The sequence below is a fragment of the Alloalcanivorax balearicus MACL04 genome (assembly GCF_025532145.1).
Taxonomy (GTDB): Bacteria; Pseudomonadota; Gammaproteobacteria; order Pseudomonadales; family Alcanivoracaceae; genus Alloalcanivorax; species Alloalcanivorax balearicus.
In genome coordinates, this window is sequence record NZ_ARXS01000001.1 from 57119 (window position 1) to 287804 (window position 230686).

Annotated in this window: 217 protein-coding genes (1 of these 217 only partly in view); 83 read left to right on the plus strand and 134 right to left on the minus strand. The window is 61.5% G+C overall.

Features of this window, described 5'->3' with window-relative positions; genetic code table 11:
• Positions 1-67: 67 nt before the first annotated feature.
• The 11 genes from MA04_RS00270 to MA04_RS00320 form a co-directional block, all read right to left on the minus strand.
• A complete protein-coding gene (locus MA04_RS00270; protein WP_316252560.1) occupies positions 68-1354 on the minus strand; it encodes a glycerate kinase type-2 family protein in 1287 nt (428 codons plus the stop codon).
• A 35-nt stretch (positions 1355-1389) separates the two neighbouring features.
• A complete protein-coding gene (locus MA04_RS00275; RefSeq protein WP_163126666.1) occupies positions 1390-2217 on the minus strand; it encodes a crotonase/enoyl-CoA hydratase family protein in 828 nt (275 codons plus the stop codon).
• Positions 2218-2245: 28 nt separating this feature from the next.
• Positions 2246-3130: an SDR family oxidoreductase gene (locus MA04_RS00280; protein ID WP_262459050.1), complete on the minus strand. Its 885-nt coding sequence runs from the start codon at positions 3128-3130 to the stop codon at positions 2246-2248.
• A 16-nt stretch (positions 3131-3146) separates the two neighbouring features.
• Positions 3147-3935, minus strand: coding sequence for an enoyl-CoA hydratase/isomerase family protein (locus MA04_RS00285; protein WP_262459051.1), 789 nt, complete (start codon positions 3933-3935; stop codon positions 3147-3149).
• A gap of 11 nt (positions 3936-3946) precedes the next feature.
• Entirely contained in the window at positions 3947-5080 is a 1134-nt protein-coding gene (locus tag MA04_RS00290) for a CaiB/BaiF CoA transferase family protein (RefSeq protein WP_163126668.1), read from the minus strand.
• A gap of 136 nt (positions 5081-5216) precedes the next feature.
• On the minus strand, positions 5217-6092 hold the full coding sequence (locus MA04_RS00295; RefSeq protein ID WP_262459052.1) for a hypothetical protein: 876 nt from the start codon (positions 6090-6092) through the stop codon (positions 5217-5219).
• A gap of 73 nt (positions 6093-6165) precedes the next feature.
• Positions 6166-6957: an enoyl-CoA hydratase-related protein gene (locus MA04_RS00300; protein WP_262459053.1), complete on the minus strand. Its 792-nt coding sequence runs from the start codon at positions 6955-6957 to the stop codon at positions 6166-6168.
• 10 nt (positions 6958-6967) lie between these two features.
• The gene (locus MA04_RS00305; RefSeq protein ID WP_262459054.1) at positions 6968-8254 is read right to left on the minus strand and encodes an acyl-CoA dehydrogenase family protein; all 1287 of its coding nucleotides are present in this window, start codon (positions 8252-8254) and stop codon (positions 6968-6970) included.
• 64 nt (positions 8255-8318) lie between these two features.
• Positions 8319-8690: a DUF6285 domain-containing protein gene (locus tag MA04_RS00310; RefSeq protein WP_163126671.1), complete on the minus strand. Its 372-nt coding sequence runs from the start codon at positions 8688-8690 to the stop codon at positions 8319-8321.
• 22 nt (positions 8691-8712) lie between these two features.
• The gene (locus MA04_RS00315; protein WP_163126672.1) at positions 8713-9705 is read right to left on the minus strand and encodes a phosphotransferase family protein; all 993 of its coding nucleotides are present in this window, start codon (positions 9703-9705) and stop codon (positions 8713-8715) included.
• A 145-nt stretch (positions 9706-9850) separates the two neighbouring features.
• Positions 9851-10618, minus strand: a complete 768-nt coding sequence (locus MA04_RS00320) for an enoyl-CoA hydratase/isomerase family protein (protein ID WP_163126673.1) — start codon at positions 10616-10618, stop codon at positions 9851-9853.
• Between the two features lie 163 nt (positions 10619-10781).
• On the opposite strand from MA04_RS00320, the gene MA04_RS00325 reads away from it, so the two are divergent.
• Genes MA04_RS00325 through MA04_RS00335 form a run of 3 tightly spaced genes read left to right on the plus strand, consistent with a single transcriptional unit; the run spans position 10782 to position 13217 of the window.
• Complete coding sequence (locus MA04_RS00325; protein WP_233917333.1) at positions 10782-11585, plus strand: SDR family oxidoreductase; 804 nt, start codon at positions 10782-10784, stop codon at positions 11583-11585.
• Between the two features lie 50 nt (positions 11586-11635).
• Positions 11636-12517 carry a crotonase/enoyl-CoA hydratase family protein gene (locus tag MA04_RS00330; protein ID WP_055100387.1) on the plus strand — a complete coding sequence of 294 codons (882 nt, stop codon included), beginning with the start codon at positions 11636-11638 and terminating at the stop codon, positions 12515-12517.
• Between the two features lie 13 nt (positions 12518-12530).
• Positions 12531-13217, plus strand: a complete 687-nt coding sequence (locus tag MA04_RS00335; protein ID WP_163126676.1) for a nitroreductase — start codon at positions 12531-12533, stop codon at positions 13215-13217.
• Positions 13218-13246: 29 nt separating this feature from the next.
• On the opposite strand, the gene MA04_RS00340 is transcribed toward MA04_RS00335, so the two are convergent.
• On the minus strand, positions 13247-13738 hold the full coding sequence (locus MA04_RS00340; protein ID WP_097057670.1) for an Lrp/AsnC family transcriptional regulator: 492 nt from the start codon (positions 13736-13738) through the stop codon (positions 13247-13249).
• Positions 13739-13872: 134 nt separating this feature from the next.
• On the opposite strand from MA04_RS00340, the gene MA04_RS00345 reads away from it, so the two are divergent.
• The gene (locus MA04_RS00345) at positions 13873-14505 is read left to right on the plus strand and encodes a LysE family translocator (RefSeq protein WP_262459055.1); all 633 of its coding nucleotides are present in this window, start codon (positions 13873-13875) and stop codon (positions 14503-14505) included.
• Between the two features lie 45 nt (positions 14506-14550).
• Here the strand turns inward: MA04_RS00345 and MA04_RS00350 are convergent, their stop codons facing one another.
• The 4 genes from MA04_RS00350 to MA04_RS00365 all read right to left on the minus strand — a co-directional run bounded on the left by MA04_RS00350 (position 14551) and on the right by MA04_RS00365 (position 19214).
• Positions 14551-15075, minus strand: a complete 525-nt coding sequence (locus MA04_RS00350; protein ID WP_262459056.1) for a TRAP transporter small permease — start codon at positions 15073-15075, stop codon at positions 14551-14553.
• Between the two features lie 19 nt (positions 15076-15094).
• A complete protein-coding gene (locus MA04_RS00355; RefSeq protein ID WP_055100383.1) occupies positions 15095-16405 on the minus strand; it encodes a TRAP transporter large permease in 1311 nt (436 codons plus the stop codon).
• 9 nt (positions 16406-16414) lie between these two features.
• Complete coding sequence (gene dctP, locus MA04_RS00360) at positions 16415-17494, minus strand: TRAP transporter substrate-binding protein DctP (protein WP_262459057.1); 1080 nt, start codon at positions 17492-17494, stop codon at positions 16415-16417.
• 94 nt (positions 17495-17588) lie between these two features.
• On the minus strand, positions 17589-19214 hold the full coding sequence (locus MA04_RS00365) for a class I adenylate-forming enzyme family protein (RefSeq protein ID WP_262459058.1): 1626 nt from the start codon (positions 19212-19214) through the stop codon (positions 17589-17591).
• An 820-nt stretch (positions 19215-20034) separates the two neighbouring features.
• Here MA04_RS00365 and MA04_RS00370 point away from each other — a divergent pair.
• The 3 genes from MA04_RS00370 to MA04_RS00380 all read left to right on the plus strand — a co-directional run bounded on the left by MA04_RS00370 (position 20035) and on the right by MA04_RS00380 (position 24684).
• On the plus strand, positions 20035-21414 hold the full coding sequence (locus MA04_RS00370; protein ID WP_262459059.1) for a hypothetical protein: 1380 nt from the start codon (positions 20035-20037) through the stop codon (positions 21412-21414).
• Positions 21415-22150: 736 nt separating this feature from the next.
• Positions 22151-23536: a hypothetical protein gene (locus MA04_RS00375; protein ID WP_262459060.1), complete on the plus strand. Its 1386-nt coding sequence runs from the start codon at positions 22151-22153 to the stop codon at positions 23534-23536.
• Between the two features lie 287 nt (positions 23537-23823).
• On the plus strand, positions 23824-24684 hold the full coding sequence (locus tag MA04_RS00380; RefSeq protein WP_262459061.1) for a hypothetical protein: 861 nt from the start codon (positions 23824-23826) through the stop codon (positions 24682-24684).
• Positions 24685-24931: 247 nt separating this feature from the next.
• Here the strand turns inward: MA04_RS00380 and MA04_RS00385 are convergent, their stop codons facing one another.
• The 10 genes from MA04_RS00385 to MA04_RS00430 form a co-directional block, all read right to left on the minus strand.
• Positions 24932-26560: an SMP-30/gluconolactonase/LRE family protein gene (locus MA04_RS00385; RefSeq protein WP_262459062.1), complete on the minus strand. Its 1629-nt coding sequence runs from the start codon at positions 26558-26560 to the stop codon at positions 24932-24934.
• Positions 26561-26630: 70 nt separating this feature from the next.
• Positions 26631-27314 (minus strand): deoxyribonuclease V, encoded by a 684-nt coding sequence (nfi, locus tag MA04_RS00390; protein ID WP_063141189.1) that lies wholly within the window; start codon positions 27312-27314, stop codon positions 26631-26633.
• Between the two features lie 79 nt (positions 27315-27393).
• The gene (locus tag MA04_RS00395) at positions 27394-28950 is read right to left on the minus strand and encodes a PepSY-associated TM helix domain-containing protein (RefSeq protein WP_262459063.1); all 1557 of its coding nucleotides are present in this window, start codon (positions 28948-28950) and stop codon (positions 27394-27396) included.
• The gene (locus MA04_RS00400; protein WP_163126687.1) at positions 28947-29204 is read right to left on the minus strand and encodes a hypothetical protein; all 258 of its coding nucleotides are present in this window, start codon (positions 29202-29204) and stop codon (positions 28947-28949) included. The genes MA04_RS00395 and MA04_RS00400 overlap by 4 nt, the downstream gene beginning before the upstream one ends.
• A complete protein-coding gene (locus MA04_RS00405) occupies positions 29201-29479 on the minus strand; it encodes a hypothetical protein (protein WP_163126688.1) in 279 nt (92 codons plus the stop codon). The genes MA04_RS00400 and MA04_RS00405 overlap by 4 nt, the downstream gene beginning before the upstream one ends.
• Before the next feature lie 99 nt (positions 29480-29578).
• Entirely contained in the window at positions 29579-30127 is a 549-nt protein-coding gene (locus tag MA04_RS00410) for a hypothetical protein (protein WP_262459064.1), read from the minus strand.
• Positions 30124-30720 carry a hypothetical protein gene (locus tag MA04_RS00415; protein ID WP_262459065.1) on the minus strand — a complete coding sequence of 199 codons (597 nt, stop codon included), beginning with the start codon at positions 30718-30720 and terminating at the stop codon, positions 30124-30126. The genes MA04_RS00410 and MA04_RS00415 overlap by 4 nt, the downstream gene beginning before the upstream one ends.
• Before the next feature lie 262 nt (positions 30721-30982).
• Positions 30983-31291 (minus strand): hypothetical protein, encoded by a 309-nt coding sequence (locus MA04_RS00420; protein ID WP_163126691.1) that lies wholly within the window; start codon positions 31289-31291, stop codon positions 30983-30985.
• Between the two features lie 113 nt (positions 31292-31404).
• Positions 31405-32436, minus strand: a complete 1032-nt coding sequence (locus MA04_RS00425; protein ID WP_262459066.1) for a DUF2955 domain-containing protein — start codon at positions 32434-32436, stop codon at positions 31405-31407.
• Between the two features lie 11 nt (positions 32437-32447).
• Positions 32448-33521 (minus strand): HlyD family secretion protein, encoded by a 1074-nt coding sequence (locus MA04_RS00430; protein WP_262459067.1) that lies wholly within the window; start codon positions 33519-33521, stop codon positions 32448-32450.
• Between the two features lie 130 nt (positions 33522-33651).
• On the opposite strand from MA04_RS00430, the gene MA04_RS00435 reads away from it, so the two are divergent.
• Together MA04_RS00435 and MA04_RS00440 are read left to right on the plus strand one after the other, a co-directional pair.
• Positions 33652-34743 (plus strand): GPI inositol-deacylase, encoded by a 1092-nt coding sequence (locus tag MA04_RS00435; RefSeq protein WP_262459068.1) that lies wholly within the window; start codon positions 33652-33654, stop codon positions 34741-34743.
• Positions 34740-35378, plus strand: a complete 639-nt coding sequence (locus tag MA04_RS00440; protein WP_262459069.1) for a class I SAM-dependent methyltransferase — start codon at positions 34740-34742, stop codon at positions 35376-35378. Before MA04_RS00435 ends, MA04_RS00440 begins: the two co-directional genes overlap by 4 nt.
• A gap of 253 nt (positions 35379-35631) precedes the next feature.
• On the opposite strand, the gene MA04_RS00445 is transcribed toward MA04_RS00440, so the two are convergent.
• The 7 genes from MA04_RS00445 to MA04_RS00475 all read right to left on the minus strand — a co-directional run bounded on the left by MA04_RS00445 (position 35632) and on the right by MA04_RS00475 (position 41844).
• On the minus strand, positions 35632-36228 hold the full coding sequence (locus MA04_RS00445) for a YceI family protein (RefSeq protein WP_262459070.1): 597 nt from the start codon (positions 36226-36228) through the stop codon (positions 35632-35634).
• A 17-nt stretch (positions 36229-36245) separates the two neighbouring features.
• Complete coding sequence (locus MA04_RS00450; protein WP_163126695.1) at positions 36246-36818, minus strand: cytochrome b; 573 nt, start codon at positions 36816-36818, stop codon at positions 36246-36248.
• 390 nt (positions 36819-37208) lie between these two features.
• Positions 37209-37805 (minus strand): GNAT family N-acetyltransferase, encoded by a 597-nt coding sequence (locus MA04_RS00455; RefSeq protein ID WP_163126696.1) that lies wholly within the window; start codon positions 37803-37805, stop codon positions 37209-37211.
• A gap of 84 nt (positions 37806-37889) precedes the next feature.
• Positions 37890-38696, minus strand: a complete 807-nt coding sequence (locus MA04_RS00460; protein WP_262459071.1) for an SDR family NAD(P)-dependent oxidoreductase — start codon at positions 38694-38696, stop codon at positions 37890-37892.
• Positions 38693-39628: an SDR family oxidoreductase gene (locus MA04_RS00465; RefSeq protein ID WP_262459072.1), complete on the minus strand. Its 936-nt coding sequence runs from the start codon at positions 39626-39628 to the stop codon at positions 38693-38695. Before MA04_RS00465 ends, MA04_RS00460 begins: the two co-directional genes overlap by 4 nt.
• A complete protein-coding gene (locus MA04_RS00470) occupies positions 39625-40542 on the minus strand; it encodes a bile acid:sodium symporter family protein (RefSeq protein WP_262459073.1) in 918 nt (305 codons plus the stop codon). Before MA04_RS00470 ends, MA04_RS00465 begins: the two co-directional genes overlap by 4 nt.
• Before the next feature lie 21 nt (positions 40543-40563).
• On the minus strand, positions 40564-41844 hold the full coding sequence (locus tag MA04_RS00475; protein WP_163126700.1) for a flavin-containing monooxygenase: 1281 nt from the start codon (positions 41842-41844) through the stop codon (positions 40564-40566).
• Positions 41845-41945: 101 nt separating this feature from the next.
• Between MA04_RS00475 and MA04_RS00480 the strand changes: the two genes are divergently transcribed.
• Positions 41946-42920: an AraC family transcriptional regulator gene (locus MA04_RS00480; protein ID WP_163126701.1), complete on the plus strand. Its 975-nt coding sequence runs from the start codon at positions 41946-41948 to the stop codon at positions 42918-42920.
• Here MA04_RS00480 and MA04_RS00485 read toward each other — a convergent pair.
• From MA04_RS00485 to MA04_RS00505, 5 genes are all read right to left on the minus strand, one after another.
• Positions 42917-44188, minus strand: a complete 1272-nt coding sequence (locus tag MA04_RS00485) for an O-acetylhomoserine aminocarboxypropyltransferase/cysteine synthase family protein (protein WP_163126702.1) — start codon at positions 44186-44188, stop codon at positions 42917-42919. The genes MA04_RS00480 and MA04_RS00485 overlap by 4 nt on opposite strands.
• Before the next feature lie 48 nt (positions 44189-44236).
• Positions 44237-45106, minus strand: coding sequence for a crotonase/enoyl-CoA hydratase family protein (locus tag MA04_RS00490; RefSeq protein WP_163126703.1), 870 nt, complete (start codon positions 45104-45106; stop codon positions 44237-44239).
• 62 nt (positions 45107-45168) lie between these two features.
• Positions 45169-45855, minus strand: a complete 687-nt coding sequence (locus MA04_RS00495; protein ID WP_163126704.1) for a helix-turn-helix domain-containing protein — start codon at positions 45853-45855, stop codon at positions 45169-45171.
• Between the two features lie 62 nt (positions 45856-45917).
• Complete coding sequence (locus MA04_RS00500) at positions 45918-46418, minus strand: Mpo1 family 2-hydroxy fatty acid dioxygenase (RefSeq protein WP_163126705.1); 501 nt, start codon at positions 46416-46418, stop codon at positions 45918-45920.
• Positions 46419-46520: 102 nt separating this feature from the next.
• On the minus strand, positions 46521-46925 hold the full coding sequence (locus MA04_RS00505; protein ID WP_022994702.1) for a CBS domain-containing protein: 405 nt from the start codon (positions 46923-46925) through the stop codon (positions 46521-46523).
• Positions 46926-47167: 242 nt separating this feature from the next.
• On the opposite strand from MA04_RS00505, the gene MA04_RS00510 reads away from it, so the two are divergent.
• The 4 genes from MA04_RS00510 (at position 47168) to MA04_RS00525 (ending at position 53112) form a co-directional block, all read left to right on the plus strand.
• Positions 47168-49867: an AAA family ATPase gene (locus MA04_RS00510; RefSeq protein WP_262459074.1), complete on the plus strand. Its 2700-nt coding sequence runs from the start codon at positions 47168-47170 to the stop codon at positions 49865-49867.
• Complete coding sequence (locus MA04_RS00515; RefSeq protein WP_262459075.1) at positions 49860-50693, plus strand: mechanosensitive ion channel family protein; 834 nt, start codon at positions 49860-49862, stop codon at positions 50691-50693. Before MA04_RS00510 ends, MA04_RS00515 begins: the two co-directional genes overlap by 8 nt.
• Before the next feature lie 73 nt (positions 50694-50766).
• Entirely contained in the window at positions 50767-51759 is a 993-nt protein-coding gene (locus MA04_RS00520; protein WP_262459076.1) for a helix-turn-helix transcriptional regulator, read from the plus strand.
• Positions 51760-51813: 54 nt separating this feature from the next.
• Entirely contained in the window at positions 51814-53112 is a 1299-nt protein-coding gene (locus MA04_RS00525) for a serine hydrolase domain-containing protein (protein WP_262459077.1), read from the plus strand.
• 39 nt (positions 53113-53151) lie between these two features.
• Here the strand turns inward: MA04_RS00525 and MA04_RS00530 are convergent, their stop codons facing one another.
• The 7 genes from MA04_RS00530 to MA04_RS00560 all read right to left on the minus strand — a co-directional run bounded on the left by MA04_RS00530 (position 53152) and on the right by MA04_RS00560 (position 65923).
• Positions 53152-54015 carry a metal-dependent hydrolase gene (locus MA04_RS00530; protein ID WP_163126710.1) on the minus strand — a complete coding sequence of 288 codons (864 nt, stop codon included), beginning with the start codon at positions 54013-54015 and terminating at the stop codon, positions 53152-53154.
• 493 nt (positions 54016-54508) lie between these two features.
• A complete protein-coding gene (locus MA04_RS00535) occupies positions 54509-55252 on the minus strand; it encodes a glutathione peroxidase (RefSeq protein WP_262459078.1) in 744 nt (247 codons plus the stop codon).
• A 104-nt stretch (positions 55253-55356) separates the two neighbouring features.
• Positions 55357-56799 (minus strand): efflux transporter outer membrane subunit, encoded by a 1443-nt coding sequence (locus tag MA04_RS00540; RefSeq protein WP_262459079.1) that lies wholly within the window; start codon positions 56797-56799, stop codon positions 55357-55359.
• Positions 56800-56815: 16 nt separating this feature from the next.
• Entirely contained in the window at positions 56816-59905 is a 3090-nt protein-coding gene (locus MA04_RS00545; RefSeq protein ID WP_262459080.1) for an efflux RND transporter permease subunit, read from the minus strand.
• Positions 59902-62982 carry a multidrug efflux RND transporter permease subunit gene (locus MA04_RS00550; RefSeq protein WP_262459081.1) on the minus strand — a complete coding sequence of 1027 codons (3081 nt, stop codon included), beginning with the start codon at positions 62980-62982 and terminating at the stop codon, positions 59902-59904. Before MA04_RS00550 ends, MA04_RS00545 begins: the two co-directional genes overlap by 4 nt.
• Positions 62979-64211, minus strand: coding sequence for an efflux RND transporter periplasmic adaptor subunit (locus MA04_RS00555; RefSeq protein WP_262459082.1), 1233 nt, complete (start codon positions 64209-64211; stop codon positions 62979-62981). Before MA04_RS00555 ends, MA04_RS00550 begins: the two co-directional genes overlap by 4 nt.
• 269 nt (positions 64212-64480) lie before the next feature.
• Complete coding sequence (locus tag MA04_RS00560; RefSeq protein ID WP_163126715.1) at positions 64481-65923, minus strand: catalase; 1443 nt, start codon at positions 65921-65923, stop codon at positions 64481-64483.
• Positions 65924-66151: 228 nt separating this feature from the next.
• On the opposite strand from MA04_RS00560, the gene trhA reads away from it, so the two are divergent.
• Positions 66152-66808 carry a PAQR family membrane homeostasis protein TrhA gene (gene trhA / locus MA04_RS00565; RefSeq protein WP_014996583.1) on the plus strand — a complete coding sequence of 219 codons (657 nt, stop codon included), beginning with the start codon at positions 66152-66154 and terminating at the stop codon, positions 66806-66808.
• Positions 66809-66979: 171 nt separating this feature from the next.
• Positions 66980-69010, plus strand: a complete 2031-nt coding sequence (locus MA04_RS00570; RefSeq protein WP_262459083.1) for a TonB-dependent receptor family protein — start codon at positions 66980-66982, stop codon at positions 69008-69010.
• Between the two features lie 200 nt (positions 69011-69210).
• Here MA04_RS00570 and MA04_RS00575 read toward each other — a convergent pair whose 3' ends face one another.
• Together MA04_RS00575 and MA04_RS00580 are read right to left on the minus strand one after the other, a co-directional pair.
• A complete protein-coding gene (locus MA04_RS00575) occupies positions 69211-69702 on the minus strand; it encodes a glutathione peroxidase (protein WP_063141214.1) in 492 nt (163 codons plus the stop codon).
• Between the two features lie 53 nt (positions 69703-69755).
• Positions 69756-70430: a type 1 glutamine amidotransferase domain-containing protein gene (locus MA04_RS00580; protein WP_262459084.1), complete on the minus strand. Its 675-nt coding sequence runs from the start codon at positions 70428-70430 to the stop codon at positions 69756-69758.
• A 178-nt stretch (positions 70431-70608) separates the two neighbouring features.
• On the opposite strand from MA04_RS00580, the gene MA04_RS00585 reads away from it, so the two are divergent.
• A complete protein-coding gene (locus tag MA04_RS00585; RefSeq protein WP_163126718.1) occupies positions 70609-71961 on the plus strand; it encodes a deoxyguanosinetriphosphate triphosphohydrolase in 1353 nt (450 codons plus the stop codon).
• Positions 71962-72076: 115 nt separating this feature from the next.
• The gene (locus tag MA04_RS00590; RefSeq protein ID WP_063141221.1) at positions 72077-72394 is read left to right on the plus strand and encodes a c-type cytochrome; all 318 of its coding nucleotides are present in this window, start codon (positions 72077-72079) and stop codon (positions 72392-72394) included.
• A gap of 207 nt (positions 72395-72601) precedes the next feature.
• Here MA04_RS00590 and MA04_RS00595 read toward each other — a convergent pair whose 3' ends face one another.
• The 10 genes from MA04_RS00595 to MA04_RS00640 form a co-directional block, all read right to left on the minus strand.
• Positions 72602-73105: a nitrous oxide reductase accessory protein NosL gene (locus MA04_RS00595; protein ID WP_262459086.1), complete on the minus strand. Its 504-nt coding sequence runs from the start codon at positions 73103-73105 to the stop codon at positions 72602-72604.
• 8 nt (positions 73106-73113) lie between these two features.
• The gene (locus MA04_RS00600; protein ID WP_262459087.1) at positions 73114-73941 is read right to left on the minus strand and encodes an ABC transporter permease; all 828 of its coding nucleotides are present in this window, start codon (positions 73939-73941) and stop codon (positions 73114-73116) included.
• Positions 73938-74807, minus strand: coding sequence for an ABC transporter ATP-binding protein (locus MA04_RS00605; RefSeq protein WP_262459088.1), 870 nt, complete (start codon positions 74805-74807; stop codon positions 73938-73940). Before MA04_RS00605 ends, MA04_RS00600 begins: the two co-directional genes overlap by 4 nt.
• Positions 74794-76095, minus strand: a complete 1302-nt coding sequence (locus MA04_RS00610; RefSeq protein ID WP_163126721.1) for a nitrous oxide reductase family maturation protein NosD — start codon at positions 76093-76095, stop codon at positions 74794-74796. The genes MA04_RS00605 and MA04_RS00610 overlap by 14 nt, the downstream gene beginning before the upstream one ends.
• A 32-nt stretch (positions 76096-76127) precedes the next feature.
• Positions 76128-78035, minus strand: coding sequence for a TAT-dependent nitrous-oxide reductase (nosZ, locus tag MA04_RS00615; protein ID WP_262459089.1), 1908 nt, complete (start codon positions 78033-78035; stop codon positions 76128-76130).
• 38 nt (positions 78036-78073) lie between these two features.
• Entirely contained in the window at positions 78074-80212 is a 2139-nt protein-coding gene (gene nosR / locus MA04_RS00620) for a transcriptional regulator NosR (RefSeq protein WP_240342781.1), read from the minus strand.
• A 240-nt stretch (positions 80213-80452) separates the two neighbouring features.
• The gene (locus MA04_RS00625) at positions 80453-81352 is read right to left on the minus strand and encodes an endonuclease/exonuclease/phosphatase family protein (RefSeq protein WP_163126723.1); all 900 of its coding nucleotides are present in this window, start codon (positions 81350-81352) and stop codon (positions 80453-80455) included.
• Positions 81353-81360: 8 nt separating this feature from the next.
• Positions 81361-82002: a thiol:disulfide interchange protein DsbA/DsbL gene (locus MA04_RS00630; RefSeq protein ID WP_163126724.1), complete on the minus strand. Its 642-nt coding sequence runs from the start codon at positions 82000-82002 to the stop codon at positions 81361-81363.
• A 212-nt stretch (positions 82003-82214) separates the two neighbouring features.
• Complete coding sequence (locus tag MA04_RS00635; protein ID WP_163126725.1) at positions 82215-82856, minus strand: c-type cytochrome; 642 nt, start codon at positions 82854-82856, stop codon at positions 82215-82217.
• Positions 82857-82879: 23 nt separating this feature from the next.
• Positions 82880-83167: a c-type cytochrome gene (locus tag MA04_RS00640; protein ID WP_163126726.1), complete on the minus strand. Its 288-nt coding sequence runs from the start codon at positions 83165-83167 to the stop codon at positions 82880-82882.
• Positions 83168-83382: 215 nt separating this feature from the next.
• On the opposite strand from MA04_RS00640, the gene yihA reads away from it, so the two are divergent.
• Complete coding sequence (yihA, locus tag MA04_RS00645) at positions 83383-84018, plus strand: ribosome biogenesis GTP-binding protein YihA/YsxC (protein WP_163126762.1); 636 nt, start codon at positions 83383-83385, stop codon at positions 84016-84018.
• Between the two features lie 747 nt (positions 84019-84765).
• On the opposite strand, the gene MA04_RS00650 is transcribed toward yihA, so the two are convergent.
• The 6 genes from MA04_RS00650 to MA04_RS00675 are packed head-to-tail and all read right to left on the minus strand — an operon-like array spanning position 84766 to position 90523.
• Positions 84766-85098, minus strand: a complete 333-nt coding sequence (locus MA04_RS00650; RefSeq protein WP_014996601.1) for a Na+/H+ antiporter subunit G — start codon at positions 85096-85098, stop codon at positions 84766-84768.
• A gap of 17 nt (positions 85099-85115) precedes the next feature.
• Entirely contained in the window at positions 85116-85385 is a 270-nt protein-coding gene (locus tag MA04_RS00655; RefSeq protein ID WP_022994671.1) for a K+/H+ antiporter subunit F, read from the minus strand.
• On the minus strand, positions 85379-85867 hold the full coding sequence (locus MA04_RS00660) for a Na+/H+ antiporter subunit E (RefSeq protein ID WP_262459090.1): 489 nt from the start codon (positions 85865-85867) through the stop codon (positions 85379-85381). Before MA04_RS00660 ends, MA04_RS00655 begins: the two co-directional genes overlap by 7 nt.
• The gene (locus MA04_RS00665) at positions 85864-87354 is read right to left on the minus strand and encodes a monovalent cation/H+ antiporter subunit D (RefSeq protein WP_163126728.1); all 1491 of its coding nucleotides are present in this window, start codon (positions 87352-87354) and stop codon (positions 85864-85866) included. The genes MA04_RS00660 and MA04_RS00665 overlap by 4 nt, the downstream gene beginning before the upstream one ends.
• Positions 87354-87725, minus strand: coding sequence for a Na+/H+ antiporter subunit C (locus tag MA04_RS00670; RefSeq protein ID WP_163126729.1), 372 nt, complete (start codon positions 87723-87725; stop codon positions 87354-87356). Before MA04_RS00670 ends, MA04_RS00665 begins: the two co-directional genes overlap by 1 nt.
• The gene (locus MA04_RS00675) at positions 87725-90523 is read right to left on the minus strand and encodes a monovalent cation/H+ antiporter subunit A (protein ID WP_262459091.1); all 2799 of its coding nucleotides are present in this window, start codon (positions 90521-90523) and stop codon (positions 87725-87727) included. Before MA04_RS00675 ends, MA04_RS00670 begins: the two co-directional genes overlap by 1 nt.
• A gap of 315 nt (positions 90524-90838) precedes the next feature.
• Between MA04_RS00675 and MA04_RS00680 the strand changes: the two genes are divergently transcribed.
• From MA04_RS00680 to MA04_RS00695, 4 genes are all read left to right on the plus strand, one after another.
• Positions 90839-91543, plus strand: a complete 705-nt coding sequence (locus MA04_RS00680; RefSeq protein ID WP_163126731.1) for a HEAT repeat domain-containing protein — start codon at positions 90839-90841, stop codon at positions 91541-91543.
• 174 nt (positions 91544-91717) lie between these two features.
• Positions 91718-91963: a hypothetical protein gene (locus MA04_RS00685; RefSeq protein ID WP_163126732.1), complete on the plus strand. Its 246-nt coding sequence runs from the start codon at positions 91718-91720 to the stop codon at positions 91961-91963.
• 46 nt (positions 91964-92009) lie between these two features.
• Positions 92010-93368 carry a DUF2868 domain-containing protein gene (locus tag MA04_RS00690; protein ID WP_262459093.1) on the plus strand — a complete coding sequence of 453 codons (1359 nt, stop codon included), beginning with the start codon at positions 92010-92012 and terminating at the stop codon, positions 93366-93368.
• A complete protein-coding gene (locus MA04_RS00695) occupies positions 93365-94765 on the plus strand; it encodes a GTPase/DUF3482 domain-containing protein (RefSeq protein ID WP_262459094.1) in 1401 nt (466 codons plus the stop codon). The genes MA04_RS00690 and MA04_RS00695 overlap by 4 nt, the downstream gene beginning before the upstream one ends.
• 108 nt (positions 94766-94873) lie before the next feature.
• Here the strand turns inward: MA04_RS00695 and MA04_RS00700 are convergent, their stop codons facing one another.
• Positions 94874-95776, minus strand: coding sequence for an AraC family transcriptional regulator (locus MA04_RS00700; RefSeq protein WP_163126735.1), 903 nt, complete (start codon positions 95774-95776; stop codon positions 94874-94876).
• A gap of 189 nt (positions 95777-95965) precedes the next feature.
• Here MA04_RS00700 and MA04_RS00705 point away from each other — a divergent pair, with 189 nt between their 5' ends.
• The 4 genes from MA04_RS00705 (at position 95966) to mmsB (ending at position 100812) form a co-directional block, all read left to right on the plus strand.
• Positions 95966-97471, plus strand: a complete 1506-nt coding sequence (locus MA04_RS00705; RefSeq protein ID WP_262459095.1) for a CoA-acylating methylmalonate-semialdehyde dehydrogenase — start codon at positions 95966-95968, stop codon at positions 97469-97471.
• A gap of 78 nt (positions 97472-97549) precedes the next feature.
• On the plus strand, positions 97550-98701 hold the full coding sequence (locus tag MA04_RS00710) for an acyl-CoA dehydrogenase family protein (protein ID WP_262459096.1): 1152 nt from the start codon (positions 97550-97552) through the stop codon (positions 98699-98701).
• 51 nt (positions 98702-98752) lie between these two features.
• On the plus strand, positions 98753-99868 hold the full coding sequence (locus tag MA04_RS00715) for an enoyl-CoA hydratase/isomerase family protein (protein ID WP_262459097.1): 1116 nt from the start codon (positions 98753-98755) through the stop codon (positions 99866-99868).
• Between the two features lie 53 nt (positions 99869-99921).
• On the plus strand, positions 99922-100812 hold the full coding sequence (gene mmsB / locus MA04_RS00720) for a 3-hydroxyisobutyrate dehydrogenase (protein WP_014996614.1): 891 nt from the start codon (positions 99922-99924) through the stop codon (positions 100810-100812).
• Positions 100813-100831: 19 nt separating this feature from the next.
• Here the strand turns inward: mmsB and thpD are convergent, their stop codons facing one another.
• Positions 100832-101776 (minus strand): ectoine hydroxylase, encoded by a 945-nt coding sequence (gene thpD / locus MA04_RS00725; RefSeq protein ID WP_262459098.1) that lies wholly within the window; start codon positions 101774-101776, stop codon positions 100832-100834.
• Positions 101777-102072: 296 nt separating this feature from the next.
• On the opposite strand from thpD, the gene MA04_RS00730 reads away from it, so the two are divergent.
• On the plus strand, positions 102073-102825 hold the full coding sequence (locus tag MA04_RS00730) for an SDR family NAD(P)-dependent oxidoreductase (protein ID WP_163126741.1): 753 nt from the start codon (positions 102073-102075) through the stop codon (positions 102823-102825).
• Position 102826: 1 nt separating this feature from the next.
• On the plus strand, positions 102827-103747 hold the full coding sequence (locus MA04_RS00735; RefSeq protein WP_163126742.1) for a LysR substrate-binding domain-containing protein: 921 nt from the start codon (positions 102827-102829) through the stop codon (positions 103745-103747).
• 40 nt (positions 103748-103787) lie between these two features.
• Here MA04_RS00735 and MA04_RS00740 read toward each other — a convergent pair whose 3' ends face one another.
• The 4 genes from MA04_RS00740 to MA04_RS00755 all read right to left on the minus strand — a co-directional run bounded on the left by MA04_RS00740 (position 103788) and on the right by MA04_RS00755 (position 108149).
• Positions 103788-105095, minus strand: coding sequence for a TRAP transporter large permease (locus MA04_RS00740; RefSeq protein WP_163126743.1), 1308 nt, complete (start codon positions 105093-105095; stop codon positions 103788-103790).
• Between the two features lie 10 nt (positions 105096-105105).
• Positions 105106-105663 (minus strand): TRAP transporter small permease subunit, encoded by a 558-nt coding sequence (locus MA04_RS00745; RefSeq protein ID WP_163126744.1) that lies wholly within the window; start codon positions 105661-105663, stop codon positions 105106-105108.
• Positions 105664-105756: 93 nt separating this feature from the next.
• The gene (locus tag MA04_RS00750) at positions 105757-106866 is read right to left on the minus strand and encodes a C4-dicarboxylate TRAP transporter substrate-binding protein (RefSeq protein ID WP_163126745.1); all 1110 of its coding nucleotides are present in this window, start codon (positions 106864-106866) and stop codon (positions 105757-105759) included.
• Positions 106867-107279: 413 nt separating this feature from the next.
• On the minus strand, positions 107280-108149 hold the full coding sequence (locus MA04_RS00755) for an HAD family hydrolase (RefSeq protein ID WP_163126746.1): 870 nt from the start codon (positions 108147-108149) through the stop codon (positions 107280-107282).
• Positions 108150-108337: 188 nt separating this feature from the next.
• Here MA04_RS00755 and MA04_RS00760 point away from each other — a divergent pair, with 188 nt between their 5' ends.
• Positions 108338-110071 (plus strand): hypothetical protein, encoded by a 1734-nt coding sequence (locus MA04_RS00760; protein ID WP_262459099.1) that lies wholly within the window; start codon positions 108338-108340, stop codon positions 110069-110071.
• Complete coding sequence (locus tag MA04_RS00765) at positions 110061-110672, plus strand: hypothetical protein (RefSeq protein ID WP_163126748.1); 612 nt, start codon at positions 110061-110063, stop codon at positions 110670-110672. Before MA04_RS00760 ends, MA04_RS00765 begins: the two co-directional genes overlap by 11 nt.
• A gap of 7 nt (positions 110673-110679) precedes the next feature.
• On the opposite strand, the gene soxR is transcribed toward MA04_RS00765, so the two are convergent.
• Positions 110680-111141, minus strand: a complete 462-nt coding sequence (gene soxR / locus MA04_RS00770) for a redox-sensitive transcriptional activator SoxR (protein WP_014996624.1) — start codon at positions 111139-111141, stop codon at positions 110680-110682.
• Positions 111142-111302: 161 nt separating this feature from the next.
• On the opposite strand from soxR, the gene MA04_RS00775 reads away from it, so the two are divergent.
• Together MA04_RS00775 and MA04_RS00780 are read left to right on the plus strand one after the other, a co-directional pair.
• On the plus strand, positions 111303-112262 hold the full coding sequence (locus MA04_RS00775; protein ID WP_163126749.1) for an ABC transporter ATP-binding protein: 960 nt from the start codon (positions 111303-111305) through the stop codon (positions 112260-112262).
• Positions 112259-113020, plus strand: a complete 762-nt coding sequence (locus MA04_RS00780) for an ABC transporter permease (protein WP_163126750.1) — start codon at positions 112259-112261, stop codon at positions 113018-113020. The genes MA04_RS00775 and MA04_RS00780 overlap by 4 nt, the downstream gene beginning before the upstream one ends.
• 5 nt (positions 113021-113025) lie before the next feature.
• Here the strand turns inward: MA04_RS00780 and MA04_RS00785 are convergent, their stop codons facing one another.
• Complete coding sequence (locus tag MA04_RS00785; RefSeq protein WP_262459101.1) at positions 113026-113250, minus strand: hypothetical protein; 225 nt, start codon at positions 113248-113250, stop codon at positions 113026-113028.
• Between the two features lie 88 nt (positions 113251-113338).
• Between MA04_RS00785 and MA04_RS00790 the strand changes: the two genes are divergently transcribed.
• Complete coding sequence (locus MA04_RS00790) at positions 113339-113680, plus strand: DUF3301 domain-containing protein (protein ID WP_262459103.1); 342 nt, start codon at positions 113339-113341, stop codon at positions 113678-113680.
• Between the two features lie 224 nt (positions 113681-113904).
• Here the strand turns inward: MA04_RS00790 and MA04_RS00795 are convergent, their stop codons facing one another.
• From MA04_RS00795 to MA04_RS00825, 7 genes are all read right to left on the minus strand, one after another.
• Positions 113905-115791 carry a hypothetical protein gene (locus tag MA04_RS00795; RefSeq protein ID WP_240342783.1) on the minus strand — a complete coding sequence of 629 codons (1887 nt, stop codon included), beginning with the start codon at positions 115789-115791 and terminating at the stop codon, positions 113905-113907.
• Between the two features lie 376 nt (positions 115792-116167).
• Positions 116168-116785 carry a glutathione S-transferase family protein gene (locus tag MA04_RS00800; RefSeq protein ID WP_163126752.1) on the minus strand — a complete coding sequence of 206 codons (618 nt, stop codon included), beginning with the start codon at positions 116783-116785 and terminating at the stop codon, positions 116168-116170.
• Between the two features lie 52 nt (positions 116786-116837).
• The gene (locus MA04_RS00805; protein WP_262459104.1) at positions 116838-117647 is read right to left on the minus strand and encodes a mechanosensitive ion channel family protein; all 810 of its coding nucleotides are present in this window, start codon (positions 117645-117647) and stop codon (positions 116838-116840) included.
• Positions 117648-117798: 151 nt separating this feature from the next.
• Entirely contained in the window at positions 117799-118275 is a 477-nt protein-coding gene (locus MA04_RS00810; protein WP_262459105.1) for a peroxiredoxin, read from the minus strand.
• A 196-nt stretch (positions 118276-118471) separates the two neighbouring features.
• Positions 118472-120544, minus strand: coding sequence for a VIT and vWA domain-containing protein (locus MA04_RS00815; protein ID WP_262459106.1), 2073 nt, complete (start codon positions 120542-120544; stop codon positions 118472-118474).
• Positions 120545-120812: 268 nt separating this feature from the next.
• Positions 120813-121343 carry a hypothetical protein gene (locus tag MA04_RS00820; RefSeq protein ID WP_262459108.1) on the minus strand — a complete coding sequence of 177 codons (531 nt, stop codon included), beginning with the start codon at positions 121341-121343 and terminating at the stop codon, positions 120813-120815.
• A 30-nt stretch (positions 121344-121373) separates the two neighbouring features.
• A complete protein-coding gene (locus tag MA04_RS00825) occupies positions 121374-121859 on the minus strand; it encodes a YajQ family cyclic di-GMP-binding protein (RefSeq protein WP_014996635.1) in 486 nt (161 codons plus the stop codon).
• Positions 121860-122027: 168 nt separating this feature from the next.
• Between MA04_RS00825 and trmY the strand changes: the two genes are divergently transcribed.
• Positions 122028-122627, plus strand: coding sequence for a tRNA (pseudouridine(54)-N(1))-methyltransferase TrmY (trmY, locus tag MA04_RS00830; protein ID WP_163125044.1), 600 nt, complete (start codon positions 122028-122030; stop codon positions 122625-122627).
• 18 nt (positions 122628-122645) lie between these two features.
• Here trmY and tmpT read toward each other — a convergent pair whose 3' ends face one another.
• From tmpT to MA04_RS00845, 3 genes are all read right to left on the minus strand, one after another.
• Positions 122646-123311 carry a thiopurine S-methyltransferase gene (tmpT, locus tag MA04_RS00835; protein WP_262459109.1) on the minus strand — a complete coding sequence of 222 codons (666 nt, stop codon included), beginning with the start codon at positions 123309-123311 and terminating at the stop codon, positions 122646-122648.
• 68 nt (positions 123312-123379) lie between these two features.
• A complete protein-coding gene (polA, locus tag MA04_RS00840; RefSeq protein WP_262459110.1) occupies positions 123380-126145 on the minus strand; it encodes a DNA polymerase I in 2766 nt (921 codons plus the stop codon).
• A 255-nt stretch (positions 126146-126400) separates the two neighbouring features.
• Entirely contained in the window at positions 126401-127432 is a 1032-nt protein-coding gene (locus MA04_RS00845) for an alpha/beta hydrolase (RefSeq protein ID WP_262459111.1), read from the minus strand.
• 163 nt (positions 127433-127595) lie between these two features.
• Here MA04_RS00845 and MA04_RS00850 point away from each other — a divergent pair, with 163 nt between their 5' ends.
• The gene (locus tag MA04_RS00850) at positions 127596-128513 is read left to right on the plus strand and encodes a homoserine kinase (protein ID WP_262459112.1); all 918 of its coding nucleotides are present in this window, start codon (positions 127596-127598) and stop codon (positions 128511-128513) included.
• Between the two features lie 53 nt (positions 128514-128566).
• Here the strand turns inward: MA04_RS00850 and MA04_RS00855 are convergent, their stop codons facing one another.
• Both MA04_RS00855 and MA04_RS00860 read right to left on the minus strand, forming a co-directional pair.
• Entirely contained in the window at positions 128567-129694 is a 1128-nt protein-coding gene (locus tag MA04_RS00855; protein WP_262459113.1) for a cellulase-like family protein, read from the minus strand.
• Positions 129695-129772: 78 nt separating this feature from the next.
• Positions 129773-130654, minus strand: coding sequence for a metal ABC transporter substrate-binding protein (locus tag MA04_RS00860; protein WP_262459114.1), 882 nt, complete (start codon positions 130652-130654; stop codon positions 129773-129775).
• Between the two features lie 97 nt (positions 130655-130751).
• On the opposite strand from MA04_RS00860, the gene znuC reads away from it, so the two are divergent.
• From znuC to MA04_RS00925, 13 genes are all read left to right on the plus strand, one after another.
• A complete protein-coding gene (gene znuC, locus MA04_RS00865) occupies positions 130752-131531 on the plus strand; it encodes a zinc ABC transporter ATP-binding protein ZnuC (protein ID WP_163125031.1) in 780 nt (259 codons plus the stop codon).
• Entirely contained in the window at positions 131524-132309 is a 786-nt protein-coding gene (gene znuB, locus MA04_RS00870; RefSeq protein WP_163125029.1) for a zinc ABC transporter permease subunit ZnuB, read from the plus strand. The genes znuC and znuB overlap by 8 nt, the downstream gene beginning before the upstream one ends.
• Position 132310: 1 nt before the next feature.
• Positions 132311-133612 carry an MATE family efflux transporter gene (locus tag MA04_RS00875; RefSeq protein WP_262459116.1) on the plus strand — a complete coding sequence of 434 codons (1302 nt, stop codon included), beginning with the start codon at positions 132311-132313 and terminating at the stop codon, positions 133610-133612.
• Positions 133613-133796: 184 nt separating this feature from the next.
• Positions 133797-134024, plus strand: coding sequence for an antitoxin (locus tag MA04_RS00880; protein WP_262459118.1), 228 nt, complete (start codon positions 133797-133799; stop codon positions 134022-134024).
• A gap of 8 nt (positions 134025-134032) precedes the next feature.
• The gene (vapC, locus tag MA04_RS00885) at positions 134033-134422 is read left to right on the plus strand and encodes a type II toxin-antitoxin system tRNA(fMet)-specific endonuclease VapC (protein WP_394356137.1); all 390 of its coding nucleotides are present in this window, start codon (positions 134033-134035) and stop codon (positions 134420-134422) included.
• A 169-nt stretch (positions 134423-134591) separates the two neighbouring features.
• The gene (locus tag MA04_RS00890) at positions 134592-135035 is read left to right on the plus strand and encodes an MOSC domain-containing protein (protein WP_262459121.1); all 444 of its coding nucleotides are present in this window, start codon (positions 134592-134594) and stop codon (positions 135033-135035) included.
• 76 nt (positions 135036-135111) lie between these two features.
• The gene (locus MA04_RS00895; protein ID WP_262459122.1) at positions 135112-135408 is read left to right on the plus strand and encodes a hypothetical protein; all 297 of its coding nucleotides are present in this window, start codon (positions 135112-135114) and stop codon (positions 135406-135408) included.
• A gap of 106 nt (positions 135409-135514) precedes the next feature.
• On the plus strand, positions 135515-136252 hold the full coding sequence (locus MA04_RS00900) for a hypothetical protein (protein ID WP_262459123.1): 738 nt from the start codon (positions 135515-135517) through the stop codon (positions 136250-136252).
• A gap of 497 nt (positions 136253-136749) precedes the next feature.
• The gene (locus tag MA04_RS00905; protein ID WP_163125021.1) at positions 136750-137136 is read left to right on the plus strand and encodes an ester cyclase; all 387 of its coding nucleotides are present in this window, start codon (positions 136750-136752) and stop codon (positions 137134-137136) included.
• Positions 137137-137394: 258 nt separating this feature from the next.
• Entirely contained in the window at positions 137395-138609 is a 1215-nt protein-coding gene (locus tag MA04_RS00910; RefSeq protein ID WP_262459125.1) for a winged helix-turn-helix domain-containing protein, read from the plus strand.
• 27 nt (positions 138610-138636) lie between these two features.
• Complete coding sequence (locus MA04_RS00915; RefSeq protein WP_316252561.1) at positions 138637-138783, plus strand: DUF2200 family protein; 147 nt, start codon at positions 138637-138639, stop codon at positions 138781-138783.
• A gap of 86 nt (positions 138784-138869) precedes the next feature.
• Positions 138870-139568: a DJ-1/PfpI family protein gene (locus MA04_RS00920; protein ID WP_163125017.1), complete on the plus strand. Its 699-nt coding sequence runs from the start codon at positions 138870-138872 to the stop codon at positions 139566-139568.
• Positions 139569-139769: 201 nt separating this feature from the next.
• Positions 139770-140207, plus strand: a complete 438-nt coding sequence (locus tag MA04_RS00925; protein WP_262459128.1) for a VOC family protein — start codon at positions 139770-139772, stop codon at positions 140205-140207.
• 143 nt (positions 140208-140350) lie between these two features.
• Here the strand turns inward: MA04_RS00925 and MA04_RS00930 are convergent, their stop codons facing one another.
• On the minus strand, positions 140351-140950 hold the full coding sequence (locus MA04_RS00930) for a cysteine hydrolase family protein (protein WP_262459130.1): 600 nt from the start codon (positions 140948-140950) through the stop codon (positions 140351-140353).
• A 109-nt stretch (positions 140951-141059) separates the two neighbouring features.
• On the opposite strand from MA04_RS00930, the gene MA04_RS00935 reads away from it, so the two are divergent.
• Positions 141060-141914: a LysR family transcriptional regulator gene (locus MA04_RS00935; protein ID WP_262459132.1), complete on the plus strand. Its 855-nt coding sequence runs from the start codon at positions 141060-141062 to the stop codon at positions 141912-141914.
• Here MA04_RS00935 and MA04_RS00940 read toward each other — a convergent pair.
• From MA04_RS00940 to rd, 5 genes are all read right to left on the minus strand, one after another.
• Positions 141890-142468 (minus strand): DUF7822 domain-containing protein, encoded by a 579-nt coding sequence (locus MA04_RS00940; protein WP_262459134.1) that lies wholly within the window; start codon positions 142466-142468, stop codon positions 141890-141892. The genes MA04_RS00935 and MA04_RS00940 overlap by 25 nt on opposite strands.
• Before the next feature lie 90 nt (positions 142469-142558).
• Positions 142559-142975 (minus strand): VOC family protein, encoded by a 417-nt coding sequence (locus MA04_RS00945; protein WP_014996657.1) that lies wholly within the window; start codon positions 142973-142975, stop codon positions 142559-142561.
• Between the two features lie 116 nt (positions 142976-143091).
• Positions 143092-143472, minus strand: a complete 381-nt coding sequence (locus tag MA04_RS00950) for a hypothetical protein (RefSeq protein ID WP_014996658.1) — start codon at positions 143470-143472, stop codon at positions 143092-143094.
• Between the two features lie 29 nt (positions 143473-143501).
• The gene (locus tag MA04_RS00955) at positions 143502-144650 is read right to left on the minus strand and encodes an NAD(P)/FAD-dependent oxidoreductase (RefSeq protein WP_262459137.1); all 1149 of its coding nucleotides are present in this window, start codon (positions 144648-144650) and stop codon (positions 143502-143504) included.
• 53 nt (positions 144651-144703) lie between these two features.
• Positions 144704-144868 carry a rubredoxin gene (gene rd / locus MA04_RS00960; protein WP_014996660.1) on the minus strand — a complete coding sequence of 55 codons (165 nt, stop codon included), beginning with the start codon at positions 144866-144868 and terminating at the stop codon, positions 144704-144706.
• A 247-nt stretch (positions 144869-145115) separates the two neighbouring features.
• Here rd and MA04_RS00965 point away from each other — a divergent pair, with 247 nt between their 5' ends.
• From MA04_RS00965 to phoR, 4 genes are all read left to right on the plus strand, one after another.
• A complete protein-coding gene (locus MA04_RS00965; protein WP_063141276.1) occupies positions 145116-145652 on the plus strand; it encodes a chorismate--pyruvate lyase family protein in 537 nt (178 codons plus the stop codon).
• An 11-nt stretch (positions 145653-145663) separates the two neighbouring features.
• Entirely contained in the window at positions 145664-146536 is an 873-nt protein-coding gene (gene ubiA, locus MA04_RS00970; RefSeq protein ID WP_262459140.1) for a 4-hydroxybenzoate octaprenyltransferase, read from the plus strand.
• A 136-nt stretch (positions 146537-146672) separates the two neighbouring features.
• Positions 146673-147377 (plus strand): phosphate regulon transcriptional regulator PhoB, encoded by a 705-nt coding sequence (gene phoB, locus MA04_RS00975; RefSeq protein ID WP_163125003.1) that lies wholly within the window; start codon positions 146673-146675, stop codon positions 147375-147377.
• Between the two features lie 76 nt (positions 147378-147453).
• Positions 147454-148764, plus strand: coding sequence for a phosphate regulon sensor histidine kinase PhoR (phoR, locus tag MA04_RS00980; RefSeq protein WP_262459141.1), 1311 nt, complete (start codon positions 147454-147456; stop codon positions 148762-148764).
• Positions 148765-148797: 33 nt separating this feature from the next.
• Here phoR and MA04_RS00985 read toward each other — a convergent pair whose 3' ends face one another.
• Positions 148798-149004, minus strand: coding sequence for a SlyX family protein (locus MA04_RS00985; protein ID WP_262459143.1), 207 nt, complete (start codon positions 149002-149004; stop codon positions 148798-148800).
• 26 nt (positions 149005-149030) lie between these two features.
• Complete coding sequence (locus tag MA04_RS00990) at positions 149031-149618, minus strand: TetR/AcrR family transcriptional regulator (protein WP_240342716.1); 588 nt, start codon at positions 149616-149618, stop codon at positions 149031-149033.
• Between the two features lie 84 nt (positions 149619-149702).
• Between MA04_RS00990 and MA04_RS00995 the strand changes: the two genes are divergently transcribed.
• The 5 genes from MA04_RS00995 (at position 149703) to MA04_RS01015 (ending at position 153351) form a co-directional block, all read left to right on the plus strand.
• A complete protein-coding gene (locus MA04_RS00995) occupies positions 149703-150062 on the plus strand; it encodes a DUF2306 domain-containing protein (protein ID WP_262459144.1) in 360 nt (119 codons plus the stop codon).
• Between the two features lie 329 nt (positions 150063-150391).
• Positions 150392-150940 carry a TMEM165/GDT1 family protein gene (locus MA04_RS01000; RefSeq protein ID WP_262459145.1) on the plus strand — a complete coding sequence of 183 codons (549 nt, stop codon included), beginning with the start codon at positions 150392-150394 and terminating at the stop codon, positions 150938-150940.
• A 19-nt stretch (positions 150941-150959) separates the two neighbouring features.
• Positions 150960-151499, plus strand: a complete 540-nt coding sequence (locus MA04_RS01005; RefSeq protein WP_163124993.1) for a YaeQ family protein — start codon at positions 150960-150962, stop codon at positions 151497-151499.
• A 99-nt stretch (positions 151500-151598) separates the two neighbouring features.
• A complete protein-coding gene (locus MA04_RS01010; RefSeq protein ID WP_262459148.1) occupies positions 151599-152159 on the plus strand; it encodes an HdeD family acid-resistance protein in 561 nt (186 codons plus the stop codon).
• A gap of 40 nt (positions 152160-152199) precedes the next feature.
• Positions 152200-153351 carry a hypothetical protein gene (locus MA04_RS01015; RefSeq protein WP_163124989.1) on the plus strand — a complete coding sequence of 384 codons (1152 nt, stop codon included), beginning with the start codon at positions 152200-152202 and terminating at the stop codon, positions 153349-153351.
• A 114-nt stretch (positions 153352-153465) separates the two neighbouring features.
• On the opposite strand, the gene arsH is transcribed toward MA04_RS01015, so the two are convergent.
• The 9 genes from arsH to MA04_RS01060 all read right to left on the minus strand — a co-directional run bounded on the left by arsH (position 153466) and on the right by MA04_RS01060 (position 162026).
• Positions 153466-154170 carry an arsenical resistance protein ArsH gene (gene arsH, locus MA04_RS01020; RefSeq protein WP_163124987.1) on the minus strand — a complete coding sequence of 235 codons (705 nt, stop codon included), beginning with the start codon at positions 154168-154170 and terminating at the stop codon, positions 153466-153468.
• A gap of 11 nt (positions 154171-154181) precedes the next feature.
• Entirely contained in the window at positions 154182-155471 is a 1290-nt protein-coding gene (locus MA04_RS01025; protein WP_262459153.1) for an arsenic transporter, read from the minus strand.
• A 2-nt stretch (positions 155472-155473) separates the two neighbouring features.
• Positions 155474-155968, minus strand: a complete 495-nt coding sequence (locus MA04_RS01030; protein WP_262459155.1) for an arsenate reductase ArsC — start codon at positions 155966-155968, stop codon at positions 155474-155476.
• A 22-nt stretch (positions 155969-155990) separates the two neighbouring features.
• Complete coding sequence (locus tag MA04_RS01035; RefSeq protein ID WP_262459157.1) at positions 155991-156308, minus strand: ArsR/SmtB family transcription factor; 318 nt, start codon at positions 156306-156308, stop codon at positions 155991-155993.
• A 190-nt stretch (positions 156309-156498) separates the two neighbouring features.
• On the minus strand, positions 156499-157212 hold the full coding sequence (phoU, locus tag MA04_RS01040; protein WP_014996675.1) for a phosphate signaling complex protein PhoU: 714 nt from the start codon (positions 157210-157212) through the stop codon (positions 156499-156501).
• A gap of 25 nt (positions 157213-157237) precedes the next feature.
• Positions 157238-158128: a phosphate ABC transporter ATP-binding protein PstB gene (gene pstB / locus MA04_RS01045; RefSeq protein ID WP_262459160.1), complete on the minus strand. Its 891-nt coding sequence runs from the start codon at positions 158126-158128 to the stop codon at positions 157238-157240.
• 27 nt (positions 158129-158155) lie between these two features.
• Positions 158156-159424, minus strand: coding sequence for a phosphate ABC transporter permease PstA (gene pstA, locus MA04_RS01050; RefSeq protein WP_262459162.1), 1269 nt, complete (start codon positions 159422-159424; stop codon positions 158156-158158).
• A gap of 18 nt (positions 159425-159442) precedes the next feature.
• Entirely contained in the window at positions 159443-160831 is a 1389-nt protein-coding gene (pstC, locus tag MA04_RS01055) for a phosphate ABC transporter permease subunit PstC (protein ID WP_262459164.1), read from the minus strand.
• Positions 160832-160976: 145 nt separating this feature from the next.
• On the minus strand, positions 160977-162026 hold the full coding sequence (locus MA04_RS01060) for a substrate-binding domain-containing protein (protein ID WP_262459270.1): 1050 nt from the start codon (positions 162024-162026) through the stop codon (positions 160977-160979).
• 256 nt (positions 162027-162282) lie between these two features.
• On the opposite strand from MA04_RS01060, the gene MA04_RS01065 reads away from it, so the two are divergent.
• Genes MA04_RS01065 through MA04_RS01075 form a run of 3 tightly spaced genes read left to right on the plus strand, consistent with a single transcriptional unit; the run spans position 162283 to position 164616 of the window.
• Positions 162283-162846 (plus strand): TRAP transporter small permease subunit, encoded by a 564-nt coding sequence (locus MA04_RS01065; protein ID WP_229682908.1) that lies wholly within the window; start codon positions 162283-162285, stop codon positions 162844-162846.
• Entirely contained in the window at positions 162837-164219 is a 1383-nt protein-coding gene (locus MA04_RS01070) for a TRAP transporter large permease (RefSeq protein ID WP_262459168.1), read from the plus strand. Before MA04_RS01065 ends, MA04_RS01070 begins: the two co-directional genes overlap by 10 nt.
• 4 nt (positions 164220-164223) lie before the next feature.
• Positions 164224-164616 (plus strand): acyl-CoA thioesterase, encoded by a 393-nt coding sequence (locus tag MA04_RS01075; RefSeq protein WP_014996682.1) that lies wholly within the window; start codon positions 164224-164226, stop codon positions 164614-164616.
• A gap of 164 nt (positions 164617-164780) precedes the next feature.
• On the opposite strand, the gene MA04_RS01080 is transcribed toward MA04_RS01075, so the two are convergent.
• Together MA04_RS01080 and uvrD are read right to left on the minus strand one after the other, a co-directional pair.
• Complete coding sequence (locus tag MA04_RS01080; protein WP_163124974.1) at positions 164781-165911, minus strand: TRAP transporter substrate-binding protein; 1131 nt, start codon at positions 165909-165911, stop codon at positions 164781-164783.
• A gap of 146 nt (positions 165912-166057) precedes the next feature.
• Positions 166058-168220 (minus strand): DNA helicase II, encoded by a 2163-nt coding sequence (uvrD, locus tag MA04_RS01085; RefSeq protein WP_262459172.1) that lies wholly within the window; start codon positions 168218-168220, stop codon positions 166058-166060.
• A gap of 167 nt (positions 168221-168387) precedes the next feature.
• On the opposite strand from uvrD, the gene MA04_RS01090 reads away from it, so the two are divergent.
• Positions 168388-171258 carry an EAL domain-containing protein gene (locus tag MA04_RS01090; protein WP_262459173.1) on the plus strand — a complete coding sequence of 957 codons (2871 nt, stop codon included), beginning with the start codon at positions 168388-168390 and terminating at the stop codon, positions 171256-171258.
• 30 nt (positions 171259-171288) lie between these two features.
• Here the strand turns inward: MA04_RS01090 and MA04_RS01095 are convergent, their stop codons facing one another.
• On the minus strand, positions 171289-172245 hold the full coding sequence (locus MA04_RS01095) for a hypothetical protein (RefSeq protein ID WP_262459174.1): 957 nt from the start codon (positions 172243-172245) through the stop codon (positions 171289-171291).
• A gap of 136 nt (positions 172246-172381) precedes the next feature.
• Between MA04_RS01095 and MA04_RS01100 the strand changes: the two genes are divergently transcribed.
• Positions 172382-173224, plus strand: coding sequence for a metal-dependent hydrolase (locus MA04_RS01100; RefSeq protein WP_262459175.1), 843 nt, complete (start codon positions 172382-172384; stop codon positions 173222-173224).
• Between the two features lie 510 nt (positions 173225-173734).
• Here the strand turns inward: MA04_RS01100 and MA04_RS01105 are convergent.
• Positions 173735-175621 carry a sigma-54-dependent Fis family transcriptional regulator gene (locus MA04_RS01105; RefSeq protein ID WP_262459176.1) on the minus strand — a complete coding sequence of 629 codons (1887 nt, stop codon included), beginning with the start codon at positions 175619-175621 and terminating at the stop codon, positions 173735-173737.
• A gap of 284 nt (positions 175622-175905) precedes the next feature.
• On the opposite strand from MA04_RS01105, the gene MA04_RS01110 reads away from it, so the two are divergent.
• The 3 genes from MA04_RS01110 to MA04_RS01120 all read left to right on the plus strand — a co-directional run bounded on the left by MA04_RS01110 (position 175906) and on the right by MA04_RS01120 (position 180590).
• Positions 175906-176829, plus strand: coding sequence for a transporter (locus tag MA04_RS01110; protein ID WP_163124966.1), 924 nt, complete (start codon positions 175906-175908; stop codon positions 176827-176829).
• Between the two features lie 75 nt (positions 176830-176904).
• Entirely contained in the window at positions 176905-179001 is a 2097-nt protein-coding gene (locus MA04_RS01115; RefSeq protein WP_163124964.1) for a PQQ-dependent dehydrogenase, methanol/ethanol family, read from the plus strand.
• Positions 179002-179075: 74 nt separating this feature from the next.
• A complete protein-coding gene (locus MA04_RS01120) occupies positions 179076-180590 on the plus strand; it encodes an aldehyde dehydrogenase family protein (protein ID WP_163124962.1) in 1515 nt (504 codons plus the stop codon).
• A 118-nt stretch (positions 180591-180708) separates the two neighbouring features.
• On the opposite strand, the gene MA04_RS01125 is transcribed toward MA04_RS01120, so the two are convergent.
• The 4 genes from MA04_RS01125 to MA04_RS01140 are packed head-to-tail and all read right to left on the minus strand — an operon-like array spanning position 180709 to position 185926.
• Positions 180709-182394 carry a dipeptide ABC transporter ATP-binding protein gene (locus MA04_RS01125; protein WP_262459177.1) on the minus strand — a complete coding sequence of 562 codons (1686 nt, stop codon included), beginning with the start codon at positions 182392-182394 and terminating at the stop codon, positions 180709-180711.
• 9 nt (positions 182395-182403) lie between these two features.
• Positions 182404-183264, minus strand: a complete 861-nt coding sequence (locus MA04_RS01130; RefSeq protein WP_163124958.1) for an ABC transporter permease — start codon at positions 183262-183264, stop codon at positions 182404-182406.
• A gap of 4 nt (positions 183265-183268) precedes the next feature.
• The gene (locus MA04_RS01135; protein WP_163124956.1) at positions 183269-184300 is read right to left on the minus strand and encodes an ABC transporter permease; all 1032 of its coding nucleotides are present in this window, start codon (positions 184298-184300) and stop codon (positions 183269-183271) included.
• A gap of 3 nt (positions 184301-184303) precedes the next feature.
• A complete protein-coding gene (locus MA04_RS01140) occupies positions 184304-185926 on the minus strand; it encodes an ABC transporter substrate-binding protein (RefSeq protein ID WP_262459178.1) in 1623 nt (540 codons plus the stop codon).
• Between the two features lie 424 nt (positions 185927-186350).
• Here MA04_RS01140 and MA04_RS01145 point away from each other — a divergent pair, with 424 nt between their 5' ends.
• Positions 186351-188081 (plus strand): SDR family oxidoreductase, encoded by a 1731-nt coding sequence (locus MA04_RS01145; protein ID WP_163124952.1) that lies wholly within the window; start codon positions 186351-186353, stop codon positions 188079-188081.
• Between the two features lie 52 nt (positions 188082-188133).
• Complete coding sequence (locus tag MA04_RS01150; protein WP_014996702.1) at positions 188134-188979, plus strand: MerR family transcriptional regulator; 846 nt, start codon at positions 188134-188136, stop codon at positions 188977-188979.
• 38 nt (positions 188980-189017) lie between these two features.
• Here MA04_RS01150 and MA04_RS01155 read toward each other — a convergent pair whose 3' ends face one another.
• Positions 189018-190670, minus strand: coding sequence for an acyl-CoA dehydrogenase family protein (locus MA04_RS01155; RefSeq protein ID WP_163124950.1), 1653 nt, complete (start codon positions 190668-190670; stop codon positions 189018-189020).
• A gap of 22 nt (positions 190671-190692) precedes the next feature.
• Positions 190693-191274: a TetR/AcrR family transcriptional regulator gene (locus MA04_RS01160; RefSeq protein ID WP_205475390.1), complete on the minus strand. Its 582-nt coding sequence runs from the start codon at positions 191272-191274 to the stop codon at positions 190693-190695.
• A 147-nt stretch (positions 191275-191421) separates the two neighbouring features.
• Between MA04_RS01160 and MA04_RS01165 the strand changes: the two genes are divergently transcribed.
• Together MA04_RS01165 and MA04_RS01170 are read left to right on the plus strand one after the other, a co-directional pair.
• On the plus strand, positions 191422-192405 hold the full coding sequence (locus MA04_RS01165; RefSeq protein ID WP_262459179.1) for a Rieske (2Fe-2S) protein: 984 nt from the start codon (positions 191422-191424) through the stop codon (positions 192403-192405).
• Entirely contained in the window at positions 192398-193207 is an 810-nt protein-coding gene (locus tag MA04_RS01170) for a thioesterase family protein (RefSeq protein WP_262459180.1), read from the plus strand. The genes MA04_RS01165 and MA04_RS01170 overlap by 8 nt, the downstream gene beginning before the upstream one ends.
• 16 nt (positions 193208-193223) lie before the next feature.
• On the opposite strand, the gene MA04_RS01175 is transcribed toward MA04_RS01170, so the two are convergent.
• Positions 193224-194402: an alkane 1-monooxygenase gene (locus MA04_RS01175; protein WP_163124942.1), complete on the minus strand. Its 1179-nt coding sequence runs from the start codon at positions 194400-194402 to the stop codon at positions 193224-193226.
• A gap of 318 nt (positions 194403-194720) precedes the next feature.
• Between MA04_RS01175 and MA04_RS01180 the strand changes: the two genes are divergently transcribed.
• Positions 194721-195695 (plus strand): NADPH:quinone oxidoreductase family protein, encoded by a 975-nt coding sequence (locus MA04_RS01180; protein ID WP_262459181.1) that lies wholly within the window; start codon positions 194721-194723, stop codon positions 195693-195695.
• A 50-nt stretch (positions 195696-195745) separates the two neighbouring features.
• Here the strand turns inward: MA04_RS01180 and MA04_RS01185 are convergent, their stop codons facing one another.
• On the minus strand, positions 195746-196183 hold the full coding sequence (locus MA04_RS01185) for an acyl-CoA thioesterase (protein ID WP_026948778.1): 438 nt from the start codon (positions 196181-196183) through the stop codon (positions 195746-195748).
• Between the two features lie 229 nt (positions 196184-196412).
• Between MA04_RS01185 and MA04_RS01190 the strand changes: the two genes are divergently transcribed.
• Positions 196413-198023, plus strand: a complete 1611-nt coding sequence (locus MA04_RS01190; RefSeq protein WP_262459182.1) for a class I adenylate-forming enzyme family protein — start codon at positions 196413-196415, stop codon at positions 198021-198023.
• 6 nt (positions 198024-198029) lie between these two features.
• On the opposite strand, the gene MA04_RS01195 is transcribed toward MA04_RS01190, so the two are convergent.
• Positions 198030-199433: a phospholipase D family protein gene (locus tag MA04_RS01195; RefSeq protein ID WP_262459183.1), complete on the minus strand. Its 1404-nt coding sequence runs from the start codon at positions 199431-199433 to the stop codon at positions 198030-198032.
• 28 nt (positions 199434-199461) lie between these two features.
• Complete coding sequence (gene mscL, locus MA04_RS01200; RefSeq protein WP_163124934.1) at positions 199462-199893, minus strand: large conductance mechanosensitive channel protein MscL; 432 nt, start codon at positions 199891-199893, stop codon at positions 199462-199464.
• 224 nt (positions 199894-200117) lie between these two features.
• Between mscL and msrA the strand changes: the two genes are divergently transcribed.
• Positions 200118-201194 carry a peptide-methionine (S)-S-oxide reductase MsrA gene (gene msrA / locus MA04_RS01205; RefSeq protein WP_163124932.1) on the plus strand — a complete coding sequence of 359 codons (1077 nt, stop codon included), beginning with the start codon at positions 200118-200120 and terminating at the stop codon, positions 201192-201194.
• A 180-nt stretch (positions 201195-201374) separates the two neighbouring features.
• A complete protein-coding gene (locus tag MA04_RS01210) occupies positions 201375-203372 on the plus strand; it encodes a bifunctional 2',3'-cyclic-nucleotide 2'-phosphodiesterase/3'-nucleotidase (RefSeq protein WP_163124930.1) in 1998 nt (665 codons plus the stop codon).
• Between the two features lie 10 nt (positions 203373-203382).
• On the opposite strand, the gene MA04_RS01215 is transcribed toward MA04_RS01210, so the two are convergent.
• Positions 203383-204027 carry a glutathione S-transferase family protein gene (locus MA04_RS01215; RefSeq protein WP_163124928.1) on the minus strand — a complete coding sequence of 215 codons (645 nt, stop codon included), beginning with the start codon at positions 204025-204027 and terminating at the stop codon, positions 203383-203385.
• A 100-nt stretch (positions 204028-204127) separates the two neighbouring features.
• Between MA04_RS01215 and MA04_RS01220 the strand changes: the two genes are divergently transcribed.
• Complete coding sequence (locus MA04_RS01220; RefSeq protein ID WP_163124926.1) at positions 204128-205012, plus strand: LysR substrate-binding domain-containing protein; 885 nt, start codon at positions 204128-204130, stop codon at positions 205010-205012.
• Here the strand turns inward: MA04_RS01220 and MA04_RS01225 are convergent.
• From MA04_RS01225 to MA04_RS01235, 3 genes are all read right to left on the minus strand, one after another.
• On the minus strand, positions 205009-206343 hold the full coding sequence (locus MA04_RS01225) for a Na+/H+ antiporter NhaC family protein (protein ID WP_163124924.1): 1335 nt from the start codon (positions 206341-206343) through the stop codon (positions 205009-205011). The genes MA04_RS01220 and MA04_RS01225 overlap by 4 nt on opposite strands.
• 73 nt (positions 206344-206416) lie before the next feature.
• Positions 206417-207574 (minus strand): YlbE family protein, encoded by a 1158-nt coding sequence (locus MA04_RS01230; RefSeq protein ID WP_163125075.1) that lies wholly within the window; start codon positions 207572-207574, stop codon positions 206417-206419.
• 24 nt (positions 207575-207598) lie between these two features.
• Positions 207599-208870 carry an amidohydrolase/deacetylase family metallohydrolase gene (locus tag MA04_RS01235; protein WP_262459184.1) on the minus strand — a complete coding sequence of 424 codons (1272 nt, stop codon included), beginning with the start codon at positions 208868-208870 and terminating at the stop codon, positions 207599-207601.
• Positions 208871-209277: 407 nt separating this feature from the next.
• On the opposite strand from MA04_RS01235, the gene MA04_RS01240 reads away from it, so the two are divergent.
• The 6 genes from MA04_RS01240 (at position 209278) to MA04_RS01265 (ending at position 214545) form a co-directional block, all read left to right on the plus strand.
• A complete protein-coding gene (locus MA04_RS01240; RefSeq protein WP_262459185.1) occupies positions 209278-210546 on the plus strand; it encodes an ABC transporter substrate-binding protein in 1269 nt (422 codons plus the stop codon).
• Between the two features lie 56 nt (positions 210547-210602).
• The gene (locus MA04_RS01245) at positions 210603-211475 is read left to right on the plus strand and encodes a branched-chain amino acid ABC transporter permease (protein ID WP_163124918.1); all 873 of its coding nucleotides are present in this window, start codon (positions 210603-210605) and stop codon (positions 211473-211475) included.
• Between the two features lie 2 nt (positions 211476-211477).
• Positions 211478-212509, plus strand: a complete 1032-nt coding sequence (locus MA04_RS01250; RefSeq protein ID WP_262459186.1) for a branched-chain amino acid ABC transporter permease — start codon at positions 211478-211480, stop codon at positions 212507-212509.
• The gene (locus tag MA04_RS01255) at positions 212506-213309 is read left to right on the plus strand and encodes an ABC transporter ATP-binding protein (RefSeq protein ID WP_262459187.1); all 804 of its coding nucleotides are present in this window, start codon (positions 212506-212508) and stop codon (positions 213307-213309) included. The genes MA04_RS01250 and MA04_RS01255 overlap by 4 nt, the downstream gene beginning before the upstream one ends.
• A complete protein-coding gene (locus tag MA04_RS01260; protein WP_163124911.1) occupies positions 213296-214000 on the plus strand; it encodes an ABC transporter ATP-binding protein in 705 nt (234 codons plus the stop codon). The genes MA04_RS01255 and MA04_RS01260 overlap by 14 nt, the downstream gene beginning before the upstream one ends.
• A 68-nt stretch (positions 214001-214068) precedes the next feature.
• Positions 214069-214545 (plus strand): cysteine hydrolase family protein, encoded by a 477-nt coding sequence (locus MA04_RS01265; RefSeq protein ID WP_262459188.1) that lies wholly within the window; start codon positions 214069-214071, stop codon positions 214543-214545.
• Positions 214546-214575: 30 nt separating this feature from the next.
• Here the strand turns inward: MA04_RS01265 and MA04_RS01270 are convergent, their stop codons facing one another.
• The gene (locus MA04_RS01270) at positions 214576-215556 is read right to left on the minus strand and encodes a PDR/VanB family oxidoreductase (RefSeq protein WP_262459189.1); all 981 of its coding nucleotides are present in this window, start codon (positions 215554-215556) and stop codon (positions 214576-214578) included.
• Positions 215543-216583, minus strand: coding sequence for an aromatic ring-hydroxylating oxygenase subunit alpha (locus MA04_RS01275; protein ID WP_262459190.1), 1041 nt, complete (start codon positions 216581-216583; stop codon positions 215543-215545). The genes MA04_RS01270 and MA04_RS01275 overlap by 14 nt, the downstream gene beginning before the upstream one ends.
• Positions 216584-216949: 366 nt before the next feature.
• Here MA04_RS01275 and MA04_RS01280 point away from each other — a divergent pair, with 366 nt between their 5' ends.
• Entirely contained in the window at positions 216950-217480 is a 531-nt protein-coding gene (locus tag MA04_RS01280; protein WP_240342712.1) for a MarR family winged helix-turn-helix transcriptional regulator, read from the plus strand.
• A gap of 162 nt (positions 217481-217642) precedes the next feature.
• On the opposite strand, the gene glmS is transcribed toward MA04_RS01280, so the two are convergent.
• The 14 genes from glmS to rsmG all read right to left on the minus strand — a co-directional run.
• Entirely contained in the window at positions 217643-219472 is a 1830-nt protein-coding gene (gene glmS, locus MA04_RS01285; RefSeq protein WP_262459191.1) for a glutamine--fructose-6-phosphate transaminase (isomerizing), read from the minus strand.
• A 15-nt stretch (positions 219473-219487) separates the two neighbouring features.
• Complete coding sequence (gene glmU / locus MA04_RS01290) at positions 219488-220855, minus strand: bifunctional UDP-N-acetylglucosamine diphosphorylase/glucosamine-1-phosphate N-acetyltransferase GlmU (protein WP_262459192.1); 1368 nt, start codon at positions 220853-220855, stop codon at positions 219488-219490.
• A gap of 128 nt (positions 220856-220983) precedes the next feature.
• On the minus strand, positions 220984-221409 hold the full coding sequence (locus tag MA04_RS01295) for a F0F1 ATP synthase subunit epsilon (protein ID WP_163124900.1): 426 nt from the start codon (positions 221407-221409) through the stop codon (positions 220984-220986).
• 21 nt (positions 221410-221430) lie between these two features.
• Positions 221431-222816: a F0F1 ATP synthase subunit beta gene (gene atpD / locus MA04_RS01300; protein WP_014996727.1), complete on the minus strand. Its 1386-nt coding sequence runs from the start codon at positions 222814-222816 to the stop codon at positions 221431-221433.
• A gap of 59 nt (positions 222817-222875) precedes the next feature.
• On the minus strand, positions 222876-223736 hold the full coding sequence (gene atpG / locus MA04_RS01305; protein WP_014996728.1) for a F0F1 ATP synthase subunit gamma: 861 nt from the start codon (positions 223734-223736) through the stop codon (positions 222876-222878).
• Positions 223737-223759: 23 nt separating this feature from the next.
• Positions 223760-225304 carry a F0F1 ATP synthase subunit alpha gene (gene atpA, locus MA04_RS01310; RefSeq protein ID WP_262459193.1) on the minus strand — a complete coding sequence of 515 codons (1545 nt, stop codon included), beginning with the start codon at positions 225302-225304 and terminating at the stop codon, positions 223760-223762.
• A 16-nt stretch (positions 225305-225320) separates the two neighbouring features.
• Positions 225321-225857, minus strand: coding sequence for a F0F1 ATP synthase subunit delta (locus tag MA04_RS01315; protein WP_022997366.1), 537 nt, complete (start codon positions 225855-225857; stop codon positions 225321-225323).
• A 15-nt stretch (positions 225858-225872) separates the two neighbouring features.
• Positions 225873-226343 carry a F0F1 ATP synthase subunit B gene (locus MA04_RS01320; RefSeq protein ID WP_163124894.1) on the minus strand — a complete coding sequence of 157 codons (471 nt, stop codon included), beginning with the start codon at positions 226341-226343 and terminating at the stop codon, positions 225873-225875.
• Positions 226344-226378: 35 nt separating this feature from the next.
• A complete protein-coding gene (atpE, locus tag MA04_RS01325; protein ID WP_014996732.1) occupies positions 226379-226606 on the minus strand; it encodes a F0F1 ATP synthase subunit C in 228 nt (75 codons plus the stop codon).
• Positions 226607-226649: 43 nt separating this feature from the next.
• Positions 226650-227558, minus strand: coding sequence for a F0F1 ATP synthase subunit A (gene atpB, locus MA04_RS01330; RefSeq protein ID WP_014996733.1), 909 nt, complete (start codon positions 227556-227558; stop codon positions 226650-226652).
• 24 nt (positions 227559-227582) lie between these two features.
• Positions 227583-228011: an ATP synthase subunit I gene (locus MA04_RS01335; protein ID WP_014996734.1), complete on the minus strand. Its 429-nt coding sequence runs from the start codon at positions 228009-228011 to the stop codon at positions 227583-227585.
• Between the two features lie 250 nt (positions 228012-228261).
• Positions 228262-229185 (minus strand): ParB/RepB/Spo0J family partition protein, encoded by a 924-nt coding sequence (locus tag MA04_RS01340; protein WP_262459194.1) that lies wholly within the window; start codon positions 229183-229185, stop codon positions 228262-228264.
• Between the two features lie 71 nt (positions 229186-229256).
• Positions 229257-230069 carry a ParA family protein gene (locus tag MA04_RS01345; RefSeq protein WP_163124890.1) on the minus strand — a complete coding sequence of 271 codons (813 nt, stop codon included), beginning with the start codon at positions 230067-230069 and terminating at the stop codon, positions 229257-229259.
• Between the two features lie 27 nt (positions 230070-230096).
• Positions 230097-230686, minus strand: the 3' portion of a protein-coding gene (rsmG, locus tag MA04_RS01350; RefSeq protein ID WP_262459195.1) for a 16S rRNA (guanine(527)-N(7))-methyltransferase RsmG. Its footprint extends 28 nt past the window's final position; 590 of the gene's 618 nt are visible here — the last part of the coding sequence; its start codon lies off the right edge, out of view; the stop codon is at positions 230097-230099.

The following is a 230686-nucleotide window of genomic DNA, read 5'->3' on the forward strand; positions in this document are numbered from 1 at the left end:
GAGTTCGAAAGCACAATTCGCTTGCAGGCAAGCTCCTACAGCGGCTACGTGTGCAGGCAAACGCCGGCTACGCCAGGATCAGAAAAGCGCGGAAATCATTCACGTTGGTATGGGTGGGGCCAGTAACCACCAGGCCGTCCAGTGCCCGGAAGAAGCCGTAGGCATCATGGTCAGCCAGCGCCTGCCGGCCATCCACCTGACGCGCCCGGGCCTCGGCCATCAAACCCGGGTGGTAGACCGCGCCGGCGTTATCCTCGGTACCGTCGATGCCGTCGGTGTCACAAGCCAGGGCATGAATACCCGGCACATCATCAAGACTCAACGCCGCCCCGAGCAGAAACTCCGCATTGCGGCCGCCTCGCCCCTTGCCGGTCACCGTCACCGTGGTTTCGCCGCCCGATAACAGCACCAAAGGCAATCGCAAACCGCCAAAACCACCACCTCGCCGGGCCTGATGGGCCAACTCCGCGTGCAAGGCACCAAGGTCCCGGGCCTCGCCTTCGAGACGGTCGGACAGCACCGCCGCCGCCACTCCCTGCTCCCGCGCCCGCCGGGCAGCGGCACGCAGGCTCAGTGCCGGCGTGGCAATGCAGTTGAGACGAGTGGACTGAAAACAGGGTGCTCCGGGTTTCGGAGTTTCCGACGCCGGGTCCTCCAGGTGACAGCGTACCGCCTCCGGGACGTCGATACCGTAGCGTTCCAGCACCGCCAGCGCCTGGGCCGAAGTGGAAGCGTCCGGCACGGTGGGACCGGACGCGATGACGCTGGGGTCATCGCCGGGCACATCGGAAATCACCAGCGTGTGGGATTCAGCGGGCGCCAATGCCTCGGCCAGGCGCCCGCCCTTGATCGCCGACAGGTGCTTGCGCACCGTATTGATCTCATGGATGGCGGCGCCGCAGCGTAACAGTTCACCAGTGAGCGCCTGTTTGCAGGCCAGGGACAGGCCGGCGGCGGGCAGACTCAGCAGTGACGAGCCGCCGCCGGAGATCAGACACAACACCCGGTCTCCCGGTCCCGCCGCCCGGGCCAGTTCCAGAATACGCCGAGCGGCCCGTTCTCCGGCCTCGTCCGGTACCGGATGCGCGGCTTCCACCACTTCGATATGGCGAGTGGGCAGACCATGACCGTAACGGGTCACCACCAGGCCGGTCAGCGGGCCGGACCAATGCGCTTCCACCGCCCGCGCCATGGCCGCCGCCGCTTTACCGGCACCGAGCACCAGCAACGGACCGCCATCGTCTTCCGGCAACCAGGGCGGAACACAGTGTTCCGGTTGCGCGGCGAGGACCGCCGCGTCGAACAGTTCACGCAGAAGGCGCCGGGGCGCCTCCGGATCCTGCAATAGGTCCACCCGTATCACCTCACGGGACAATCACAAAAGAACGCTCAATGCTCCGGATCACGGAACACCGGCGCACGCTTCTCCATTCTGGCATAAACCGCTTCGACCTGGTTGGGCTGGCCGATGATCGCATCCTGTTCCACCGATTCCGCCAGCAGCACCCGGGCGGCCTGCTCCTGCGGCATGGCGGATTGATTGAGCAGGCGCTTCATGGCGCGCACCGCATGGGGGTTGCGGCCGGCGATGTCCCGGGCCATGGCCAGGGCTTCCTCGCGGGGAGACTCGCATACCCGCGTCACCAGTCCCAGGTCCGCCGCCTCTTCACCATCGAAAATACGGCCGGAATAGCACAGTTCGCGCACCCGATCCGGTCGTACCAATTCGCTGATCAGCACCATGCCGGCCATATCCGGCACCAGCCCCCACTGAATCTCCATCACCGACCAGCGGGAATCGGCGCGGGCCAGACGCAGGTCCGCGCCCAGGGCGACTTGCAGGCCACCGCCAAAGGCGACACCGTGGACCGCGGCAATCACCGGAACCGGCACATCGCGCCAGACCATGGCGGCGTACTGGGCCTGATTGCTGTCGCCGTGGGTGCGTTCGGCCAGGGTTTTACGGCCGCCGACACCAGCGCCGCTGCCTTGCGCCATGCGCGAGAAATTTTCCATGTCCAGCCCGGCGCAAAAGCTCTTGCCCTCACCGCTGAGCACCACGGCGCGCAGCCCCTGCCAGGCGGAAAGCCGCTCCGCCATCCCGGCCAGGGCGGCAAACAGCTCGCTGTTCAGTGCGTTGTGCTTGTCCGGCCGGTTGAGGCGAACCTCCACCACCCCGGGCGTCTCGGTTTCGATCACACGGATCACGTCATTCATGGTTTCTCCTCGGGCCAGACAGCCGCGCTCACGAACGCTGCTGCTTGTCCTTTTCGTTCTGGCGGGTAATGGCATCCCGGGCCTGTTGCCACTCATCATCGCCCCAGGCCGCGAGTTCGGCAAAGTTACCACCGTCCGCCTGATAACGCCCGCCGTCGATGGCGATGGTCTGGCCGTTCACATACTCGGAACCCGGCGCCAGCAAATAGGCCGCCAGGTTGGCCAGTTCCGGCATCTTGCCCGGACGCCCCATGGGACACCCCCGCACCTGCATGCCGCCGAGCGGCCCCAGCCGCTTACTCATGCCCTCGGTGGGGAACAGGCCCGGCGCGATGGCATTGAAGCGCAACCCCCGGTTACCCCATTCCACCGCCAGCGACTGAGTCATGGCGTGAAGGCCGGCCTTGGACATGGCGGAAGGCACCACGAACGGGGAACCATTCCATACCCAGGTGGTAAGGATGGACACTACCGACGCACTGACGCCTTCCGCCAGCCAGCGCTTGCCACAGGCCTGGGTGACCAGGAAGCTGCCACGAAACACAATGCTGGAAATGGCATCGAAGCCGCGGCTGGACAGGTCCTCGGTGCGGCTGATGAAGTTGCCGGCGGCATTGTTGAGCAATCCGGTCAGGGCGCCACCGTCCTTCCAGATGGTATCGACCATCGCCTCGATGGCGTCGGCATCACGAATATCACAGGTAACCGGCACCACGGTGCCGCCATGGGTGTCCATCAAGGCTTTCGCGGTCTCTTCCAGGACCGCGCCACGGCGGCCACAGATATACACGCGGGCACCGAGGATCAGCAAAGCCTCGGCCATTTCCCGGCCCAGGCCGGTACCCCCGCCGGTCACCAGAATGCGGTGGTCCTTGAGCAGATCGGGGCGGAACATCAAATCACTGGCTTGCACGGTTATTTCCTCCGGATCAGGCATACCGGGGCGGACGTTTTTCCAGAAACGCCGCCACCCCTTCTGCAAAATTGTCGTCTTTCACGCACAGGACCTGATTGCGATCCTCCAGCGCCACCACCGCTTCCAGGCTGGGCAGATCCACCGCCAGCCCCAGGGCGTCCTTGGTCAAACGCAGGCCCAGCGGCGTGGTGGCGAGCATGTCATCGATCAGTGAACGGGCTTCTTCCTCAAGTGCCGGCAACTCATCCACACGGCTGGCGAGCCCCAACTGGTGGGCGCGCCCGGCGTCCATGAAACGGCCGGTGAGCAGGTATTCGGCGGCCACCGAACTGCCCACCATGCGCGGCAGGAAATAGCTGACGCCGACATCGCAGCCGCCCAGGCCGATGCGAATGAAAGCGGCATTGAAACGGGCGTCCGGAGTGATCAATCGGATGTCACTGGCCAGCGCCAGAGCGAAACCGCCGCCGCTGGCACTGCCCTGAACCAGGGCGATGATCGGCTGTGGACAGCGGCGCATGTTGACCATGATGTCGCGCACTTCGCGCTGCCCGTTGAGCGCCTCCCGCACCTGGCGTTCAGCGGGAGCGTCGTGGCGCTCCTTCAGATCCAGACCGGCGCAAAAGGCACGGCCGGCACCGCGTAATACCACCACGCGAATCTCGTCACGGTGGTACAGCTCGATGAAGTAACGGTTGAGGGAACGGATCAGATCACGGCTGAGCGCATTCAGCCGCTCGGGGCGATTGAGCGTCACCCAGGCGACGCCGTCCCGTTCCTCGATGATCAGGGACTCACTCATAACCCCTCCGCTCAAAGAATGCCGCTTTCCCGCAGGCCGGCCTGACGGGTCTCGTCGATGCCCCAGTCCGACAACACTGCTTCACTGTCCTGTCCACGGGCGGAAGGGGCCCGTGGCGCCGGTGGCGGGGTACGACTGAAACGCGGCGCTGGCGCCGGCTGCACCACGCCGTCCACGGTGATGAAGGTATGGCGGGCGCGGTTGTGCGGATGTTGCGGCGCTTCCTCCCAGTCCAGCACCGGCGCGAAACAGGCATCGCTGCCTTCCAACCGTTCGCACCAGTAATCCCGGGGCTGGCTGGCGAACAGCCGGGTCAGTTTGGCTTTCAGAGTAGGCCAGCGTTCGCGATCGTTTTGCGCTTCGAATTCCGGATCGTCGATTTCCGCGCGCTTCAACAACTCGGCATAGAACTGCGGCTCGATGGCGCCCACCGCCACGAACTTGCCGTCGGCGCACTGATAGGTGTCGTAGTAAGGCGCGGCGCCATCCAGCAGGTTGGCGCTGCGTTCGTTACGCCAGGCGCCGGCGGCTTTCATGCCGTACATCATCGCCGAGAGCAGCGCGGCACCATCGGTCATGGCGGCATCCACCACCTGCCCCTGACCGGAAGCGCGGGATTCGTAGACGGCGGCGAGGATACCGAAGGCGAGCATCATGGCACCGCCACCAAAATCACCGACATAGTTGAGCGGCGGCGGCGGCGGGCCGTCAGCACGACCGATGCCATGCAGCGCACCGGTCAGTGCGATGTAATTCAGGTCGTGGCCGGCGGCGCTGGAGAGCGGACCGAACTGGCCCCACCCGGTCATGCGGCCGAATACCAGGGAAGGCCGCCGGCGCAGGCAGACTTCCGGCCCCAGCCCCATTTTTTCCATCACGCCGGGGCGGAACCCCTCGATCAGCACGTCGGCCTGTTCCACCAGGTCCAGTACCAGATCGGCGGCACCGGGCTTCTTCAGATCCAGCGCCAGGGAGCGCCGCCCCCGGGCCAGCACATCAAACCGGGCGGACCCGGGCTCGCCGCGGCCGGGGCGGTCGATACGGATCACCTCCGCCCCCATGTCCGCGAACATCATCGAGCAAAACGGGCCCGGCCCGATGCCCACCATCTCGATGATCTTCAAACCTTTCAGGGGTCCCGACATGCTGTCCTCCTCACCAACCGCCATCATCAAAGGACATTCATGGTGCGGCCGGTTGAACAGGCGCGCATCGTCGAAAAGGACGACTGATTGGCACGCCGGCACGCCTTATTCGCGAGCAAGTGGAATACCCTGGGCGTCACCCCCTCACGAGCGATGCCGCCATGGCTTCCCGCATGGCGGCATCAATCGGGGTGGGCCGCCGCTGTTCGCGGTTCATCAACACCATCACGCTTTCGCAGAGGCCAACCAGAACATCGTTGACGCGGGCACCGCTGCGCACCCGGAACGAGCTGTTACCGAAACCGGCGATCCCGGTGGCCAGCGAGGCGCTGTGCAGGGGCGCCGGCCAGTCCAGGTAGTGGATATCAATGCGCGCCACCAGCAAGCCCAGGCCCGGCAAGCGCATGGCATCCAGGGAACTGACCCGGGACTGTTCCAGATAACGGGCAATGGTCAGCTCCCCCAGACGGCGGTCAGTATCCTGATCGATAAAGCGCGGCTCCAGCGGTGTCCGGCACGGGTACCCCAGATCCGTCTCGGGACCGGCCTCGAAATCCGGCAAGGGCGCCAGTTCCGGCACGTCCCCGAGCCGGGCGCTCAAGGTGTCGAACATGGAGGCCGGCAAGGATTGCCATTGACCATCACGCCAGGCGCCCATCAGGCAGTCCTGTACGCTGGTGCATTCCCCGTTCTGGAACAGGGCGATGGCGAAACGGCAGGTGGCCTTGTCCACCGCCACCAGCTTCACCGCGCACTGCACGTCGGTGAGGTAGTGGGTTTCCTCGAGAAACTGGGTGACGGTACGGCGCGGACGCAACAGCACCTGATCGGAACACCAGATGTCCTCAGCACCCAGTACCTCCATCAGATAACGCAGGCGGCCCTCGGTATGGAAACTCTGCACCGCCACGTTATTGACGTGCCGCTCCACATCCAGATGGAAAAACAGCGGCGTGATGGTGAATTGAAAATCGTAGGCTTCGGGGTCCCGTTGCCAGGGTTGTGTTTTCACGTGGTGTGACTCCAACCGGAGAAAGGGATAGAGGAACGATGCCGACCGTGCCGGCATCGTCACCGGCGGTGAATCAATCGAAGTTCGGCCTGCGCTTTTCCAGAAAGGCCTGGACGCCTTCCTGGAAGGCATCGCTATCGATCAATCGCTGTTGTCCCTGGGTTTCCAACTCCATTTGCTGATCCAGGGTGTTGTGCTGGGCGGCGTCCAGGGCGCGGCGGGCTTCCAGGGCAGCGCCCCGGGGCAAGGCCGCCAGGCGCGTGGCCAGCTCGCGGCTGGTCTGTTCCAGTGCCTCGTCATCACAGCAGCCCCAGATCATACCCCAGCGCTCCGCCTGCTCCGAAGGGATGCGTTCCCCCAGCAGAGTGGCCCCCATGGCACGGGCGGAGCCGGCCAGACGCGGCAGGTGCCAGGTGGCGCCCAGGTCCGGCAGGATGCCCAGGGTGGGAATAAAAGGGAACAGAAAATAAGCGGAACGCGCCGCCACCACCACGTCTCCGGCCAGCGCCAGGCTGGCCCCCGCCCCCGCCGCCGCGCCATTCACCGCGGACACCACCGGTACCCGGCAGCGGCGCAGTGCCTGAATCAGGGGCACCGAGGTTTCCCGCATCATTCGCGCCACTCGCGTGCCCACCGACTCGTCGCTGGCCGGCGCCATGGTGCCCAGATCAGCGCCGGAGCAGAAGGCCCGGCCGCTACCGGTGACAATCAGGGCGCGCACGCTGTCGTCCTGTTCAATGGCCGCCAGGGCGTGGAGCATTTCCTTTTGCAGTTCCGTCGCCAGCGCATTCATGGTTTTCGGGCGATGCAGACTCAGCACCGCGATGGCGCCGTCCCGTTGCAGTTGGATCGAGTTGTATTCCATGGCTGTTTCCTTATTCGTCCCGCCAGCGGTTCGGTCCCAGATAGCCGAACAGATAAGCGGCGATCTTGCGCATCTGGATTTCCTCCGCCCCTTCGGTGATCCGATAGCGGCGGTGGTGCCGGTAAATATGTTCGAACGGCTTATGCCGGGAATAGCCCATGCCGCCGTGGACCTGCATGGCACGATCCGCCGCCTCGCAACACAGGCGATTGGCCCAGAAATTACACATCGACACTTTGTCGGAGAGTTGCTTCTCCACTTCCACCTTTGGCAACTGGTCCATCTGCCAGGCGGTATGGCGAATCAGCAACCGCAGCATTTCCGTCTGGGTATGCAGTTCCACCATCGGGAATTGAATGCCCTGATTCTTCGCCAGTGCTTCCCCGAACGGTTTGCGGTCGCGAGCATACCGCACACTTTCCTGAATGCAGAACACTGCCGCGCCGAGACTGGAAGCGGCCTGCCGGATGCGATTTTCGTGAACGAAATGCTGGGCCAGCGCCAGGCCGTTGCCCTCTTCGCCAAACAGCGTGTCCGCCGACACCCAGACATCGGTGAAACTGATGCGCGGATGGTCGGTGGGCATGTTGAAGGTCCACAGGTACTCCTCCACCTTCAACCCTGGGGTGTCCGAGGGCACCAGCAGGGCGGTGATGCCTTTGGCGTCGCCGTCCTTGCCACTTGTACGGGCGAACGTCAGGCAGTGAGTGGACGTGTGCATGCCGGTGATCCACATCTTCTCGCCATTGATCAGCCAGCCGTCGACGCCGTCCCGCTGTTGTCTCACCGCCCGGGTTTCCATATGGGTGGCGTCGGAGCCGTGATTGGGTTCGGTAAGACCGAAGGACAGCTTCAATTCCCCGCTGAGCATGCCGTGGATAAAAGTGTCGCTTTGCTCGGCGGTGCCGAAATCCCGGAACATCAGAACGAAGGGGTTGTTGGCGACGATGGAGTGCTCGTTCTGCAGATCGTTGTGCAGACCGAGACCTTTTGCCGCCAGATGCTCGCGAATGACCGTCATCGCCAGATGGGAACCATCCTGGCCGCCGTATTGTTTCGGCAAAGGGAAACGCCAATGGCCGGCTTTGTCCGCACGCCGACGGGCTTCCATCAGCAGCGCTTCCCACTCTTCCCTGGGCAGACCGCCATTGTCAAAGTCGGTGCGCGCCCATTCCCGGCGGTGGTCAAAGAAACGAATGTTGTCGTCCTGATTCTCCAGCGGTTTGATTTCCGCTTCGATGAACGTGTCCAGCTCTTCCAGGTAGGCGGTCAATTCCGCCGGCAGATTGAAATCCATCGCACCCTCCTTATGTGGGGTTTGTGGGGTGGCTCCTGTACGGGCCCGCCGCCATCAGCGCACATCAACTGTCCAGCGCGTTGAGGTAGCCGGAGTAACGGGGCTGGTCCACCGCCACCTTGTGCAAGGTGACGAACCAGAGAAAATCGGCCAGCCCCGGGGTATCCAGAGTAAATTCGCCGTTGGCGATGCCCTCGCAAAGCCGTTCGGTCAACAGCCGGGTATCGCCGTCCTCGCCGAGCAGGTCACGCAGCCGTTGCTGCTCCTCCTCGGCGATGCTCTCCGGCTGCGTCAATTGCCGCTGGACCATATCCACCACATTGGCGGCCACCCGTACCCGGAACGCCAGGCCATTACTGACCGCCGGCATCACTTCACGGCGCAGAAATTCCGACACCACGGCCAGCAGATCGGGGTCCTTGGGCAAATCTTGCATTGATCGCTCCTCGAACAGGCGCTCAGCGCGCCAACAGGGTCAACAGATCTATTTCGGCTTCCGAAGCGCGACGGCCAATGGCGCCCCGCTCCACGGTGCGGTCGGTGCCACTGATAAACGCCTGGGCCATCTTCTGGCAGATCACACCCCATTTAAGAACACCGAACACTTCCCAGAACGCCACCCGACGCGGATCCACCCGGCGGCCACTGGCTTCCTGGTAGCCCTGGAACAGTTCCTCCCGGGTGCCGAAGCCACCCACCGGCAGAGCGCTGTTACCGAAGCGCCAGGAGTTGACGCATATCCAGCCCAGATCCGCCATCGGATCACCGAGATAGGAAAGCTCCCAGTCCAGCACGACACGCAGGCCGTTGCGGTCCACCATCAGATTGCCGTTACGGAAATCACCGTGAACCAGGCAGGGTTCCGCCGGCTCGGCGGGCAGGTTGTCACGCAACCACCGGAACGCCAGCTCGAACACCGGACGCGGTTCGCCGCAGGCCTGGTAGCGCTGGTAGTAGGTGTCGATCAATTGTTCGGCGGTGCGCTGACGCAGGAACGAAACTTTGTCCAACGGCACCTGATGAATACCGGCCATCACTTGTCCGCATTGCCGCGCCAGCACCGAGCGGGCATTGCTATAAGCTTCGTCACGCAGAATCCGTTGCGGCAGGGTTTCCCCATCGACCCGGCGCATGATGTACCCCACGCCGAGGTCATCCTCTTCCCTCAACTCGTAACGCACGATGGGAACCGGCACATCGTGACGCAGCACTTCCCGCAACAGGCGCGCTTCCTGGTCCATGGTCAGCGTGGTGGAATCGGAGCCGTTCATGGGACTGGCGATTCTCAGAATCAGCGGCTCCACATCATCGTCGCTGACCAAATTGAACGACCACATCTGCTGGCTGGCACCGCCGGTCAGACGGGTCAGTTTGTCAATCGCGGCACCGGGTAGCAGACGCGAGGACAACGCCTGCAACGCCTTACCCACGTTTTCTTGGTTTAACTCCATGAGATCCCCATGCTGGCTGCTCATTGGGTCCGCGACCCCGGTTCAGCCGCCACCGGGACTCAGGCTCCGGCGGCGGAAAGCTTAAAAATTCTAGGAACCCGCCAGCCGGATTAACGTCGTCGAATCAGACGATTTGCTGAGTCGCTTATTTCTTCGACTTCGCTTTAAAGGCTTCCACCGCCGCTTTCGATTCCGGGCTGGCAATGCAACGGTGCTGCGCCACCGCTTCCTGCTGATAGGTTTCCGCGTAACTGCTGGTAGCCGCCGCGCGCAGCAATCGCTTGGCTTCGGCGGTGGCCAGCGGGGAGCGTTGCGCCAGTTGGCCGCCCCATTCCAATGCCCGCTCTTCCAGTTGATCCACCGGCAGAACCTGGTTGGCAATACCCAGTGCCAGGCAACGCTGTGAGTCCAGACTGCCGCCCTCGACAATCAGTTGGAAAGCACGCTGATAGCCCAGATGCTGATAGAGGAACCAGGTGGCACCGCCGTCAGGGACCAGCCCGATGTGGCTGAACGCCATGTAAATCCGGGCTTCCTCCGCCATCAACACCAGATCGCAGGCCATCAGCACCGCCGCGCCGACGCCGGCGGCGACACCGGGCGCCATACCGATGACCGGCAGCGGCATGGCGGAGATTTTCTCCAGTAACGGCCGATAACCATCCAGCAGGGTTTCAATCACACTCGGCTTGTTCTCCGGCGACTCCATCAAATCGGCGCCGGCGGAAAAGGCGCGGCCGGTGGAGCCGAGCACCACCACTTTGACGCGGTCGTCCTGTTCCGCCTCGTTGAGGGCGGCCAACAGGGCTTCGCGCAGAGGGATATTGAAGGCGTTAAGGGCGTCCGGGCGGTTCATCTTGACGATCGCCACGGCCCCGTTCACCCGATAATCGACAAGCGCTTCGCTGGTCATGGTGACTCCTTGCAGGCCAATGAGGTGGCTCCGCATGATCGTTGGGAACCCCCTCCGCGGGCGTCGTCCGAAAAGACGATTCGTCCTAACCGACGATTGCCGCTTTTCACCCGGGTCGTGAATCTGTATCTCCCATGCACAGCACAGCAGAGAAGGCCCAGCCATGAGCGAACAGCCCGTACGTACCGTCCAAGCCCTTTTCGATCTCACCGGCAAAACCGCCCTGGTCACCGGCGGCTCGCGCGGTCTCGGTCTGCAGATGGCGGAGGCGCTGGGCGAAGCCGGGGCCCGCGTGGCGATCAGTGCCCGCAAGGTCAAGGAACTGGAAGAAGCCGCCGAGCATCTGCGCCAGCGCGGCGTCGAAGTGCTGCTGTTACCGGCTGATCTTTCCCAAGAGGCGCATGTGCTGAGCCTGGCGGAACAGGCGGTCAAGGAACTCGGCCAGGTGGACATCCTGGTCAACAACGCCGGCGCCACTTGGGGAGCCCCGGCGGAGGACTATCCCATGGACGGCTGGGACAAGGTGATGACCCTCAATGTGCGCAACCTGTTCCTGCTGACCCGGGAGATCGGCCGCCTGAGCATGATCCCGCGCCGTTACGGCCGTATCGTCAATATTGCTTCCAATGCCGCGCTCGGCGGCAACCGCGATCTGATGCAGGCGGTGGGCTACAGCACCAGCAAAGGCGCGGTGGTCACCTTCACCCGGGCGCTGGCGGCGGAATGGGGTGCTTACAATATTACCGTCAATGCCATCGGCCCAGGGGTGTTCCCGAGCAAGATGTCCCGCTACCTTAGTGAGCGGCACGGCGACGAAGGCCTGGCACGGCGGGTTCCCCTCAATCAGATCGGTGACGAGGAAGGGCTCAAAGGCGTGGCGCTTTTGTTTGCTTCGGACGCCGGCAAGCACACTACCGGCCAGTTTTTGCTGGTGGACGGCGGCGCTTCCGCGATGATCGCGGGCTGATCGTCTTTTCTTTATTTCTTACTTTTTTTATTGAGTAATTGGGAGTCACCATGGAAATTCCTTCCTTTCAAACTCTGGAACTGACCGTCGATGACGGTATCGCCACCCTTTACCTCAATCGCCCGGATCGCATGAACGCCTTTACCCGGGAGATGAAGGACGAGCTGATCGCCGCCTTTGACTTCACCGACGCCACTGACGAAGTGCGCGCGGTGATCGTCACCGGCAAGGGCCGCGCCTTCTGCGCCGGCGCGGATCTGGCCTCCGGCGGAGACACCTTCGACTACAAGAAGCGTGGCGGCGAAGGCGCCAACCCGGACGACGCTCACCGTGACGGCGGTGGCCAGGTGGCCCTGCGCATCTACCGCAGTCTGAAGCCGGTGATCGCCGCCGTTAACGGCGCCGCGGTGGGGGTCGGGATTACCATGCAACTGCCCATGGACGTGCGGCTCGCCGCCGAAAACGCCCGTTTTGGCTTTGTCTTCTCCAAACGAGGCATCGTCAACGAGGCGGCGTCTTCCTGGTTCCTGAGCCGGGTGGTGGGTATTTCCTCGGCGCTGGAATGGTGCTTCACCGGCCGGGTTTTCAACGCTCAGGAGGCCAAGGAGCGTGGCCTGGTGCGTTCCGTGCATCCCGCCGACGAGCTGTACGACGAGGCGGTAAAACTGGCTCGCGAGTTCGCCGACCAGACCTCCGCCGTCTCCATCGCCGCCATGCGGCAAATGATCTGGCGCATGGCCGGTGCTTCCCACCCCATGGAAGCCCACCGCCTGGACAGCGCGACGATGAAATCCCGGGGCGGTTCCAACGACGTGCGCGAAGGGGTCAATTCGTTCCTGGAGAAACGCCCGGCGCAGTTCCCCGACCGCGTCTCCACCGACATGCCGGACTGCTTCGAATGGCAGAGCGAACCGCCGTTTAAGGCCATTTAAGGAGGGAGGCCCGATGACCGATGCCGCCAAGACCGTCAGTGAGGCGCTGGAATCCCGGCGCTCGATCCGCGCTTTTCAGGATCGTCCGGTGGACGGCGCCCTGTTGCGCGCCATTCTGGAAAAAGCCAGCCGGGCCCCGTCCGGAGGCAATCTGCAACCCTGGCATCTTTATGTGGTGGGGGGCGAGCGCCTGGACCAGTTCAAGGCGATTATGCGTGAGCGCCTGCAAGACTCGCCCGGCGGGGAAAACAGGGAGTACGACGTCTATCCCCCGAACCTGATCGCCCCCTACCGGGACCGGCGTTTTCAGGTCGGCGAGGACATGTATGGCCTGCTCGGCATTCCCCGCGACGACAAGGCGGCACGGTTACGCTGGTTCGCCAACAACTTCCAGTTCTTCGGCGCGCCGGTGGCTCTGTTTTGCTATGTGCACCGCACCATGGGGCCGCCGCAATGGTCGGATCTGGGCATGTATCTGCAATCGGTGATGCTGCTGCTGCGCGAGGCCGGTCTGGACAGTTGCCCGCAGGAGTGCTGGTCGCTGTACCCGCAAACCCTGGGCGAATTCCTCCAGGCGCCGGACGAGTGGATGCTGTTCACCGGCATGTCCATTGGTTATCGGGAGGAGAACGCGGAAGTGAATCAGCTGCGCGCCAAACGGGCGCCACTGGATGAGATCGCGGAATTCCACGGCCTCTGATCAGGAGGGGCCCACGCCCCTCCTTCCCATCATCCCGCCGCCCCTGGCAGATGCGCCAGCGACAACCCGGTTTCCCGCTTGACCGTGGAGATGGCGAAGTTACTGCGGATATCCGTGATACCGGGAAGTTTCAGTAAAGTGCCACGCAAAAACCGCTCATAGGCGGGCAAGTCCGGCACGACCACTTGCAGCAGAAAGTCCGACTCTCCGGAAAGCAGATAACAGGATACCACCTCCGGCAGATCCGCCACGGCATCGCGGAAGGCGCTGTCCACCTCATCATCGTGCTGCCCTACTTTGATACCGACGAAAACCGTTAACCCCAAACCCACTCCGCCGCGATCAAGCTCGGCGTGATAGCCGCGAATGATCCCGCTTTGCTCCAGCAGACGAACCCGGCGCAGGCAGGGCGACGGCGAAAGTCCCACTTCCTCGGACAACTGAACGTTGCTCAGCCTGCCGTCCCGTTGCAGCGCGGCCAGAATCCGCCGGTCCAGATTGTCCAACTTCACTTCTGGCATAAATGGATCCTTTCAGGCTCATCATTGGCATTATATGCCAACACATAACGCTATCATCCGCCAAAACGCAATCCGACCTGCCGATCCAAGCCGTACTCTTAGCACCATGAAGAGGCAATCGGAACCCCGCTGGCATGGCTCATCTTGAAACTTTCATTGGCGCCCTGGTGGTCGCTTATCTGGTACCCGGTCCGGACCTGGTTCTGGTGCTGGAGACCGCCAGTGTCAGGGGACGCGCCCAGGGCCTGGCGACAGCGGCGGGGCTGGCGATGGCCCGTGGGGCTCATGTGGTCATGGCGGCCGCCGGTCTGGCCGCGTTGCTGAAAACCTCACCTTGGGTATTCGAGCTGGTCCGCTGGATCGGGGTGCTCTATCTGGTCTGGCTCGGCATCAAGATCGGCCGTTCCGCATCCTGGTCACTGGAGGATTCAGCGGCGGCGCTTGGCAGCCCGCCCCGGGCCTATCGCTCGGCGGCCTGGCGCGGCCTGCTGACCAATTTCACCAATCCCAAATCGCTGCTGTTCTGCTCCGTGTTGCTGCCCCAGTTCATCGACATCGGCAACGGCTCGGTGGCCTCTCAGTTTCTATTGCTGGGCATTATTCTGGTAGGCCTGGGCGTACTGTTTGACTTGCTCTACATCGTCGGCGGCCGCGCGCTTGGCCTGTGGATGCAACATCGTCCCTGGGCACAGCGGCTGCAACGGAGCCTGTTCGCTACACTGTTGATCGGATTCGCCCTGCGCCTGGCGATGAGTCGTCCATTCTGAACGCATTGTGGATCGGCGGACCTGCACCAAAGCTGGCGAGACCTTCTATCCGCTTTCCTGCACATCATCGTTTCCGGCTGGGCGGCCGGCCAGCGCTTGCCACCACAGGCGCACCATCTCCAGCAGCATCAGCGCGAACGCCAGCGGCATCATCAACATCACCGGCCATACCGGCCACAGACGGGTACCGATCTGCATCTGCCGGGCGCTTTGCGCGGCATCCCAGGCGAATTGCCACAGATACCAGAGCAATACCGCGAAGATCACGATCTCCACGGTCAGCACCAACACCGCCACCGCTCGCGCCCATCCCGGCGACATCCGGTCGGCCAGAATATCGAAGCGGGGAAAGGTGCCCTGCCGATGCCCCAGCGGCACCGCCCAGAACACCAGCAACGGGAACAGCATGCGCTCGATCATGTTGTACCCGCCGGGAATCAGGTCCATCCCCAGCAGATAACGGCCGAGCACCCCGATCACCGTGATCATCATGATCAGGAACAGGCAGAGTCCCGCGCCCACCGAGGCCAGCCCGCCCTCCAATCGATCAATGGCCTTCCAGAATGCCATGGCTTTCTCCTCTCGCGGCTCAGCGAATTTGCTGTGGCAGCCAGGTAATCAGAGCGGGATAGCTGATCAACAGAACGGTCAGCACCACGCCGGCCACCAGCGCGAACAGACTGGCGGAACGGAACACCCGCGCCACCGGATAGTTGCCGGCGCTGGCGGCGGCGAAAGTGGCCAGCCCCACCGGCGGCGTAAGTAATCCCAATGCGATCATCAGGGAAGCCATCACCCCGAACCACAGCAGGTCGATTCCGGCACTTTGCAGCAGCGGCAGGATGATCGGTACCAGCAACACGATCACCGCCGCCGATTCCAGAAACATGCCACCGAGGAAGAACACCGCCATCAGAATCGCCGCCACCACATTGGGGTGTCCCAGTATTGGTTCCATCAGCGACAGCAGCTCATTGGGCAAACGGGAAAAGGTCAGGAAACGGGCGAAAATCTTGGCGCCGAGTACCAGCATCATGAGCGTGGCGGTGACCTTCACCGACTCCGCCAGCGCCTCGAACAATCCGCGCAGATTGACCCGCCTCATCAGCATCATGCCGGCCATGGCAGTGAAGGCGCCGAGCGCGCCGGCCTCCGCCACCGTGACCACACCACCGTAGATGCCGCCAAACACGATCAACATCAGAGCCACCACGAACAGAAAGGCGGTCATGCTGCGACGGGCCTCCCCGGAGGGCGGGGCTTGTTCCGGCGCCTGACCGTCCACCGCGCCCTCGCGCAATTCACCGAACAGGCGCAGGCAAACGATATAGATCACGATACACAGCAGCCCCGGCCCGATCGCGCCGATGAACAAATGGCCGATGGGCACCGATGCCAGCGAACCATAAATGATCATGATCAGACTCGGCGGAATGATCGCCGACAGGGAGCCGGCCACCGCCGACAGGCTCAACGAGAAGCGCCGGGTGTAACCCAGTTTTTCCAGCTCCGGCGACGCCAGTGATGCCAGGGAGGCGGAGCTGGCGGCGCCGGAGCCCGACACCGCGCCCAGCAACGAGCCGGTGACGATGGTCGCCACCCCCAATGGGAAGCGCCGATAACCGGACAACCGGTGCCCCACGGCGAACAGGTCCCGTATCACGCCGCCACGCAACAACAGCTGCGCCATCAACAGATACAGTGGCACGATGGACAGGGAGTAAATCGACGCGGTGTAGAACGTATCCGAACCAAGAATCCCACCGAGCACGTCCACACCGACCACCAGCACGATGCCCAACATACCGGCGCCAAACAGTACCGTGGCCACGTTCTGGCCGAGCACCAGGAAAGCGGCGAACCAGGCCAGCACTATCCAGATAATCTGCGTATTCGACATGGCACCGGCTCAGTCCTGTTCGAGGTAGTCCGCGGCACTCGGCGGAATGGTCCCGCCCTGCTCCTCAATCAGCTCCGCCCACAGGCGTGCGGTGGCCTTGCCCGGATGCCCGGCCTCCTCCATCTGTTCGATCCAGCGAATCCAGGTACGGCTGGCGGCATCCTGCAAATGCCCGGCCATGTCGTCGGACAGCTCGTTCAGTTCCACGAAGGTGGCGCCCGCCTTCTGGGTCCTGGCCCGCACCGCCTCTTCCTGCTGGTCAATATGAGCGGCGTTATCCAGGGCTACCTGACGGGCCACCCGGTCCCAGGTGGCGCGCTGTTGATCAGTCAACCCGTTCCAGGTCTCATCGGTGACCGCCAGGTAGCTTTCCCAGTGCCCCATGGAAATGCCGGTGATGGAGTACTTGAGCAGGTCCTCGAACGAGTACGATGGCCAATCCGCCACCGACAGGATGGTGCCAATCACCGTCTTGCGGGACAGCGCTTCGTAGGAGTCGGCACTGGTCATGGTCACCGGCGTCGCGCCCAGTTCCTGCAGCAGTATGGTGTGCAGCGCGGAGCCGGCGCGGATCGGCGCGCCTTCCAGGTCGTCCGGAGAATCCAGCACCCTGCCGATGGTGGATAACGAATATGCGGAAGTGGCCCCCAGGGGCCAGCCGCGCAACCCCTTGCTGCCCAATTCATACTGGTAAAAAGTCTTGCCGTCGGCCAGTTCCCGGTCGGAGTCCATCAGTGTCTGAAGCGCCTTGGTGACCATCACCGAAGTGGTATTCAGTGTTGGCAGCTGGGTCACGTCGGACAGCGGGAAACTGCCTTCGTGGTAGGGTGCCAGCAGCGGCGCGGCCACGGAAATGGTGCCGGTCTTCAGCGCATCCCATTCCCGCCCCGGTGTCACCAGGGAGCCGGAGTAGAAACGCACGAAGGAAAGGTCCGTTTCCTTTTCCATGGTGTCCACGAACGGGTCCATATGCTGCCCGACCCAGAAGTGCTGCTGCCCCATGCCGGCGGAAATCCTCAAAGGCGCGGCGGCGGACACCGCCGTCATCGCCGTGAGTGTCATAACCAGAAGCAAACGTACCATGCGCATAAAAATGTCCTCCCCGGCAACGCAACCGGCTTATCCGTGCTGATGTTGGGAGCGCAGGAACCATCCCGCGACGGTTGCGGTAAACCGTCGCGGCCTAGCCGGACGCTGTTTGAGTTTCGCTGATACGGAGCCGTAACTGCGCCTTCAACACCTTGCCATTGGCGTTACGAGGCAGCGGCTCCTCAAGAAAATCGATGAAATCAGGGATTTTGTAATCGGCCAGATGTTCGGCGCAGTAGGCCTTGAGACGGGCGGCGCTGAGCCCAGGGTCGTCGCGGACCACGAACAGTTGGATTTTCTCTCCCAGCACCGGATCAGGCCGGGCCACCGCGGCACACTCGATCACGCCGTCTAGCCCCTGCAGCAAACCTTCCAGTTCGGCGCTGTAAACGTTGTAGCCGGCACGGTTGATCATGTCCTTCTTGCGGTCCAGCACACGCACGTAACCGCTTTCGTCCACCGAGCCGATGTCCCCGGAACGCCAGTAGCCACCGGCGAATTCGGCCCGATCCGCCTCCGCGTTGTTCCAATATCCCGGCGACACCATGGGGCCGGCGATCCACAGCTCACCGGCCTCGCCGGGTGGCCGTTCGCGGCCATTGGAGTCCATCACTTTGATGTCACCGCAGGTGACCACCCGGCCGACACTGTCGGCGTGCCGGGCCGCCTCACCCAACGGCAGGATAGTTGCCGGTGAACAGGTCTCGGTGGCCCCGTAGGCGTTGACCAACTGCAGGTTCGGCAACCGTTCCGCCAATCGCTCGATGGTGGCTTCCGGCATGGGTGCGCCACCGAAGCCACCGAGCCGCCAGGCGGACAGGTCATATTGATCGAAGTCCGCCCGCAGCAGACAAAGGTTATACATGGCGGGCACCATCACCGTATGCGTGATCCGCTCCCGATCGGCCAGAGCCAGGAAACGCTGGGCGTCGAATTCCCGCTGCATCACCACGCAGCCACCCACGTGGAACAGGGTCAGAATCACCGCCACCACACCGGTCACATGACTTGCCGGCACCACCAGCAACGAGCGCTCGTTTTCACCCAGCGCCATGGACTGTTCAAAGTGCAGCAGGCTGTGCAGCAGGTTCAGGTGGGTCAGGCGCACCCCCTTGGGGCGTCCGGTGGTGCCCGAGGTGTACAGCAGGATGGCGGTATCGTCTTCTTGAGGGGTGGGCAGAGGCAGGCGCGGGGCGCCTTCCTTCAGCAGCGCCTCGAACGGTTCGGCGCCGGCGACCTCGCCACCCACCGCGAAGCGGAACGCCAGCGCCGGCAAGGTTTCCCGGCCGCTGACTTTATCGCCCTGAACGTCGTCATGAATCAGCACCTTGGCCTGGCAATGATAAAGGATATAGGCCAGCCCGGATTTCGATTCGCGGATATTGACCGGCACCACGATGGCACCGAGCCGCAGCGCCCCCAGCAGCGCCAGCACGAATTCATTGCTGTTGGCCAGCAGCAAGGCGATCCGGTCACCGGCCACCACACCGCGCCGCGCCAACTGAGCCGCGATATGTTGCATGCGCCGGTTGACCTCCCGGTAGGTCAGCCGCTGGCCATCACAGACCAGACACTCATTGTCCGGCGCCCGGCTCACGGCACGGCGAAAGGAGGCCAACAGATTAGCCGGTCTGGAGGCGTAGCAACGCACCAGGCGATCACCAAAGTGATACTCATGGCGAACGGCGAAGGGGGCCTTACACCCATACAGGTCACCCATATAAATCTCTCCGGAACTGCCGGGTCCATGTTGTTCTTCTCTTTCCATTGTTAGGGGGTGGCCCCGAAAGACTCGTCGTCCGAAGCGACGATTTGCCCATTCGGTAGGGAATCTATCCTCTTCCCGGAGGTCTTCTTAAAGTGTGCGCGCTTACTTACGCATTTCGATGTCTTATTTTGAAATAGTTCTTATCGGTATGGACGATTTTTTCTTTCACTAAATATGATATAGGCACCCATAACCGCTCAGTTTACGATCAATTTCCCGATCAAATGACATATTTGGAAATTATTTTCGTCGCCCCCTCCTCTTCTCATTTCATCTTTTCCGTGATTGCTTCCAGCCAGTGAACACCCACTCGCGCCGAAGACTCGCGTGCCCAGCAAACGAAGCAAAACACTTCAGTTCATGGCAACCCGCATGCAACCTATTGTTTTGGAAGAATTATTCACATGGCCATGCGACTTAAGGAGGGGTTCGCGAATCCCCTGAAAGCCGCTTACCATCGATATATCGCCCTTCTTCACGCGCGGGGGAAAAGCGCGAAGGCAAGGGGCCTCGGGCGCTCCAGGCATTTCGTCGAAACCGACGATTGTTACCATTCGGTCACAGAGACAACCATATCGTCGACAGGGAGTACGCCCGTTCCTCATTAAAGCCTGCGAAATGGGTATACTTGCACGTCTTCTAGGGTGCCTCCGGGATGGAGGTCCTCTCTCGGGAGAAACTGCCTTCGGAAGGGCGAAGGGAGGCACAGGGGCATAATTCAAAACAGCGGCCCCTCTATCAATAAACTTCGAAGAACACAGGACGAATAACAATGGCACTTAAGTGGACCAGCAATCACGAAGGGGGTCAGGCCAGCCCTGCCCGTTCCCAACTCCGCACCAGCATCAAAGCCGCCGCTATCGGCTCGGCCATCGGCCTCGGCACCCTGATGTCGGCACCGGCCATGGCGCTGAAAACCGATTTCGGTATGGAATATCGTGCTACCGCCTTCGCGGCCAGCTCCGATGCCTTCGATACCGGCACCCCCGGCACCTCCGAAACGGATACCGGTTTCGGCCATTTGATCCGCGTCAAAGCCAACTTCCTGGATGAAGACACTGGCATCTCCGTCTACACCAGTGTGGAACTGGCTGGCGACCGCTGGACCGGCGACAACCGCGGCTATAACACCACCAACGCACAAGGCTTCAACACCGCTAGCCGTGGCGACAATGTCCGCCTGGATCTCGGCTATGTACAGATTCCGGTGGGCCACACCATCTTCCGCGTGGGCCGTCAGGCCACCAGTTACAACAACTGTTTCCTGGTGTGTGACGATCGCCGTGACCGGGTGCTGATGATCCAGCCCCTGAGCAAGACCACTACCATGGTTCTGGGCTACGACCGCCGCCAGGATTCCACGCCTTTCGCCAACCAGGATAACGGCGACATGGCATTGCTGGGCGTCACCGGCAAACTGAGCGATAGCTGGAATGCCGGGCTGCTCTACGTGCAGTGGATGAACAACTACGAAGGGGTCACTCCGCATCCGGGCGGTGGCGCAACCCCTTACGCGCTCAACAACGTGACCCTGTTTTCCGGTTATGTGACCGGCGGTCTCGGCGATGCCGTGAAGGGTACCCTGGGCTTTAACTACTTCACTAACGGTAACGTCGAAACCGGTGCGGACGATCAGTACTTCACCGATCAGTCTCCGTCCGGCTATCTGCGCCTTGAAGGCGGCGTCGGCGTCGTTGACTGGGGCGTCCAATACGTCCTGTCCCGCGATGGCGGCCTGATTGCTCCCGGCTTCGACACCTATTCCAGCCTGATCAACAACAATCCGGACGCCACCCAGAGCGCCAACAGCATGTACACCATGGGCCGGACTCTGGGCCTCAAGGACATGGACGAGGATCTGGTGATCGGTAAGCTGACCTGGAACGTCACCGACAAGTTCGCCGTTACCGGCGCCGTGGGCCAACTGTCCGTGGATACCGGCACCATGGACGACGACAGCATGGTCTACGACCTGCAGTTCGCCTATCAGGTCAACAAGGCGCTGCGCACCTGGTTGTCCGTGGGCATGCTGGAAGAAAACAAGGCCGGAACCCTGGCCGGCAATGGCTTGGTTGGCTCTCTGGCGGGAATGAACACCTTCGCCGACGACGACGTGAAAGCCGCCAGCCTGAATATGACCGTGAACTTCTGATTGTTTGCTGAATCAGTAACCCTCCGGAAAGGGGCGGCCCAAGCCGCCCCTTTTCTTTTGTCCGCACCCCACCCACGCTGATATTGTCCCGCCGACGATAACCACAGAGGCTCTCCCGGCTTCCAACCACCTCTATCGCCTCAGGCCCAACCGAGCCCCCTCCGCGCCGATCCCCAGACCTCCCAGCCGCTTTCCGCAGGGGATGTCCCGCTGTCAGTACACGATTCGACCTCACCGGGAAAAACAAACATCCCCATGCCCGGCCGCTCTCGAAACGCTCTTGATTACGCCATTATTATTTAATTCAACCCGGTTTATATATTTGCGCATTTCTCTTTTCATTTTTATATTAATAGAACAATCGTCCCACACTTTAAATAATGGTTTCATTAACCCGTAACTCAGTCTTTTTAATTCGATTTAAGATTAGAAACATTCCCACCAGTATAAATTTCACATCTCGTCGGAAACGACGATTGTTACCGTTTCTCCATGAAGGGAAAGATAAGCTGACCGGGGCGTATTAATACGCTTATGCAGAAATGCACTCCGGCAATTAAGAGCCTTGCAAAATAAGACAGGCTCACTCGGGAGAAACTGCCTTCGGAAGGGCACGAGGGACATCGGGGATTGGCACACGGGTACAAATCAACACCGGGTGCGGTCGCCATGGCGCATCGGCGCCGTCCGAAGTTCCCAAATACCAATAAACTTCGAACAATAAAGGGCAACAACAATGGCATTTAAGTGGACCGATAAACAAAATACACCGCTGACCACCAGCACCCCTTCAAATCAACTCCGCAAAAGTATTAAAGCCGCCGCGATCGGCTCCGCCATCGGCCTCGGCACTCTGATGTCGTCCTCCGCCATGGCTCTGAAAACCGACTTCGGCATGGAATATCGCGCCACCGCGTTCGGCGTCACTTCCGACGCTTTCGACTCCACCGATCCCGGCACCTCCGACACGGATACCGGCTTCGGCCATCTGATCCGGGTAAAAGCCAACTTCCTGGATGAGGATACCGGTATCTCCGTCTACACCAGTGTGGAACTGGCCGGTGATCGCTGGGTGGGTGACAACCACGGCGCCGCCTCGCCCGCCAATGACCAGGCTTTCAACGCCGGCAGCCGCGGCGACAATGTGCGCCTGGATCTGGGTTATGTGCAGATTCCGGTAGGCCACACCATCTTCCGCGTGGGCCGTCAGGCCACCAGTTACAACAACTGCTTCCTGGTGTGTGATGACCGCCGTGACCGGGTATTGATGATTCAACCGCTGAGCAAGAAAACCACGCTGGTGGCACTCTACGATCGCCGCCAGGACGCCGCGCCGTTCGCCAACCAGGACAACGGCGACATGACCACCCTGGGTATCACCAGCAAGATCACGGATAACGTGAATGCCGGCCTGGTCTACGTGCAATGGATGAACAACTACGACGGCAGCATCGCCTATCCCGGCGCGGCCACGCCCTATGTCCTGTCCAATGTCACCCTGTTCTCGGGCTATGTCAGCGGCGGCCTCGGTGACGTCGCCAAAGCCACCGTGGGCTTCAACTACTTCACCAATGGCAACGTGGAAGGCGCCGCCGACGACCAGTACTTCACCGATGACGCCCCCTCGGCGTATCTACGCCTTGAAGGCGACGCCGGTGTCGTGGGCTGGGGACTGCAGTACATCATGTCCAAGGACGGCGGTTTGATCTCCCCCGGCTTCGACACCTACTCCAGCCTGATCAACAACAATCCCGATTCCACCCAAAGCCCCACCAGCATGTATCGCATGGGTGGCACGCTCGGGGTCAAAGGTTACGATGAAGAGGTGATCGCCGGTAAGCTGACCTGGAACCTCACCGACAAGTTCGCCGTTACCGGCGCCGTGGGTCAGCTGTCCGTCGACAACCCGACCATCAACGCCGATGACGACAGCATGTTCTACGACCTGCAGTTCAGCTATCAGGTCAACAAGACCCTGAGAACCTGGCTGTCCGTGGGCATGCTGGAAGAAAACGAAGCCGGCATGTTGTCCAGCAACGGCCTGGTCGGTCCTCTGCCCTCGGCGGCTTTCGCCGATGACGATGTGAAGGCCGCCAGCCTGAATATGACCGTCAACTTCTAAGTTCCCGGTTCCGTGTGGTGAGGGCAGTCCGGGATGGACCGCCCTCCGTGGAATCCGTTTGGATTCACTGCACCATACCGCGCGGCATGAGGGTCCCTTCGCCCTGTTGTCCGCCTCTCGTCGCGTCACCCGCGGATCGTGCCATTTCCGCTGGTACGCGGCGCTTTTTCATGTAGGCCGGAGAGCCTGACACTGGACACTCCCTCTTCAGTTGCGCAAACTCCAAGAGACGTTCGGGCCGGCCTGCTCCGACCCGCCTCCTCAATGCGGTAGAAACGGAAACATCCATGAATAACAGCCCCCGTCGAGCCCTGCTTGGTCTCCTGGCGGCCGCCTTTGTCAGCGGTTGCGCCAGCCAGAACCTGGACACTGAAAACGCACTGGAAATGGTCGACTCTCCGGCCGAGCTCAACACGCCCAAACCGGAATGGAAGACGCCGTTCTGGGAGCGTGGCGCCAGTGACCAGGGTGCCGTCACCGCATTCCAACGTCGCGATGAACCCCTCAATAATGTCGGCGTGCTGGTACAGGGTCAGCTCGGCAATGCCGATGCCTTCTGGAACACGCTCACCGAAGGCGCTCCGGAACACGGCTTCGTGATTGTCCCCACCGGCACCCTGCGTGACGCCCTGAGCAATACCCAGGGGTGCGGCAATGCTCCGCTGCAAAGCGAGAGCTGCCTTGACGGTCTGACCACCTACCCGGGCGTTCGTCTGTTGGTGGAAGTGGTTCCCGCCGGCCAGAATCAATTACAGGTTTCCCTGCGCGATACCACCCGTGAAGGCGTCTCCACGGTGACCCTGGGCACCGACAGCAACGGCGGTGCCAACGCCCTGTTGGATGAACTGGCCGCCCGCGCCGACAGCGCCCGCTGGTCGGTACGCGCTTTCGACGGTGGTGATGGCCATGTTTATATCCCCGCCGGCCGGCGCAACGGGCTGGCACTGGGCACCGAACTGGAAGTACGGCAGCCGGGACAGGCGATCCAGGCGCCGTCCGGTCAGGTGATCGGTTGGCGCCCCGGCGCCGTCGCCGGCACGGTGAAGGTGACTCAGTGGGTTGGCGAGGGCCTGGCAGTGGTCGAGACCACTTCGGGTAGCGCTCCCAGTCCCAATGATTGGCTCACCCTGCCCCGCAAGAAAAACTGATCCGCTTGTTTGAAAAGGAACACCAAGGGTCCGGGGACCACTGGTGTTCCGAAAATCGCTGGCGCGCCACACCCAAAGCCTGCATTTGCCGGCCTTGGAAACATGGATGCAGAGGTTCCTACGAAGCCACTGTGGGAGCTTGCTTGCAAGCGAATTCTTTGGACGCAGTAGATTCGCTTGCAAGCAAGCTCCCACAGCGACTTCGTAGTCGGCTCCATGGAAACGGCCAGGCGATGTATCTTCGCTCTCAGCGCCGCTTCATACGATACAGGCCGCCCTTGCGGTCGGCACTGAAGTAGAGGTCGCCGTTGGCGGCTTCCACCACATCATTGAAGACGCCGGTGGGCGGCAGGCCCTGAAGCTGGGGCAGCCCCACCGGCAGTTCCTCCGCCAGCACTCGCTGGTCGCCCCGGACCGGGTCCACTTCCAGCAGACGGCGCTTGCCCACTTCCATCACCAGCAGCTTGCCTTCCCGGGTCAGATCGATGCCTTCCGGCAAGACCAGGTCGTCGCGGATCAGGCGGCGGGACCAATCCTCGGTATCGAACGCCCACAGATTGCCGCCGGCATCGGCCACATACAGCGCCGAGCCGTCTTTGTTCAGGGACAAGCCGGCCGGTCCTTCCAGGTCCTCAACCACCACATCCCTTTTCTTGCCTTCCTCGCCGGACACCCGCACCAGATCGCCACTGGCCAGCTCCGCCACCAGCAGGCTGCCGTCGTTAAGACGGACCACATCGTGCGGCGCCTTGAACTCATGCAGGGAGCACTTTAATTCACCGCTGTGCCGATCGAATTCCTGCACCACGCCGGCGGCCCAGCTGGCGGTGACCACGGTGTCCTGATCCGCCCAGATGTTCATCGGGTATTCCAGGTCCGAGCCCCATACCCGCGCCAGCTCATGCACCTCGCCTTCGCCCACTGCATAGCGGCGCAAGGCGAACACATCGGCGATGTAGATATCATCGCCAACCACCGAAAGCCCCGCCGGCGCGGCCAGATCCGAACGCACCAGGGTGCGGACCTTGCCGCTTTCCGGGTCCACTTCCTGGATCGAATTGTCCGCCATGTTGGAGACATAGATACGCTTGCGTTTGTGGTCCACGGCCAGGTTATCCAGGGCCGGTTTCAGTGTGGCCACGGTGGTTTTGGCGCCACTGTCCACATCCACCCGCACCAGCTCGCCGGTTTTGGTATCCACCACGTAGAGCCGCCCTTCGGCATCGAAATTCACCGCCGCCGGGACCTGGAAATCCCGCGCCACGGTTTCCATCTTGCCGCTGTCCACGTCCACGCGAACCACTTTGCCCTTGAACCACAACGGCCCGTACAGCTTGCCGTCGGCGCCGAATTCGAAACCATTGAGGCCGCCCATGTCTTCCTTGATCTTGCGTACCGGCGCTTCACCCTGGCGGTCGATTTCGTAGAGCGCATCCCCCATGAACACCTGGGTGGCGAACAACCGGCCTTCCTTGTTGTAAGCCAGGGAATTGATGCCGGGCAGGCCAAGGGCGGCGTCACGCACTTCGCCATCGGCATCGCGAATGCGCAGAATACCGCTGAGGTAAGAGGTCCAGGCCATTTCGCCGTCGGGCCCGAAGGCGACGTCGTCGGCCATGCCCTCATCCGGCCCTTCAAACACCGTCACCTTGCCGCTGTTGATGTCCACGCGATTAAGCGATTGTCCCACCACGCTGCCGGCGTACAAGCGCCCTTCAGCGTCCACACCCAGTCCGTGCACACCCAGATACGGCAGGGGGCCGACCACGGCCCTGGGCGCGTCGTAGCGCGCCTCCTGGGCCTGAACGGCACTCCCGAATGACAAACACAACACCAGCGTCATCCAGCGCCATTGGGTGCGGGGTCGACAATACATACAACTCTCCATTCCGTGTCCTGGTCATACCGGCACTTCGCCGGACAAAGTGGCAGATTAGCAGGCCGGGCTATTTCAGGCGATCCAGCCAACGTTGACCGCGATTGGAGGCCAGCCCATCGGCCCAGCGGGTGGTTTCCGGCAGACGGTAGCGGGTGACACAGGCCATTACCCACTCCAGCGCGGTGGCCAGGGAAAGGCGATGGCCCGGCGAGATGAACAACGGCTTGACCCCTTGCCGGGTTCGCAGCACCGCGCCGATCACCTCATCGCCATCACGTAGAGGCACCCAGGCACCGCGCCGGTCCGGCACCGGGTCATGAGTACCGACCAGCCGGCTTTTCGCCACGCCGATACTGGGCAGGCCGGTCAGCACACCAAGGTGGGAGGCCACCCCCAGACGACGCGGGTGGGCGATACCCTGACCGTCACACAGTAAAAGATCCGGTGTGACCTTCAGCGACGCCAGCGCCCGCAGGACCACGGGGCATTCGCGGAAGGACAACAAACCGGGCACATAAGGGAAAGAAACCGGCAGGCGCGCCAGGGCATGGTCCACTGGCTCCAGGGTAGCGGCGTCCAGTACCACCACCGCGGCACGGGCGGTGTGCTTGTTCTCGAAACCCACATCCACGCCGGCCACGGTACGCACCACGGGAAGCTGGTCCTCGGTGATCACGGCGGTGGCGGTTTTCCGCTGCAAGGCGATGGCATCCCGGGGCGTCAAACCCGCCCACTCCTGTTCCAGACTCATCCGCTTTCGATCCTCGCTCGCCATCGACAGAGGAGGCAGGATGCGCCAGACCCGGCGATGATGCCAGAGCCGGTTTGTATCAGGAGCTGGCCAGCTCCGCCTCACTGGCCGGAGCCGGTGGGGCGGGCACCCACAGCGGATGTGGCCCGGCCCGGCGCAAGCGCCGCACCCGCAGCCACTCCACCGCCGCCAGGCTGGCCGCCACCGCCCACAAGGCGGTGTTGACCAGATGGATGTGGGGCTCACGCCAGGAAGCGAACCCTTCCAGCCCGCCTTGTACCAAAGGAACCAGCAGGTACAGCGCGATACAGCCGCGCAGTCCCCACCGGCACATGGCCAGTGGCGCTGCCCGCAGGGCAAGCAGCAGGGTCAGCAGCAGCACCGCCAGGAAAGCGCCTTTTTCCGACCAGGCCACGGCACCGGCCCATGGTGAATGGCTGACCACCTTGTTGGCGAGACAACTCACCGCGAGCCCCGCCATCACGCCAAAAGTCACCCCCAGCGTCACCCGCAGCATGATGATGGCGGACCGGCTCGGCCCCTGGCGGTCGGTGCGCCGTTCGGCCCACATCACATTGCCGGAAAAGAACAACAGGCACCCCAACAGACCGAGAACGAAGTACAGGCTACGCACCAGCAATCCGCCATAGTCGCCGAAATGCAGGGAGTACACTGGTGACAAAGCGGCATGGTTGAACGGCCGGTTGCCGGGGCTGGTGACGGTCAGGGTGCGGGCGTCATCACCGGCCAGCACCACGTGGGCGTGATGAGCGATCCACCCGGGCACGGACCCGGCCACATCCACCACCGCATTACGGTCCCCGTACTGCTGGAGCTCGATCCAATCCACCCGCAAATCCGGCAACTCGGCACGGGCGGCGGCCACGTAGGCCTCCACGCCAGCCATCGCCGCCGATTCACCACTGGCCCGCGGTGTTGGCCAGGCCTCGGTGGCGTCGGTGATGGCCCCCTGCAATTGCGGCCCGAACACGAGTGTGCCGGCCACCAGCGCCAGCAGCGCGAAACAGCCCATGGCCGCACCGGTAATGGCAAAGATGGCGTGGAACGGAAAGCTGATGACGCCGACCAGATTATGCAGGTTTTTCCAGTAACGCCGCAGGTTGCCTTGATGGCGCAGAGCAAAGAATTCCTTTTTCAGTTTTGGCCAGTGGATCACCAGCCCGCCAATCAGCGCTGCGCCATACAGCACCGAGATAATACCCATCAGATAAAGGCCGACCACTGGCAGCGCCAGTTTGTAATGCAGCTCATTGATGAACTCGGCCAGCTCCGAGCGCGGCTTTTTGACTCGTTCGCCGGCGGCATTGAAATCGCTGGCATGGTCGAATTGCCATTCCTGGTCGGCGTCCTGCCACAGGGCCACCGGGTCGTCCCCCGGCACCAGATACATCAGTTTGGCCGCCTCCGGCGTGACCGCCAGCACCTGGTCCAGCAATGCCTGGAGGTCGCCCTCACCGCCGTCGCTTTCGGCGACATAAGGCTCCTGCCAGTGATGCAGCTCCTCATGGAACATGTTCAGAGCGCCGGCGAAAAACGCCACGAACAGCGCCAGCCCAGCCAGCATGCCCAGCCAGCCGTGCAGGTCAATGTGTTTGCGCAGGGTATTTGCTTTCATGGCGCCGCCCCATAAAGTCCGGTGGTTTGCAGCACTATCCAGGCGGCACCGTTGGCGGCCACCAGCCAGACCGCGGTGCGCCAGTGACTGGCGGGCAGCGCGGCCAATGTGATCAGCGCCGACCACAAGACCACGGACAGCAGCAAATACAGCACCAGCCATTGCCGCCAGTCCACCGGCAGTATCGCCGCCAGCAGGCCGCACAGCATCAAAGCCAGCGGCAGTCCCAGCACGGTTCCAAGCAGCGCTCTCATGAACGGGGCCGCCCCTGGGCCCGGTAACCGTCCACCAGGTGGCCCACTAGCATCGGCAACACCATACTCCCCAGGGCAAACACCCATAAACCGGTAAATAGCCCCACACCAACCCCCCAATGCGCGGCCCAGCCCGCCAGACCACCCAGGGTCATCAGCAGCCCACCTAAGCGCGCCGCCGGCGGTAACGGCAAAGCCAGCAGCCGCTGTTGCCGATCGGAGAAATAAAGCAAGGCGGCACCCAGCAGGGTCACCACCACTAGAAGTAGCGTCATAGAGGAAAGAGGTAATAAGTTATGATAACGATTCGCATTTATAACCCCGCGGGCAGGACAGGGTCAAGGCGGGCGAACCGCAAGCGGGCCTGGTTCAGGTTACCTGGACAGGGAACGCATAATACGCTGGGCCGTGCTGATGGCTTCCGGGTCGAGACGATCCCAATCCACCGAGTCCCGATCGGGCACCCACACGTCGGTGAATGCGGCGGCGTCCGCCACCGCCATCTCCGGCGACAGCAGCGGCACCCGCAACCACTGTCCGCGTAAGCCGCCGGCTAGAGATACTTCCCGGAGCCATTCAACGGGCCGGCGATGCAGGCGCACGGAAGCGAACACGCAGCCGTCGGTCTCTTCGGAGACCGCGCAGTCGAGCCGGGCATCCCGTTCCCGGCTGACCTGATGCCGCCATAATGCCGAGCCGCCGATGATCACCAGGGAGGGAAAGGCCAGCCGCAAGGCAGTGGCCAGATGCTCATCGGCCAGAACCTCGCCAATCGCGCAACGGACAAACACCGGTCTCGGCGGCGCCACCTGCCGCACCCGGCCACTCTCCAGCCAGCGCAACACCAGCGCCATCGCCTCTTCGTCGCTGCTGCCGCTTTGCTTGATGTCGGCCAGAGTAAATACCGGACCCGTTTCGATCATTGGCGCACCGTGAACACGGACTCTTCACGCAATCCCAGCCAGTGGCGGATCCGCAGCGCCGGACTGATCGCCGAGCAAACCAGGGTAACGCCCGCGGGGTGCCGGGCCAGCAGAGCCCTCATGGAGGTCAACAGCTGAACGCGCTGCTCCATTTCGTCAATGACGGCGATACGGTTCGTTAACGGATGGCGGGACTGTGCCAGGCGTAGCGTCAGCAGCCGCCCCTGGTATTCCTCCTGCAGGGCGGCATAAGCACGCTCCACTACACTGAAGGCACTGAGACGTTGCACCCCTCTTACCCCCAGCCCGCTGCGACCGGAACCCGAAGTGCCCGGCTCAAGGGAGCCACGGCGGGCCCCATGGCTCAGCCAGCGCCACCACCAGGGCCGCCGCCGGGATTCACTCAGGTACAGCGCCCAGGCCCGCAACCGCCGAATATCGCGCCGCAGCTCCCTGGCGCGGGCATGCCGCTTGCGCCCCATGGAGCGGGACACCGCGAGATATTCCTGCAAGGCTTGCACACGACCCTGAATCGCGCACAGGGCGAGGTCGACGGGATAACCCCCGGCATCGATCTGTTCCTGGCATCCCATGGGTCCACCTCACACTGGGGAAAACGGAGCGCTGTTTCCGGGCCATCCACAATCACGACAACCGGGTTGTAACTCTAGTCAGTTCGACCGGAATCACCAAAGAGGGAAACAGTGCCGTTTGCGTGAATGGATGTAGCCGATTGTATCGGTTGGACATGACACCCGCGGCGGCGGGAAAAGAAGATCGCCGACGGCGCGGGCGCCGCCGGGAAAACAACACACCGCCGGGGTGGCGGCGTGTTTTCAGACTGCAACGAAAAGATCAGTTTTGGTTTTCACCGGTAACCGCGTCTTTAACGTCTTCACCGGTTTCCTTGGTCTTTTCCCAAGCGTTCTCACCCGCTTCCTTGGTCTTGTTCAGAGCATCCTCACCGGCTTCCTTGGTATCCTGCCAGGTTTCGTCGGCGCTCTCGCCGGCTTTTTCCATGGTCCCTTCATTACTCATATCGTCCACGGCCTGATCCACTTTCTCACCCGCTTCCTCCATCGGACCTTCCTGTTGATCACAGGCAGCCAGCCCCAGCAGGGCACCAAACAACACAACGACAAAACCTTTGCTGAACGTACGCATAATTGCTCCTTGCACGTATCCATGAACGTTGCAGCAAATCTAGGCTTTTCCCCGTTTTATGTCAGCTACATGTCCGGCGTTTTCCGGGGATTTTACGAATATCCATGATGATTTTACGAAACGGTATAACGGGTGCCAGGCAATAAATTGAGCATTTTATGGACTATATATATCACCGTCAGCGCCACCACCACCGCCACGGTAATGGAACTGAACCGGTACAGCGTCTGATAAATGGCGTCCTGCTGTGGCAATAAATACTGCCCGAAAATCACCGCGATAGTGGTTGCGCCGGCGAAACCCACGCCACTGGCACCTTCCTGCACATGCCGTCGGGCAAAAAACATCAGTGCCACCCAATAAAGCGGGCCTACCAATAGCCAGTTTGAATACCAGTCGTATAACAGCAACTGAATCAACAGCGCGGCATTGCAACCCAGCAACACGCCCACCGCCCGTGCACGACCGTACTGCAGCGCGCCGGCATAGGTCATCGGGAACAACATCAACAAAGTGGTGACCTGGGCGGACAACGAATCGCGCAAATCAAAAATCTGGAAGACCAGGAAACTGACGGTGGCGACCGTCGACCCCAACAACACCTGGTGTCGTAACTGCTCCGGGTTCTTTTGCGGTGGCGAGGGCGGCGCGGCGGCCTGCTTCGACGGAAACAGACCGCACAGTAACCAGGCCACCGCCACCGTCAGCAGCGAGGCCGCCACATTGGCCTTGGCCATGCCGCCGAAATCCATGTCCGGATAACTGGCGAAATGGAACAGCACGCTGGAGGAGACCAGGCCATTGGCACCAAACAGGAAGAAGCGCCCGCTGGCCATGCAATAGAAACGAATGGCGAACAGCGACCAGACCAGAGGGGTCATCAATAGCGGCTGGTCTCCGAACATGCCGGCCAGCACGTAGACTTCCACCACGTTGACCAGCGACGCGGCCACGAACTGCAAGCTGGCATGGGCGCTGAATCGCGGCACCATGCCCAGCAGCAGCACCGGGTAAACGCAGAAAAACAGGCCGGTGCTCCACTGGGTCAGGTGGGCAAAGCCGAACCCGATCAGGGAACCCAGGCTGATACGCAGACATTGCCGGAATTGATCCGGAGTCAAACGGTGAGCGTCACGTGCCGCCATACCGGCCCCGCTCAGTACAGGTAGTGCAGCAGGGAGAGAACGCGGATCTGCAGCCAACCGAAGCCGTGACTGAGCCACGATAGTCCATCCCGTGGATAAAGCTGCACGGTGGTACGCGCGCCGACCCGCAACGGCGGTTCTTCCTCACTGTCTTCCAGTACCAACCGCACCCGTACCCTTTGCGCGTCACGCACCCAGCGGTCAGTATTCTCCACCTGAGCCAGTTGGCCGTCCGGCACGCCCTGGCCGTCGCGTACCCCTTTGCCCATGGATTGCACCCGGGCCTCGAATACCCGCCCGGGCCAGGCATCGAAAACGATTTCGGCACGGTCACCGGGGTGTACGTCACGCAAACTCTTTTCACGGAAATCCGCCGCCACCCAGACCGGCGCGTCGGCGATCAGACTGACCAGAGGCTCACGGGCATTGGCGTAGGTCCCCGACTCCAGCTGCAGGTTATCCACCACCCCGGCCACCGGTGCGGTGATGCGGGTTCGCGACCAATCCAGCCGCGCCTTTTCCAACTCGTTCATGGCCTGGGCCAAGGCCAGATTGTGTTCCTTGTCCTCGCCCAGACGGGTTTCCAGGCTGCGGATGGCGGCCCGGGCCGACTCCAGTTCGGACTCGGCGTTATCCACCGCCAGTTCACCCTGTTCCCATTCCTGGCGCGACACCGCCCCGCCCTCGAACAGGTTCTTCAGTCGCTGGCGCTGCCGTCGCGCTTCCTCCAGCGTCGCCCGGGCGCTGACCTCACGGGCACGGGCGCCGGCCAGTTCCGCCAATAATACGGCGTTATCCTGCCCGGCCTCCGCCACCCGCAGTTCCGCGCCATCCATGATCAGCCGGTAATCCTGCTCCGCCACGGTGAACAGCAGGTCCCCCTGATTCACGTGATCGCCGTTGGTCACCGCCACACCGGTCACCTCTCCGGCCACCTGCGGCGCCACCTGCACCACATAACGCTGCACTCGCGACAAAGTGGTCAAAGGCGCGTGCAGGTCCATCCAGACCACATAAGTGAATACCAGGGCGAACACCACCAGGGCACGGCGCACCCAGCGGCTGAACTGCTGTTCAGGGGTCATCGAAGGCTCCGTTGGAGAGGGAGGCCGCGCATTGTATAGCAATAAGGTCGGCCATCGTGACCACACGGTCACATATGTGCGCTGGGAGCCCCGCGGCGCCCTTGCTATGCTTCCTGGCGGAGGACCAGGAATGAAGCGCATTGGACGGCAACTGGGCGGCCTGACCCAGTTGATCACCGCCATGGGGAGTGAAATCACCCAGGTGGTGCAAGACATGCACGGCGCCATCGCCAATCCACTGGGCTGGCGCGGCGCCGACTATGTGCCCGCGCCGCGAATCTACGGGGCGGTGCGCCTGGGCCTGCGCCACGCCGGAGAAGTCGCCGCCCTTGGCGCCCTGGCCGCGGATCCCTATCGCCGGGTCAGTTATCTCGATTTGCAAAGTGTCCTCAATGGCGTCTTCGGCCAGTTGCTCAGCGCCCAGCGCAGCCACTACGCCCTGCCCATGACGCTGCACCCGGCACGGCCAGAGCCGGAGCGCGACACCCTGGTGCTTTATCTGCACGGCCTGTGCATGAATGAAAGCTGCTGGCAGCACACCGCGCAGCAACACTTCAATCAACGTCTCGAAAGTACCTTCAATGCGGATATTGCCTATCTGCGCTACAACACCGGCCGCCACATTTCCGACAATGGCGCCCGCCTGTCCCGGCTGCTTGAACACACGCCTCTGCCACCGCGGCTGATCCTGATCGGGCACAGCATGGGCGGCCTGCTCGCCCGCAGCGCCGTGCATCATGCCCGCCGGCATGGACACCGTTGGGTGGAACGGGTATCGCACCTGGCCTGCCTCGGTTCGCCCCATCAAGGGGCTCTGCTGGAACAGGTAGGTAACCAGGCCAACCGGCTGCTGGCGGTAACCCCTTATTCCCGCCCGCTGATGCGGCTGGGTAATCTGCGCTCCGACGGTATCCGCGACTTGCGCTTCGGCTATGTGGTCGAGGAACAGTGGCAAGGCCTGCCGGAAGACGCACCCCGCCCACGCAGCAAAGTGCCGCTGGACGACCACATCCAGCATCTGTTTCTGGCCGGCACCCTGAGTGAACACCGTACTCCGGAGCCGCTGGGCGACTGGCTGGTGGGTGTCGACAGCGCTCTCGCCCGCCGCCTGTATCCGGACGCGCCGCAACTGACCCGGGTTCAGTTCCACGGCATGGGCCACATGGCCATGCTCGCCGACGCCCGCACCTACCGTGCCCTGAGCGACTGGCTGGCGCTGTGAAGGTAACCTGCCGCCTGTGCCGGGCCAACGATGCCCGGCTCTTCGCCAATGTGGAAGGCCGCGATTATTGGCGCTGTTCCCGTTGCCAACTGACTTTTCTGGAGCAGAGCCAGTTGCCTGATCGTGATCAGGAAAAAGCCCAGTACGATCTGCACCAGAACGATCCCGGAGACACCGGCTACCGCCGCTTTCTGGATCAGGTGGCGACACCACTGGCCGAACGGTTGCCGGCTGGCGCCAAAGGGCTGGATTACGGCTGCGGCCCCGGGCCGGCGCTGGCACACTTGATGAGCGAACGCGGTTTTGCCATGGCTTTGTATGACCCGCTATATCACCCTGAGGCGGGCGTGCTGACACGGCAATATGACTTCATCACTTGCACCGAGGTGATCGAGCATTTGCACTGGCCCCATCGCGAGTGGACCCGCTTCGCCCAATTGGTGCGCCCCGGCGGCTGGCTGGGACTGATGACCCGCTGGCTCACCGACGACGCTCACTTTCCACGCTGGCACTACCGGCGGGACCCGACCCATGTTTGCTTCTGGAAACCCGAGACCTTCGTCTGGCTGGCGCGGAGGGACGGTTGGGAGGTGGTGTACGCGGAAAACCCGGCGGTGATCTTGAGGAAGGTCTGACGCTGGGTCTGTTCCCTGCCACTGTCGTCTCGGAATTCGCCTGCACGCCTGCACGCCTGCACGCCTGCACGCCATGCTTGCTGGCCCTGTAGCGAGACGGAAAGGGCTGATTACTAGGAAAGTCAATCATCGCCGGTACGCAAACACGCTCGCACGCTATTCTCCGCCAACGATCAGACTTCGGGTTTGGCGTGTTGCGTGTAAGCGTGTTGCGTGCAAGCGAATCACTAGGGCCTGTTGAAGCGTCCGGCGGCTATTGCCGCACGCCTTCCACAGAAATAATGATCTCCACCGTTTCCGAGGCCGGTCCCAGGTTTTTGGTGATACCAAAGTCCGCCAGCTTCAGCGTGGTGGAGGCTTCCAGCCCCATACGGTAGCCGCCCCAGGGATCATCGCCATAGCCAATCAGCCTGGCGTCCAGAGTGACCGGCTTGGTAACCCCATGCAGCGTGAAATCACCAGTGATCCGGGCGCTTTCATCGCCGGTTTTTTCGATCCCGGTGCTCTTGAAGGTGGCGGTCGGATACTCGCTCACGTCGAGGAAGTCCGCGCTGCGCAAATGTTTGTCACGCTCGGCATGGTTGCTGTCCAGACTGGCGGTCTTGATGGTGGCTTCCACGGTGCTGTTTTCCGGATTGTCGGCATCCACGGTAAAAGCGCCATCGAAATCGTTGAAGCGGCCATACAACCAGCTGTAACCCAGATGGGAAATCTTGAACATGATGAACTGGTGCTGCCCTTCGGTATCGAAGTGGTAGGTCCCAGCGGGCTTATCGGCGGCCAAAGCCGCGGAGCTCAACATCAACGCCGACATCAGAGCCAGCACGGGAGCGGTGAACAGCTTGTACATGGGTCGTTCTCCTTGGATTAACGATGGGATGAAGGCCGGCGGGGCGCCAGGCCGAAAATACGGCGCAAGGTATCGTCACGATCAATAAAGTGGTGTTTGAGCGCCGCCAGCGCATGCAGCGCGGCCAGCACGATCACCGCCCAGGTAGCCCAGTAATGCACGGCCCCGGCAAGATCCTCGAGACCACTGCGGCGACCGGTCAGCGACGGCACCTCGAACCAATTGAACACCTGGATCGGCGCGCCATCGGCGGTACTGATCAGATAACCGCTGATCATCGCCACCAACAGCAGCAAATAAAGTGCCCAATGAGCCAGTCTGGCACCCGCTTTCTCCCAGGCACGGTGTTGTTCGGGAGCCGCCGGCGGCGGCGACAGCACCCGCCAGATCAAACGCACCAGCACCACCGCCAACAGCAGCAATCCGATACTGCGATGCCAGTGCGGCGCACTGCGATACCAGGGGTGGTAATAACCCAGTTCCACCATGTACAACCCAAGGCCGAACAAGGTGAACACCACCAAGGCCACCAGCCAATGCAGCCCCACGGTGACGACACCGTAACGCTGATCATCGTTGCGCCATTTCATTCTCGATCCCCGGGCCTTTTCACTGATTTCCAATAGCCGAGCCGAAACGCGGACAGACAAATTCCGCTTAACTGCCGGTTATCTTGGCCCAGAAAATGGGCCGACAGGAATCCAATCAATGACGCATTTGCATCAGAAATTTAGATTGGTGTGGCGCTGGCCCGCCGGAACCTGCCCGGCGAGGGCATCGACAGGAGAGAAATCACCCGGCCACCACCATGGCGATGAACAAGGCGATCAGGGCGAGGGAAATAATGATTGCCAGACGTTTGAGAGTTCCGGCTCCCCGGTTAGACCAATCCATAGCGGCTCCTCCGTTGCCACCAGGACTATAGACAGCCACGGGCCACGGGCGCGAGAAGGGTGTCCTACACCTGGGAAGTTTTACATTTATTCCGGCGCATCACGCAACCAGAACTGCATGGTTTTCCGTGTTTCCTGCTGCTCTCCCAGATCACGCCAGCAAAAGCCGGTGGTCAATTCCGCCGCCGGACGGTACCCGCGGCCGCGCCAGAACGGTTCCAGGCCGGTGTAACCCGGCGGCTGGCGTGCGTCATCCGTGGCCCGGACCACGCTGCAGAAAGCAGTGGTGGAGAAACCGAAATCACTGGCGTACAACTCACGCAAATCAAAAAAACGATGGCCGATCCCCTGGCCTCGGTATTCGGGCAACAGCACCGACTCACCGAAATAATAGACCTGCTCCGGCGAGGGCCCCCGTTGCTGGAACGGCACCAGAAATTCCTCGTCCGCGTCTTCCAGCGGCAATGCCGACGCCACGCCCACTACCCGGTTGTACTCCAGCGCCAACACGAACAGGCTGCGGTCGGACCTCGCATAGCGATCCAGATAACGGCGCTCATAGTCCGGGTCCCCATCGTAGAGATAGGGGTAATCGCGAAACACCCGGATGCGCAATCCGGCCAACTCATCCAACCAGGGTTCCACGGCGATCCCGCTCACCGGACGAATTTCCACACTGGACATACTGCTGATCTCCTGACTGCTGCCGTCGATGCTAGATCACCAGAGCCGCTCCGGCCAGTGGCAACCCCCTGAACCGGCGGGCCGTCAGGAATTCAGTTCCACGGCGAAGCGGCGTCGCATCAGCCGATGGTAGAGATCAGGCGCCAGCCGCCACAGCAAACTGGCCATGAAAGTGAAGCGGTCCGGGAACAGGCGTTTTTCACCCCGCTCAAAGGCATCCAGAACGCGCTCCGCCATCCACCCGGCGCTACGCACCCTGCCCACCGAGGAGCGGGCATGAGCGGCGGGTTTGCCGTCGAAATCCAGGGCATTGCTTTCGATCGGCGTGGCCAGGAAGCTGGGGTACACCATCAGCACACCGATGCCCTGATCCGCCACTTCGCCGCGCAACACCTCGAAGAACTGCGCCAGCGCGGCTTTGGCGCTGCAATAACCGGCCCGCCCCAGTACCGGCATCCAGCCGGCCATGGAGCCAATATTGATCACGCAGCCACCACTGTCTCGCAGCAGCGGCAGGCACCCCAGAGTCAGGGCTACCGGTGCCTCCCAGTCCACCGCCATGACCTGGCGAAAGACCTTCAATTCGGTGCGCGCCGCCAGCGAACGATGGGTAATGCCGGCATTGTTGATCAGCACATCCAGGCGCCCCCGGGCCGCGATCTGTTCAATCAGACGGTCGCGCGCCGGGCCGTCGGTGAGGTCCAGGGCGAAATGCGTCACCCGCGACGGATCTATGGCGGCCAGTTGCTCACTCTTGTTGGCGAGCGCTGTGGCGTCGCGGTCCACCAGAATAAGCCGGTGGCCGCGTTGAAAAGCCGCTTGAGCCAGCGCCCAGCCCAGGCCGGAAGCGGCGCCGGTAATCAGTGTGGTGGTCGCGGTGTGGCCGGTCATAGCTGCCCCCGGGCGCGGGCCCGTTCAACGAAAAAGCGGAACGTTTGTTCGGAGGTTTTTTGCGGGTAATAACCAAACTCCTCCTTCAAACGGCGATTGCCGAGCACCGGCCGGTAACGCAGAAAATTGATTTTCTCCGGCGAATGGACAGTAAGCCCCAGCCGGTGCCCCAACCACAGTGCCGCGTGCAAGACACCGGCGGGCAGTACCAACAGCGGCTTGTCCAGTATCGAAGCCACTTGCCGTACCGTAAGGGCACCGTCGCCGGCCAGGTTGTAGATCCCTTCGGCGCCGGTTTCCACGCCGCGGGCAATGGCGCCCACTACATCCTGATCCCAGATGAACACGAACGGCGAATCGCAGCCGGCGATAGCGAGAACCCGCTTGCGCTCGAACAGAGCGGTGATCTGATTGCGGGTGTTTTCCCCCAACACCGTGCCCGGCCGCAGAATCAGTTGCCGTAAATCCGGATGGCGGTGGCGATAATCCGCCAACATTTCTTCCACCAAACGTTTGTGATCAGAGTAAGCGAACTCCGGATTGCCGCGTAGCGGATCTTGCTCGTCCAGCCAGGCCGGATTATCCGGATGATAGCCGTAGGCGGCGCCGGAACTGGTGACGATCAGTTGGGTGACGCCGGCGATCAGACAGGCATCGAGCACGTTGCGGGTGCCGTTGACGTCGATGTCGTGGTCACGCACCCGGTCGCCGGAATCCTCCAGTACCGCCGCCAAGTGCACCACGGTATCGATGCGCCACTCCCGCATCAGCTCCGCCAGGGCCGGATCACGGATATCGCCCTGCCGGCACTCGAATGGCAAATCCGCCGGCACCCGCACATCCAGCCCCAGCACGGTGTGCCCGGCGGTCAGCCGCTGGCCAAGCAGGCGGCCGATGTAACCGCCGGCTCCGGTAATCAGCACCCGACTCATGATGCCTCCCACCCGGATCGCGCGGGTTCGGCACTGCGCGACCAGATCAGCGCCAGGATCAAGCCACTGACCAGGTGCCACACGCCCCAGAAGCCGGCGATCAGAATCATGCCCGCCGCCTGCGGGAAGAAAGTGAACAGGATCGCCAGCCCCAGCCCGGAGTTCTGAATACCCACTTCCAGGGTGACCGCCCGCCGGTCGGCACGATCAAGCCGCATCACCATGCCGGCGAAGGCACCCAAAGCCAGTGCCAGGGCATTCTGGCCGATCACCAGGGCGACGATGCGGTGAGCGTTTTGCAGGAACACATCCAGGTTCTTGGCGAAAGCCAGGCCGACAAAGGCCAGCAACACCAACAAGGTGAACACCCGCATGGGTTTCTGCGCCCTGACCGCGAAGCGCGGAAAATGGCGGCCGGTCAGCATGCCCAGCAGCAGCGGTACCGCCAGGACCAGAACCACCAGCATCAGGATGTTCCAGGGGTTCAAGGCGATCTCGGTGACCCGATCACGGGTATGGGGATTGAGCCAGCCATAGAAGGCGAAATTAAGCGGTGTGAGTACCGTGGCCGCCAGGCTGGACACCGCGGTCATACTCACCGACACCGCCACATTGGCCCGCGCCAGCCAGGTCATGATGTTGGAAAAGGTGCCGCCCGGACAGGACGCCACCAGAATCATGCCCAACGCCAGACCCGGTTCCACATCCAGCAACCAGGTCACCGCACAGGTCAATGCCGGCAACAGAAGGAACTGCGCCAGCAGCCCCGCCGCCGGCGCCTGGGGCATGCGCAGCACACGACGAAAATCCTCCACGCGCAGGGAAAGGGACACACCGAACATCATCAACGCGAGAATCACATTGAGCACGATCAGGTTGCCGGTGCTGAAATCAATCGGGGTATCAGGACCCATGATGCGATCTCCCGGTTATTGTTATTGCAGCGCCTGGCGCCGTTTGGCCAGCTCGGCCCGATAACTGTCCTTGTGCACGTAATACGCCATGCGCGACAGCTTCAGATAGTGATAACCGCCATCCAGGCTCTGCCCGGCGCGCTCGCGCTTCAACCGGGCCAGCTCCCGCGCCGCCGGATGCCCCTCGGCCCGGCGCTTCAAATACAGCGCCACCAGCTCCGCCTGCTCGTTGCGCCCCTCCCAACCCAGGCCGGCGGCCTCGATCATGCCCATCATGAACAGGTTGTCGTAATGTGGATGGAACAGGTTCAGATAAAGGCTCGGCGCGTCGCCACGCCAGTTGAGGAGCGCGCTGTCGATGAACGGATAATCCAGCTTGTAGCCGGTGGCCAGAAGAATCAGGTCGTATTCGGCATGGGTCCCGTCCGTGAACGTGACGGTGCGGCCGTGCATGCCGGCGATGTCGGAACGCGGTGTGATATCGCCATGGCCCAGGTGATGAAGCACCAGGGAGTTGACCACCGGATGGGCCTCGTACAGGCGGTAATCCGGGTCCGGCAGGCCGTAGTCGCTGGGCAGCCCAATGATCATGCGGATCAGCCAGGCATCCAGTCGCTGTTTGAGTCGGCGCGGCAGTTTGAGCTTGCCGCCGATGGCGTCGGACGGACGGCCGCCAATGAATTTGGGCAGGAAGTAATAGCCCCGACGCACCGACAGATCCACGCTCTTTGCCTGGTGCACCGCATCCACCGCCATGTCGCAGGCGGAATTGCCGCAGCCGACGATCAGCACATGTTTGTCCTTGAACAGCACGGGATCGCGGTAATCGCATGCGTGCAGCAATTCCCCTTCGAATTGCCCGGGCAGCGTCGGCCGGTTGGGGGTGTGCAGGGTGCCGCTGGCGATCAGCACGCCGTCGAAATAGCGGCTGCTTTGATTGCCGTCTTTTTCCACCGTTACCCGCCAGCCCTCGCCCTCCGGCGTCACCGAGACCACCCGAGTGCCGAACTGGTAGTGCCGATACAAGTCGAAGTGGCGGGCGTAATCCTGGAAATACTGTTTCAGTTCGGCGTGGTGGGGGTAGGTGGCCACCCGCTCGTCCATGGGAAATTCGCGGAACTCCGTCATCCGCTTGGAAGAAATCAAGTGGGCGGTCTGGTACATGGTGCTGTGCGGGTTGTCGATGTCCCACAAACCGCCCACGTCGTTGTTCAATTCATAGCCGACGAAGGGCAAACCCTGTTTACTGAGGTTTCTGGCCGAGGCCAGGCCCATCGGTCCGGCACCGATCACTGCGTACATGAATACCTGTCCTTTTTGTTATTGTTTTCAGGCTAATCCTACCGAGGCGGCCGGGCATGGCTGATTCGCGACCCGGACCCGGTTAATTCAGGACTTCGCTCATGAACCACAGTCCCACGGTGACGGTGCACTTCTCCCAAGCCATCCTGCAGGCGGCACAACGCCTGGGGCTGCGTCTGCCCAATGATCTGGTGGCGGAGATGGAAGCCCGGGAGCGGGTGGATCTGGAGAGCCAGGACCGGCTCTGGGAAGCGTTCTGTCAGGCCGCCGCCGACCCGCTGGTGGGCGTGGACCTGGGGCTGGCACTACAGGTGGGGCATCTGGATACCGCCGGCATGATCCTGATGAGTTGCGAAACCCTGGGCGAGGCGGTGGAGTCGCTGCTCGACTACCACCCCATTGTCGGAGAGGGCGGCACCTTTCATTTTCAGGCGGTCACGGCCCACCGCTGCGAGCTGCGCTACCAGCCGCTTTATCATACCCGCCAGGCCACCCGGGTGGAGGCGGTGATGGCGAGCATGCTGAATCTGACCCGCTGGAGCACCGGCGATGCCTTTCGTCCGGCCTGTCTGACGGTATGCCACGCCCCCCAGACCGACACCTCACGCTACCATGACAGGCTGGGTTTGCCGGTGCGCTTCAACGCCGACCATAATGCTCTGGTATTCGACGCCGAGCAGCTGCGGCTGCCACTGATTCACGCCAACCCGGCCCTGTGCCGCCACCTGCGCGGTCTGGCCGATGACCTGCTGGCCCGCCTGGAGAACCCGTCCCTGGGTGCCCGGGTCAGCGCTCTGATCCGCGATCACCCACACTGGGGCAAAGAACGTATCGCCGGGCAACTGGGTATGAGCGGGCGCCATCTGATTCGCAAGCTGGCCGATGAAGGCACCGGTTTCAAGCTGTTGCGCGACACCCTGCTGCGGGAACGGGCGGAGCAGGCACTGGCCGACGGCGAGCGCGCCGGCCAGATCGCCGAGGAACTGGGGTTCTCCGACGAAAGTGCCTTCGTCAAGGCGTTCAAACGCTGGACCGGCAGCACGCCGGCCCGGTTCCGCGCGGAACGCGGTGACTAAACGGCGTCCAGGGCCTGCTCGATATCGGCGAGAATATCGTCCACGTGCTCGATACCAATGGACAGACGCACCAGATCAGCGCTCACACCAGCGGTCTTCAGTTCCTCGTCATTAAGCTGCCGGTGGGTGGTGGTGGCGGGATGGCAGGCCAGGCTCTTGGCGTCACCGATATTCACCAGACGCTTGATCATCTGCAGAGCGTCAATGAAGCGCGCGCCGGCTTCGCGGCCGCCCTTGATACCAAAACTGAGAATCGCCGACGGCAAGCCGCCATCCATGTAACGCTTGGCCAGCTCCGCGTCACGGTCACCTTCCAGCCCGGCATAGTTGACCCACTCCACTTTGTCGTGGGCTTTCAGGTAACGGGCCACCTTGATGGCATTCTCGCAATGACGCTCCATGCGCAGATTCAGCGTCTCGATACCCTGCAGAATCAGGAAGGCGTTCATCGGCGACAGCGCCGCGCCCATGTTACGCAACGGCACCACTCGGGCGCGGGCAATAAATGCGGCCGGACCCATGGCCTCGGTGTAAATCACCCCGTGGTAGCTGGGATCCGGCTCGTTGAACTGCCGGAAGCGGGCGTTACCCTGCCAGGGGAAATTACCGGAATCAACGATGATCCCGCCCACGGTGGTGCCATGACCGCCCATGTATTTGGTCAGGGAATGCACCACGATATCCGCGCCATGCTCGAACGGCCGGCACAGCGCCGGGGACGCCACCGTGTTGTCGACGATCAACGGCACGCCGGCATCGTGGGCCACTTTGGCGAGCGCGGCCAGATCCACGATGTTACCCGCCGGGTTGCCGATGGATTCACAGAACACCGCCTTGGTGTTGTCATCGATGGCGGCGGCCATGGCCTGCACATCGCGGCCGTCCGCCATGCGTACTTCGATGCCCATGGTCGGCAGAGTGTGGGCGAACAGATTATAGGTACCGCCATAGAGCTGGCTGACGGAAACGATATTGTCGCCGGCACGGGCCAGGGTCTGCACCGCCGCGGTAATGGCGGCCATGCCGGAGGCCATGGCCAGAGCGCCGATGCCGCCTTCCAGCTGCGCCACACGCTCTTCCAGCACGCCATTGGTGGGGTTCATGATGCGCGAGTAAATATTGCCCGGCACTTTCAGATCAAACAGGTCGGCGCCATGCTGGGTGTTGTCGAAGTAATAGCTGGTGGTCTGGTAAATCGGCACCGCCACGGAATGGGTTTCCGGGTCGCCGGCGAAGCCGCCGTGAATCGCTATGGTCTCTCGTTTCATTGTTTTTTTCCCTAGTCCTCTGAAAAATGAAAGAAGCGCAGACGGCGCTCACTGTAAAGGCGGTTCCGGCCAGAAATCGAACTGGGTTGGAACCGAATTCAGGTCGGTATCGAACACCGGGTCCCGTTTTTCCAGGAAGGCCTTGAAGCCGTCCTTGCCGTCCCAGTATTCACTCGACCGGTATATCAGACGCGACTCCACCACGTGGGCCTGCATCGGATGATCGAAGTTGGGGTTGCGCCACAACATCTGTTTGGCCAGCGCCACCGATACCGGTGAACTCTTGGCGATCAGCTTGCGGGCCAGACCATAGGCCGCCTCAAGCACTTCGTCACGGGGGTGGACACTGCGGAACAAACCGGCGTTCAGGCCTTCCTCGGCGAGGAAGATATCACCGCTGTAGACCCATTCGAACGCCTGTTGCATGCCCACCAGACGGGGCAGGAACCAGGTGGAGCAGGCCTCCGGAGTAATCCCCCGCTGGCTGAAGACGAAGCCGATCTTGGCGCCTTCCGCCACCACCCGGAAGTCCATCGGCAAGGTCATGGTGATGCCGACGCCGACGGCGGCGCCATTGATGGCGGCGATCACCGGCTTGCGGCATTCGAAGATCGCCAGCGAGACCTCTCCACCGGAATCACGAATAACCTCCAGCGGCGGCTCCTCGCTATCGGCGCGGTCATAACCGAACAGATTGCCGCCGTCCTCCGGCTCCATTTCCATACCCGCGCAGAACACACGGCCGGCTCCGGTGACCACCACCGCGCGCACCCGGTTATCCTTGCTGGCCTCGCCAAAAGCGTGCACCAGTTCGTCCTTCATCCGCAGAGTAAAAGCGTTGAGACGGTCGGGACGATTCAACGTCACGGTGAGGATGCCATCTTCCGCCAACGCGGTATGGATGTGTTGGTACTCCATAAGCTGCTCCTTGTTATTGAGCCGGCGCCAATAAACCGCCGGGGCGGCCGACAAAAAGGCCGTCAGAGACGGTCCAGATGCACCACCTGGACCGGAAAGGCTCTAGCATAACGGGAAGGCAGCGCGTCGAACATGGCGCGGAGGGTGCGATTGAGGTGGGGTTGATCGTAGAAGCCAGCGGCGCCGGCCAATTCGGCGAAGCTCATGCCATCGCGCCATAACCTCAGCGCGCGCTGGCATTTGAGATGCAGTTGGAAGCGTTTCAGCGACACGCCGACCTGCTCCCGGAACAGATGCCGGAAACGGGATTCGGACAGCCCGGCCGCCGACGCCAGACGGGCGCTGTCCAGATCTTCCCGGCGCAGGGACTGGCAGGCCCCGGCGACACGCGGATCCAGCGGCGGCGCGGCGGCCCGCAGGCGCTCACGCAAGGCCCTCACGGCCTCGACCTCGGGCTGCTCCCTGAGACCGGTCAAGGCCTCCCGAAAGCCCGGCAGGCGCGACTCCGGCAGGGCGCCCCCCGGCCCCTGTACCGGCAAGCCGCGCCAGGCGCCGTCATCGGGATCCAGATGCAGTACCGCCACCGGGCCTGGGCTTTCCAGGGCCTGTTCCACGTCCGGTGCCACCCAGACCAGCGGCGAGCGCACCCAGTGCCCGGCGATCTGCACGCGCAGCGGCGCTTCCAGCCCCACCAGCAATGAGGCGGCCACATGGCGATGGGGACGATTACGCAGAGAGGAGGCCAGCATCAGCCAGCCTCCCTGCCAGATAAACAGTGGCGATAGTGGCGTCACGGCACTCGCGCGGCCCGTCAGGAAGGGCGGCCGTGCCCCGGCGTGCGGCTCAGGCCGAGTTTATGCATCAGTTCAAGACTGACAAAAATCGGCCCCACCAGCAGGAAGATCAGATCGTCGAGGAACGACGGCTTCTTGCCTTCCACTTTATGCCCCCAGGCCTGACCGGCCCAGGCCAGCACCCACACCAGCAGCGCCGTCCAACCCAGCGACAGACCGCTGCGGTCGATGCCGGTGACCACCGCGATCGACACCGCCAGCCAGCCCAGCATCAGCAGCGACACACCCATGGACAGACGCAGATAGAACGGCATGCACAGCACCGCCAGTATCGAACCACCGTTGACCCAATAGGCGGCGGCACCCTCCAGGCCAAGCCAGCGGCCCACCGGGATCAGCCAGAACAGGCCGAGAGTGGAGATGAAAATCAGCGGCACACAAACGATGTGCACCCACTGGTTTACCGGATTACGGTGGCTCTCACCGTAATCGCTCAAAAAGGTACTTAAATCACGCATGACTTCCGCCTCCCTGTTGTTGTTATGCCATGGCCGGCACGACTTTATTGACGACAGATTAGCCCGTGCCCGCCTCCGGGAATTGTATGGAATGGCTGAGTCTCAGCCACCGCGACGGCTGTCGCGCAAGGCCCGCAACACGTGACCGCGGGTCAGCAACCCGATCAGCCGGCGTTTCTCATCCACCACCGGATAGATTTTCGGCTTCTGTTTCAGCATCAGTTCCGCCAGATCCACCAGCGATTCCTCCACGTCCACGGTGAGCGGATCACCGTGCATCACCTGCTCCACACGCACCGCGCCTTCACTGTGATAGCTGGAAACCAGCAGTTGCCGCAGGCAGTCCTGCTCCGACACGAAGCCGATGACACGGGTTTCGTTATCCACCACCGGCAAACCGGTGATGCGATATTGCAGCAGCGTGTCCACCACCAGGGTGAGGTCCATATCGGCCGGGATGGACATGGGATGCTTGATCATCACGTCTTTCACCAACAGACCCGCCATAATGCTTCTCCCTACATCGCGATACTGAAAAAGCCTTCACAGGGCCCTTTTCCAACCCTTTTCAGGGTAGCCGCCATGGACGGTGGCGATAAAAATCGTCCTTGTTTCGACTATAGCACCCCGGCCAGCCGAGTGAAGCGCAAGAGCCGGTCTTAAGGCTCTTACGGATGACGCCCCTCCCCCGGCTCCCTACAATGGGTCAAACCCGTCGAAGGACAGGGTGGACAGGTAAGGGAGACACTATGGGGCTTCGCTGGTTTATGTCGATGGCCGGCCTGCTACTGGCTTTCGCCAGCCAGGCCAACGCGGCCACCGAGACCACCTGCGCCCGGGAACAGCGGCAGTTGGAGCAATGGGAACAGCAAACCGTCAGCATGGATCGGCAGGTGGAGCCCCTGCAGCGCTTGCTGGATGGGACGCCGATTGCTCCGGACATGTTGAATCAGGCCCTTGGTGCACCGGCGGACGCCGCCAACCGCCCTCCGCCCGGCCCCATCACGCCACCGTCGCTGAGCTGCGAGCAATTGGAGGAGCGCCTCAATCAGGCGGTTACCGAACGCCGTGGCGTCCGCGCCCTGCTTGATGATCAACGAGACCAGTGGTTCTCACTGTCCCGTCAGGAACGTGCCGCCGCACTGGCGTTGCTTGAGGAATACCAGTCCCTGACAGCCCTGGAAACCGATCCGCTGGTCACCCCCGGGCCCTTGCGTGATCATCTGACCGCGCTGATCGCCCTGCTCCCGCCCTTGCGCAACCAGCCGGCCAACGCGGCCCGCCAGCTCGACGTTCTTTGGCCACCGCCGGTGGCGGACATCCAGGCCGACATCCCAGCCCCGCAACGTCTGGCGCTATGGCGTCACCACTATGAAACCCGGCGGCAACAACTGGCACTGCGCTCGGGGTTGTGGCAGCGCCAGGGCGTGCTGCGACTGTGGCTCAGCCACGCACCGGCGGAGTGGCTCCCGCTACTCGGCCTTGAGGCACGGATGACCGTCGACCGTCTCCATCAGGGCCTGGCGCAGACCTACCGGGAATGGACTCTGAACCGGGAGATACGCCACTACACCCCGCTGGTCAGCAACGCCCTGGCGGTGATACTCGGCCTCGCCATACTGGCACTGGTGATGAAACTGGGCCGGCGCGGCCGCCGTGCCCTGCTCGGTCTGCACGAACGCCTGGTTTCCCGGGCCGGCCAGAAGCGCTGGCTGTGGAACGCCAGCCGGCTGCTCGGCGGCATCGCCCCCCTGGTGCCCTGGCTGCTGCTCTGGCTGGTGATCCATCTGCTGGCCCCCTTACTCGATTCCCCGTCCACCCAGGTGGTGCGCTGGCTGTTGCCGCTGGCACGCCTGTATGTGCTGTTCGGTCTGCTGTGGTTGTTCGGGGAATGGCTGGTGTTTCGGGTTTGCCAAAGCGCCCACAGCTATCTCAACGATGCCCAGATCACCGAGGCCGGCGGTCTGGCTCGCCGTCAGGCGCTGTGGATGATGCTGCCCTGGGCGCTGTGGTTCGCGGTGGACCGGCTGCTTGGCCACTCTCTCATCGGTTTGCTCTGCGCGGTGCTGGTGGGGGTATGTCTTTATATCGCCATCGGCCGGTTGCTGGCTTTCCGCCGCGACGATTATCTGCTGTGTTTGCAGAACATTCTGCCATCGTCCCTGGATCCGATGGCGGAGCGCCTGCTCAAGGGCCTGCGTTTTGGTTGGACCGCGCCGATGCTGTTACCGGTGGCGCTGGTGAATTTTCTGTTTCATTACCTGGACATGCTGCTCGGCGAACTGGACTGGTACCTGCGCCTCAAGGCGCGCTGGTTCCGGCTGCGCACCAAGGGGGTCGGCGAGGATGAGGAACCGGCCCGGGAAGACACCAGCGAGGCCGGAAAGGAATATCAAAAGTGGTTCGCCAGCCAGTTGCCGGACGATCAGGAAACCCCGTTTATCGATACCGGCCTGCTCAATGCGATGATCAAGGCAGTGGAGCAGTGGCATTCTGAAAGTGTGGAAGAAAATGCGCTGCTGGTGACCGGCGAGAAGGGCAGCGGCAAAAGCATGGCCATGCGCAAGCTGGTCAGCAAAATGGAAAAGGAACAACCGGACCTGCGCCTGGTGACGGTATCGGTGCCGCCACGCACGGTAACGCCGGAAGCGGTAACCTCGATGATCGCCGACGCCCTCGGCGAATCCCTGGACGAAGGCCCCGCCAGCCTGGTGAAGAACGACGAGCAGCGCCCGCCCACCTTGTTGGTCCTGGACGAAACGCAAAACTGCTTCCTCGCCCGCATCGGCGGACTGGAAGGCTGGCAGACCTTGCTCACACTCACCAACGCCCGTCTGGACAACCTGTTCTGGCTGGTATTGATCAACAACCAGAGCTGGTCCTATCTCTCCAATGTGTTCGGCCGCGACTACCAGTTCCGCCGGGTCATCAAGGTGAAACGCTGGGATCAAAGCGAGATCCGCTCTCTGATCCTGTCACGCCATCACCTCAGCAAACAGAAGCTGCGCTACGATGATCTGCTGCTGTCCTCCCGTGGTCCGGAGGCCGGCAATATGCGCAATGCGGAGCAGCGTTATTTCAGTCTGCTGTGGGACGCCTGCGGCGGCAACCCGATGGTCGCGCTGAAACTGTGGCTGACATCAATCAAGGTCACCCCCCGGCAGGTGCTGGTGGGCCTGCCGGCACAGCCGTCGTCGACGCTGGCCGCCGGCCAGTCCGGCGATTCGCTGATGTTCGTCTACGCCGCCATCGTCAGCCACGAGAACCTGTCCAGCGATGAAATCGTCGCCGTCACCGATCTCTCCGAGAATGTGGTGCGTTCCGCGCTCAAGGCGGGCCAGGACGCCGGGTTCATCTACAAGGGGGAAGACAGTCGCTACCGGGTGGTGCCGATGTGGTATCGCACCGTGATCAATCAACTGAACAGGAAGAATCTGCTCCATGAATGAGAACGGCGACATTGTCAGCGATCTGGCGGTGGTGATCGACCTCTTCAACGCCTACGCCATACTGCTGCTGATTCTCGGCGGGCTGTTTCTGTGGGCACTCAATTGGGGGCTGAACCGGCTCGGCCATTCCCTGATGGAACGGTTGCCCAGCCGCCGCTTCCTGATTCTTCAGTTTGTCACGTTGGTCAGCTTTCTGATTTACACGCTCGGTACCGGCGCCCTCATCCTCGGCGTTCTGAACCCACCCAGGGAGTTTATTCTGGCCGCCGCCGGCTCCCTGGCGGTGGCGCTGGGTTTCGCTCTCAAGGATGTGGTGGCGTCGCTGGTGGCCGGGCTGCTGCTGTTGTTCGACCGGCCATTTCAGGTGGGCGACCGGGTGCAGTTCGGCGATACCTATGGCGAGATCGTGGCCATAGGTTTGCGCGCGGTGCGGCTGCAAACCCTGGACGACAATCTGGTCACCATCCCCAATTCCCTGTTCATTACCGACGCCGTCGCCTCCGGCAATGCCGGCGCCCTGGATATGATGGTGGTGTCGGACTTTCATGTCGCCCTGGACGCGGATCTGGAGCAGATCGAAGCACTGATTCGCGAAGTGGTGGTTACCAGCCGCTACGCTTATCTGAAAAAACCGGTGACCTTCGCCATCGAAGAAGTGGAAATCGGCAATGCCCTGGCGATCCGTTTCCGCACCAAGGCGTATGTCCTGGACGTGCGCTACGAGACCGCCTTCCGCAGCGACGTGGTGGTGCGCGTCACCACGTTGCTCAAGGAGCGCGGGATTCCCCGCCCGCGGATCCTATGTGGCTGCCAGCAAGGTGGTTGACGTGAATTGCACTTGCCGGTCAGCGGGACAAACCGACAATGGGAGCCAGTCTGTTCCCGGAACCGTCCCGACCATGCTCATCGATGCCACCATGTCCCGCCAGAACTTCCATCATGTGGTGGCGGCCCTGGATGCACGCGTGCCCGGCGGGAGGCTGGATCAGGCGCTCAACGAGTACCATTTGGAACGCTGTACCGAAGCGGAGCGGATCAATCATTGGCGTTGCGCCGATCTGACCGCCCGGCTTGCCGATCAACAGGGCGATCCGGCACTGCTGGCCCGGGGTTTTCAGGCGCTGGAACAGCAGCGCCGGCTGTTCCCCGGCCTGTCGCCGATCCCCGGCGACATTCTGGACCGGGTCAACCAGTACCAGCGCTACATGTGCCTGCATTCAGAGCTCGGTGATTACCGTCTGCGGATCGGTGCCGAGGAAAGCAGCCTGCAGCTGTTCCGCCGCCCCGGCTTCGAGAGTTATGACGGTCAGGCCTTGGCATTGCTGTATTCCACCTGCCGCCTATTGGAACGCGGCAGCCCCTTGCGCATACGGCGCGTGACTCTGCGCGCCCATCATGGCGAACGGGACCGCCGGGATCTGGAGGCGCTGCTGGGCGTGCCGGTGAGCAGCGGGGAAAAGCAGGACGGCGTGGTGTTCAGCAACGTCCACCTGCTGCAACCCTCCGCCACGGCCGGCAGTCTTGACGCCCTTGGCCAGCGTGAGCGGCAACTGCGGCGCATGCAGCCTGGACTCGGCTGGAGCGACTCGGTGCGCGGCCTGCTGCCGACCGTGGTGGGGCTGCCGGGCAAGCCGCTGGCGCTGTGCGCCTCGCTACTGGCGGTAAGCGAACGCACCCTGCAACGGCGGGTGGAAGCGGAGGGGCAGGATTTCCGCTCCCTCCTCAGCGACAGCCGCCGGCAACTGGCGCTGACACTGATGCCCTGGCGCGATCTCACCACCGAGCAACTGGCGGTGCGGCTCGGTTACAGTCAGACGGCGCAGTTTTATCGCGCCTTCCGCGACTGGTTCGGTGAATCACCGGGCCGCAAACGCGTGGCCATGTACGGTTGAGCGACCCTGTTCACCCCGGGAGCCAATAAGGATTAAAACCATCGGGAGAACACCATGCTACAAAGCCTCCGTTACGGCCTGGCGACCACCGCTCTGTTGATCGCCACCCAGGGCTACACCGAAACACCGCAACTTCCGCCACCGGAAAGCACTTCTTTGTCCAAACTGCAATTGATGCAGGGCTTCCCACCACCGCCGGACAAGCTGGTCACCCAGGCCAATTTCAACCGCTTTCCCAACGGCCGCTGGGCACTGCACCACATGCGCGAGCTGCAACCTTCACGGGGCATCGCCCGCGATCCGCTGGCGGATGTGGCAAAGCTGAAATACAAGAACCGCGGCCTGGGAGACCTTCGTTTCGACGACGGCAGCGGCCAGACCACCACCGTTTCCGAATGGCTTCGCGACACCTATACCGACGCTTTCATCGTGCTGCACAAGGGGCGGGTGGTGTACGAGACCTACGCCGATGGCATGGACGATCAGGATCAGCACATCCTGTGGTCCGTTACCAAGTCGGTCACCGGCTTGCTGGCCGCCGACATGATTCAACGTGGCGAGCTGGACCCGGACGCCACCGTGGCCCATTACGTGCCGGAACTGAAAGACAGTGCCTGGGGTGACGCCACCGTACAACAGGTACTGGATATGACCGCCGCGGTGCGTTACCGCGAGGACTACAAGGACTTCACCTCCGACGTTTACCGCTACGCCTTCTCTTCCGGCATTCTGCCAAAGCCGAAGAACTATCAGGGTCCGGCTTCCCTTTATGAGTTTCTCGCCAGCCTGACCGAGAAGAGCGGCGAGCACGGTGAGCAGTTCACCTATCAGACGGTGCAGTCGGAGGTCGTGGCCTGGATCATCAGCAAGGCCTCCGGGCGGGACTACACCGACCTGCTGTCCGAACGTATCTGGAGCAAGCTGGGCGCCGAACGGGATGCCTATGTTCTGGTGGATCCCCACGGCACACCGCTGGCCGGCGGCGGCATGAACGCTACTTTGCGCGACCTCGCCCGCTTCGCCGAAATGGTGCGCCGCAAAGGCCATTACAATGGTGAGCAGATGGTCAGCAAGGCCGCCATCGAGGACATCTTCAAAGGTGGTGAGCGATCCAAATTCGAGGGCGGCGGTCTGGACTTCCGTCAGGGGCAGTCCTACCACAATCAGTGGTATCAGACCCACAACGACCATGGCGCCTTGCAAGCCGCCGGCATCCACGGCCAGATGATTCACATCGATCCGCAAGCGGAACTGGTGGTGGTGAAGTTCTCTTCTCACCCGGTGGCCAGCTCCAGCTTTACCTATACCTCCACCACGGCGGCCCTCGACGCCATCACCGAAGCTCTGCAATAACGACGATGGCCGGCGGCAACCCCGCCGGCCATTTTTGCTTTACCCCGCGCCCTGCAACTCCGGACGATCGAGCATCAGCGCCAGTTTTTTCAGCGCCTGTTCACGTACAGCACGGCTGTCTTTCTTTTCCGGATGGAAAGACGGCTTGTAGTACGCCACATAGGATCGTCCGAGGCGCCGGAGCCAACCCGGCCGGCCGAACAACCAGTTCAGCCCGTTTCCCACGGAACGCAGATCCCGTTTGTCGTCCATGCCCTGACGCAACTGGATATAGTGAAAAACGGTGAAGCCGATGAACTCCACCGTGGTCAGCGCCATTTCCGAAGTGCGAATCCAGTAACTGCCGACCTGATCCGCGTACACGTCGTAGGCCACCGCTTTGTGCTCGCTTTCCTCCACCGCGTGCCACAACCACAGCGGCAGCATGCGTTCGTCCATGCCTTCGAGAAATTCCGGGTTTTCCAGAATCAGCTCCGCCAACATGGCGGTGAAATGCTCCAACGCGCAGGTCTTGGCCAATTGCCGCTCCGGAGACAGATTCTTGGCGATCCACTTCATGCCATTGTGCACGAAGTCATGCACCTTGCGGGTCGGCACACCCTTTTCTTCCATGAAGTCATTGAACGCTTCGTGCTCCTTGCCGTGGTGCGCCTCCTGGCCGATAAATCCCTTCACCCGCTCACGCAGATCCGGATCGGAGATTTGTTTCTGATAGTGGCGCACGGCGCGGACGAAGAAACGCTCGCCCTCAGGAAAGGTGCAGGACAAGGCCGTCAGCAGCATGGTTTTGAACTGATCGTCGGCGAACCAGTAGCGCGACATGGACGGATCGAACTCGAAATCCATGCGGCGCGGCTGGATGTCGCTGGCATTGGTCCGCATGGCGGTCATTTTGGCGTTCATGCCCGGTCTCCCGATGAACTTCTCGAATGACCTTCACTATGCGATCACGGCGATTCGGCACGCCAGTGCCGCTTGTGCCATTTTACCCTGCCCGGAATGCCAAAAACGGCCTGGCGGACGCCGGGCGCCAGCCGATCAGGGTCCGTGGACGGTGCTACGAAGCCGCTGTAGGGGCTTGCCTGTAAGCGAGTGTCCCAACACCGGAGGCCGCATTCGCCAGCAGGCTGGTTCCCATGGATTACGCTACGAAGCCGCTGTGGGAGCTTGCCTGCAAGCGAATCTGTCGGGGCCGAAAAGCACAATTCGCTTGCAGGCAAGCTCCCACAGCGGCTTCGTAGTCCTTTCGGTAGCAAACTGTTTCAGACTGATAAGCGAATGAGGCTCACCGCAAAAAAAGGCCGGCGGGGAGCCGGCCGAGGAAGGGGAAGTCACTAGGGGAAAAACAGTGGGCGCGCGTCCTTGTGCGCCGCTACCCGGTGAGCGCGGGTAAGGGTCAGGAAACGGCGGCCGCCAGCCACTGCTCCAATTCATCGGCGCCACCAATGCGTTCGCCTTCAATATAGACTTGCGGGGTGGTACCGGCGCCGGTCACCGCCGCCAGGGTGCTGTAGCTGAGGCCACGGCTGCCCAGCTCGATTTCCTCAAAGCTGTAGCCCGCTTCACGCAGCGCGTTCTTGGCGCGGGCACAGTGTGGGCAACCCGGTTTGCTGAACACCGTCACCCGCTTGGGCAGCGCCGCCTCGCCATTGATATAACCCAGCATGGTGTCGGCGTCGGACACCTCGAACGGGTCACCGGGCTGGTCCGGTTCGATGAACATTTTGTCGATTACACCGTCCTTCACCAGCATCGAGTAACGCCAGCTGCGGGAACCGAAACCCAGCTCCTTCTTGCCCACCAGCATGCCCATTTTCTCGGTGAACTCGGCGTTGCCATCGGGAATAAAGCAAATGTTCTCCGCCGCCTGGTCGCCCGCCCAGGCGTCCATGACAAAGGCGTCGTTGACGGACAGACACAGAATGTCGTCCACGCCGTTGCTTTTGAACACCGGCGCCAGCTCGTTGTAACGCGGCAGGTGAGTGGACGAGCAGGTTGGCGTGAAGGCTCCCGGTAACGCGAATACCACCACCGTCTTGCCCTGGAACAGGTCCGTGGTGGTCACGTCCCGCCATTCATTGCCCACCCGGGTACGGAAGGTGACTTCCGGAACACGCTGGCCTTCCCGATTGCTCAACATGGACACTCTCCTCGTCTTTCATTACGTCTCTGATAGACAAGGAGCATAAGGACAGAGCCACAATCAATAAAAGCGTTTGCCTCTATATTCATCATAGTCCTTCACTATGAATCACCCTTTACTCCCTGCTCGCGGGGTTCAGGACGGGCTATACGTTGAATCACCGGGTCATCCAGGTCCCAACCGCCACCTATGGCGGCCGCCAGTTCCGCCGCCGCCTGCAATTGCTGGCTGGTGATGTCCAGGCGCGAACGGCGCGCTTCCAGAGTGAGGTTCTGTGCCGTGGCCACTTCAAGGAAGGACACCATGCCGGCACGGTAACGGTTGGTAATGACGCTTTCGTTCTGTTCCGCCAAGGCCAGCAGCTCATCCTGTTGTTCCGCTTTCTCGCGAAGAATCTGCATCGTCGCCAGGGCGTCTTCCACATCGCGCAGACTGTCCAGGACGGTCTGTCTGTAGTTGGCCACCTGCTCATCGTACTGGGCCACCGCGATATCGCGGGTGGCGCGCCGACGGCCGCCATCGAACAATGTCAGCGCCAGTGACGGCCCCACCGACCAGATTCGTTGCGGCGCATCGAACAGGCCAGAGAAGGTGTCATCCTGCAAAGCGCCATAGGCGCTCAAGGTGAGATCCGGCAACCAGGCGGTCTGGGCCACGCCGATCAGCGCGTTGGCCTGGGCCACCCCCCGTTCCGCCACCACCACATCCGGGCGGCGCGCGATCAGCACCGATGGCAGGGCAGCCGGCAACGCCGGCAACAGCGGCAGGTCCTCGGTGGCGGCAATGCTGAACGACACCGGCGCCACACCCAGCAAGGCCGCCAGCGCATTTTCTTCCTGGGCGCGTTGTTGTTGCAGATCATAGAGCTGCGTGCGCAGGGACTGGCGCTGGGTTTCCGCCTGGATCACATCGGACCGGGACACGATACCGGAGTTGTACTGGTTGCGGGTCAACTCCGCCGAGCGATCGTATGCCGCCATGGTCAGTTCGAGAATATCGCGCTGGCGATCCAGCGCACGTACCCGAACATAGCCCTGCACCACCGCTACCTGAAGGGTCAGTCGGGCGGCGGCGATGTCGGCGGCGCTGGCGGCCAGACCGGCACGCTCCGCTTCCACCTGGCGCCGCACCCGTCCCCAAAGATCCGGCGCCCAACTGATATCCAGACGGCCACTGAACAGGTTGCCGGGGTCGGTATCGCTACCGCCGCTACGGGTGCCGTTAACGGACGCGTCCAGCTGCGGACTGTATTCGCCGCGGGCCAGACGCCACTGCGCCTCGGCGGCGCGGAAGCGGGCTTCCGCCTGGGCCAGAGTCTGGCTGGCCTGATCCGCGCGCTGGATCAGATCGGTCAGCACCGGATCGCCAAAGGCTTCCCACCAGGTACCCTGGGCCACCCAGGGTTGCTCCGGCATGGTTCGCCAGCCGTCCTGGTATTGGAATTGCGCCGGAATGGCGCTCTCCGGCGTGCGATAGTCCGGTCCCAGGGTGCAGCCGGCGAGGGCCAGCAAACACAGCAGGGAGGTGGCGGATAAACGCTTCATTACAGGCCTCTTCTCTTCATACCGACTCCAGAGGGTTGTCGCCTGACCGGCGGCGCAGCGTGCGCTGGCGCAATGTTTCCAGATACAGGTAGATCACTGGCGTGGTGTACAGCGTCAACAGCTGGCTGAACGCCAAGCCGCCGATGATGGTGATGCCGAGTGGCCGGCGCAGCTCCGATCCCTCGCCGAGTCCCAGTACCAGCGGCACCGCGCCGAGCAGACCGGCCAGGTTGGTCATCAGAATCGGCCGTAACCGTAACAACGCTGCCTGGCGGATCGCCGCCAGCGGCGCCAGGCCATCCCGGCGCTGCGCTTCCAGGGCAAAGTCGATCATCAGAATGGCGTTCTTCATCACGATGCCGATCAGCAGGAACAATCCCAACAGCGCGATCAGGCTGAAGGGCGTATCGCTGATACGCAGCGCCAGCAACGCGCCAATACCGGCGGAGGGCAAAGTGGAAAGAATCGTGAGCGGGTGCAGCGTGCTTTCGTACAACATGCCCAACACCATGTACACCGCCAGCAGTACCGACAGAATGAGCAAAGGCTGACTGAGGTTGCCTTCGAAATTGGGCCGGTCGGAGCCCGGCCCGGCATACACGCTCGGCGGCAGCATGATGTCGTTGAGCGCCTTCTGGATCGCTTCTTCCGCCTGTATCGGCGTGACGCCGGGGGCCAGCGCATAACCCACACCCGTGGCGGCGAACTGGGAATCGTGGCGAATGCGATCGTTGGTCAGCCCATACTCCCAGGTGGCGAAGGTGGACAGCGGCACGCGCGCGCCGTCATCGGTCAGCACCTCCAGTTGTTCCAGTACCGAAGGCTGCTCGGTGTAGCGCGGCAATAACTCCATCACCACCCGGTACTGGTTCAATTCATCGTAGAGCGTGGCCACCTGCCGCTGGGAGAAAGAGTTGTTCAGTACCGACGCCACCGTCGCCATGTCAACGCCGTGCAGCCGAGCCGCTTCGCGATCAATATCGAGCACCACCTGTTGCGCTTCCTCGTCACCGGCGGAGTCCACGTCCACCAGCTCCGGCAGTTTCTGCATCGCTTCCGATGCTTTACGCGACCAGATGTCCAGCAACTCCAGGGAATCCGAACGCAACACCAACTCATAGTCACTGCTACTGAACCCTCCCGACAGCCGGATATCCTGATCCACCATCAGAAACATCATGCCGCCGGGAACGTGAGGCGCCTTGGCCCGCAGACGGTTGACCACCTCCTGAGCCGACACTCCCCGCTCCGCCAACGGCTTGAGGTTGATGGTGAGCTGGGCATTGGTGATACCGCCATCGCCACCGCTGGTGCCGGTGACATCCTGCACCGCCGGATCGTCCATGATCAATTGCCGGAACACTTCGATCTTCGGCTGCATCAACTGGAATGAAAAACCGTCGTCACCGCGGACGAAGCCACGAATTTGTCCGGTGTCCTGCGGCGGCAGCGTGGTTTTCGGAATCGCCACATACAGCCAGACATTGACCGCCACCACCGCCAGCAAGGTAAGCAAGGTCATCAGCCGATGACGCAACGCCCAGTCCAGACTCGCGGCATAGGCGTGTTGCAGGGAATGGAACGCGGCCTCACTGCGCCGGGCCAGGGCCGAGGGCGCGCCGGTGGCTTTTTCCCGCAACCAAAGCGCGCACAGGCTTGGGGTCAGAGTCAGCGACACCAACAGGGAAATCAGCATCGCCGCCGCCAGGGTAATGGAAAACTCGCGGAACAAGCGCTCGACGATGCCGCCCATGAACAGGATCGACACGAACACCACCACCAGCGCCAGATTCATCGCCAGCAGTGTGAAGCCCACTTCGCCGGCCCCTTTTATCGCCGCCTGCAACGGCGGCAGGCCGTTCTCGATATGCCGCTCGATGTTTTCCAGCACCACGATGGCATCGTCCACCACCAGTCCGGCGGCGATGATCAACGCCATCAGCGACAGGTTATTGACCGAGAAACCGTAGAAATACATGACCACGAAGCTGCCGATCAGGGACACCGGGATCGCCACGGTGGGAATCAGCGCGGTACGGGCACTGCCCAGAAACAACCACACCACCATGACCACCAGGGCCACCGCGATCAGCAAGGTGATTTGCGCTTCACGCAAGGTGGCGCGGATCCCCGGCGAGCGGTCCATCACCACCGCCAGTTCACTGTCCGCCGGCATCAGGGCACGCAGCCCCGGCAAGGTCTCACGGATGGCATCGATGGTTTCGACGATATTGGCGCCGGGCTGCCGGCTGATCATCATGATCACCGCCGGGTGATCATTGTGAAAACCGCTGCTGTAGCGGTTCTCCACCGAATCCGACACCTCGGCCACGTCCTCCAGCCGCACTACCGCGCCATCCTGGTGACGAATCACCAGCTTGCGATAGGCACTGGCCTTGCGCAGCGGATCGCTGGTGCGCACTTCCCAGCGATGGTCGTCATTTTCCACCAGACCCAGCGGCTGCAACGCATTGGCTTCGTTGATGGCATTGCGAACGTCATCCAGCGCAATGCCATACTGCAGCAGCGCACCGGGATCCAGTTGCACCCTCACCGCCGGCAGCGACGCACCGCTGACACTGACTTCACCGACCCCGCTGATCTGCGACAGTTTCTGCGCCAGAATCGAAGCGGCGGCATCGTACAGTTCGCTCGGCGCCAGATTCGGCGAGGACAACGCCAGGCCCATTACCGGCGCCTGGGACGGGTTCACCTTGCGATACTGCGGGTTGCCGGGCATGCCCGAAGGCAACTGACTGCGTGCCGCATTAATCGCCGCCTGCACGTCGCGGGCAGCGTCATTGAGATCACGCCCCAGCTCGAACTGCAGCATGATCTGCGTGGCACCCTGGTTACTTGACGAGATGATCGAGGTGATCCCGTCGATACTGCCCAGCGCGCGCTCCAGCGGGGTCGCCACGGTGGCGGCCATGCTTTCCGGGCTGGCCCCCGGCAGGCTGGCGGAAACCGTGATAATCGGGAAATCCACCTGTGGCAGCGGCGCCACCGGCAACAGGCGCCAGGCCAGCAGACCGGACAGCACCACCGCGACCGCCATCAGGACGGTGGCGATGGGCCGTTGAATGAACGCCCGCGCCGGGTTCACGGACCCGCCTCGCCCTGGTCCACCACCGGTGAGCGGCGGCGCGTCAGCCGGTCAAAGAACAGGTACACCACCGGTGTGGTGAACAGCGTCAGCACCTGGCTCACCAACAAGCCCCCCACCATCACCAGGCCCAGCGGTTGCCGCAGTTCGGCACCGGAACCGCTGGCCAGCATCAGCGGAATGGCACCGAACAACGCCGCCAGCGTGGTCATCAGAATCGGCCGGAAACGCAACATGGCGGCGCGATGTATCGCCTGCCGCGGCGGCATCCCCCGATTGCGCTGCGCCTCCAGGGCGAAGTCCACCATCATGATGCCGTTCTTCTTCACCAGGCCGATCAGCAACACCACCCCGATCACCGCGATCAGATCCAGCGCCCGGCCGGTAAGCAGCAATGCCAGCAGGGCGCCGACGGTGGCCGAAGGCAACGTGGAGAGAATGGTGATCGGGTGAATGGTGCTCTCGTACAGAATCCCCAGCACGATATACATGGTCAGAATCGCCGCCAGGATCAACCACAGGGTATTCGATAACGAAGCACGAAAGGCCTCCGCCGCGCCCTGGAAACGGCTTTCCACTTCCGTCGGCAGACCGATCTCCTGTTGTACCCGTTCGATCGCTTTCACCGCCCCGCCCAGGGACGCGTCCGGCCCCAGATTGAAGGAGATGGTGGCCGCCGGAAACTGCCCCTGGTGATTGATCAGCAACGCCGCCGGGCGCTGGGTGACGCGGGCCACACTGGACAACGGCACCGGCTGGCCGGAGGCGGTGGGTACATAAGTGGTCTGTAACGCGGACAGGCCCTCGGCGTGCTCCGGGCCCACTTCCAGAATCACCCGATACTGATTGGCCTGGGTGAACAAGGTGGCGATCTGGCGCTGGGCAAAGGCGTTCTGCAGCGCGCCGGCAATGGCGGAGACACTGACACCCAGGCGCGCCGCGGCATCGCGGTCGATATCCACATACGCCTGCAGGCCGTCGTATTGCAGGTCCGAGGCCACATCCGCCAGTTCCGGTTGCTGCCGCAGCGCCTCGATCAGCAGCGGCACCCATTCGTTGAGGGTGGCGCTGTCCGGGGTGGTCAGCGTGAACTGGTACTGCGTGCGGCTGACTCTGTCCTCAATGCTCAGTTCCTGTACCGGCTGGAACCAGGCGGTGATCCCTTCGACCTTTTCCGCCCGCTCTCGCAGCCGGTCCATCACTTCGAAGGCGGAGCCGTCGCGTTCTCCGTGGGCCGGCAGGTTGATCAGCATGCGGCCGCTGTTGAGCGTGGTGTTGGTGCCATCGACGCCGATGAACGATGACAGACTGGCCACGCCCGGATCTTCCAGCAACGCCGCCGCCAACGCTTGCTGCCGTTCCGACATACGGGCAAACGATGAGGTTTGCGGACTCTCCGTCACCACCTGAATCACGCCGCTGTCCTGTACCGGGAAGAAGTCTTTTTGCACCAGCAGGTACAACACCGCGGTCAGGGCGATGGTGCCGAACATCACCAACATGGCCAGGGGCTGTCTTTCCAGCACCCAGTCCAGCGCTTGGCCATAGCGGCGAATGACGCGGTTCATCAACCCCGGCGACTGCTCGTCATGGCCAGGCGGCTTGTCGAGCATGCGCGCGCTCATCATCGGTGTGAGGGTCAGCGACACCACCAGGGAGATAACGATGGCCACCGCCAGCGTCACCGCGAACTCGTGAAACAGCCGCCCAACCACATCCCCCATGAACAGCAGGGGAATCAACACCGCCACCAGGGAGAAGGTCAGCGACACCAGGGTAAAACCGATTTCCCCGGCCCCCTTCAAGGCCGCCTCCATTTTCGAAGCGCCCTGTTCGCGGTGCCGGGCGATGTTTTCGAGCATGACGATGGCGTCATCGACAACGAAGCCGGTGGCGATGGTCAGCGCCATCAGCGACAGGTTGTTGATGGAGAAGCCGGCCAGATACATGAACGAGAAAGTCCCCACCAGGGACAGCGGCACCGCCACGCTGGGAATGATGGTGGCGGGAACATTGCGCAGGAAGGCGAAGGTCACCAGCACCACCAGCGCGATGGCGAACACCAGTTCCTTCTGCACATCCCGCACCGAGGCGCGGATACTTTGGGTGCGGTCGGTCAGCACCGTCACGTCCACCGAGGCCGGCAGGGTATTGATCAGTTGCGGCAGCAACTCGCGCACACTGTCGGCCACGTCGATGACATTGGCGCCGGGCTGACGCTGGATATTGAGCAACACAGCCGGTTGGGTATCGGCCCAGGCGGCCAGGAAGCGATCCTCGGCGCCGTCGATGATGGTGGCCACGTCACCCAGGCGCAGGGGCGCACCGTCGATCCAGGTAAGAATCAGTTGCCGGTAATCCTCCACCGAACGAATCTGGTCATTGGCGTCCAGCAAGGTGGAACGTTGCGGGCCATCGAAACTGCCCTTGGGCTGGTTGGTATTGGTGGCGGCGATGGCGCTGCGCACGTCCTCCAGATCCAGGTCATAGGCGGCCAGGGCCATGGGGTTGATCCGCACACGCAATGCCGGCCGCTGACCGCCGGCCAGGCTGACCATACCGACACCGCCCAACTGCGCCAGCTTTTGCGCCATGCGCGTATCCACCAGATCGTACACACCCGGCAACGGCAGCGTGTCCGAAGTGATCGCCAGAGTCAGGATCGGTGCATCGGCGGGATTCACCTTGCGATAAATCGGTGGCGTCGGCAGGTCGCTGGGCAACAGGTTGTCGGCGGTGTTCAAGGCCGCCTGCACTTCCTGTTCGGCCACCCCCAGATCCACCTCCAGGGAAAACTGCAGGGTAATGACCGACGCCCCACCGGAACTGGTGGACGACATTTGTTTGAGCCCCGGGATCTGCCCCAGGCTGCGCTCCAGCGGCGCGGTGATGGTGCGCGCGGTGATGTCCGGCCCGGCCCCCGGCTGGAAGGTGAACACCTGGATGATCGGGTAATCCACCTGCGGCAACGCCGCCACCGGCAACAACCGCCAGGCCAGCAGCCCCGCCGCCAGCAGCGCCACCATCAGCAACGATGTCGCTACCGGACGCAGGATGAACGGCCGGGACAGACTCATGGACGGCCGCCCTGACCACCACCGCGGCGACCGCCGGTGGCGCCTTCGCCGGTCCCGGCCGGCGCCACCGGCTGGCTGTCGCCTTCCACCAGGATCACGTCACGGCCATCACGCAGCCTTTCCATGCCTTCCAGCACCACCACCTCGCCGTCGGCCAGCCCTTCACTCACGGCGATACGGTCGACATCCACCGGCCCCAGGGTGATGGGCCGCAATTGCGCTTTCTGGTCTTCAATCACATAAACATAGGTGCCTTGGGAGCCGTATTGCACCGCGTCGGTGGGAATGGTCACCGCGTCCGGCAGGGTCCGCAGTTGCAAGCGCACATTGACGAACTGGTTCGGGAACAGCTCGTTTTTCTCGTTGGCGAATTCCGCCCGCAGACGCAGGGTTCCGGTGGCGGTATCAATGCGATTATCCAGGGTGGTCAAGCGGCCGCTGGCCAGCAGAGTGGCCCCGTTGCGATCCAGCGCCTGAACCGGCATTGCCTCGCCCGTGGCGAAGGCATTGCGCACCGCATCCAGTTGCGTCTCCGGCACCGTGAACACCACCGAAATCGGCCGCATCTGGGTGATCGTCACCAGCCCATCGGTGTCGCCGCTGCTGACCAGGTTTCCGGCGTCCACGTTGCGCAGGCCGAGCCGGCCGTCGATGGGCGCTTCGATACGGGTCCAGGACAGCTGCAGGCGGGCATCGTCGACTTGCGCCTGATTCGCCTTCACCGCGCCCCGCAGTTGATTGACCAACGCCTGCTGCTGGGTCAGTTGCTGGCGGGCAATGGAGTCTTGTTTATACAGCGTTTGGTACAGCGCCAGATCCTGTTCGGCGCCGGCCAGTTCCGCCTTGTTCTGCTGGTACTGGCCCTGGGCCTGAGCCAGTTGCACCTGATACGGATCCGGGTCGATCTCCGCCAGCAGCGTGCCCTTGGTGACTTCCGCGCCTTCCTCGAACAACACCCGGGCCAGTTCCCCGTCCACCCGGCTGCGCACGGTGACGGTATTCAGCGGCGTCACCGTGCCAATGGCCTTGATCTGAACATTGAGGTCACCGGCTTCGGCATTCACCACCCGCACCGCCACCGGACCTTCCCAGGCGTTGCGCGGCATCGGCCCGGTGGGCGTCGAACTGGAGCGGGATAACAGATACCAGAGCCCGCCGAGCACGACGACGAGCAACACCGCCCAGGCCAGGCGAGAACGGGACAATGGAACGGAACGAGTTTCGGACATGGAGTCGGCACCGGCACAAGGTCAATCCGCCGGCGATGCCGACGCCGCACTCGGGCGAGCACGGACACCAGGGACCTCACCGGGCAGGGCGATCAGATGATAACGACTCGCATTCTAGAGAGCGCCTTCCCGCGCGCGCAACCGCGTCCGCGGGAATCCACATTTAATGCACAGTTCCGTAAGGAATGTAAGGCAATGACGCCCGCAAGCATCACGGCTCGTGAGCAGCCACTCCGCTCACAAGCCGCAATGGACTGACACCTGGCCTATCAGCGACTCAGACCCAGCGCCTTGGCCACTCCGGCGGCGTAGGCCGGGTCGGCTTTCTCGAAGTGCTCAAGTTGCCGGCGCACGATCTCTTCCGGCACTCCGTCCATGGCTCGGGCGATGTTTCCGAACAAACGCTCCTGCTGTTCCGGTGTCATCAGCCGGAACAGGTCGCCGGCTTGGGTGTAGTCGTCATTGCCTTCGCGGTGGTCGTAGCGATCGGCGTCACCGCTGATGTTCAGCGGCGGTTCCTTGAATGCCGGATCCTCCACCGGCCCACCAAAGCTGTTCGGCTCATAGTTGACGCTGCCGCCGCCGTTGCCATCGAAACGCATCTGGCCATCACGGTGATAACCATGCACCGGACAGCGCGGCAGGTTCACCGGCAGGCTCTCGTAGTTAACACCAAGCCGGTAACGGTGCGCGTCGGCGTAACTGAAGATGCGGAATTGCAGCATCTTGTCGGGGCTGTGGCTGATGCCCGGCACCACATTGGCGGGGCTGAAACTGGCCTGCTCCACTTCGGCGAAATAGTTTTCCGGATTGCGGTTCAGCGTCAACTCTCCGATTTCGATCAGCGGATAGTCGCCGTGCGGCCATACCTTGGTCAGATCGAACGGGTTGTAGGGCGTGTTCTCCGCCTCCGCTTCCGGCATGATCTGCACGCACACACGCCACGTCGGGAAGTCCTTGTTTTCGATGGCGTTGAACAAATCACGCTGATGGGATTCGCGGTCGCCTCCGACAATCTCCCCGGCCTCGCCATCGGTCAGACATTCAATACCCTGCCGGGTCTTGAAGTGGAACTTCACCCAGAACCGCTCGTTGTTCGCGTTGATGAAGCTGTAGGTGTGGGAACCATAGCCGTTCATATGACGGTAGCTTTTCGGCAGGCCCCGGTCGGACATCAGGATGGTGACCTGATGCAGGGATTCCGGACTCAGCGACCAGAAGTCCCACATATGCGTGGCCGAGCGCATGTTACTGCGTGGGTCACGCTTCTGGGTGCGAATGAAGTCGGGAAATTTATAGGGATCGCGCACGAAGAACACCGGCGTATTGTTGCCGACCAGATCCCAGTTGCCCTGTTCGGTGTAGAACTTGAGGGCGAAGCCGCGCACATCACGCTCGGCATCGGCGGCGCCACGCTCACCGGCCACGGTGGAAAAGCGCAACAGCACGTCGGTTTCGGCACCGGGCTGGAACACCTTTGCCTTGCTGTACTGAGTAATGTCACCGGTCACCTTGAAAGTGCCAAATGCCGCCGACCCCTTGGCGTGCACCACCCGCTCGGGAATCCGCTCGCGGTTGAAATGGGCGTGCTTTTCGAACAGCTGCCAGTCCTGCACCAGCAGCGGCCCACGGGGACCGGCCGTCAAGCTGTTCTGATTGTCCGCCACCGGAATCCCAGCGCTGGTGGTCAGGGTCTGCTTCTTCTTACTCATGATGCCTCTCCTTGGGTTCAACCTGGGGGGTTAAGAGCCTGTTTAAGATGACCCTTCGAGGTTACGACGAACGGAGTGACAAAACGAACAGTGAGGCGGCATGAGTTCAATAGATCCTTTCGATCATTGGCCTTTATGTCATAGCGGACAAATATGCCCGGCCTTTACAGTCCGCCGGCAATCATCGCATGATGCGTATTTTCACCCGTTCATGAGATTCCGAACCGCATGACCTCGACAACCGTGGCCACGACCGCCTATTCCCGGCTGGAAGAGTTTCTCAACAGTCTCACCCACGGTATCGGCGCCGCTCTCAGTATCGTCGGCACGGTGATCCTGGTGGTGGCCGCCAGCCTGCTTGGCGATCCCTGGAAGATTGTCGGCTTCAGCATCTTCGGCGCCAGCCTGATTCTGCTCTATACCGCCAGCACCCTCTATCACGGTGCCCGCCGCCCCGCCCTCAAAGCGTTCTACAAGATGCTCGATCATTGCGCCATCTTCGCACTGATCGCCGGCACTTATACGCCATTTCTGCTGGTCAACATGCGCGGCACCGTGGGCTGGGTGCTGTTCGCGGTGATCTGGTCGCTGGCGCTGGCCGGCATCGCCTTGAAGCTGGTGTTCGGCAACCGCTACAAACTGGCCCGCGTGGCCATCTATCTGGTCATGGGCTGGCTGGTGTTATTCGCCTCCGGCGAACTGGTGGGCCGGCTCAACGACGTGGGCTTCTGGCTGGTGCTGGCTGGCGGCCTCACTTACACCGGTGGAGTGGTGTTTTATCTGGCGGATCGCCTGCCCTACAACCACGCCATCTGGCATCTGTTCGTGGTCGGCGGCAGCGTTTGTCATTTCCTGGCGGTGTATTACGGCGTTCTGCCGGTCTGATTCTAAGAGCCTGTCTCGAAACAAGTCACTGTGAACACCCGGCCGTTTCAATCCGCGTCACTTTCCCCTCTCCCCGCCCCCGATCCATAGGTATTGGGGGAACAGCACGGAAGTTGCATTGACCCGGGGCGCCGAAACCGGCTAATTCCATAATTCAAACAAGAGGTGCTCATGCGATATCCGGTTCTGCTGTCCCCCGTGCTGCTTTTACCCTGTCTTGGCCAAGGCGCCCAGCCGATTCCCCTGGAGACGGTGACCGTGACCACGCCCCGTCAGAGCCAGGCGCTGTTGGATACGCCAGCGGCGGTAACAGTGGTGGACAGTCAGGCTCACGGCGAGGGCCGCCCGAACCTGCAACTGGACGAGACCCTCAACCGGGTCCCCGGCCTGTTCTTTCAGAACCGCTACAATTTCGCCCAGAACCTGCGCATCTCCAGCCGTGGCTTCGGCGCCCGCGCGCCCTTCGGCGTGCGTGGCTTGCATCTGCGTGTGGACGGCTTGCCCTATACCCTGCCGGACGGCCAGTCCCAGGTGGATGCCATTGACCTGGACCGGCTGCGGCAAGTGGAGGTGCTGCGTGGCCCGGCCTCTTCCCTGTACGGCAACGCCGCCGGCGGCGTGCTGTTGCTGAACAGCGACGACGGCGGCAGCCAGCCTCCCGGGGCGCACTTGCGTGTGGCCGGCGGCAGCGACGACTACCGCAAGCTAGGCGCCACGCTGTATCAGCGGGACGAGAACAATGACTACGCGTTGGGCGTTTCCGCCCTGTCCTTCGATGGCCAGCGGCAACAAAGCCGGGTGGAGAAATACCAGCTCAACGGTAAGTGGCGGCATCATCTCGCCAACGGCGGCCGCATCACCACTTTGCTGGACGTGCTGGACATTCCCACCGCCGAGGATCCCGGCGGCCTGACCCGGGCCCAGGCGCACGAGAATCGTGATCAGGCCTCTCGCTTCTCCAACCTGCTCGACGCCGGCCAGATAGTGCGCCAGCAACGACTGGGCTGGGTCTGGGATCAGCCCACGAAGCAAGGCGCCTGGCAGGGTTATCTGCACTACACCCACCGCGATTTCGAACAGCAGTTACCCTTCCCGGGCAGCAGCGAACTGGGCTATGAGCGGCATTTCTATGGCACCGGCCTGCGCTATGCTGGCCAGGCGGGGCAACTCAACTACGTGATCGGCGCCGAAGTGAACCGGCAGGAGGATGATCGCGACCGTTATCAGATCAGTGCCAGCGGTGAGCGCCAGGGCCGCACCGCCGATGAGCAGCAGAACGCCACCGCCGCCGGACTGTTCGCCCAGGCCACCCTGCCACTGAATGAGTACTGGTCCTGGACCTTGGGCGGACGTCTGGACCGGTTGCAGCTGTCCATCGACGACCGCTTTCTGGCGGACGGCGACGACGACGGCCATCGACGTTTCACCGAACGCAGCTACAGCACCGGATTGAACTGGCGGCTCCATCCCCGCCATCAATTGTTCGCCAACATCGGCTCCGCTTTCGAGAGCCCCACCTTCACCGAATTCGCCAATCCCGACGGCGGCGGCTTCAACCCGGACCTGGAACCGCAGAAAGCGGTGAATGGCGAGATCGGCGCCCGTGGTGACCTGTCCGGCACCGTGCAGTACGAACTGACCCTGTTCACCGTCCGCACCCGCGACGAGATCGTGCCTTTCGAGCAGGACGGCCGCACCTTTTATGAAAACGCCGGCCGTACCCGGCGGGACGGTGTGGAACTGGGACTGAGCTGGTATCCAGACGATTGGAACCGGATCAGCGCCGCCTGGACCTATGGCAATTACCGGTTCCGCCGTTTCCAGGAAAACGGCGAATCCCTGCGGGACCATCGTCTGCCGGGATTGCCTGAACACCAGCTCTACCTGGAATGGCAGCGGGACTATCGCGGCGGCACCTTCACCAGTCTGGAAACCCTGATGATCAGCTCGGTCTACGCGGAGAACGGCAGCGATACCCGTGTCGGCGGCTACGCACTGGTCAACGGCCGGGTCGGCCACCGCTGGCGGCTCGCCGGCGGCCACCAACTGACCACCTACCTCGCCGCCCATAACCTGCTGGATCGGGACTACTACGCCAACATCCGCATCAACGCCAACAGCGACCGCCCGCTGGCCAGCCGCGGCTACTTCGAGCCCGGCCCGGGACGGACCTGGGTGGCGGGGATGGAAGTAAAACTTTGAAGATAGTTGACAGTTGATAGTGGACAGTTGACAGCGAAAAGAAAAAGATCGCGGAACGGTCTGATCTTTAGCCCCTGTGGGAAGCTTGCTTGCAAGCGAATGGTGTCGCTCAGGCGCTTAGTAATATTCGCTTGCAAGCAAGCTTCCCACAGTGATTCAAGATCACCTGTTTTTGTTTTTCCGCTGTCAACTGTCCACTATCAACTGTCAACTGCTTTTAAGGCCTTCTCAATGTCCGCTGCCAACGCTTCCGGTTTATCCTTGGGGGCGTAGCGACGTACCACACGGCCGCTTTGGTCGACCAGGAACTTGGTGAAGTTCCATTTGATGCCTTCGCTGCCGAGCAGGCCAGGGGCTTCCGATTTGAGGTAGCGATAAAGGGGATGAGCATCGCTGCCGTTCACGTCGATTTTGGCGAACATGGGAAAGTCGACGCCGTAGTTCTTTTCACAGAAGGCGCCGATCTCCACTTCGTCGCCGGGCTCCTGGTGACCGAACTGGTTACAGGGGAAACCCAGCACCACCAGGCCGCGATCCTTGTAACGTTGGTACAGCGCCTGCAGCCCTTTGTACTGGGGCGTGAAGCCGCATTTGCTGGCGGTGTTGACGATCAAAAGCACCTTGCCTTTGAAATCGGCCAGGGAGCGCTCCTCACCGTCCAGAGTGACGGCGTTATAGTCGTAGATACCCACTTGCATTACTCCTTGGTTCCCCGGCCGATGCGGCGGGCGAGCCGCCACCCGGCTTAACGGGACAATAATCGTTTCAGGACGGCCTCGGCCACCACCGTGCTGGATTGCGGGTTCTGACCGGAGATCAGATTACCGTCCTCCACCACTCGCGGCGTGAACATGTCACCGTTGCTGATTTCCGCGCCCAGCTCGCGCAGCCTGTTCTCCAGCAGGAAGGGCATGACGTCGTCGAGCCCGACTTCGTGTTCTTCCTCGTTGCTGAAGCAGCTTACCACGCGGCCAGCCACCAACGGCTTGCCGGCGCCGTCGCGGGCGCCCACCAGCGCCGCCGGGCCATGGCACACGGCGCTGACCAGCCCGCCCTGTTCCCAGGTACGGTTAAGCACCCGCGCCACCATGGGATGATCCGGCATATCGAACATGGCGCCATGGCCGCCGGGCACGAAGACGCCGGCGAAGTCGTCTTCCCAGATGTCCTCCAAAGCCCGGGTGTCCTGCAACGCGGTGATCGCGTCCTGCCAGGCGTCCTTCTCGGCGTCATCCGGCACCGAGCGCGGATCCACCGGCACCTTGCCGCCGAGCGGACTGGCCACTTGCAGCGGAATACCGGCATCACGAAACAGACCATAGGGCACAGCAAATTCCTCAAGCCACAGGCCGGTTTGTTGCCCTTGTCCCATTTGACCGGCACTGGTCACCAACATCAGTAGGGGTTTGTCCAGATTCATCACTGCTCCTTACTCTGACGACCCAAAGGATTTATGACTTGAACCCGCCGCCGGGGCGAAAAGGGGCTTGACCCCGGCACCGGGTCCACCAAGATGACATCAACGGTATCGGTGGCCCGCCTCACCGATGTAAACGCAGTTGGGGAGCCCCGCTCCTCTCTTCAATGGCATCCAGACCATGCATTGGGAACACCTGCTCAACAAGGAGCGCCTGGGACACCGCGACGCCAAGGATGAAACCGGGCGCACCGCCTTTCTGCGCGACCACGACAAGATCATCTTTTCCGGCGCCTTCCGGCGCCTGGCCCGCAAGACCCAGGTACACCCGCTGGCCACCAACGACCACGTGCACAACCGCCTCACCCATTCCCTGGAGGTGTCGTGCGTGGGCCGGACCTTGGGCATCCAGGTGGGTGAGCGCTTGGAACGCCTGAAACTGTTGCCGGCGGGCACCAACGCCACCGACCTCGGTGACATCGTGCAATCCGCGTGCCTGGCCCATGACATCGGCAACCCGCCGTTCGGCCATACCGGCGAGCGAGCCATCCGAGCCTGGTTCCAGGAGCGGGGCCAGCGTTATCTGGAACTGCTCAGCCCCGCCCAACAATCCGATCTGATTTACTTCGAAGGCAATGCCCAGGGTTTCCGCATTCTCACCAAAAGCGAGTACCACCAATACCAGGATGGCATGCGTCTAACCTACGCCACTCTGGCCACCTTTCTCAAATATCCCTGGTTATCCGCCCAGGCCGGCGAAAGCGGCATCAAACCGGGCAAGTACAGCGCCTTCGTCTCCGAGACCGGGGCGTTCCGGGAAGTCTGCCAGGCCACTGGACTGCGCCCCCTGGACGCGGACCGCTATTGCCGCCATCCCCTGGCCTACCTGATGGAGGCAGCGGACGATTTCTGCTACGCCATCATCGATCTGGAGGACGGTCTGGAGATGGATCTGCTGCACTGGGACGAGGTCTATGCCTTGCTGCAACCGGCGCTGCCGGACACCGCCGAAGTACGCAGCCTGGTGCACTCCGGACTGCGCGATGGCCGCAAGGCGGCGCTGCTGCGGGGCAAGATCATTGAACGCTTTATCGAGGCCGGCGTCGAGGCCTTCATCGCCAATCACCAGCGCTTGCTGGAAGGGCGCATGGACGGGGATCTGCTGCACCATTGTGAGCCGGAGGTGCACGATGTGGTGGAGAACGCCAAACAACTGGCCCGCGGCAAGGTGTTCGAGCATCCACGCAAAATCGAACTGGAAATCGGCGCCTTCGAGGTCATGGGCGCCCTGCTCGACGGCCTGATCGACGCGGCGTTGTCCCACGCCCGTGGCACCGCGCGCAATTACCGCCACGAGCGCATCATCGACCTGATCGGTCGTCACAGCTTTCCCGATGACCTGCCCAACCTGCCGGAACAGGAGCGCATTTATCAGTGCATCATGCGGGCGCTGGATTTCCTCTCCGGCATGACCGACAACTACGCCACGTATCTGGCCAAGCAGTTCTCGGGGATGGCGGAAACCCGCTACTGAACGGCATCGCAATGTCAGCCTACCGGAAGCGGCATGATCCAGATCAAGGTCGCTTCCGTGACCGGCCCTACAATCGACTCCGATCCCTATTGGCAGTCCCGCGACGGAGTCTCCGATGAAAGTAATCGCCTTTTCCCTGGCCGCCCTGGCGGCCGCTTCCCTGAGTCCTGGTCTGGCCCTGGCGGCGGACGCCGAGACCCTGTATCAAGCCAAGGCCTGCGTGGCCTGCCACAAGATCGACGGCCCCATGGTCGGCCCGTCCTACCAGGATGTGGCGAAAAAATACGCCGGTCAGGACGGCGCCGCCGCCACTTTGGCAAAACACATCCAGGAAGGCAGCCAGGGCATCTGGGGCGCCATCCCCATGCCGCCGAACGCGGTCACCGACGAGGAAGCCAAAACCCTGGCCGAGTGGATTTTGCAGCAGAAATAAAAAACCATCGCCGGTCTCCCACACGCCCAATATAACTTCAGAGCTGGCTACAAGGCCGCTGTGGGAGCTTGCCTGCAAGCGAATTGCGCTGCGTCCCAAGAATTCGCTTGCAGGCAAGCTCCTACAGCGGCTTCGTAGTGCGGTCTGAGGGAAGCTGCCCGGGCAGCGCTCCGCTCGGCAGCGAATCGGCGTGTGGGCGTGCCCTGATCAATGATGCCCGGTCATGGGCGCCGACGGGCGCCATAGCGAGGGTTCCAGCTCCTCGAAACGGTACACCTGACCGCCGTGCCGTCCGGCCCAGTCCTCGGCCGCCGCTTCCTCGGCGAAGGACGCCACCGTGACGCCCATCGCCCCCGGCAAATCGCCGCCAATCACGTACCAGGCCTGGCTGGCGTCGATCAAATGAGCATCGTCGGGCCGGTTCCAATCTTCGCGCGTCATGTCGTGGACATAGAGACGGCTTTCTCCCACCTGATTCTCCGGCTGACTCCACCAGCCCAGCATTTCCGCCACCGAGCAGAAGCGGCGCACCTGCTTTGGCGACACCGCTTCCCCCTTGGGACCCGGAAAATCGGCGATGATCATGCCGCAGACATGGCATTCGTCATCGGCATGGAACGGCACCGGGTCCAGGGCCGCCGGCGACGTCTCCTCACAGCCCGCCAGCAACATCAATATCAGCAGACCCAACCCGATTCCCCATTTTCCCATGGCGCACCTCATACACGACGACGAAAAAGAACCAGCGCCAGCGTCAACGGCACCAGCATCCACAACCCCAAGGCCCCCCAAAGCCCCCAGACCGGCACCGGCAATTCCCGGCCCAGGGCCAGCACACCGGTCATCTCCGCGCCGGCATCGAATCCGGACAGGTTGATGAGCCGATACAGGTCCGTGGGGCTGCACAGCAGCACCCAGGGCAGAGACTCCGGACTGAAACGCCCCTCGCTGAGCACCAGCAACGCCAGCAGCAGCCAGTCGAACACCAGCACAAAGAAGAACCATACGGCCAGGGCCAGTCCGGCGGCGGTGGATTTTTCCCGCACCCGGCAACTGAGCACGTAGGCCATGGCCAGGAACACCCAGCCAAGCATCATCGATGACACCGCGAAACGCGCGAACGCGCCTGCCAGCACCGCCGTTGGCACGCCTTCCACCCCGACCAGAATGGCCACCAGGGCGGCGCCAAATCCGGCCACCGTGGCCAGAGCCAGAATCAGGCCATGTCCGACGAATTTGCCCAAGAGCAGCTGTTCCCGCCTCAGCGGATAGGACAGCAGCAACAGCAAAGTGCCGGCCTCGTCCTCACCGACGATGGCGTCATAAGCCAACATCAGCGCGATCAGGGGAATCAGCAGGGTGGCCAGGGTGGAGAGGCTGGCCATGGTGGCCGGCACATTGGTGAAACCCACCGTGCCGGAGGCGGCGGCGCCAAACCAGGCGATGCCCACGGCGAGAACGGCGAACAGGACACTGATGGCCAGCAGCCAGCGGTTGCGCAGGGCATCCCGCAATTCCTTCATGGCAATGAACCACGGTACAGTCACATTCGCTCCCTCCGCCCGGCGGCGGCGTGCTGAAAATGGCGATAAAGGTCCTCCAGGGACGGCGCCCGCACTTCCACGTCCACGGTTTCCGGCTGGCCTGACAGAGCGCGCAGCCAGGCCATTTTTTCCTTCGCCGCCACGGTTCGTTCGCATCGGAGGGTGCGCCCCTGCGGATCCACCTGCAGACTGGTCAAACGCCAGCGCAATCCGGCTTCCCGCTGCAGCTCCGGCAGGCTGCCCAGCGCTCTGAGCCGGCCCTGGTACAAGATGGCGGCGCGATCGATATAGCTCTCCACCCCGGCCAGCACATGGGAGCACAACACCACCGCCGTGCCCCGGCGGCGCAGATCGTCGATCAGCGCATACAGGTCCGCGGTGGCGATGGGATCCAGCCCCACCGTGGGTTCATCCAGCAGCAAAAGGCGGGGTTCACCGAGCAGCGCCTGGGCCAGCCCCAGGCGCTGACGCATCCCCTTGGAGTAGGTACGGAGCCGGCGATCCGCGGCGTCCGTCAGGCCCACCTGATCGAGCAGCGCCGCGATGCCAGACACCGGCACGCCCTTCAAACGGGCGAAATAGGCCAGGGTCTCCCGGCCACTGAGTTGCGGATAGAAACTGACGTTTTCGGGTAGGTAACCGAGTTCGCGGCGGGCCCGCGCTTCGCCCGCCGGCACGCCCAGCACCCGCACCTCACCGGCATCCGGCCGCAATACACCGAGAATCAGTTTCATGGTGGTGGTCTTGCCGGCGCCGTTATGCCCGAACAGGCCCAGCACCTCCCCTGCCCCCACCGTCAGGCTCAAATCGTGCAACACCGTGGTGCGGCCATAACCGTGCCGTACCGAATGCATCTCAATCGCTGTCATGACAGATCTCCACGGCGGTCTCGTCCACCGTCATCAAGGGGTGGCTGTCGCGCACGCCCGGTGAGCGCGTCACCGGGAACGCGTTCTGTGCCCAGCGCAACAGGCTTACGGACGGGCCGCTCATCAGCAGCCGGGCCTGGGGGTACAACCACAACAGCCGGTCGAGATCGTCGTTGGGCTGATACGGCACGTCGCCGATGCCATCACCGTCGCGGTCCCAACCCAGGTAGTCACTCCAGTAGTTGCCTCTACCCTGTCGCGACCATTCCTGGGTGCGGGTGGCCACGTACTTCACCTGTTGTTGATTGCCGATAAAACGGTTTCCGCTGAGCTGGTTGTCCTCGGAACCGGCGGTCAGATGGATGCCCAGGGTGCTTTGTTCAAAACGGTTGTCGGTGATGTCGTTGTACAGCGAGTTGTAAACGAACAACGCTTTGCCCTCGGCGCCGCTGATCCTGGCGTCGCCGGTGGCCCCACGGCGCACACCATGAATCCGGTTGCCGCGCAGGGTGGAATAGGTGATGTAGTTCATCAGGATGCCGTAGTTCTGATCCTCCTCGGAGCAGTTGCCCTCCACCCACAGGGCACGGCTTTGCATCAGGGCGTAGCCGGTGCGGGTGCGCCGGGTGGTGTTGCCAACCACTTTGTTGTCATGGGAAAACATGTAATGGATGCCGTAGCGCAGGTCCTCCAGCACATTGCCTTCCAGCCGGTTGCCGTTGGAGGTGTCGATGTAGATGCCATCGCGGGTTTCGCGCACCCGGTTGCCGGTCACCAGGGCCCCGGTTACGGCGTACAGATGAATGCCATTGCCGCGATCCTGGGAACGCAGCGACGTGTCTCCGCGGATACGATTACCGCTGATCGTGACCTTGGCGGTACCATCCACCCAGACCCCGAAGCCGGGCCCGCTGAGTTGGTTGTTCCGTAACGTGGTTCCGGTGGCGCCCTTCTCGATGAACACTCCGGCATCCATGGCGGTCAGGTCTTTGCCCCAGTTACGCAAGGTGCAGTCACTAACCCGCACCTTGGTGGCGGCAATAGTCAGACCGTTGCCATGGCCTTCCGCGTCCAGCACCGCGCCGGGCTCGCACATTACCTCGGCGCCCTCCCGGTCAATGCGAAAACGCCCCCGGTGAATCCCCGCCGGCACACGCCAACGGTTCTCCTCCGGGGTCGCCGTCGCCACGGCAATGAGGTCGCGGGATGGCGTCCCGACCTGGGCCGCCATACCGGACGCGCCCCACAGCGCCAGGCAAAACAACCCGATTCGGCTCAATCCCCTCATCACCGCACTCGCACCGCCGTGCCCCCTTCCAATCAGGCTTTCTCCACCAGCATGCGGCCGACCATCTCCATGTGCAGGGCATGACAGAACCAGCTGCAGTAATACCAGTGCACGCCTGGCCTGTCGGCGACAAAGGTGGTGGATGAGGTTTGTTGCGGACTGATTTCCATGCTGACGCCATGGTTGGTCATCACGAAACCGTGGGACACGTCCTCGATACGGTCGATGTTGGTGATGGTCACCGTGACTTCATCACCCTGCTTGACCTTGAACTCGGTCAACCCGTAGGCCGGTGCCATGGAGGTCATATAGACCCGCACCTTGTTGCCATCACGGATCACCTTGTTGTCCTGTTCCAGGGTGATGCCGTCTTTTTTGGCCCGGGCCACGGTGGCGGCGAAAAACGGATCGTTCCGCTCCCAGATTTTTTTCGTCTTGATCTGATCCCGGCGCACCAGGATGCAATCGTGGGGTTCGGCGAAGGTGGGGCCGTCGTGCACCAGTTTCATTTCCTCACCGGAAATGTCGATCAGCTGATCGTTCTCCGGGTGCAGCGGGCCGGTGGGCAGGAAACGGTCCTTGGAGAACTTGCTCAGCACCACCAGCCACTTGCCATCCGCGTCGCGGCTTTCGGTCAGCGAAGCGTGGTTGTGTCCCGGCTGATAGTGCACATCCAGCTTCTGTTTGATGTAGTTGGTTTTTTCCCCTTTGTAGGCGCGGATCGCCTCATCGATGTTCCACTTCGCCACCTGGCTGTCGATGAACAGCGTGGTATAGGCATTGCCACGGCCATCGAAGGTGGTATGCAGCGGCCCCAGCCCCAATTCCGGTTCGCCCACCACCACGTCCCTGGGCGCCTTGAGCTTGCCGCCGAACAGCTCATCCAGCCGCGCGATCTCAATGATGGTGCAGGTGGGTGAGAGCTTGCCATTGGCGATGAAGTACTTGCCGTCCGGCGACGTGTTCAGGCCGTGCGGGTTCTTCGGCACCGGAATGTAGCGGGTCAGATCCGACCCGTGCCGGCCATCCACCACCGGTACCTTGCTGTCACCCAACGTGGTGAACTTGCCGGCTTTGATCGCCGCTTCGATGCGCGGGATATTGAACACCACCACCCAATCGCGCTCATTGCGCATCATGCCGCCCAGGTCCGTGGCTTTCTCCGAGTTGTAACAGGTGGACGCGGCATACTTGCCAGTATAGTCGGCGTCGGTGTTGTCCAGGTTACCGTCGACGATGACCTGGAATGCCATCTCCATCCGCTCGGCATCGATGGCGTTGAACATCGTGTAGCTGCCATCACCCTGGATATCGAAGGAGGAACCGTCATTGGGATGCGGAATGATGAATTCCGCGTTGGCGAATACGTACTTGGTGTGCGGCACTTTCTGCAAGCGCAAACCATGGATGGCCTGGACATTGGGTACCGTGAGGATGCGGTCGCATTTCATGATATCCAGACGCACCCGGGCCACCCGGCTGTTGGCCTTGTCATTGATAAACAGGTATTTGCCGTCATAACGGCCATCCGTCATGGAGATGTGCGGATGGTGGCTGTCGCCGTTGAGGTAACGGGCGCTGTCGCCGAGCACCTGTTTGCTTTCGTCGGTCAATCCCCAACCGGTGGCGGAATCCACGTTGAACACCGGGATCCGCAGCAATTCCCGCATGGAGGGCACACCCAGCACCCGCACCTCACCGGAGTGGCCGCCACTCCAGAAGCCGTAATATTCATCCAGCTCACCCGGCTCCACATGAGTCTTGGCCAGGGCTTCCTTTACCGAGGCTGCCCAGGTTTCCCGCGTCATCACCACGCCCCCCAGAGTGGCGGCACCCGCCAGGGCCGCGCCCCCCAGGGTGCCGGCGCCGAGGAATCCGCGCCGGGTCAGTCCCTCGCCCTGAGCGTTCCCGTTGTCGTCATTGAACCGATCGTGTGTCATTGTCGTTTCTCCGTTGTCTGCAGCCGGCGTACCGGCCATCAACCTTCTTCCAGTTGCAAGGCGGGAATACGCTCCGCCTCGGGGACGCTCCGCTTTCCTTTGCCGGCCCGTTTTTTCTTCAGGATCAGCGGCGGGCATTTGTCTTCGTTGTGATAGGTCATCTGGCAATCCAGGCAGTAGTGGCACTCGTTGACGTTGATACGCCCATCCGGGTGAATGGCCTGGATTTCGCATTCCTTGGCGCATAGTTGGCAGGGGTTGCCGCATTCCTTGCGCCGCTTGAGCCAGTCGAACAATCTGAGTTTGCTGGGTACCGCCAAAGCCGCGCCCAGCGGGCACAGGTAGCGGCAATAGACTTTGCGGGTGAACAGATTCATGACCAGCAAAGCCACCGCGTACAGTACAAACCACCATTGGCGGTCAAAATGCAGAGTGAAGGCGGTTTTGAACGGTTCGATTTCAGCGAACCGCTCCGCCGTGGCCATGGAATCCAACGAAATACCGAACAACGCCAGCAGGATCAGATACTTCACCGCCCACAGACGTTCGTGCAGAGCGAACGGCAATTCATACTGTGGAACGCGGAGTTTGCGCGCGGCTTCGTTGAGTAACTCCTGGAGCGCGCCGAAGGGGCACAGCCATCCACAGAACACACCCCGGCCCCACAACAGCACGCTGGCCGCCGTGAAGGTCCACAGTACGAAGATCACTGGATCGCTGAGGAACAATCCCCAATGGAAATCGTCCATTACCGCGTGGGCGAAGGTCAGCACGTTGACCACGGACAACTGGCCCAGGGCGTACCAGCCGATGAAGACCACGGTGAACAGCAGGTAGGCCCGCCGCAGCCAATGCAACTGACGCGGATGCCGCGCCAGGCGGTCCTGCAGAAACAGAATCACCAGCAACAGTCCCAAAGCCGCCCCGATGACCGCCACCTGAAACTGCTTCTGATACCAGATCCGCACCCATACCGGTTTCTCTTCCGGGGCCGCCAGCGGTTCCGGCCGTTCCAGATAGGTTTCCGGCGTGGCGTAGGGCAATTCGAAGCTGGTGAAGATACCGCTGACCGGACCGGTCTGTCGGCGCACCAGCAATTCCAGGGTCCAGGGACTGCCGGGGTCGAAACGGTGCTCCGGGCGGACGGTAAAGATCGCCATTTCCGAAAACCCCGGCATACCGGCGGCATAGACATCGGATAACCGCTGATAGTCCAGATCCCGAAAGCTGATGATGGCGCCATTTTGGCGCAGTTGGACCCGGTCGAAGATACCGCCGCGCACATAGCCTGAGCCCTTGAACGAATAGCGCCCGTTGGCCAGCACCGCGATGGCGTACTCGCCTTTCCCCAGTTCCGCCATCAATGTCTTGTAGCCCGCCTTGCCCAGCAGGCTGGCGCCCACTTCCGGCGGGTTCAGCAAGCCGGTATACAGATCGATGAAGACGTCGCCGCGCTGGTCAGGGGCAGTCTGCTCCATTCCTTCCGCCTCGGTGCCGCGAAAGGCCTCATCCACTTGCCCGCGGGTCAGATGCAGCCGGCGCAGAGCCCCCTTGCCGGCCAGTTCCTCCCAGCCCACCGCCGCTCCTCGGCCACCACGGATACGCGCCGCGCGGCGCCGGGCCGATGGCGCTTCGATCAATCCCAGCGACACCGCCACTTTGCGCGCCGCTCCCATGATGGTTTCGTTAACCACCATGACGGTGACAGTCGCGCCGCTTACTGCGTCGATGGTCACCGTCTCGGGATCACGGGAGCGCCCCACCACGACCCGCTGATCGGCGCCGACACCGGCATAGTGGGCACTGAAATCATGGAGTTTCTGTTCGGGAATCCCGACCAGCAGGATGGGTTCGTGATGCTCCACTACGTAGGCGTCGAGAATGACACCCTGAGGATCCATCACCATTTGCACGTTGATGGGCTTACCGGAATAGGCGGGGATGTTGACCACATCCTGGCTGTAAAACAGATAGCCAAGAAGATCGCCGTTGCGGGACAAAGTGCGGACCTGGAAGTCCCCTTCCGGCTCGGACCAGTCCGCGCCGGGAAACAACGCTTCCACACGCTGCCGATCCAGATCCGCCAGGGCGGGCGAACACAGCCAGGTGCCGACCAGACACAATAAGGTCAGCCATCCCCCCTTCCAGCGGGAAAACAACGACATTGCACGCCCCATAACATGTATTTCCGGAGCATGTTACAAGCCGTGCCGCCAGCCTGGCTGACATACATCAACGTGGCGAAGGAAAATCAGGATGCCGCCATCGGCCCCAGCCTGGTTCAAAGATAACTACGCTACGAAGCCGCTGTGGGAGCTTGCCTGCAAGCGAATCTTTTGCAGGGAGCCCGTTCGCTTGCAGGCAAGCTCCCACAGCGGCTTCGTAGTTCGGTTTGTGGGAAGAGACTCTTGCGGGCGTCAGTCGATCAGCGGCAGCCGATGCTCCAGACTGGCCGCGCGCACCGCATCGGGAATACGGATTTCCGTGGCCAGGGGAAGATGATCCGACAGCAGGCAGTCCTCCAGCACACGGCTGTGGCGTACCTGCAGTTCCGGTGTGGCCAGGATATGGTCGATGTGACGATCCGGTGCCCAGCTGGGGTAGGTTTGCAAATCGCCTTCCACCAATACCAGGCCGAGATCGGTCAGCGGCGAGGCGGTAAGATGCTCCGGTCGGCAGTTGAAATCACCCATGATCAGACTGTAACGGTAAGGCCGCAGCAGGTCCGCCAGGTAAGCCAGCTGGGTATTACGCATCTTTTCGCCCAGTGCCAGATGGCACACCGCCACCACCAGCGGCTCCACCGGATGGCCGAATTTGATCACGATGGCGCCCCGGCCGGGCAGGCCGGGAAGGATGTGGTCTTCCACCGCGTAGGGCGACATGCGGCTGAGTAAACCGTTGCTGAACTGCCCCAGACGCCCCAGATTACGGTTCAACTGCTGATGCCAGAACGGGAAATCCGCCAGGCTCGCCAGGTGCACCAATTGGTTGAGGTTGCGCGAACGCAGGCTGCCGCCATCCACTTCCTGCAGGCCTACCACATCGAAATGACGCACCACATCGGCAATCTGCTCGATGATCTCCACGCTGCGCGGGTGCGCCACCAGATGCTTCCAGCTGCCGGTCACGTAATCCCGGAACCGGCTGGTGCCAATACCCGCCTGAATGTTGAAGCTGAGAATCTTGAGGGTGTCGCTGGGCAGCGACACCTCACGCACCCGCCGGGTGCGGCGGTGCCCCTCCCGCGCCAGTAAGAAACCCGATGGGCGGGTTTTCCAGTTCTGATAGGCATTACGAGCGCGTTCCATCAGCATGGCGTTACTTACTTCTCACTTTCCTTTTTAACCAGGAAGTCCACCACGTCGAACATCTCGGCGTTGTTCTTGAGGTTATCCCGCATCACCGCATATTTGCCGGCCACCACCAGGGACGGCACGCCACGGATCTGATACTCACGGGTCAAGGCATCGGCCTCGCGAACCTTGGTGGACACCGCGAAGGAGCCGTACAGGCTGTTGAACTTGTCGCGCTCCACACCGTATTTCTCGAAGAAGCCGGCCAGGGCGTCGGCGTCAAACAGGCGCTCACGATGCATGTGAATGGCGTCGAACAGCGGCCGGTGGATCTCGCCGATCAAGCCCTGGGATTCCTCGATGAAGTAGGCCCGGGCCAGCGGCTCGGCGTGCTGCATGAACAGTACCGGAGTACGCACATAGGCCGCCGCCTCCGGCTTGTTCTTCAACCAGTTGTCCACGGTGGGTTCCAGGGAATAGCAATGCGGGCACATGTAGGAGAAAAACTCCCGCACTTCCACCTTGCTGGAGGGGACACTGGTGGTGCCGGGATTATCCAGCACCCGGTAATGAACGCCTTCTTTGTATTGAGGCTGCCCTTCCTGAGCCACCACGGTGGCGGACATCATCAGCCCCAGGGACATCAGCAGGGCGCTAACCATACGCAGCATGAAATTCTCCTTGTTGTCACAGCTTTAGCGAGAACCGAAACCAATAAGAGTCACGAACACCCCCCTTGGTTCCCTTTTTGATGATAGGCGTCTTTTGTATCACAGTAGTGAAGGCTTGGCGCGCGTCATGGACGGCCCGGAGGGTGGCCGCCAGGGAGGGTGGCCATCAAAAAAGGCAGCCGAAGCTGCCTTTTTCTCGCGCGGGAGCGGGTTTATTCCTCGGTGGACAAACCGCTGAGGAAGCTGGCCACCGCCTTGATCTCCGTGTCGCTCATCTTGGCAGCCACGGTGCGCATCATTTCCTGCGGATCATTGGTGCGTTTGACCACATTATCACCCAGATCGCCACGACCGGCGGCGCGGAACGCCTTCAGCTGGATTTCCAGATACTGGGTGTGCTGACCGGCCAGAGCCGGGAATCCGGCGGCGTCAACGCCCTCACCGGCGGGGCCGTGGCAGCCGGAACAAGCAGGAACACCCTCAGCGACCACGCCGCCGCGATAGATCCGCTCACCCTGTTCCGCCAGCTCCGGATCAGCCTGCCCCACCTTAATGGCCTGGGCCGAGAAGTACGCCGCCAGGTCAGCCATGTCCTGCTCGCTGAGATTGGCCACCATCGGTGCCATCAGCGCGTTCTGCCGATCGCCGGCCTTGAACGCCTGAATCTGCTCGACAAGGTATTTTTCGCCCTGTCCGGCGAGGCTGGGCCATTCACCGGAAGGAGAGTTGCCGTCAGCGCCATGACAAGCCGCGCAGGGCTGGGATTTTTCCTTGCCGGCATCAACATCACCGGCTGCCATGGCATGGGAAACCGCCGTAGCGGCTAGCAGCACGAACAGCTTAAGACACTTCATGGCCCTTCCTTTAAAGCAGCGTGTTATTTTGTCATATGCTCGATCAGAGCGCGGTATTCTTCGTCGGAGCAGTCACTGCACATACCGCCTGGCGGCATCGCCTTGAACCCCTCTTTGATGTGCTTCACCAGCGTGTCCATGCCCTTCTCCATACGCGGTTTCCAGGCGGCCTGATCCCCGGTCTTGGGCGCGCCGGCAGCTCCGGTGCTATGGCAGTAGGTACAGCTCTGGTCGTAACGCTCCTGCACCGTGGCGGCGCTGGCGCCCACGGCCATGAACATCAGGGCGAACCCCGCGAGCAAACCCTTCATGCAATACCTCCCAATGGGCTGGCGTCATGCTGGCGACAGGCGCGTCTTTAAATTTGCCTTTAAAGACAAACACCTGTAGAAATCCCGCCACGCGCCACACGCGTGACGGCGCGCATTATATACTACGGGCTCGCCTCCGTCATATCCCCTGTTTATGCATGGGTATTTGCGGAGACAGGGCGATGCCCCCCATCGATGCTCGTGACCGGACCGCCATGCCATTGCATCCCGCTCAACGCCTTTTGCACCAGGCCGCTTTCCTGAAAAGCGCGCAAATCGTCGAACAGTGTCCTCCCGATGAGGGCCTGGAAGTGGCGTTCGCCGGGCGCTCCAACGCCGGCAAGTCCAGTGCCATCAACCGCCTTACCGGCCAGCGCAGCCTCGCTCGCACCTCCAAGACACCGGGCCGGACCCAGTTGCTGAACTTTTTCACCCTGGACGAGCAACGCCGGCTGGTGGATCTTCCCGGCTATGGCTACGCCAAGGTGGACAAAGCGGTGCGCATGCAATGGCAAGAGCATCTGGACGACTACCTGGCGCGCCGCGAATGCCTGACCGGCCTGGTGCTGCTGATGGACATCCGCCACCCGCTCCGGGAATTCGACCAGTTGATGCTCGAATGGTCCGCCCGTTCCGGAATGCCACTGCTGATCCTGCTGACCAAGGCGGACAAATTAAAGTTCGGCGCCGCCAAAAGCGCCTTGATGCAGGTCACCAAGACCCTCAAAGATCATCCCGCGCCACTGCGGGTGCAGCTGTTTTCCGCCACCTCCGGGCAGGGCTGCGAGCAAGCCTGGGACCAAATGGCCGAGTGGTTGCGAATCGAGGACGACGCCCCTCCCGCGATCTGACCGAAACTGCCCATTTGTGTCACCCGGCGCCCAATTTTGTCGGCATGCCGACTCGGGCAGTACCGGACACGCCTCGGCAGTGAGTGCCAACTCTTTGAATTTTGGCCATTTTTCCCGTTTTCACGAAACTGGCACAGCCCTTGCTCCGTATCGGGTGCAATACCGGCCCGGACCGGGGCATCGAAACGGGCACCGTCACAACATCGCTGGGGGGCGATTCGTGGCGGAGTCCCTGCCACGGTCCAGAGGAAGGCTGTGACCACCGGAGACGGGGTCACAAAAGAAGGGGGGGAAGCCCGGAACCTGATTTTCGGGCAAAAAAATCCCTGGCAGCAATTGGGGGGGAAGGGAACGACTTCGCTGCCAGGGAGGCTTGCCGCCCCAGCCTCCTGGGGAAGAGGCTGGGGTGTCCAGAAGCTACGAACCGGCGAGGGTACTGGGGGATCGGGGGTTACCAGTCCGTAGCTGTAAAGTAAGACGGTTCTATCTCAACGAAAGTTCCTGCCGGTTCCATCTTTTACAAATTTCATGATGGGGATCACAGCCTGGCCCGAGGGCTCCCGCACGACGGCCGCTGTGTCCCCTTTTTTTGGAAACATAAATTCGGAGGCCGCTACGGCGCCGCTGTGGGAGCTTGCCTGCAAGCGAATGGGCTTCCGGGCCCCATGATTCGCTTGCAGGCAAGCTCCCACAGCGGCGTTGTAGCAATACCTTAGAGGACCGCCATGAACAACGGCCTCTAGGCCTCTACTGCTTCCAGGGCTTGCCGCGGGTGTCCTCGCGGTACTTGAGCTCCCGATGCATGGCCGCCTTGGCCAGCATGTGCGCCGACACTGGTGCCGAGATAAACAGAAACAGAGTGATCAGAATCTCATGGAGGTGCAGGGTATGCTCGCTCCAGGAGAAGTACACCAGCGACGCCATGATGGTGCCGCCCACGCCCAGCGTGGTGGCCTTGGTCGGACCGTGCAGGCGCAGGAAGAAATCCGGCAGACGCACCAGCCCCAGGGAGCCGATCAGCGCGAACACGCCGCCGATCAGCAGAAAAATCGCGGTGATGTATTCGATCACGATATCCATTCAAGCTCCTTCACGGCTTATTCGATGATGTCGCCACGGGTCATGTACTTGGCCACGGCCACGGTACTGACAAACCCGATCAGGGCAATCAGCATGGCCGCCTCGAAATACAGCTTGCTGCCACTGGACAAACCGTAGAGCACGATCAGTGCGATGCTGTTCACATACATGGTATCCAGCGCCAGCACCCGATCCGGCAGGCTCGGTCCCCGCAGCAGACGGTAGAGATTCAACAACTGGGCCACCACGAACAGTCCGAACGCGATGGCGATGGCCGTTTCTAACATTCGAAGATCTCCTTGAGACGCCGCTCGTAGCGCTGTTTTATTTGCTCAACCAGCACCGCTTCGTCTTCCACGTGCAAGGCATGCACCAGCATACGGCTGGCGTCCGCGCTGATATCCGCGCTTACCGTCCCCGGCGTCAACGACACCGTGCTGGTAAGCAGGGTGATGGCGAAGTCGTCCTTGATATCCAGCGGCACCTCGACGAACGCCGGGCGCAATTTCTTCGGCGACCCCAGAATGCGCCGGGCCACCGACAGATTGGCGACGATGATGTCCCAGTGCACCATCAACACGAACAGCACCAGTTTGTGAAAATTGCGCAGCCTCGGCACATTGGGCCAGAACGGCAGGGTACCCAGCGGCAGCACCGTCGCCAGCACCATGCCGAGCACCAGGTGGCCGGCGCTGAAGCCGCTGAGCAACAGCCACATCAGCAGCAGAAACACGCTCAGGGTCGGGAACGGGTAAAGCTTGCGGATCATTGTGCACCTCCCGGATAGCCCAGGACCGCGTGGATATACAGATCCGGCTGCGCCCACTGAGCAGCGACCGACTGCGTGACCGCCGACAACGGCCCGCCCAACAGCACCATGGCCGGCGCCATGGCCAGCAACACGATCACCGCGGCCAGCCGCCCTTTGTTCAGCACCACGTCCGCCATCGGCTCCCCGGCTCGCCAAAACAAGGTGGAGCCGGCGCGGCTCAGGCCGACCACCGCCAGCAGCCCGCCCGCCAGTATCAGCACCCAGTACAGTGGCGCGGGTACCGCCTGCAGCAACATCACCTTGCCAAGGAAGCCGGACAACGGCGGCAGCCCCGCCACCGCCACGGCACCGATAAAGAACAACGCGCCCAGCAGGCCCGCCGCGGGCGGACGCGGCCCCGCCATCAGGGTATCACCAGCGTCTCCCCGCCCCCGTGACACCAGATCGGCGAGCAGGAACAGGCCGGCGCAAATCAAGGTGGAGTGAAGCAGATAGAACAGCGCGCCGCTGATCGCCTCTTCCGTGCCCCAGGCCAGCGCCGCCACCAGCGTCCCCACCGACATCACCACCAGGTAAGCCACCAGTTCCCCCAGTCGCCGGGCACCAAACACACCCACCGTGGCCAGCCCCAGGGTCAGCAGGGACACGGTCCACAGGGCCATATCACCCAGACCGGCCAGGGCGCCGTCACTGAACGCCAGGCCATGCACTCTCAGCAGCGCATAAATGCCGACCTTGGTCATGACCGCGAACAACGCGGCGACACCGGCGGTGGCACTGGCATAGGTCGCCGGCAACCAGAAGTACAGCGGGAACAGCGCCGCCTTCAGGCCGAACACCACACACAGCAACAGACCGGCCACTTTCACCAGCGTCAGAGCCGGGCCCTCCAGTTCAGCGGCCCGCGCGGCGAAGTCCGCCATGTTCAGGGTGCCGGTGGCACCGTAGATCAGCGACAGCGCCAGCAAAAAGACCGCGGAACCAATCAGATTGAGCACCACATAATGCAACCCGGCGCGCACCCGTGCCGGCCCGCGCCCATGCAGCGCCAAACCGTAAGAGGCAATCAGCAGGACCTCGAAAAACACGAACAGGTTGAACAGATCACCGGTAAGAAAGGCCCCGTTGATGCCCATCAACTGCATCTGGAACAATGAATGGAAGTTGGGGCCCAGGCGATCATCACCGTGGCTGGCGTAGAGCAACGCCGGCACCGCCAGCACCGAGGTCAGCAGCACCATCAGCGCACTGAGCTGGTCCAGTACCAGCACGATGCCAAACGGCGCCGGCCAGTCCCCCAGCGAATACACCTGAATATCACCGGTGGCGGCCTGCCGGAACAGCAGGATGCTCACCGGCACCAGCGCCAGCGTCGCGGTCAGCCCGGTCACCCGGCGCAACCAGTGGCGTTCACGAACCTCGAGCAGCAACATCATGCCCGCCAGCGCGGGAATCAGAATCGGAGCCATGATCCAGTTCGACATCAGCGTCTCCCCTTATTCTGTTGCTCATCCTGTTGCTCGCCGTCCAGCGCATCGCGCTGTCCGTCGACATGATCCGAGCCCAACTCCCCCTGCGCACGCAGCGCCAGCACCACCAGAAAGGCGGTCATGGCGAAGCCGATGACGATGGCGGTCAGTACCAGGGCCTGGGGTAAGGGATCGGTGGGATCGGCGCTCTGCCCCACCACCGCCACTTGATCCAGCTTGAGCCGGCCAGAAATGAACACAAACAGATTGGCGCCGTAGCTGAGCAGGGTCAGCCCCAGAATCACCGGGAAGGTCCTCGCCCGCAGTACCAGATAAACACCACTGCCCACCAGGACGGCGATGATGATCGCAACCAACGCTTCCATCAGCGAGCCCCTCCCTTGTCGTCCAGCAAGGACAATTTGCCCAGGTTGGCGAGAATCAGCAGCGTGGCGCCAACCACGGTCAGGAATACCCCGGTATCAAACAGCATGGCGGTGGCCACCTCGAACTCTCCCACCACCGGCCAATGCACATGCCAGAAGGCGCTGGTCAGGAACGGATGGCCAAAGTACCAGGCGCCGACACCGGTGAACCCGGCCAGCAGCACGCCCAAGGCAACCACCGGGTGATAATCGCCGGGAATGCGGCGATGCATCCACGCCACCCCGGACGCCACATACTGCAGCACCAGCGCCACCGAGGTAATCAGACCAGCGATGAAACCGCCGCCGGGCAGATTGTGCCCGCGCAGGAAGATGTACACCGAGATCATCAACGCCAGCGGCAGCAGCGGCCGCGAAATGGTGACCAGAATGAGCGGGTGAGCATCCTTGGCCCAGGGCCGCCCGAGCGAATCGGTCTGCGGCGAGTACAATTCCAGGTCCTTGAGCAGGGCATAAATGCCCATGCCGGCGATGCCCAGCACGATGATTTCGCCGAAAGTATCGAAACCACGGAAATCCACCAGAATCACGTTGACCACATTGGTGCCGCCACCGCCGGGTTTGGCGTTTTCCAGGAAGAACGGGCTGATCGAATCGACCCCGGAGGTCATCATCATGAAGGCGAGAATGCCGACACCGCCGCCCACCAGCACCGACAGCACCACGTCCCGGCCGATACGCGGCATTGTGGATTCACGGCGGGTGCGCACCGGCAGGAAGTACATCGCCAGCATCAGCAGCAGAATGGTGACCACCTCCACCGACAATTGAGTGAGCGCCAGATCCGGCGCGGAGAAGCGCACGAACATCAGCGACACCACCAGCCCCACCACGCTCAGACACATGATCGCGGTCATCCGGTGGCGGTGCAGGACGGTGGTAAGGATCGCCGCGACGATCAGCATGCCGCCGCACAGCAACGCCACGCCGTCCAGTGGCAGCATGTCGCGGTCGCCACCAGCCAGCAGTTCCCCTGTCACCGACGTCACCAACACCAGCGCCACCACCATCAACAGCCAGGCGGTGTAGCTCTGCAAGGAGCCGTTACGCAGGGTGTTACTGACGGTGCCCGCCCATTTGGCCAGGGACTGCATGCGGGCTTCGAACACCAGTTTGGCGTCAAAGCGGGGCAGACGGTCATTCAGCGCGAATAACCGAAGACGCTGACTGTACACCAGCACGCCGCCCACCAGTGCCACGATGCTCATCATCAACGGCACATTGAACCCGTGCCAGATGGTCAGATGATACTCCGGCAGGGTGCCGCCCAGAGTGGCACGGGCGGCCACCTCGAGCAGAGCCGCCACCGTTAGCGAGGGGAAGATCCCCACCGCCAGACACAAGGCCACCAGCACTTCCACCGGCACCTTCATATAGCGCGGCGGCTCATGAGGCGGGTATTTGGGCAGATCGATGGGTTCGCCGTTGAAAAACACGTCATGAATAAAGCGGGCGGAATAGGCCACCGAGAACACCCCGCCGAGCACCGCGCCCAGCGGCAGAATCCAGCTCAGGCTCCCCAACTGGCCGGTATCCAGGGTCTCGGCGAAGAACATCTCCTTGGACAGGAAGCCGTTTAGCAACGGCACCCCGGCCATGGCCGCCGACGCCACCATCGCCAGTACCGCCGTGTAGGGCATGTACTTCCACAGACCGTTGATACGCCGCATGTCGCGCGTACCGGTCTCGTGATCGATGATCCCCGCCGCCATGAACAGCGATGCCTTGAAGGTGGCGTGGTTGATAATGTGGAACACGCCCGCCACCGCCGCCAGTTGGGCATTGAGGCCGAACAGCATGGTGATCAGGCCCAGATGACTGATGGTGGAATAGGCCAACAGCCCCTTTAGGTCATGCTGGAACAGTGCCCAGATGGCCCCCCACAGCAACGTGGCCAGACCGGCACCGGTGACCAGGAAGAACCAAAGGTCGGTGCCGGACAGCGCCGGGTACAAACGCGCCAGCAGGAACACCCCGGCTTTCACCATGGTGGCCGAGTGCAGGTAGGCACTGACCGGCGTCGGCGCCGACATGGCGTGAGGCAGCCAGAAATGGAACGGGAATTGGGCGCTCTTGGTGAACACACCCAACAGCACCAGACACAGAATCAGCGGATAAAGCGCGTGGCCGCGGATCAGATCGCCGCTGGCCAGCACATCGTCCAGGGAGTAGGAGCCCACCACCTGACCAATCACAATGGCGCCAGCGAGCAGGGCAAGCCCGCCCATACCGGTGACCGCCAACGCCATGCGCGCGCCTTTACGGGCATCGGTCTGGTGATACCAGAATCCAATCAGCAGGAAAGAGCTGAGGCTGGTCAGTTCCCAGAACACCACCAGTAGCAGCAGATTGTTGCTGGTCACCACTCCCATCATGGCGCCCATGAACAACAGCAGGAAGGCGTAGAAACGCCCCGCCTTTTCGTTGGTGGAAAGATAGTAACGGGCGTAGAGAATGATCAACAGGCCGATGCCCAGCACCAGCAGCGAAAACAGCAGCGCCAGACCGTCCAGACGAAACGCCAGATTCAGGCCGAGATCCGGCATCCAGGGTACGAACTGACGTACTGTCTCACCGGAGAACACCCGGCGGCCATGGAACCACAGCACCCCCAGCGCCAGCAGAGGCAATACCGCCGCCGCCCAGGACAGCGCCGGACGCGAAAATCGCCATCGCTCAGCCAGCGGTGGCAGCACCGCCCCAAGGAAGGGCAGCAAAACCAGAAACCCAAGGTTCATAGACTATCCGTCGATTTGTCGTTTCGGGCGTGGAGCACCCAAGAGTACGGGAGAACCGTCTATAACAGGAAACGGTTAAGCGAAAACGACCGGCGGATCAGGGAAATAGGGCCGACGGCCGCGGCGGGGACAATCCACCGGGCAGTGGGTATGAGCGGAATCAGGCAGACAGCAGTTCATCGCTTCGATCATGACTCAGTGAAACCGCAGTATGCCATGAAAACATCATTTGAAAATACAGTGATCCGGCCGCGCCGATGCACCCCGGCCTGCTCCGTATTACCATGTTTTGTGACCAGACCGATCGAGCATGCCATGTCGTCCACCCGCGCCAGGATCGAACGCTATTACACCGACCTACTCCAAACGAGCGGCGCCACGCGTGTTGAAGCCTGTTATTGCCTGGAAGATCTGCTGCTCGCCGACAACGACCCGGAAATGCTTCGTCTCCACTTCGACCTACTGACACGGGATACCGGTTCCGCCGCCTACTACGACTTGCGCTCGATGTTCATGGACCGGCCCGCGGACGTGGTGGAACCTTTCCTGCTCGCCCGCTACGACGAACCCGCCTGCCCGGAAACCAGGGCCGGCATTCTCCATATACTGGCGGCGCAGGGGTCGCAGCAGGTATTACCGTTGCTCCGCTCCGGATTGGGCAACCCGGATGCCGTCCTGCGCCGGAGCTGCATCATCGCCCTCGGCTGGATCGGTGACGCCGGAGACCTGTCCCGATTGCGCCAGCGGCTGCAACAAGACACGGAAGCCGAATTGAGAGGGCTGGCCGCAAGCGCGCTGAGACAATGGTGGTTTCGTCGTATCCTGCCGGCCACGGATCTTCTCCCCGTGCTCTATCCCGCTCTGCAAAGGGAATCCTCCGAATACGCCTTGAAGCTGATCATCGTGGCGATCCAGGATCTTCAAGGCCGCTGCCATGGCTTGAAGGAGGACCTCGAGGATCATTGCATTCATGGCGATCCGTATCAGGCTCGGGAGCGCATCATCGCCGCCGGCCTTTAATGATCTTTTTCGATACCGGCGGGAAACCGCCATGGCCGGCCATTGTCGCCATCGCCGCATCTCGTACTACACTATCGGTTCGGTGGCACCGTTGGTGGTCACCGAATCACCGGCGACCGATTCATGGGCTGACGCCGGGCCCCGTTTGTAGCTGTTTGAAGCAAGGAGAATCACATGCACCGCATTCTGTTCGTTACGGCCGCGGCCGCCCTGTTCGCCACCGGTTGCGCCAGCACCCCCTCCGCGAATCTGCCGGAGGGCGCCACTGCCTGTCCGGATAAACGGCCTACCGTCTGCACCATGGATTACAATCCGGTGAACGGTTTCAACGCCGCCGGAGAAGATCAGGGTGAATTTGGCAACGCCTGCGGCGCCTGTGGTCAGGACGACATCAGCTACACCATTCCGGTAAGACGGTGATCCCGCTGCTCAATACATCACTGTAACCCCGGAACGGACGCTCACCTTGCCCTACTCCCCTTTGCGCCTGCTGCTGGATTTCGATGATCAATACCAGCGGGATCAGCGCCAGAGCCCGGACTTTCTCCATCGCCGGGACCGACAACTGGCGCTGCAGGCGCAGCAGCGGGGCGGCTCCACGCCACTCCCCGAGGATTGGCTACGCACCCTGGGCGCCGACCGTGTCGGCGGCGGCCACGATCCGCGTCTGCGCACCTGGCGGCGGGCTCGCGTGCTGTTCGTTCTCGGCGGCGCGGTACTCGGCGTGCTCACCATGCTCGGGCTGCTCTATTACGATGGCAGCCAGCGCATCAACGTCACCCTGCTGCTCGGCTTCGCGGCGCTGCAACTGGCTCTGGCGATCCTGACCACGGCGCAGGCGGCCATCGGCTGGCGCCCCTGGGGGCGGCTACTGGATCGCGCCGACGCCACGCCTTCCGCCCTGCACGATCTGCAACCGCCGCTGGCGGCCCGGGTCGCGCACAGCGGTGGGCTCGCGTTCGCGATCGCCGCGCTGCTGACCCTGCTGGTGCAGGTGGTGGTGCGTGATCTGGCGTTCGGCTGGAGCACCACCTTGCAAACCTCCGCCCCGGCCTACCACGAACTCACCCACGCCCTGGCCTGGCCATGGCGGCAATGGCTGCCGCCGGCGGTGCCGTCACTGGAACTGGTGGAGCAATCCCGGTTCTTCCGCATCAGCGATCAAACGCCCGCCGATCCAGCCCGGCTCGGCGCCTGGTGGGCATTCCTGGCCATGATCTGGCTGGTCTATGTGGTGCTGCCCCGGCTGGTGTTTCTGGCCCTGAGCCGTGCCCAGTTACGCTGGCGGGCAAAGCGGCTGCTGACCCGGCATCCTGGTATGACGGCCCTGCGTCAACGCTTTGAACAGCCCTGGGTGGATACCGGCGCGGGCAATGCCACCTCATCACCGGAGCTTGATCAGGGTAAGACGGCCGATGGCGTACTGCCGGAGAGCGGCACGGTGATCCACTGGGCCGGCGCCGGCCTCGCCGATGACGCGCTGTTCAGTACGCTCGTCGGCGGGGAGCGCGCCCCATTGCGGCTGGAAGCGGGCGGCAGCGCCAGCCTGGATCATGATCGGGCGGTGCTGGAACAGGCCGGCCAGCGGCGCGAACCGGTATTGATCCTGACCCAGGGCTGGGAACCGCCCACCGGCGAGCTGGCGGACTTTCTCGACGACGCCCGCCAACAATGGGGCGAGGACACCGTGATCGCCCTGGTTCCCCTGGCCGCCGATCCGGGCGGTGCTTTATCCGACGACACTCTGGCCCAGTGGCGTCGATTCGTGGACCGGCGGCAACATGCCCATTTGCGTCTATGCCGCGCCCCGGAGGTGTCCTCATGACCACCGCGCCACGCTTTGCCGTGGTCGGCCACCCCAACAAGGGCAAGTCGAGCATCGTCGCCACGCTTTCGCAGAACGACGCCGTTACCATCGCCCTGGAGCCGGGCACCACCCGTGACAGCGAGCGCTACCCGCTGAGCGTGGACGGCCATCTGCTCTACGAACTGATCGATACCCCCGGGTTCCAGCGCCCCCGCCGGGTGCTGGCCTGGCTACAGGCGCACAGCCACTCCGCCTCGGACCGGCCCGACACGGTACGCGCCTTCGTCAATCAGCACCGCGACGATCCGCGTTTTCACGACGAGTGCGAACTGCTGACGCCGATTCTCGACGGTGCCGGCATCATCTATGTGGTGGACGGTTCGGTGCCCTATCACCAGGAACACGAAGCGGAGATGGAAATTCTGCGCTGGACCGGCCAGCCCAGCCTGGCGTTGATCAACCGCATCGGCGAGGACGACCACGGCGAGCAGTGGCAAACCGCCCTGGGGCAGTACTTCCGCATCGTCCGCGACTTCAACGCGGTCACCGCACCGTTCGAAACCCATCTGAGTCTGCTGCGCAGTTTCGGGCAGTTGGCACCACAGTGGGAAACCGCTCTGGAGCAGGCCGTCGAACATCTCCGGGAGCAACGCCGGCACCGCCAGCAGCGAGCCTGGGCACTGATCGCCGATGCCCTCAGCGATATGCTCGGCCATGCCGAAAGCGCCCGCCTCGGCGAAGACGCCAGCCGCTCCGCCCTGGAGGTCCGGCTGCGGCAAAGCTGGCAGGACTGGCAACGCAAACGGGAGCAGCGACTGCGGCGGGAAGTGGAGCAGCTTTATCAGCACCACCATCTGCAACGGCAGGAACAGCACCTGGAATGGCAGCCCGGGCATGACCTGTTCAGCGAACGGGAACGCCGGGCCTGGGGCGTCAGCCGGGCCTATCTGGCCACCGCCGGTTTCGGCGCCGGCGCTCTGGGTGGCGCTGGCGTGGATGCCCTCACCGCCGGCCACACGCTGGGCGCCGGCGCCCTGATCGGGGGCGTGCTCGGCGCCGCCGGCAGTCTCTACTATTCCAGCAAACTGGATCGTCTGAATCTGGGCCCGCTGTCCTCCGGCGGCCGCGAGGCGCGCTTCGGCCCGCTGCGCGACCCGCAATTCGGCTATGTGGTACTCGGCCGCGCCCTGCAACACTGGTATCAGATCACCGATCGCAATCACGCCGGCCGCGACCCGCTGACCCTGGACAATGCCGACAGCCACTGGCTCGATGCCCTGCCCCGCAGCCAGCGCCACGCACTACAGAAAGCCTTGCAGCAAAGCACTCGTCAGCAGGACGAGAAACGCCGCCAAGCTCTACGCGAAGCGGTGGCTCGGGCGGGGGAAGCGTTTCTGGAGTGGCGGCGGAAGTGACGTGGCAGGTTGAGCCTAACTATTGCTACAAAGTGGCTGTAGGAGCCTGCCCTGCAGGCGAATTTTTGGGCGCGGCCCCCATTCGCCAGCACACGGAGAACCGTCCCGTCAGCGCTCCGACCTCTCACGCCGGTAGTCCCTGGGCGCCACACCCATCACCTTCTTGAATTGGCGGGAAAAATAATAAGGGTCGTCGTAGCCGAGATCGGCGGCCACCTGGGTGATGCTGAGATCGGTGATGTCGAGCAGGTAGCAGGCACGGGTGATCTTCAAATGCTGGAACGCCTGCATCGGCGTTTGTCCGGTCTGCCGTTTGTATTCGCGAATGAAGTGATAAAGCGACAGTTCACTGGTGGCACTGACCAGTTGTTCCAGCTCGATGCGTTGATGCAGATGCGCCTGCAACCAGGCTTGGATCCGCGGCACATCCAACGCCACGTTGCGGGCCTGACGCTGCCGCCGCATCAATGCCATGAAAGAGAGCAGGCTCTTGAGCAGATTGGCGGCGTATATCAAGTGATGGGGACGGAAGCGCGTCACGGTGGTAAGCAGCAACTCCAGATCCTCGGTGAGCCGCGAGTGCTGCCCGACAGTGGCGGTGAAACCGTCCGGGGAGCTGAGGATTTCGTTGAAATAGGTATCCACCTCGGCGCCCCCCAGGTGCACCCAGTAGATCGTCCAGGGGTCCTGAGGGTTGGCCCGGTAACGGTGACGCTGGCCTTCCCGTAACAACAGTACATCCCCGGCCCGCACCGGCTTGCGCCGTCCCTCCAGTTCCGCCACGCCGGATCCCGCCAGGCAATAAATCACCAGATGATCCCGGGGCTCGGCACGCCCCATATGGTGGCCAGCGGCGGCGGGATAGAAGCCGACGCCATGAGGCATGCAGTCCCGGCACAGCGGATGTTCCGCCAGCTCCGTCACCAGCGCATGGGGGATCACGACCCGCCGCCCGGTCTTCGGCAATGGCCAGCGGGAGGTTTCCACTGGTGGGGTAAGAATGTCACTCATGACCGCAATTTTATCCAGGTATAGTCAATTGCCGCTATCTTACCGCCCCCCTCCCTGTGATACACAGTAGCCATACTGTTGGAAACGCCACCCCGTGCAGCAGCATGATGGTGCCACCTCGCTCCGAAGGAGCGGCCGGGCTCGGCGCGCGTGGCCCGTTATACCCCTAATAATTATTTGGAGAGCGTTATGTCCACCCGACTGCCTCAACTGATCAACGGTGAGTTCGCGCAAAGCGCCACCGATACCTGGATTCCCGTCACCAACCCGGCCACCCAGGAAGTGCTGTGCGAGGCCCCGGCGGCCACCGGCGAGGAAATGGAGAAAGCCATCGCCGCCGCCAAGGCCGCCTTCGAGGAATGGCGTGAAGTGCCGGTCACCGAACGGGCCCGTTTGATGATGCGCTATCAGGCCCTGCTGAAAGAGCGCCACGACGATATCGCCAAGGTGCTGGCGAAGGAGACCGGTAAAACCTTCGAGGACGCCAAGGGCGACGTCTGGCGCGGTATCGAAGTGGTCGAACAGGCCGCCAATATCCCGTCACTGATGATGGGCGAAACGGTGGAGAACGTGGCCCGCAGCATCGACACCCATTCCTGGATCCAGCCGCTGGGCGTGTGCGCCGGCATCACCCCGTTCAACTTCCCGGCGATGATCCCGCTGTGGATGTTCCCGATGGCGATTGCCAGCGGCAACACCTTCGTACTCAAACCCTCCGAGCAGGATCCGATGACCCCCAACCTGCTGGCGGAACTGTTCCTGGAAGCCGGCGCGCCAAAGAACGTGCTGCAGGTGGTGCACGGCGGCAAGCAGCAAGTGGATACCCTGCTCACCCATCCGGAGATCAAGGCGGTGTCCTTCGTCGGTTCGGTACCGGTGGGCCAGCACGTCTACCGCACCGCCACCGAGCATCTGAAGCGCGCCCAGTGTTTCGCTGGCGCCAAGAACCACATGGTGATCATGCCGGACGCGCAGAAAAGCCAGGTGGTCGGCAATCTGGTGGGCTCCTCCTGTGGCGCCGCCGGTCAGCGCTGCATGGCGATCAGCGTGGCGGTGTTCGTCGGTGATTCCAAACAGTGGATCGACGACATCAAGGAAGAGTTCGCCAAGGTGCGTCCGGGTGCCTGGGACGACGCCGGTGCCGCCTACGGCCCGCAGATCAGCCCGAAGGCCAGGGAACGCATTCTTACTCTGATCAAGCAGGGCAAGGAAGAAGGCGCCACCTGCCTGCTGGACGGTTCCGACTGCACCGTGGACGGCCTGCCGGACGGCAACTGGGTCGGCCCCACGCTGTTCACCGACGTGAAGCCGGAAATGAGCATCTATAACGAAGAAATTTTTGGCCCGGTGCTGTGCTGCGTGTGCGTGGATACGCTGGAAGAAGCCATCGAACTGGTCAACAACAGCCCTTACGGCAACGGCACCTCCATCTTCACCGCCAGCGGCGCCGCCGCCCGCAAATACCAGCACGAAGTGGAAGTCGGTCAGGTCGGCATCAACATCCCGATTCCGGTGCCGCTGCCGTTCTTCAGCTTCACCGGTTGGAAAGGGTCCTTCTACGGCGACCAGCACGCTTACGGCAAACAGGCGGTGCGGTTCTACACCGAGACCAAGACCGTCACCAGCCGCTGGTTCGAGGACGACATCGCCGATGCCACCCACAGTGGCCCGAACATGACCATCCATCTGAAATAACCTCGCCGGCCGGCCCGCTCCCTTATTGGCATCGCCATAAGAGAGCGGGCCCGCCCGCGAACAGCGGAGACCGATACCGTGGATTTCTCCCTCAACGAAGAACAACAGGCGTTCCGCGATACCGCCCGTCAGTTCGCTGAAAAAGAACTGGCGCCTTTCGCCGCCGAATGGGATGAACACAGCACCTTTCCCAAGGACACCATCAAGCGGGCCGGAGAGCTCGGTTTCTGCGCGCTGTATTGCGATCCCGACCACGGCGGCATGGGACTGAGCCGGCTTGATGCCGCCTTGATCTTCGAGCAAATGGCGGCCGGCTGTACCTCCACCACGGCTTTCATCACCATCCACAACATGGCCACCTGGATGCTGTCGAACTTCGGTTCCGACACGCTTCGCGACCAGTGGGCCGCGGGACTGATGAGCGGTGAACAGCTGGCGTCCTACTGCCTCACCGAACCCAACGCCGGTTCCGATGCCGCCGCCCTGAGCACCAGTGCCAAAAGGGACGGCGGCGACTATGTGCTGAACGGCGCCAAGGCGTTTATTTCCGGCGCCGGCGACACCGACGTGCTGGTTTTGATGGCACGCACCGGCGGCAGCGGTGCCGGTGGTGTTACCTGCTTCGCCATTCCGGCGGACACCGCCGGCGTCAGCTACGGCCGCAACGAAGACAAGATGGGCTGGAAAAGCCAGCCCACCCGGGCCGTGATCCTGGAAGACGCGCGCATTCCCGAGCGCTATCGCATCGGCGAGGAAGGCCAGGGCTTCAAGATCGCCATGGCCGGTCTCGACGGCGGCCGCATCAACATCGCCAGTTGTTCGCTGGGTGCGGCCACCGCCGCACTCAATCAAGCCCAGTCCTACGTGCAGGAACGCAAGCAGTTCGGCCAGGCGCTGAGCCAGTTCCAGAATACCCAGTTCACCCTCGCCGACATGGCCACGCATCTGGTGGCGGCACAACAAATGGTGCGGCTGGCGGCCTGGAAACTGGACCAGGGCGACAGCGACAAGTCCATGTACTGCGCCATGGCCAAACGGCTCGCCACCGACCTGTGTTTCGACGTTTGCAACCAGGCTCTGCAGTTGCATGGCGGTTACGGCTATATCAAGGAATACCCGCTGGAACGTTATGTGCGCGATGCCCGCGTGCATCAGATTCTGGAGGGCACCAACGAAATCATGCGGGTCATCATTGCCCGCCGCGTGCTGGGCGACCTGGCGTTCCTGTGAGCGACCGGGATAATGCCACGCAACGCAATCAATTGATGGAGAGTCTTGTTGATGGATAGCACCGCCCCCGTGACGTTCGAAGTCCTGGAAGGCCGTCACGGCCGTATTGGCCGCGCCACCCTGAACGCACCGAAAAGCCTCAACTCCCTGTCCCTGGAAATGATCGATCTGCTGCAGGAGCAACTGTCCGCCTGGCAGGGCGACGCCACGATCCAGGCGGTCTGGCTGGACGCCAACAGCGACAAGGCGTTCTGCGCTGGCGGCGATATCGTGCGCCTGTACGAAAGCATGGTGGCCACGCCACAAGGTGAGCGGAACCGGCACGCGGAAGCGTTCTTCGGGCGCGAATACCAGTTGGATCATCGCCTGCATACGTTCGGCAAGCCGCTGATCTGCTGGGGCAATGGCATCATCATGGGCGGCGGGCTCGGCTTGCTGGCCGGCGCCTCCCACAAGGTGCTTACCGAAACCGCGCGCATCGCCATGCCGGAAATCACCATCGGTCTGTTTCCGGACGTGGGCGGCAGCTACTTCCTCAGCCGCATGCCCGGCAAGGTCGGCCTGTTCCTGGGACTGACCGGCGCCAACATCAACGTCAACGACGGCCTCGCCATCGGCCTGGGTGACGTGGCCATCGCCCACGAGAGCAAGGCGGCGGTGATGAGCGCACTCAACGAATTGAATTGGGACAATGACGCACAGCGCCACGACAGCCAGGTCAGCGATGTGCTGGCCGGCTTCGGCTTGGCCGCCGACGCCCTGCCGCAAAGCCCGGTAACCGAACATCGTGGCGAGATCGACCGGCTCTGCGAAGGCGATGATCTGGCCACGGTGGTACAGGCCATCACCACCCTCGACAGCCAGGACCGCTGGTTGAGCAAGGCCTCAGCCACACTCGCCGGAGGCTGCCCGCAAACCGCCGCCCTGGTATGGGAAAACTGGCACCGTGGCGCCGACATGACGCTGGCCGATGTGTTCCGCATGGAATGGCGCGTGGCGGTGCAGTGCGCGCTGCACGGCGATTTCCAGGAGGGCGTGCGCGCCCTTTTGATCGACAAGGACGGCCAACCCCGTTTCAAACACCGCTCGGTTGCCGACATCACACCGGCATACCTGGCGGAATTTTATCAACTTCCCGGCGTACCCGACCCGTTAGCGGACTTATAGAAAGGACCGGTAAAACGGGCACCGCGCCGGCTTCAGCAGCTGGAGGAATAATTATGAGAATCGCGTTTTTTGGTGTCGGACACATGGGCGGCCCGATGGCCGCCAATCTGGTCAAGGCCGGTCATGAGGTGCTCGCCTTTGATCTGGTGCCCGCCCTGCTGCAGGAAGCGGTGAACGCCGGCGCCAGCGCCGCCGACTCGCCAAAGCAGGCGGTGGAGAACGCCGAGGTGGTGATCAGCATGCTGCCCTCCGGCGCCGCGGCCAAGGGCCTCTACCTGGGTGACGACGGTATTCTCGGTGCCATTGGTCAGGACAGTCTGATCATCGACTGCTCCACCATCGATGCCGCCACCGCCCGCGACCTTGCCGGCGCCGCCGCTGACAGCGGCCGGGTGATGATCGACGCTCCGGTATCCGGCGGCGTCGGCGGTGCCAAGGCCGGCACCCTGACGTTCATCTGCGGCGGCCCGGAAGATGCGGTGGAGCGCGCCCGCGCGGTGCTCGAGTGCATGGGCAGCAAGATCTTCCGCGCTGGCGACAACGGCGCCGGGCAAGTGGCGAAAATCTGCAACAACATGCTGCTGGCGGTCCACATGATCGGCACCGCCGAAGCCCTGCAACTGGGCGTCGATCACGGCCTCGATCCCAAGGTCCTGTCGGACATCATGTTCGCCAGCTCCGGCCGCAACTGGTCCCTGGAAGTCTACAACCCCTGGCCCGGGGTCATGGAAGGCGTGCCTTCCAGCAACGACTATCAGGGCGGCTTCGGCGTCAACCTGATGAACAAGGACCTGGGGCTGGCTCTGGAAGCCGCGCTGGCCAGCAAGTCCGCCACGCCCATGGGCGCGTTGGCGAAAAGCCTTTACGGGCTGCACGCCAACGCCGGTAATGGCGGCCTGGATTTCTCCAGCATCCAGCGGTTCTTCAAGCACCGGGACGAATAAGCGCGATCGTTCTTCCCCATCACAGGCCCGGCGTCCATTCCCGGTCCGGGTGGTGGGCCAGGAATTCCGGGCGCCGGCGGCGCGCGGCGAACGGCGCCCGGCAGCGGTTATCGCGGCGGTTATAGACGAAAAACACATTGCTGCGCGGGTCCGGCGACATATTGGCGTTGGAGCCATGCAGCGTGTTGCAGTCGAACAACAGCAGACCTCCGGCGGCACCGGTGGGCGCCTTGATACCGTGCCGCCGGATCAACTCCGCCAGCACCGCCTCGCCGGGGACACCGATCTCCTGCCGTTTCAACGACTGTTCATGATGATTTTCCGGGGTCTCACCGAAACAGGGCACGAACACTTTGTGCGACCCCGGGATCAGCATCAGAGGGCCGTTGAACATATGATTGTTGGTGAGCACGATGGAGGCGCTGACCGCGTGCATGGCCGGCATGCCATCCTCCGCGTGCCAGGTCTCGAAGTCCGAATGCCAGTTGAACCCCTTGCCCTTGAAGCCGGGTTTGTAGTTGATCCGGGACTGATGCACATAGGGTTCACCGCCCAGAATCTGGCGGGCCCGGCCGATCAAACGCGGGTCCTCCGCCAGTTGGCGGAAACGCCGGGACAGGAAGTGCACCGCGAACAGAGAACGGATTTCACGGCTGTCCGGCTCCGTGATGGTGAAAGGGCGCCCTCGAAATGACGGCGTATTCATCAGCGATGACATTTCCCGTCGCAGCGCCGCGACCTCGCCGGCATTGAGAAAGCCGGGTTCGAACAGAAAGCCCTGACGTTCAAACCGCTCCAGTTGATCCGCGGACAGCGGGCCCTGTCCGGCGTCGCCTTTGACCACCGCCTCACGGCGGTGCAGCCAGGGAAGGTCTGGAGTCCGCGCAAGGCGGGTGGGATAGGGGTCGTTTCCAGACCGGAAAGACCTGGGGTAAGACTGACGTGATAGCGTCGGTGCTGACATCAAATCACCTCCGAGATTTGCGATCAGTTCCAGCGCGGCGGCACGATCCGCCTGTTGCCTGGGTGTTCAATAACCTTTTCAGTGGCTGAGAAAATCCACGAACGGAACCTTCAGTGGTGAGGGATGATGGTGGCCACAAGAAAAATTTCAAGAGCCTGGCCGCACATCCGCGCCACGGAAGCCACGCCGGTTCATACCAACCTGCCGGTATCGCCACGGGGCTGTCCTGACGTCCCTTTCGGCGTACAGTAACCCCTCGATCGGCCCGGTTTGGCCGGCATCAAAGGGAGAGACAGATGGGATTCGATTTCAACGATACGCGCGTGGTGGTGGCCGGCGGCAGCCGTGGCATCGGCCGCGCCATAGCCCTGGCGTTCGCGGCCGCCGGCGCCCGGGTCTCGGTCTGCGCCCGTGGCGCGGAGACGCTGGACGCCTTGCGCCAGGACGCCGCCGCCAAGGGTTGGGAGCTGCACGTGGCCTCCTGCGACCTCGGCGACAAAACCGCTATCGACGGCTATATCCGTGACGCGGCACAAGCCCTTGGCGGGCTCGACGTGCTGGTCAACTGCGCTTCGGCCTTCGGGCGCGGCGACGACGAGAGCGGCTGGGGGATGAGCATGAACGTGGACCTGATGGGCACAGTCCGCGCCTGTCACGCCAGCCTCCCGTATCTGCGGGAATCTTCCCGGGCGGCGATCATCAACCTGACCTCCATTGCCCAATTCCATCCTTCCGTTCGCACCGCGCCCTACGCCGCGGTAAAGGCGGCGGTGAGCCACTACACCAGCAGTCTGGCGTTGCGGCTGGCCGGCGACGGTATCCGCGTCAACGCGGTGGCTCCGGGGTCAGTGGAGTTTCCCGGTGGGGTCTGGGACGACGCCCGCCGCGATAACCCGACGCTGTATCAGAATATCCTGGCCGGTATCCCGTTCGGCCGCTTTGGCGCACCGGACGACATCGCCGAGCCGGTGCTGTTCCTGGCTTCCCCCCAGGCGCGCTGGATCACCGGCCAGACGCTGGCGGTGGACGGCGGCCAGTTGCTGAGCTGAGATGGGCAACTCCACGCAGCGGCTGTTCTTCGATCTGGTGGACCTGCGCCTGTTCATCAATATCGCCGAAGCCAACAGCCTGACCCGTGGCGCCGAGCGCTCCTGCCTGTCACTGGCGGCGGCGAGCATGCGCATCAAGAATCTGGAAGATGCCATCGGTACCCGTCTGCTCAACCGCGCCAGCCAGGGTGTGACACTCACTCCCGCCGGCCAGGCCATGTTGCGCAACGCCCTGCGCATCCTGCAGCAAAGCGAGCGCCTGCTCGGCGATCTGGCGGAGTACGGCCAGGGGGTCAAGGGCCGGGTGCGCCTGTTCGCCAACACCACCGCCATGACCGAGTTCCTGCCCGCCGCGCTGGGCCGGTTCCTGTCCGACCATCCGCGGGTGGATATGGATCTGCGCGAGCGGCTCAGCCACGACATCGTCAAGGCGGTCCAGGACGGCGCCACCGACATTGGCATCGTCGCCGGCTCGGTGTCCACCGAAGGCCTGCAGGCCCTCCCCTATCACGGCGACCGGCTGGTGCTGGCCACCGCCCTGAACCATCCTCTGGCCAGTCGTGCGCGACTGGCGTTCAAGGAAGCGTTGGGCCACGACTTCGTGTCCCTGCACTCCGGCAGCGCCATCCACACCTTCATGGCCCAGGTGGCCAGTGAGCTGGGCCTGGATACCCAGATCCGTGTCCAGGTTTCCAGTTTCGACGCGCTGTGCCGCATGGTGGAGGCGAATGCCGGCATCGGTCTGCTACCCCGCTCCGCGGCGCGCCGGCTGGCCCGGTCCATGGATATTCATGTCATCGAGCTGTCCGACGCCTGGGCCGAACGGGAGATGAAAATCTGCGTGCGGGAACTGGAAGCACTGCCGACCTTCGCCCGGGAGTTGGTGGATTATCTGCTGGCGACGCCGGGGCCGGCCAGTTGACGCCCAGCGTTCCTGTTTGTGTTTGCCACGGCCTTTTCCCTCAGCTCATCAGGTTCGGCAACCATAGCGCCAGTTGCGGGAAGCTGCTCAGCAATAGCAGCAACAGCGCTTCACACAGCAGGAACCAGAGCAGGCCTTTGAACACGGTGCCCAGAGCCACCTGGTCGCCCACCACGCTCTTCACCACGTAGACGTTCATGCCCACCGGCGGCGTCAACAGCCCGACTTCAATCAACTTCACCACCAGCACGCCAATCCAGATCAGGTCCATGTTCAGGGCATGAAATACCGGCAGGAACACCGGCAGGGTCAGCAACATGACGCCCAGCGGATCCAGGAACATACCCAGTACCAGGTAAACCAGCACCAGTGCCAGCAAGGCCCAGGCCACGGTCATATCCATGGACGTCACCAGCTCCACCAGTCCGGTGGAAAGACCGGCCATGGCCAGGAAACGGGTCAGCATGACCGCACCGATGGCAATGAAGAAAATCGACGCGGTGGTACGCAGGGCCTCCGCCAGTGATGCGCAAAACGCACGCCAGGGCAGACGCCGTTGCAGCAGCGCGATGGCCAGTGTCATGGCGGCGCCCAGGGCCCCGGCTTCGGTGGGACTGGCGACACCGCCATAGATACTGCCGAGCACGCCCAGCACCAGCAGCGGTAATGGCCATACCGCGCGCAGACTGGCCATGCGTTCCGCCCAGCTCACCTGCTCATGTCGTTGCGGCGCCAGCTTCGGATTAAGCCAGCAACGGATCACGATCATGGAGGCGAAAAAAACGGCGGTAAGCAGGCCGGGAATAACACCGGCGAGAAACAGCTTGCTGATCGACTGCTCGGTGTACCAGCCGTAGATAATGAACAGGATCGAAGGCGGGATCAGCGCTCCCAGGGTGCCAGAGGCGGCCACGGTGCCGGTGGCGAGCCCCCGGTCATAGCCGTAGCGGAGCATCTCCGGAATGGCCAGCCGCCCCATGGACGCGGTGGTGGCCATGGAGGAGCCGGATACCGCGGCGAAGCCGGCGGAGCCGAAGTTGGTGGCCAGGGCGAGCCCGCCGGGCACCCGCATCAGCCAGAGCCGGGCGGCATCGTAGAGCAGCCGGGTCAAGCCGGAGTGATATGCGAAAGCCCCCATCAACAGGAACATGGGCACCGCCGACAGGGTCCAGCTGGCGCCAAATTCATAAGGCATGGCGCGCAGCATGCCCAGCGCCGGGTCGACCCCGCGCAAAGCCACGATTCCGCCCAGGGATACCACCCCCAGGGACACCGCGATGGGTACACGCAAGGCCATGAGCAGCAGCAAAATACCGACGCCACTCAGGCCGATCATCATATCGGTCATGAAAAATTCCTCAGGCCACGGTATCGTCTTGGTCCCACGCGGAGAACGGATTGACCGGTTCCAGTGAACGCTGCCCGGTGACGAGCATGATCAGGTCGTCCACCGCGTGCAGCAGGAACAGTGCCGCCATCAGCAGGCCGCCAGCAGGCACCAGCCAACGGGCCGGCCACACCACGATCTCGCCGACACCGGCGGTCCAGGTTTCGCCGATCAGGGTCATGTCCCAGGCTTCCAGGGTTCCCATCCAGATCAAAACGCCCACGTAAATCAACGCCACCACGTTGCCAAACAGATCGAGTACCGCCAGCGGGCGTTCGCCCATGTGCCGGGTGAACAGCTCCACGGTGATGTGATCACGGGTATAGGTCAGCAGCCCCAGGGGCAGGAAAATCAGCGCTACCATGTAGTAGTTGGCGACCAGTTCCAGGGTGCCGTCGATGGGGTGGTTGGCGAGCCAGCGCAGCAGCACATCCAACGTCACCTGGCCCATCATCACCAGCATGGCGCAGGCGGCGACCAGGGCGAACCCCTGCACCAGCCGCATCAGCAGACGGTCGAGAGCCTTCATGGTACTTCCTTAAAAAGAGAGGCTTGAAAGAGAAGCTTGAAAGAGAGGACGTGGCGGCCACCGGTGGATGGCGCCGCCCGCCGCTCGGATCGGTTACAGCTTGGAGAAAATTTCGTCCTGCAACGCTTGCTGGTAAGCGTCAAAGTCGCCGTCCATATCAGCTACCCGTTTTTCCCATTTGTTCAGCGTATCAAGGAACCCTTGCAGGAAAACCTCCGGGTCATCACCGCCGACCCCGCGCTCCTTGGCCAACGCCAGTACCCGTTTGAATTCGGCGTCGACATGGTCGGCGAGTTTTTTGCGTTCGGCGGCGCTGGGCTCGGCGAAAATCACGCCGCTGGCCTCGCCATCGGCACGGGCCTTGGCGGAGTCGTCCTCGTACCCTTCAGTGACATCACGGACCAGTTTCGCCAGTTGGGAAGACACCAGAGCGCGCTCCTCGTCCGACAATTTCTTCCAGGTCTTGTCGTTCACCTCCAGCACGGACGCGCCATAGTAGGAACCGAACGGCATGTCACTGACCCACTTCACCACTTCCTTCAGATTCAGGGTGTGCATGTACGCCAGCGGGCCGACGTTACAGTCCGCCTGACCACGTTGCAGCGCCTGATAGATGTCCTCGGTGGGGACCGCGACGATGGTGGCGCCGAACTGCTCCACCCAGTTCACCAGCGGCGTACTGGTGGCCCGCACCCGCTTGCCGGCCAGGTCGTCCAGGCTGTCGAGTTCCTGGCGGCATTCGAAGTGATAGGGCGCGGAGCCGTAAAACGCCAGCGGCCGGGCGTTGTGTTTCAGGTGCTCCTGCATGCACTCGGGGCATTTGAGCAGGTAGTACTCGTTGGCGGCGGCGGCGGCCACGCGGGCATCGCTGACCGCCAGCATCAGCGAGGCGATGGTGTCGGTGGCGGGAATCTGGCTGGTGACCCAGGCAGGAACCACCAGACCGGAGTCAACGATGCCGCGCTGGATCGTGGACAGGGTCGCCGGTCCTTTGGCCATCACGCCACCGGAATAGACCGTCAGCTTCAGATCACCGCCGGACGCCTCCTCCAGGCCTTTGGCAAGAGGCTCGATGCCCTTGGCCACGGTAGTGTGGTTGCTCGGGAACGGGGAAGAGTAGGACAGGTCGGTGGCGGTGGCGACACCGCTGAACAGGGTCAGACAAAAGGCGGCCAAACCGGCCGTACGGGCAGTCAGAGTCATGGTGTACTTCTCCTGGGGCCCAAGCACGCATCCACGGCCCCAATCGGTTGATTGTTGTTGTCATCACCGGGCCGCACCGTCGGCTCGACCCGCTTAGAGCCTGTTCACGATCTTTACGCCACCGCGTTGCTGCTGGAAAAGCCGCCAGAGGGCGTCGCGGACTGCAGGCTTTGGTGGGGCCAAAGGCAAAGGCCGGGGCGTCGTCTGGCGGCTTTTCCAGCGCAACCCGAAGGGCCGGGCCCCTTTTGCCGCCAGCCCGCGATTACGCTTGTTTATGTAGATTGACTACACCGCACAATCGGAATCACGACCTGACGACACTTTCTACCAGGTGAGAAGGGAGCTCCGGCGCGGTGGCGTAAAGATCGTGAACAGGCTCTTTCACCCTGCCCGGACTGGCGCGCGGGAACAATTCAGTTTTCCCTAAGCCTGCCTTCAGGAGGGGTGAAGGCCGCTTCCGTCGCGCGCTGGACCCGTTTGCCGTTGGCCACCATGTCACGCACCAGCCGCACCAGCTCCCCGAACCGGGCCACCACCGCATCCGGGCGGTGCGGGTGGCGTGGCGAGCCGGGGAAAATCTTGTCCAGCCAGGACTGCGGCCATTGGGCGCCGTTGTAGAACACGGCGGTGACGCCAGCTTCCTTGCCCGCGATCACGTCGGTGGTGCTGTCGCCCAGATACCAGCAGGTGGGGCCGGGCTGCTGCCCAAGCCGCCGCAGTGCTTCGAGAAGCATATCCGGGGCGGGCTTTCGATGCGCCACGTCATCACCGCAGACGATCACGTCGAACAGCCCGATCCAGGCCCCATCCTCCAGCCGACTCAATTCGTGCTCCAGATAGTCCCTTTTGCGATTGCTGATGATGCCCATGGGAATGCCCAGCTCCCGCAGCCGGCGCAGCTGTGAGGTGGTATCCGGCTCCAGCGCATGGACATCGTCCACGTACTTCTTGTAGCAGTCGTCGAAAGCCGCGTGGATACGGGCCTTGGCGTCCTGATCCGAGCCGAACAGGACTTCGAAGATATCAGTGCGTGAGATTTTGCGCTGGGCGGTGATTTTCGGGTGCAGGCGGTGGTGGTCACGGACGTATTTGACCAGACGGGCGTCTTCCAACGTCTTCGACTGCTCGGTGGTCAGCAGCCGGTCACGCAGGCCCAGCGCTTCCAGACGGGGCAGCACATCGTCGATGGCGTGATACATGGCGTCATGGGTATCCACCAGGGTGGCGTGCCAATCCATCAGAATCGCCGTGGGCACCGCCTGGGGAAGCTGCAGAATACTCATGGTCCCTCCAACACCCGTTCTCACGCAATGTAAGGTACTCGACATCGCCATGCAGCATAGCATGCCCTTTTTACCATTCCGGGACAGCGGCGGGTGGCCAGTACCGCCATCATTCAATACCATTCGCTTCGCCCCCTGGAGCCTGTTCAAGGTTGCTACGCCACCGGGGCGGAGGAAAAGGAGCCCGCATGCGCATCAACCCCGTCTGGTCCCGCATCACCGCCTTGCTGTGTCTGATCGTGGCCGCCGTCCTGATCGGGCTGGCCTGGACCACCGCCAGGACCGCCACCCCGTTTTTTCTGGACCGCTACGCCCAGACCGGCGTTCACCTCTTTTTTGCCGTCCTTCTCCTGATCCTGGCGTTGGTACTGCTGCTACGCCGGCGTCCGCGGGGCCCGCTGCTGATAATGGCCGGGATCGCCGTGCTGATGCTGGTCGCCTCACCCATGAGGTTGGTGCAACTGGACCGGGGCGGCGAAGGGATCACCGTGTCACTCCGCTCTCTGCCGGAACTGGTGGGTGACGGCTGGCGGCGTCAGTCCATGACCACCAAACTGGTGAACTTCAACGATCCCGCTTCCGGACGGCCACTGCCCCAAGCCACGGCCTGCATTGATGAACGGGTGGAAGCCCGGGGACTGTTTCGATTCCAGCAGCGTTATCGCTGGCAGACGCCGGAGACCCTGACCGAGTCGCGCACCGGAGGGATGGAGGAGTGCCTGCGCTTCCGCCGCCAGCTGGTGGCGCAACTGGATGGGCTGGAAGGCGCTCTGGTGCAGGGCAATGCCGACCGGGCCAGAGCCCTGCTTGATCACCATCACGCCGAGAAAGGCCGGCTCGCGCTGCAACTGACCGATGTGGGCGAGCCACTGCGCGGGGAGTTGGCGAAACTGCTGCACACCGATCCGGCCTCCCCGGCGCCGCTCACCTTATCGGACATCGCTCTGGTGCTCGGCAGCCGGCCACACGTCCAGACTTGGCTGAAGCCCGACGACGCCCAATGGTATCAACGCTATGCGCTGTTCAAATTGGGCCTGACCGACCTTGTACCGGTGGAGACACCACGTGAAGACACCGGTTTTGGCTGGCACAGGGAAGATCCGATGTCCGTCTCCCACTTGCGCGAGACCGGCGGCTACCGAAGATTCGACTACACCGCGGCCAATCTCCACTGCGACACGGACTACGCCCGTTTTCTCAAGGAGCAAGGGCTCGCGGTGCCACCGGATAGCGCCGTGCTGCAGCTGTTTCTGTCCCGGCTCTGGGCCACGACGCCAAAAGGCGCCTCCGATGTCTCCCGGCGCATCGCCAGCGTCAATCTGCCCAATCTGCCCAGCCAGGCGGAGAACCCGCGGGATTGCGTGGCGCTGGCCCGCTTCTATACCGATCCGGAACCTTCCGAGCACGTGATCACGCTACTGCGCCGGGCCACCGGTGCCGGAGTTTTCAACCACCAGCAGAGAATGCTGGGCGCCGAGATGGACAAGCTACCCCGGGAAGAACGTTTCAAACGACACAGCAAGGCCGTACGGAAAGTCTATGAGCAGTTCGAGTTCAGTGAGGAGACCCTGCCTCTGCCGCCGATCGTGCCCATGTTCACCGCCATATTGGCGCCAAGGCGGGACACCAACGCCCTGTGTCAGGCGCTGTACGTGATGCCCTGGATGGTGAGCCACGACAGTGCCCTGGAGACGCTCTACGACCTGGCCCGGCAGTGGCGCGGCGAACCGATTCGCCTGGACATGGCCGGCCCGCCGGAGGACGTCTGCTCGTTGGGCCTGATGCTGCCGCCTGGCGGCTTCGAGCGTCAAACCCGGGAGCGTAACCAGTTCCTGGAGCAGGCGGAGCTGCCCTGCGAGGTGGTGCTGCCCGAGGGTACCTACATTTACAGCGAACGACTGGAGTGCCGCCATGAGCAGTGAGCGTACCGTCGAATCGCCTCTGTACCGTCCGGCACCGGGGCTGATTCTCGCCATTGTGGCGACATTGGGCTGGACCGCCCTGACCCTGCTGTCGCTGTTGCTGGACTGGGATTATCTGGCCCCCGGCTACCGGACCGTAGGTAATGACATCAGCGCCGCCGGCGCCCAGATCTGGGGCCTGCCCTGGCTGCTGGCGCTGCTGATGGCGGCCTGCGCCATCGTCACCACGCTTTTGTTTATTCGCCAACTGCGCGGACGGCGCTCCGGGCTGATCTTCACCGTCACGGTAACCCTGGTCCTATCCGCCCTGCTGTTATTGTTGGCACCGCCCGTCGTGGACTTCCAGGTGCGTTACTACCATGGCCCCGGGGACCGCACCATGGTTCTATTCACCGGCCACCGCACACCGCTGTTCCGCTACAGCGAGAGTTATGAGGAGAGCACGCTGTATGGGGAGAGCTACAGAGACAGCCGCCATTTTGTCTGTCTGACGGACCGTACCTGGAAAATCGGCGTGGTCCGGGTCAGCCGGAGTCTGTTCCCGATTCTCGACAAGGAGAACCAGCAGCGCATTCTGGAGAGCCAATGCCGGGAACGGTGAGCCCGGTTCAGTCGGGATCCACCAGACGGGCACCGCTGCCTTCCTCCGCCAGTTCGTCCATGGGGTTACGCAACGGACAGGCGGACAGGGAAAGACAGCCGCAGCCGATGCAACCACTAAGCTGATCCCGCAACAGAGTCAGCCGTTCGATGCGCTTGTCCAGATCCTCGCGCCACTGGGCCGACAGGCGCCCCCAGTCCTTGGCATTGGGGGTACGCTCCTCCGGCAAGGTAGCCAGCGCCTCGGCGATTTCCGCCAGCGGAATGCCGGTTCGCTGGGCAATCTTGATGACCGCCAGCCGCCGCAGCACGTCGCGGGTATAGCGCCGCTGATTGCCGCTGCTGCGACGGCTCTGGATCAACCCCTTGGCTTCGTAGAAATGAATGGCGGATACCGCAAGGCCGGTGCGTTCGGCCACCTGGCCCACGGTGAGCGCCTTGCCCAGATTCTCCGCATTCAGTCTTTCCATGATTCACCCTTGACCTTAATAATACTTGAGGTTTTAGCGTTTTCTTCCTGAATTCGCAATACCTTGGTGGTATCGTCGTTTCTCGTTCCCGGCATCGCGGGACCGTCGATTTACCCGTACCCATTTCGACCAGACATAAGCCATCATCACAAGGAGCCTCCGTGGACTCGGTTATTTCGGTCAGAAATCTCAGCAAGACCTACGACTCGGGTTTCCAGGCGCTGAAACAACTCGACCTGGACATCCGTAAAGGGGAGATCTTCGCCCTGCTTGGTCCCAACGGCGCCGGCAAGACCACTCTGATCAGCATCATCTGTGGCATCGTCCGCCCCACCGCCGGTACCGTGCTGGCCAGCGGCTTCGACATCCAGCAGCACTACCGGGCGGCGCGCGGCAAGATCGGCCTGGTGCCACAGGAACTCACCACCGATGCCTTCGAAACGGTGTGGGCAACGGTAACCTTCAGCCGCGGACTGTTTGGCAAGCCACGTAATCCGGCTCACATTGAACGGATACTGAAAGACCTGTCCTTGTGGGACAAACGCAATGACAAAATCATGGCGTTGTCCGGCGGCATGAAACGGCGCGTGATGATCGCCAAGGCGCTGTCCCATGAACCGGAGATCCTGTTCCTGGACGAACCCACCGCCGGCGTCGACGTGGAATTGCGCCGGGATATGTGGCAACTGGTGGAACAGCTGCGCGAGCGCGGTGTCACCATCATTCTGACCACCCACTATATTCAGGAAGCCGAGGAACTGGCCGACCGTATCGGCGTGATCAACCATGGCAAGCTGGTGCTGGTGGACGAGAAAGACGCGCTGATGCAGAAACTGGGCAAGCGCGAACTGCATGTGCAACTGGCGACGCCGCTGACGCGGATCCCCGAGGCGCTGTCGGCCCTGCCATTGACGCTGTCCGAGGACGGTTTGGAGATCACCTTCACCTTCGACGCCCGCGACGAGCAAAGCGGTATCGCGCCGTTGTTGCGCCAACTGGAGGACAACGGTATCGAATTCCGCGATCTGCGCACCCGGGAAAGCTCTCTGGAGGATATCTTCGTGCACCTGGTCCATGAGTCGCGCAATGCTGAAACCACGGCCGGGAGGGAGTCCGCATGAATATCCATGCCATTCGCGCCATCTACCTGTTCGAAATGGCCCGCACCTGGCGTACGCTGCTGCAAAGCATCGCCTCGCCGGTGATTTCCACCTCGCTGTATTTCGTGGTGTTCGGTTCCGCCATTGGCTCCCGCATGGTGGAGATCGACGGCATCAGTTACGGCGCCTTCATCATTCCCGGCCTGATCATGCTGATGCTGCTCAACGAGAGCATTTCCAACGCCTCCTTCGGCATCTACATGCCGCGTTTCTCGGGCACCATCTACGAAGTCCTGTCGGCGCCGGTGTCCTATGTGGAAATCGTCACCGGTTACGTCGGCGCCGCCGCCAGCAAGTCGATCATTCTCGGCCTGCTGATCCTCGCCACCGCGCGGCTGTTCGTGGACTTCCACATCGCCCATCCGGTGTGGATGGTGACGTTTCTGGTACTCACCGCGGTGACGTTCAGTCTGTTCGGCTTCATCATCGGGGTGTGGGCGGACGGTTTCGAGAAGCTGCAGATCATTCCAATGATGATCGTCACGCCACTGACTTTTCTTGGCGGCACTTTCTATTCGGTGAACATGCTGCCGCCGGTGTGGCAAACGATAACGCTGTTTAATCCGGTGGTGTATCTGATCAGCGGGTTCCGCTGGAGTTTTTATGGCGTCGCCGACGTCAATGTCGGCATCAGTCTGGGCATGACCGTGTTGTTCATGGTGCTGTGCGTGGGGGTGATCCACTGGATTTTCAAAACCGGTTATCGCCTGAAGAACTGACGATGTCAGCGGCGGGTTGAGCGATCCTCGTCGCTGTCGTCACCCAGCAGCTCGTCCAGCTCTTCCTGGCTGAGGTAGTCCAGATCCCAATGGCTGGTGTACCGTTCCTTCAGACGGTGACGGCCGCGATGCAGATCCTCCGGCTCGTCACCGGCATGGGCGGCGCCGGAGTCTTCCTCCGGCGCCGCTGACGGGGGGCGGTGGAACCAGCGTTTCAACCAGGCCAGCATGAGCACCTCACTTGGCTTCCCGGAAGCCATTGACTGCGCTTTTACCCGGAGTGAATACCGGGGTAATCACCAAATTGACGGACATAGCATGAATCTGCAACTCACGGACCTGCTTTTGCTCAGCGCCCTGTGTATCGCCGCGGCCCTGTTCTGGCGCGCCCAGAAGATTCGCGAAAGCGCCCTGTTGGCCACCCGTCGGCATTGCCAGAGAGAAGACGTGATGTTGCTGGATGAAACCGTGGCGCTGCGCCGTGTGCGGGTCCGTCGCGATCCGGGCCGAGGGCTTTGCCTGCTGCGCTGCTACAGCTTCGAGTTCACCGTCACCGGCGGCGAACGTTACCAGGGCGAGACCCGGATGCTGGGGCCAAGGGTGCTCAGCATCACCCTGCCGCCGCATCGCTTCAGTCCGGAAGATCAGCGCCTGCACTAGAGGGCCACTGTGGGAGCTTGCCTGCAAGCGAATTCTTGAGAAACGGCCTCAATTCGCTTGCAGGCAAGCTCCCACAGCGGCTTCGTAGTCCCTTCCGTGGGAAGCTGGCCGTTCCATAATGGCGGGACAGCACCGCGATGTGCCTTGCCTCGTTGCCCCAAAAGAAAACGCCCCGGGAATCGCTTCCCGGGGCGTTTTGCGCTTCGTTGCGAATCGACTGGGTATCAGGTCCAGCCGAACAGCAGGTCCAGCAGGCTGCTCAGCAGGTCACCCAGAACAGGAACGTCCTGCAGGGCATCCTCAATCGGGCTCAACAGCTGCTTCAGCAGGCTCTCATCGTTACCGGTCAGGGTTTCCAGCAGACCGGCCAACGGATCACCCAGGGCCGGGATTTGCTCCAGCAGGTCGCCCACGGTCGGGACCAGAGCACCGCCATCACCGACCGGACCGTCGAGGACACCACCGAGCAAGCCGTCCAGATCGAGGTCACCACCCAGCGCACCGCCCAGCAGGCCGGTCAGTAGATCGCCGAGCACCGGAATATTCTCCAGCAAGGACAGATCAGGCTCGAAGCCGCCATCACCGCCGGGCAGACCACCACCCAAAGTACCCAGCAGTTGGTTCAGCAGATCACCCAGTACCGGGATCTGATCCAGAGCGCCGGTGAGCATATCCAGCGGGTTACCTTCACCGCCACCCAGGCCACCGTCGGCCAGGCCGAGCAAGGTCCCCAGGAGGGGGTCGAGTACGTCACCCAGCACCGGAATCTCACCCAGCAGACCGGTCAGACCGGACAGCTGGTCGCCGGCACCGGCCAGGCAGGACAGCGGATTACCGGATTCGCAGGTCAGCGCGCCCAGTACTTGCTCCAGCACGTCGCCCAGCACCGGCACTTGATCCAGCAGGCCGGTCACGGCTTCCAGATCGCCACCGCTCAGACCACCCAGCAGACCTTCCAGATCCAGCGGCAAGCCGCCGTCACCACCGATATCGCCGTTGAGGATACCGCCGATGATGTCACCCAGAACCGGAATCTCGCCGGTCAGATCACCCAGCATGCCCAGATTTTCCAGCAGGCCGGTGAGCGGATCGGAACCGTCGCCCGGAAGCGGCAGGCCACCTTCCAGCAGACCGCCCAGCAGGTCGCCCAGAACCGGAATACCGCCGACGGCATCGGCGATCGGGCCCAGGCCTTCACCGATATCCAACAGGCAGGTCAGTTGGTTCTCACCGTCTTCACAGTTGCCGCCCAGGCCAACCACGGTGGTTACCGCGCCCAGCACTTCGGTAAGACACGCTTGCGGGTTGAACTCGGACGCGTTGGTGGCCACCGGACACAACGCCATGGAAACGGTGTTCACGGTACCCAGCAGCAGTTCGCCACTGGCCAGGTTGTTGGCCACGCCGGTCAGACAGGTCTGCGGGTTCATCATGTCTTCGCAGCCCAGCAGGCCGACCACGTCCTGGAGGGTATTCGGAGCGGACTGCAGAACTTCAACCAGACAGGTCACCGGGTTACCGTCCGCGTCCTGGGAGTTAGCCGGACACAGCGCCTGGGTCACCGGGCTGGTGCCGTCCAGCAAGCCGGTGATGGTGTTCTTCAGGTAAGTACCGCTTTCCAATACACAGGCTTGCAGGAAGTCTGGATTGGTGGCGCTACCCAGCAGGCCGGACTCGGTGTCCGCTACCGCGTTGGCACACAACAGACCCAGCAGGTTGTCGTTGCTCAGGGAAATATTTTCAAGCGCTTCATTCTGACAAGTCAGAACATCAATCGCATCGCCCAGATTGGAGTCGATCAGAGCACCAGGACAAACAGAAGCGGTGAAGTGGTTGTTGCTGTCGATCAGCGTCAACAACTCAGCTTCTTCTTCAGGAGTCGGCTCGTCGGGATCGTCGGGGTTATCAGGGTTGTCGGGATCATCCGGATCATCGGGATTGTCCGGGTTATCGGGGTTATCCGGATCGTCAGGGTTATCGGGGTTGTCCGGGTTATTCGGGTTTCCCGGGTTGTTCGGATCGGTCGGCGTACCACCGCCACCACCACCGCCACTGCCACCACAGGCGGCCAGGGCGACCACCATCAAGCACAGTAGCAGGCCTCTTGCCATGGACGTAATCATCGCTTCCACCCTCATTGAGTCACCATTGTTCGAAAAATTCAGGTCATCCAGTGACCAGGGTTGAGCTCCCCGTCCCCCTGAAAACCGATGAACCTCGAATGAACGAATGTACAAAGGGTGGCTATGAAAAAATGTAGAATGTGATTTACGTCATGTTAACGGCGCGTGCTCAGGTAACCCCGAGGTTTCCGTTGTCAGCGGCTGTAACTGGATTGTGACTTTTGTCTCATCCATCAGGAGAACCGCGTAACAGGATTGAGCAAAAAACAACAAGATTGGCGCGCCCTGACCGGCGCGCCGAGTCTGTTTCTGTTCCAGCGAGGATCGCTTGCCAGCCTGGACGGCCGACAGGACAGGAAGGAAATCAGCTGATCTCGATCATCACCCGGTGGCGATATGCGGGGCGCTCAGCCAGACGGTGATACCAGGCTTCCAGGTGAGGCAGATCCGGGCGCTGATCATCCAGCTCAAACCACGGATAGCTCAGACAGCCCAGCGGGATATCGCCCATGCCAAAGTCATCACCGGACAGGTAAGGCTGGCCGGCCAAAGCCCGGTCCGCCACCGCCAGTTGCTCGCGCAAAACCCGCAGCCCCCGTTCCATGGCTGCCGAATCACGGGTCTCCGTGGTCTTGCGCACCCGGTTGATGAACCAGTCCTTGTAGGCACCCACCAAGGTGGTGGAGGCCCAATCCATCCATTTGTCCGCGCCGGCCCGGCGTTTCGGATCCGAGGCGTACACCCGGCCCGCGCCGTACTGAGCACCAAGATAACGAACGATGGCATTGGATTCCCACAACACCAGGTCGCCGTCCTGCAGGCAGGGAATCAAGCCGTTGGGATTCATTTCCCGGTACACTGGCTCATCCAACCCGCCGTAGCGGCCACCAAGCGGTTGATGCTCCACATCCAGCCCCAGTTCGTCAGCGCACCAGAGCACTTTCTTCACGTTGGTGGAATCCGCGCGGCCCCATACTTTCATTACGGTTCTCCCGTTACGGGCCGGTGCCGCCCGGGCACCGGCTCAGCAATGATCAGCCGTCCAGTTTGTTCAGGTGCACGTCCATTTGCGGGAACGGAATGCCGATACCGGCCTCATCAAAGCGGCGTTTCACCTTCTCGGTGGTATCCCAGAGTACCGCCCAGTAATCCGCGTTCTTCACCCAGGGACGGCAGAGGAAGTTCACGGAGCTATCCGCCAACTCGCCCACAACGATGGTCGGGGCCGGATCCTTCAGACACCGTTCGTCCTCGGCAAGCACTTCCTGCAGGATCTGCTTCACCTTGCTCAGATCGGCGGAGTAACTGACTCCAAACACCATGTCCACACGGCGGGTCGGCATCTCGCTGTAGTTGGTGATATCGGTGGCCAGGATAGCGCCGTTGGGCACGGTCACCACTTTATTGTCCGGCGTGTGCAGAATAGTGGCGAAGATGCGTACTTCCTTCACGGTACCGGAGGTGCCGGCGACCTCCACATAATGGCCGGTACGGAAAGGCCGGAACATGATCAACATGACGCCGGCGGCAAAATTGCCCAGGGAATCCTTCAGTGCCAGGCCCACGGCCAGGCCAGCGGCACCGACGATGGCCACCAGAGAGGTGGTCTCGACACCCAGTTGATCCAGTGCGGCGATCACCACGAAGACAAACAGCAGGATGTGGATGATGTTACCCAGGAAATTGGCCACCGTCGGGTCCAGGCGCTTGTTCAACAGCCCTTTGCACCAGTTGGAGATACGCTTGGCCACCCAGATACCAATGACGAAGACCACCACCGCCATGGCGAAACTCCAGGCGTATGGCATCAGGTTTTCATTGATGAATGTTTCGATCTGTTCCATGTACCCACCTCTTTTCCTGAAAGCCCGAGATTCTACGTGAATGAAAGGGCTGTATCCTCGGCGACATCCCCATTCATGGGTAGCCTTCGGGCCGGTGTTTTTACATAAAATTCATGGTCCGCCGATACCGGCGCGCACCAGCGGATACCTCTCAGCCCAGCTCGGCCAGCACGGTTTCCGCGCTGCTTTTGTCCACGCCTTTGGCGTCCACGCCCAGATACTTCACCACGCCGTCCTCGGCGATCAGGGCAAAGCGCTGGCTACGCACACCGAGACCGGCACCGCTGGCATCCAGCTCCAGTCCCAGGGCGCGGGTGAACTCGGCGTTGCCATCCGCCAGCATGGTGATGTGTTCAGCGTTCTGGTCCTGCTGCCAGGCACCCATGACAAAAGCATCATTCACCGCCATGCAGGCGATGGCATCCACTTTCTCCAGCAACGCGTCGGCGTTCACCACGAAACCGGGCATGTGGGTAACGGAACAGCCGGGGGTAAATGCGCCGGGAACGGCGAACAAAACGACCTTGCGGCCTTTGAAGAAATCGCCGGTGGACAGGTCTTCCGGTCCTTTGGCGCCATTGGTTTTGATGGTGACGTCAGGCAGTTTATCGCCAACGGATATAGTCATGATCAGGTCCCGCTTGATTGTCGTTGAAGCCAGGGCGCGCTCCGCGCCAGGAAATCCGGGTCAATGTAGCATGCTATCCGTGACCGCTCCCAGTATCACCGGCACGGCCGAGCCCGGCGAGGACACCAAAACAGCGCGGCCCTTTCCACTATGAAAAGGGCCGCGACACACCTGCTTTATGGGACGTTCTCTCTCCTTAGCGACGCTGCCGCCACCATCCGCCCAGCAACAGAATCAGGAACGGCAGCCAGGCCAGTGGCCCGAAGGCGCCACCGCCACCACCACCGCCGCCCATGGACGGGCGATGGCCCTTGAACATCGGCTGTGAGCTATCAACCCGATTGGAAACCGGGGCCTGCTGTTCGCGCTGGGTCTTGGCCAGACGTTCGATATCGCGGCGTCTGGCGTTATCACGATCAATACCATACTGCTGGAACATCTCTTCCCGCAGCACCACCATGGAGGTGTAGTTGGTGACCAGGCCGTACTCCAGGCCCAGATCGACGATACCGTTACGAAGGTCGGCGTTGTCACCGAAATTGTTCAGCTCCCGCTGCATTCCCTCGATGATGGCGTAGGCCCACAGCCGCTCCAGTTCCGGATTGTCGCCTCCACTGGCCGGGAATTCGAAGCGGGTTTTGTAGCGCCGTTTCTCGCCGCCCACCTCGGCGGTAAGCGTCACGTCCGCCGGACCCTGGCCCCAATAGTGCCCCATCAGCACCATCTGGCGGCCTCGGTATACGGTGCCCAGACGTTCAGGGATGACGTCGGCGGTTTTCACACCGTCGATGTCCACCTTCACATTGTTCATGGCCTGGTGGGTCACCTTGCTGGTGGCCAGCAGAATCTGCCCGACAATGTCATCGCTGTTGGAGACGTTTACCGCGAAGCCCTTGCTGGCGTCGGTGAGCGCGGTCAGCATCGGCCGGTTGGCGCTGTTGCCCATGACGAAGGTGAACAAGCGGATGTCATGGGTCTCAAGCAGTTCGAGGAATTTCTTCTGATCGGTGACACCGACGTTGGCCACGCCATCGGTCACCAGCACGATGCCGGTAGGCCGGTCCGCGTCCAGAGGCCGCAGCGCCAATTTCAGACCATCGAACAGATTGGTGCCGCCCTGAGGGCCCAGAGCCTGAACTCGTTTGACGTAATGACGCACGTTCTCCGGGTTCACCACCACATAGCCATTGGTCAACTCGCTGGCGTGGTCATCAAACAGCACGATGCGGAAGCGGTCACCGGGGCGCAGTTTACCCAACGCCTGGCTGACTCCTTCGGCCAGCGTCGCCAGCTTGCCCTGCATGGACCCGGAGATATCCAACACGAATACCCAGTCGCTGCCGGTGGTGATCGGTTGCAGATCGTCCCCGGGAGTCAGGCTCAGCATGAAGGTCCCGCGGGAGGCGCCGGCGGCACGATAAGCCACGAGGTCCACACTGCCCGGCAGATCCGCCGCATGCCGCCAGTACACCACCACATCCTGGTCAAGCCGGAAGGCCGCCGCCGGCGACGCCGGGTCCTCGCCTTCGCCAGCGGTCGTCGCGCCCTCTTCCGCCCCTTCGGCGGCTCCGGCACGGCTGTCCAGCGTCACTTGCCATTGTTGTGGCCCCAGCTGTTTTACCTGAGCCTGCGGATGCTTGGGCAGACGCACCGCCTCCACCGGATAGCCGGTGCGCAGATTCATGGTGAAGGTGAAATGCTGCTCAACCTTGTCGTTGGCGGTCCAGAATGACAGGCGCTCTTCATCCACGCCGCCCTCTTCCAGCGGATAGACATAACGGCCGATGCCGGTATCGACAAAAGCCGGTTGCAGATACACCAGCCGCACCCGGGTGTCCTGGCCCGCCCGTACCGGGCTGACGAACACGTCGAAGGTGCGGTAATCGTCCTTTTCCATCAGACCGGCGTCGCGACCGGCGGCTTTTTCCTGCTCGTAGACCTCGCGGGCTTTCTGTTTCTCCAGCACCTCGCCGGTGACCGGTTTGCCGTCGATCCACACCGTGAACTCCGCCACCGCCGCCTGGCGCGGTACCGGGAAGCTGTACCAGGCCTCGAAATCGCGGTCGTGGGGGTTGTGGAACACCTGCTCCACCTCGGTGACCGCGTAACCGTCCTCCACATCCACGGTGACATGCTGCTCGCGAATGCTCAGCGGCGGTTCACTGCCGTCCGCCGGGGTCATCAGACCCGCCGCCGCCACGATCTTCGCGCTCATCACCAACGCCAGTCCCAACAACCAATGTCCGAAGGTTCGTCCTGTGAGTGTCATTGTCATTCCCCTTATTTGAACGTTGTTTAATTTAGACACAGGACAGCCCATCTATTAAACGATGTTCATTAACAAGATGTTTCGGACAGTGTTCAATTGAGGGATGACGCCGAGCAGGCGCCGCCTTCCAAGCCCCTATGGCGGCGGCCCTGCTGGCACGCTGGGACAACCTTCGCCTGCAAGGCAGGCTCCCACAGGTGGCTACGAAGCGGCCGTGGGAGCTGCCCTGGCGGCGAATCGGCGTGCGCGGCGCACTAGTGTGATGTGTTCAGGAAGGGCGGCGCAGCTCGGCCGCCACGTTATCGATCAGAGCGGCGAAATCCGGTTTGGCCACCAGCGCCAGGATCAGGCTGAAGATACCGTTGATCAGGGCCAGCACGACGTCAGCGTGGGCCAGACTGAGCACGATCGCCAGCACCGACACCAGGTCCATCACGCCCAGGAACGAGAAGGCTCCCGCTTGCGCCTTCAGCATCGCCAGCTCCTGGCCCTCGGCGCTTTTCGCCCGAGGATCCTTCAGCAGCCGCGCGGCCACCGTTTCCGGGGCCAGCAGCACCTTCCGCAAGGGCCGCGCCACCACCAGCATCAGTCCCATGGCGCCCACCGCCACCATGCGGGCGGTATCCGCCGGCACCAGTTCCGCCAGCGGCTGGAATTGGCCGTAAGCCACCAGCAACGCGATGGCAATGCCCACCAGCAGCGGCGCCGCCAGCACCGCGAACCACACCAGCGTCAACCGCCGGGCCAGCGCCCTTGTTTGATCCGATACGGCTTGATCCGACTTGGTTTGATTCGACATGGCACTTCGCTCCGCTATCAAGGGCGCCGGTCAGTCGCGGAAATTGTTGAACTGCAGCGGCAGTTCCAGCTTGGATTCCTTGAGCATGGCGATCACTTGCTGCAGGTCATCCCGCTTCTTGCCGTTGACCCGCACCTGGTCCCCCTGAATCGACGCCTGCACCTTGATTTTGCTGTCCTTGATCATCTTCACGATCTTCTTGGCGGTGGGCTGGTCGATGCCCTGCTTGAAAGCCAGAGTCAGGGAGAAAGTCTTGCCGCTGTGCACCGGCTTGTCTTCCCGGTCGGCGCCAGCGGCGCTCAGGTTCTGTTTTACACAGGCCTTGGCGAACAGCTCCTCGAGCTGGCGAACCTGGAATTCCGACTCGGTCTTCAGCGTCACCGACAGCCCGTTCTGTTCGATACTGGCTTCCACGCCACGGAAATCAAAGCGGCTGGCCAACTCCCGGTTGGCGTTATCCACGGCGTGGCGCAGCGCCACTTCATCGGTTTCGGAAACGATGTCGAAGGACGGCATGGTTCTTTCCTTGCTTCAGTTGATTCCGGCCAGGACGGCCCCGCGGGGGGATTATACGGCATTGCCATGAGCGCTGGGGGGTTCCAGCCAGCACCAGGCCGGTGCCGCATTGCCGCCCCCGTCACAATCGCCGACACTAGCCGCCCCAGTCACCATGAAGCAACGATCATGAGAGCCTTCGTTCTGCGCGCCCGAGCCGCCCCCACCGACAGTCGCCGCCTGCGCGAAGGCGTGGGGCAGGCCGCCCATACCGAGATTCTGGCGCACAGCCTGATGAACGCCCTGTTCGTTGCGCAGTCCCACCGCGACGATGTCACCGTCTACCTGGTATTGGAAAGCACTCAGGACTATTCACGCACCGTGGCTTTCGCCGCTGACGATATCCGCGATCTCGGCGGCTTCCACGAGCAGGCATTGCTGGACAGGATCGCCACCGCCCTGGACGTGTCCCAGGGTATGGGCAAGGAACAAACCCTGGCGGTGGCACCGGGTATTACCGTGAGTACGCTGAGTTTCGAAAAGCTGGTTCAGGACCTGGCCAACGACTATCAGCTTTATGTCATGGACAAGAAAGGCAAGCCGATCCAGGACGTGGATTTCCCCAACAATCCTTGCTTTCTGCTCACCGACCACATTCCCATGCCGAAGAAGAGCTTCAACAGCCTCAAGCGGCTGGGGGCGGAGAAAATCAGCCTGGGCCCGAAAATGCTGTTCGCGTCCCAATGCGTGGTGCTGATTCACAACGCCCTGGATATTCAGGGCGCGTGAAACACATCCGCTCTCCGCTCAAACGGACAGCGGACTCAGCTTCCACGCCACCTGTACAAAGGAGGTCACGCCAGCGGCCTTGAAACGGTCCTGCTTCTCGATAACGTCCTGGCGAACCAGTTCTTGCAGAGCGTAGCGCACCTGATCCTGATAGAGCTGCCGCACTTCCTCGGCGAACACCGGGAACGGCGGACCGTCCATCTCCGTCGGGTCGTATTCAAAGCTGATCAATAATTGCGGCGCATTGCCGGTCAGCGCGCCAATATGGGGCGCATAGCGGGCACGCATGGCCTCGGGCAGGGCCACCAGAGCGGCCCGGTCATAGACCAGATCCACCGGGCCCAATTGCTCGGCGGTGAGTTCGAACAGATCGCCCTGGAATACCGTCAGGCCCCCTTGGTGCCAGCGACGTCCTCCGGCCCAGTCGTCCACCTCGGGTTCCACACCCCGCTCCTCGAACAGTTGGCGCACCGCCAGCTCGCTCAGTTCGGCGCCCACCACCCGGTGGCCTTGTTCCAGTAGCCAGCTCATGTCCAGGGTCTTGCCACACAGCGGCAGGAACACACGGGAGCCGGCCGGCAAGTCAAAGACCGGCAGATTGCGTTTAAGTACCGGGTTCACGAACGGCAAGTGAAACCCCAACTCTTGTTTGTGCCACTTTTCTTCCCAGAAATGAGATTCCATGGGGGCTCCTGATCATGAATTCCGTTGTCGTGGACCGCTCTCGATATTGAACCTCGGGATTGAGAGGCTCAATGCGCCTCTTCCCAGTTGTCACCGATGCCGGCATCCACGATCAGCGGCACTTTCAGTTCGGCGGCGGCCTCCATGCGCTGGCGCACTTCCTTGACCAGTGATTCCACCTGCTTCTCCGCCACTTCAAAGACCAGCTCATCGTGCACTTGCATGATCATCAGGGCATCAAAGTCGGTGGTGTCCAGCCAGTCGTGGACCTGCACCATGGCCCGTTTGATGATATCGGCGGCGGAGCCTTGCATCGGCGCGTTGATGGCGGTGCGTTCGGCGGCCTGGCGGCGCTGACCATTGCGACTGTTGATTTCCGGCAGATACAGGCGGCGCCCAAACAGGGTTTCCACGTAGCCTTTATCGGCGGCGGTGGCGCGAGTGTCATCCATGTAGCGGCGCACGCCGGGGTATTTTTCGAAGTAGCGGTCGATGTATTCCTGCGCCTCACCGCGCGGAATGCGCAGTTGTTTGGCCAGGCCGAAGGCGCTCATGCCGTAAATCAGGCCGAAGTTGATGGCCTTGGCATTGCGGCGTTCATTGTCGCTGACCTCATCCACGGTTTTGCCCCAGACCTCGGCGGCGGTGGCGCGGTGAATATCCAGCCCCTTTTCGAAGGCGTCCAGCAGCCCCTTGTCCCCACTGAGGTGGGCCATGATCCGCAGCTCGATCTGGGAATAGTCACAGGCAACGATCTTGCGCGCCGCTTTACCGTCCGACGGAGGCACGGAAAACGCCTGGCGAATCTTGCGCCCTTCCTCGCTGCGCACCGGAATGTTCTGCAGGTTGGGATCGCTGGAAGACAGCCGTCCGGTGGCCGCCACCGCCTGATGGTAGGAGGTGTGCACCCGGCCGGTGCGCGAGTCGATCAGCTCCGGCAGCTTGTCGGTGTAGGTGTTTTTCAGTTTGGCCACTTCCCGGTAGCCCATGATCACTTCCGGTAACGGGTACTCCAGCGCCAGTTCCTGCAGTACCGCCTCGGCGGTGGAAGGCGCGCCTTTCGGGGTCTTCTTGATTACCGGAATTTCCAGCTTGGTGTAGAGGATTTCACCGAGCTGCTTGGGCGAGCCCAGGTTGAATTTTTGCCCCGCCAGCTCGTAGGCTTTCTCTTCCAGCTCCGCCATGCGTTTGGCCAGATACTGGCTTTGGTGCCGCAGTTTGGCGGCGTCCACATAGGCGCCGTTGCGCTCGATACGGCTGAGTACCGGCACCAGCGGTATTTCGATTTCCTTGAACACCCGCTCCAGGGACTTTTCCTTCTCCAGCTTCGGCCACAGCGCTTCGTGCAGCCGCCAGGTGATGTCCGCGTCCTCGGCGGCGTAGGTACCGGCTTCCTCCAGGCCAATCTGATTGAAGGTCAGCTGCTTGGCGCCCTTGCCGGCGATTTCCTCGAAGCTGATGGTCTTGTGGCCCAGGTATTTGAGCGCCAGGGAGTCCATGTCATGGCGGGTGGCGACGGAATCCAGCACATAGGACTCCAGCATGGTGTCGAAGGCCACGCCGCGCAGGGTGATCTCCGCGTCCACCGCCAGCACGCTCATGTCGTATTTGAGGTTCTGGCCCACCTTCTTGATGTTGTCGTCTTCCAGGATCGGCTTGAGCGTGTCCAATACCCGTTCCCGGGGAAGTTGATCCGGCGTCCCGGGGTAATCGTGACCGAATGGAATATAGGCGGCCTCGCCCGGCGCCAGCGCCACACTGACGCCGACCAGGCGCGCCTGCATGTAATCCAGGCTGGTGGTTTCGGTGTCGAAGGCGAACACCTTGGCTTTGGTCAGCTTCTTCACCCAGGCCTCCAGCCCGGCCTCGTCGACGATGGTGACGTAGCCATCACGCTGAATCGCGCCCTGCTCTCTCCCTTCACCCTCAACCGCCGCAGCGCCGGCGGCCGGATCCTCGCCCTCCAGCAGTTCCGCCAGCCATCCCTTGAATTCGAGAGTGCGGTAATGGTGCATCAGGGCTTCCGTGTCCGGGTCGCCCATTTTCAGGTCTTTGAGCGCTTCCTTGAGCTCGCAGTCCACCTTGATGGTGGCCAGCTTGTAGGAAAGGAACGCCTGCTCGCGGTGCTCTTCCAGTTTCTTGCCCAGGGTTTTGGCGCCACGCACGGAGAGTTCCGCCACCTTGTCCAGGTCGGCGTAGATCTGCTCCATCGACCCGAGCCCCTGCAACAGGGCCAGGGCGGTTTTCTCACCGACACCGGGAACCCCGGGGATGTTGTCCACCTTGTCGCCCATCAGCGCCAGGAAATCGATGATCAGTTCCGGGCCGACGCCGAATTTGTTTTTCACCCCGTCCACGTCGAGCAGGGTGTCGGTCATGGTGTTGATCAGGGTGACCTTGCCGTTGACCAGCTGTGCCATGTCCTTGTCGCCGGTGGAGATCAGCACGTCCTTGCCGTCGCCGCCGAACTGGCGGGCGAAGGTGCCGATCACGTCATCCGCCTCGACCCCCTCTTCAACGATCAGAGGCAGCCCCATGGCGCGGATCAGATCGTGCAACGGCTGCACTTGCTCGCGCAGTTCGTCCGGCATCGGCGGCCGGTTGGATTTGTACTCCTCGAACAGTTCATCCCGGAACGTCTTGCCCTTGGCGTCGAACACCACCGCCATGTATTCCGGATCGTAGTCCTTGATCAGCTTCCGCAGCATCGACGCCACGCCCCGTACCGCGCCGGTGGGCTGCCCATTGGAGGTGGTCAGCGGCGGCAAGGCATGGAAAGCGCGGTAAAGATAGGAAGAACCGTCGACAAGAATGATCGGTTTGGACTCGGCCATGGGGGTCCCTGGGTCACTGTGAGGAAAGGCCACAGTGTAACGCGAAGGCTCGGGCCCAATCGACCGGAGAAGTCCGCCGGGGTGGCGCCACCGGCTGGCGAAGGGCTCTGTCTCCCAACGCCACAACGATTCGCTTGCAGGCAAGCTCCCACAGCGGCTTCGTAGCGCAACCTGTGGGAGCCAGCCTGCTGGCGAATTCCGGACCTTGAAGCTCCCACAAAAAAGCCATGAAACCGCTGTTGGACCGGCATCGGTTCAGAGACGCTCGCGGATCTGCCGGCAGATGGCGTTCACCGCCTTGCGCGCGGCAGGAATGGCGCCGCCCATGGTGATGAAGCCGTGTACCAGCTCCGGGTAGTCCAGATTCACCACGGTGACCCCGGCGGCCTTGAGTCTTTCGCCATAGGCCAGGCCTTCGTCGCGCAGCGGATCGGTGGCGGTCACCAGGATGGTTTCCGGCTGCCCCTGCAGATCCGGGTTGCGCAGCGGCGAGATGCGAATATCGTCCAGCAGGCTGTCATCAGGCAGGTACTGTTGGTGGAACCAGGCGATCATGTCCCGGTCCAGTCCGCCTTCACCGGCCCCCAAGGTCACCGCCGACTCGAAATTCGTCTCGCCGTCGGTTTTCGGATAAACCGCCACCACCAGTTTCGGCTTGGCAAGCCCTTCCAGCGCGGCCTGTTGCGCGGTGACGATGCTCAGATTGCCGCCGGCGCTGTCCCCCATCACGGCCAAACGCTGGACATCCAATCCCAGCTTGTCGGCCTGGCTCAGAATCCACCGCCAGGCGGCCACCACGTCATCCGCGGCGGTGGGCGCCACATGCTCCGGTGCCAACCGGTAGTCCACATTGAGGATCACCGCGCCGGTGCGGTTGGCCAGATAGCGGCACAACCGGTCGTATTCCACGGCGGAACCAATGGTAAAACCGCCGCCGTGGAAATAAACGATGGCCGGGGCCGGAATCGGCGCCGCCACCGGACGGTACAAACGCACCAGGATATCGCCACCGACCACCGGCACGCACAGATCGCTGACCTGGGCCACCGCTTCGTGACCGACATCAAGCATGTCGATCATCTGAGCATAAAAGGCACGCCCCTTGGGTAGCGGCAGTTGATGAAACCCCTTGCGACCGTCGCCGAGCGCCAGTAACAGACGCAAGCGCGGGTCCAGACGGCCGCGGTCGACTTTTTCCACCAGACCGGCCAGACGCCCGAGAGCGCTGCCGGGGAGTTTCATCAGGGTGCGGACCGTATGCCGCTCCAGGGTGTGTTGTAATGCCATGTCTGCTCCTTGCTGAGGAGATTTGTAAAATATTTTTTACAAATCGTGCCCGGGAAATGCGAGAGTTATACCATCGGTCAATGTAAACGGCTCGGTCATCCCCGGCCGTTTTTCGGGCGCCCTCTCTCCCCGGTGGATGCCCTGTGTTTCAAGGAAGACGTTCATGTCCGTCTACACGCCCGTGTCCCAACGCCGCATCGCCGAGGTGCTAACGCATTACAACCTGGAGTTGGTATCGGCCATCGCCGCCAGCCACGGCATTGAAAACAGTACTTTCCTGATCGAAGCCCGCCAGTACGATGGCGCCACCCGGGAAGTGGTGCTGACCGTGTTCGAACAGTTCGACGAGGACGAGCTGGCGCCCTACATCAAGGTGGTGTCCGATCTGGCTCTGGCACGCTTGCCGGTGGCACCGGCGCTGGCCGACGGCAAGGGGCGTACCGTTCATGAGGTGGAGGGCAAGCCGGCGGTATTGATGCCACGCTTGCGCGGCGAGCATTGTCTGAGCCCACAGGTAGAACACTGCCGCCAGATCGGCCATGTGCTGGCGCAATTGCATCAGGCACCGATTGACGACCTCGGCCGCCTGCCCAATGAGCGGGAACGGCTGGCCCGTTTCATGGAACAGCCCACGCGATTGCCGGACGCCGCCACCCATCAGGCCGCCCAGATCCTGAAGCGCTGGAAAAAGACGCCCCCCACCGGGGTACTGGTCCACGCCGACCTGTTCCGCGACAACGTGCTGTTCGATGGCGATCACCTGAGCGGCGTGCTGGACTTTTACAACGCCTGCGCGGAACGGCCGGAATACGATTTGGCGGTGGCACTGAACGACTGGTGCGTGGCCGCCGACGGCCGGCCGGTTCCACGCCGTGAGGCGGCGTTATTGGCCGGTTACCGTGAGGGCGGAAGTCACTACGACGAGGAGGTGCTGTCACTGGCCCTGGCGGTGGCGGCGCTGCGTTTCTGGCTGTCCCGCCTGGCCGGGCCGGTCTCCGCCCATGCCCAGGGGCAAGGCAGCAAGGATCCAGCGGAATTTGCCCGTATCTTTGGCTACCGCTTCAATGCACTCAGTCTGTAGCCTTTCATTGATACGGGTAACGCGGGCCCTGTTTCTTCAATACGCTGCTGGCGTTACCCGCCAGCGCGGATACGCCGGTTGAGTTGCTCCAGCCAATCCTGTTCCTGCCACAGCCAGGCCGTCTGCGGACGCGCCAAACTGGTCGGTGTCATCACCGACACCCCGGCGGTGAGCGCCTGATCCACGGTGGACTCGATGAACGCCGCCCAGCCCCGGGGCAACGACGAAGGCGGCCGGGACACCTGCAAATAGCCGTCGCCCAGGACCGGTTCCATGCGCCGCAGCCGGGCGAACGCTAGCCGCCGGTTCAACTGATCATGCAGACGCCGCAACCACTGTTCGCCGGTGGCCTCCATCAACAATTGTCGCACCGGCGGCGCCAGCATCCGGCCGAGCCGGCCGGGCACCGGCAGGCGCTCGCCGCTGGCCAGGCGAAAACGGGGATCGTCGTCGAGCCACAGCGCCAGCTCCAGAAAATCCAGCTCTCCGGTGTCCATCTGCCGCAGATACTCACTTTGTCCGGCGCCACAACTGACCCCGAAGCGCACACCAGGGAACAGCGCCCGCAACGTCCTCGGCACTTCCACCAGATAGGCTTCCAGGGACCGTTCCTCGCGCTCGCTCCAGTGCCGTGGCAGCGGCCGCTCCGGTGACCGGCCGAACACCCGGCGGATCAGCCCATGGGCCGCCGGCGGCTGGGGGAACTGGTGACAGAAATCCACCGCCACCACCCGGTCCAGCAGCTCCCATTCCCGAATCAGACCCAGGGTCTGAGCCCAGACATCGACGAAATCCTCCGGCCGTCGCACGAAAGAGCGGCGAGCACGGGAATCCGGCAGGAAATGGCTGTTCAGCCACAGCGACAGGCCACGGTCGGCGGCCCCCTGCATCAGCCGCCTTACACTGCGGCGAATGCGGATAGTGGCCTTGGTGGCGGACAGGTCACGGCGCGGGTCGGCGGGCACATCCAGCTCGCAACGGTCCATATGGACACCGCGCGCCGGCGCCGCCAGCAGATGGGGAAAGGGATCCAGGCGCAGGGCGTTAAAACCGCGAGCCACCGTCTCATCCAGCACACGGTCCAGAGACCGGTACTCACGCGCCAGCGGCCAGGCATAATCCCAGCACGCCAGGGCGAGGCGCTCGCTCTCCTTACCTGCTGACGGTCCCTGCTCACCCATCCGCTCTGCTCTTATTCAAACAAGCGCATCAGCATACCGGTTTCGGCGCCGCGCTCAATGGGCCCGGACGGGCCAATATCACGGTCCCTGCTGCAAACAGGCGACGAAAGCGGGGGTGACCACCTGTTCCAGCCAGTCGCTGTAACCGCTGTCGGCGTGGTCCCGGCCCAACGGATCCAGCCTGATCAGGTCGCAATTCGGACACAGCCGTTTTACCAGTTGCCCCTGGGCTTCCGGCTCCAGCAGAGCACACCGCATATTGCTTTTACTGATCCGCGCCGCCAACGTGACGAAGCGGCGGCTGCTCGGCCCCGCGCCCAATTGCTCGCTGATCACCAGCGGGTCGGCCAGGCCAAAGTGGTGCTGAAAATAGGCGTAGGGATGATGGTAGGTCAGCCAGGCTTGCTCTTGCAGCGGCGCAAGGCGCGCGGCAATGGACTGTTCGGCGGCTTCCACCGCGGCGATGAAGCGGCCCGGTTCCATCGCCGGCAAGGGCACCCGGTCCTGCTCCGCCAATGCTCGCGCCAGTACCACCATGTTGGCGGGCGCCAGCCACAAATGCGGATCGATCTGACTGTGCGAATGACCGGCGTGGTCTCCGGCGTGATCGTGGCCGGCACTGCCATCACGCACTTCGGCGCCCGGCAAGTCCGCCAGGGCCAGGTTGGGACCGGAACGGCGCCGGATCAGCGCCGCCACTGGCGGCTCGGCATCCTCGCCAAGCCACACCACCAGATCCGCGTCCCGGACCGCCAGAGCCTGGCGTGGCGACAACGACAGATGGTGCGGATTCTGATTCGGCGCCAGCAACGTGACCACCTCGGCCTGGTCGCCATACAGTTGCCGCAACGCCATGGCCAGCGGCTCGACACTGGCGACAATGGTGACGGAAGAGGATGGCGAGGCCGACGAAACCGACCACCCCACCAGGAACAGCAGGATCAACAAGAAACAGCGCATGGGGCATCCCCGAAAACAGCAAACCCGGACGTCAATGAGAGCGCCTCGGAACAAGTGAAATAGTATATCATCACGGCTTTTGAGAATGGGCCTGTTTATGGACACGGCATTGGTGCAACTGGATGACGTTTCCCTCTCCTTCGGCGCGGAGCCGGTGTTGGAGCGGGTATCCCTGACCCTGAATCCAGGCGGCATCACCACCCTGATCGGCCCCAACGGCGCCGGCAAGAGCACCCTGGCCCGTGTCGTACTGGGCCTGCAGGCGCCGGATCAGGGCCGCGTCTGGCGCCGTCCGGGCTTGCGCATCGGCTACATGCCCCAGCATCTGCAGGTGGACGAGAGCCTGCCGCTCACCGTCGACCGTTTTCTCTGGCTGGCCGCGCCGGGCCGTACCCGTCATCGCCGTGAAGCCCTGGCCCGCACCGGCGTCTCCCACTTGCGCCGCCGGGCCGTGCGGCGGCTGTCCGGCGGTGAACTGCAACGGGTGCTGCTGGCCCGCGCACTGCTGCGCAAACCAGACCTGCTGGTGCTGGACGAACCGGCCCAGGGCGTGGACGTGGCCGGCCAGGACGCCCTCTATGGCCTGCTCAGCGAAGTGCGCGAAAGCACCGGCTGCGGCATCCTGCTGATCTCCCATGATCTGCATCTGGTGATGGCGCGCACCGATCAGGTGGTGTGCCTGCAACATCATGTGTGCTGCTCCGGCACCCCGGAATCGGTGAGCCGGGACCCGGCCTACCACGAACTGTTCGGACCCCGCGCCGGCACCCCCAATCTGGCGCTGTACACCCACGACCACGATCACGCCCACGATCTGCACGGCCATGTGCATGATGACCCTGAACACCATGACCACGGGGAGCACCACCATGATTGAGTTGTTGCTGCCCTCGCTGCTGGCCGGCCTGGCGGTGGCGCTGGTCTCCGGCCCCATGGGCGCGTTCGTGGTGTGGCGGCGGATGGCGTTCTTCGGCGACACCCTGGCCCACGGCGCCCTGCTCGGCGCCGCCCTGGCCCTGGCCCTGGATGTGAACCTGTATCTGGCGGTGGTGGTGGCCTGCCTCTCCATCGCCCTGGCCCTGACCGGCCTGCAACAGCAAAGACAGATCGCCGGCGACACCCTGCTCGGCATCGTCGCTCACACCACTCTGGCCCTCGGAGTGATCAGCCTGAGTGTGCAGCAAAGCGTACAGGTGGACCTGATGGCCTATCTGTTCGGCGACCTGCTGGCGGTGACCTGGAACGACGTGCTCGCGCTGTGGGCCGGAGCGGCATTGATCATCGCCCTGGTGGTCTGGCAGTGGCGCGCGCTGCTGAGCATCACCGTGAACGAAGAGCTGGCCCAGGTGGAAGGGGTGCCCGTCGCCCTCACCCGCCTGCTACTGATGCTGCTGCTGGCGCTGCTGATCGCCGGCGCCATCCGCACCGTGGGGGTGCTGCTGATCACCTCCCTGCTGGTGATCCCCGCCGCCGGCGCCCGGCGCCTGTCCAGCACCCCGGAGCAGATGGCCATGCGCGCCAGCGTGCTCGGGCTGCTGTCGGTGACCCTGGGCATGGCGATGAGCTGGTACGCGGACACGCCGGTGGGACCGTCCATCGTGGTGGCCGCCGCCGCGCTGTTTGTCCTCACGCTACTGCGCCGGCCGCCGTCCTGACATGAACCGCAACACCAACCTGGACCGGCGCATCTGGGCACTGGCCTGGCCCCTGCTGTTATCCAACGCCACCGCCCCCTTGCTGGGCCTGGTGGACACCGCCGTGGTTGGCCATCTGTCGTCGCCCGTATTTCTGGCGGCGGTGGCGCTGGGCGGCAACGTGTTCATGTTCCTCTACTTTTCTTTCAATTTCCTGCGCATGGGCACCACCGGCTTCACCTCCCAGGCGCGCGGCGCCGGCGACAACACCCTGGTGGTACTGCTACGGGCCTTGCTCCTTTCCTTTTCTATTGGCGTTGCCCTGATCCTGCTGCAGCCGGCATTGCGCGAACTGTCGCTGTGGCTGCTCGGCGGCAGCGACGAGGTGCAGACCCTGGCCAGGGACTACATCAACCTGCGTATTCTTGGCGCCCCGGCGGCGCTGGCCAACTTCGCCCTGATCGGCTTCGCCATCGGCATGCACAACACCCGCGTGCCGCTGAAAATGACGCTGCTGATGCACAGCAGCAATGCCCTGCTGGATGTGCTGCTGGTGCAGGTTTGGCACTTCGATGTGCGCGGCGTGGCCGCGGCCAGCGCCGCGGCGGAGTACATCGGCCTCGCCGGCGGCCTGTTCTGGCTGCGCCGGCATATCTTCGGCGACGCCTGGCGGACCCTGCCGAGACACCTGCTGCTGCAGGCCGCGCCGATGATGCGGCTGATGGCGGTGAACCGGGATATCTTCCTGCGCACCGTGGCGTTGCTCACCGTGTTCTTCTTTTTCGCCGCCCAGGGCGCCCGCCTCGGCGACACTACCCTCGCCGCCAACGCTGTTCTGATTACCTTTCTGCTGTTATTGAGCAACACCCTGGACGGCTTCGCCAACGCCGCCGAAGCCCTGGTGGGCGATGCCCTGGGACGGGGCCGGACCACGGAGCTTCATCAAGCGGTACGCCGCACCGGCCTGTGGACACTGATCGTCGCGGTGATCGCCCTGATCGGCTTCGCCCTCGGCGGCGTACCACTGATCCACCTGCTCAGCGACCTGCCCGCCATCCGCGACACCGCCACCCACTACCTGCCCTGGATGCTGCTGCTCCCCCTCACCGCCAGCGCCGGTTTCTGGCTGGACGGCGTCTTCGTCGGCGCCACCCTGGCCCGGGAAATGCGTAACACCATGCTGGTGGCCACCTTACTGTTCTTTCCGATGTGGTGGCTCACCCGCCCACTGGACAACCACGGCCTGTGGCTGGCCCTGAATCTGTGGATGGCCAGCCGGGGGCTGTTGATGGCCTGGGTTTGGCGGCGGCGCGGCTTCGTATAGCCTCCTTGCTCTATGGGAAGCCAGCTCGCTGGCGAATAAGGATTCCCATATACACTCCGGTGTTTCCCTCCTGTCTGAATAGGCAAGCGGATGTATATGGTATTGACATATGGGGAACGGCGCCCCAGGATTGTATATGTCTGACACATATACAATCCGCCAAAAGGGCCGAACAGTGGAACGCGTGCGTATTTTCAAAAACAACCAGAGCCGGGCGATTCGACTGCCCAAGGCGCTGGACTTCTCATCCGATGTCCAGGAAGTGGACATTATTCGCGTCGGCAATACGCGCGTCATCGTGCCGGCCGGACAGGGGTGGGCAACCTGGTTCGATCGGGATTCCAGTGTCACTGATGATTTCATGGCAGAGCGGGAACAGCCGGATGATCAGGAACGGGATGCGCTTGAATGATCCGATATATGCTCGACACCAACATCGTGATCTACACCCTGAACAATCGCCCCCGCCAGGTTCGCGATCACTTCATTGCCCACGATGGCCAGATGTGTGTGTCTTCCGTGACCATGATGGAGCTCTATTTTGGCGCGGAAAAGTCCAGCAACCCCGACCGAAATATTGCGGAGATCGAACAGTTTGCCGCCCGGTTGGATATTTTTGACTACGACACACTGGCTGCTGCTCATACTGGCCAGATTCGCAACGAATTGAGGTGCTCCGGGAAAAACATAGGCCCATACGACCAAATGATCGCCGGCCACGCCCGTTCGGCGGGGCTCATCGTTGTCACCAATAACGTCAGTGAATTTAGCCGCGTATCGGGATTACGAATCGAAAACTGGGCCCAATAAAGCCCGTTGGCGGGCCGCCTGATGCGGTCGTTCGACCGGGATCATGCCGGAACCAGGCGTTAAGTTCTGCGGGCTTGAGGGCAATGGAGTTCAAGTCTTGTCTTTTGCTTATCCAGGCCTAGCCTCATAGAGAAGACGACTGATCGCCATTTGTGCGATGGAGGTGCCAATGACATCCATGGGAACCGTCAGCGAGCTATGGCGCTATCCCGTCAAGTCAATGCTGGGCGAGCGGTGCGAGGCGCTTCGGATGGAGGAGCGTGGTGTCGAAGGTGATCGTCTGTTTGCTGTCAGGGATACCAAGGGGAAGTTTGGGAGTGGCAAGAGCACCAGGCGCTTCCGCCCCAATCTGGTCATCGACGTTCCAGGCACCGGTTTGGTCGAGCAGGCTTGGTTGGGTAAGCGGTTGTACGTGGGGAAGGAAGTCGAGCTGGAGGTGTATGCTACCACCGAACGTTGTGGCATGGTGGCATTTGCGCAAAGCGAGCTGCCGGAAGAGCCGGGCATTCTGCGGCATATCTCGCAGCAGTCGGGTCTCAAATTCGGGGTTTATGCTCGAGTCGTGGTGCCCGGGATCGTGCACTTTCATGATTCGGTAGCCCTTAAGGGTTAAGAGAAGCCAAGAAGACAGCCCTGCCCCCATTTACGTTGCACAGACTCATTCATTCAAACGTTAGGAGGTGGCAACCGTGAAGGTTCTAGACCACGAACCCTATCGATGGTTTCTTCTTGAAGACTCGGGGGGGCTGCTATTGGATATAAGCTGCCATCATAGCTTTATCAGCTATAACGTCCTCATCCAGTTGACGCCCGATGAGATACAGGAATACCGGCAGCGTGGCCGGGATTACCTGAACTGGCTTTCCGAGGACGTCCATAACAGCGCACCGATCCTCAAAGTCAGCAAATCGATCTACAAGGGGCGCAATATTTCGCCCTTACATAAAGAGCGGGTCGTTGAAGCAATAAAAGCGTGGCGTTCGTAAACCCGAGGTCCGGCTTTTCGGTTTGCCTGCGCTGGCGATCCGAAGCGGGAGAAACCTTATTGAGATAAACGAAAAATGCCCTTGAAATAGCTGTTAGGTTGAAAGCATGTCACAAGAGATGGATTGGAAACAAAACTCCAAAGAGCTGGAGGCAGTTGAGGCTGAGATATGCTTTCTGCTCTCAGATTCATTCTATACAGGTGATCCAAATGATATTTCCCAAATTGAAAACGAGGAGTATCAAGAGAATAACCCGTTACCGAGCTTCAAGCGAGAGGCTGACTCCATTGTCAGGACGTCGGAAGCATTGGGCTATGAAGAGGAGCTAATCATCTTCTATAGGCAGATAGTTGAAAAAGCCGTTAGATACGAAAAGGACTTCAATTCAATCCGATCATACTTCTGGATGCGGCTTTGGTTGCGGGAGAAAGATGGAAAAAGCGCAATCTCGTTCCCTTGGTATGATTCACTCAATGAAATGCAGCGCTTCTTCTCTGCCCTTGAGTCCTATGATGATCCCGGCAAAGTATACTGGGATGCGGATCAGGGCTGGGAAATCCATGTCGCGGTCGACGATAATTTTTTCTATATCAGGCAACTCGACCCCGATGAGGGCGAAGAGCATGAAAACATAAAGGTGCCAAAGGAAGGCTTGATCAAAACCGTTGATGAACTGAATCAGCGCGCCACATCCATCATCGCTGCTTTGGCTGAAGGTGTCGGAGTTGATGTTTGGTCCGAGCACTTACAAGAAGCCCGTTTTGGCACCCATGAATGGCAACCTGGCGAGCTGGTCAATCGGATTAAAAAGCGAGGCTTGTTTAGCCGATTACTTGGACGTTAGGCGGGTGCACGCCACGGAGCGAGGCCTTTACGCGCGGCTCAAGATAAATGCCAGGAAATACAAATGATTCCTGTTGGATACATGGCCAAAAGAGTTGTGTCATTTGGGTCAGATCTTGCCCGGTGCTTCACAGCCACTCTTTCCAGTCAAGGAAGGCAAATGGAAAGACCTGTCAATGACACAAAGACAATGGCGATAGCAACACCTAAGGAGCCTCTGAAAAACGTCATGCCGGGCTTGACCCGGGGTGACGTTTTTCAGAGGCTCCTTAGGCATTCCAACGCTGCTTGAAGTTATCTCAAATTCAGGCTGTGTTTGCAGGCACTTAGAGTATGATCAACACTCAGCATTACATCTGTATCTTATTGTTCAAAAAGCCTAACAAGGCGCTGCACTAGCGAAAATTACCCGCTGCGCTCTTCGTTTTCTGGCGAGCGCGGCGTTAGGCGTCGGAACAACCGCCGGCGACAAACTCTCACGGCCACAGGCACTTCAAAATGACCAGTGCGGAACTCACCAGCGTTTACAAGGGCTATATCGCGTGTCTGAACGCGCAGGATTGGAAAAAACTAGAGTATTTCGTAGCCGACGATGTTGAGCACAATGCCAGCGTTCTGGGCTTGCCGGGTTATCGCAAGATGCTGGAGAAGGATTTTTCAGAAATCCCAGACCTGCAATTTAACATTGAACTGTTAGTAGTAGAACCACCTCATATCGCAAGCCGTTTACGCTTCGATTGCTCGCCTTCGGCAACCTTTCTTGGCCTAAGCGTAAATGGGAAAGCGATTTCCTTCGCGGAGAACGTTTTCTACGAGTTTCGGGAGGCCAAGATTGCGCGCGTCTGGTCAGTCATTGACAAGGCTGCAATTGAGGCTCAGCTGTAAGCTTGGGGCAAGTGGGTTGGGGCGTTAGTGCTATGAACACGTTGCAATTACATAGAGATGGATTCGAGAGTGGCGTTGTCACTGAATCCAGTTTTGCCGCTTTACATGATGCCGAGGGCTACGGTACCACCCCCTCCTCCGGCGAGTTTCTTCGGCGCTCGAAGCATTGACAAGGCCAGGCACAGCGCCGGCTTTTTCGTTCCGGCTTCGCCTCCCCTACAAAGCCGTGTGTGCTGTTGGCGTTAGGCAAATATGACGATGATTGAGATTAAACACCCGCAAGAGCTGATGCGTTTACGCCGCCTTGCCTTGGCGGCGCAAGGTTTGCTGCAGGCGCAGCCTTATGGCAGTGGTTTGGCCGGGGCGCGTAAAGCGATTAACCACCTGGGTTATGTTCAGATTGACACCATATCGGTGGTGGAGCGGGCACACCATCATGTTCTTCACTCCCGAGTGCCTCAATTCAACCCGGTCATGACCAATAAGATGTTGGTTGATGGCGACATTTTTGAGTATTGGGCGCATGCGGCGGCCTTTCTACCCATCGCCGATTTTCGCTTTTCATTGCCCTACAAGCATGCCATTAAAAATGGTCGGACCCATTGGAATAGAAGCCCTGATAGAGCGCTCATGAGCAGGCTGTTGAGGCGCATACGTTCAGAGGGCCCGATACGGTCGCGTGATATAGAAACCAGCACGGAGAAACGTGCAGGCTGGTGGGATTGGAAGCCCGCGAAAAAGGCGCTCGAACAACTGTATATGCAAGGCGACCTGATGGTCAGTGATCGTACCGGCTTCCAGAAAACCTATGACTTAACCGAGCGAGTACTGCCCGATCACGTCAATACACAGATGCCCGGCATGGATGAGTTTGCGACGCACATTGTAGACCAGCAATTGCGTTGCCATGGGCTTGCTTCACTCAAAGGGCTGACCTACCTGCGCCGAAACCCCGCGTTGCGGAAGGCAGTGAAAGTCCTTGTCAACGAAAGGCTCGCGCAGGGCACGTTAGATCAGATAAAACTCAGCAGCGGCGAAGTCTTTATAATGGAGGCGGGGGTGCTTGAGCGGCCGCTTCCACGGCTGAACAACCGCATGGTCATTCTTTCTCCGTTCGACAATAGCGTTATTCAGCGCGAACGGCTCAAATCGCTTTTTCAATATGACTATCAAATAGAATGCTACGTGCCCGAGGCCAAACGTCGATACGGCTATTTTTGCCTACCGCTGCTCTATCGCGATGAGTTTGTTGGGCGGATGGATTGCAAAGCCCATCGGAAGACCGGAGTGTTGGAGATTAAGTCACTGTATTTTGAGCAGCACAACTTTGACGAAGACCAGATTGTGACTGCCTTTGTGGATGTCATCACAAAGTTCTGTCAGTTCCAGGAATGTGACACCGTGCGTTTATCAGAAGCCTACCCAAAACACCTGACCCAACGTTTGTGCCACGAGCTAGAATCTCTGGGATGATACGGATTCAAAGCAGTGCGTCTAACGATGCACCAAGCCCTTCGGGCACAAGCAGAGGGTGGCGTTCGCGTGGAAGAAATCGGAGATCCTTTGATGCAAAAAATCCGATATCTGGATAAGCTGATTGATGAGTTGGCGAAAGGAAAGACAATGGAGGGGATTTTTCGGCAATAGTTCCGTAGTTGTTTTCTCCATACCTGTATGCTTCCGCATAACAAATTTCGGGTGCGGGATCATCCCCTACTAAAGGAAATCAAATTATGAGTAAGAAGTTGATTGGCAAAATTCTTCTATTGATTACTGTGGCTTTGTTTTCATCACCTTCGATAGCCGCGAAAAATCGTATCGGAATTTTGGTTTACGACAAAGTATTGAGCAGTGACGTAACGGCCCCGGCCGAGGTCTTTGGCGTTGCCACACGAAAATCCTGGTTCTCAAATTACGAAGTGTTACTAATTGGCGTAGATCGAGACGCTTCCGTGGTGACCACGGAGGAAGGCATACGCCTGACGGTCGACAAAACGATCTATGACGATCTCGAATTGGATGCGCTAATCGTAACCAGTTCTTATGTCATGGATACCCTTTTTGAGAACAAGGACTTAACCAAATTCCTCAAAAGTCAGGCCCAGAATGTTTCCTGGCTGGCAAGTAACTGCTCTGGCGCTTTTTTGTACGCCCATGCGGGCCTTCTGGATGGTTACACAGCGACCACCTGGGCTGGAGGTGAAAAGCAGTTGCAGCGTGAATTTCCCAAAATCAATGTGATCGAGGATCGCAATGTTGTCGTTGATCGCAACAGAATCTCCAGCAATGGTGGGGTTCCGTCTTATCAGGGTGCTCTGGTCCTGCTGGCCCAGATGAGTAGCGAGAGGAAGGCTAAACAGGTATTTGAAACGATCCAGTTAAATCGTCTAATCCCCTGGAGCGAGGTAACCCGATACTTTCCTGAAAAATAAGCGCGAACTATATACAACATCGCTTGCTATCGGAGACCTGGAACAGGTTTTTCTTTTTCTCGTCCAAACCTGGCTTCATAGGGAAGACAAAACGCAAGACCTGACCCCATTGATGCTCTACCTGTCTGGTACCTGTGGGCAAGGGAGAATTTGTCGCCTATAAATCCTGCGTATGAGCACGCCGGGCGCCAAGGAGACAGTATGACCGTCAAACGTATGGACAACGTGGGCATCGTGGTCGAAGACATCGATGCCGCCATTGAGTTCTTTAGCGAACTTGGCCTCGAACTCGAGGGGCGCGCACCTGTCGAGGGAAGCTGGGCTGATGATGTGACCGGGTTGCGCGGCATGCGCGTCGAGATTGCCATGATGCGCACGCCGGATGGCCACAGCCGGCTCGAACTCTCCCGGTTCCTGGCGCCGCCCGTGGTCGCCGATCACCGCACCGCGCCGGTGAACGCTCTCGGCTATCTGCGCGTGATGTTCACCGTGGAGGACATCGACGATACGCTCGTCCGGCTTAGCAACCGCGGCGCGGAACTCGTCGGCACGGTGGCCCAATTCGGAGACACGTATCGCCTCTGCTACATCCGCGGCCCCGAAGGAATCCTCATCGGACTCGCCCAGGAGCTTGGGTAGCCGATTCGCTGCCAAGGCAGCTTCCCACAAAGGCAACGAAGTCGCTGGCCCGCTAGCGAATGATTCATGGAAGAATTCGCCAGCAGGCGGAGGGCCGCCCCGACTGGCTCCTACAGTAGCTTTGTAGCAAAGCAACGGCGTTATTAAACCTCTTCCACCGTCGCCAGCACTGGCACGAACACGTCCGACATCGCCGCCAGGGCGGCCTTGTGCAGTTGCTCGGCCGGGACCACGCCGGTGCCATCGGTGGCGGGCAGGTCACGGGTGGCGCAGGCGGCGGCGACCACCGCCATGTCGAAGCCCAGGTCGTAGCCGGCCCGCACGGTGGAGGAAACACACATATGGGTCATGAAGCCGACCACCAGGACCGGGCCCTCCACGTCGCGCAGATGCTGTTCCAGATCCGTGCCGGAGAAGGCGTTGGGACGCGGTTTGGTGACCACTACCTCGCCTTCCGCGGGTTGGGCACGTTGCAGGAAGGCTCCGCCGCCGGCGGGGTCGAAGGGGCTGCCTGCCGGGCCTTGATGGGCCACGTGGATCACCGGCCAGTCCATTGCCGTGGCTCTTTCGCGCAACCGTTCGATCTGGGTCAAGGCGTCATCGAGGCCAGTGAGCGGCAAGGCGCCGCTGCCATAGACTTCCTGGGCGTCGATGATCACGATCACCGCCTTGCCACGTTGCGGGGTTTGCCAGGCTGGTGCGCCGGCCAGGGTTCTCAGGGTTACCGGCTTGTCGTTACTCATGTCGCGTGCTCCCGTGTCAGCGCATGGATTCAATGAGGGCCCATGGTGGCCTGCGCATTCGCCTGATCCAAGCTGGTATTTCGCGAGCATTACCTGCAAAAATGCAGGCATGAAAGATTGGGATGATTTCCGTTTTCTGCTGGCCCTGAGCCGCTCCGGTACTCTGCGCGAAGCGGCGCGCCGTCTTGGGGTGAACGAGACCACCATGGCCCGCCGCCTCGCCGCCGTGGAAGGCCGTCAGGGCACCACTTTGTTTCTGCGGGGGCGGGACGGCCTGCAGCCAACCCCCACGGGCGAGCGGCTGGTGCGGGCGGCGGAGCGCATGGAGCAGGCGCTGCTACGGACCAATCCGGATCACGGCCAGGGGACGGTATCAGGGCTGGTACGGCTGACCTCGGTGGCCTGGATCGTGGAGGCGCTGCTGGCGCCCCGTCTGATTGATCTGCATCGGCGCCACCCGGCGCTGACCATGGAACTGGCGGCGTCCAATACCACTGTCAGCCTGTCCCGCCGGGACGCGGATCTGGCGCTGCGTCTGGCCCGCCCTCGGGAAGAGCATCTGGTGGCCCGGCGTCTGGGCGCGCTCGGGTTGACGCTGGCCACTTCGGTGCAGGGCTCCGCCCAAGGCTGGATCGCCTACCATCGCGGCTGGGACAATCTGCCGGAGATCCAGGCCATGGCCGGCGTTTTCCGGGACCCGCCGGTGGCGCGCATCGCGGGCCTCACGGGCATTCAGGCGGCGGTGCGTTCGGGGCTTGGCATGGCGATGCTGCCGGATCCGATGATCGCCGCGGACCCGGGCCTGACGGCAGCGCAGCCGACCATAAGGGTCAGCCGGCCACTGTGGGTGGTACTGCACGAGGATCTGCGCGAGCGCCCGGCGATCCGGGCCTGCCTGGATTGGCTGGAGGAGGTGGTACGGGAGGCCGGCTGGACCGATCAGCCCTCGCTGAAATCGAAGTAGAGCACGTTGGACCAGTTGCCCAACCCCAACTCATGGAGCGACGCCAGCGGGTTCGCCGGTTGCAGGTTCAGCATCCGCGCCAGGGGCCCGGGAGCCGAGGGTTTGACCTGATTGAGGTGGCGCAAGGTGCGTTCCATTTCCTGGTCCAGATCCGCCAGACTCCCGAACAGGTCCCGGTTCTGCTGGGCCAGTGGCGTCTCGTCCAGGTCGAAGATCTCGGCGCACTCCAGCACAATGTGATCGGCGCGATTCTCCGGCGCATTCAGGAAGGCTTCCGCCTCTTGCACCAGTTCCGCTGCCTCGGGCCAGTCGATGCGCGCCAGGAAGTCACACAGGCGCCTTACGCCCTTGTCGTAATCCCCCGCCAGCGCCACGTCGTCGTCCAGTTCCCAGATCATGGAGGGGCAGATCACGGTATCGGCGGACACCAGCAACCGGTAGCAGAGCGGAATCGCGTACCCCCATTCGGACAACCCCCGGACCACGGGTTTGGGCTGATCCGGCGTCCGCGCGGGAACCCGGTCGGTCGCGTAAAGATAGCTTCGGTTCGCCATGAGGTGCCGCCTGTGCTGCTTTGGAATGAGCCGCCTATGGTGACCTCACCGCACAGCGCCGACAAGAGAGGCCCGTTTTCCGGAACTTCATTATTCTTCCCAATCCGGGTTCCAGGCGACTTCCCAAAGGTGGCCATCCGGATCCTGAAAGTAACCGCAATAACCGCCCCAGAAGGCTTTCTCCGCGGCCTTGGTCACGTGGGCACCGGCCGCCTCGGCCTGCCGCATCACCTCGTCCACTTGCTCTGGCGAGCCCACGTTATGGGCCAGAGTAAACCCTCCGGCCGAGGCGGGCATCAACGGGACACCCGCTCCCCTGGCCAGGGCCAGGCGGGGATACAGCGCCAGCACCAGGCCGCCGTCGAGATGGAAAAACACCACCGCGCCGTCCTCGAATTCGGTGCCAACGATGCCCTCCGTGGGCAAACCGAGGCCGTCGCGATAAAACGTCAGGGAACGATCCAGGTCATCCACACCCAGGGTGATGACTTTGATTTTCGCTTTCATCCGTCTTCTCCAAGACAGCGGAACAGGAACCCGTGAGCCTGGCTCAACGTCGCCCGGATGTCTTGAATAAATCGGACAAAATCCGCCCCGTCGGGGATCCGCTGTTGTTCAGGGAATCAGCGTTTCTTTTTCCCGGGCATGATGAATTTCATCAGGGTCATGAACCACATCAGCTGGCCGGGGTCACCTTCCACCTTGATGTCACCGGCCTGCATGCCTTCCATGAACGCCATCTGGTTCTTGCCGGAGGCACGCAGGGTGCGGAACGCGTAATCCGCGTCGCGGAAATTCAGGGTGATGGTGGGGGCGCCGTGCAAACCGGCACCGTGTTTTACGCCTTGCGGCGTGAAGTGATACCAGCGGGCCACCCGGCCATCGAAGGTACGCCATTGCATCAGCACATCCCGGTGCTCCAATTGCTGGCGGAAACCCTCATTGTGGCGGCCCAGCCAGCGCAATCGCCAGCCGAGCAGCATCAAGATGAAACGAAACTTCATTACGCGCTCCCGGCCGGCGGCCGGCCCGGTCAGGGCATCAGGGCCGGCAGTTCCTTGTTGAGTTTGAGCTTTTCCTTCACCGCTTCACCGGTGAGGGCGTAGCCCAGCAGTGTGCCGTCGGCGCCACGAAACAGGGCGGTGACATCATTTTCCTGCTGCGCCACTTCCCACTCACCTTCACTATCCGCCGGCGGCGGGCAGACCACCACCGGACAAGCCGGAGTCTTGATGGTCACCGGCATGACGCCATAGCTCACCGCGGTCTCCTCGCCGGCCAGGGTCTTGGCCAGGGCGCGGGCACTGGCCATCAGCGGCAGCACATAAGGCAGCACATGGCCTTCCACCTCGGCGCAGTCCCCCAGGGCATAGATGTCCTCGGTGCTGGTGCGCAGGGTGCGGTCGGTGAGGATGCCCCGATTGGTGCGCAGACCGGCTTCCTTGGCCATGTCGATGCGCGGACGCAAACCAATGGCGGACAGCACCACCTCGGATTCCACCCGGGTACCGTCGGACAGTTCGGTGATCAGGGTGCCGTCATCGCCGTGGTGTACCGCCTGGGCCAGGGGGCCAAAGTGGAAACGCACGCCCAATGTCTCAAGTCCCCGGCCCACCGCCTCGGAAGCCGCCTGCGGCAATAACAGCGGCAGGCAACGCCCCATCGGTTCCACCAGGGCTACTTCGAAGCCACCGTTGCTCAGATCGTTGGCGAATTCACAGCCGATCAGGCCGCCGCCAAGAATCGTCACGCGGCGCTTGCCTTGCAGGGCTTCGCGGAAGCGGCCGTAGTCCATCAGGTCATTGACCGAGAACACCTCGCCCACCGCGTCGCCTTCCAGCGGCGGCGTCCAGGTATCCGCCCCCAGCGCCAGCACCAGTGTGCTGTAATCCAGATGATCGTCCGGCAGCAGCACCCGGTGCCCGTCGACGTCGATACCGGCCACATGAACGTGGGTCCGCACCGTGACGTTGAACTGCTCGGCCACCTGTTCCGGCGAGGCCATGGCCAGGTCGTCGGCGGCTTTTTCCTTGGTGAAACCGGTGGACAGCATCGGCTTGGAATAACTGCGGCCGTCGTCGGCGGTCAGCACCACCAGCGGCGTTTCCTTGTCCAGCTTGCGGAATTCCTTGACCACGTTGAATCCGGCCAGACCGGATCCGATCACTACGATGGGCTTCATTGGCGCTCCTTATGTGGTGCCAGGGTGGTGCCAGGGACGGGAATGGCGGTCGCTCAGATTTCCACCATCTCGAAATCATCCTTACCGACGCCACAGTCCGGACATACCCAGTCGTCGGGGATATCTTCCCACTTGGTGCCGGGCTCGATGCCCTCCTCGGGGAGCCCTTCCGCTTCGTCGTAAATGAAGCCGCACACCACACATTCCCATTTCTTCATGTCATACCTCGTTGATCAATATCCCGGACAGCGCCAGGGGCCGGAAACCAGGGGCCCGCTAACGTAGCCACGCCGTCCTGAAAAATCAATGACACCAGCGGATGTCACCATGGCAGCCGGGCCGATGACCTCGCCATGACCGGCCCTGCCATGGCCGACGACCCTGCCAGATTCGTGCCGCTCTCTTGCCCCTCGCGCCACCTTGCGCCATAGTCCACGCCGCCGGTCGAGAGCGGAGTGTCACACTATGCCAAATTCACCTCTGGACGCCGACCCGAAATGGCGCCCACTGGATCGTCTTACCGTACCACCGCTCATCCGCGACTGGCTCGGTGACCCCGGATCCCTCACCGCCCGCCTGCGCCGCCACGGCACTTTTCACGTCCGCCACAACCGCTCCCTGGTGACGGTCCCCGTGCCTTTCGAACGCGAGCAGTTGCACCAGAGCGGGCGCCGTATCGCGCTGATCCGGGAAGTCACGCTGATGCTGTGCGACACTCCGGTGGTGGAAGCCCGCAGCGTCCTGCCGCTGCTCAGTCTGCGCTGGGCCAATCGCAATCTGGCGCATATGGGTGGCCGTTCGCTGGGCAGTGAGTTATACCGTTACCCCGAGGCACACCGGGATCAGGTGTGGGTCCGTTATGGCCTGTCGCCGGCCGGCCGCGGGCCGTGCTGGGGGCGCCAGACCCGTTTCGTGAAAAGGGGCAGACCGCTGCTGGTGGCGGAGTACTTTCTGCCCGCGCTCTGGTCCCTGGTGGGGGAAGAACAGGTCGGGGAACAATAGAAGGAACAACCATGCTGGCTTTCGTGGAACACCGTTATCCCTCGCTGTGGCCCTGGATTCAACTGATGCGCCTGGACCGGCCGATCGGCAGCATGCTGCTGATGTGGCCCACCCTGTGGGCGCTGTGGATCGCCGCCGATGGCACGCCGAGCCTGAAGAACATTGTCATCTTCGTGCTCGGGGTGTTCGTGATGCGCGCCGCCGGCTGCGTGATCAATGACTTCGCCGACCGCGACTTCGACGGTTCGGTGGAGCGCACCCGGCAACGCCCGCTGGCCACCGGCGCCCTGAGCGCCAAACAGGCCCTGGGGTTGTTCGTGGGCCTGCTGTTCATCGCCCTGATCCTGGTGTTGTTCCTGAATCGTTTCACCTTCTGGCTGGCGTTCGGCGGACTGGGCCTGGCCATTCTTTATCCGTTCACCAAGCGCTTCACCAACCTGCCCCAGGTGGTGCTGGGCGCCGCCTTCAGTTGGGCCATTCCCATGGCGTTCGGCGCCGAAACCGCCAGCGTGCCGCCGATCGCCTGGCTGCTGTTCATCATCAACCTGCTGTGGACGGTGGCCTACGATACCGAGTACGCCATGTGCGACCGCGAGGATGACCTCAAGATCGGGATCAAAAGCACCGCCATTCTGTTCGGGGATCTGGACAAGGTGATCATCGGCATTCTCCAGGGTCTGGTGCTGGCCGGGCTGGTGCTGGTGGGGCTGCGCCTGGGCTTCGGCCTGCCCTGGTATCTGGGCCTGCTGGGCGCCCTCGCCCTGTTCGTTCATCAACAATGGCGCATCCGCTACCGGGAGCGCTGGCCCTGTTTTCACGCCTTTCTTAACAACCATTGGGTGGGTGCCTGCGTTTTCGTCGGTCTGTTTCTGCAATATTTGTGACCCCCCGGAAACGCCGCCGCCTGGCGTAATACCACGATCGGCGGCGAAAAGGTTGGCAAATCTGTCATCAAGATGTCATAAAAAAGCCATCTAATGAGGCTCCCCACATCCGGGCGGGAAAGCGGAAGACCGAACTATGTCAAAAAATCGCATCCTCATTGTCGATGACGAGCCGGCCATCCGGGAGATGGTGTCCGTGGCTCTCGAACTGGCCGATTTCGACGTGCTCGAAGCCGAAAGCGCCCAGCAAGCCCACGAACGCATCGTTGACGAACGGCCGGACCTGGTCTTGCTGGACTGGATGCTGCCCTCGGTGAGCGGTATCGAACTGGCTCGGCGCCTGAAACGGGACGACAACACCAGTGAAGTGCCGATCATCATGCTCACCGCCAAAAGTGAGGAAGATAACAAGATCCAGGGATTGGACGTGGGCGCCGACGATTATGTCACCAAGCCCTTCTCCACCCGCGAACTGATCGCGCGCATCCGCGCGGTATTGCGCCGCTCTTCCGCCGCCGCCGGTGAAAAGGAAATCGACGTCCAGGGTCTGTGCCTGGACCCGGTCAGCCATCGCATCAGCGCCCAGGGGGTGCCGGTGGACATGGGCCCCACCGAATACCGTCTGCTCGAGTTCTTCATGAGCCACCAGGAACGGGCCTATTCCCGCACCCAGTTGCTGGATCAGGTCTGGGGCGCCAATGTGTACGTGGAGGACCGTACCATCGATGTGCACATCCGCCGTCTGCGCAAAGCCTTGGCGCCTCACGGCTTTGATGGTTTCATTCAGACCGTGCGGGGCACCGGTTATCGCTTTTCGGTAAAATCCGCCCAGGTGTCCTGATACACCTCTGATACGGATCGCACCGGCCGAAACGGGCCTCCCCCTCCGCAACGGCCCTGAGAGGAAGCAACGGCCAATGAAAAGCAGTCTGGCCAAGGAAGTAAACCGCATCATTGTTCTTATCGCCCTGTCGCTGGTCGCGGCCCTGGCGATACAGAACATCTGGCCGCTGGTGGTGGGTCTGCTCGGTTACATCGTCTGGAGCACCCGCCAGCTGTTCGCCCTCTACACCTGGCTGATCCGCGAGGAACACACCGAACCGCCGGACAGCGTGGGGCTGTGGGGTGAGTTCTATACCCGGTTGGAGCACTTGTTTCAGCAGGAACGGCGTGCTCAGGAGAACCTGCAGGGCATCATCCTGCGCGCCCAGCAATCGGTGAATGCGCTGGAAGACGCGGTGGTGCTGATCGACAGCCACGGCTACCTGGAATACTGGAACCACGCGGCGCACCGGCTGATGGGGCTGAACGAGGAAAAGGATCTCGGCCAACCGCTCACCAACCTGATCCGCCACCCCCGCTTCACCGAATACCTGTCCCGCGGCGACTTTCGTGAACCGCTGGAAATTCCCGGGCCGGTGGACGACAACCGCATCCTGCAATTCCGCATCACCGAGTTCGGCGTCGGTGATCAGCTGATCCTGGCCCGCGATGTCACCCGGCTGCATCACCTGGAGGAGATGCGCAAGGATTTCGTCGCCAACGTCAGCCATGAGCTGAAAACACCGCTGACCGTGCTCAAGGGCTATCTGGAGACCCTGCAGGACACCGTACCGGAGGAGCAGGCCCGGTTACGCCGGGCGCTGTCGCAAATGGCCAGCCAGTCCCAACGCATGGAAGCCCTGGTGCATGACTTGCTGTTGCTGTCGCGGCTGGAAAGCACCAATACCGACAATACCCACCAGGCGGTGACCGTGCATGGCATGCTCAAGCGCATGCGCGAGAGTGCCCTGGCACTGGCGCCGGACAAGCATCACCAGATCGTTCTGGAAGTACCGGAAACCGCCCGGCTGGTGGCCAACCCGGCGGAGCTGGAAAGCGCCTTCGGCAACCTGATCACCAATGCGGTGAAGTACACGCCGGAAGGTGGCCATATCCTGATCCGCTGGTGGCAGGACGACAAAGGCGCCCACTTTTCCGTCTCCGACGACGGCACGGGCATCGACCCGAAACATATTCCGCGCCTGACCGAGCGCTTCTACCGGCCCGACACCAGCCGGGTGACCCAGACCGGTGGTACCGGTTTGGGGCTGGCCATCGTCAAGCACGTGCTGATCCGTCACGGGGCGAGGCTGGAGATTCGCAGCGAACTGGGCAAGGGCAGCGTCTTTACCTGCCATTTCCCGCGGGAACGGCTGGTGAGCAAGCCCACCGCGCTGGCGCAATAGCGCCCAGGTCAAAGGCATTCGCTATTCGTTGCCTCAATAATGCGGCGGCGGCGCGTCCTGAATGCGCAGCGCGGCGATCTCCTCGTTCAGTTCCACCACCCGCTCCACCAGACGCTGGCACACCTTTTCCAGCTCATCCAGGGAACGCTGCTGACCACTGACGATACGGTTCAACTCATTCACCAGATCTTCCTGGTAGGCCAGCTTGGTTTCGATATCGAGAAAACGATCGTCGCTCATGGGTGTCTCCGGTTAGCGGGCGGGCATTATAGCGGCCCATCCACCGCTTCCGTCAGTGCCTGTTCCGCCACCGCCAGCGGCGACTCGGCCCGCCACCCGAACTGGCCGTCCAGCATCAGATGGCTGAGCCCGTGCACCAGACCCCAGGTCCTCAAGGTAGCGCCTTCCACGCCGGCGGCCTCTTCATCCACGCCCGACGCCGCGGCCACGGCGGAACGCAGCGCCCGGAAGGAGGCCGCGGCCACCCGTGTCAGTTCTTCATCCCCCTGACGGTTGAGCGTGGGGCCAAACATCAGACGGAACAGCGCCGGATGCCGCCAGGCGAAACGGAGATAGGCCAGCCCGGCCTCCCGCAGTCCCTGGCCGGGGCCGGCGAGGTGCACGGCTTCCCCCTGCCCCTCCCGCAAACGCCGGAAGCCTTCCGTCGCCAACGCCGCCAACAGCGCGTTCTTATTGGCGAAATGGCGATAGGTGGCATTGGCGGTAACGCCGACCCGGCGCGCCAACTGACGCAGACTGATGTCGCCGTCAGCACGCTCCGCCAGCAACGCAATACCTTCTTCGATCAAGGTTTCACGCAGATTCCCGTGGTGGTAAGCACTCCCTCTCTCCATTTCTTCACACCCAATGTTGACACTGTGAACTTTGCCTTTCAGACTAATGTTCACAGCATATACTTTTGCCTGGGAGATGACAGCATGATCACTTTGCACTGGCTTTCGGCCCTGGTGGCTCTGCTTCTTGGCGCCGTGCAGTTGGCGGCCCCCAAGGGCGGCGGCCGCCACCGGGGCCTGGGCTGGGTCTGGACCCTCGCCATGGCCGCCACTGCCCTGTCGTCGTTCTGGATTCACAGCTTCCTGCCCCTTGTCGGTTCGTTCGGCCCCATCCATCTGTTGTCGGTGTGGGTCCTGTTCTGTCTGGTGATGGCGGTGGTGGCCGCCCGCCACCGGCGGATCCGCTCGCACCGGAGATTCACCGTGGGGGCCTATCTGGGCCTGGTGGGCGCCGGTCTCGGCGCCCTGGCCCCCGGCCGGCTGATCAGCGGCTGGCTGTTCTGATCCATCGGGATATTGCCAGCTTCCACCAACCCGGCTATGGTTAGCGCCGTCTTGGGGGAGTAGTCGCTTGGGCACCCCGCCCTTGACGGTCATCAACATATTTGTGCCTCAATGCGCATGGTGACCGTGTCCTCGGATTGACGAGACCTGAGACATTGTCTGCAGACAGACCGCGGGGGCGGGATGAGCGGGCAGTGTCTCTCGTGTTTGTCGTCCCGCCCCCCTGGAGCCCTACCCATGACCCACCCAGTTTCCCGGGGCGATTCGCGCCTTGAGAACAGGCAGGTCCGTGTCATCCGCCTTGCCCTGTCCACCGGGGAGGCGCGCTGATGGAAGCCTTTCTGTCCTCCACCCTGCTGGTTACCCTGGGAGAAATCGGCGACAAGACGCAGTTGCTGTCCCTGGCGCTGGTCTGCCGCTTTCGCAGACCCTGGCCCATTCTCGCCGGCGTCATCATCGCCACACTGATCAATCACGGGCTGTCGGTCTGGTTCGGCGACTGGCTCAGCGCTCATATCCCGGAGCAGTGGCTGCGCTGGATCCTTGGTCTGAGCTTTATTGGTCTGGGCCTGTGGATGCTGATCCCGGACAAGGACGAGGAGGTCAACACAGATCCCCGTTTTGGTCCCTTCCTTACCGCTCTGGTGTTGTTCTTCATCGCCGAGATCGGCGACAAGACACAACTGGCCACGGTGGCCCTGGCGGTGCGCTTTCAGGAATTCTGGCCCGTGCTGTTGGGCAGCACTGCCGGTATGATCGCCGCCAACCTGCCGGTGATCTGGGTCGCTCACCGCCTCGCCGGCGCACGATTGGAACGCTGGGCCCACCGCATCAGCGCAGCGCTGTTCATCGTTTTCGGAATCTGGGCGCTGGTGTAACCCCTTTGCTGGAGTCGTCATGGCACTAAAAGCCACCATCTACAAAGCCGAACTCACCGTCTCCGACATGGATCGCGACTATTACGCCACCCATGACCTGACGCTGGCGCTGCACCCTTCGGAAACCGAGTCGCGCATGATGCTGCGGCTGATGGCGTTCGCCCTGCACGCCCACGAGGATCTGGCCTTCACCCGTGGCATCTCCAGCACCGAGGAGCCGGATTTGTGGCGGCACAATCCGGACGGCACCCTGGCGTTGTGGATCGAACTGGGCATGCCGGACGAGAAACGGCTGCGCAAGGCCTGCGGCCTGGCGGAGCAGGTGCTGGTCTATTGCTATGGTCCGCGCGCGCCGCAGGTGTGGTGGGAGAGCATGGCCAACAAAGTGCGCCGCTTCGACAACCTCGTCGTTCGTCATGTCGCCGCCGACAGCGAAACCGCCCTGGCCGGACTGGCGCAACGGAGCATGCGCCTGCAGGCCATGATCCAGGACGGGCAGTTGTGGATCGGCGATGACAGCCGCAATGTGGAAGTCGACCGGCCGCAATGGTATCCCTAGGCGCCATGCCGAAGAGCAGCTACCATCAATGACAGGCCCGCACGGAGTGGGCCTTTCGGATTCGCCATCCAATGCTGGTCTGGCAAGGAGACATGCCTCATGACATCCGATCCGGCATCCGTATTGCTCTCGCAACTGGCCCGTCACTGGAAGGGGCTGCTGACTCTCGGCATTGTTTTCGTGGTCCTGGGCACTCTCGGCCTGGGTGCCGTCGGGTTGTTCACCCTGGTCGGCGTGCTGTGGTTCGGGGCCATTCTGATTTTCGGTGGCGTGCTGCAGATCGCGCAGGCGTTTCGCGCTTCCGGCCTGCCACGCAGTTTGTTGTTTCTGGCCATCGGCCTGCTCTACGCCCTGCTCGGCCTGTACGTGGTGTCGCAGCCGCAAGCAGCCGCCGGCGCCCTGACTTTACTGATCGCTCTCGCCTTGGTGCTGACCGGCCTGCTGCGTCTGCTGCTGGCCTGGCAGATGAGTCCGGTGGTCTCACCCTGGCTGCCGGCTCTGACCGGTGTTCTGGGCCTGGTGCTGGCCGGGATGATCTTCTCCGAATGGCCGGAATCCAGTGCCTGGGTGATCGGATTGTTCATCGCCATCGAATTGCTGTTGAACGGCTGGATGCTGATCATGGTGGCGCTGACGGTTCGGCGGCGCGCCAATTCCTGACCCTTTTCCGAATCCTTAAATAATGGGGGGGAATCCATTCATGGTCCGTCTGGCGCTGGCCGCTTCGCTGGTGGTAGCGATATTCATTGGTTGGTGGATCAGCGATGAATCCCTCGATCGCACCGCCCACGACTGGCTCGATACGCCGACACGCGAAGCCAATGACGCTTATTATTTCCTGCTGGGGTTCGGCGCTCCCGAAGGCAGCTCACCGCAACTCATGGGGAGGCGTCTGGTCGCCGAGTACGACACCCTCACCGTCGCGCCCTCCTGGCTTCCCGATTTGTCCGGACACAACCTGCTGTGCGCCTACGATGGGGCCGATTGTCTGCTCCTGCAGCAGTCGAGGACATCCGAGGCCCGGGTCCTGATCGCCGAATCCGATGTGCTGCTGCAACGCTATCGACAGTTCTTGTCCTTCGAAGCCTTCGTCGCCGATCTGCCGGCATCGATTCGCGCGCCGGCTCCCCGTTATGAGCTGCTGACCACGGCGGCACGGCTGCAATCGCTGACATGGGCACTGAGCGATGATCCCGGCACCGGGCTACGACAGGAAATCGACCAGTTGCGCCGCCTGCTGACCGGGTACCACACCCAGGCCGGCAAGCTCTCGGTCACGACCATGTTGACGGAAAAACTGCGGCTGGCTGCCCTGCTGGCGCAACAGGGGAAAATGGATTACCTGGAACCGGCGCCGCTTTCCGCCCAGGAACGGGATCTGTCATCGGCGGTGCTGAGCGAATTCCGGTTCCTGATGCAAGGCGTGGAGGCGGTCGGCAAACCGGATGGCGGCACCGGACCGACCTGGTACACGCGGCTTTGGTTTCGCCCCAACATGACGATCAATCAGATCATGGAATATCTGCGACACATCGAAGCGCTCTCCCGGCAACCCGCATCGGAACAGATCGCTCAACCCCGCTACGATCTCGAACCGTCGCTGAGCCGGCATTTACGCAATCCGGCGGGCAACCGTCTCGTCGCCATCATCCCATCCTTGAACCGCCTCCCCGAATCCTTGCTGCGGCTGGGCCAGCAGTTGGCGCTGCTGTCCTGGATGGCGGGCAGCGCCACCTCCACCACGCACCCGAACCCCTGGGCGCCGGCCCTCGCGCCCGAGCGAGGCAAGGACGGGCTGTGTTTCACCCGCCCCGGTCATCAGCCGATGGTCTGTCTGCCGTTGCTGCCGTGACCGTTTGCTGTCACGAAAGGAACTACGAAGCCGTTGTAGGAGCTTGCCTGCAAACGAATGGGTCCGGGCCCCAAGATTCGCTTGCAGGCAAGCTCCTACAGTGCGGCGCCGGCGCTACATGGCTCTCTGGTTCACTCGCGCCGACACCTCGGCGGCGCTTTCCTTACGTTCGGAATAACGGTCGGTGAGGTAGTCACTGCGATCACGCACCAACAGCGTGAATTTCATCAGTTCTTCCATCACATCGACAATGCGGTCATAGAACGGTGACGGCTTCATGCGGTCATTGTCGTCGAACTCCAGGAACGCCTTCGGCACCGAGGACTGATTCGGGATCGTCACCATGCGCATCCAGCGGCCCAGCACCCGCAGCTGGTTCACCGCATTAAAGGACTGGGAACCGCCGCAGACCTGCATCACCGCCAGGGTCTTGCCCTGGGTTGGGCGCACACCGCCCAGGGCCAGCGGAATCCAGTCGATCTGCGCCTTCATGATGCCGGTCATGGCGCCGTGCCGCTCCGGCGAGCACCACACCATGCCTTCGGACCACTGGGCCAGATCCCGCAGCTCCGCCACCTTGGGGTGATCCTCCGGTTCCGCATCCGGTAACGGCAGGCCACGGGGATCGAAGATACGGGTTTCCGCGCCCATGGATTCGAGCAGACGGGCGGCTTCCTCTACCGCCAGACGGCTGAAGGAACGCTCCCGCAAGGAACCGTACAGCAGCAAAATACGCGGCGGATGGGAGTCAGCGGCGCCCAGTTGCCGCCGATCCGGAATGTGGAACAGCTCCGCTTGTACGTTGGGCAAATCATTCATCGTTACTTTCCTTAAGACAGCACCGTCAACCAGCCGGCCAGGGCCAGCAGAGTGGCGGTCAACACCGGCAGGGTCAGGACAATGCCCACGCGGCAGTAGTAACCCCAACCGATCTTCATGCCCTTGCGGGCCAGAACATGTAGCCACAGCAACGTTGCCAGGCTGCCGATGGGTGTTATTTTCGGTCCCAGATCACTGCCAATGACATTGGCGTAGATCATCGCTTCACGCACCAGGCCACCGGCCTGGCTGTCGTCGATGGACAGCGCCACCACCAGCACCGTGGGCATGTTATTCATGATCGAGGACAGTCCCGCGGCGATATAGCCGGTACCCAGGGTGGCGACCCACAACTCCTGCCGTGCCAGCTGGTTCAACACTCCGGCAACGGCATCGGTAAGGCCCGCGTTGCGTAAACCGTAGACCACCAGATACATGCCCAGGGAGAACACCACGATGTTCCAGGGCGCGCCACGCAGTACCTTCATGGTGGAAATGTGATGGCCGTGACGGGCAATCAGGAACAGCACCAGGGCGCCGATACCGGCGATCAGGCTTACCGGAACCCCCATGGGTTCGGCAAAGAAGAATCCGGCAAGCAACAGCGCCAGCACCCACCAGCCGGCCCGGAAGGTCCTGGGATCCTTGATCGCTTCACCGGGCTGACGCAGTTTGGAAATCTCATACCCCTTGGGGACGTCGCGGCGGAAGAACAACCACAGCACTAACAGAGACGCGGAGACCGACACCAGATTCACCACCGCCATCACCGTGGCGTATTCGCCGAAGCCGATATCGAAGAAGTCCACGGAAACGATGTTGACCAGATTCGAGACCACCAGAGGCAGGCTGGCGGTGTCGGCGATGAAACCCGCCGCCATGATGAACGCCAGGGTGGCGGCGGGCCCGAACCCCAGCGCCAGCAGCATTTCAAACACAATGGGAGTCAGGATCAACGCCGCCCCGTCGTTGGCGAACACCGCCGCCACCAGGGCACCGAGCAACACCACCGCCGCCAGCAGCCGTCCACCATGGCCACCGCCCCAACGGGCCACATGCAGCGCCGCCCATTCAAAGAACCCGGCTTCGTCCAGGATCAGACTGATGATGATGATGGCGATGAACGCGAAGGTGGCGTTCCAGACGATGTCCCAGACCACGGGAATGTCATCGAGATGAATGACACCGGTGAGCAGGGCCACCAGGGCGCCCGCGCCAGCGCTCCAACCAATACCCAGCCCCCGGGGTTGCCAGATCACCAGCGTCAGGGTGGCAATGAAGATCAGTACCGCCAACAGCATGATCAGTGTTCACCGTGGAAGCGATGGATCTTCTGCAATGACGCGGTCAGGCCGAGGGCGTTCATATCCTCAAGATCCAACGCCACCAGGTCCTCGATACGGCCGCGCAGCCGTTCATAGGTGGCCTCGAAAACGGCGTCGATGGCGGCGTCATCACCTTCCGCCGTGGCCGGATCGGGAATCCCCCAGTGGGATTTGGCGGTATCCGCCAGCCAGACCGGGCACGACTCGCCGGCGGCGGCGTCGCAGACGGTCACGATGGCGTCGAAATATTGGCCTTCCAGGTCGTCCATGGATTTGGAGGTGGGCTCACCCACGGGAATGCCGTGACGTTCCAGCACCGCCAAGGCACGGGGGTGCACCTGACCGCTGGGCCGGCTGCCGGCGCTGGCGGCACGAATCCGGCCCCCGCCGAGATGGTTGGCGAGGGCTTCGGCGATGATCGAGCGGCAGGAATTGCCGGTGCACAGGAACAGTAATTTGAGAGGGGTGGCCATGATAGCGCTCCAGAATTGAGGGTTAGCAGCACGCCGTGTCGATGGGCGTAATCCCCAGTTGCTCGCGGGCGGGCGGCAACAGGATATCGATGGTGGCGATCGCCCATTCCGGCAGCGCCGGATTGAGCCGGTAGTGCATCCAGGTGCCCTCGCGACGGGCCACCACCAGTTCGCACTGGCGCAACTGCGCCAGATGACGGGACACCGTGGACTGCGGGGCGTCCATGGCCTCCACCAGATCACAGACGCAGATCTCCCGCTCCTTTTCCATCAGGCCCATGAGCCGGAGACGGCTTTCATCGGCAAGGCACTTACACAGTTGCGTGACGGTCAGATTCATAGCTTAATCCGTATATCCGGAATAACGGATATATTAAACACGCAACACGCAACACGCAACACGCAACCAAATATAGCGTGCCGGGGCTTACCCTCCGGCCAATGCCCGGCCCGATAAAAACGGCGCGGTCAGCAGACCGCGCCGCCCTTCTTCGCGTGCAAGCGTGCCGCGTGTTTGCGTGCCGGCGTCTTCAGCCTTTGACCTTCTCTTCCATCTCGTCCATGGAGATGTGGCGGACATCCTTGCCCTTCACCAGGAAGATCACCTGCTCGGCGATGTTGCGGGAATGATCACCGATGCGCTCCAGCGCCCGCAGGGACCAGATGATGTTCAGTACCCGGGAAATGGCGCGCGGATCTTCCATCATGAAGGTCACCAGGGAACGCATGGCCGAGCGGTACTCCAGATCCACTTCGTTGTCCTCGGCGGCCACGTCCAGAGCCTTGTCGGCGTCGAAGCGAGCGAAGGCATCCAGGGTATCGCGCAGCATGTTGCGTACGTGGTTGCCGATATGACGCACTTCCACGTAACCGCGTGGCGATTCGCCTTCCTCGGACAATTGCAGCGCCATGGCGGCGATTTTGGCGGACTCGTCACCGATCCGTTCCAGATCGGACACCGCCTTGGTCACCGCGATGATCAGCCGCAAGTCGGACGCGGCGGGCTGGCGCAGGGCAAGCACCCGGGCGCATTCCTCGTCGATCTGGATTTCCAGTTTGTCGACCTTGTCCTCCGCCTGCATGACTTTTTCCGCCAGGTCGGAGTCAGCGCGCAACAGCGCGTCCAGCGCGTCCACGACCTGTTTCTCCACCAGACCACCCATCTCCATCAGATGGTTACGGATGGATTCCAACGCCTCGTTGAACTGCGATGAGCTGTGTTGACCAAAATAGGTGCGATCCATGGGCACTCTCCTCAACGTCCGGGCGTCAGCCGAACCGACCGGTGATATAGGCTTCGGTAAGCTCGTGTTCCGGCTTGGTGAACACGGTCTCGGTGTCATTCACCTCGATCAGACGACCCAGATGGAAATACGCGGTCCGGTTGGACACCCGCGCCGCCTGTTGCATGGAGTGGGTCACAATGGCGATGGTGTAGGACTCGGTCAGCTCGTCGATCAGTTCCTCGATCTTGGCCGTGGCGATCGGGTCCAGCGCGGAACACGGCTCATCCATCAGAACCACTTCCGGACTGACCGCGATGGTGCGGGCGATGCACAAACGCTGCTGCTGACCGCCGGACAAACCGGTGCCCGGCGCATGCAGACGGTCTTTCACTTCTTCCCACAGGCCAGCTTTGCGCAGGCTGGTTTCCACAATCTCATCGAGTTCGAATTTCTTGTTGGCCAGGCCGTGCAAGCGCGGACCATAGGCCACATTGTCGTAGATGGATTTGGGAAACGGATTGGGCTTCTGGAACACCATGCCCACCCGCGCGCGCAATTCCACCACATCCATCTTCGAATCGTAGAGATCCTGATCTTCCAGGAACAGTTCCCCGCTCACACGGCAGATATCAATGGTATCGTTCATGCGGTTGAGGCAGCGAAGAAAGGTGGATTTACCACAACCGGACGGGCCGATCAGGGATATCACCTCATTCTTGCCAATATCGAGGCTGATATTGTGAATAGCCTGGGTGTCTCCATAGGAAACGTTCACGTCTCGGAACCGCATCTTCGGGGCGTCCACGAACGGCGTGCCTACGGTGTGTTCAGGGTATCGGGTTTCCTGCATGGGCTGCTCTTCCAGGTCGATCAACGGCTCCTCGGCATGATTCCGGCCGGAAGCGTTCTTGTCCAGTTTCTCAGCGGTGTCCATCGGTCATCTCCTCTGCCAGCGAGGCGCTTACCAGCGACGCTCGAGTCGTTTACGCAGTACAACCGCCAAGGTGTTCATGGCGATCAGGAAAGCGAGCAACACCATGATGGCCGCGGAGGTCAAGGCCACGAAGGATTGCTCCGGGCTACCCGCCCACAGGAAAATCTGTACCGGCAATACCGTTGCCGCCGACAACGGCCCCGTCGGCAACTCCACGATGAAGGCCACCATACCGATCATCAACAAGGGTGCCGTTTCACCCAGCGCCTGGGCCATACCGATGATCGCACCGGTGAGCATGCCGGGCATCGCCAGGGGCAGAACATGATGCAATACCACTTGCATCTTGGATGCTCCCAAGCCCATGGCGGCTTCACGGATACTCGGCGGCACCGCCTTGATCGCGGCGCGGCTGGAAATAATGACGGTCGGCAGGGTCATCAGAGTAAGAACGATCCCCCCCACCAGCGGCACCGAGCGGGGCATGCCGAACCAGCTCAGGAAAATCGCCAGCCCCAACAGGCCGAAAATGATCGAAGGCACCGCCGCCAGATTATTGATGTTAACTTCAATAAAATCGGTAAACCGGTTCTTGGGCGCGAACTCTTCCAGGTAGATCGCCGCCGCGATACCGATAGGAAAGCTCAAGGCCAGAGTCACCAGCATGGTGAATACGGAGCCCAGAATCGCGCCAAGAATACCCGCCTGCTCCGGCTCTCTCGAATCGCCGCTGGTGAACAGAGAACGGTTAAACTCGGAGCGCGTCTCGCCCGCCGCTTCCAAGTCCAACACCCATTCCCGCTGCTGCGGACTCAAGCGAGCATTCTCTCGCTGCTTCTCGGAACCCTTGAGGAACATGTCGGCATCATCGTCCAACTGCAGCCACAGTGTCTCCTTCTGGCCCAGCAGCGAGGGATCGGCCTCCAGCCGATCACGCAGTTCATACCCCGCGCTGGTGCTCAGCAAGGCATTGAGCGCCCGTCGATCCTGGCGCTCTTCCACGCGAGGGAAGCGCTCCTGAATCGCGGCACGCACAACGCCCTCGAAATTGCCGTATCGAAGTTGCTCGGGGTCATTGGCATCCTCGATTTCAAGCGTTTCGGGATCGTAGGTAATGCTCAATTCCACATAATGCTCGAAGAAAGCACTGTGCCCTTTGCCAATGATGTCTCCGAACAAAAGCAGCAGTGCCGACAGGCCGATGACAATCGAGACAATACCGAACGCCTTGAACCGCCGCTCCGCGCGATAGCGTCTGGCCAGGGTCTTGCGCACTTTTTCCGTGGTCTTGCTCATGAGTGTCTTACTCCTGACCTAGTCGTATTGCTCGCGGTATTTTCTGACGATATGCAGCGCCAGGACATTCATCGCCAGCGTGGTCAGGAACAGCATCAGACCAAGCGCGAAAGCGGCCAATGTCTTGGCACTGTCGAACTCCTGATCACCGGTAAGCAGCGTGACGATCTGCACGGTGATGGTGGTAACCGCTTCCAGGGGGTTGACGGTCAGGTTGGCCGCCAATCCCGCCGCCATCACCACGATCATGGTTTCGCCGATCGCCCGGGATGCCGCCAGCAGAATACCGCCCATGATGCCCGGCAACGCGGCCGGGAAGATCACCTTCTTGATGGTCTCGGATCGAGTCGCGCCCAATCCCAGGGAGCCATCACGCATAGCTTGGGGAACAGCGGTAATCACGTCATCGGATAATGAGGAGACAAAGGGAATGATCATGACCCCCATCACCAGCCCCGCGGCCAACGCGGATTCCGAGGACACACCGAGCCCCACTGCCTCCCCGATGTTCCGGATGAAAGGCGCCACCGTCAGTGCGGCGAAAAAACCGTAGACCACTGTCGGTACTCCGGCCAACACCTCCAAAGCGGGCTTGGCGAAGGACCGAACCTTGGGATGAGCGTATTCCGCCAAATAGATAGCGGACATCAACCCCACCGGTACCGCCACGATCAGGGCGATCGCCGAAATCAGCAGTGTGCCGACGAACAGGGGAATCGCGCCAAAGGCACCGTGAGCGGCTACCTGATCGGCACGTAGCGCGGTCTGCGGGCTCCACTGCAAGCCAAACAAGAATTCGGAGAATGGGATCTTGCCGAAAAATCGAATCGACTCAAACAGCACCGAGAACAAAATACCCACGGTGGTAAGGATCGCCAGAGTCGCGCACAGCATGAACAGAAATTGCAGTACCCGCTCCACTTGCTGGCGGGCACGCAGGGTGGGTGATACCTTGAGCCAGGCCCAGGCGCCGCCCATCATGGCCAGAACCACCACCACCACGGTCAGCGCCATGGCGCTGGTGGTTCTCAAGCTTGTCAGTCGTTCCGCCGCCGCGGCTACCTCCGGGCCAACAGTATCCGCCGACAATGCCCCACTCGCCACATTGCCGATACGGCTCAGCATCAGGCTGCGACCGGCTTCATCGGCGGGACGCAAATCGACAGGCATGCCGTTGAGGACAACCTCTCGAATAATCGAATCGTCAAAGGCCAGCCAGCACCCCAGCACCACCAGTGCCGGCATGGCACACCACAGCGCCGAGCGCATGGCATAGTAAAAGGGCAGCGAATGAAGATGGCGGATCCCCCCCAAAGGGCGAGCCATGGCCACCGCCCTGCGATGGCCCAGGTAGTACGCCAGACCAATCAAGACCACCAGCAGTAACAGCAAATTCCCGGTTTGCATGTGGGACTCCGGTTGGATTTTCTCGAACAAGCCACGCGCACGGGACTTGTGCCAGACAATCTTTTTCGATTTTTCAGGGGCCAAAAGGCCCGGCGACTCTCGTCACCAGGCCTTCAGCTTCCTTGCTGACCACTCAGCTCGAACCTTACAGTTCCTTGCCGGTCATGCTGTTCAGCGCAGCGGCGTTCTTGGCCCACTTCTTGCGCTCATCTTTATGGGACGGGATCAGGCCCTTGTCGACCAGGTAACCCTCCTCACCCCAGGCGCGCTCGCTGGTGAATTCCTTGATGTAGCCCTCGATGCCCGGAACCACACCCACATGTGCCTTCTTCACATAGAAGAACATGGAGCGGGACATCGGATAATCGCCGGAGGAAATGGTGTTCATGTCCGGCTCGACACCGTTGATTTTCACCGCCTTCACACCACCACGGTTCTGATCCAGGAAAGAGTACCCGAAGGCCCCCAGAGCATCGGGAGTGGACTCCAGCTTCTGGATGATCAGGTTATCGTTCTCACCGGCTTCGATGTAGGCGCCATCTTCACGGATGCTGCGGCAAACCGCCTTGTATTTGTCCTTGTCCTGACCTTTCATGGCTTTCAGCCAATCGAAAGTTTTACAACCACCTTCGACGCCCAGCTCGTTGAAGGAGTCGCGGGTACCGGAGGTCGGCGGCGGCCCGATCACTTCGATCTTGATGTTGGGCAGGGCCGGGTTCACGTCCTTCCAAGTCTTGTAGGGGTTCGGCACCAGCTTTTCGCCGCCCTTGGGATCCGGCACATCCTTGGCCAGCGCCAGATACAGATCACGCAGGGTGATGTCCATATCCTGGCCTTTCACCGAATTGGCCAGAGCCAGACCATCATAACCGATCTGTACTTCGGTGATGTCCTTGACACCGTTCTTCTGGCACAGCTCGAACTCGGACGTCTTCATCCGGCGCGATGCATTGGTGATGTCAGGGGTGTTCTCACCGACACCCTGGCAGAAGATTTTCATGCCGCCACCGGAACCGGTGGACTCGATCTTCGGGGTGGGCTGGCCGCTGGCGCGCCCGAACCGCTCTGCCACCACGGTGGCGAACGGGTACACAGTAGAGGAACCCACGATGGAGATGGTGTCGCGAGCGATCGCGGTCGCCGGCGCGGTGGCGAGGGCCAGAGCAGCGGCTGCCCCAACAATCGACGCTTTCATTTTAACGTTCACAGTAAGCCTCCTGGTTTCATGGCACCGGCGTTGATCCACCCCGGTTTGTTCTTTCAGGCAGGGGGCATGCTAGATTGCGTATGTGACAACAAGATTACACCCGGGTGACGGTTGCACTACCCGCTGTTGTCGTATCCGGCAGGCCGCCGGACCGGAATTGACCGCCAAACGTCCATTGTTGGCTGACCCGGAGCGGCCTGATCCGTATAATCGCCGCCGAATTCTTGATCAGTGACATAACAACGTGACCGTCCTTCATTCCCCGAGACTGGCCCATTTCCAGCGGGCCCTGCACCATCTGACCTGCGTCGTCGGCAGAGCCGTGTCCTGGTGCGCCCTGCTTATGGTATTCCTGATGGTGCTGGTGGTGGTAATGCGCTACGGATTCGGCATCGGCAACATCGCGCTGCAGGAAAGCATCACTTATTTGCATGGCGCGGTGTTCATGCTCTGCGCCGGCTACACCCTGGCCCAGGACGAACACGTGCGGGTGGACGTGCTCTATCAGCACTGGGGCCCGCGCCGGCGGGCGCTGGTGAACCTGCTGGGTACGCTCTTCCTGCTGCTGCCCATCTGCGTGGCGATTTTCGCGTTGAGCCTGGACTATGTGGTACGCAGCTGGGCGGGCCTGGAGAAATCCGACAATGGCGGCCTTCCCCTGGTCTTCATACTCAAGAGTCTGCTGCTGGTGATGCCCGTACTGCTGGGAATCCAGGCGGTGGCGGATCTGCTGCGCCACGCCATGACCCTGGCCGGAGCCTCTCAACCCGTGGACATCGAAGACCAGGAGACCCATCCATGGACATGATTCTGCCGCTTTCCATGTTCCTGGCGGTGGGTCTGGTGCTGCTCAGCGGCTACCCGGTGGCCTTCTGTCTCGGCGGTGTCGCTCTGTTGTTCGCCGTCGGCGGCCTGGCCACCGGCCTGGTCTCGGTAAACGACCTGACCTTCCTGCCCGGCCGGCTGTTCGGCATCATCAACAACACCACCCTGATCGCGGTCCCGCTGTTCGTGTTCATGGGCGTGATGCTGGAAAAGTCGAGGGTGGCGGAAAAACTGCTGGCCAGCATGGGCCTGCTGTTCGGGCGGCTGCCCGGCGGCCTGGGCTTCTCCATCATTCTGGTGGGGGCGTTGCTCGCCGCCAGCACCGGCATCGTCGGCGCCACCGTGGTCACCATGGGCCTGCTAACGCTGCCCACCATGCTGCGCCGGGGCTACCAGCCGTCCCTGGCCACCGGCCTGATCTGCGCCACCGGCACCCTGGGTCAGATCATTCCGCCATCCATTGCCCTGGTGCTGCTCGGCGACGTGCTCTCCACCGCTTACCAGGAGGCGCAGTTGCGTCAGGGCACCTGGGCTCTGGAAACGGTTTCGGTGGGCGACCTGTTCGTCGGTGCCCTGATTCCGGGGCTGGTGCTGGTGGTGCTCTACCTGATCTATATGACGGCGGTGAGCCTGTTACGACCGGAACAGGTGCCGGCGCTGGAACGCGACGATGGGGACGGCAACGACCGCACCGGTCTGATGGCGGCACTGAGCGGCCTGATTCCGCCCCTGCTGCTGATTCTCGCCGTGCTGGGCTCGATCCTGGCCGGACTGGCCACGCCCACCGAGGCGGCCGGGGTCGGCGCCTTCGGCACCCTGATCCTGGCCGCCGCCAATCGGCATTTGAATTTCACCATTTTACGCGAGACCGTGCATGGCACCGCCCGGCTCACCGCCATGGTGTTCATGATCATGATCGGCGCCAGTCTGTTCACCATGGTGTTCCGCGCCTTCGGCGGTGAAGAGGCGGTGCAACATCTGTTCGACGCCCTGCCCGGCGGCGTCCTCGGCGCCACCGTGATGGTGATGCTGATCATCTTCCTGCTCGGCTTCATCCTCGACTTCATCGAGATCACCTTCGTGGTGGTGCCGATCGTCGGACCGATCCTGCTGGGCATGGGACTGGACCCGATCTGGTTGGGGGTGATGATCGCCCTTAATCTGCAAACCTCCTTCCTGACGCCGCCCTTCGGAATAGCCTTGTTCTATCTGCGAGGGGTGGCGCCACCGGAAGTCCGTACCACGCATATTTATCGGGGCGTGGTACCCTTTGTCTTCATCCAAATCATTATGCTCGGTATCCTGGCGCTATTCCCTCAACTGGCGACCTGGCTGCCTCACCTGCTATATGGATAACAAGATGACCGATCCCAGCGACGACATCCCTCAACCCAAGGGCACTCTGGCCCTGCAAACCATTGCCATGCCGCAGAACGCCAACTGGAACGGCGATATCTTCGGGGGCTGGCTGGTGTCCCAGATGGACCTGGCCGGTTCGGTAACCGCCCGCGCCACCGCCAAGGGGCGCATCGCCACCGTGGCGGTGGATTCCATGGCGTTCCTGCGCCCGGTGCCAGTGGGCGCCGTGGTGAGCTGCTACACGCAACTGCTGGATATTGGCCGCAGTTCGATGCAGATCCAGGTGGAAGTGTGGATTCGGGAAGATACCGGGGAGTTGGCCAAGGTCACCGAAGGGCACTTCACCTTTGTCGCCATCGACGACAGTGGCCGTACCCGGGCCGTGCCTCGCTAGAGAAGGGGGCGCGGGCCTTGGGGACATGAATTCGGAGATAGCCAAGAAGCCGCTGTGGGAGCTTGCCTGCAAGCGAATATCCCGAAGGCAGGACACCCCATTCGCTTGCAGGCAAGCTCCCACAGCGGCTTCGTAGCTCCAATTGCAGGAGCAGATTCCGCCGGTCAGGCGTCCTTCAACACCAGCGTGCGGCTGTTGAGCATGGCCTGTTCGGCGACTTCCTGGTAGGGCATGGAAGCATCGCGGAAAGCGACGATCGACTCATAAATGCGCCGTGACAGTTCGTCCCCGGCGATCACCTCTTCAATCACCTGATCACTGGTGTCCTTCAGCGCCATCAGCACGTCGTCCGGCAGGCGGCGCAACTGCACACCATGCTCGTTGACCAGCTGTTTGAGCGCATCGGCGTTGCGGGCGGTGAACTCATCCAGGATGTGCTGATTCTCCGCTTCCGCGGCGGAACGGACGATGTGCTGCAAATCCTGCGGCAGGCTGTTCCAGGCGTCCTTGTTGATGATCACTTCCAATGCGGAACCCGGCTCCTGCCAGCCCGGGTAGTAGTAGTACTTGACCACCTTGTACAAACCGAAGGCCAGGTCGTTATAGGGGCCGACCCAGTCCGCGGCATCCAGGGCGCCGGTCTGCAGGGAGGTGAACACCTCACCGCCGGGCATTTGCACCGGAATTGCCCCCAGGCGCTTGATCACCTCGCCGGCCAGGCCGGGCATGCGGATCTTGAGCCCCTTGAGATCGTCGACGGAATTGATTTCCTTGTTGAACCAGCCGGCCATCTGCGTGCCACTGTTACCGCAAGCCAGCGGCTGCAGGTTGAACGGCTCGTACAGTTCTTCCCACAACTCCTGGCCACCGCCGAAGTTGAGCCAGCCGTTCATCTCCCAGGCGGTCAGACCAAAGGGAATGGTGGTAAAAAAGGGCATGGCCTGGTGCTTGCCCTTCCAATAATAAGGCGTGGAGTGCCCCATCTGGGCACTGCCGGAACGGACCGCGTCAAACACTCCGGTGGCGGGCACCAGTTCGCCGGCACCGTGCACCTTGATGGTCAAGCGGCCACCGGACATGGCATTGACGCGTTCGGCGAAGCGGTTGGCACCGGTACCGAGGCCGGGGTAATTCTTCGGCCAGGTGGTAACCAGATCCCATTTCAGCGCTTCGGCTTTCTTCTCACCGGCGGCACTGTTATCACTGGCGGCGGGTTTTTCTTCCTGGCCACAGCCCGCCAAGGCGGCGGCGCCCAGCCCCAGGCCCAGGGCGGAAACGAATTTGCGACGATCCATTGGTAAGTCTCTCCCCTTCGGGTTGTTGTAAGTATGTGCCCGGCGTTACCGGGCACTGATCTTATCTCTTTTTACGGAACCGCTGTCCATGGGACCTTTATCTACCCCGGCGGCCGCTACAACACTTCCATCTACAGCACGTCCCTCTACAGCACGTCCAGGCGGGCATACTGGCTGACCAGCCATTTGGTCCCGACGCCATCGAAGTTGATTTGCAGGCGGGCGTTGGGCCCCTGCCCTTCGAAGTGCAATACCGTACCTTCTCCGAATTTGGGATGCACCACTCGCGCGCCCAGGCCGATGCCGTTGGCTTCCTCCTGACGCACCGTGCCGCGGCGGCCCACCGGCCGGCTCACTGCCGCCCGCACCCGCACTTCCTCCACCAACTCACCGGGAATCTCACGCAGAAAGCGGCTGGGCGGATTGAGCGTCTCGTTGCCGAACAGGCGCCGACTCTCGGCGTAGGTCAGATACAGCTCGCGCATCGCCCGAGTCAGCCCCACGTAACAGAGCCTCCGCTCCTCGGCCAGCCGGCCGGGCTCCTCAGAGGACATCTGATGAGGGAACAGCCCTTCTTCCAGGCCGGTGATGAACACCACCGGAAACTCCAGCCCCTTGGCGGAGTGCAGGGTCATCATCTGCACCGCATCCTCGAACGCCTCCGCCTGGCCGTCACCGGCCTCCAGGGCGGCGTGATCGAGGAAGGCGGTGAGCGGGTCCAGATCGGACTCCTCGTCACCTTCACCAAACTGGCGCGTGGCGGAGACCAGCTCCTGCAGGTTTTCCACCCGCTGCTGGCCTTTGTCCCCTTTTTCCTGACCATGGAAGTCGAGCAGGCCGCTGGCGGCGATCACGTGTTCCGTGGTCTCGGCCAGATCCAGCGCTTCGGTCTGTGCCGCCAGTTGATCCACCAACTGCAGGAACGCCAGCAGCGCGTTGCTGGCCCGGGGGCTGAGCAGGCGTTCGTTGACGATAGCCACCGCCGCGTCCCAGAGCGGGATACCGCGCAGGCGGGCCTGCTCGCGTACCGCCTCCAGAGTCTTATTGCCAATGCCCCGGGTCGGGGTGTTCACCACCCGCTCGAAGGCGGCATCCGCCTGCCGATTGTTGAGTAACCGCAAATAAGCCAGGGCGTTACGGATTTCAGCCCGCTCGAAGAAGCGCTGGCCACCGTAAATACGATACGGAATGCCGGCCTGCAGGAACGCCTCTTCCAATACCCGGGACTGCGCATTGGAACGGTACAGCACCGCCATATCATTGCGATTGGTACCTTGCTGCACCAGGCTTTCCACTTTGCCGGCGATGAAACGGGCTTCGTCCACCTCGTTGAAACCGGCATAGAGGCGAATCGGGTCCCCCTTGCCGTCCTCGGTCCACAGCTGCTTGCCGAGACGGTCCGGGTTGTTGTCGATCACCGCGTTGGCCGCTTCCAGAATGGTGCTGGTGGAGCGATAGTTCTGCTCCAGACGGATCACCCGGGTGTCCGGGAAATCGCGACTGAAGCGATGAATGTTCTCGATCTTGGCACCGCGCCAGCCGTAGATGGACTGGTCGTCGTCGCCGACGATGGTGACCGCGTTATGCTCATCGGCCAGCAACCGCAGCCAGGCGTATTGGATGGCGTTGGTGTCCTGGAATTCATCCACCAGGATATGGCGGAAACGGCGCTGGTAGTGGCCGCGCAGGTCATCATTGTCGCGAAACAACTCCAACACCCGCAGCAGCATTTCATTGAAGTCCACCAGGCCGGCCCGCTCACAGGCTTCCTCATAGGCCAGGTAGATCTTCTGCATGGTCACCGCGAACAGATCGCCGCCGCTGACATCCATATGCGCCGCGCGCAGCCCTTCGTCCTTCTGGCCGTTAATGAACCAGGTGGCCTGGCGTGCCGGCCAGCGCTGCTCATCCAGCCCCAACTCACGGATCACCCGCTTCACCAGCCGCTGCTGGTCATCGGCGTCGATGATCTCGAAACTCTGGGGCAAGCGCGCCTCCTGCCAGTGCGAGCGCAGCAGGCGGTGAGCGATGCCGTGGAAGGTGCCCACCCACATCCCACCGGCGGGCATGGCCAGCAGTTGTTCGATACGGCCGCGCATTTCCGCCGCCGCCTTATTGGTGAAGGTGACCGCGAGAATGCCGAAAGGCGAAGCCTGTTCGGTGGCGATCTGCCAGGCGATGCGGTGCACCAGCACGCGGGTCTTACCGGAGCCGGCGCCGGCCAACACCAGCAAATGGCGGTCTTCCGCGGCGACCGCGTCGCGTTGGGCCGGGTTGAGGCCTTCAAGAAGTGTGGTTACGTCATCCATGGGCCCGGAGTTTATCAGAACCAGCGAAAGCCGGCGCTGGCTTTGCAGCAATCGACGCATCCGTGACCAATCGCACGCCCGGTGCCCCTTCCGTGGTTTCCTTTCCCGCACCGGCGTGGGTAAACTGCAAAACAAAAAGGCCGTCCACGAGCCTGGAACCCGAGTCCGTGTCTACGTCATCTCAGCAACATATGGATCATTCCCGCCATGCGGTGATGCGTGCCCAATGCCGCCACCTGAGCGCCGGCTTACGTGGCATGAGCATGCTGGAAGCGGCCACCGTGCTGGTCACCCTGGCGGCCTATTGGGCCACGCCGGTGTCCCTGCTATTGCTGCTGGGATGGGCGGCGTTGACACTGACCTTCATAGCGGCGCGCATCCTGTGGCTGCAATCCTGGGACCTGGAAGACGATACCGATCACCGCCAACTGCGCCGTTACATCTCGCTGTTCGTGCTGATTTCCGGTCTGTTGCTGGGGCTCGGCGGTTTGCTGCTGAACCTGCAGTCCACCACGCCGGACGAATCCCTGTTCTATGCGCAGCTGACTCTGGGCTGCCTGGGCATCGGCCTGGGCATCGTGGCACTGGCCGCCTACAGCAGCCATTTGTTCACCGTGGTGAGCTATCAGGCGCTGCTGCTGACCCCCGCCTTTACCCAATTGCTGCTGACACAACCGGACAATCCGGCCCTGGCCACCACCCTGCTCGCCATCGCCGGTTTTCTGTTTCTCACCGCCCGTTACATCAACAGCACCTCTCACCGCGCCCTGGACCTGCAGATCAGCAACACCGCCCTGATCGATTACCTGGACCGGGCCCGCGCCAACGCCGAGGCGCTGAACGAAAAGCTGGCCGAGGAGATTTGTGAGCGGAAGGAGGCACGGCGGCGTCTGCAGGAGGCCAATGACCGGCTCGAATCCATGGTCAGCGAACGTACCCGGGCGCTGGAAGTGGCCAACCGGGAACTTACCGCCACCGGCGAGCGCCTGGAGCTGGCGCTGGAGGCCAGCAATATCGGTCTGTGGGACTGGAACCTGACCACCGGCTCCAACTACCACACCAATTTTGACCGGCTGCTCGGCTACGAGAACGAGTACTTCGGCAATTTCTTCGGTGATCTCAAACAGCTGGTCCATCCGGACGACTTCCCCACCATCCGCCGCGGCATGGTCGCCCACTTCAAGGGTGAGACCGACCGCTATCACGCCATTTACCGGTTGCGCCACAAGCAGGGGCACTGGTGCTGGCTGGAGGACGACGGCCGCGTGGTGGAGTGGGACGACAACGGCCGTGCCATCCGCATGATCGGCACCCGCCGTGATATCACCTCTCAACGCGAAGCCCAGGAACAGCAACGCCTGGCCGCCACCGTCTTCGAGAACGCACCGGAGGGCATCTTCATCCTCGACCGGCAGTTCCGCTTCCTCGCCGCCAACGCCCGCTTCGAGCAGATCACCGGCTATCGCGAGGAAGAAATGAACGGCAAGAGCATCGCTGACAGCGAACATGCCCGCCGTCACAGCAATCTCTACCACACCATTCGCGTGGGGCTGCGCCGCAACGGCTTCTGGGAAGGGGAAATCACCGGCCGCCGGCGCAATGGCGAAATCTTTCCCGAGTGGGTGCAGATCAGCAGCGTGCTCGATGAACGTCAGCGGGTGATCCGCTATGTCGGCATGATTTCCGATCTGACCTCCCGCAAGGAGGCGGAGGAGCGGGTCCGCTTCCTCTCCAACTACGACCGCCTCACCGGCCTGCCCAATCGCACCCTGTTCCGCGAGCGGCTGCACAAGGCGCTCACCCTGGGCCGCCTCAATCGTTCCCGGGTGGCGTTGCTGATGATCGATCTGGACCGCTTCAAGCCCATCAACGAATCGCTCGGCCACGAAATCGGTGATCGTCTGCTGAAACTGGCCGCCGACCGCATCTCCCACTGCGGCCCCGGAGAGGAGAGTCTGGCCCGGGTCGGCGGCGACGAATTCGCCCTGGTGCTGGACAACTGCGGCGGGGAGCCGCAAATCGGCGCTCTGTGCCAGAAGATCATCAACGCGATGAAGAAGCCGTTCCTGATCGACAGCCACGAGCTGCTGCTGGGCGCCAGTATCGGCATCAGTCTGTTCCCGTCCACCGCCATGGATGCCCAGCCGATGATCAACCAGGCCGACATGGCGGTGCATCAGGCCAAACGCAGCGGCGGGAACAATTACCAGTTCTACCGCAGTGGCATGCAGGTGGCGTCGGTGGAGCAACTGGCGCTGGAAACCAGCCTGCGCAAGGCCATCTTCAAAAATGAGTTCGTGGTCCACTACCAGCCGAAAATGGATCTGGCCAGCAATGCCGTCTCCTCGGTGGAAGCGCTGGTGCGCTGGCAGCACCCGAGCATGGGGCTGTTGCCGCCGTCGGAGTTCATCCCCTTGGCGGAGGAGTCCGGCCTGATCTCCGCCATCGGCGAGCTGGTGCTGGAGCGCTCCTGCCGCCAGGCGCGCCAATGGCATAAACAAGGACTGGGGGATATCCGGGTATCGGTGAACCTGTCCGCCCATCAATTCCGTAAGGGCAATCTGGCCGACGTCATCGACCGCATTCTCGAACTCACCGGCCTGCCCGCCCGCCTGCTGGAACTGGAACTCACCGAAAGCCTGATCATGGAGGACCTGGAGCAGAATATCGCTCTGCTGGAACGGCTGCGCTCACGGGGGATTGGTTTGTCGCTGGACGATTTCGGCACCGGTTATTCTTCGCTCAGTTACCTCAAGCGCTTCCCGGTGGACACATTGAAGATCGATCGTTCCTTCATTACCGATCTGACCCAGAACGCGGACGATGCCGCCATCACCCGCGCCATTATCGAAATGGCGCACAGCCTCAACATGAGTGTGGTGGCGGAAGGGGTGGAGACCGCACAGCACCTGGAGATTCTGCGTGCCATGGGGTGTGACGGCATTCAGGGTTTCCTGATCAGCCGGCCGGTGGAAGAGGACAAGATCCGGGAGATGCTGCGCGACCAGCACAACCTCTCCCCGCGGCGGATGCTTTAGCTCGGCGTGGCCCGCGGACCGCGCTTCGGTTCAATCAATGGCCGGCGGCTCGTCACCCAATATCGCCAGGGTTTCCGGCGCTTCGAAGAACGGCGTCAGATGACGGCGCAGCCAGGCCTCCAGCATGCCGTTATCGCGCAACACCCGCACCACGCCCGGGGCGAAGCGACGGGCATCGTCCAGCATGGTTTCACGGTCGATCCCCACTTCCTCGAGCAATTCCAGCAGGGAACTGTCTCCGTATTTGTCGAAGAAGGTGTGTACGCCCTCGCTCAACAGGGTGGTGAAATAATCGCTGTGCCGGAACTGCCGCCAGAAGTCATAGCCGATCACGAACAGTTCCTGAATATCTTCGCTGCTCAGCAGTTCCCTCAGCTCCGCCACCGGACGTTCGGACAATTCACGCCAGCCATCCAGAATCAGTTCCCGCAGCGAGGCCAGATTCTCGCCGCTGTAGAGCCAGGGGTCGCTGAGCAACGCTTCCATCCGTCGCATCAGCCAGTCCTGCAGGCGCAGCTCCGCGGTGGCGCGCCAACGCTCCGGCACACGGCGCCCCAGCATCCCCCGCACCGCCTCGGGTATCCCCTGATGCAGCCAGGTTTTGACACCCAGTTGAGTACCGCCGGCCAATAGCGCCAGCAACACCGGGTTGTGGCTGAGCCAGGTGATCCCCTGGCGGGACAACGGCACTTCCAGCAGCTTGTCCACGGTGGCGGTGATGGTGTCCTCGTCCACCAGTTCCCCGATCAGCCGATCACTGTCGGTACCGCTCTGATACAGGCGCTCCATCATTTCGCCGACCAGTTCCGGCACCCCGCCGCCCAGTTCCATGGTGGCCGCGTACTTGTGCGCGGTATCGATCACCTGTTCCGGGGTCACTACCTCTCCCAAACGCAGCCGACCGGCTTCGGCCAGCAGGTAATCGAGCTCCTGCTCCAGCCAGACGTTCAGCTGCTCCGGCGCCAAGGTACGCTGGAAATGCGCCACCAGGGCATCAAGTAAACAATTTGCCTTAATTTGTCTATTGTCCGTCACGACATAACCCTATTGTTAGAAGTGCCTTGCTGATGGCCCGGCCAACTGTATCATCGAGTGATGTAACATTCATTAGAGGTACGTGATTATGGCCATCTCAATTCTGCCGACGCGCCGTAACCTGCGTTTCAAGCTGGACCCGGCGAAGGCCCTCACCTGGCATCGTGACGGCCTCAATGTCAGTCAGTTTCTTAACACCATGAGCCTGTTTTTCCCGGTTGGTGAACGCTTTTTCATAGACAGCGTCCGCAATTACCGGGAGCTGGTTCAGGATCCCGAGCTGAAAAAGGCAGTGACCGCCTTTATCGGCCAGGAAGCCATGCACGGCCGCGAACATGATGAGTACAACGACCATGTGGCCAACGCCGGTGTTCCCCTGAAAGCCCAGGAGCGGCTGGTCGAAGCGCTGCTTACGCAAATCCAGAAGCGCACGCCTCAGTCCTTCCAGTTGGCCGGCACGGTGGCCCTGGAACACCTTACCGCGATTCTCGCCGACGGGCTGCTCAGCCTGCCGGAAATCATGGAGGGTGCGGACGACGGCTACAAGGCCATTTGGAATTGGCATGCCCTGGAAGAGACCGAACACAAAGCGGTGGCTTTTGACGTCTACCAGCTGGCGGTGGGTACCGACGACCGTCTGTCCGCCTACGCCCTGCGGACCTCCACCCTGGTAATCTCCACCGCCGTGTTCTTTGCCCTGTTCCTGCCGTTCTACGCGCATAACGTACGCGTTACCGGCGGTCTGTTCGACGCCAAGGGCTGGCGCTCGGTGCTGCGTCACAGTCTGGGCAAGAAAGGCATCTTCCGCTATACCACCAAGGCCTGGCTGGACTGGTTCAAACCGGGTTTCCACCCGTGGGACCACGACAATCGGCAGTATCTGGAGCAGTTCGAGGAACTGCTCGGTGACGTCCTCACCGACGCCGCCTGATCCCATCCCCTTTTGGCCGCCCTAGGGCGGCTCTGCCTTGTGCCGGCTCCCCCGCCGGCTTTTTTATGGTTCATCGCGGTTTAGAGGGAAACGGCCTTACCCTCCATCAGGGACAGCAGAGCCGTGTTACGCCTTTGCGGGAACGTCGTGAAGCAGGTTCCGCAAAGGCGTAACACGGCTCCGCTTCGAGGTGCCAGACGGCCGTTTCTGGAAAGGGAAAGGATGCCCTGTCCACCACAAGTAAACCAGCCTTCGGGATGGAGGGGATCCTCTTCCCTCTCCAGAAAGGTCCGTCGTCGTTGGAGTCCGGAACGCGGCGGTTCACTCGAAACGGGTCTGCATGGAGGCCTTACGGGACCCTGTTTGACAGGGACGTCAAACCGGGAGCTTACAGGGATGTATTTACAGCGATCCCGGAAGGCTTCCATGCAGACCCGTTTCGAGTGAACCGCCCCATCCATGGCGGCCACCCTTCGGGCCGATTCAGGCTGGATTTACATCCGCCCTTGCTCAATCCAGACCGAACTGCCGCATTTTCCGGTATAGCGTCGCCCGGGCGATGCCGAGATCCTTCGCGGCGGCGGAAACATTGCCTTTGTGTCGCGCCAACGCCACCCGCACCGTTTCACATTCGGCACGTTGCAAGGTGCCTGAAGAGCGTGTTGATAACGGCGCGGACAACGCCTGCAGCGAAGCCGGCAGATGCTCCACCGTCACCGCTCCATTCTCGGATAACGCCACCGCCAACTTCAGGGCCTGTTGCAGCTCGCGAATATTACCCGGCCAGGAGTGGCCACGCAGGGCCGCCCAGGCTGCCTCGGACAGCACCGGTGGCGCCTCCTCTCCCGCCTCCCTGGCCAGCAGATGCCGCACCAGATCGTCGAAATCCTGGCGCTGGCGCAGCGGCGGCAGCGGCATCTGCAAACCATTGATGCGATACAACAGGTCTTCACGGAACAGCCCTTCCGCCACCCGTTGTTCCAAGTCCCGGTGAGTGGCGCAAATCAATGAGCACTGCACCGCTATACCACGGGTAGCTCCCAACCGGGTGACCTCTCGTTCCTGCAGTACCCGCAAAAGACGCGCCTGTAATTCCAGCGGCATGTCGCCGATTTCATCCAGAAACAGTGTGCCGCCATCGGCTTGTTCAAATTTACCGGGCATCCCGCCTTTGCGCGCACCGGTGAAAGCGCCGCCTTCGTAGCCAAACAGCTCGGATTCGATCAGGCCGGCGGGGATCGACGAGCAGTTCACCGCCACGAAAGGCCCTTCGGCGCGCGGCCCGGAACGATGCAGCCAGCGCGCCATCACCTCCTTGCCGGTACCGGTCTCACCCCGCAACAAGACCGGCAGATCATGGTGAAAAGCCCGCTGGGCCTGGCGCAACAAGCCGGTAACACCGGGATCGCCATGGAACGGCGCTTGTGGATCTTGTTGACGCGCCGGCGGTGAGTCCGGCGGGGAGAAGCCATTGAATCGGACCGGTCGCCGCCCCTCCAACCGACAGAACAACTGCAGGCCGCCGTGACAGGAAAGTGCCACCGGCATGTCCCTGGCGGCCCGGACGCGCTCCATGCTCCCCTCGAACAGCGACTCAAAACACAGCCGCCCATCACCGTCACCCACGGGGAGATCGAGCATCTGACGAGCCACCGGGTTGGCGCCCAGCAGACGGCCGTCACCGTCAAAGTGCAACAGCCCGCGCATCGGCGAATCGGTCAGTTCCGGACGATAATGAAGCGCCAGCCGTAACTCGCCGCCAATGCGCCGCATCATGCGGTTTTCAATTGCCCGCACGGCGAGCGCCACCGGTTCCAGAATGCCGATGCGGTGGCCGCCATGACGCCGGGAAGCGTCCAGCACCGCCACCAACTCGCCGTAAGGATCACGAAGCGGCACGGCGGCACAGGCGAACACACGGGCTTCATCGAGGAAATGCTCACTGCCGCATACCACCGAGGGGCGCCCTTCCGCCAACGCGCATCCCGGACCATTGGTGCCAGCCACGGATTCATTCAAATTGACACCGACGCGCAATGCCGGAGCCAGATCACGACAAGCCGGGTTATCGTTACCCAGGGCATGAATCACCACGCCGCCGGCCTCGATACAGGCCAGGATCCAGTTGGCGCGCCCCAGTGAATGGAACAAGAGTTCCATTTCCGGCGCTACGTCATCCAGCAGCAGATGGTGATGCTCACCAATGCGGCGCACGTCATTACGGGAAACAACATTAAAAATAACCCGGTCCTCGGGGCACAAACCGTGGTGGCGCGAGCGCTGCCAGGAGCGCACCACCGAATCGTCCAATAACTGGGGAGGCACATCCCGGCCTTCCTCGAATAATCGTCTGGCTTCTTGAACGCGGCGATCGAAGTCGAACGGGTTAATTTGCATAGCCCTCTCCGGATTCCTGTTTTGTTGTTATACAGCCGGTATTCAGCACTGTCTCAAAACGATACACCCGTCTTCCCGGTGACTACCGCCGGGTGCTCTCCATGACACCTCAAATACCTGATAATCCACAATATTTTTTTAATTTTTCCAAAAAAACAAGTATGGCACGCCCTCTGCAATACAACAATGCGGTGACGTTTCGCCGAGGGTACCGGCCCGCATTCGAGGACTTCACTTTTTCCAATACGCTTTCTATCGAATAACAGCAACAAGGAACCGATTTCATGAGCGACAAGAAAAACCTGAAAGCCGCTTTGCGAAAACTAAAAATACTGGAAAACAAGGCTGCCTTTTCACTACTGACCGGCGCACTCTTTACCGTGACCGGGCAAAGCCATGCGGTGGACGTGGACGCCGGCGACTACACCGCCCTGCCCGCGGGCACCAATCTCGCCATGGTCTACTACCAGTACGCTGATCGGGACCGACTCTACAGCGATGGCGACCGGGTACCGATCGATGCCGGACTCGAATCCCACGTTGGCATTCTGCGCGGCGTTCACTTTACCCAAATTGGCGATTACATCGTTGATCCCCAGTTTCTGCTTCCCTTCGGTCATTTGGAAGGCAAGGACGACACCAAATCACTGGGTGACGCCGATGGCCTTGGCGATCTGATTCTCGCCGCCACGGTCTGGTTGGTGAACAAACCCGAAACCAACACCTACTTCGGTATTACACCCTTTGTTTATGTGCCTACCGGCACCTATGATCACGACGATGCGCTTAATCTTGGCGAGAACCGCTGGAAGTTCGCCCTGCAGGCGGGCTACATCACCGGTCTCACCGAGAAGGTGTTCCTCGACATCGCCGCCGACGTCACCGTGCACGGTAAAAATGACGATTTCGGAGCCAACAAGGACACGCTTAAGCAAGATCCCCTATTCCAGGTACAAACTTTCCTGCGCTATCAACTGCGTGAAAATCTGGATCTGCGCGCCGGGCTCTCCCATACCTTCGGCGGAGAAACCGAAATCAACGGTACCGACCAGGATGATCGCGCCAGAACCACCAAGATGACCATCGGCAGCGGCTGGTTCGTCACGCCTTCCGTGCAGTTGCTGGCGAATTATGGGCGTGATCTTTCCGTGGAAAATGGCTTCAAGGAAAACAATCGTTTCAACCTGAGAATTCTCAAGGCATTCTGATCAGTAGCGTCGCCGGTGCCATGGCACCGGTGCGTTCACAGGCAGCGTGATAAAAATGAAAAGGAGCACCTGAAAATGACTTTGATGCTTGCATTTCGCAGGGCGACGATGCCCTCCCTGTTGCTACTGTCCTCCCTGTTCACCGCGGGACCGGTCATGGCGGACCAGGCCGGACCAGACGAGGCTTCGATACTGGCCAACCGTGACAGCGGCAAGGACTGGCCCAGTCATGGTTTCGACTACGCCGGTACCCGCTTCAGTCCGCTTACGCAAATCACCGGCAAGAATGTCGACAAGCTCGGCCTTGCCTGGTCCTACGATCTGAAATCCACGCGCGGCATCGAAGCCACGCCGATCGTGGTGGACGGCACCATGTACGTGACCGCATCCTGGAGCGTGGTGCATGCCCTTGATGCCAAGACCGGCAAGCAACTGTGGAGTTTTGATCCGAAAGTACCCAGGGAAAAAGCGTACCAGGCCTGTTGCGATGTGGTGAACCGTGGCGTTGCCGTATACAAGGGCAAGGTTTTCGTCGGTTCGCTCGATGGACGCCTGGTGGCCCTCGACGCCAAAAGCGGTAAAAAGGTCTGGGAAAAAGACACCATCGTTGACCGTTCCCGCCCCTATACCGTTACCGGCGCGCCGCGCGTGTTCCGCGGCAATGTGATTATCGGCAATGGCGGCGCGGAGTTCGGTGTGCGCGGTTACATCACCGCCTACGACGCCGAGACCGGCAAGCAGAAATGGCGCTGGTTCACCGTGCCCGGAGACCCCGCCAAGCCGTATGAAAACGACGCCATGGCCAAGGCGGCGAAAACCTGGGATCCCAAGGGCAAGTATTGGGAATCCGGCGGCGGTGGCACGGTGTGGAATTCCATGGTGTTCGATCCGGAATTGAACCTGATGTACATCGGTACCGGTAACGGTACGCCCTGGGCACACCGCAAGCGCAGCCCCGCCGGCGGCGACAACCTTTATCTCGCGTCCATCGTGGCGATCAATCCGGAAACCGGCGACTACGTCTGGCACTATCAGGAAACCCCCGGCGATAACTGGGATTACACTTCAACCCAGGATCTAATCCTGGCCGACATCAAAATCGACGGCAAACTGCGCAAAGTGATCATGCATGCGCCGAAGAATGGTTTCTTCTTTGTCGTGGACCGCACCAACGGCAAATTCATATCAGCGCAAAACTTTGTCGATGTGAATTGGGCCACCGGTTATGACAAGGATGGGCGGCCCATCGAGATCGCCGAAGCCCGCTCCGAGGATAAACCCTTTGACGCCATCCCCGGCCCCTTCGGCGGACACAACTGGCATTCCATGTCCTACAGTCCGAAAACCGGGCTGGCTTACTTCCCGGCGCAGAACATTCCTCTCAACCTCATGGAAGACAAGAACTGGACCGAGCACGGCAGCAACAAGCCGGGGCAACCAATGAGCGGTATTGGCTGGAATACCGGCATGCTGGTCAACGCTCAACCGCCCGCCAGCAAACCCTTCGGTCGTCTGTTGGCCTGGGATCCGGTCAAACAGAAGGAGCGCTGGCGTTACGAACACGTGGCGCCCTGGAATGGTGGCGCTCTTTCCACCGCCGGCAACCTGGTGTTTCAGGGCACCGCCGACGCGCGCCTGATGGCGTTCGACGCCGGCAGCGGCGACGTTCTATGGCAATCCCCGATGGGAACCGGCGTGATCGCCGCGCCCATTAGCTATGAAGTGGACGGCGAACAGTACATCACCATCGCCGCCGGCTGGGGTGGGGTATTCGGCCTGACTCAACGGGCTTCGGAAACGACCACACCGGGTACTGTCTACACCTTCAAGCTGAATGGTAAGGCGGAGATGCCGGAATTCACGCAGCACCAGCTCGGCAATCTTCTCACCGGCGTGAAGTACGATCCGGCCCTGGTGGAAGAAGGCACCTATCTTTACGTCAGCAACTGCGTGTTCTGCCATGGCGTTCCCGGTGTCGACAAGGGCGGCAATATTCCCAACCTGGGCTATGTGGACAAAAGCTTCATAGAAAATCTGGACAAGTTTGTTTTCAACGGTCCCTTCGTTTCCCGGGGTATGCCGGACTTCACCGGTAAGCTTAGCGCGGAAGACGTGGAGAAGATCAAAGCTTTCATCCAGGGGACCGCGGACGCGATAAGACCCAAGAAGTAAATCAGCACCACCTTTCCAATCACTCACACAGTAAAACACGGCCCGGTTAAACCGGGCCGCGGGGAGCTTTTGCCATGAATATGATGACGGAATTCGGCCACACCATTGAAAGCCGCACCCGGACCTTTCTGGAGACCACCCATCACCGCATGCTGATTGGCGATCAGTGGGTGGAGGCCGTCGACGGGCAGCGCCTGGAGGTGATCAACCCGGCGGATGAAACGGTACTCGGCACGGTACCGGCCGCCCAGAAGGCGGACGTGGACCGCGCGGTGCGCGCCGCCGGCCAGGCCCTGGAAAACGGCCCGTGGGGGAGAATGCGGCCCTCTGAACGTCAGAATCTGATGCTGAAATTGGCGGATCTGATCGAGCGCGACGCCAAGGTGCTGGCCGAGATCGAATCCATCGACAACGGCAAGTCCGCGCAGATCGCACAAGCGGTGGACATCACTCTGTGCATTGAATTTTTCCGCTATATGGCCGGCTGGGCCACCAAGATCGAAGGCGCCTCGCTGGACGTTTCGGTGCCCTTCGCTCCGCCGGAAAGCGAGTTCTTCGCCTATACGCGCCGCGAACCGGTGGGCGTGGTGGCGGCGGTAGTACCCTGGAACTTCCCGCTGCTGGTCGCAACCTGGAAGCTGGCACCGGCGTTGGCGGCCGGCTGTACCGTGATCCTCAAACCGGCCGAACAAACGCCGCTCACCGCACTCTATCTTGGCTCACTGTTGCAGGAGGCCGGTTTCCCCGAAGGCGTGGTGAACATCATTACCGGAGACGGTCCGGATGCCGGCGCTCCGCTGGTGGCTCATCCGGGGGTCAGCAAGGTGAGTTTCACCGGCTCCACCGAAGTGGGCAAACTGATCGGCCGCGCCGCCATGGACAACATGACCCGCGTCACTCTGGAGTTGGGCGGCAAGTCACCGATGATCGTACTGGACGACTGCGATCCCGCCCTGGCCGCTCAGGGTGCCGCCCAGGCGATTTTCTTCAACCATGGCCAGGTCTGCTGCGCCGGGTCGCGCCTTTATGTGCACAAGAAGCTGTACGACAACGTGGTGGCGGAACTGGCGGAACTGGCCAAGGCACTGCCCATGGGGCCGGGTCTGGATCCGCAAACCCATCTGGGGCCCCTGGTCTCCCGTGAACAACTGGACCGGGTGTGCGGCTATATCGATCTGGGCCGCGAACAGGGCGCGGAGTTGGTGACCGGCGGCGCGCGCGCCAATCGCAGCGGTTACTTTGTCGAGCCTACGGTATTCGCCAGTACCGACGACACACTGCGTATCGTGCAGGAAGAAATTTTCGGTCCGGTGGTGGTGGCGCTGCCCTATGAGGATCTGGACGACGTGGCCCGCCGCGCCAACGATACTCCCTACGGCCTTGGCGCCAGCATCTGGTCCAACGATCTGTCACGAGTGCATCGTCTGGTACCGAAAATCAAAGCGGGGACGGTATGGGTCAACTGCCACAACATGCTGGACGTGGCGGTACCGTTCGGCGGCTACAAGCTGTCCGGCTTCGGCCGCGACATGGGCCGGCAGTCCCTGGATGCATACCTGGAAACCAAATCCGTTTTCATGGCGGTGTAAACCGCCACTGACATGCCATTGAAGACGGCAAAGTCTGGTGCCTTTTCCGCCGGCGTCGCGACGTACGCCGGCGGCTTTTTTCACAGCCTACGCACGCTCCCGAATAGCTCGGGGCATCCTACCGGACCATCGCTTGCGGCTCACCCCGTATCGGGGATGGCACCATGCCTGCCGGCGGATGCGGGATCGCGGCAAGCAACTCGCGGGTATAAGGGTGTTCCGGGCTGTCCAGCAGCTGTTCCGCCGGTCCTTGCTCGACAATCCGCCCGGCTTTCATTACCAGTACACGCTCACACAACAGCCGCACCACATTGAGATCGTGGCTGATGAACAGATAGCTCATACCCAGACGCTCACGCAGTTCCACCAGCAGATTGAGCACCACTGCCTGCACCGATACGTCCAGGGCCGCCGTCGGCTCGTCGAGAATCAGCAGCTTCGGTTCCAGAGCAATCGCGCGGGCGATCCCCACCCGTGCTTTCTGGCCACCGGACAGCTGATGAGGAAAGCGGTCGAGCAGATGTTCCGGCAGCCCGACCATTTCCGCCAGTGCTTCCACCTTGGCGCGCAACGCGGAGCCGCGTACATTACCGAGCCGCATCAGCGGATCACTGATCGAGCGGCGCGCACTCCAGCGCGGGTTGAGACTGTCCGTCGGGTCCTGGAACACCATCTGCAGACCGGCGCGGGCAGGATGGCCGGCAAAGCGTTTTCCCGGCACCGCGCCGATGTCCTCACCGTTGAACTGAATGCTGCCGGATGTGGGGTCCAGCAACCGCATGATCATCGACGACGTGGTGGACTTGCCACAGCCGCTCTCGCCCACCAGCCCCAGGCTTTCACCGCAACGCACCTCGAAGGACAGGCCGTCCACGGCCCGATACTCATCGCCCTTGTCCTTGCCGGGGAAAACCTTGACCAAATCCTGTATTCGCAGCAGTGCCTCACCAGGCGGGCGTGCACTCGGTGTACGGCGGCGCGAATCCTCTTCCGGCAACAGATCCGCCACCTTTGAATCGAGTCTTGGTGTCGCCTGCAACAATCGCCGGGTATAGGGGTGCTGGGGGTCGGCAAACAGTGTGGCGGTATCCGCTTCCTCGACGACGCGCCCTTTTTCCATCACCACAATACGGTCACAGTAGGCGGCGGCGAGACCGAGGTCATGTGTAATCAACAGTGTCGACATATTACGCTCGGCGGTGAGCTCACGGATCAGATCCATCACCGCTTTTTGCGTGGTCACGTCCAGACCAGTAGTGGGTTCATCGGCGATCAGCAGCTGCGGGCGGCACGCCAAGGCGATGGCGATCACCACCCGCTGACACATACCCCCGGACAGTTCGAACGGATAGGCGTGGTAGCGGCTTTCCGGGTCATTGATGCGCACCGCCTTGAGCACGTCGATGGCTTTTTCCCTGGCATCGGCACGGGTAGCCAGACTGTGTTCGATCAGCACGTCCTCGATTTGACGGCCCACCGAGCGGATCGGATTGAGTGCCGCCCGGGGATTCTGGAAAATCATCGACATCTCACGGCCACGCAGATCCCGCATGGTGCGCTCATCGGCCTTGCCCACATTGATGCCGCCGAACACGATACTGCCACCGGCGATACGGCCGGCGCGATCAAGGATGCGCATCACCGCGTAGGAGGTCACCGACTTGCCCGAACCGGATTCCCCGACAATGCCGACGGTTTCTCCCTTGGCCACGGTGACCGAAACCTGCCGCACCGCGTCCACCACGCCGCGACGGGTACCGAATTCCACCGTGAGCGCTTTTATATCCAATAACGGTATGCTCATGTCCTCACCTCAAGTGCGCCGCTGCGGGTCGACCAGATCGCGCAGGCCGTCGCCGAGCAAATTGAACGTGAACACCGCCAGCATCAGTGCCACACCCGGGAAAAACGCCAGCCACCATTCTCCGGAGACAATGAAGTTGGCGCCTTCCGCCACCATGATCCCCCACTCCGGCGTCGGTGGGCGCACGCCCAGACCGATGAACGAAAGACCGGCGGCGTTGAGAATGGCCCAGCCCATATTGAGCGAGATTTGCACCATCATCGGCGGCAGGGTGTTGGGAAAGATATGCTGGGCCAGGATGCGCCAGTCGCCGTTGCCGGACAGACGAGCCGCCTGCACGAAGCCGGCATGGCGGCGGATATTCACTTCCGCCCGCGCCATGCGTGCGTAAAACGGCAAGTTGATGATGGCGGTGGCATAGACGATGTTTTCAATGGTATTGCCCGCCGCCGCCACCACGCCCATGGCAAGCACAAACAGAGGAAACGCCATGATGGTATCGAGCAGCCGGCCAGTAATGCGGTCCGCCCAACCACCAAAGTACCCGGCCACCGCGCCCATGGCGGAACCGATCACAAAAGCGATGGCCACCGCGGCCAAAGAAATCATCAGATCCAAACGGGTCGCCACCACTACCCGGGAAAACACGTCGCGCCCGAGATGGTCGGTACCGAACCAGTGATCCCAGGATGGCGGCTGCAAGGCACGGCCGCCATCGGTAGCCATCGGGTCGTAGGGCACCAGCGCCGGCCCCGCCACGGCGGCGATGACAATCAGCAGAAACAGCAGCGCCGCCAGTGCGGTGACCGGGTTTTCCGTCATCACATAACGGGCATGGCGAGCGAAATTCTTCACCGAGGAAAGTGACATCGGGTCAGTCCTCCATACCCAGACGGGGATCGACCAGGGTGTAGGTCACATCGATCAACAAATTGAGAATCACGAACAGCAGCGCCATGGACAACACGAAGCCCTGCACCGCGGCGTAATCGGACACCACCAGCGCTTCCACCGCGTAGGAACCGATGCCCGGCCAGGCGAACACTTTTTCCACCAGCACATTGGCGCCGAGGGCAAAGGAAAACACCATGCCCAAAGTGGTGATCACCGGCAGGATGGCGTTGCGCAAGGCATAGGTGTACAGCACTTTATGGCCAGACAGGCCCGCCGCCCGGGCGGTGCGGATGAAGTCACCTTCCAGCACCTGCAACATGGCCGCCCGGGTCATGCGGGCAATCGGCGCCAGCGTGAACAGGCCCAGTGTCACCGCCGGCAGAATCAATTGCGCCAGCGCCGCCCGCGCCGTCTCGAAATCACCGTCAATCAGCGCATCGATCACATAAAAACCGGTAACGTGGGGCGGTGACAGATAAAGAATATCGAGCCGCCCCATCGGCGCCGGTGACCAGCCCAGCAGAAAGTAGAACAGGTAAACCAGCGCCAGCCCGGTAAAGAAAGTGGGCAGCGATACCCCGGCGGTGACCACGAACCGGCACAGGTGATCGATCCAGGAATTGGGCCGGGTGGCGGCCAGAATCCCCAGCGGCATCGCCACCGCGATGGAGAACAGCAGCGCGAACCCGGTCAACTCCAGTGACGCCGGCAAACGCGTGGTCAGCTCGGTGAGCACCGGCTGGCCGGTGGAAATGGATTGCCCCAGCTCCCCGCGCAGCAGATCTCCCACGTAGGCAAAGAACTGAACCGGCAGTGACCGGTCCAGTCCCATGCTGACGCGGATCTGTTCGATGGATTCTTCCGACGCCGCCGGTCCGGCGAAGTACACCGCCGGATCCCCGGGCAACGCCCGGGTCAACAGGAACGACACCACGACAATGCCGATCAACACCGGAATCGCCTGCAGCAGGCGATAACCCACCAGCCGCAAACGCTTGGGCACACGCACCATGATTCAGTCCTGTTTCAGAGTCAGGGGCCGGACATCCAGCTGACGGTGGTACCAGTACTCGTAACCGGTCGTGTTCTGTTGCATCGCCACGTTCAGCGACGGTTGATACAGCGGAATACGCGGCACATCGTCGATGGCGATTTCGATCATGCGGCGAATATTCGGGGCGTACTTGGGATCGTCCTGGGCCATGTACAGGGTTTCATCCACCAATCCGGCAATCTCCTTGTTGTCGTAATTGGAGGAGTTAAACAGGTTGCCTTTCACGTAGGCCCAGTAGAAATAGTAGTCCGGAGTATTCAACCAGCCGCCGAAGTTTTCCAGGTGCAGCGGCAGGGACTTCTCCACCAGTGCCACGGTTCGCCAATTAGCGCCCGGCACCTTGTTCAAGGACACCTTGATGCCGATCTTGCCCAACGCCTCCTGGATCAACAGCGCGGTGGGTTCAGCCCAGTCCGCCTGGCCAAGGTCAAACGACAGCGGCACGGAAAAACCGTCGGCATGGCTGGACTCCGCCATCAAAGCCCTGGCCTTCTCCAGATCCTGGCTGTAGGGGAAGGGTTGTGGCCAGGCAATGCTTTCCGGTTTGCTGCTGTCACCGCCCCACATCGACACGCCACGCCCGTAGGCGGCATTGTTGAAGATCGCTTCGTAGGGCACCGCATAAGCAATGGCCTGGCGTACTTTTTTATCCTGGAACGGTTCGAAATTAAGATTGGTGCAAAGCACATGCAGACAGTTTTCGATCGGCGTGCTGACCACCTTGACCTTACCGGCCGCCTCCAGTTCGCGGGCGTCCTTGGCCGGGATATTCTGGGAGAAGTGCACATCTCCCCGTTCGATCAAAGCACGGCGCGTGGACTGGGACGGAATCTCACGAATGATCACGCGCTGGATCTTCGCCACCGGCCCGCAGGCCCAGTCATCATTGCGGCTATAGACCAGTTGCTGGCCGGAGTCCCAGCGTTCCACCTTGAAGGCGCCGGAACCGGCCGGATTACGATGCAGGTATTCCGTGGCCCAGGGATCCTGATCGGTGGCGTGCGCCTTGGCCACCTCCGAGTTGATAACGATGGCCACCGGCGTGGTCAGATCCGGTAGCGTCAGTTTGGACGAATGCGGCAAACGAATACGGAAGGTCTTGTCGTCCACCGCTTCGAACTGCTCCGGCTCTTCCAGAGAACCGGCGGCCATTTGCGCGGTGGGAAAGCCGCCCAGCGTCACGGCACGATCGAAGGACCATTTCACATCGTGGGCGGTGACCGGCTTGCCATCCCAGAAGCGGGCATTATCACGAAGTTTAAAGGTCAGCGTGCGACCGTCCTCGGAGACGTCCCAGGATTCGGCCAGCTCCGGTTGCAGGTTGTCGTAATCGTAGCTGAAAGACCCGTCCTCCAATTGCTTGTGGCCAAAGGTCAGCAGACGGTCGTAGCAGTTCACCGCCACCTGGTAACTGGGCCGGTTGGTGCCGCTGCGGTGGATGTCCAGACTGTTGATGGTGGTGCCGGTGACCACCACCAGGGTGTCATTCCGGGCCGCCAGCGCCGGCATGCTCTTGAGGAAGGTCAGGGCGCCCACTCCCACGGACAAAGCGGAGACCCCTTTCAAAAAATCGCGACGGTACATGAACACTGCCCCCTGCGGGTTAACATGAATACCAACTTGTATGCGACTTCCGGTATGCAGATTCCGGGCCAGATGGCGGCGGGCGCTGGGAGGCCTTTTTTTAAAGGTGTTGGGCGATGCCGCGGAGGCCATGGGGAGGGGTTGCGGAGAGGCCCGAGGCGCGCCGCTCCACCACCTTGCATGCAAGGATGGGTTATCTCCCCACCCTGGGGCGCGAGACGGACTTTTCGATAGGGGCGCACCACTCCGGGGCATCCGCGCACCAGGGCCGTCCACCCGCCAACCGATCCGCTGGGGCCAAAATAGCGGGCAGGCCGGGCGTATTGCCCCCGGGCACCGGCGCCGGGGCAAATTACCCGCGCCGGCCCAGGAGCGACAATGGAGCCGGTTTGCTTCAGGAATCCGATTCGCAGGGAGACAGGCAATGATGCAATGGCAACATCGGACCGTGGTACGCGACGGCGTCAATCTGGCGGTACGCCAGGGGGGCAACCCGGACGGCCCGACCCTGGTCATGGTGCACGGCTACCCGGACAACAGTGAGACCTGGGACAAGCTGGCCGAGGCCCTGTGGGAGGACCTGCATGTAGTCACTTACGATGTCCGTGGCGCCGGCGCCTCCTCCGCGCCAACGGAGGTGTCCGCCTATCGCCTCGGCGAGTTGCGCGACGACCTGTTCGCGGTAATCGATGCGGTCAGCCCCGGCAAGCTCGTGCATTTGCTGGCCCACGATTGGGGTTCGATCCAGTCCTGGGAAGCGGTCACCGAACCGGATGCCGGACGCCGCCTGGCCTCGTTCACCAGCCTGTCGGGGCCCTGCCTGGATCACATGGGCCAGCGCCTGCGGCGCCGTTCTTCCCTGGCTTCCGGTCTCGGACAATTGGCCAAGAGCTGGTATATCGGCGCTTTTCATCTGCCCGGCCTGGCGCCCATGGCGTGGCGCCTGGGCCTGGATCGCGCCTGGCCGGACCTGTTGCGGCGCACCGAACACCTGCGGGTGGCGCCAAGCCCCACGCAGCGCCGGGACGGCATCAACGGTATCGCCCTCTACCGCGCCAATATGCTGCCGTGCCTGCTGCATCCCCGGGAGCGTCACACTCAGGTGCCGGTGCAATTGCTGGTGGCGTTGCGCGACCGCTACGTCGGCCCGGAACTGCTGGACGAGGTGCCGCGGTGGGCGGAACGGGTGTGGCGCCGGGAAATGCATACCGGTCACTGGGGGCCACTGCAGGCCCACCCGGACATCACCGCTGGTTACATGCGTGAGTTCATCGCGCACATCGAAGGGGCGCCGGAGAGCCCATCCCTGCAACGGGCGCGAGTGCCCGCTGCCCCGCGGCCGGACAGCGGCAAGCTGGTGGTCATCACCGGAGCCGGTTCCGGTATTGGTGAGGCCACGGCCCTGGCTTTCGGCGCCCGTGGCGCCACCGTGCTGTGTACCGACATTGATGGCGGCGGCGCCGAACGTACCGCTCAACGCATTGTCGATGCCGGCGGCCAGGCTCTCGGCCGCCGCGCGGACGTCGCCAACGCACGCTCCATGGAAGCGCTGGCACGCTATGTGGAGCGGGAACTGGGCGCCCCGGACGTGGTGGTGAACAATGCCGGCATCGGGCTGGCCGGACCGCTGCTGGATACCAGCGTGAAGGACTGGAAACAGGTGCTGGACGTCAATCTGTGGGGCGTTATCCACGGCTGCCGGCTGTTCGCCCGATTAATGATCGACCAAGCCAAGGCCGGCCATATCGTCAATGTTTCCTCGGCTTCCGCCTACCTGCCCTCAAAGGTCCTGCCCGCTTACGCCACCAGCAAGTCCGCGGTGCTGATGCTGACCGAGTGCCTGCGCGCGGAACTGGCGGACCAGGGTATCGGCGTCTCCGCCATCTGCCCCGGCATCATCGATACGCCGATTACCGGCCGCACCCGTTTTGTCGGCGCCGATGACAAAGAGCAGGAGCGTCGCCGGGCGTCAGCGGAGCGTTTCTACCGACGCCGGGGCTTCACCCCCGACCGGGTGGCGGCCGCCATCGTCTCCGCGGTGGAAGAGAACCGGGCGGAAGTGCCGGTCAGCGCCGAAGCCAGCGGCATGCGCCTGGTGGGCCGTTTCAGCCCGGCGCTGGCGCGGCGGCTGGCACGGCTGGATCTGACCCCTTGAGGAAGGCCGGGATCCCTGGCACCACCGCGGTATAGGGTCTATTATCGCCCCCATGAGTTCATCACGAAAAACCCCCGCCGCGCTGCTGCGCTCCCTGCGTCAGCAAGCCTTCCGGCCGACGGGGGGCACCAGCGCCGACCTGGAAAAACGCCAGGAATTCACCATCGACGAGTTGGCCCGGGAGGCCGGCTCCACGGTGCGCAACGTGCGCGCCTATCAGGATCGCGGCCTGCTGCCACCACCGGAGAAGCGCGGCCGTACCGGCATCTACAGCGATGTCCATCTGGCTCGCCTGAAGATCATCGGCGCCCTGCTGGAACGGGGCTATACCCTGAACAATATTCGTGATCTGCTCAGTGCCTGGGAAGAGGGCCGCGATCTCAACGATATCCTCGGTCTGGAAGTGGCGGTGACCTCCTGGCGCAATCCGCAGGTGCCCTCCTATGTGGATTATCAGGACCTGATCGACGACTTTGGCGAGGACATCACCCCGGAAGTCATGACCAAGGCGGTCAGCCTGGGTTACATCGTTCCCGAAGGCATGCGCCTGCGCGTGCCCTATCCGCGCGTCTACAACGCCGGCAAGGAACTGGTGGAAGCCGGAGTGCCTCTGGATGCGGTACTCACCCATGTGCGTCTGGTACGCCAGGAAGTGGACAAGCTGGCCGAGCGTTTCATCGGCATGATCATCCAGCATCTGGTGGACGACAAATACGGTGAGAACAGCCTGCCCCAGGGTGAGGACGTGGCCACCCTGGCGGAATTCATCACCCGCATCCGGCCGCTGGCGGAGGCGGTGGTCAACGACGAACTGGGCCGGGTGCTGGAAAAAAGCATCAACAAGGTACTGGTGGACCGGCTCGAAAACGTACTGGCCCATCTGGAGAAGCATCACTGAGACCAAGCCTCGGCGACGCTTCCCCGGTCACCACGACCTCACTTCGGCAACGTCTGACTCGGAAACGCCACCGCCTGCAAAGCGGCCGCCGGCTCATCGCAACCCGCTTCCACCAGTCCTTCCGCGGCGAACAATCGCGCCACCGTCACACCGGTGCTGTCGTCATAATGTGTCAGCCGCCATTCCGCGAACTCCGCTAACAGCAACGCCTGGAAGGTCCGCGCCATACCCCAGGCCAGCCGCCGGGCCTGTTCTTCCCTGGGCGTGTTGATCATCGGCACCAGCGACTCCAGCGCCTCTTCGATACCTTCGCGCATGGACTCACTGGCCGGATGGCGAAGCGCGCCCAGGCGCCTTACCACCTCTTCGATATACGCCTCCCCGGTTTCCGGTTTTCTCAGTGCCCGTAATACATCATGAGCCAGTACCGAGGACGTCCCCTCCCAAATACAGTTGACATGCAGGTTGCGGAACAGCCGCGGGATCCCGGTATCTTCCACGTAACCGGCGCCACCGAAGCTCTCCAGTAATTCGCTGGCGGCCCACACCCCCTGACGGGCACAGGCCAGCTTACCCAAGGAGGTAAACAGACGCGCCAGCGTTCCGTCCTCCCCGTGCTCAGCCCGTCCCAACTGCCAGGCGGTTTCCAGATTCAACACCACCATGGCGTCGTACACCGAGGCGATGCGGGCGAACCATTCCCGATGGATCGGGTGATCCACCAAACGCCGGCCGAACACCTCGCGCTTGCCGGCATAGTCCCGTGCCAGCGCCAGCAAATGCCCGACTCCGGCCAACCCTCCGATCGCCGCCCAATAGCGGGCCACGCCCAGCAATCCGGTAAGCTTGCGCACGCCATCCCCCAAACCACCCACCGGTACCGCCCGGGCACCGGCCAGATCCAGCTCCGCGGTGGGCAGGGCGCGGGTGCCCAGTTTGTCCTTGAGCCGCCGTACCGTCAGTCCATTCCAGCCGCCGTCGGCCTGCCGCAGTTCCAACAGAAATAACGACAGCCCGCGACTGCCACCGCCAGCGCCCTCCGGCCGGGCCAGGGCCAGGGCCATATCCGAGGTGGTGGCGGATGTGAACCACTTACTACCGAACAGACGCCAGGTGCCGCCGTCACCGGGTCGCGCTACCGTGGCACTGCGGCCAACATCGGATCCCCCTTCCCGCTCCGTCATCCATTGCCCCGATGTCCAGGCCCGCTCCCGCGCGGTCAGGCGCGGCACATACCGTTTCGCCAGTTCCGGATCGTGCTCCTTGAGCAGGCAGGCGGCGCCGTCGGTCATCACCAGCGGGCAATCCGCCACCGCGCTGACCGGGTCGTAGAGATTGATCAACCCGGCCTGCACGATCCGTGTATGCACCCCGTAAGGGTCTTCGTGGGGCAAGGACACCAGACCGTGGCGTTGCCCCAGACGCACCAGTTCCAGCCAGCTTTCGTCCACTTCGACCCGGTCCACCCGCCGCCCCCAGGCATCGTAGGGCAGATGCCGCGGCGGATTGTTTTCGGCTTGCTCGGCCAGTGGCGGCATGATGTCGGCGGCCAATCGCCCCATGTTTTCCAGAGCCGGTGACGCCGCCTGGAAAACCGCCTCCGGCAGGCGCCATTGCAATGCCAGACGCAACGTGGGATCGGTGTGAAAGCGGTTGCCCGTCTGTGGCGGCGTTTGGAAGAACGGATCCATTTTTCTTCTCCTTAGAGCCTGTTCATGTTTCCGGCGGAGGCGGACCCACGGCCTGCATGCAAAAGCGCTTCACGCTCTCCACCAGGGCCGCTTCCTGCTCCGGCGCGGGTCTTTGGCTGAGCGGTCCCACCAGGGTTTCCGCGATACCGCCGACAATGGCGGTGGCCAACAGTTGCGCGTCCTGTTCGGCGATCTCACCGGCGGCGATGCCATCACCAATGATGCCGGCGAAAATGGCGCGGTACGGCTTGCGGAAATGCAGCCGGTCGAACTCGATGGTGCGATCCACCGGCTCCGCCAGCAGCGCGTACGCCAACCTCCAGCCTTTCAGGGCCCGCCGGGAGAACGTCTCCGCCACCCGTGCCACCCGCTCCCGGGCATCACCGGCTACGGCCGCGGCCTCGGCGCAGATGTCGATCTCATGCTGGGAGGCACGCCGGAATACCTGATCGAATAAATCCGTCTTCGATTGAAAGTAGCGGTACAGCAAGCCGGTGGAGACCTCCGCCCGTTGCGCCACCGCGGGCATGCCGGCGGCGGCATAGCCTCCCTCCGCCACCAGCGCCTGGGCGGCCTCCAAAATGCGGGATCGGGTACGCGCCATGCGCGCTTCCATTTTCGGGGTACGTCGATATGCCATACAAAGAATGAATCATGTTCCATTTCTTGTTGCAACCGTCATGCACATTTTTTAATCTCAAGCCGATTACATAACAAAACAGACGCTCTGAACGAGCGCGGGAGGTGCATCATGACCAACTCAGCACGGATCAATCCCTTTGCCTGCGGCTGGTTCCAGGTGGAGTACGGCGATCGGCTCAAACCGGGCGAGGTACGGCCTTTCCGGGCCTTCGACCGGGAGTTCGTACTGTGGCGAGACGAAGAAGGGCAGGCGCATCTGATGGATGCTTACTGCCGCCACCTGGGCACCCATCTGGGTCACGGCGGCCAGGTCAAAGGCACGGCGTTGCAATGCCCGTTCCACGGCTGGTGTTTCGACGGTGACGGCGATTGCGTGGAAATTCCCTACAGTCCCGACGCCCGCCTGAGTCATCGCGGACTGCGTTCACTGCCACTGGTGGAGCGTCATGGCCTGTTGTTCGCCTGGTGGCACCCGGAGAACCAGGTCCCGGACTACGAGATTCCCGACCTGCCCGAGTATCGCGACCCGCAATGGTCGCGCTATCACTGCCACGGCTGGAACGTACCCACCGTGTGGTACGAGATCCAGGAGAACATCGTTGACAGTACCCACTTCCATTACCTGCACGGCGTCAACAGCCTGGCGGAAGTGAGGCGCTGCGAGAACCAGGGCACGGTGCTGGACGTGGACATCCATCATCGCTTCAACACCCCGACCGGCGTGGTGCCCGGTTTCATTCAAACCACGCTCCATGGCCCTTATCTGGCACTGGTTCGGTTCCGCGTCGGCGACCTCGCCGAGATCCTGTTCATTGATGGCATCACCGTGCGTGGTGCCCGCGAAGTCGACCTGAACTTCAGCCTGATGGCCCGCCTGGAAGGGATCCGCTCTCCGGATATGAGCCTGGAGCTGGTTCAGGAAGCAATCCGCCAGGTCAGCGAGGATGTGCCCATCTGGCGTCACAAAGCCCGCTGGGAACGGCCCAGTCTGGCGGCCGGCGACGGCCCGATCATGAAATTCCGCCGCTGGGCCACGCAATTCTCACCACTGCCCGCCTCTCACCACGAAAAACTGGAGTTAACCCATGTCTGATCCGATCTCGACCACTGCCAGCGACTGTGTCTTCCAGCGGCGGGAGCAGCATCTTCATCCCACCGGACTGTCGCGCGGTCCGTGGAGCCCGGACGCCCAGCATGGCGGCGCCCCGGCCGCACTGGTCGCGGCCCTGGCCGAGGAAGCCCTGGCCGGAGAGGGATACCAATTGGTCCGGCTCACCCTGGAATTGGTGCGGCCGGTGCCGGTGGCGCCGCTGGAAAGCACGGTAACGGTGGGGGGCGGGCGCACGGTCCGGCGGGTTTCCGTTTGTCTGCAACATCAAGGGCGGCCGGTGGCGGAAGGCTTGGCGGTACTGGTGCTGACCAACGGTATCGATACCGGCCAAGCCACCGACGAAGCGCCGTTGCCGGCGCCCGGCGACTGTCAGGAACCGGTCACCATCCCCGGCATGAGTCGGGAGGAAAGTTTTCATTACACCGCGATGGAATCCCGGGTGGCCCGAGGGCGTACCGACCGCCCCGGGCCAGCTGCGGCGTGGCTGCGGCTGACGGTACCCCTGATCGAGGACCGGACCACCACGGCGACCGCCCGGGCGGCGGCGGCGGCGGATTTCGGCAATGGCCTCAGTTGGGTGCTGCCCCTGGATCGATATCTGTTCGCCAACACCGACCTGACCGTTTATCTGCAACGGCCACCGCTCGGCGAATGGGTCGGGGTGGACAGTCAAACCTGGATCGAGCCGTCGGGGATCGGTCTGACCCGGTCCGTGCTCCACGATGAGCAGGGCCCGATCGGCGTCGCTCAGCAGAATCTGCTGGTCCGCGAGCGGCGCCCCTGATCCGCCTGCCCGGGCTTCAGCCCGGGCTTTGTCCGTACTTGGCCAATACCTGCTCACGGATCCGCGGCTTGATGTTGGCCCGACTCATGTCACCGTGGTAATGACGTACCACCATCGGATCAATGATCCTGAACCACAGCGGAGGTACCCACGCCAGCAGGATCATCGATGCGTATCCACCCGGTAATTGGGGGGATTCATCGAAATGCCGCAGCGATTGATAACTGCGCGTGGGATAGGCGTGGTGATCGGAATGCCGTTGCAACTGATAAAGAAAAATATTGGTTACCCGGCGGTTCGAGTTCCAGGAATGCTCCGGCAGACAGCGTTCATAGCGCCCATTGTCCTTTTTTTGCCGTAACAACCCGTAGTGCTCGAGATAATTGACCACCTCCAGCAACTGAAAACCGAACAGGCTCTGAATCAGCAGGAACGGCACCACCGCCCAGCCCAACCACAGCATCAGAGCACCCCAAAGCACCACCGATAATGCCCAGGCCTGCAGATTGTCGTTATGCCAACTCCATGCCGAAAGTCCTTGCCTCTCCAGCCGCTGTTTTTCCAACGACCAGGCGGATCCAAGACTGCCGATCACGGTGCGCGGCAGGAATTCCCAGAACGTCTCGCCAAACCGGGAGGATGCCGGATCCTCCGGCGTGGATACCCTGACGTGATGCCCACGATTGTGTTCCACATAGAAGTGCCCGTAGAACACCGGGGCGAGACATAGCTTGGCCATCCATTTCTCGTGGCGGTCGGTCTTGTGCCCCATCTCGTGGGCGGTATTGATGGCGATACCGGTGGCGCAGCCCGTGGAGACCGCCAGCCCCAGATAGCTGTACCAGGGCAGGCTCCAGGTGGCGGCCACCCAGGCGGCATAAATAAAGGCGCCATAGAGAAACGGCAGGCACACATACACCGCCCAGCGGTAATATCGGTCCTGTTCCAGCTGTGGCACCAACGCTTCCGGCGGATTCTCGGTCTCTTCGCCAAGCAGCATATCCAGCAACGGGATCACCCCGAATACGAACAGAAATCCAAACCACCAGAACAGGGCCCAGCCGGTACTGCTGGCCAGCCAGACCGTGAACAGGGGCAACAGCATGGTCAGAGTGCTGAGCAACCAAAGGTAGCGGCGGCTGTCCCGCCATTCTTGTACTTCACCTGATTGAGTCTGCATGGTTACGGTCTTCATCGTTATTCGTCCTCGCCCACGCCCGGTCAATTCATGATCAACCTTTACATCAGACAATGTCAATATGAACGGCCTTGCCTGGTGTGACAAAAGGGCGACCGCTTCCTGTTGCCGATAAAAGTGCCGCCTTGCCCCCATAGTCATGCCCACAAAGGTAGTGACCACTCACACTTTTCGGGAGTCGATGAATCTTCAGCCCTTCTTCAGTCGCCCTTGTATTCATACTGCTTATGCCCTTTGATGAGTCTTATGCATTTGTCTAATGCATGGCCCAGGGGTAGCGTGTCGGTCTCAATAAGTATTATTCGGGAGAGATGCATGCGCGCCATTCTCTGCAAGGAGTTGGGGCCGGCGGATAAGCTGGTCATCGAGGACGTTCCTTCCCCCGCCGTCGGCGCCGACGGCATCAAGGTCCGGGTCAAGGCCGCTGGCCTGAACTTCCCTGACACTCTGATCATCGAGGGCAAGTATCAGATCAAACCGGAACTGCCCTTTTCCCCGGGCGGTGAAATGGCCGGCGAGATCGTCGAGGTGGGTGAGAACGTCAAGGGCTATAAGCCGGGCCAGCGCGTGATGGGCCTCACCGGCTACGGCAGCTTCGCCGAGGAAATGGTGGTCACCGCTGATCGCGTGATTCCGGTTCCGGACGGTATGTCCGACGAACAGGCGGCGGGTTTCAGCATGGTCTACGGCACCAGCTACCATGCGCTGAAACAGCGGGCCAATCTGCAGCCCGGCGAAACCCTGCTGGTCATGGGCGCCAGCGGTGGCGTTGGCCTGGCCGCGGTGGAACTGGGTAAAGCCATGGGCGCCAAGGTGATCGCCGCCGCCAGCACCGCCGACAAGCTGGAAGTGGCCCGTGAAGCCGGCGCCGACGATCTGATCAACTACACCGAAGAAGACCTGAAGGATGTGCTGAAGAGCCGCTATCCGCAGGGCATCGACGTGATCTACGATCCGGTGGGCGATCGCTTCACCGAGCCGGCGCTGCGCAACATGGCCTGGAATGGCCGCTTCCTTATCATCGGCTTCGCCGCCGGCGAGATTCCGAAGATCCCCGCCAACCTGCCCCTGCTCAAGGGTTGCAGCGTGGTCGGCGTGTTCTGGGGCACTTTCACCCGCAAGGAGCCGGAAGCGCACATCCAGAACGTGAAGGATCTAATGCGGATGTTCGCGGAAGGGAAGATCAACCCCAAGGTCAGCGAGGTATTCCCGTTCGAGGAATATGAGCAGGCCCTGGCGGCATTGAGCTCCCGTCGCGCCAAGGGCAAGGTCGTGCTGAAGGTCGGTTGATCCCGACGGTTTCAATAATGGCCCGGCGACACCGCCGGGCCATGCCCCTCTTAACCGCTCTGATCGCACACCTTGCCGACCGCGCCTTCCTGCAACGCGGCCCGCAGATCGTCGGGCACCCGGGTTTTCTCGAACGGTTCCGTGGTCATCATCACGTACACCGATTCCGCCCGGCACAGCAACTGCTGGCTTTCCGCGTTCAGAATAAGGAATTCCAGCGAGAACGAGGTGTTACCCAACGACAGCGGTTTGACCTGGATCTCGAGTACATCATCAAAGCGGGCGGAAGCTTTCCATTCCAGAGTGAGCTTCACTACCTGGTTATCCAGCCCACGCGCCAGCAGGGCACCGTAATCCCGCCCCAGAGCACGCATGAACTCGGTCATGGCCAGGTCAACATAGTCACCGTAACGGGCGTTGAACACCACGTGCTGGGCGTCGCATTCACTGTAACGCACGCGCAGCCGGTAACGGAAAGGCTCACTCATGAAACACTCCTTGGTTTGTATCCTTAACATTGATGGGCGGCCGAAAGATCGCTCAATCCCCTTATATTACAAGGGCTACAGGCCGGCCAAGGCAAGCCGTGACCAGCCGGTATTGTTCGCCAACATACCTGGTAGTATTCTGCCTGCCAAATTCCAAACGCGTTTTGTAAACCGTTTATCAAAATAACCAGAAGCTCCGGAACCCGGTTCCGGACCACGGGAGAGGACGATGACCGCAGTCAGTAACGCCATGCCCCAGTACGCACCGCAAGTCGACGATGAAGAGTTCCGTTGTCTGCCACGCCGGCTCCAGGAACTGGCCGCGGAACAGGGTGATCATCCGGCCATTTACGATGATAACGGCAACCTGACCTGGCGGCAGTTCGTGGATCAGGTCAACCGCGTAGCCAACCGCCTGATTGACGCCGGCCTGCAACCCGGCGATACCGTGGCCGGCCTGTCCGAAAACAGCATTCCCTATTTTTCCCTGTTCATGGGTGTGCTTACCGCCGGCGGCTGCATGGTCCCTCTGTCCAGCATGGCTGCCGGGGACACCCTGGCGCTGATGATCAACGACTGCGATGCCCGTTTCCTGTTCATCTCCAGGAAGAATCAGGAATTGATCACGCCGCTGCTCGATCAGTTGGAGAACGTCTCCCCACAACAGCGCATCGCCCTGGATTTCCAGGATAATGGCTGGAGCAACTTCATGGACTGGGTCGGCGACGCCCCCAGTACCAGGCCCGATCGGGAACCCGGCGCGGACGACCCGTTCAATATTATCTACAGCTCCGGCACCACCGGTGTACCCAAGGGCATTTTGCACGACCACCGCCTGCGGTCCCGGCAAATGGACCGTTTCACCGCCCTGGGATTCGACAATACCGCGATCAACCTGGTGTCCACACCGCTGTACTCCAACACCACTCTGGTTTCCGTGCTGCCCACTCTGTTCGGCGGTGGCACCATCGTCACCATGGGCAAATTCGACGCGCGCAGATTCCTCGAATTGTGCGAGAAGCATCGCGTCACCCACGCCATGTTGGTACCGGTCCAGTATCAGCGGATCCTTTCCGATCCGGAATTCGATCGCTTCGACCTGAGCAGCTTCAAAGTGAAGTTCTCCACCAGCGCGCCCCTGCGTGGCCATGTCATTGCCGAGGTGATGCAACGCTGGCCAGGCAATATCATCGAGTTCTACGGCCTCACCGAGGGCGGCGTCAGCACCATCCTCAACTGTGCTGAATTTCCCGATAAATGGGACACCGTCGGCCGCGCCGGTGAGGGCTGTGAGCTGCGTATCATCGATGAGGATCTCAAGGAAGTGCCCCCCGGCACCATTGGCGAGATCGTCGGTCGCGCCGGCGCCATGATGCGCGGTTACTACAAAAGAGAAGACAAAACCAACGAGATGCTCTGGACCAGCCCGAAAGGGGAAGTGTTCTATCGCACCGGTGATATGGGCCGGCTCGACGAAGACGGCTTCCTGTCCGTACTGGATCGCCGCAAGGACATGATCATTTCCGGTGGCTTCAACATCTATGCCGAAGACCTGGAAAAAATGCTGCTCAAGCACCCTGATGTGGCGGATGCAGCAGTGATCGCCATCCCCAGCGAGCAATGGGGTGAGACTCCGTTGGGCCTGGTGGTGCGCCGCCAGGGCAGTGACACCGGCACCGATGAGATCCGCGACTGGGCCAACCAGCAACTGGGCAAGGCCCAACGTTTGCACGACGTGGAACTTCGGGATCATTTGCCACGCAGCACCATTGGCAAGATTCTGAAGCGGGAATTGCGCGACCCTTACTGGAAAGAGCAGCAGCAACAAGAACGAGGCTGATCCCGGTTACAGCAGATTTTCGATCGGCAGCAACGCCAACACCGCGCTGGCCAACCGGCGCGGTATCGATACCAGGGGCTCCCGGTGACAGACCACCGGGCCCTGGTCGCTTCCCCCGACCCATGTCAGCCGTCCCTCTTCACGAGACAACCGATAGCTGTTTTGTGGCGCCATGCCTTCCTCGATGAACGCGGCCACCGATGCCGCCAACGACGGAGAGTAAATGTAGTACCCCATCTCGGTATTGAAGTGCACGGAACGGGGATCGGCGTTAAACGAACCGACAAACAACTCACGCCGATCCAGTACCATGGCCTTGGTATGCAAGCTGGCTTTGGACCGCCCGCGCAACAGCCGGACCTGACGCATCATACTGCGGGCATTGGGCTGCAGTTCGTGCAATTCCAATCCGGCATCCACCAGCGCCGGGCGATAGCGTTGATAGGCGGCATGGGCGGCGATGACATCGTTGGTGGCCAGACTGTTGGTCAGTACCGCCACCCGGCACCCCCGTTTGCGCCAACCGCTTAACGCGCGGGTGAAATCATCACCGGGAATGAAATAGCTGGCTTCGATCAGAATCTCCCGGGCGGAATGGCGGCCAAGCAATCGGGCCAGTTGCGTTCCCATCAGACGCTGAGGAGAGCCATGCGCTTTTTCCGGACTGTCGAATAGCAATGCCGCCGGGGCACGAACCCGCCTTGCCCGTACCGCTTGCAGAGTACGCTCGGACAGCACGCTATCATCCCGGTGCCGGGAACGCTGCTCCGTATCCAGACTCATCCACAATGCTTCCGCATCATCACTGGAACGGCGCCGGAACTGCCTCAGACTCACCGACAAAGGGCTGTGCCAATATCGATTGAAGGCCTCCTGGGTGTCGGAGGCGATCGGGCCATCGGCGTAGATATCCAGATCACGGAAGTTGGTGACCGCGTTGACGCCAAAGTAGTGTTCAGAGATGTTACGCCCGCCGACGATGGCGGCTTCTCCATCGACGATCCAGGCTTTGTTGTGCATGCGGCGATTGAGTTTGGGCGCCCGGTAAAGCCAGCGCAGCAGATTAAGACCGCGACCGCGTAAAGGATTGAACAGACGGACTTCCACGTTGGGATGGGCGTTCAAGGTCGCCCAATTCCGGTCCCGGCCCAACTGATTGATATGATCCAGCAGTAAACGCACCCGCACACCGCGGCGTGCCGCCTCGAGCACAACCCATATCAAGCGCCGTCCGACCTGGTCGTTGTCCCAGATGTAATACTGCAGATCCAGAGAACGCCTGGCGGCCCGGGCTGTCGCCATGCGCAGCAAGAAGGCTTCGCCAGCGTCGGCAACCAACGTGAAGTCGGAATCGACGCCGGCACCCGGCACCAGGGACGACCGCGATCTGGATCTGGTGGTATCGGACAAAAGACCTCTTCCGTGCCTGGCTATTCCCTCAACGGTGTTTAAGGTTGTCACGGATTTCCCGCAGCAACAAGATATCCTCCGGAGTCGGCGGCGGCGCGGCGGCTTCCTCTGTTTTTTCTTCCTCACGCTTGAGCCTGTTAATGGCGCGCACCAGGAAGAACACCGCCCAGGCGACGATGAGGAAGCTGATGACATTATTGAAGAACACCCCATAGTTGATCGTCACGGCACCGGCGGCTTGGGCTTCGGCCAAGGTAGCGAACTCACCGGTACCACGCAGGACCACGAACAAATTGGCGAAGTCCACCCCACCCAGCAGTAACCCGATGGGTGGCATGATGACGTCGGCGACCAGGCTCTTCACGATGGTGGCGAACGCCCCACCGATGATGATGCCCACCGCCATATCGACCATATTTCCCTTTATCGCGAACTCACGAAATTCCTTGATCATACCCATGGGCCTTCTCCCCAGGTAATTTCCGCGCGCACCATGCGTGAACGGATGGTTCGATAATACCGACAAAGCACAAGATCACCGCTATGAAAATAATGGCCTTTGACGACCATCCATGAAATGACGCCCCAGGCCCTCCCCGAAAATTTTCTCTCCATCGGCGTAACATAAAGCGAATTCGGGCATCCAATCCTTCAGGCAGCTTCTACAAGCAGGAGGAACAGGCCATGCGGATCATCGCCGCGCTTCTATTTACCCTGATCACGGGCCCCGCCCTGGCGGCGCAAGCCACGGCGGTGTTCGCTGGTGGATGTTTCTGGTGCACCGAGTCGGACTTCGAGAAACTCGACGGTGTCAGCGAGGCCATCAGCGGCTATGCCGGCGGTGACGAGGCCGATCCCACCTATGAGCAGGTCTCCAGCGGCACCACCGGCCACACCGAATCGGTGAAGGTGATCTATGATCCGGACAAGATCAGCTACGCTCAGTTGCTGGACTGGTTCTGGCGCCACATGGACCCCACCGACGCCGACGGTCAATTTGTTGATCGCGGCCGTCAGTACCGGGGTGCCATTTTCTTTGAGACGCCGGAACAGGAAAAACAGGCACGGGCCTCCAAGACGGCACTGGAGAAGAGTGGCCGGTTCGAGAAGCCCATCGTTACCGAGATCACTCCATTAAAGGCGTTCTATCCCGCCGAGGAATATCATCAGAATTATTATAAGCGCAACCCGGTGCGCTATAAGTTTTATCGCTACAACTCCGGCCGGGATCAGTTTCTTGAAAAGCACTGGGATGATCCGGATCACCTGCCCGGCGGCGAGAAAGCAAACGCCGAAGCCTCGATGAGCTGGCGAGGCCCCGAACATTTCAACAAGCCTGATGAAGCCACTCTGCGGACTCGACTGTCTCCCTTGAGCTTTCAGGTGACCCAGGAAGACGATACCGAACCGGCCTTCAAAAACACGTATTGGGACAACAAGCAGCAAGGCATCTATGTGGATGTGGTCAGCGGTGAGCCGCTGTTCTCATCCACCGACAAGTATAAATCCGGTACCGGCTGGCCCAGCTTCACCAAACCGATTACCCCCGATGTGGTGACCACCCGTGAAGACAGTACTTTGTGGATGGTTCGCACCGAAGTCCGTAGCCGTTACGCCGATTCCCACCTGGGGCATGTCTTCAAGGACGGCCCGCAGCCCACGGGGGAGCGCTGGTGCATGAACTCCGCGGCCATGCGCTTCATTGCCAAGGAAGACATGGCCGCCGCTGGTTACGGTCAGTACCTGACATTGTTTGAATAGCGTTGTTTAAGTAGCACCCACCCGGCGATGGAGACCATCGCCGGAAGCCAAGTCGGTTAATGCAATAACGAGCCATCATAAAACCATAATCTGTTCGTTATCCCCCGGTCATGTTCCGTTCTCACCCTCGTTACGCCGGCCCGGACTTTCCGGCCTTTCTTTTACGACGACGAGGGTGTCATGTCTGTTTCTTCAAAAGCGTTCTGGCTGGGTATCATCTCCAGCGGTATCCTGCTTGCCGGCTGCGGCAGCGATAGCGATAACGATCCCCTGGTGGACATCCGCCTGATGGAGACCACCGATATCCACGCCAATGTGATGGACTATAACTACTATGGCGATGCCGCCGACCCCAAGGTGGGACTGGTGCGTACCGCCACACTGATCAAGCAGGCTCGCGCCGCCCTCGACTTCCCCGACAACAGCTTCCTGGTGGATAACGGCGATCTTATCCAAGGCAGCCCCATGGGCGATTGGCGCCACGCCGAAGGCCTCCCTGCCGGCGAGGTCCATCCGGTTTACAAGGCCATGAACGAGCTCGGTTATGACGTGGCCAACTACGGCAACCATGAGTTCAACTATGGTCTGGAATTCCTGGCCGAAAGCGTCAACGACGCCGGCTTCCCGTACATCAGTGCCAACGTCTTCGTGGACGACGACGATGACAATCCGGACAACGATCAGTTGTACTTCGAGCCCTATCAACTGGTAACCAAGTCCGTCCGTGATCGTGACGGCAACAGTCATGACATCACGGTCGGCTTCATCGGCTTCCTGCCGCCACAGATCATGCAATGGGACAAAGCCAATCTGGAAGGCGAGGTGATCACCAAGGACATCAAGGCCATGGCCGAACGCTATGTGCCACAAATGAAGACGGAGGGCGCCGATGTTATCGTCGCCATTCCCCATTCCGGCATCAGCACCACGGCTTACTCCGAAGCGGATAAAGCGGAGAACAGCAGCTGGTATCTGGCGGACGTGGAAGGCATCGACGCCATCATGTTCGGCCACAGCCATTTACTGTTCCCATCCGACAGCTTTGCCGATACTCCCAATGTGGACGTGGAAAAAGGCACCATCAAGGGCGTTCCGGCGGTCATGCCCGGTTACTGGGGCAGCCATCTGGGCGTCATCGATATGACCCTGTCCTACGATACCGGAGCGGATCAGTGGTCCATCACCGGCTCCCAGGTGCAGGCCCAGCCGATCTTCGCGGACGATGCCCCCGCGGTGGAAGCCGACGCGGCCCTGGTGGCCAAGCTGGCCGGGGATCACCAAGCCACCGTCGACTACATGAACCAGCCCATCGGTGAATCCACCGACGACATCTACAGCTTCCTGGCGGTGGTGAAAGACGATCCGTCCATTCAGATCGTGGCGGATGCCCAGAAGGCCTACGTGGAGAATCTGATCGAAGGCGACGTCAATCTCCAGGATCTGCCGGTGTTGTCCGCCGCCGCGCCATTCAAGGCCTGCAACCGGGAAGGGATCTGCGCCGATGAAAGCGCCTTCACCGTGGTGCCCAAAGGCGAACTGAAAGTAAAAAACGCCGCCGACCTGTATCTGTATCCGAATACACTGATGGCGGTGAAAGCCAATGGCGCCGAGCTGACTCAATGGCTGGAATGCTCCGCTTCCCAGTTTTTCCAGATCGACACCAGCACCAGCGCCCCTCAGGAATTGGTGAATTACAGCGGCTTCCCCACCTATAACTTCGACGTTATCGATGGTCTCACCTACCAGATCGACGTTACCCAGCCAGCGCGCTATAACGGCGACTGCGTCCAGGTCAGTGACGGCCAGCGCATCGTCAATCTGGCCTATCAGGGCAACCCCGTGGCGGACGACGATGAATTCCTGATCGCCACCAATAATTACCGCGCTGGCGGCGGCAAGTTCGCGGGCACCGGTGGCGACCACATCGTTATTGAGTCACCGGATGAGAACCGCGCGGTCCTGGCGGACTACATCCGGGAAAACAGTCCGGTTACGCCCACCGCCGACGGCAACTGGTCGTTCGCGCCGATTGACGCGGCCACCGATCTGACCATCGTGTTCCGGGTGCCCAATACCGACCGGGCCCGGAACTTCGTTGCCGAAAAAGCGCTGGAAGCGGTATTCCTGGAGACCAACGATAACAACGAAGCGGTGTACGAACTGGACCTGCAACCCTGACCTGGCGAGCTCACAACGGGATCGTCACCTCTTCCCGCTCCAACACCCGGTTTACCGCCGGGCGTTGGAGCATGCACCGGGTGTGTTCGATCCACGCTGTATGCTCGCTCATATCCAGTCCCACCAGACTCCCCCATCTGAACAGCACCAACAGAAACGGATCCACCACGCTGTACTGGTCACCCAGCGCCCAGGGCCCTGGTTGTGCCAGGCGCTCGGTCACATCCTGATTGGCCTGGGCCACCACCTTCAGACCCTGTTCCCTCAGAGCCGGGGCGTCATCCGGATCGGCACTGAACCGATGCGGACGCCATATAAGGCCGTAGCCGGTACCGTGCATCCAGCCGGCCAACCACGCCAGCCATTCCTGAGCACGCCCGCGCTGCAGAGCAGTCGGCGGCAACAGGGCCGGCGTGTCATGGCTTTCCGCCAGAAAGGTCAGGATCGCCGGCAGTTCGGTGAGCACGCCCGCTTCGCCCGGAATGGCCAGAGCCGGCACCCGCCCCTTGGGGTTGATGGCCAGGTAATCCGGCTTGGAAGTATCGCCGTCGTGGATCCGCAGGGGCATCAACCTGGTCGGCACACCCAGTTCCTCCAATACGATATGCACTGCCATGGAACAGGCACCGGATGAATAATACAACTGATAGCTCATGGCTCGACTCCTTGAACGGGAGTGTCAGCCTAGAAGCCCGTCCTGAACCCGACAAACGATACTTTGTAGGGTCTGGGCATTAGTGATATTAATGTCATCCATGGATAGAAACTCGCTTCCGCCCCTGCCAACGCTGGTGGCTTTCGAGGCCAGCGTCCGGCTGCGCAGCTTCACTCTGGCCGCAAAGGAACTGTCGCTGACCCAGGGCGCGGTCAGCCAGCACATCCGTTCCCTTGAGCAGCGTCTGGGACGGCGGTTGTTCGAACGGCAACGTCAGGGCGTTGCCCCCACCGGGGAAGCCCAGCATTTGGCCTTGCAAGTGCGCCAGGGCCTGGGTGTGCTGGAGCGGGCTTTCAAAACACCCCGTCGTCGGCGCCGCACCACCACCTTGCGTTTGAGCACCTTGCCAAGCATCGCGCAGCGCTGGCTGTTACCGCGTCTGGCGGATTTCCATCAGCGCTTTCCCGACATCCGCGTGGAGGTCACCACCGCCGTCGATCTGGTCAAGCTGGGCAGCGACGCGGACAGCGACGTGGCACTGCGCTACGGCCCCGGAGGCTGGCCCGGCCTGCAATCGGAGGTGTTATCTTCGGAGTGGCTGTACCCGGTAGCCAGTCCGGATTATCGCGACGGCAAACTACCCCGTCGGCGGGCGGACCTGGCCCATTGCGTTTTACTACGTCACGCGGCACAACCCTGGGCTTTATGGCTCCAGGCCGCGGGCCTGGCACTGACCAACAGCGATCACGGCCCGCTCTTTCCCAACCTGACCAGCCTGCTGGCAGCGGCGGAGAACAGCGAAGGCATTGCACTGGCGCGGCATCATCTGGTGCGGGATGCGCTCGCGGCGGGCCGTCTGGTTCGATTGTGGAAGACCCAGGTAGCCGACGTACATCGCTATTATCTGGTCTGGACCCACCAGGCCGATAAGGACGACGCCATCGGCACATTACGTCACTGGTTGAAAACCGCCTTTACCCTTTAAATCGATCGCGCCGGGTGGCGCGCTTTCAATCGCGGCCGGTCAAAGGCGATCGCCAGCAGCGCCGCCAACCCCAGCGCCCAGCAATAGTGAATGGCGCCGATTAATGACAACGGCGACAGCGATGCGATGGAGCAGGCCAGAAGGACCTGGGCGCCGTAAGGAATCAGCCCCTGTACCACGCAGGAAAAGATGTCCATCACACTGGCCGAGCGCCTCGGATCGACGCCATATTCCGCGGCGATCTCCTTGGCCATTTCACCACACAGCACGATCGACACCGTGTTGTTGGCGACAAACAGATTGGCGGTGACCACCAGCAGCGCGATACCGATCTCACCGGCGCGCTGACTGGACAGCTTCAGCCAGCGGGTCAGTGCATGAATACGTTCGATCAGCCAGCGCGTGCCGCCTTGATCATTCATCAGTTGCGACAATCCACCAATCAGCATCGATAACAGCATGATCTCGAACATGGATTCGAAGCCCTGGTAGATCGCTCCATTGACGTCGACCAGACCGTATTCCGGACTCAGTATCACGCCAGTGAGCCCGGCGGTGACGATACCAATCACCAGCACCGCCAACACGTTCATCCCGGACAGCGCCAGAGCGAACACCAGCAGATAGGGCATGACCCGCCAGTAGGACACGGATTCGGACGGCACCGTATGTTCGCCGTCCCCCAGCAATGCCAGAAGCACCACCGTCGCCAACGCCGCCGGCAACGCTATCCATACATTCACCCGGAACTTATCCTTGAGGGAGACGCCCTGACTGCGAGTGGCGGCGATGGTGGTGTCCGAGATCATCGACAGGTTATCGCCCAGCATGGCGCCACCGACGACAGCCCCCAAAGACAAAGGCAACGACAACGAGGTCGCCTCGGCGAACCCCACCGCGATTGGCGCGGTGGCGGCGATGGTTCCCATTGAGGTGCCCATGGCGGTGGCGATGAACGCGGAGATCAGGAACAGGGCCGGCAGCACCCAACTGGCCGGCATGATCTGCAACCCGAATTGCACGGTGGCATCAACGCTGCCGATACTCTTGCTGACGCTGGCGAAGGCGCCGGCCAACAGGAATACCAGGCACATGAGAATGATATTGGGATGGCCGACACCCACCAGTAATCGTTCGACGCTGTGATGGAAAGACTGCCGTGCCAGCAGGAATGACAACACAATGGCGACAACCGCCACCACCGGCGCCTTGATTTGATAGAACGCGAACTCCGCCCCCACGGCACTGAAGTAAAGCCCGCTACCGAGAAAGACGACAAGAAAAAACAGTAACGGGATCAGCGCCCATGCCCGGGCGGGAGTTTGCGTCATACTGGCCGGCCTGTCGGTCCAAGAAGTCTGACCGTCCAGTGTAGGGGGAAATCCGGGATGCCGAAACCGGCTCTTAGCCCACGAACAGCGCTGCCGGAGGCACACAGAGCCCGCGCCCCAACAGACCGGCCCGCCCGTCACCGCCCACCATGGCGATGGCGACCCTGGGCAAATCCGTATCAGCCGTAACCCGATGACGTGCGAGCCCGATCGGCAACTGCAAATCCTCGAATAAAGGATGCGCTCCGATCAGCCAGTCCGGTGACGCTTCCGCCGGATTTGGCCACCACGGCGCCAGCGTCTCGGCCACTCCGGAACAACGCCTCCACGCCTGAGCTCCCAGCCCGAAAGCATCGATAACGCCGCTGTCACCGATCATGGGGCTGGCCGGCACAGTGGAGGCTGATATTCGGGGCCCCTCGGGCACCGGCGCGGCGCAGGTATGCCAGCGAGCCGGGTCTCCGGCCACTCGAAGCCCCACCCGGCGGCCATTACCCGCCAACGCCAACACCAGACTGGAGCCGGCTTCCCCGGCGGCGGCGGCCAGCATCAGGTGACAGGCGCCCATCCATAAAGTCAGAAAAAACAGCGGGGTATTCCCCAAACACTCACGAACCTCCACGGCCAACGTGGATGGCATCGCCGCACACAAGGCCTTATTGGCATGGGTGGTTTGGGCGTGCAGATCGTCACCCGCTTCAAGCCCCAGTCGGGCCAGGGGCAACAGCGCAATCGGCCGGGTCACCAGCACCTTTCGCAGCGCCGGTGCCAGGACCCGGTCGCGCCAGCGCAACCGCTCCAGGATCGCCGGATCCCGGCTGCCAAAACGGATCTGCGGCCCGCTTCCGCTACCCAGCAAAGACCAGCAACGGTGCCCGGGATCCGCAGCGTCACTGATTTCCACCAACGTCGTCGATGGCGAGATCACCGCGGCAAGCGGCGTGACCACCGAGAACGCCTGAGCCGGCAGCAATCTCACCCGGCCCGTGCTGATCAATCGTTCCGCTTCCTCCTCGTTTCGTGCCCAACCTTCATACAGGCAACACAGAACCGCCGAAGACAGAATCGGCGGGCTGGGGGCCCGTGGGTCCTCGAACGGCGGACCGGCGTGCAGCAAGGTTCGTTCCGGTAACGGCAACGCTCGCCTTGCTTCCGTCACGTCAGACCATTGCGGCCGGACCTGCCGAACCTTCGTCAGCACCGCCCGATTGGCGCTCTCCACGGCATCCATCCCGGCCCTCCGGTCGGATGCCATTCAAGCCACCTCCGGTATCGGCAGAATGGACGCGGTGGCATTAAAACGCCGGCCCTCACGCAGGCAGAACACGGGCTGCAACATACGCTCGGCAATCACCTCCGTACCTTCGTTATCACGCATCAACCAACGGCCGCTTTCATCGGACAGCACACTGATATCCGCCACCCGACCAACGCCGAGAGTGCCAATCTCATCGCTCATGCCCACCATCCGCGCCGCGTTCACCGTCACCATCGGAATCACCTGCTCCAGATTCAGACCCAATGCAATCATGCTGGTCATCGCCGACACCAGGCTGAATCGGGAGGTGCCCTTGAACATGTGCTCCTCATCCGGGTGCTCATGCTCCTCGGGAGTACCGGCCGGCGCCGGAACCGAAGTGTTATAACCATGCATATCGGAACCAAGCGTATGCGGGACGATGCCCGCGCTAAGCACTTTCTCCGCCATCTTGAAACTGAAGTGGGAACCGTGTCCCACATCCACCTTGAGCCCGCGCTCGACGGCATCTCGTACCAGCGGGTGCACTTCTCCATTCAGTTCAACGAATCCACCGGGGTGGCGGCTGAAAGGGTGAGCCAACACATCACACGGTTTAAGCAGATCCACAACCTGGGTAAAGATGGAGTCCGGGTCCACATCCATACCGCCCTCCTCGGGCTCCGGCCAAAGCTGGCCGAAATGAATGTAGACCGGCAACCCTGTCTGCTCACCGATGGCCGCGGCCTTTTGCATCACCTCAGTTCCCCAACGGGCAAAGCCGCCCAGTTCAGCGTGGGCCTTGATACCCTTCACCACATCCGCATTGGCTTTGGCCGCCTTGACGGTGGCGGCAATGTCCACGCAATCCGGCCGGTACAGTTGTGGATAGAAATGGCCTTCCAGCCCTCCCACCAGATAGGCGGAAAGAAAGGACAGCACCCGACTGTGGGAAGGCTCGATCACATGCTTACGAAAGCCTGGCAGTGTCATGCAGCTGGCGCCCCCCTGATCGACCAGAGTGGTGACGCCGGAATGCACACCACAAAGATCCGCATTCAATCCAAATCGCCCGGTAACATATTGATAGACATGGCTGTGAGTATCGATCAACCCGGGCAGCACCAGTCGCCCGCTACAGTCGATTCTTTCCACATCCCCGGGGACATCGCTGCCTTGTAGCCGGCCAACGGCAGCGATCCGTCCGTCGCGCACAAGAACGTCACAAACCTCATCAATGCCGTTGGCGGGATCGATCACACGACCGCCGTGCAGTAGTAATGCTTGCATGAAGACCTTCCAGGTAAACGTTACTGATGACGAACCGGTAGCAATACACATGCCAATCCATACCCGTTGCTTCGTTTAAAAACCCCTAACCCACTGTTATTCATGGGTTTACGCTCTTCAATATTTATGTGGTATACCATTTATATTGAGAGATAAAAGGCACATTTCAGGCTACTTAATCAGATTCGGCACCAACTCGGACCATGGGCTGTGCACCGACGGTGCGCGCTCCTTCAAGGAATTACGTTTTCTTTCATCACCCTATAACGGGCATACCACATATTGTCGCATTGTGGTGCACAAGCCCTTTTTCGGCACCGTCACAGGCATGCTCCTTAGTATTATTCATGTGGTATACCTCTTTTATGTATACAAAATATAGTAAATAAAATCATAAAGTTATGAGAATGGTATGCAGTTTTTCAGAACGATGGCACAGGACTTGCTGCCTCCTTATCAGCATCCCAGCCACGGCTGGAACCCGCATCATCATAGTGATAAATCCAATCGTATTTCAGGAGCGCTTTATGTTGATCAAACCGCTGTATGCGATGCTGCTCGGGGGAGCATTACTGGCATCTCAGGCGCAGGCCGATGACACCATCAAGATCGGGGTTTCACAGCCGTTAACCGGATCCGTGGCCGCTTCCGGGACCTACGTCACCAACGGCGCACGCCTGGCCGTGGAACACATCAACGGTGAAGGTGGTGTTCTGGGCAAACCTCTGGAACTGGTTATCGAGGACAACAAGTCCAACCCCAGAGAGGCCGTGAACACGGCGGAGAAATTGATCCTCCGCGATAAAGTGCCGGTCATGATGGGAGCCTGGGGTTCCACCTTCACCCTGGCGACGATGCCGAAGCTGGAGGAGTACGGTATTCCCATGGTGGTCGAAACCGCTTCTTCATCCAAGGTTACCACTTCCGGTAATCCCTGGGTTTTCCGTATCAGCCCGACCTCGATGATGGAAGCCCAGGCGTTCGCAAAACAGCTTTCCTCATTTACTCCCGCTATCAAGAAGGTGGATTTCCTGTCGGTGAACAACGACTGGGGACTGGGCGCTGCCGGCGCCTTCAAGGAGGTGCTTGAAAGCAAGGGAATTGAAGTAGGCCGTTCCGAAATCATCGCTCCGGATGCCACTGATTTGTCCGCGCAGCTGGCAGCCATCAAGAACAGCGGCAGCGACACCATTATCGTCACATCAGGTGTGGAACAACTGACGCTGGCGATTCGCCAGGCAGCCGAGCAAGGCATAAAACAACGGCTGATCACCACTGGTGGGTCGTTCCCCGAACCCCTGGTGAAGAACCCGGGACCCAAGGGATACGTCAGCACGCACCTGCTGTTCTTCTCACCCTGGACCGCGGATCAGGCTCTTCATCCGCAAATCGCCGGGGCTTACATGGATGCCTGGGAAGCAAAGGATTACCCGTTCCCGGGCCTGACCGAAGGCTTCCGCGGCTATGACGCCATTCTTACCATCGCGGAAGCGATTCGTGTGGCCGGAAAAGCCGAGCCGGAAGCCATCCGTGATGCGCTTTGGAAGGTCAAGCTGGCCGGCGTGAACGGCGACATCGCCTTCCACAAGGAAGGCCCTGAAGGCCGGGAAAGCGGCCAGAACACGCCCAATATCTACATCATTCAATTGCAAGACGGCGAAGTTTCAGCGCTGTAACGGCACTCCCAACCCCTTTGCGCCGTGCAAAGGGGTTGGGAGTCAGGGAGATTATTTTGGACCAGTTCCTCCAGCACCTCGTCAACGGCACGGTGCTCGGTGCCACCTATGCCCTGCTTGGCATCGGGCTCACGCTTATCTTCGGCATCATGAAAGTGGTCAACTTTGCCCATGGAGAGTTATACGCCTTCGGTGCCTATGTGGCCTACGCTCTGGTATCGCTGTTGCAGATGGATTATTTCGTGGCGCTTGTCCTGGCGGCGGGCCTGGGTCTGTTATTGGGCGCGGCCATTGAGTTCCTGCTGTTGCGGCGCTGCCGTCTGGAGAACATCGATGAGGTCATGTTGATCATGATCGGGGTCATGATCATTATGCAGAACGCCGAACTGCTGGCCTGGGGCGGGGTCGCCAAAGTGGTCCCCACCCCATTCCCGCAAGAGTCCATCATTGTCGGCGGCATTTACCTGTCACCAACACGGTTGTTCGTTCTTGGCGCGGCCATTGTCCTGCTGTTGGCCTTCTATCTGGTGATTGAACGTTCCCGGTTGGGGCTGGCGATGCGAGCCACCTTTCAGGATGAGGACGCGGCCCGTATCGTCGGTGTCAACGTGAGCCGGATTTACACGCTCACGTTCGGTCTGGGCTCATCGCTGGCGGCAATTACCGGAGCACTTCTGGCACCGGTTTTCGTAGTCACACCGACGATGGGTGACCTGGCCAGCCTGAAGGCCTTCGCCATCGTTATTCTTGGCGGGCTGGGCAACATACGTGGTGCCGCGCTCGGCGGCTTCGCGTTGGCACTGATTGAAGAATTCGGAGCGGCTTACATTTCCACCGCTTATCGCGACGCGATCGGTTTCCTGGTGATTCTGGTCGTTATGATCGCCCGTCCGCAGGGATTGTTCGCGGCCAAGGAAAGGGTGGGATGATCATGCGGAGAGCATCTTTTCTTATTATCGTGGTTGCACTGGCTTTGCTGCCGGTGCTGTGGCCCGACCCCTATTTGCTGTCGGTGGTGGCCGCCGCCGGAATCATGATCATCGCCGCCATCAGCCTTAACCTGCTACTCGGCTTTACCGGCCAGCTCAGTCTCGGACATGCCGCCTTTTTTGGCATTGGCGCCTATACCAGTGCGTTGCTATCCCTGGGCTTCGACGTCGATCTGGGCTTCTCATCCCCTCTGGTAGTGGAACCCAAACCGGTATGGGTGGCTTTTGCCGGCGGCATCGTCATGGCATCACTGTTTGGATGGCTGTTGGGCAAGGTCGCTTTTCGCGTACGCGGTGCCTACTTCGTGATCGTGACCATCAGCTTTGCTCAGGTCATGCGCATGGTGGCACTGAACTGGGTGGATCTGACCGAAGGCCCCATGGCCCTGGTTTCCATTCCGCCCCTGAGTCTCTGGGTTCCCGGCGATGGTGTTGTCCGCCTGGTCAGCAAAGCAGCAACGTACTGGCTGGTACTGGCTGCTGGTGTGCTGGCCTACGTGATCGTGGCCAATCTGGTGCGCAGCCGCATCGGCCGTGCCGCCATAGCGTTACGGGAAAACGAGGTACTGGCGAAGTCCATCGGTATTCCGGTGACCCGCTGCCTGATCGTCTTCTCGGTTCTTTCCGCCGGCATCGCCGGTGCCGCCGGCGGTCTCTACGCCCATACCGTACGGATCATCGACCCGGACGTTTTCCTGTTCATCTACACCATCACCATGGTGATCATGGTGGTCGCCGGCGGCAAAGGTACCCTGGCCGGCCCGGTGGTAGGTGGCCTGATTTTCGGGCTCTTGCCGGAAGTGCTCAGAGGCATGGTGGCGCCGGAAGTGCAGTGGATGATCTACGGCGCCCTGATGATTCTGATTCTTCTGTTCATGCCCAAAGGCATCGTTCCCGCCTTCGGCCGAGTATTGAAGCGCCGCAAGATCTCCGTGCGCCGCCGCCCCTCCGCAAGCCAAGGAGCCAGCTCATGACTGTATCCGCGGCAGGACAGCCGGACACGTTGTTGTCCTTGTCCGGCATCAGCCTGCGCATTGCCGGCCTGCAGATTCTCAGCGACGTGGACCTCCGGGTTGAGCCGGGTCGGATCGTCAGTCTGATCGGCCCCAATGGTGCCGGCAAAACCACGGCGTTCAACATTATCTCCGGCTATATGCGTCCCAGTGCCGGTTCCGTGCATTTTCTCGGACAGGACATCACCGGCAAGCAACCCCATGAGATAGCCGAACTGGGTTTGGTCCGCAGTTTCCAGAGGACCAACATTTTCGGTAACTGCACGGTGTTTGAAAACCTGCTTACCGCCTTTCACATGCAAGGCCGTAGCGGACTACTTGGCGCCATATTCAGGCTGCCCGCATTCCAGCGGGAAGAGCAAGCGCTGAAGGCACGGACACGGGAGATGCTTGGTTTTCTGGAACTGGAGCATCGCGCTGATGATCTTGCTGCCAATTTGTCCTATGGCGAACAACGTCTGCTCGGCGTCGGCATCGCCCTGGCGGCCCAACCCAAACTGCTGCTGCTGGATGAACCCGCCGCGGGATTGAACCCATCGGAAACCGAAGACTTCAAACAGATGGTGAGACGGGTAGCCGACAGCGGCATCACCATTCTCCTGGTAGAGCATGACATGCACATGGTGATGTCGATCTCTGATTACATCATGGTGTTGAACCAGGGACACCGCATCGCCGACGGCGGCCCCGCCGACATTCAAAGTGACCCGGAGGTGATTCGGGCGTATCTGGGATCAGGACTGCAACGTGCTAAAGCTTGATGACATTACCGTTCACTATGGCGCCACCGTGGCGGTGGATAAAGTGTCACTGGAAGTTAATGAAGGTGAGTTCGTCACCCTCATTGGTTCCAACGGCGCCGGCAAGTCCAGCACGCTCAGGGCCATCAGCGGCCTGGAACCCGTGGTCTCCGGCACCATCACGTTTGAAGGAAAGCCCATTACCAACACCAGACCACAAAGCATTATCGAGCATGGTATTGCCCATTGCCCGGAAGGGCGTCGTGTATTTTCCCAGTTGAACGTGCGCGAAAATCTGGAGATGGGGGCTTATTGTCGCAGCGACCATGCCGGCATCCGCGATGATCTGGAGTCCATGCTGGGCCGTTTTCCACGGCTGCGAGAGCGTATCGAACAACCCGCGGGTACCCTTTCCGGCGGAGAACAGCAAATGCTGGCCATCGCTCGGGCGCTGATGTCCCGCCCGAGACTGGTCATGTTCGACGAGCCATCCCTGGGCCTGGCGCCCAACTTCGTTGAGCAGGTTTTCGAATTGACCGCCGAAATCCGCGCGGGCGGCACCACCGTACTGATGGTGGAACAGAACGCCTACGCCGCGTTGGAGCTCTGTGATCGATCCTATCTCCTGGAGACCGGCCGGGTGGTGCTGCAGGGCACCGCCCGGGAGATGCGGGATAACCCGGATATTCGCAAAGCTTATCTGGGCGGATGATACATAGGTGGTCTGCCCGTGCCGCTGGCGGCTAGACTGAACCGCTCTATCAGGCTGGAGATGGCGGTATGCGACAGGCTTTGTTGATCGTCGATGTGCAACCTTCCTTTTCGCCGCCGGCCTGGCTTCTTCGGGATATTAGCCGATTACTCGGCCACATGCCGACGGTAGCGACCGTGGAGTGCCATGACGAAGCCATTACCCCATTTCAGATGCAGTTGGGCTGGCGGCCGCCGAAACAGGAACGGAGTCTGATCGCGGCCGACCGGCAGTTCGTCAAACACGGCTACCGCCCCACCGACGAGGTGCTGAACCATCTTCGCCGACTGGCTACCGAACGAGTTCTGGTGTGTGGAATCCAGACCGAGACCTGCGTACTCGCCGCCGGCTTCGCGTTGTTTGATCTGGGACTGCGCCCGACCCTGGTCACGGATTTGACCGTGGGCTCATCACTGGATCCCTCCGGCGCGCTCGGTATTCGGCTTTGGCGGCATCATTTCGGGCATACCACTACATTGGCTGAGTTACTCGCGACAAGAACCTAAAAGGCGACATACAAAGGATCCGGGAAAGGATCAGATATCCAGCACCAAACTGGCCGACTGGCTTGAAGAGCAGCAGATGATCATGGTGCCACGGCGGTCATGCTCTTCCGCCGAACATACCGTGTCCCGATGATCCGGGCGCCCTTCCAGCACTCTCACCTCGCAGGCCCCGCAAAGCCCTTGTTCACAGGAGTACATAACGTCGGCGCCAGCATCGCGCAGGGCGTCCAGAATGGTTTGCCCGGGAGCCACTTGCACCTGCGCACCGGAGCGCGCCAGTGTTACCTCGAACGCATTATTCGACGCAGCCGCGGCAGGGGCCGCCTGGAAACGCTCCATATGGATGCGGCGCTCCGCATTCAGCTCCTCTCCCAGCCGCTCCAGATGATCGAGCATACCCTGGGGGCCACAACAGTAAATCTCGGTTTGCCTGGATACTTCCCTGACCACTGCGGCAAATCGCCCGGAGCTCTCCTCTGGAGAAGCGGCGTAATACACCGTGACGTCGCTGCGATCGCTCAACACTTCCAGGAACAATCCGTGTTTTTCAGAACGGCACCAGTAATGCAGATGTACGGGCCGGCCGCTTGCGCGGACATGCTCATACATAGAATAGATCGGGGTAATGCCGATCCCCCCTGCCAACAGCAGCACCGGCGAGGTACCTGGCGCTACTTCGAACTGGTTGCGAGGGGGACTCAGATCAAATACCTGCCCTACCCGAGCACTGTCGTGCAGCCAGCGAGAACCACCCCGGCCGTGCTCCTCCCGCTTTACCGCGATAACGTAGCGCCGCTGTGAACACAGTGGTGTTATCAGCGAGTACTGCCGTAACACCCCACCCGGCAAACCAATATCCACATGCGCGCCGGCGGAGACCGGCGGCAAGGCTGCCGTTGTAATCGCCTCGAATTCATAGAAGATAATTTCGTCGGCGCCATAGCGAATGGTATCCAAACGAACCGGCAAGGTCCCAGTATCTTGAAAAACACGGGTATCAGACCGTGCCATACTGGACTCCCATCTTCTGCAGCCAGGAACGATACTTCATGCCGAGCAGGTCGGTACGGTGGTGGAGCTCCTGACGCAAATCGGTGGGAATACGTTCCGGACGCTGCGTGTCGACAATGTCACTGTCCTGCGCGTAAACCAAATCCTGGCGTTGACGCACTTCATCATCCGTCGGCATGGGGTTGAAGTTCATGGCGCAGCAAATCCGGACGATGCTTTCTGTCTCACTCACCTGTTGAGCGGTCAGATAAGTGCAGAAGCGATCATTGGGGTTCCCTTCATGGGCACGGTCCGGATCCGTGATCAAGACACGTTTTTTAAAATAGGCCACCAATGGACGCAAACATTTATAGGCATAGAAAGCGGTTACCGGCACATTACGTGGATCCCCATAAGGCTGGGTCACCTGCACTTCGGAAGAGGACAGACCGCCGTTCTCCTCCCAGACGTCGTAAGCTCCGATCGGATCAGGGTCATCCATCAGACCATTCACGCCCGCGTGCACGAAGGGAAAATGGGTGGGATCAATGAAGTTTTCCACCGCCCGATAGCCGGACTTGAAACGATAGGGGCCACACACCACTTTCTTGTAACCGTCATCGTTCCATTCGGGAAAGTCCGGTATATCGTGCTCCGGTTCGCCCAGGCTGGTCCAGATGAAGCCATAGGCTTCCTTGACGTGATGACTGATGGCCTTGGCCTTTTTCATCGGTGTTTCCCCCGGAGAAGCAGGGATCAAACGGCACTGTGCCGTGCCATCGTAGTTCCAGCCATGATAGGGACACACGACCCGGTCACTGGCGATAAACCCTTTGGAAAGCCGTGCCCCCCGGTGGATACACAGATCTTCCCAGACATGGGCCTGACCACTGGAATCACGCCAGATCACCAGATCCCGCTCGAACAGGGTGGAGGGTATCAGCTTGCCCTCCGTTACTTCATCGGAAGCGGCCACCACGTGCCAGTCATTCAACAACGCGGGCTCCAGGGTAAAGTCCTGCTGATTCAGCTGTTCTCTGCAGTTCATTGGTATCTTCCTCGATTACAGCGGCCGGATTAATACCTTTGAAAAGCAAGTTGTATGCCACCCTTTTGCAAGCCGCCTGCAACCTTGTCAGGCTTTTCCTGCATTAACCTAAGCCGTTGATTTTCGTGGTTATATTAGATGGATTTCGAATTTTTATTGCGATCATGAAAGTGCGGGGTCGGAGATAAGGCGTGCCACGGGGCAATGCATCTTTATGTGGTATGCCTCTCAATTGAGCATAACAAGACGATCACTATCATGCCCTTTCGACCGTTCTCCTTTCGCGCGGCGAACCCTGGTTGACAAGCCAAAGGGCACTGGTCTTTACTTCTTCTTATTCTCACCAGGTATTTCTCCACATTTTTTATGGGCAATTCCTCTAAGACATCCAGAAAAGCAGCCGCCACTCAACTGGCCACTGCGGTCGAACATTCCGCCCTGCTTGGCCGTCCGGGTTTTCTGATTCGCCGTCTGCACCAGATCCACTGCGGGCTGTTCCTGGACGAAACCCGGGAGCACAACATCACCCCGGTTCAGTACAGCCTGATGACCACGTTAAGTACCCATGGGGAGATGGATCAGAATAGCCTGGCCCATGAAATCGGCCTGGAACGCACCAGTGTGGCGGAGGTGATTCCCCGTTTGGAAGCCCGGGGTTTACTTAAACGCCGGCAGAGCGACGAAGACCGGCGCTTCAAGCTGGTCAAGCTGAGTCGCAAAGGGGTTTATTTGCTGAAGAAGATGGAGGCCGCCGTACAACGAGCCCACGATCGTACCATCGAGGCGATCCCGAAAGATCAGCGTGATGTCTTCATGCTGCAGTTGATCAGACTGGTGGAAGCCAACAACGAAAACGGCAGTGCGCCCTTCCGGTTGAACAAGGACGGCGACGGATAACCGCCGCGGTCCTCTCTCCACTCTGCCATGCCTAATGCCACGGTGTGCTACGAAGCCGCTGTAGGAGCTTGCCTGCAAGGGAATTCCTGAAACGAGGTCCGATTCGCTTGCAGGCAAGCTCCTACAGCGGCCTTGTAGCTACCTCCGAATCCCGCTTCCGACTTACTCCACCGTCACCGATTTCGCCAGGTTGCGGGGCTGGTCCACATCGGTACCCCGTAGCACCGCCACATGATAGCTGAGTAGTTGTAACGGCACGGTATAGACAATGGGAGCGATGATTTCCGGCACCGCCGGCAAATTCAGCACATGAATCCCTTCGCCGTCCTTCACATGGGCGTTCCTGTCAGCGAACAGGTACAGCTCCCCGCCCCGGGCACGCACTTCCTGCAGATTGGATTTCAGTTTCTCCAGCAGTTCGTCGTTGGGCGCCACTGCCACCACCGGCATGTCTTTATCCACCAACGCCAGCGGGCCATGCTTGAGTTCACCAGCCGGGTACGCTTCGGCGTGGATGTAGGAAATCTCCTTTAGCTTTAGCGCCCCTTCCAAGGCCACGGGGAACTGGACACCGCGTCCCAGAAACAGGGTGTGATGCTTTTCCACGAAGGCCCGGGAGAGCTGCTCGATCGGCTTGTCCAGAGAAGTGGCTTGTTCGATAAGGTTCGGCAGTTGGCGCAGCTCGTTGAGAATACTTTCGATTTTCTCGTCCGCCATGCCTTTGCGCCGGCCGAGCGCCATTACCAGCATCAACAAAGCGGTCAGCTGGGTGGTGAACGCCTTGGTGGAGGCCACGCCGATTTCCGGACCGGCCTTGGTCAGGAACACCAATTCGGATTCGCGTACCAGAGAGGAGCCGTCCACATTACAGATCGCCAGACGACCCACATAGTTGTTGGAGTCGGTATCACGCAAAGCCGCCAGGGTATCAGCGGTTTCTCCACTCTGGGAGATGGTGACGAACAGCGTGCCTTCCGGTACCACGTGCTGGCGATAACGGAATTCGCTGGCCACTTCCACCTGGCAGGGGATACCAGCAAGAGCTTCCAGCCAGTAACGAGCCACCATGCCGGCGTGGTAGCTGGTGCCGCAGGCAACGATCTGCACGGTACGCACCTGGTCGAAAATCGCGGTCGCCCGCTCTCCAAAAGCGTCGCTCACGCTTTGCGGCGAGTCGATGCGATCTTCCAGGGTGCGTTGGATGGCGGCCGGCTGCTCAAAGATTTCCTTCTGCATGTAATGCCGGTACTCGCCTTTTTCCGCATCCTCGTGGGCGCCGTCCAGCTCATGCACTTCGCGGTTCACTTCATTGCCGTCCGCGTCGAAGATGCGCACGCCTTCAAGTGTCACGTCCACCATGTCCCCTTCACCCAGGAACACGAAGCGATTGGTCACCGGCAACAGCGCCAGTTGATCGGATGCCACGTAGTTTTCGTCGATACCCAATCCCACCACTAACGGAGAGCCGGACCGGACCGCCACCAGACGATGGGGCTCCCGGGCATGGATTACGCCCAGGGCATAAGCGCCACGCAGCCGTCTGACCACGCTCTGCAAGGCGCGGAACAGATCACCAGTTTCCGCCATGGCACGATGGACCAGATGCACCACCACCTCGGTGTCGGTCTCGGAAGCAAACTGATAGCCTTCGCTTTCCAGTTCCTCGCGCAATTCCTGGAAGTTCTCGATGATGCCGTTATGCACCAGAGCCAGTTCCTCTCCGGACAGGTGCGGGTGGGCGTTTTTCTCGGAAGGGCGGCCATGAGTAGCCCAGCGGGTGTGCGCGATACCGGTGAAGCCGGCGGCACCGGTTTCACGGACCGCCTGCTCCAAACCGGCCACTTTTCCCTGCCGACGCACACGCTGCAGACCCTGATCATTGATCAAAGCCACACCGGCGCTGTCGTAACCCCGGTACTCCAGGCGTTTCAGGCCGGTGATCAAAATGTTGCTGACGTTGCGCTGAGCCACAGCTCCGACGATTCCGCACATAACGGTCTTACTCCTTCACTGATCCTGTTTTTTTACAGGACGCTGCCAATCCATAATGTTGCGCTGTTTACCACGCGCCACCGCCAGAGCGTTGTCTTCCACATCCCGGGTAATGGTGCTGCCCGCGCCAATGGTGGCATTCTCACCAATGGTGACCGGTGCGACCAGTGAAGAATTGGAACCGATGAAAGCGCCATCCTTCATGATCGTTTGGTATTTGTTAACGCCGTCATAATTACAGGTGATGGTTCCCGCGCCCACATTCACACCCTTGCCGATCCGGCTGTCGCCGATGTAGGTCAGGTGATTTACCTTCGACCCCTCGCCGATGGTTGCTTTCTTGGTCTCCACGAAATTGCCGACCTTCGCTTTGGCCGCCAATTCGGTGCCTGGACGCAGGCGGGCAAACGGCCCCACCTGGCAATGCTCGCCAACACGGGCACCATCGATGACAGAGTTGGCTTCAACCACGGTGTGAGCGCCGAGATGGGCATCCCGAATCAAACAATTGGGGCCGATGCACACGCCTGACTCGATGGTGACCTTGCCCTCCAGGACCACGTTGACATCCATCATCACGTCACCAGCCACCTGCACATCACCACGCACATCAAGACGGGCCGGATCCATCAGCGTGACGCCGGCGCGCATCAGCGCTTCGGCCTGATTCAGTTGATAGACCCGTTCCAGCCGAGCCAGTTGCACGCGATCATTGACGCCGTCCACTTCCCACGGGAAAGCGGGCTGGGCGGCTTCCACCGTCATTCCCTTTTCCACCGCCATGGCAATCAGGTCGGTCAGGTAATACTCGCCCTGAGCGTTGTTGTTGGACAACGCCGGCAGACTTTCCGCCAGAAACTCACGGGTACAGGCGAGGATACCGGTGTTGATCTCCGGGATGCGTTTCTCGTCTTCGCTGGCGTCTTTTTGCTCAACAATGCGCTGCACCTTACCGTCCTCGCCACGAACAATACGCCCGTAGCCGGAAGGGTCTTCCATGGTCAGGGTCATCAGCGCCAGGGTCCGGTCATTCACCCGGGCAACGAACTCCCGCAGGGTTTCCGGCCGGATCAGAGGAACGTCGCCGTAAAGGACCAGCACCACCTCCTCTTCCAGATAAGGCAATGCCTGGGCCACCGCGTGGCCGGTGCCGAGCTGTTCGGCCTGTTCCGCCCAGCGCAGGTTGGCCCCCCGCACCGCTTCGCGCACCTTCTCGCCACCGTGGCCATACACTACCACGGTATTCAACGGGCTGAGTGCCGCCGCCGCGTCGACAACATGCTGCACCATCGGCCGCCCGGCGATGCCGTGAAGCACTTTGGGGAGGGCGGACTTCATGCGGGTTCCTTTACCCGCGGCAAGGATCACTACCGCTAGGTTCATGTCTGTTCCGGGCTCCATAACGGGGTCGAAAGGGTGTCTATCCTATCCCTCGACTATTGCAAATAAAAAAAGGGCGGCACAAGGCCACCCTTTTTTACATCTCTTTGAAAATGGTGCCAACGCAAACGTTAGCGCTTCGCCATTTTCTTGATCTGCTCAATGGTCCGCAGGCGGGCGGAGGCCTCCGCCAGAACAGCGGCGGCACGCGTGTAATCCATTTCCGAGCTCTTGCCTTCCAGCGCTTCCTTGGCACGTTGTCGGGCTTGTTCCGCCTGGGCACCGTCCATATCCTGGGCGCGCTCGGCGGTGTCGGCCAGCACCGTCACCAGTTTCGGCTGGACTTCCAGGAAGCCACCGGATACGTAGAACACTTCTTCTTCGCCGTTTTGCAGTTTCACTCTTACCGGGCCCGGCTTGAGGCGGGTCAGCAACGGTGCGTGGCCGGGCAGAACACCCAGATCACCTTCGACACCCGCCGCTACCACCATCTCCACCAGACCGGAGAAGAGTTGCTTTTCGGCACTCACAATATCGCAATGCACGGTCATCGCCATTTCGGTTCCTCCCCGTGCAGGTTACTTGCCACCGCGTTTGTTGTAAGCCTCTACAACTTCATCGATGGACCCCTTCATGTAGAAGTCCTGCTCAGGGATATGGTCATAGTCGCCTTTCAGGATACCGGTAAAGGAGCGAATAGTATCCTTCAGGGACACATATTTACCCGGAGAACCGGTAAATACTTCCGCTACGAAGAACGGCTGAGACAGGAAGCGCTCGATCTTACGGGCCCGGGCCACGGTGAGCTTGTCTTCCTCGGACAGTTCGTCCATCCCGAGAATGGCAATGATGTCCTTGAGCTCCTTGTAGCGCTGCAGAACAGTCTGCACGCCACGGGCGGCTTCGTAGTGCTCGTGACCAATCACCAGCGGATCCAACTGACGAGAGGTGGAATCCAGCGGGTCGATCGCCGGGTAAATACCCTTGGAAGCGATGTCACGGCTAAGTACCACGGTGGCGTCCAAGTGGGCGAAGGTGGTGGCCGGAGACGGGTCGGTCAAGTCATCCGCGGGTACGTATACCGCCTGCACGGAGGTAATGGAACCGGTCTTGGTGGAGGTGATCCGTTCCTGCAGAACGCCCATCTCTTCCGCCAGCGTCGGCTGGTAACCCACCGCGGAAGGCATACGGCCCAGCAGAGCGGACACCTCGGTACCGGCCAGGGTGTAGCGGTAGATGTTGTCGACGAAGAACAACACGTCACGGCCTTCGTCCCGGAACTTCTCGGCCATGGTCAGACCAGTCAGTGCCACACGCAGCCGGTTACCCGGCGGCTCGTTCATCTGGCCGTAAACCAGGGACACTTTGTCGAGAACGTTGGAGTCCTTCATTTCGTGGTAGAAGTCGTTACCCTCACGGGTACGCTCCCCCACACCGGCGAACACGGAGAAACCGGAGTGCTCGATCGCGATGTTCCGGATCAGCTCCATCATGTTCACGGTCTTGCCCACCCCGGCGCCACCGAACAGGCCTACCTTACCGCCTTTGGCGAAGGGGCAAACCAGGTCGATAACCTTGATACCGGTTTCCAGCAGTTCGTTGGTGGCTGCCTGATCCGCATAAGTAGGTGCTTTACGGTGAATGGGCATACGCTCCTCTTCACCGATCGGGCCGGCCTCGTCGATGGGGCGTCCCAGCACGTCCATGATCCGGCCCAGGGTCTTGGTGCCGACCGGAACCTGAATCGCTTCTCCGGTATCGGTCACGGGCAGACCCCGTTTCAGACCTTCGGTGGAGCCCATGGCGATGGAGCGCACCACACCGTCGCCCAACTGCTGTTGAACTTCCAGCGTGGTTTCGGTGCCGTCCACGGTAAGCGCGTCATACACCTTGGGTACATTATCGCGCGGAAATTCGACGTCGATCACAGCACCGATGATCTGAACAATACGACCGCTACTCATGCTTGCATCCTCTTAAACTTGCGTTTTTCGCCGCGTTTACCGGTATTGTCGCCAACCCGTCAGACCGCGGCGGCACCACCAACGATTTCGGAAATTTCCTGCGTAATGGCTGCCTGGCGCGCCTTGTTGTACACCAGTTGCAGATCACGAATGATGTCACCAGCGTTATCACTGGCCGCCTTCATCGCCACCATCCGCGCCGCCTGTTCGCAGGCATTGTTCTCTACCACACCCTGGTATACCTGGGACTCGATGAACCGCACCAGCAGCTCATCCAGCAGCTCCTTGGGCGCCGGCTCGTAGATGTAGTCCCAATGGCGTTTGAGCTCTTCATCCTCGCCCTGCTCCAGCGGCAGCAACTGGATCTGCTTGGCCTGCTGCGTCATGGTGTTCACGAATTCGTTGTACACAATGTACAGACGGTCGATCTCACCTGACTCATAGGCCTCCAGCATGACCTTGATGGAGCCCACCAGGTCGTCCAGGTGCGGCGTATCGCCAAGACCGTTGACGGTGGCTTGCACGTCACCGCCCATGCTCTTGAAGAAACTGATGCCCTTGGAACCCACCAGGCAATAGCTTACCTTGGCACCTTGTTCCTGCCATTCACGAGCGCCCTGCACCACGTTCTTGAGCAGGTTCACGTTCAGACCACCGCACAGACCCCGATCGGAGGTCACCACGATATAGCCCACGCTTTTTACTTCCCGCTCTTGCAGGTAGCTGTGCCGGTATTCCAGATCAGCGTTGGCAAGATGCGCCACCACCTGACGAATGCGGGTGGCGTAGGGCTTGCTGGCAGCCATGCGGTCCTGCGCCTTGCGCATTTTGCTGGCCGCCACCATCTCCATCGCACGGGTGATCTTCTTCGTGCTCTGGACGCTAGAGATCTTGCCTTTGATCTCTTTACCGCTAGCCATAGGACTAATCCTTTTTTAGCGAATTACCAGGTTTGGGTGGCCTTGAACTGTTCGATGCCTTCTTTGATGCCGGCTTCGATTTCGTCGTTGTAGTCACCCTTCTCGTTGATTTTATCCATCAACGCTTTCTGTTCGCTGTTCATGTAGTCCAGCAGAGCCGCTTCAAAGGCGCCGATTTTGTCGACTTCCATACCGCTCAGGTAGCCTTCGTTGGCGGCGTACAGCACCACGCCCATTTCGGCGATTTGCATCGGGCTGTACTGGTTCTGTTTCATCAGCTCGGTAACCGCCTGACCATGCTCCAGCTGCTCACGAGTAGAGTCATCCAGGTCGGAAGCGAACTGGGCGAAGGCCGCCAGTTCACGATACTGAGCCAGTGCCAGACGGATACCGCCGCCCAGCTTCTTGATGATCTTGGTCTGGGCCGCGCCACCCACACGGGATACGGAGACACCCGCGTTCATCGCCGGACGAATACCGGAGTTGAACAGGTCGGTTTCCAGGAAGATCTGACCGTCGGTAATGGAGATCACGTTGGTCGGTACGAACGCGGAAACGTCGCCACCCTGGGTTTCGATGATCGGCAGCGCGGTCAAGGAACCGGTTTTGCCTTTCACTTCACCGTTGGTGAACTTCTCCACGTATTCTTCGTTTACCTTGGCGGCGCGCTCCAGCAGACGGGAGTGCAGGTAGAACACGTCACCAGGATAAGCTTCACGACCCGGCGGACGACGCAGCAGCAGGGAAATCTGACGATAGGCCCAGGCTTGCTTGGTCAGGTCATCATAAACGATCAGGGCATCTTCACCGCGATCACGGAAGTACTCGCCCATGGTGCAACCGGCAAATGCCGCCAGGAACTGCATGGAGGCCGGATCAGAGGCGGAAGCCGCAACGATGATGGTGTTGTCCATGGCACCGTGCTCTTCCAGCTTGCGCACCACGTTAGCGATGGTGGACTGCTTCTGGCCGATGGCGACGTAGACACACTTAATGCCGGAGTCTCTCTGGTTGATGATGGCATCAACCGCAACCGCCGTCTTACCAATCTGGCGGTCACCGATGATCAGCTCACGCTGACCACGGCCGATCGGCACCATGGCATCGATGGATTTGTAACCGGTCTGGACAGGCTCGTTCACCTCACGACGCCAGATAACGCCGGGCGCTACCTTTTCGACCGCGTCGGTTTGCTTGGCGTCGATCGGGCCTTTGCCGTCGATGGGGTTACCCAGGGCATCTACTACACGACCCAGCAGTTCCGGGCCGGTGGGCACTTCCAGAATACGACCGGTACAACGTACCTTTTGACCTTCGGCCAGACCCAGGTAATCACCCAGGACCACGGCACCGACAGAGTCCTGCTCAAGGTTAAGGGCCATGCCGTAGATGCCGCCTTCAAACTCGATCATCTCGCCGAACATCACGTCGGCCAGACCATGAATGCGCACAATACCATCGGATACGGATACCACCGTACCTTCGTTGCGTGCCTCGGTGGAGGTATCAAGTTTTTCAATGCGGGACTTGATAATCTCGCTGATTTCGGACGGGTTGAGTTGCTGCATCTCTAGTCCCTCAAACTCAAGAGTTCAGTTGCTCTGCCAGACGGTTCAGTCGGCCACGCACACTGCCATCAATTACGGTATCACCGGCTCGAACCAGCACGCCGCCGATCAGGGCGGGGTCCACGGAAGTGCTGATTTTCACTTCGCCGCCGAGACGTCTTTTCAGAGCATCGACCAGTCGGCTGATATCGGCGTCTTCCATCTCGTAAGCGGAGATGAGTTCCACATCCGTGAACGCTTGCTGTTCGGCCAGCAGTTCGTGGAATAACGCCAAAATCAGCGGCAGAAGCGACAGGCGCTTGTAGCGCGCCAGTTGGGCAATGAAATTACGGCCGCTCTCGTCCAACACATCGCCGCAAACCTGGGCAAAAGCGTCGACTTTAGCGGCGTCGTCCAGTTGGGGCCGATCCAGAAAGGCGCGCATGGTGGCGTCCTGCGCCACAGCCGCCATCGTGGTCAGCATCTGTTCCCACTTGTCCAGGACCCCTGCTTCCTTAGCGTACAAAAAAGCCGCTTTGGCGTAGGGGCGTGCGATGGTGGTCAATTCAGCCATGGGTTACCCGTTTACTCAGAGTTCAGCCGCCAACTGGTCCAGAAGCTGCTTGTGAGTGTCGCGGTTGATTTCGCCACCGAGTACTTTCTCGGCACCGCTCAACGTCAGTGCGGACACTTCCTTACGCAGCTGCTCGCGAGCCTGATTGACTTCCTGTTCAATCTCAGACTGGGCTTTGGCAATCAGACGCTCACCTTCGGTGCGGGCCTGATCTTTCGCTTCTTCCACAATCTGATTTGCTCGGCGGTTGGCCTGCTCAATGATTTCGGCCGCTTTCTCTTTTGCTTCCTTGAGATTAGCCGTCGCTTTTTCCTGGGCCAGTTCCAGATCACGCTCAGCGCGATCAGCGGCACTCAGGCCTTCGGCGATCTTCTGTTTTCGTTCTTCCAGCGCCCGCGAAATGGGCGGCCAGACGAACTTCATGCAGAAGGCGACGAACAGAGCGAACCAGATGGCCTGGCCGATCAGTGTCAGGTTGATATTCATTGCGCCTCCTTAAATCGGGTGCGGCAGCAATCGATTTAAGCCGCAAACATCAGATACATACCCAGTACCACAGCGATAATCGGCACGGCGTCCAACAGACCAGCAATGATGAACATGCGGGTTTGCAGCATCGGTCCCAGCTCGGGTTGACGCGCAACGGATTCCAGGAACCGACCGCCCATCAGACCAAAGCCGATACCGGCGCCCAGTGCGGCCAGACCAGCCATGATGCCAGCAGCGAGAAGGTTGATATCTTCCATCATTACACTCCCGTTAAGTGCTTTTCAGTTAAGGTAAAAACAGTGCTTAGTGCTCTTCGGTTGCCATGCTCAGATAAACGATGGTCAACACCATGAAGATGAAGGCCTGCAGCGTGATAACCAGAATATGGAACACCGCCCAGGGCCAGGCACCCACCGCCTGCCAGGTACCCAGCATGGCGGCGGCAAGAATAAAGACGAACTCACCAGCGTACATGTTGCCGAACAGCCGCATGCCCAGAGAGACCGGTTTGGCCAGCAGGGATACCGTTTCCAATACCAGGTTGATCGGAATCAGAATCACCATGGCCAGTTTGTTCGGAGCGTTGAAGGGCTGCAGGGCCAATTCACCGATGAAACCACCGATGCCCTTCGACCTCAGGCTGTAGAAAATAATCAGGAAGAACACCGTGATCGACATGGACAGAGTGATGTTCGGGTCCGTGGTCGGCACGATTTTGAAGTAGGCTTGATGCGCGTCCCAGCCGGCGAAGGTCACCATGACCCATTCGAAGGTCTTGGGAACAAAATCCACCGGAATCAGGTCCATCAGGTTCATCAGGAAGACCCAGCAAAAGATCACCAGGGACAGTGGGGCGATCAATTTGCTCTTGCCGTGGAACGAGTCACGTACCTGGGTGTCGATGAAACCGATGATGACTTCGACGAAATTCATGAAGCCGGACGGTACGCCGGCGCTGGCTTTGCGAGCACCCAGCCAGAACAGGAAACACATCAGAATGCCGAGACCGCCAGACCAGGCCAGGGAATCCACATGGAACGCCATGAAGCCCATATCAACGGCTTCCTGGCCATTACAGGCGAAGGTCCAGGTGGATTCGGTCAGCGTTTGTTCATGACCATGGCAGGTACGTTCGTAGCCGGCGGGCAATTGGCCATAGGTGAGGTTGCCCAAATGGTGCTTGATATACTCGCCGGTGGAGCTCGCTGCCATATCGATACCTACCCAGTCGTCAGTCTAGTCGTCTTGCCCGTCCCGCTCCGCTCCAAGGCGGCGATCCAGGCGCATCACCTGAATCCATCCGACAATCTGCGTCAGCAGAAACCCCAGAAGCAGGACCGTTACATTCCTGAACTCGCGCGAAAGCCGCACTTCGGCGAAGGTCAGCCCGAAGAGCGCGAGCATTATCAAAACTTTTCCGGCTTCGCCCCGAATGGCGGCACCCGCCATACGATCGGGCTTGATGTTGCCCGGGTGAAGCCATACCTGGTAGCCACCCCAGGCGTATGCGATCAGGCTGATGGCCGAGCCCCAGGCTGCAAACAAGCCCGCGGTGGCATCCGCCAGCACCGTGCTCAGTATGGCGACAATCACCAAAGTGATGATTTGGGCGCGCATCAAGCCCCAGAACAGTGTTCTGCGGGCTCGTAAGTCGAAGCTGGTCACCGTGCTCCCGTGTTTGGCTACTGGTGAAAAATGCTATTCACCAGGCGAAGGTCGCGGGTACCCCCTGATCTTGGCGCGGGAAGTATATGGGGAAGGTTATCCGGTATCAACCGGCTGAGCGCGATAGTTTGGCCCAATTTGATAAAAAAGAGCCCCAAAAACAGACGGTTGCTCTTTCGTATACAAATAGGCTTTATTCGTATCCACCCAGGACCGTTAGAGCGTCCTCCTTTTTCCGACAAACGTCAAGTTACTTGATGTGGGACAGAATGCCGTCGAGTTCATCCAGATTATTGTAGCTGATCACCAGCTTGCCTTTTCCTCCCGAGCCCTGCTGGATTTGCACCGGTGCGCCGAGACGATCGGACAGATCGGTAATCAGGGAACGAACATTGGGGTCTTCCCTTTTCGGCGCCGATTTGGCTGGCTTCTGCTTCTCGAACTCCCGCACCAGCACCTCGGTCTGACGCACGGAGAGCCCCTTGGCCACCACCACTCGGGCCGCTTCCACCTGCTTGTCCCCTGCGAGCGCCAACAAGGCCCGGGCGTGCCCCATTTCCAGGTCACCGTGCTCAAGCAGCTTCTTCACATCCGCTTCCAGCGTCATCAGACGCAGCAGGTTGGTAACCATGGCACGGGATTTACCCACGGCATCCGCCACCTGCTGATGAGTCAGACCAAATTCATCCTTGAGCCGCGACAATGCCAGCGCCTCTTCCATCGGATTGAGATTTTCCCGCTGGATGTTCTCGATCAGCGACATGGCGATGGCGGCTTCATCCGGCACCTCACGGATCACCGCGGGAATGGAGTCCAGCTCCGCCATTTGCGCGGCACGCCAGCGGCGCTCACCGGCAATGATCTCGTAACGATTCTCACCCAGCGGGCGCACCACGATAGGCTGCATCACGCCCTGGGCCCGGATCGACTCCGCCAGCTCCTCGAGAGCGTCGGCGGACATGTCCTTGCGCGGCTGGTAACGGCCACGCTGCATGAATTCCACCGGCAGGTGGCGCAGCTCCCCATCCCGAGGCGGGCGTTGTTCCTGAGCAGGCTCCGCCGGGCTGGCCGCGGCGCCGACGGCGACTTCTTCCTGATGTTGCTGATAGCTCGCACTGGTGCTGAGCAGGGCATCGAGTCCTTTGCTGAGACCGCGTTTACGCTTTGCCGCCATGATTCAAACTCGCTCATGTTCGGTTGCGGTGGCGCTTCGCCACCGGAGGTTATTGCCCGACGTCACTGCCTTCACGGCGTCTCGGGGGGCTGCTGGGAGGGCGCTGTCGATGCCACCGCCTGCTCGCGCCGCAGGATTTCACCGGCCAGCGCCAGATAGCTTACCGCACCCCGGGATTTGGGGTCATAGGTGATCACCGGCGCGCCGTGGCTGGGTGCCTCCGCCAAACGCACATTGCGTGGAATGATGGTGCGATAAACCTTGTCGCCAAAGTGACTGATCAGCTGGTTGGAAACGTCGTTGGAGAGACTGTTGCGCGGGTCATACATGGTCCGCAACAGGCCGCCGATATGCAGCTTCGGATTCAGTACCGAGCGGATCTTCTCGATGGTGTTCATCAACGAAGTCAGCCCTTCCAGCGCATAGTACTCGCACTGGATCGGCACAATCACCGAGTCCGCCGCCGCCAGGGAATTCACGGTCAGCATATTCAACGACGGCGGGCAGTCGACAATGATGTAGTCGTAGCGGTCACGGATTCCGACCAGGGCATCACGCAGCCGGTACTCCTTGCTGTCCAGTTGCAGCAATTGCACTTCCGCGGCGGTCAGATCACCGTTGGCGGCCACCAGATCAAAACCGGACTCTTCCGGCGTGATCACGATCGCCTCGGCCATATCGGCCTCGCCGAGCAGCACATCCAATATGGTGTATTCCGGTTCGTGCTTGTCGACACCGGCGCCACTGGTGGCGTTCCCCTGCGGGTCGATATCCACCAGCAGCACCTTCTTGCGGGTAGCCGCCAACGACGCCGCCAGATTGACGCTACTGGTGGTCTTGCCGACCCCGCCCTTTTGGTTGGCAATGGCAAAAACGGTGGTCACGACGCTCCCTCTCATTGGCGACGCGCGTCATTGGCGACGCACGATCAACAACACCCTTGATTCCGCCAAACCGGGCACACTCAGGGTTTCGCGTTGCACCCGCCAGCAGGCTGGCAGGGCAGCCATCTCCTGATCGGCGGCGGCGGCCTTCATCGCCAATAACCGGACATCGCCCTGCATCAGGGGTCCGAGTAACTCCAACATGTCCGACAAGGCGGCGAAAGCGCGGCTGATAATCTGTGATGGAGCCTTACGGTACTGTTCCACGCGGGCGTGCACAACCTCCACGTTATGCAAACCCAGCTCCCGTCGCGCCTGACGGATGAAACGGAGTTTCTTGCCATTGCTGTCCAGCAGCACGAAGGACTGATCCGGGCGGGCCAGGGCCAGAGGGATACCGGGCAGCCCGGCACCGGTGCCCACATCCAGGGTGTCCACCGGTTCCACATGGGGCAGCACCGCCAGGGAATCGAGCAGGTGGCGGGTGACCATCTCCGCCGGATCACGCACGGCGGTAAGATTGTAGGCGCGATTCCAGCGCACCAGCAGGTCCCGATAGAGCAACAGGCGCTCCTGTTGCTCCCGGTCCAGGTCGATATTCAGTTCGGCCAGCCCCC

Excerpts from the sequence above, each read along its gene's own strand:
- MA04_RS00275 (WP_163126666.1), bottom strand. The coding sequence starts at position 2,217 with ATGAATGACGTGATCCGTGTGATCGAAACCGAGACGCCCGGGGTGGTG.
- MA04_RS00285 (WP_262459051.1), bottom strand. The coding sequence starts at position 3,935 with ATGAGTGAGTCCCTGATCATCGAGGAACGGGACGGCGTCGCCTGGGTG.
- MA04_RS00290 (WP_163126668.1), bottom strand. The coding sequence starts at position 5,080 with ATGTCGGGACCCCTGAAAGGTTTGAAGATCATCGAGATGGTGGGCATC.
- MA04_RS00300 (WP_262459053.1), bottom strand. The coding sequence starts at position 6,957 with ATGGAATACAACTCGATCCAACTGCAACGGGACGGCGCCATCGCGGTG.
- MA04_RS00305 (WP_262459054.1), bottom strand. The coding sequence starts at position 8,254 with ATGGATTTCAATCTGCCGGCGGAATTGACCGCCTACCTGGAAGAGCTG.
- MA04_RS00310 (WP_163126671.1), bottom strand. The coding sequence starts at position 8,690 with ATGCAAGATTTGCCCAAGGACCCCGATCTGCTGGCCGTGGTGTCGGAA.
- MA04_RS00315 (WP_163126672.1), bottom strand. The coding sequence starts at position 9,705 with ATGGAGTTAAACCAAGAAAACGTGGGTAAGGCGTTGCAGGCGTTGTCC.
- MA04_RS00320 (WP_163126673.1), bottom strand. The coding sequence starts at position 10,618 with ATGACCAGCGAAGCGCTTGTCGATTATCGGGTGAACGGGGCCGTGGCG.
- MA04_RS00325 (WP_233917333.1), top strand. The coding sequence starts at position 10,782 with ATGAGCGAACAGCCCGTACGTACCGTCCAAGCCCTTTTCGATCTCACC.
- MA04_RS00330 (WP_055100387.1), top strand. The coding sequence starts at position 11,636 with ATGGAAATTCCTTCCTTTCAAACTCTGGAACTGACCGTCGATGACGGT.
- MA04_RS00335 (WP_163126676.1), top strand. The coding sequence starts at position 12,531 with ATGACCGATGCCGCCAAGACCGTCAGTGAGGCGCTGGAATCCCGGCGC.
- MA04_RS00340 (WP_097057670.1), bottom strand. The coding sequence starts at position 13,738 with ATGCCAGAAGTGAAGTTGGACAATCTGGACCGGCGGATTCTGGCCGCG.
- MA04_RS00345 (WP_262459055.1), top strand. The coding sequence starts at position 13,873 with ATGGCTCATCTTGAAACTTTCATTGGCGCCCTGGTGGTCGCTTATCTG.
- MA04_RS00350 (WP_262459056.1), bottom strand. The coding sequence starts at position 15,075 with ATGGCATTCTGGAAGGCCATTGATCGATTGGAGGGCGGGCTGGCCTCG.
- MA04_RS00355 (WP_055100383.1), bottom strand. The coding sequence starts at position 16,405 with ATGTCGAATACGCAGATTATCTGGATAGTGCTGGCCTGGTTCGCCGCT.
- dctP (WP_262459057.1), bottom strand. The coding sequence starts at position 17,494 with ATGCGCATGGTACGTTTGCTTCTGGTTATGACACTCACGGCGATGACG.
- MA04_RS00365 (WP_262459058.1), bottom strand. The coding sequence starts at position 19,214 with ATGGGTGACCTGTATGGGTGTAAGGCCCCCTTCGCCGTTCGCCATGAG.
- MA04_RS00370 (WP_262459059.1), top strand. The coding sequence starts at position 20,035 with ATGGCACTTAAGTGGACCAGCAATCACGAAGGGGGTCAGGCCAGCCCT.
- MA04_RS00375 (WP_262459060.1), top strand. The coding sequence starts at position 22,151 with ATGGCATTTAAGTGGACCGATAAACAAAATACACCGCTGACCACCAGC.
- MA04_RS00380 (WP_262459061.1), top strand. The coding sequence starts at position 23,824 with ATGAATAACAGCCCCCGTCGAGCCCTGCTTGGTCTCCTGGCGGCCGCC.
- MA04_RS00385 (WP_262459062.1), bottom strand. The coding sequence starts at position 26,560 with ATGTATTGTCGACCCCGCACCCAATGGCGCTGGATGACGCTGGTGTTG.
- nfi (WP_063141189.1), bottom strand. The coding sequence starts at position 27,314 with ATGAGTCTGGAACAGGAGTGGGCGGGTTTGACGCCCCGGGATGCCATC.
- MA04_RS00395 (WP_262459063.1), bottom strand. The coding sequence starts at position 28,950 with ATGAAAGCAAATACCCTGCGCAAACACATTGACCTGCACGGCTGGCTG.
- MA04_RS00400 (WP_163126687.1), bottom strand. The coding sequence starts at position 29,204 with ATGAGAGCGCTGCTTGGAACCGTGCTGGGACTGCCGCTGGCTTTGATG.
- MA04_RS00405 (WP_163126688.1), bottom strand. The coding sequence starts at position 29,479 with ATGACGCTACTTCTAGTGGTGGTGACCCTGCTGGGTGCCGCCTTGCTT.
- MA04_RS00410 (WP_262459064.1), bottom strand. The coding sequence starts at position 30,127 with ATGATCGAAACGGGTCCGGTATTTACTCTGGCCGACATCAAGCAAAGC.
- MA04_RS00415 (WP_262459065.1), bottom strand. The coding sequence starts at position 30,720 with ATGGGATGCCAGGAACAGATCGATGCCGGGGGTTATCCCGTCGACCTC.
- MA04_RS00420 (WP_163126691.1), bottom strand. The coding sequence starts at position 31,291 with ATGCGTACGTTCAGCAAAGGTTTTGTCGTTGTGTTGTTTGGTGCCCTG.
- MA04_RS00425 (WP_262459066.1), bottom strand. The coding sequence starts at position 32,436 with ATGGCGGCACGTGACGCTCACCGTTTGACTCCGGATCAATTCCGGCAA.
- MA04_RS00430 (WP_262459067.1), bottom strand. The coding sequence starts at position 33,521 with ATGACCCCTGAACAGCAGTTCAGCCGCTGGGTGCGCCGTGCCCTGGTG.
- MA04_RS00435 (WP_262459068.1), top strand. The coding sequence starts at position 33,652 with ATGAAGCGCATTGGACGGCAACTGGGCGGCCTGACCCAGTTGATCACC.
- MA04_RS00445 (WP_262459070.1), bottom strand. The coding sequence starts at position 36,228 with ATGTACAAGCTGTTCACCGCTCCCGTGCTGGCTCTGATGTCGGCGTTG.
- MA04_RS00450 (WP_163126695.1), bottom strand. The coding sequence starts at position 36,818 with ATGAAATGGCGCAACGATGATCAGCGTTACGGTGTCGTCACCGTGGGG.
- MA04_RS00455 (WP_163126696.1), bottom strand. The coding sequence starts at position 37,805 with ATGTCCAGTGTGGAAATTCGTCCGGTGAGCGGGATCGCCGTGGAACCC.
- MA04_RS00460 (WP_262459071.1), bottom strand. The coding sequence starts at position 38,696 with ATGACCGGCCACACCGCGACCACCACACTGATTACCGGCGCCGCTTCC.
- MA04_RS00465 (WP_262459072.1), bottom strand. The coding sequence starts at position 39,628 with ATGAGTCGGGTGCTGATTACCGGAGCCGGCGGTTACATCGGCCGCCTG.
- MA04_RS00470 (WP_262459073.1), bottom strand. The coding sequence starts at position 40,542 with ATGGGTCCTGATACCCCGATTGATTTCAGCACCGGCAACCTGATCGTG.
- MA04_RS00475 (WP_163126700.1), bottom strand. The coding sequence starts at position 41,844 with ATGTACGCAGTGATCGGTGCCGGACCGATGGGCCTGGCCTCGGCCAGA.
- MA04_RS00480 (WP_163126701.1), top strand. The coding sequence starts at position 41,946 with ATGAACCACAGTCCCACGGTGACGGTGCACTTCTCCCAAGCCATCCTG.
- MA04_RS00485 (WP_163126702.1), bottom strand. The coding sequence starts at position 44,188 with ATGAAACGAGAGACCATAGCGATTCACGGCGGCTTCGCCGGCGACCCG.
- MA04_RS00490 (WP_163126703.1), bottom strand. The coding sequence starts at position 45,106 with ATGGAGTACCAACACATCCATACCGCGTTGGCGGAAGATGGCATCCTC.
- MA04_RS00495 (WP_163126704.1), bottom strand. The coding sequence starts at position 45,855 with ATGCTGGCCTCCTCTCTGCGTAATCGTCCCCATCGCCATGTGGCCGCC.
- MA04_RS00500 (WP_163126705.1), bottom strand. The coding sequence starts at position 46,418 with ATGCGTGATTTAAGTACCTTTTTGAGCGATTACGGTGAGAGCCACCGT.
- MA04_RS00505 (WP_022994702.1), bottom strand. The coding sequence starts at position 46,925 with ATGGCGGGTCTGTTGGTGAAAGACGTGATGATCAAGCATCCCATGTCC.
- MA04_RS00510 (WP_262459074.1), top strand. The coding sequence starts at position 47,168 with ATGGGGCTTCGCTGGTTTATGTCGATGGCCGGCCTGCTACTGGCTTTC.
- MA04_RS00515 (WP_262459075.1), top strand. The coding sequence starts at position 49,860 with ATGAATGAGAACGGCGACATTGTCAGCGATCTGGCGGTGGTGATCGAC.
- MA04_RS00520 (WP_262459076.1), top strand. The coding sequence starts at position 50,767 with ATGCTCATCGATGCCACCATGTCCCGCCAGAACTTCCATCATGTGGTG.
- MA04_RS00525 (WP_262459077.1), top strand. The coding sequence starts at position 51,814 with ATGCTACAAAGCCTCCGTTACGGCCTGGCGACCACCGCTCTGTTGATC.
- MA04_RS00530 (WP_163126710.1), bottom strand. The coding sequence starts at position 54,015 with ATGAACGCCAAAATGACCGCCATGCGGACCAATGCCAGCGACATCCAG.
- MA04_RS00535 (WP_262459078.1), bottom strand. The coding sequence starts at position 55,252 with ATGTTGAGCAATCGGGAAGGCCAGCGTGTTCCGGAAGTCACCTTCCGT.
- MA04_RS00540 (WP_262459079.1), bottom strand. The coding sequence starts at position 56,799 with ATGAAGCGTTTATCCGCCACCTCCCTGCTGTGTTTGCTGGCCCTCGCC.
- MA04_RS00550 (WP_262459081.1), bottom strand. The coding sequence starts at position 62,982 with ATGAGTCTGTCCCGGCCGTTCATCCTGCGTCCGGTAGCGACATCGTTG.
- MA04_RS00555 (WP_262459082.1), bottom strand. The coding sequence starts at position 64,211 with ATGTCCGAAACTCGTTCCGTTCCATTGTCCCGTTCTCGCCTGGCCTGG.
- MA04_RS00560 (WP_163126715.1), bottom strand. The coding sequence starts at position 65,923 with ATGAGTAAGAAGAAGCAGACCCTGACCACCAGCGCTGGGATTCCGGTG.
- trhA (WP_014996583.1), top strand. The coding sequence starts at position 66,152 with ATGACCTCGACAACCGTGGCCACGACCGCCTATTCCCGGCTGGAAGAG.
- MA04_RS00570 (WP_262459083.1), top strand. The coding sequence starts at position 66,980 with ATGCGATATCCGGTTCTGCTGTCCCCCGTGCTGCTTTTACCCTGTCTT.
- MA04_RS00580 (WP_262459084.1), bottom strand. The coding sequence starts at position 70,430 with ATGAATCTGGACAAACCCCTACTGATGTTGGTGACCAGTGCCGGTCAA.
- MA04_RS00585 (WP_163126718.1), top strand. The coding sequence starts at position 70,609 with ATGCATTGGGAACACCTGCTCAACAAGGAGCGCCTGGGACACCGCGAC.
- MA04_RS00590 (WP_063141221.1), top strand. The coding sequence starts at position 72,077 with ATGAAAGTAATCGCCTTTTCCCTGGCCGCCCTGGCGGCCGCTTCCCTG.
- MA04_RS00595 (WP_262459086.1), bottom strand. The coding sequence starts at position 73,105 with ATGGGAAAATGGGGAATCGGGTTGGGTCTGCTGATATTGATGTTGCTG.
- MA04_RS00605 (WP_262459088.1), bottom strand. The coding sequence starts at position 74,807 with ATGACAGCGATTGAGATGCATTCGGTACGGCACGGTTATGGCCGCACC.
- MA04_RS00610 (WP_163126721.1), bottom strand. The coding sequence starts at position 76,095 with ATGAGGGGATTGAGCCGAATCGGGTTGTTTTGCCTGGCGCTGTGGGGC.
- nosZ (WP_262459089.1), bottom strand. The coding sequence starts at position 78,035 with ATGACACACGATCGGTTCAATGACGACAACGGGAACGCTCAGGGCGAG.
- nosR (WP_240342781.1), bottom strand. The coding sequence starts at position 80,212 with ATGGGGCGTGCAATGTCGTTGTTTTCCCGCTGGAAGGGGGGATGGCTG.
- MA04_RS00625 (WP_163126723.1), bottom strand. The coding sequence starts at position 81,352 with ATGCTGATGGAACGCGCTCGTAATGCCTATCAGAACTGGAAAACCCGC.
- MA04_RS00630 (WP_163126724.1), bottom strand. The coding sequence starts at position 82,002 with ATGCTGCGTATGGTTAGCGCCCTGCTGATGTCCCTGGGGCTGATGATG.
- MA04_RS00635 (WP_163126725.1), bottom strand. The coding sequence starts at position 82,856 with ATGAAGTGTCTTAAGCTGTTCGTGCTGCTAGCCGCTACGGCGGTTTCC.
- MA04_RS00640 (WP_163126726.1), bottom strand. The coding sequence starts at position 83,167 with ATGAAGGGTTTGCTCGCGGGGTTCGCCCTGATGTTCATGGCCGTGGGC.
- yihA (WP_163126762.1), top strand. The coding sequence starts at position 83,383 with ATGCCATTGCATCCCGCTCAACGCCTTTTGCACCAGGCCGCTTTCCTG.
- MA04_RS00650 (WP_014996601.1), bottom strand. The coding sequence starts at position 85,098 with ATGGATATCGTGATCGAATACATCACCGCGATTTTTCTGCTGATCGGC.
- MA04_RS00655 (WP_022994671.1), bottom strand. The coding sequence starts at position 85,385 with ATGTTAGAAACGGCCATCGCCATCGCGTTCGGACTGTTCGTGGTGGCC.
- MA04_RS00660 (WP_262459090.1), bottom strand. The coding sequence starts at position 85,867 with ATGATCCGCAAGCTTTACCCGTTCCCGACCCTGAGCGTGTTTCTGCTG.
- MA04_RS00665 (WP_163126728.1), bottom strand. The coding sequence starts at position 87,354 with ATGTCGAACTGGATCATGGCTCCGATTCTGATTCCCGCGCTGGCGGGC.
- MA04_RS00670 (WP_163126729.1), bottom strand. The coding sequence starts at position 87,725 with ATGGAAGCGTTGGTTGCGATCATCATCGCCGTCCTGGTGGGCAGTGGT.
- MA04_RS00675 (WP_262459091.1), bottom strand. The coding sequence starts at position 90,523 with ATGAACCTTGGGTTTCTGGTTTTGCTGCCCTTCCTTGGGGCGGTGCTG.
- MA04_RS00680 (WP_163126731.1), top strand. The coding sequence starts at position 90,839 with ATGTCGTCCACCCGCGCCAGGATCGAACGCTATTACACCGACCTACTC.
- MA04_RS00685 (WP_163126732.1), top strand. The coding sequence starts at position 91,718 with ATGCACCGCATTCTGTTCGTTACGGCCGCGGCCGCCCTGTTCGCCACC.
- MA04_RS00695 (WP_262459094.1), top strand. The coding sequence starts at position 93,365 with ATGACCACCGCGCCACGCTTTGCCGTGGTCGGCCACCCCAACAAGGGC.
- MA04_RS00700 (WP_163126735.1), bottom strand. The coding sequence starts at position 95,776 with ATGAGTGACATTCTTACCCCACCAGTGGAAACCTCCCGCTGGCCATTG.
- MA04_RS00705 (WP_262459095.1), top strand. The coding sequence starts at position 95,966 with ATGTCCACCCGACTGCCTCAACTGATCAACGGTGAGTTCGCGCAAAGC.
- MA04_RS00715 (WP_262459097.1), top strand. The coding sequence starts at position 98,753 with ATGGATAGCACCGCCCCCGTGACGTTCGAAGTCCTGGAAGGCCGTCAC.
- mmsB (WP_014996614.1), top strand. The coding sequence starts at position 99,922 with ATGAGAATCGCGTTTTTTGGTGTCGGACACATGGGCGGCCCGATGGCC.
- thpD (WP_262459098.1), bottom strand. The coding sequence starts at position 101,776 with ATGTCAGCACCGACGCTATCACGTCAGTCTTACCCCAGGTCTTTCCGG.
- MA04_RS00730 (WP_163126741.1), top strand. The coding sequence starts at position 102,073 with ATGGGATTCGATTTCAACGATACGCGCGTGGTGGTGGCCGGCGGCAGC.
- MA04_RS00735 (WP_163126742.1), top strand. The coding sequence starts at position 102,827 with ATGGGCAACTCCACGCAGCGGCTGTTCTTCGATCTGGTGGACCTGCGC.
- MA04_RS00740 (WP_163126743.1), bottom strand. The coding sequence starts at position 105,095 with ATGACCGATATGATGATCGGCCTGAGTGGCGTCGGTATTTTGCTGCTG.
- MA04_RS00745 (WP_163126744.1), bottom strand. The coding sequence starts at position 105,663 with ATGAAGGCTCTCGACCGTCTGCTGATGCGGCTGGTGCAGGGGTTCGCC.
- MA04_RS00750 (WP_163126745.1), bottom strand. The coding sequence starts at position 106,866 with ATGACTCTGACTGCCCGTACGGCCGGTTTGGCCGCCTTTTGTCTGACC.
- MA04_RS00755 (WP_163126746.1), bottom strand. The coding sequence starts at position 108,149 with ATGAGTATTCTGCAGCTTCCCCAGGCGGTGCCCACGGCGATTCTGATG.
- MA04_RS00760 (WP_262459099.1), top strand. The coding sequence starts at position 108,338 with ATGCGCATCAACCCCGTCTGGTCCCGCATCACCGCCTTGCTGTGTCTG.
- MA04_RS00765 (WP_163126748.1), top strand. The coding sequence starts at position 110,061 with ATGAGCAGTGAGCGTACCGTCGAATCGCCTCTGTACCGTCCGGCACCG.
- soxR (WP_014996624.1), bottom strand. The coding sequence starts at position 111,141 with ATGGAAAGACTGAATGCGGAGAATCTGGGCAAGGCGCTCACCGTGGGC.
- MA04_RS00780 (WP_163126750.1), top strand. The coding sequence starts at position 112,259 with ATGAATATCCATGCCATTCGCGCCATCTACCTGTTCGAAATGGCCCGC.
- MA04_RS00785 (WP_262459101.1), bottom strand. The coding sequence starts at position 113,250 with ATGCTGGCCTGGTTGAAACGCTGGTTCCACCGCCCCCCGTCAGCGGCG.
- MA04_RS00790 (WP_262459103.1), top strand. The coding sequence starts at position 113,339 with ATGAATCTGCAACTCACGGACCTGCTTTTGCTCAGCGCCCTGTGTATC.
- MA04_RS00795 (WP_240342783.1), bottom strand. The coding sequence starts at position 115,791 with ATGGCAAGAGGCCTGCTACTGTGCTTGATGGTGGTCGCCCTGGCCGCC.
- MA04_RS00800 (WP_163126752.1), bottom strand. The coding sequence starts at position 116,785 with ATGAAAGTATGGGGCCGCGCGGATTCCACCAACGTGAAGAAAGTGCTC.
- MA04_RS00805 (WP_262459104.1), bottom strand. The coding sequence starts at position 117,647 with ATGGAACAGATCGAAACATTCATCAATGAAAACCTGATGCCATACGCC.
- MA04_RS00810 (WP_262459105.1), bottom strand. The coding sequence starts at position 118,275 with ATGACTATATCCGTTGGCGATAAACTGCCTGACGTCACCATCAAAACC.
- MA04_RS00815 (WP_262459106.1), bottom strand. The coding sequence starts at position 120,544 with ATGACACTCACAGGACGAACCTTCGGACATTGGTTGTTGGGACTGGCG.
- MA04_RS00820 (WP_262459108.1), bottom strand. The coding sequence starts at position 121,343 with ATGTCGAATCAAACCAAGTCGGATCAAGCCGTATCGGATCAAACAAGG.
- MA04_RS00825 (WP_014996635.1), bottom strand. The coding sequence starts at position 121,859 with ATGCCGTCCTTCGACATCGTTTCCGAAACCGATGAAGTGGCGCTGCGC.
- trmY (WP_163125044.1), top strand. The coding sequence starts at position 122,028 with ATGAGAGCCTTCGTTCTGCGCGCCCGAGCCGCCCCCACCGACAGTCGC.
- tmpT (WP_262459109.1), bottom strand. The coding sequence starts at position 123,311 with ATGGAATCTCATTTCTGGGAAGAAAAGTGGCACAAACAAGAGTTGGGG.
- polA (WP_262459110.1), bottom strand. The coding sequence starts at position 126,145 with ATGGCCGAGTCCAAACCGATCATTCTTGTCGACGGTTCTTCCTATCTT.
- MA04_RS00845 (WP_262459111.1), bottom strand. The coding sequence starts at position 127,432 with ATGGCATTACAACACACCCTGGAGCGGCATACGGTCCGCACCCTGATG.
- MA04_RS00850 (WP_262459112.1), top strand. The coding sequence starts at position 127,596 with ATGTCCGTCTACACGCCCGTGTCCCAACGCCGCATCGCCGAGGTGCTA.
- MA04_RS00855 (WP_262459113.1), bottom strand. The coding sequence starts at position 129,694 with ATGGGTGAGCAGGGACCGTCAGCAGGTAAGGAGAGCGAGCGCCTCGCC.
- MA04_RS00860 (WP_262459114.1), bottom strand. The coding sequence starts at position 130,654 with ATGCGCTGTTTCTTGTTGATCCTGCTGTTCCTGGTGGGGTGGTCGGTT.
- znuC (WP_163125031.1), top strand. The coding sequence starts at position 130,752 with ATGGACACGGCATTGGTGCAACTGGATGACGTTTCCCTCTCCTTCGGC.
- znuB (WP_163125029.1), top strand. The coding sequence starts at position 131,524 with ATGATTGAGTTGTTGCTGCCCTCGCTGCTGGCCGGCCTGGCGGTGGCG.
- MA04_RS00875 (WP_262459116.1), top strand. The coding sequence starts at position 132,311 with ATGAACCGCAACACCAACCTGGACCGGCGCATCTGGGCACTGGCCTGG.
- vapC (WP_394356137.1), top strand. The coding sequence starts at position 134,033 with ATGCTCGACACCAACATCGTGATCTACACCCTGAACAATCGCCCCCGC.
- MA04_RS00890 (WP_262459121.1), top strand. The coding sequence starts at position 134,592 with ATGACATCCATGGGAACCGTCAGCGAGCTATGGCGCTATCCCGTCAAG.
- MA04_RS00900 (WP_262459123.1), top strand. The coding sequence starts at position 135,515 with ATGTCACAAGAGATGGATTGGAAACAAAACTCCAAAGAGCTGGAGGCA.
- MA04_RS00905 (WP_163125021.1), top strand. The coding sequence starts at position 136,750 with ATGACCAGTGCGGAACTCACCAGCGTTTACAAGGGCTATATCGCGTGT.
- MA04_RS00910 (WP_262459125.1), top strand. The coding sequence starts at position 137,395 with ATGATTGAGATTAAACACCCGCAAGAGCTGATGCGTTTACGCCGCCTT.
- MA04_RS00915 (WP_316252561.1), top strand. The coding sequence starts at position 138,637 with ATGCACCAAGCCCTTCGGGCACAAGCAGAGGGTGGCGTTCGCGTGGAA.
- MA04_RS00920 (WP_163125017.1), top strand. The coding sequence starts at position 138,870 with ATGAGTAAGAAGTTGATTGGCAAAATTCTTCTATTGATTACTGTGGCT.
- MA04_RS00925 (WP_262459128.1), top strand. The coding sequence starts at position 139,770 with ATGACCGTCAAACGTATGGACAACGTGGGCATCGTGGTCGAAGACATC.
- MA04_RS00930 (WP_262459130.1), bottom strand. The coding sequence starts at position 140,950 with ATGAGTAACGACAAGCCGGTAACCCTGAGAACCCTGGCCGGCGCACCA.
- MA04_RS00935 (WP_262459132.1), top strand. The coding sequence starts at position 141,060 with ATGAAAGATTGGGATGATTTCCGTTTTCTGCTGGCCCTGAGCCGCTCC.
- MA04_RS00940 (WP_262459134.1), bottom strand. The coding sequence starts at position 142,468 with ATGGCGAACCGAAGCTATCTTTACGCGACCGACCGGGTTCCCGCGCGG.
- MA04_RS00945 (WP_014996657.1), bottom strand. The coding sequence starts at position 142,975 with ATGAAAGCGAAAATCAAAGTCATCACCCTGGGTGTGGATGACCTGGAT.
- MA04_RS00950 (WP_014996658.1), bottom strand. The coding sequence starts at position 143,472 with ATGAAGTTTCGTTTCATCTTGATGCTGCTCGGCTGGCGATTGCGCTGG.
- MA04_RS00955 (WP_262459137.1), bottom strand. The coding sequence starts at position 144,650 with ATGAAGCCCATCGTAGTGATCGGATCCGGTCTGGCCGGATTCAACGTG.
- rd (WP_014996660.1), bottom strand. The coding sequence starts at position 144,868 with ATGAAGAAATGGGAATGTGTGGTGTGCGGCTTCATTTACGACGAAGCG.
- MA04_RS00965 (WP_063141276.1), top strand. The coding sequence starts at position 145,116 with ATGCCAAATTCACCTCTGGACGCCGACCCGAAATGGCGCCCACTGGAT.
- ubiA (WP_262459140.1), top strand. The coding sequence starts at position 145,664 with ATGCTGGCTTTCGTGGAACACCGTTATCCCTCGCTGTGGCCCTGGATT.
- phoB (WP_163125003.1), top strand. The coding sequence starts at position 146,673 with ATGTCAAAAAATCGCATCCTCATTGTCGATGACGAGCCGGCCATCCGG.
- phoR (WP_262459141.1), top strand. The coding sequence starts at position 147,454 with ATGAAAAGCAGTCTGGCCAAGGAAGTAAACCGCATCATTGTTCTTATC.
- MA04_RS00985 (WP_262459143.1), bottom strand. The coding sequence starts at position 149,004 with ATGAGCGACGATCGTTTTCTCGATATCGAAACCAAGCTGGCCTACCAG.
- MA04_RS00990 (WP_240342716.1), bottom strand. The coding sequence starts at position 149,618 with ATGGAGAGAGGGAGTGCTTACCACCACGGGAATCTGCGTGAAACCTTG.
- MA04_RS00995 (WP_262459144.1), top strand. The coding sequence starts at position 149,703 with ATGATCACTTTGCACTGGCTTTCGGCCCTGGTGGCTCTGCTTCTTGGC.
- MA04_RS01000 (WP_262459145.1), top strand. The coding sequence starts at position 150,392 with ATGGAAGCCTTTCTGTCCTCCACCCTGCTGGTTACCCTGGGAGAAATC.
- MA04_RS01005 (WP_163124993.1), top strand. The coding sequence starts at position 150,960 with ATGGCACTAAAAGCCACCATCTACAAAGCCGAACTCACCGTCTCCGAC.
- MA04_RS01010 (WP_262459148.1), top strand. The coding sequence starts at position 151,599 with ATGACATCCGATCCGGCATCCGTATTGCTCTCGCAACTGGCCCGTCAC.
- MA04_RS01015 (WP_163124989.1), top strand. The coding sequence starts at position 152,200 with ATGGTCCGTCTGGCGCTGGCCGCTTCGCTGGTGGTAGCGATATTCATT.
- arsH (WP_163124987.1), bottom strand. The coding sequence starts at position 154,170 with ATGAATGATTTGCCCAACGTACAAGCGGAGCTGTTCCACATTCCGGAT.
- MA04_RS01025 (WP_262459153.1), bottom strand. The coding sequence starts at position 155,471 with ATGCTGTTGGCGGTACTGATCTTCATTGCCACCCTGACGCTGGTGATC.
- MA04_RS01030 (WP_262459155.1), bottom strand. The coding sequence starts at position 155,968 with ATGGCCACCCCTCTCAAATTACTGTTCCTGTGCACCGGCAATTCCTGC.
- MA04_RS01035 (WP_262459157.1), bottom strand. The coding sequence starts at position 156,308 with ATGAATCTGACCGTCACGCAACTGTGTAAGTGCCTTGCCGATGAAAGC.
- phoU (WP_014996675.1), bottom strand. The coding sequence starts at position 157,212 with ATGGATCGCACCTATTTTGGTCAACACAGCTCATCGCAGTTCAACGAG.
- pstB (WP_262459160.1), bottom strand. The coding sequence starts at position 158,128 with ATGGACACCGCTGAGAAACTGGACAAGAACGCTTCCGGCCGGAATCAT.
- pstA (WP_262459162.1), bottom strand. The coding sequence starts at position 159,424 with ATGAGCAAGACCACGGAAAAAGTGCGCAAGACCCTGGCCAGACGCTAT.
- pstC (WP_262459164.1), bottom strand. The coding sequence starts at position 160,831 with ATGCAAACCGGGAATTTGCTGTTACTGCTGGTGGTCTTGATTGGTCTG.
- MA04_RS01060 (WP_262459270.1), bottom strand. The coding sequence starts at position 162,026 with ATGAAAGCGTCGATTGTTGGGGCAGCCGCTGCTCTGGCCCTCGCCACC.
- MA04_RS01070 (WP_262459168.1), top strand. The coding sequence starts at position 162,837 with ATGGACATGATTCTGCCGCTTTCCATGTTCCTGGCGGTGGGTCTGGTG.
- MA04_RS01075 (WP_014996682.1), top strand. The coding sequence starts at position 164,224 with ATGACCGATCCCAGCGACGACATCCCTCAACCCAAGGGCACTCTGGCC.
- MA04_RS01080 (WP_163124974.1), bottom strand. The coding sequence starts at position 165,911 with ATGGATCGTCGCAAATTCGTTTCCGCCCTGGGCCTGGGGCTGGGCGCC.
- uvrD (WP_262459172.1), bottom strand. The coding sequence starts at position 168,220 with ATGGATGACGTAACCACACTTCTTGAAGGCCTCAACCCGGCCCAACGC.
- MA04_RS01100 (WP_262459175.1), top strand. The coding sequence starts at position 172,382 with ATGGCCATCTCAATTCTGCCGACGCGCCGTAACCTGCGTTTCAAGCTG.
- MA04_RS01105 (WP_262459176.1), bottom strand. The coding sequence starts at position 175,621 with ATGCAAATTAACCCGTTCGACTTCGATCGCCGCGTTCAAGAAGCCAGA.
- MA04_RS01110 (WP_163124966.1), top strand. The coding sequence starts at position 175,906 with ATGAGCGACAAGAAAAACCTGAAAGCCGCTTTGCGAAAACTAAAAATA.
- MA04_RS01115 (WP_163124964.1), top strand. The coding sequence starts at position 176,905 with ATGACTTTGATGCTTGCATTTCGCAGGGCGACGATGCCCTCCCTGTTG.
- MA04_RS01120 (WP_163124962.1), top strand. The coding sequence starts at position 179,076 with ATGAATATGATGACGGAATTCGGCCACACCATTGAAAGCCGCACCCGG.
- MA04_RS01125 (WP_262459177.1), bottom strand. The coding sequence starts at position 182,394 with ATGAGCATACCGTTATTGGATATAAAAGCGCTCACGGTGGAATTCGGT.
- MA04_RS01130 (WP_163124958.1), bottom strand. The coding sequence starts at position 183,264 with ATGTCACTTTCCTCGGTGAAGAATTTCGCTCGCCATGCCCGTTATGTG.
- MA04_RS01135 (WP_163124956.1), bottom strand. The coding sequence starts at position 184,300 with ATGGTGCGTGTGCCCAAGCGTTTGCGGCTGGTGGGTTATCGCCTGCTG.
- MA04_RS01140 (WP_262459178.1), bottom strand. The coding sequence starts at position 185,926 with ATGTACCGTCGCGATTTTTTGAAAGGGGTCTCCGCTTTGTCCGTGGGA.
- MA04_RS01145 (WP_163124952.1), top strand. The coding sequence starts at position 186,351 with ATGATGCAATGGCAACATCGGACCGTGGTACGCGACGGCGTCAATCTG.
- MA04_RS01150 (WP_014996702.1), top strand. The coding sequence starts at position 188,134 with ATGAGTTCATCACGAAAAACCCCCGCCGCGCTGCTGCGCTCCCTGCGT.
- MA04_RS01155 (WP_163124950.1), bottom strand. The coding sequence starts at position 190,670 with ATGGATCCGTTCTTCCAAACGCCGCCACAGACGGGCAACCGCTTTCAC.
- MA04_RS01160 (WP_205475390.1), bottom strand. The coding sequence starts at position 191,274 with ATGGCGCGTACCCGATCCCGCATTTTGGAGGCCGCCCAGGCGCTGGTG.
- MA04_RS01165 (WP_262459179.1), top strand. The coding sequence starts at position 191,422 with ATGACCAACTCAGCACGGATCAATCCCTTTGCCTGCGGCTGGTTCCAG.
- MA04_RS01170 (WP_262459180.1), top strand. The coding sequence starts at position 192,398 with ATGTCTGATCCGATCTCGACCACTGCCAGCGACTGTGTCTTCCAGCGG.
- MA04_RS01175 (WP_163124942.1), bottom strand. The coding sequence starts at position 194,402 with ATGAAGACCGTAACCATGCAGACTCAATCAGGTGAAGTACAAGAATGG.
- MA04_RS01180 (WP_262459181.1), top strand. The coding sequence starts at position 194,721 with ATGCGCGCCATTCTCTGCAAGGAGTTGGGGCCGGCGGATAAGCTGGTC.
- MA04_RS01185 (WP_026948778.1), bottom strand. The coding sequence starts at position 196,183 with ATGAGTGAGCCTTTCCGTTACCGGCTGCGCGTGCGTTACAGTGAATGC.
- MA04_RS01190 (WP_262459182.1), top strand. The coding sequence starts at position 196,413 with ATGACCGCAGTCAGTAACGCCATGCCCCAGTACGCACCGCAAGTCGAC.
- mscL (WP_163124934.1), bottom strand. The coding sequence starts at position 199,893 with ATGGGTATGATCAAGGAATTTCGTGAGTTCGCGATAAAGGGAAATATG.
- msrA (WP_163124932.1), top strand. The coding sequence starts at position 200,118 with ATGCGGATCATCGCCGCGCTTCTATTTACCCTGATCACGGGCCCCGCC.
- MA04_RS01210 (WP_163124930.1), top strand. The coding sequence starts at position 201,375 with ATGTCTGTTTCTTCAAAAGCGTTCTGGCTGGGTATCATCTCCAGCGGT.
- MA04_RS01215 (WP_163124928.1), bottom strand. The coding sequence starts at position 204,027 with ATGAGCTATCAGTTGTATTATTCATCCGGTGCCTGTTCCATGGCAGTG.
- MA04_RS01220 (WP_163124926.1), top strand. The coding sequence starts at position 204,128 with ATGGATAGAAACTCGCTTCCGCCCCTGCCAACGCTGGTGGCTTTCGAG.
- MA04_RS01225 (WP_163124924.1), bottom strand. The coding sequence starts at position 206,343 with ATGACGCAAACTCCCGCCCGGGCATGGGCGCTGATCCCGTTACTGTTT.
- MA04_RS01230 (WP_163125075.1), bottom strand. The coding sequence starts at position 207,574 with ATGGATGCCGTGGAGAGCGCCAATCGGGCGGTGCTGACGAAGGTTCGG.
- MA04_RS01235 (WP_262459184.1), bottom strand. The coding sequence starts at position 208,870 with ATGCAAGCATTACTACTGCACGGCGGTCGTGTGATCGATCCCGCCAAC.
- MA04_RS01240 (WP_262459185.1), top strand. The coding sequence starts at position 209,278 with ATGGTATGCAGTTTTTCAGAACGATGGCACAGGACTTGCTGCCTCCTT.
- MA04_RS01250 (WP_262459186.1), top strand. The coding sequence starts at position 211,478 with ATGCGGAGAGCATCTTTTCTTATTATCGTGGTTGCACTGGCTTTGCTG.
- MA04_RS01255 (WP_262459187.1), top strand. The coding sequence starts at position 212,506 with ATGACTGTATCCGCGGCAGGACAGCCGGACACGTTGTTGTCCTTGTCC.
- MA04_RS01265 (WP_262459188.1), top strand. The coding sequence starts at position 214,069 with ATGCGACAGGCTTTGTTGATCGTCGATGTGCAACCTTCCTTTTCGCCG.
- MA04_RS01270 (WP_262459189.1), bottom strand. The coding sequence starts at position 215,556 with ATGGCACGGTCTGATACCCGTGTTTTTCAAGATACTGGGACCTTGCCG.
- MA04_RS01275 (WP_262459190.1), bottom strand. The coding sequence starts at position 216,583 with ATGAACTGCAGAGAACAGCTGAATCAGCAGGACTTTACCCTGGAGCCC.
- MA04_RS01280 (WP_240342712.1), top strand. The coding sequence starts at position 216,950 with ATGGGCAATTCCTCTAAGACATCCAGAAAAGCAGCCGCCACTCAACTG.
- glmS (WP_262459191.1), bottom strand. The coding sequence starts at position 219,472 with ATGTGCGGAATCGTCGGAGCTGTGGCTCAGCGCAACGTCAGCAACATT.
- glmU (WP_262459192.1), bottom strand. The coding sequence starts at position 220,855 with ATGAACCTAGCGGTAGTGATCCTTGCCGCGGGTAAAGGAACCCGCATG.
- MA04_RS01295 (WP_163124900.1), bottom strand. The coding sequence starts at position 221,409 with ATGGCGATGACCGTGCATTGCGATATTGTGAGTGCCGAAAAGCAACTC.
- atpD (WP_014996727.1), bottom strand. The coding sequence starts at position 222,816 with ATGAGTAGCGGTCGTATTGTTCAGATCATCGGTGCTGTGATCGACGTC.
- atpG (WP_014996728.1), bottom strand. The coding sequence starts at position 223,736 with ATGGCTAGCGGTAAAGAGATCAAAGGCAAGATCTCTAGCGTCCAGAGC.
- atpA (WP_262459193.1), bottom strand. The coding sequence starts at position 225,304 with ATGCAGCAACTCAACCCGTCCGAAATCAGCGAGATTATCAAGTCCCGC.
- MA04_RS01315 (WP_022997366.1), bottom strand. The coding sequence starts at position 225,857 with ATGGCTGAATTGACCACCATCGCACGCCCCTACGCCAAAGCGGCTTTT.
- MA04_RS01320 (WP_163124894.1), bottom strand. The coding sequence starts at position 226,343 with ATGAATATCAACCTGACACTGATCGGCCAGGCCATCTGGTTCGCTCTG.
- atpE (WP_014996732.1), bottom strand. The coding sequence starts at position 226,606 with ATGATGGAAGATATCAACCTTCTCGCTGCTGGCATCATGGCTGGTCTG.
- atpB (WP_014996733.1), bottom strand. The coding sequence starts at position 227,558 with ATGGCAGCGAGCTCCACCGGCGAGTATATCAAGCACCATTTGGGCAAC.
- MA04_RS01340 (WP_262459194.1), bottom strand. The coding sequence starts at position 229,185 with ATGGCGGCAAAGCGTAAACGCGGTCTCAGCAAAGGACTCGATGCCCTG.